Source organism: Pseudomonas sp. Irchel 3A5, assembly GCF_900187575.1.
Taxonomy (GTDB): domain Bacteria; phylum Pseudomonadota; class Gammaproteobacteria; order Pseudomonadales; family Pseudomonadaceae; genus Aquipseudomonas; species Aquipseudomonas folii.
The window spans coordinates 115,344-346,029 of sequence record NZ_FYDU01000002.1; the positions used below are offsets into that span (position 1 = coordinate 115,344).

202 protein-coding genes and 1 pseudogene (2 of these 203 only partly in view) are annotated in these 230,686 nt (G+C 57.0%); 72 read left to right on the forward strand and 131 right to left on the reverse strand.

Annotated elements, in window-relative coordinates:
• Positions 1-854, reverse strand: partial view of a CitMHS family transporter gene (locus CKW31_RS03115; RefSeq protein ID WP_095092993.1) — the 5' portion only. It extends 454 nt beyond the left edge of the window; only the first 854 of its 1,308 coding nucleotides appear in the window; it begins with the start codon at positions 852-854; its stop codon lies off the left edge, out of view.
• A 327-nt stretch (positions 855-1,181) separates the two neighbouring features.
• On the opposite strand from CKW31_RS03115, the gene CKW31_RS03120 reads away from it, so the two are divergent.
• Positions 1,182-1,583 carry a GFA family protein gene (locus tag CKW31_RS03120; protein ID WP_095092994.1) on the forward strand — a complete coding sequence of 134 codons (402 nt, stop codon included), beginning with the start codon at positions 1,182-1,184 and terminating at the stop codon, positions 1,581-1,583.
• 252 nt (positions 1,584-1,835) lie between these two features.
• Here CKW31_RS03120 and CKW31_RS03125 read toward each other — a convergent pair whose 3' ends face one another.
• The 6 genes from CKW31_RS03125 to exbB form a co-directional block, all read right to left on the reverse strand.
• On the reverse strand, positions 1,836-3,233 hold the full coding sequence (locus CKW31_RS03125; protein ID WP_095092995.1) for an aminoacyl-tRNA deacylase and HDOD domain-containing protein: 1,398 nt from the start codon (positions 3,231-3,233) through the stop codon (positions 1,836-1,838).
• 87 nt (positions 3,234-3,320) lie between these two features.
• A complete protein-coding gene (recG, locus tag CKW31_RS03130; RefSeq protein ID WP_095092996.1) occupies positions 3,321-5,396 on the reverse strand; it encodes an ATP-dependent DNA helicase RecG in 2,076 nt (691 codons plus the stop codon).
• A gap of 8 nt (positions 5,397-5,404) precedes the next feature.
• Positions 5,405-6,328 (reverse strand): hydrogen peroxide-inducible genes activator, encoded by a 924-nt coding sequence (locus tag CKW31_RS03135; RefSeq protein ID WP_027900033.1) that lies wholly within the window; start codon positions 6,326-6,328, stop codon positions 5,405-5,407.
• 91 nt (positions 6,329-6,419) lie between these two features.
• Positions 6,420-7,163 carry an energy transducer TonB gene (locus tag CKW31_RS03140; RefSeq protein ID WP_027900034.1) on the reverse strand — a complete coding sequence of 248 codons (744 nt, stop codon included), beginning with the start codon at positions 7,161-7,163 and terminating at the stop codon, positions 6,420-6,422.
• Positions 7,160-7,585 (reverse strand): TonB system transport protein ExbD, encoded by a 426-nt coding sequence (exbD, locus tag CKW31_RS03145; RefSeq protein ID WP_027900035.1) that lies wholly within the window; start codon positions 7,583-7,585, stop codon positions 7,160-7,162. The genes CKW31_RS03140 and exbD overlap by 4 nt, the downstream gene beginning before the upstream one ends.
• 3 nt (positions 7,586-7,588) lie before the next feature.
• Positions 7,589-8,572 carry a tonB-system energizer ExbB gene (gene exbB, locus CKW31_RS03150; RefSeq protein WP_095092997.1) on the reverse strand — a complete coding sequence of 328 codons (984 nt, stop codon included), beginning with the start codon at positions 8,570-8,572 and terminating at the stop codon, positions 7,589-7,591.
• Positions 8,573-8,789: 217 nt separating this feature from the next.
• On the opposite strand from exbB, the gene CKW31_RS03155 reads away from it, so the two are divergent.
• Positions 8,790-9,644, forward strand: coding sequence for an NAD-dependent epimerase/dehydratase family protein (locus tag CKW31_RS03155; protein ID WP_095092998.1), 855 nt, complete (start codon positions 8,790-8,792; stop codon positions 9,642-9,644).
• Between the two features lie 265 nt (positions 9,645-9,909).
• Here CKW31_RS03155 and CKW31_RS03160 read toward each other — a convergent pair whose 3' ends face one another.
• From CKW31_RS03160 to CKW31_RS03185, 6 genes are all read right to left on the reverse strand, one after another.
• Entirely contained in the window at positions 9,910-10,644 is a 735-nt protein-coding gene (locus CKW31_RS03160; RefSeq protein WP_095092999.1) for a hypothetical protein, read from the reverse strand.
• A gap of 51 nt (positions 10,645-10,695) precedes the next feature.
• Positions 10,696-11,076 carry a RidA family protein gene (locus CKW31_RS03165; protein ID WP_087271644.1) on the reverse strand — a complete coding sequence of 127 codons (381 nt, stop codon included), beginning with the start codon at positions 11,074-11,076 and terminating at the stop codon, positions 10,696-10,698.
• A gap of 24 nt (positions 11,077-11,100) precedes the next feature.
• Positions 11,101-13,206, reverse strand: coding sequence for a bifunctional GTP diphosphokinase/guanosine-3',5'-bis pyrophosphate 3'-pyrophosphohydrolase (gene spoT / locus CKW31_RS03170; RefSeq protein ID WP_095093000.1), 2,106 nt, complete (start codon positions 13,204-13,206; stop codon positions 11,101-11,103).
• Between the two features lie 60 nt (positions 13,207-13,266).
• A complete protein-coding gene (rpoZ, locus tag CKW31_RS03175; RefSeq protein WP_002551500.1) occupies positions 13,267-13,530 on the reverse strand; it encodes a DNA-directed RNA polymerase subunit omega in 264 nt (87 codons plus the stop codon).
• Positions 13,531-13,676: 146 nt separating this feature from the next.
• Positions 13,677-14,297 carry a guanylate kinase gene (gene gmk, locus CKW31_RS03180; RefSeq protein ID WP_095093001.1) on the reverse strand — a complete coding sequence of 207 codons (621 nt, stop codon included), beginning with the start codon at positions 14,295-14,297 and terminating at the stop codon, positions 13,677-13,679.
• 13 nt (positions 14,298-14,310) lie between these two features.
• Positions 14,311-15,174 (reverse strand): YicC/YloC family endoribonuclease, encoded by an 864-nt coding sequence (locus tag CKW31_RS03185; RefSeq protein ID WP_095093002.1) that lies wholly within the window; start codon positions 15,172-15,174, stop codon positions 14,311-14,313.
• 286 nt (positions 15,175-15,460) lie between these two features.
• Here CKW31_RS03185 and rph point away from each other — a divergent pair, with 286 nt between their 5' ends.
• Complete coding sequence (gene rph, locus CKW31_RS03190) at positions 15,461-16,183, forward strand: ribonuclease PH (RefSeq protein WP_027900043.1); 723 nt, start codon at positions 15,461-15,463, stop codon at positions 16,181-16,183.
• Between the two features lie 25 nt (positions 16,184-16,208).
• On the forward strand, positions 16,209-16,577 hold the full coding sequence (locus tag CKW31_RS03195; RefSeq protein WP_095093003.1) for a DUF4870 domain-containing protein: 369 nt from the start codon (positions 16,209-16,211) through the stop codon (positions 16,575-16,577).
• 305 nt (positions 16,578-16,882) lie between these two features.
• Here the strand turns inward: CKW31_RS03195 and CKW31_RS03200 are convergent, their stop codons facing one another.
• Positions 16,883-17,662 carry an exodeoxyribonuclease III gene (locus tag CKW31_RS03200; protein ID WP_095093004.1) on the reverse strand — a complete coding sequence of 260 codons (780 nt, stop codon included), beginning with the start codon at positions 17,660-17,662 and terminating at the stop codon, positions 16,883-16,885.
• Positions 17,663-17,744: 82 nt separating this feature from the next.
• Between CKW31_RS03200 and pyrE the strand changes: the two genes are divergently transcribed.
• Together pyrE and CKW31_RS03210 are read left to right on the forward strand one after the other, a co-directional pair.
• Positions 17,745-18,386, forward strand: a complete 642-nt coding sequence (gene pyrE / locus CKW31_RS03205) for an orotate phosphoribosyltransferase (protein WP_095093005.1) — start codon at positions 17,745-17,747, stop codon at positions 18,384-18,386.
• A 48-nt stretch (positions 18,387-18,434) separates the two neighbouring features.
• Positions 18,435-19,037 (forward strand): DUF4124 domain-containing protein, encoded by a 603-nt coding sequence (locus CKW31_RS03210; protein ID WP_095093006.1) that lies wholly within the window; start codon positions 18,435-18,437, stop codon positions 19,035-19,037.
• An 8-nt stretch (positions 19,038-19,045) separates the two neighbouring features.
• On the opposite strand, the gene CKW31_RS03215 is transcribed toward CKW31_RS03210, so the two are convergent.
• The 3 genes from CKW31_RS03215 to CKW31_RS03225 all read right to left on the reverse strand — a co-directional run bounded on the left by CKW31_RS03215 (position 19,046) and on the right by CKW31_RS03225 (position 23,294).
• Positions 19,046-21,610, reverse strand: a complete 2,565-nt coding sequence (locus CKW31_RS03215; protein ID WP_141230110.1) for a hypothetical protein — start codon at positions 21,608-21,610, stop codon at positions 19,046-19,048.
• A gap of 318 nt (positions 21,611-21,928) precedes the next feature.
• A complete protein-coding gene (gene ycaC, locus CKW31_RS03220) occupies positions 21,929-22,555 on the reverse strand; it encodes an isochorismate family cysteine hydrolase YcaC (RefSeq protein ID WP_027901532.1) in 627 nt (208 codons plus the stop codon).
• Between the two features lie 175 nt (positions 22,556-22,730).
• On the reverse strand, positions 22,731-23,294 hold the full coding sequence (locus tag CKW31_RS03225; protein ID WP_095093008.1) for a TetR/AcrR family transcriptional regulator: 564 nt from the start codon (positions 23,292-23,294) through the stop codon (positions 22,731-22,733).
• A 114-nt stretch (positions 23,295-23,408) separates the two neighbouring features.
• On the opposite strand from CKW31_RS03225, the gene CKW31_RS03230 reads away from it, so the two are divergent.
• Positions 23,409-24,110: a glutathione S-transferase gene (locus CKW31_RS03230; RefSeq protein WP_176469771.1), complete on the forward strand. Its 702-nt coding sequence runs from the start codon at positions 23,409-23,411 to the stop codon at positions 24,108-24,110.
• Between the two features lie 79 nt (positions 24,111-24,189).
• Here CKW31_RS03230 and CKW31_RS03235 read toward each other — a convergent pair whose 3' ends face one another.
• From CKW31_RS03235 to tssA, 15 genes are all read right to left on the reverse strand, one after another.
• Positions 24,190-24,633, reverse strand: a complete 444-nt coding sequence (locus CKW31_RS03235) for a hypothetical protein (RefSeq protein ID WP_095093009.1) — start codon at positions 24,631-24,633, stop codon at positions 24,190-24,192.
• Between the two features lie 156 nt (positions 24,634-24,789).
• Positions 24,790-25,779: a serine/threonine-protein kinase gene (locus CKW31_RS03240; protein ID WP_095093010.1), complete on the reverse strand. Its 990-nt coding sequence runs from the start codon at positions 25,777-25,779 to the stop codon at positions 24,790-24,792.
• Entirely contained in the window at positions 25,776-26,507 is a 732-nt protein-coding gene (locus CKW31_RS03245; RefSeq protein ID WP_095093011.1) for a PP2C family serine/threonine-protein phosphatase, read from the reverse strand. The genes CKW31_RS03240 and CKW31_RS03245 overlap by 4 nt, the downstream gene beginning before the upstream one ends.
• Positions 26,504-30,016 carry a type VI secretion system membrane subunit TssM gene (gene tssM, locus CKW31_RS03250; RefSeq protein ID WP_095093012.1) on the reverse strand — a complete coding sequence of 1,171 codons (3,513 nt, stop codon included), beginning with the start codon at positions 30,014-30,016 and terminating at the stop codon, positions 26,504-26,506. The genes CKW31_RS03245 and tssM overlap by 4 nt, the downstream gene beginning before the upstream one ends.
• A gap of 9 nt (positions 30,017-30,025) precedes the next feature.
• Entirely contained in the window at positions 30,026-30,883 is an 858-nt protein-coding gene (icmH, locus tag CKW31_RS03255; protein WP_095093013.1) for a type IVB secretion system protein IcmH/DotU, read from the reverse strand.
• A gap of 5 nt (positions 30,884-30,888) precedes the next feature.
• On the reverse strand, positions 30,889-32,220 hold the full coding sequence (tssK, locus tag CKW31_RS03260; RefSeq protein ID WP_095093014.1) for a type VI secretion system baseplate subunit TssK: 1,332 nt from the start codon (positions 32,218-32,220) through the stop codon (positions 30,889-30,891).
• Positions 32,217-32,705: a type VI secretion system lipoprotein TssJ gene (tssJ, locus tag CKW31_RS03265; protein WP_095093015.1), complete on the reverse strand. Its 489-nt coding sequence runs from the start codon at positions 32,703-32,705 to the stop codon at positions 32,217-32,219. The genes tssK and tssJ overlap by 4 nt, the downstream gene beginning before the upstream one ends.
• A 10-nt stretch (positions 32,706-32,715) precedes the next feature.
• The gene (gene tagH, locus CKW31_RS03270; protein WP_095093016.1) at positions 32,716-33,918 is read right to left on the reverse strand and encodes a type VI secretion system-associated FHA domain protein TagH; all 1,203 of its coding nucleotides are present in this window, start codon (positions 33,916-33,918) and stop codon (positions 32,716-32,718) included.
• Between the two features lie 248 nt (positions 33,919-34,166).
• Entirely contained in the window at positions 34,167-36,776 is a 2,610-nt protein-coding gene (gene tssH / locus CKW31_RS03280) for a type VI secretion system ATPase TssH (RefSeq protein WP_095093018.1), read from the reverse strand.
• Positions 36,773-37,795, reverse strand: a complete 1,023-nt coding sequence (gene tssG / locus CKW31_RS03285; RefSeq protein WP_095093019.1) for a type VI secretion system baseplate subunit TssG — start codon at positions 37,793-37,795, stop codon at positions 36,773-36,775. Before tssG ends, tssH begins: the two co-directional genes overlap by 4 nt.
• Positions 37,759-39,546: a type VI secretion system baseplate subunit TssF gene (gene tssF, locus CKW31_RS03290; RefSeq protein ID WP_095093020.1), complete on the reverse strand. Its 1,788-nt coding sequence runs from the start codon at positions 39,544-39,546 to the stop codon at positions 37,759-37,761. Before tssF ends, tssG begins: the two co-directional genes overlap by 37 nt.
• A gap of 140 nt (positions 39,547-39,686) precedes the next feature.
• A complete protein-coding gene (tssE, locus tag CKW31_RS03295) occupies positions 39,687-40,094 on the reverse strand; it encodes a type VI secretion system baseplate subunit TssE (RefSeq protein ID WP_095093021.1) in 408 nt (135 codons plus the stop codon).
• 7 nt (positions 40,095-40,101) lie between these two features.
• Positions 40,102-41,577: a type VI secretion system contractile sheath large subunit gene (gene tssC, locus CKW31_RS03300; protein WP_095093022.1), complete on the reverse strand. Its 1,476-nt coding sequence runs from the start codon at positions 41,575-41,577 to the stop codon at positions 40,102-40,104.
• Between the two features lie 28 nt (positions 41,578-41,605).
• Positions 41,606-42,112 carry a type VI secretion system contractile sheath small subunit gene (gene tssB, locus CKW31_RS03305; protein ID WP_095093023.1) on the reverse strand — a complete coding sequence of 169 codons (507 nt, stop codon included), beginning with the start codon at positions 42,110-42,112 and terminating at the stop codon, positions 41,606-41,608.
• A gap of 33 nt (positions 42,113-42,145) precedes the next feature.
• On the reverse strand, positions 42,146-43,699 hold the full coding sequence (gene tssA, locus CKW31_RS03310) for a type VI secretion system protein TssA (protein WP_095093024.1): 1,554 nt from the start codon (positions 43,697-43,699) through the stop codon (positions 42,146-42,148).
• A gap of 377 nt (positions 43,700-44,076) precedes the next feature.
• On the opposite strand from tssA, the gene CKW31_RS03315 reads away from it, so the two are divergent.
• Positions 44,077-44,595, forward strand: a complete 519-nt coding sequence (locus tag CKW31_RS03315; protein WP_095093025.1) for an Hcp family type VI secretion system effector — start codon at positions 44,077-44,079, stop codon at positions 44,593-44,595.
• Positions 44,596-44,742: 147 nt separating this feature from the next.
• On the opposite strand, the gene CKW31_RS03320 is transcribed toward CKW31_RS03315, so the two are convergent.
• Positions 44,743-45,288 carry a hypothetical protein gene (locus CKW31_RS03320; RefSeq protein ID WP_095093026.1) on the reverse strand — a complete coding sequence of 182 codons (546 nt, stop codon included), beginning with the start codon at positions 45,286-45,288 and terminating at the stop codon, positions 44,743-44,745.
• Positions 45,289-45,519: 231 nt separating this feature from the next.
• Here CKW31_RS03320 and CKW31_RS03325 point away from each other — a divergent pair, with 231 nt between their 5' ends.
• A complete protein-coding gene (locus CKW31_RS03325; RefSeq protein ID WP_095093027.1) occupies positions 45,520-46,215 on the forward strand; it encodes an OmpW family outer membrane protein in 696 nt (231 codons plus the stop codon).
• A gap of 115 nt (positions 46,216-46,330) precedes the next feature.
• On the opposite strand, the gene CKW31_RS03330 is transcribed toward CKW31_RS03325, so the two are convergent.
• The 3 genes from CKW31_RS03330 to CKW31_RS03340 all read right to left on the reverse strand — a co-directional run bounded on the left by CKW31_RS03330 (position 46,331) and on the right by CKW31_RS03340 (position 48,144).
• Complete coding sequence (locus CKW31_RS03330; RefSeq protein ID WP_003213368.1) at positions 46,331-46,606, reverse strand: HU family DNA-binding protein; 276 nt, start codon at positions 46,604-46,606, stop codon at positions 46,331-46,333.
• 189 nt (positions 46,607-46,795) lie between these two features.
• Positions 46,796-47,944 carry an NAD(P)/FAD-dependent oxidoreductase gene (locus tag CKW31_RS03335; RefSeq protein WP_095093028.1) on the reverse strand — a complete coding sequence of 383 codons (1,149 nt, stop codon included), beginning with the start codon at positions 47,942-47,944 and terminating at the stop codon, positions 46,796-46,798.
• Between the two features lie 32 nt (positions 47,945-47,976).
• A complete protein-coding gene (locus CKW31_RS03340; RefSeq protein ID WP_095093029.1) occupies positions 47,977-48,144 on the reverse strand; it encodes a rubredoxin in 168 nt (55 codons plus the stop codon).
• A gap of 198 nt (positions 48,145-48,342) precedes the next feature.
• On the opposite strand from CKW31_RS03340, the gene CKW31_RS03345 reads away from it, so the two are divergent.
• A complete protein-coding gene (locus CKW31_RS03345; RefSeq protein ID WP_371856678.1) occupies positions 48,343-48,903 on the forward strand; it encodes a chorismate lyase in 561 nt (186 codons plus the stop codon).
• On the forward strand, positions 48,903-49,793 hold the full coding sequence (gene ubiA, locus CKW31_RS03350) for a 4-hydroxybenzoate octaprenyltransferase (RefSeq protein ID WP_095093031.1): 891 nt from the start codon (positions 48,903-48,905) through the stop codon (positions 49,791-49,793). The genes CKW31_RS03345 and ubiA overlap by 1 nt, the downstream gene beginning before the upstream one ends.
• Before the next feature lie 137 nt (positions 49,794-49,930).
• On the opposite strand, the gene CKW31_RS03355 is transcribed toward ubiA, so the two are convergent.
• Positions 49,931-50,287 (reverse strand): hypothetical protein, encoded by a 357-nt coding sequence (locus CKW31_RS03355; protein ID WP_371856679.1) that lies wholly within the window; start codon positions 50,285-50,287, stop codon positions 49,931-49,933.
• Positions 50,288-50,470: 183 nt separating this feature from the next.
• On the opposite strand from CKW31_RS03355, the gene phoB reads away from it, so the two are divergent.
• From phoB to CKW31_RS03370, 3 genes are all read left to right on the forward strand, one after another.
• The gene (gene phoB / locus CKW31_RS03360; RefSeq protein WP_027901508.1) at positions 50,471-51,160 is read left to right on the forward strand and encodes a phosphate regulon transcriptional regulator PhoB; all 690 of its coding nucleotides are present in this window, start codon (positions 50,471-50,473) and stop codon (positions 51,158-51,160) included.
• 126 nt (positions 51,161-51,286) lie between these two features.
• The gene (phoR, locus tag CKW31_RS03365; protein ID WP_256582479.1) at positions 51,287-52,552 is read left to right on the forward strand and encodes a phosphate regulon sensor histidine kinase PhoR; all 1,266 of its coding nucleotides are present in this window, start codon (positions 51,287-51,289) and stop codon (positions 52,550-52,552) included.
• 120 nt (positions 52,553-52,672) lie between these two features.
• On the forward strand, positions 52,673-54,013 hold the full coding sequence (locus CKW31_RS03370) for a hemolysin family protein (protein WP_095093034.1): 1,341 nt from the start codon (positions 52,673-52,675) through the stop codon (positions 54,011-54,013).
• Positions 54,014-54,153: 140 nt separating this feature from the next.
• On the opposite strand, the gene CKW31_RS03375 is transcribed toward CKW31_RS03370, so the two are convergent.
• The gene (locus CKW31_RS03375; protein ID WP_095093035.1) at positions 54,154-55,050 is read right to left on the reverse strand and encodes a M23 family metallopeptidase; all 897 of its coding nucleotides are present in this window, start codon (positions 55,048-55,050) and stop codon (positions 54,154-54,156) included.
• A 397-nt stretch (positions 55,051-55,447) separates the two neighbouring features.
• On the opposite strand from CKW31_RS03375, the gene CKW31_RS03380 reads away from it, so the two are divergent.
• Entirely contained in the window at positions 55,448-56,620 is a 1,173-nt protein-coding gene (locus CKW31_RS03380; protein WP_095093036.1) for a transporter substrate-binding domain-containing protein, read from the forward strand.
• Between the two features lie 154 nt (positions 56,621-56,774).
• Here the strand turns inward: CKW31_RS03380 and CKW31_RS03385 are convergent, their stop codons facing one another.
• The 7 genes from CKW31_RS03385 to CKW31_RS03415 form a co-directional block, all read right to left on the reverse strand.
• Positions 56,775-57,689 carry a response regulator gene (locus CKW31_RS03385; RefSeq protein WP_095093037.1) on the reverse strand — a complete coding sequence of 305 codons (915 nt, stop codon included), beginning with the start codon at positions 57,687-57,689 and terminating at the stop codon, positions 56,775-56,777.
• Positions 57,690-57,896: 207 nt separating this feature from the next.
• Positions 57,897-58,658, reverse strand: coding sequence for a phosphate signaling complex protein PhoU (phoU, locus tag CKW31_RS03390; RefSeq protein WP_095093038.1), 762 nt, complete (start codon positions 58,656-58,658; stop codon positions 57,897-57,899).
• Positions 58,659-58,725: 67 nt separating this feature from the next.
• Complete coding sequence (pstB, locus tag CKW31_RS03395) at positions 58,726-59,559, reverse strand: phosphate ABC transporter ATP-binding protein PstB (RefSeq protein WP_027901941.1); 834 nt, start codon at positions 59,557-59,559, stop codon at positions 58,726-58,728.
• A 146-nt stretch (positions 59,560-59,705) separates the two neighbouring features.
• A complete protein-coding gene (gene pstA / locus CKW31_RS03400; RefSeq protein WP_176469780.1) occupies positions 59,706-61,322 on the reverse strand; it encodes a phosphate ABC transporter permease PstA in 1,617 nt (538 codons plus the stop codon).
• Between the two features lie 69 nt (positions 61,323-61,391).
• Positions 61,392-63,425 carry an ABC transporter permease subunit gene (locus tag CKW31_RS03405; protein ID WP_371856680.1) on the reverse strand — a complete coding sequence of 678 codons (2,034 nt, stop codon included), beginning with the start codon at positions 63,423-63,425 and terminating at the stop codon, positions 61,392-61,394.
• Between the two features lie 388 nt (positions 63,426-63,813).
• Complete coding sequence (locus CKW31_RS03410) at positions 63,814-64,803, reverse strand: phosphate ABC transporter substrate-binding protein PstS family protein (RefSeq protein ID WP_095093040.1); 990 nt, start codon at positions 64,801-64,803, stop codon at positions 63,814-63,816.
• Between the two features lie 171 nt (positions 64,804-64,974).
• A complete protein-coding gene (locus CKW31_RS03415; RefSeq protein ID WP_095093041.1) occupies positions 64,975-66,267 on the reverse strand; it encodes an MFS transporter in 1,293 nt (430 codons plus the stop codon).
• Positions 66,268-66,748: 481 nt separating this feature from the next.
• On the opposite strand from CKW31_RS03415, the gene CKW31_RS03420 reads away from it, so the two are divergent.
• Together CKW31_RS03420 and CKW31_RS03425 are read left to right on the forward strand one after the other, a co-directional pair.
• On the forward strand, positions 66,749-67,150 hold the full coding sequence (locus CKW31_RS03420) for an acyl-CoA thioesterase (RefSeq protein ID WP_027901946.1): 402 nt from the start codon (positions 66,749-66,751) through the stop codon (positions 67,148-67,150).
• Positions 67,151-67,343: 193 nt separating this feature from the next.
• Positions 67,344-68,252, forward strand: coding sequence for a D-hexose-6-phosphate mutarotase (locus CKW31_RS03425; RefSeq protein WP_095093042.1), 909 nt, complete (start codon positions 67,344-67,346; stop codon positions 68,250-68,252).
• Positions 68,253-68,360: 108 nt separating this feature from the next.
• Here the strand turns inward: CKW31_RS03425 and CKW31_RS03430 are convergent, their stop codons facing one another.
• The 5 genes from CKW31_RS03430 to CKW31_RS03450 all read right to left on the reverse strand — a co-directional run bounded on the left by CKW31_RS03430 (position 68,361) and on the right by CKW31_RS03450 (position 72,133).
• Positions 68,361-68,894: a DUF3299 domain-containing protein gene (locus CKW31_RS03430; RefSeq protein WP_027902269.1), complete on the reverse strand. Its 534-nt coding sequence runs from the start codon at positions 68,892-68,894 to the stop codon at positions 68,361-68,363.
• A gap of 85 nt (positions 68,895-68,979) precedes the next feature.
• Positions 68,980-69,228, reverse strand: coding sequence for a GlsB/YeaQ/YmgE family stress response membrane protein (locus CKW31_RS03435; protein WP_027902270.1), 249 nt, complete (start codon positions 69,226-69,228; stop codon positions 68,980-68,982).
• Positions 69,229-69,424: 196 nt separating this feature from the next.
• Complete coding sequence (locus CKW31_RS03440) at positions 69,425-70,507, reverse strand: 5-(carboxyamino)imidazole ribonucleotide synthase (protein WP_095093043.1); 1,083 nt, start codon at positions 70,505-70,507, stop codon at positions 69,425-69,427.
• Positions 70,508-70,516: 9 nt separating this feature from the next.
• On the reverse strand, positions 70,517-71,008 hold the full coding sequence (gene purE, locus CKW31_RS03445) for a 5-(carboxyamino)imidazole ribonucleotide mutase (protein ID WP_027902272.1): 492 nt from the start codon (positions 71,006-71,008) through the stop codon (positions 70,517-70,519).
• 213 nt (positions 71,009-71,221) lie between these two features.
• Positions 71,222-72,133 carry a LysR substrate-binding domain-containing protein gene (locus tag CKW31_RS03450; RefSeq protein WP_095093044.1) on the reverse strand — a complete coding sequence of 304 codons (912 nt, stop codon included), beginning with the start codon at positions 72,131-72,133 and terminating at the stop codon, positions 71,222-71,224.
• A gap of 283 nt (positions 72,134-72,416) precedes the next feature.
• Between CKW31_RS03450 and CKW31_RS03455 the strand changes: the two genes are divergently transcribed.
• From CKW31_RS03455 to CKW31_RS03465, 3 genes are all read left to right on the forward strand, one after another.
• Positions 72,417-73,841: an aspartate ammonia-lyase gene (locus tag CKW31_RS03455; RefSeq protein ID WP_095093045.1), complete on the forward strand. Its 1,425-nt coding sequence runs from the start codon at positions 72,417-72,419 to the stop codon at positions 73,839-73,841.
• A 228-nt stretch (positions 73,842-74,069) separates the two neighbouring features.
• Entirely contained in the window at positions 74,070-75,518 is a 1,449-nt protein-coding gene (locus tag CKW31_RS03460) for a sodium:alanine symporter family protein (protein ID WP_027898151.1), read from the forward strand.
• A 27-nt stretch (positions 75,519-75,545) separates the two neighbouring features.
• Positions 75,546-76,550 (forward strand): asparaginase, encoded by a 1,005-nt coding sequence (locus CKW31_RS03465; protein WP_095093046.1) that lies wholly within the window; start codon positions 75,546-75,548, stop codon positions 76,548-76,550.
• A gap of 124 nt (positions 76,551-76,674) precedes the next feature.
• Here the strand turns inward: CKW31_RS03465 and CKW31_RS03470 are convergent, their stop codons facing one another.
• Genes CKW31_RS03470 through CKW31_RS03490 form a run of 5 tightly spaced genes read right to left on the reverse strand, consistent with a single transcriptional unit; the run spans position 76,675 to position 81,719 of the window.
• On the reverse strand, positions 76,675-77,631 hold the full coding sequence (locus CKW31_RS03470; protein WP_095093047.1) for an isoaspartyl peptidase/L-asparaginase family protein: 957 nt from the start codon (positions 77,629-77,631) through the stop codon (positions 76,675-76,677).
• Positions 77,631-78,404, reverse strand: a complete 774-nt coding sequence (locus tag CKW31_RS03475; RefSeq protein ID WP_095093048.1) for an amino acid ABC transporter ATP-binding protein — start codon at positions 78,402-78,404, stop codon at positions 77,631-77,633. The genes CKW31_RS03470 and CKW31_RS03475 overlap by 1 nt, the downstream gene beginning before the upstream one ends.
• Complete coding sequence (locus tag CKW31_RS03480) at positions 78,401-79,489, reverse strand: amino acid ABC transporter permease (protein ID WP_256582474.1); 1,089 nt, start codon at positions 79,487-79,489, stop codon at positions 78,401-78,403. Before CKW31_RS03480 ends, CKW31_RS03475 begins: the two co-directional genes overlap by 4 nt.
• A gap of 8 nt (positions 79,490-79,497) precedes the next feature.
• A complete protein-coding gene (locus CKW31_RS03485; RefSeq protein WP_095093050.1) occupies positions 79,498-80,652 on the reverse strand; it encodes an amino acid ABC transporter permease in 1,155 nt (384 codons plus the stop codon).
• Between the two features lie 29 nt (positions 80,653-80,681).
• Entirely contained in the window at positions 80,682-81,719 is a 1,038-nt protein-coding gene (locus CKW31_RS03490) for an amino acid ABC transporter substrate-binding protein (protein WP_095093051.1), read from the reverse strand.
• 155 nt (positions 81,720-81,874) lie between these two features.
• On the opposite strand from CKW31_RS03490, the gene CKW31_RS03495 reads away from it, so the two are divergent.
• Entirely contained in the window at positions 81,875-82,747 is an 873-nt protein-coding gene (locus CKW31_RS03495; protein WP_095093052.1) for a LysR family transcriptional regulator, read from the forward strand.
• A gap of 183 nt (positions 82,748-82,930) precedes the next feature.
• Here CKW31_RS03495 and CKW31_RS03500 read toward each other — a convergent pair whose 3' ends face one another.
• Positions 82,931-83,815: a bestrophin family protein gene (locus CKW31_RS03500; protein ID WP_095093053.1), complete on the reverse strand. Its 885-nt coding sequence runs from the start codon at positions 83,813-83,815 to the stop codon at positions 82,931-82,933.
• 228 nt (positions 83,816-84,043) lie between these two features.
• Here CKW31_RS03500 and tkt point away from each other — a divergent pair, with 228 nt between their 5' ends.
• Positions 84,044-86,119, forward strand: coding sequence for a transketolase (gene tkt / locus CKW31_RS03505; RefSeq protein ID WP_095093054.1), 2,076 nt, complete (start codon positions 84,044-84,046; stop codon positions 86,117-86,119).
• 143 nt (positions 86,120-86,262) lie between these two features.
• Here the strand turns inward: tkt and CKW31_RS03510 are convergent, their stop codons facing one another.
• Positions 86,263-87,474 (reverse strand): YeeE/YedE family protein, encoded by a 1,212-nt coding sequence (locus CKW31_RS03510; RefSeq protein ID WP_095093055.1) that lies wholly within the window; start codon positions 87,472-87,474, stop codon positions 86,263-86,265.
• A 345-nt stretch (positions 87,475-87,819) separates the two neighbouring features.
• Positions 87,820-89,367, reverse strand: coding sequence for a PLP-dependent aminotransferase family protein (locus CKW31_RS03515; RefSeq protein WP_095093056.1), 1,548 nt, complete (start codon positions 89,365-89,367; stop codon positions 87,820-87,822).
• Positions 89,368-89,456: 89 nt separating this feature from the next.
• Here CKW31_RS03515 and CKW31_RS03520 point away from each other — a divergent pair, with 89 nt between their 5' ends.
• The 4 genes from CKW31_RS03520 (at position 89,457) to CKW31_RS03535 (ending at position 92,305) form a co-directional block, all read left to right on the forward strand.
• On the forward strand, positions 89,457-90,080 hold the full coding sequence (locus CKW31_RS03520; protein ID WP_095093057.1) for an FMN-binding negative transcriptional regulator: 624 nt from the start codon (positions 89,457-89,459) through the stop codon (positions 90,078-90,080).
• Between the two features lie 235 nt (positions 90,081-90,315).
• On the forward strand, positions 90,316-90,762 hold the full coding sequence (locus tag CKW31_RS03525) for a GNAT family N-acetyltransferase (RefSeq protein ID WP_095093058.1): 447 nt from the start codon (positions 90,316-90,318) through the stop codon (positions 90,760-90,762).
• 11 nt (positions 90,763-90,773) lie between these two features.
• Positions 90,774-91,448: a GNAT family N-acetyltransferase gene (locus CKW31_RS03530; RefSeq protein WP_095093059.1), complete on the forward strand. Its 675-nt coding sequence runs from the start codon at positions 90,774-90,776 to the stop codon at positions 91,446-91,448.
• Between the two features lie 263 nt (positions 91,449-91,711).
• Positions 91,712-92,305, forward strand: a complete 594-nt coding sequence (locus tag CKW31_RS03535; RefSeq protein ID WP_095093060.1) for a hypothetical protein — start codon at positions 91,712-91,714, stop codon at positions 92,303-92,305.
• A gap of 93 nt (positions 92,306-92,398) precedes the next feature.
• On the opposite strand, the gene CKW31_RS03540 is transcribed toward CKW31_RS03535, so the two are convergent.
• The 3 genes from CKW31_RS03540 to CKW31_RS03550 all read right to left on the reverse strand — a co-directional run bounded on the left by CKW31_RS03540 (position 92,399) and on the right by CKW31_RS03550 (position 96,421).
• Positions 92,399-92,677, reverse strand: a complete 279-nt coding sequence (locus CKW31_RS03540) for a helix-turn-helix transcriptional regulator (RefSeq protein WP_095093273.1) — start codon at positions 92,675-92,677, stop codon at positions 92,399-92,401.
• A 419-nt stretch (positions 92,678-93,096) separates the two neighbouring features.
• On the reverse strand, positions 93,097-94,905 hold the full coding sequence (oadA, locus tag CKW31_RS03545; protein WP_095093061.1) for a sodium-extruding oxaloacetate decarboxylase subunit alpha: 1,809 nt from the start codon (positions 94,903-94,905) through the stop codon (positions 93,097-93,099).
• 100 nt (positions 94,906-95,005) lie between these two features.
• Positions 95,006-96,421 (reverse strand): acetyl-CoA carboxylase biotin carboxylase subunit, encoded by a 1,416-nt coding sequence (locus CKW31_RS03550; RefSeq protein WP_095093062.1) that lies wholly within the window; start codon positions 96,419-96,421, stop codon positions 95,006-95,008.
• A 185-nt stretch (positions 96,422-96,606) separates the two neighbouring features.
• On the opposite strand from CKW31_RS03550, the gene CKW31_RS03555 reads away from it, so the two are divergent.
• Positions 96,607-97,557: a LysR family transcriptional regulator gene (locus CKW31_RS03555; protein WP_095093063.1), complete on the forward strand. Its 951-nt coding sequence runs from the start codon at positions 96,607-96,609 to the stop codon at positions 97,555-97,557.
• Here the strand turns inward: CKW31_RS03555 and CKW31_RS03560 are convergent.
• Entirely contained in the window at positions 97,511-97,735 is a 225-nt protein-coding gene (locus CKW31_RS03560; RefSeq protein WP_080238321.1) for a PA3496 family putative envelope integrity protein, read from the reverse strand. The two genes, CKW31_RS03555 and CKW31_RS03560, sit on opposite strands and share 47 nt — an antisense overlap.
• A 212-nt stretch (positions 97,736-97,947) precedes the next feature.
• On the opposite strand from CKW31_RS03560, the gene CKW31_RS03565 reads away from it, so the two are divergent.
• Positions 97,948-98,265, forward strand: coding sequence for a hypothetical protein (locus CKW31_RS03565; protein WP_095093064.1), 318 nt, complete (start codon positions 97,948-97,950; stop codon positions 98,263-98,265).
• A gap of 79 nt (positions 98,266-98,344) precedes the next feature.
• Here CKW31_RS03565 and hexR read toward each other — a convergent pair whose 3' ends face one another.
• Entirely contained in the window at positions 98,345-99,211 is an 867-nt protein-coding gene (gene hexR, locus CKW31_RS03570; protein WP_027902358.1) for a transcriptional regulator HexR, read from the reverse strand.
• Between the two features lie 251 nt (positions 99,212-99,462).
• On the opposite strand from hexR, the gene uvrD reads away from it, so the two are divergent.
• From uvrD to CKW31_RS03585, 3 genes are all read left to right on the forward strand, one after another.
• Positions 99,463-101,646 (forward strand): DNA helicase II, encoded by a 2,184-nt coding sequence (gene uvrD / locus CKW31_RS03575; protein WP_095093065.1) that lies wholly within the window; start codon positions 99,463-99,465, stop codon positions 101,644-101,646.
• Positions 101,647-102,198: 552 nt separating this feature from the next.
• The gene (locus CKW31_RS03580; protein WP_095093066.1) at positions 102,199-103,050 is read left to right on the forward strand and encodes a Tim44 domain-containing protein; all 852 of its coding nucleotides are present in this window, start codon (positions 102,199-102,201) and stop codon (positions 103,048-103,050) included.
• Positions 103,051-103,183: 133 nt separating this feature from the next.
• Positions 103,184-103,591 carry an SMI1/KNR4 family protein gene (locus CKW31_RS03585; protein ID WP_027901704.1) on the forward strand — a complete coding sequence of 136 codons (408 nt, stop codon included), beginning with the start codon at positions 103,184-103,186 and terminating at the stop codon, positions 103,589-103,591.
• A gap of 139 nt (positions 103,592-103,730) precedes the next feature.
• Here the strand turns inward: CKW31_RS03585 and CKW31_RS03590 are convergent, their stop codons facing one another.
• The gene (locus CKW31_RS03590) at positions 103,731-105,494 is read right to left on the reverse strand and encodes a cation:proton antiporter (RefSeq protein ID WP_095093067.1); all 1,764 of its coding nucleotides are present in this window, start codon (positions 105,492-105,494) and stop codon (positions 103,731-103,733) included.
• Between the two features lie 298 nt (positions 105,495-105,792).
• Here CKW31_RS03590 and CKW31_RS03595 point away from each other — a divergent pair, with 298 nt between their 5' ends.
• Entirely contained in the window at positions 105,793-106,278 is a 486-nt protein-coding gene (locus tag CKW31_RS03595) for an acyl-CoA thioesterase (RefSeq protein WP_027901706.1), read from the forward strand.
• 168 nt (positions 106,279-106,446) lie between these two features.
• Here CKW31_RS03595 and pdxY read toward each other — a convergent pair whose 3' ends face one another.
• Positions 106,447-107,313: a pyridoxal kinase PdxY gene (pdxY, locus tag CKW31_RS03600; protein ID WP_095093068.1), complete on the reverse strand. Its 867-nt coding sequence runs from the start codon at positions 107,311-107,313 to the stop codon at positions 106,447-106,449.
• A 113-nt stretch (positions 107,314-107,426) separates the two neighbouring features.
• On the opposite strand from pdxY, the gene CKW31_RS03605 reads away from it, so the two are divergent.
• Complete coding sequence (locus CKW31_RS03605; RefSeq protein WP_095093069.1) at positions 107,427-107,819, forward strand: DUF3301 domain-containing protein; 393 nt, start codon at positions 107,427-107,429, stop codon at positions 107,817-107,819.
• A 28-nt stretch (positions 107,820-107,847) separates the two neighbouring features.
• Here CKW31_RS03605 and CKW31_RS03610 read toward each other — a convergent pair whose 3' ends face one another.
• Complete coding sequence (locus tag CKW31_RS03610; protein WP_095093070.1) at positions 107,848-108,825, reverse strand: GTP-binding protein; 978 nt, start codon at positions 108,823-108,825, stop codon at positions 107,848-107,850.
• A gap of 41 nt (positions 108,826-108,866) precedes the next feature.
• Here CKW31_RS03610 and CKW31_RS03615 point away from each other — a divergent pair, with 41 nt between their 5' ends.
• Entirely contained in the window at positions 108,867-109,214 is a 348-nt protein-coding gene (locus CKW31_RS03615; RefSeq protein WP_371856681.1) for an NADH:ubiquinone oxidoreductase, read from the forward strand.
• A gap of 187 nt (positions 109,215-109,401) precedes the next feature.
• Here the strand turns inward: CKW31_RS03615 and CKW31_RS03620 are convergent, their stop codons facing one another.
• The 3 genes from CKW31_RS03620 to CKW31_RS03630 form a co-directional block, all read right to left on the reverse strand.
• Positions 109,402-110,052, reverse strand: a complete 651-nt coding sequence (locus tag CKW31_RS03620; RefSeq protein WP_095093072.1) for a DUF1826 domain-containing protein — start codon at positions 110,050-110,052, stop codon at positions 109,402-109,404.
• Positions 110,052-111,260, reverse strand: coding sequence for a zinc metallochaperone GTPase ZigA (gene zigA / locus CKW31_RS03625; RefSeq protein ID WP_095093073.1), 1,209 nt, complete (start codon positions 111,258-111,260; stop codon positions 110,052-110,054). Before zigA ends, CKW31_RS03620 begins: the two co-directional genes overlap by 1 nt.
• Before the next feature lie 267 nt (positions 111,261-111,527).
• Positions 111,528-112,751, reverse strand: a complete 1,224-nt coding sequence (locus tag CKW31_RS03630) for an N-acetylmuramoyl-L-alanine amidase (RefSeq protein ID WP_095093074.1) — start codon at positions 112,749-112,751, stop codon at positions 111,528-111,530.
• A gap of 106 nt (positions 112,752-112,857) precedes the next feature.
• On the opposite strand from CKW31_RS03630, the gene folE2 reads away from it, so the two are divergent.
• Positions 112,858-113,775 carry a GTP cyclohydrolase FolE2 gene (gene folE2, locus CKW31_RS03635; RefSeq protein WP_095093274.1) on the forward strand — a complete coding sequence of 306 codons (918 nt, stop codon included), beginning with the start codon at positions 112,858-112,860 and terminating at the stop codon, positions 113,773-113,775.
• Here the strand turns inward: folE2 and CKW31_RS03640 are convergent.
• Positions 113,759-114,280, reverse strand: a complete 522-nt coding sequence (locus tag CKW31_RS03640) for a DUF3617 domain-containing protein (protein ID WP_087269329.1) — start codon at positions 114,278-114,280, stop codon at positions 113,759-113,761. The genes folE2 and CKW31_RS03640 overlap by 17 nt on opposite strands.
• Positions 114,281-114,449: 169 nt before the next feature.
• On the opposite strand from CKW31_RS03640, the gene cls reads away from it, so the two are divergent.
• The gene (gene cls, locus CKW31_RS03645; protein WP_095093075.1) at positions 114,450-115,889 is read left to right on the forward strand and encodes a cardiolipin synthase; all 1,440 of its coding nucleotides are present in this window, start codon (positions 114,450-114,452) and stop codon (positions 115,887-115,889) included.
• 188 nt (positions 115,890-116,077) lie between these two features.
• On the opposite strand, the gene cfaB is transcribed toward cls, so the two are convergent.
• From cfaB to hflK (CKW31_RS03670), 5 genes are all read right to left on the reverse strand, one after another.
• The gene (gene cfaB / locus CKW31_RS03650; RefSeq protein WP_095093076.1) at positions 116,078-117,262 is read right to left on the reverse strand and encodes a C17 cyclopropane fatty acid synthase CfaB; all 1,185 of its coding nucleotides are present in this window, start codon (positions 117,260-117,262) and stop codon (positions 116,078-116,080) included.
• A gap of 275 nt (positions 117,263-117,537) precedes the next feature.
• Positions 117,538-119,475 carry a cation-translocating P-type ATPase gene (locus tag CKW31_RS03655; RefSeq protein ID WP_095093077.1) on the reverse strand — a complete coding sequence of 646 codons (1,938 nt, stop codon included), beginning with the start codon at positions 119,473-119,475 and terminating at the stop codon, positions 117,538-117,540.
• Positions 119,472-120,539, reverse strand: coding sequence for a protease modulator HflK (hflK, locus tag CKW31_RS03660; protein WP_095093078.1), 1,068 nt, complete (start codon positions 120,537-120,539; stop codon positions 119,472-119,474). Before hflK (CKW31_RS03660) ends, CKW31_RS03655 begins: the two co-directional genes overlap by 4 nt.
• Positions 120,536-121,585 carry a protease modulator HflC gene (gene hflC / locus CKW31_RS03665; RefSeq protein ID WP_095093079.1) on the reverse strand — a complete coding sequence of 350 codons (1,050 nt, stop codon included), beginning with the start codon at positions 121,583-121,585 and terminating at the stop codon, positions 120,536-120,538. The genes hflK (CKW31_RS03660) and hflC overlap by 4 nt, the downstream gene beginning before the upstream one ends.
• An 11-nt stretch (positions 121,586-121,596) precedes the next feature.
• Positions 121,597-123,549 carry a protease modulator HflK gene (hflK, locus tag CKW31_RS03670; RefSeq protein ID WP_095093080.1) on the reverse strand — a complete coding sequence of 651 codons (1,953 nt, stop codon included), beginning with the start codon at positions 123,547-123,549 and terminating at the stop codon, positions 121,597-121,599.
• 389 nt (positions 123,550-123,938) lie between these two features.
• Between hflK (CKW31_RS03670) and CKW31_RS03675 the strand changes: the two genes are divergently transcribed.
• From CKW31_RS03675 to CKW31_RS03740, 14 genes are all read left to right on the forward strand, one after another.
• Positions 123,939-124,583: a CDP-alcohol phosphatidyltransferase family protein gene (locus tag CKW31_RS03675; protein ID WP_095093081.1), complete on the forward strand. Its 645-nt coding sequence runs from the start codon at positions 123,939-123,941 to the stop codon at positions 124,581-124,583.
• A gap of 10 nt (positions 124,584-124,593) precedes the next feature.
• On the forward strand, positions 124,594-126,351 hold the full coding sequence (locus CKW31_RS03680) for a bifunctional alpha/beta hydrolase/class I SAM-dependent methyltransferase (protein ID WP_095093082.1): 1,758 nt from the start codon (positions 124,594-124,596) through the stop codon (positions 126,349-126,351).
• Positions 126,348-127,661 (forward strand): phosphatase PAP2/dual specificity phosphatase family protein, encoded by a 1,314-nt coding sequence (locus tag CKW31_RS03685; protein WP_095093083.1) that lies wholly within the window; start codon positions 126,348-126,350, stop codon positions 127,659-127,661. The genes CKW31_RS03680 and CKW31_RS03685 overlap by 4 nt, the downstream gene beginning before the upstream one ends.
• Before the next feature lie 212 nt (positions 127,662-127,873).
• A complete protein-coding gene (locus tag CKW31_RS03690) occupies positions 127,874-128,329 on the forward strand; it encodes a hypothetical protein (RefSeq protein WP_095093084.1) in 456 nt (151 codons plus the stop codon).
• 9 nt (positions 128,330-128,338) lie between these two features.
• Positions 128,339-128,959, forward strand: a complete 621-nt coding sequence (locus CKW31_RS03695; RefSeq protein WP_027902501.1) for a 1-acyl-sn-glycerol-3-phosphate acyltransferase — start codon at positions 128,339-128,341, stop codon at positions 128,957-128,959.
• Positions 128,959-129,888, forward strand: coding sequence for a phosphatidate cytidylyltransferase (locus tag CKW31_RS03700; RefSeq protein WP_095093085.1), 930 nt, complete (start codon positions 128,959-128,961; stop codon positions 129,886-129,888). Before CKW31_RS03695 ends, CKW31_RS03700 begins: the two co-directional genes overlap by 1 nt.
• Before the next feature lie 278 nt (positions 129,889-130,166).
• Entirely contained in the window at positions 130,167-131,567 is a 1,401-nt protein-coding gene (gene lpdA, locus CKW31_RS03705; RefSeq protein WP_095093086.1) for a dihydrolipoyl dehydrogenase, read from the forward strand.
• Between the two features lie 274 nt (positions 131,568-131,841).
• Positions 131,842-133,464 (forward strand): glucan biosynthesis protein D, encoded by a 1,623-nt coding sequence (locus CKW31_RS03710; RefSeq protein ID WP_095093087.1) that lies wholly within the window; start codon positions 131,842-131,844, stop codon positions 133,462-133,464.
• A gap of 435 nt (positions 133,465-133,899) precedes the next feature.
• Entirely contained in the window at positions 133,900-135,207 is a 1,308-nt protein-coding gene (locus tag CKW31_RS03715; protein WP_095093088.1) for a hypothetical protein, read from the forward strand.
• A 2-nt stretch (positions 135,208-135,209) separates the two neighbouring features.
• Positions 135,210-136,523 (forward strand): hypothetical protein, encoded by a 1,314-nt coding sequence (locus CKW31_RS03720; protein WP_095093089.1) that lies wholly within the window; start codon positions 135,210-135,212, stop codon positions 136,521-136,523.
• Positions 136,524-136,566: 43 nt separating this feature from the next.
• Positions 136,567-138,459 (forward strand): acyltransferase family protein, encoded by a 1,893-nt coding sequence (locus CKW31_RS03725; RefSeq protein ID WP_095093090.1) that lies wholly within the window; start codon positions 136,567-136,569, stop codon positions 138,457-138,459.
• Positions 138,460-138,593: 134 nt separating this feature from the next.
• Complete coding sequence (locus tag CKW31_RS03730) at positions 138,594-139,385, forward strand: ABC transporter substrate-binding protein (RefSeq protein WP_095093091.1); 792 nt, start codon at positions 138,594-138,596, stop codon at positions 139,383-139,385.
• 141 nt (positions 139,386-139,526) lie between these two features.
• Positions 139,527-141,053: a catalase KatB gene (gene katB, locus CKW31_RS03735; protein ID WP_095093092.1), complete on the forward strand. Its 1,527-nt coding sequence runs from the start codon at positions 139,527-139,529 to the stop codon at positions 141,051-141,053.
• Between the two features lie 63 nt (positions 141,054-141,116).
• Positions 141,117-141,680, forward strand: coding sequence for an ankyrin repeat domain-containing protein (locus tag CKW31_RS03740; RefSeq protein WP_095093093.1), 564 nt, complete (start codon positions 141,117-141,119; stop codon positions 141,678-141,680).
• Positions 141,681-141,743: 63 nt separating this feature from the next.
• Here CKW31_RS03740 and CKW31_RS03745 read toward each other — a convergent pair whose 3' ends face one another.
• The 6 genes from CKW31_RS03745 to CKW31_RS03770 all read right to left on the reverse strand — a co-directional run bounded on the left by CKW31_RS03745 (position 141,744) and on the right by CKW31_RS03770 (position 149,520).
• Positions 141,744-142,706, reverse strand: coding sequence for a hypothetical protein (locus CKW31_RS03745; RefSeq protein ID WP_095093094.1), 963 nt, complete (start codon positions 142,704-142,706; stop codon positions 141,744-141,746).
• A 652-nt stretch (positions 142,707-143,358) separates the two neighbouring features.
• Positions 143,359-145,095, reverse strand: coding sequence for a biotin carboxylase N-terminal domain-containing protein (locus CKW31_RS03750; RefSeq protein ID WP_095093095.1), 1,737 nt, complete (start codon positions 145,093-145,095; stop codon positions 143,359-143,361).
• Complete coding sequence (locus tag CKW31_RS03755; RefSeq protein WP_095093096.1) at positions 145,092-146,696, reverse strand: 5-oxoprolinase/urea amidolyase family protein; 1,605 nt, start codon at positions 146,694-146,696, stop codon at positions 145,092-145,094. Before CKW31_RS03755 ends, CKW31_RS03750 begins: the two co-directional genes overlap by 4 nt.
• Positions 146,697-146,705: 9 nt before the next feature.
• Complete coding sequence (locus tag CKW31_RS03760; RefSeq protein WP_095093097.1) at positions 146,706-147,500, reverse strand: putative hydro-lyase; 795 nt, start codon at positions 147,498-147,500, stop codon at positions 146,706-146,708.
• Positions 147,501-147,509: 9 nt separating this feature from the next.
• Positions 147,510-148,268, reverse strand: coding sequence for a LamB/YcsF family protein (locus CKW31_RS03765; protein WP_095093098.1), 759 nt, complete (start codon positions 148,266-148,268; stop codon positions 147,510-147,512).
• Positions 148,269-148,287: 19 nt separating this feature from the next.
• Positions 148,288-149,520 (reverse strand): NRAMP family divalent metal transporter, encoded by a 1,233-nt coding sequence (locus CKW31_RS03770; RefSeq protein WP_095093099.1) that lies wholly within the window; start codon positions 149,518-149,520, stop codon positions 148,288-148,290.
• Between the two features lie 254 nt (positions 149,521-149,774).
• On the opposite strand from CKW31_RS03770, the gene CKW31_RS03775 reads away from it, so the two are divergent.
• On the forward strand, positions 149,775-150,440 hold the full coding sequence (locus CKW31_RS03775) for a GntR family transcriptional regulator (protein WP_095093275.1): 666 nt from the start codon (positions 149,775-149,777) through the stop codon (positions 150,438-150,440).
• 45 nt (positions 150,441-150,485) lie between these two features.
• Here the strand turns inward: CKW31_RS03775 and CKW31_RS03780 are convergent, their stop codons facing one another.
• Positions 150,486-151,505 carry an AraC family transcriptional regulator gene (locus CKW31_RS03780; protein ID WP_095093100.1) on the reverse strand — a complete coding sequence of 340 codons (1,020 nt, stop codon included), beginning with the start codon at positions 151,503-151,505 and terminating at the stop codon, positions 150,486-150,488.
• A gap of 530 nt (positions 151,506-152,035) precedes the next feature.
• Between CKW31_RS03780 and CKW31_RS03785 the strand changes: the two genes are divergently transcribed.
• The 3 genes and pseudogenes from CKW31_RS03785 to CKW31_RS30250 all read left to right on the forward strand — a co-directional run bounded on the left by CKW31_RS03785 (position 152,036) and on the right by CKW31_RS30250 (position 154,048).
• Positions 152,036-152,251, forward strand: coding sequence for a hypothetical protein (locus CKW31_RS03785; protein ID WP_095093101.1), 216 nt, complete (start codon positions 152,036-152,038; stop codon positions 152,249-152,251).
• Between the two features lie 168 nt (positions 152,252-152,419).
• Positions 152,420-153,190, forward strand: a pseudogene (locus CKW31_RS30245) (MCP four helix bundle domain-containing protein); the annotation flags it as partial.
• On the forward strand, positions 153,185-154,048 hold the full coding sequence (locus tag CKW31_RS30250; protein ID WP_371856682.1) for a methyl-accepting chemotaxis protein: 864 nt from the start codon (positions 153,185-153,187) through the stop codon (positions 154,046-154,048). The pseudogene CKW31_RS30245 and the gene CKW31_RS30250, both read left to right, overlap by 6 nt.
• A gap of 65 nt (positions 154,049-154,113) precedes the next feature.
• On the opposite strand, the gene CKW31_RS03795 is transcribed toward CKW31_RS30250, so the two are convergent.
• Both CKW31_RS03795 and CKW31_RS03800 read right to left on the reverse strand, forming a co-directional pair.
• The gene (locus CKW31_RS03795) at positions 154,114-154,692 is read right to left on the reverse strand and encodes a hypothetical protein (protein WP_214658325.1); all 579 of its coding nucleotides are present in this window, start codon (positions 154,690-154,692) and stop codon (positions 154,114-154,116) included.
• Between the two features lie 9 nt (positions 154,693-154,701).
• A complete protein-coding gene (locus tag CKW31_RS03800) occupies positions 154,702-155,139 on the reverse strand; it encodes a DUF3592 domain-containing protein (protein ID WP_095093104.1) in 438 nt (145 codons plus the stop codon).
• 292 nt (positions 155,140-155,431) lie between these two features.
• Here CKW31_RS03800 and CKW31_RS03805 point away from each other — a divergent pair, with 292 nt between their 5' ends.
• The gene (locus tag CKW31_RS03805) at positions 155,432-156,502 is read left to right on the forward strand and encodes a class I SAM-dependent methyltransferase (RefSeq protein WP_095093105.1); all 1,071 of its coding nucleotides are present in this window, start codon (positions 155,432-155,434) and stop codon (positions 156,500-156,502) included.
• A 4-nt stretch (positions 156,503-156,506) separates the two neighbouring features.
• Here CKW31_RS03805 and CKW31_RS03810 read toward each other — a convergent pair whose 3' ends face one another.
• From CKW31_RS03810 to CKW31_RS03830, 5 genes are all read right to left on the reverse strand, one after another.
• Positions 156,507-157,463 (reverse strand): sulfotransferase family protein, encoded by a 957-nt coding sequence (locus CKW31_RS03810; RefSeq protein WP_095093106.1) that lies wholly within the window; start codon positions 157,461-157,463, stop codon positions 156,507-156,509.
• Positions 157,451-158,239: an aspartyl/asparaginyl beta-hydroxylase domain-containing protein gene (locus CKW31_RS03815; protein ID WP_256582475.1), complete on the reverse strand. Its 789-nt coding sequence runs from the start codon at positions 158,237-158,239 to the stop codon at positions 157,451-157,453. Before CKW31_RS03815 ends, CKW31_RS03810 begins: the two co-directional genes overlap by 13 nt.
• A gap of 16 nt (positions 158,240-158,255) precedes the next feature.
• A complete protein-coding gene (locus tag CKW31_RS03820) occupies positions 158,256-159,776 on the reverse strand; it encodes a TolC family protein (RefSeq protein WP_095093107.1) in 1,521 nt (506 codons plus the stop codon).
• Positions 159,777-159,849: 73 nt separating this feature from the next.
• Positions 159,850-164,280, reverse strand: coding sequence for an Ig-like domain-containing protein (locus tag CKW31_RS03825; RefSeq protein WP_095093108.1), 4,431 nt, complete (start codon positions 164,278-164,280; stop codon positions 159,850-159,852).
• A 145-nt stretch (positions 164,281-164,425) separates the two neighbouring features.
• On the reverse strand, positions 164,426-165,262 hold the full coding sequence (locus CKW31_RS03830) for a sulfotransferase (protein WP_027901612.1): 837 nt from the start codon (positions 165,260-165,262) through the stop codon (positions 164,426-164,428).
• A gap of 414 nt (positions 165,263-165,676) precedes the next feature.
• Between CKW31_RS03830 and CKW31_RS03835 the strand changes: the two genes are divergently transcribed.
• Positions 165,677-166,270: a phage tail protein gene (locus CKW31_RS03835; RefSeq protein ID WP_095093109.1), complete on the forward strand. Its 594-nt coding sequence runs from the start codon at positions 165,677-165,679 to the stop codon at positions 166,268-166,270.
• A 48-nt stretch (positions 166,271-166,318) separates the two neighbouring features.
• Positions 166,319-166,630, forward strand: a complete 312-nt coding sequence (locus tag CKW31_RS03840; protein ID WP_095093110.1) for a hypothetical protein — start codon at positions 166,319-166,321, stop codon at positions 166,628-166,630.
• Here CKW31_RS03840 and CKW31_RS03845 read toward each other — a convergent pair whose 3' ends face one another.
• The 24 genes from CKW31_RS03845 to mnmG all read right to left on the reverse strand — a co-directional run bounded on the left by CKW31_RS03845 (position 166,631) and on the right by mnmG (position 192,668).
• Positions 166,631-167,128, reverse strand: a complete 498-nt coding sequence (locus CKW31_RS03845; RefSeq protein WP_027901609.1) for a GNAT family N-acetyltransferase — start codon at positions 167,126-167,128, stop codon at positions 166,631-166,633.
• A 31-nt stretch (positions 167,129-167,159) separates the two neighbouring features.
• Positions 167,160-169,256 (reverse strand): biotin/lipoyl-binding protein, encoded by a 2,097-nt coding sequence (locus CKW31_RS03850; RefSeq protein WP_095093111.1) that lies wholly within the window; start codon positions 169,254-169,256, stop codon positions 167,160-167,162.
• Entirely contained in the window at positions 169,257-170,576 is a 1,320-nt protein-coding gene (locus CKW31_RS03855) for an efflux RND transporter periplasmic adaptor subunit (protein ID WP_095093112.1), read from the reverse strand. It lies immediately after the preceding gene.
• Positions 170,573-171,358 carry an efflux RND transporter periplasmic adaptor subunit gene (locus tag CKW31_RS03860; RefSeq protein WP_095093113.1) on the reverse strand — a complete coding sequence of 262 codons (786 nt, stop codon included), beginning with the start codon at positions 171,356-171,358 and terminating at the stop codon, positions 170,573-170,575. Before CKW31_RS03860 ends, CKW31_RS03855 begins: the two co-directional genes overlap by 4 nt.
• A 191-nt stretch (positions 171,359-171,549) precedes the next feature.
• Positions 171,550-172,182, reverse strand: coding sequence for an adenylyl-sulfate kinase (gene cysC, locus CKW31_RS03865; protein WP_095093114.1), 633 nt, complete (start codon positions 172,180-172,182; stop codon positions 171,550-171,552).
• A 192-nt stretch (positions 172,183-172,374) separates the two neighbouring features.
• Complete coding sequence (locus CKW31_RS03870) at positions 172,375-173,403, reverse strand: hypothetical protein (RefSeq protein WP_095093115.1); 1,029 nt, start codon at positions 173,401-173,403, stop codon at positions 172,375-172,377.
• Positions 173,400-174,392, reverse strand: coding sequence for a DUF2157 domain-containing protein (locus tag CKW31_RS03875; protein WP_095093116.1), 993 nt, complete (start codon positions 174,390-174,392; stop codon positions 173,400-173,402). The genes CKW31_RS03870 and CKW31_RS03875 overlap by 4 nt, the downstream gene beginning before the upstream one ends.
• A gap of 492 nt (positions 174,393-174,884) precedes the next feature.
• A complete protein-coding gene (locus CKW31_RS03885; RefSeq protein ID WP_095093118.1) occupies positions 174,885-176,231 on the reverse strand; it encodes a hypothetical protein in 1,347 nt (448 codons plus the stop codon).
• 484 nt (positions 176,232-176,715) lie between these two features.
• Positions 176,716-178,551: a glutamine--fructose-6-phosphate transaminase (isomerizing) gene (gene glmS, locus CKW31_RS03890; protein ID WP_095093119.1), complete on the reverse strand. Its 1,836-nt coding sequence runs from the start codon at positions 178,549-178,551 to the stop codon at positions 176,716-176,718.
• 10 nt (positions 178,552-178,561) lie between these two features.
• A complete protein-coding gene (locus CKW31_RS03895) occupies positions 178,562-179,332 on the reverse strand; it encodes a DeoR/GlpR family DNA-binding transcription regulator (protein WP_176469782.1) in 771 nt (256 codons plus the stop codon).
• Between the two features lie 350 nt (positions 179,333-179,682).
• Positions 179,683-181,050, reverse strand: a complete 1,368-nt coding sequence (gene glmU / locus CKW31_RS03900; protein ID WP_095093121.1) for a bifunctional UDP-N-acetylglucosamine diphosphorylase/glucosamine-1-phosphate N-acetyltransferase GlmU — start codon at positions 181,048-181,050, stop codon at positions 179,683-179,685.
• A 116-nt stretch (positions 181,051-181,166) separates the two neighbouring features.
• The gene (locus CKW31_RS03905) at positions 181,167-181,592 is read right to left on the reverse strand and encodes a F0F1 ATP synthase subunit epsilon (RefSeq protein WP_027901597.1); all 426 of its coding nucleotides are present in this window, start codon (positions 181,590-181,592) and stop codon (positions 181,167-181,169) included.
• Between the two features lie 44 nt (positions 181,593-181,636).
• A complete protein-coding gene (gene atpD / locus CKW31_RS03910) occupies positions 181,637-183,016 on the reverse strand; it encodes a F0F1 ATP synthase subunit beta (RefSeq protein ID WP_027901596.1) in 1,380 nt (459 codons plus the stop codon).
• Positions 183,017-183,043: 27 nt separating this feature from the next.
• Positions 183,044-183,904 carry a F0F1 ATP synthase subunit gamma gene (gene atpG, locus CKW31_RS03915; protein WP_087269415.1) on the reverse strand — a complete coding sequence of 287 codons (861 nt, stop codon included), beginning with the start codon at positions 183,902-183,904 and terminating at the stop codon, positions 183,044-183,046.
• 50 nt (positions 183,905-183,954) lie between these two features.
• Entirely contained in the window at positions 183,955-185,499 is a 1,545-nt protein-coding gene (gene atpA, locus CKW31_RS03920) for a F0F1 ATP synthase subunit alpha (RefSeq protein ID WP_032628510.1), read from the reverse strand.
• A gap of 21 nt (positions 185,500-185,520) precedes the next feature.
• The gene (locus CKW31_RS03925; protein WP_095093122.1) at positions 185,521-186,057 is read right to left on the reverse strand and encodes a F0F1 ATP synthase subunit delta; all 537 of its coding nucleotides are present in this window, start codon (positions 186,055-186,057) and stop codon (positions 185,521-185,523) included.
• A gap of 12 nt (positions 186,058-186,069) precedes the next feature.
• Positions 186,070-186,540, reverse strand: coding sequence for a F0F1 ATP synthase subunit B (locus CKW31_RS03930; RefSeq protein ID WP_027901592.1), 471 nt, complete (start codon positions 186,538-186,540; stop codon positions 186,070-186,072).
• Positions 186,541-186,597: 57 nt separating this feature from the next.
• Positions 186,598-186,855: a F0F1 ATP synthase subunit C gene (gene atpE, locus CKW31_RS03935; RefSeq protein WP_002555987.1), complete on the reverse strand. Its 258-nt coding sequence runs from the start codon at positions 186,853-186,855 to the stop codon at positions 186,598-186,600.
• Positions 186,856-187,002: 147 nt separating this feature from the next.
• The gene (gene atpB, locus CKW31_RS03940; RefSeq protein WP_027901591.1) at positions 187,003-187,872 is read right to left on the reverse strand and encodes a F0F1 ATP synthase subunit A; all 870 of its coding nucleotides are present in this window, start codon (positions 187,870-187,872) and stop codon (positions 187,003-187,005) included.
• Positions 187,873-187,888: 16 nt separating this feature from the next.
• Positions 187,889-188,296, reverse strand: coding sequence for a F0F1 ATP synthase subunit I (locus CKW31_RS03945; protein WP_027901590.1), 408 nt, complete (start codon positions 188,294-188,296; stop codon positions 187,889-187,891).
• A 146-nt stretch (positions 188,297-188,442) separates the two neighbouring features.
• On the reverse strand, positions 188,443-189,315 hold the full coding sequence (locus CKW31_RS03950; RefSeq protein WP_095093123.1) for a ParB/RepB/Spo0J family partition protein: 873 nt from the start codon (positions 189,313-189,315) through the stop codon (positions 188,443-188,445).
• A 9-nt stretch (positions 189,316-189,324) separates the two neighbouring features.
• Positions 189,325-190,116: a ParA family protein gene (locus CKW31_RS03955; protein ID WP_027901588.1), complete on the reverse strand. Its 792-nt coding sequence runs from the start codon at positions 190,114-190,116 to the stop codon at positions 189,325-189,327.
• 18 nt (positions 190,117-190,134) lie between these two features.
• A complete protein-coding gene (gene rsmG, locus CKW31_RS03960; protein ID WP_095093124.1) occupies positions 190,135-190,770 on the reverse strand; it encodes a 16S rRNA (guanine(527)-N(7))-methyltransferase RsmG in 636 nt (211 codons plus the stop codon).
• A gap of 5 nt (positions 190,771-190,775) precedes the next feature.
• On the reverse strand, positions 190,776-192,668 hold the full coding sequence (gene mnmG, locus CKW31_RS03965; RefSeq protein WP_095093277.1) for a tRNA uridine-5-carboxymethylaminomethyl(34) synthesis enzyme MnmG: 1,893 nt from the start codon (positions 192,666-192,668) through the stop codon (positions 190,776-190,778).
• A 579-nt stretch (positions 192,669-193,247) separates the two neighbouring features.
• Here mnmG and CKW31_RS03970 point away from each other — a divergent pair.
• From CKW31_RS03970 to CKW31_RS03980, 3 genes are all read left to right on the forward strand, one after another.
• The gene (locus CKW31_RS03970) at positions 193,248-193,757 is read left to right on the forward strand and encodes a sigma-70 family RNA polymerase sigma factor (RefSeq protein WP_095093125.1); all 510 of its coding nucleotides are present in this window, start codon (positions 193,248-193,250) and stop codon (positions 193,755-193,757) included.
• 5 nt (positions 193,758-193,762) lie between these two features.
• A complete protein-coding gene (locus CKW31_RS03975) occupies positions 193,763-194,701 on the forward strand; it encodes a FecR domain-containing protein (RefSeq protein ID WP_256582480.1) in 939 nt (312 codons plus the stop codon).
• Between the two features lie 94 nt (positions 194,702-194,795).
• Positions 194,796-197,237 (forward strand): TonB-dependent siderophore receptor, encoded by a 2,442-nt coding sequence (locus CKW31_RS03980; RefSeq protein ID WP_095093127.1) that lies wholly within the window; start codon positions 194,796-194,798, stop codon positions 197,235-197,237.
• 55 nt (positions 197,238-197,292) lie between these two features.
• Here the strand turns inward: CKW31_RS03980 and mnmE are convergent, their stop codons facing one another.
• The 5 genes from mnmE to rpmH form a co-directional block, all read right to left on the reverse strand.
• Positions 197,293-198,663 (reverse strand): tRNA uridine-5-carboxymethylaminomethyl(34) synthesis GTPase MnmE, encoded by a 1,371-nt coding sequence (gene mnmE, locus CKW31_RS03985; protein ID WP_095093128.1) that lies wholly within the window; start codon positions 198,661-198,663, stop codon positions 197,293-197,295.
• Positions 198,664-198,742: 79 nt separating this feature from the next.
• Entirely contained in the window at positions 198,743-200,425 is a 1,683-nt protein-coding gene (gene yidC, locus CKW31_RS03990; protein WP_095093129.1) for a membrane protein insertase YidC, read from the reverse strand.
• 2 nt (positions 200,426-200,427) lie between these two features.
• Complete coding sequence (gene yidD / locus CKW31_RS03995) at positions 200,428-200,673, reverse strand: membrane protein insertion efficiency factor YidD (protein ID WP_027901580.1); 246 nt, start codon at positions 200,671-200,673, stop codon at positions 200,428-200,430.
• Positions 200,666-201,067 carry a ribonuclease P protein component gene (gene rnpA, locus CKW31_RS04000; RefSeq protein ID WP_095093130.1) on the reverse strand — a complete coding sequence of 134 codons (402 nt, stop codon included), beginning with the start codon at positions 201,065-201,067 and terminating at the stop codon, positions 200,666-200,668. Before rnpA ends, yidD begins: the two co-directional genes overlap by 8 nt.
• 16 nt (positions 201,068-201,083) lie before the next feature.
• Positions 201,084-201,218, reverse strand: coding sequence for a 50S ribosomal protein L34 (gene rpmH, locus CKW31_RS04005; RefSeq protein WP_003213577.1), 135 nt, complete (start codon positions 201,216-201,218; stop codon positions 201,084-201,086).
• Positions 201,219-201,803: 585 nt separating this feature from the next.
• Between rpmH and dnaA the strand changes: the two genes are divergently transcribed.
• From dnaA to gyrB, 4 genes are read left to right on the forward strand one after another with little or no spacing between them, the layout of a single operon-like run.
• The gene (dnaA, locus tag CKW31_RS04010) at positions 201,804-203,318 is read left to right on the forward strand and encodes a chromosomal replication initiator protein DnaA (RefSeq protein WP_095093278.1); all 1,515 of its coding nucleotides are present in this window, start codon (positions 201,804-201,806) and stop codon (positions 203,316-203,318) included.
• A 38-nt stretch (positions 203,319-203,356) separates the two neighbouring features.
• Positions 203,357-204,460 carry a DNA polymerase III subunit beta gene (gene dnaN, locus CKW31_RS04015; RefSeq protein WP_095093131.1) on the forward strand — a complete coding sequence of 368 codons (1,104 nt, stop codon included), beginning with the start codon at positions 203,357-203,359 and terminating at the stop codon, positions 204,458-204,460.
• 20 nt (positions 204,461-204,480) lie between these two features.
• Complete coding sequence (gene recF / locus CKW31_RS04020) at positions 204,481-205,584, forward strand: DNA replication/repair protein RecF (protein ID WP_095093132.1); 1,104 nt, start codon at positions 204,481-204,483, stop codon at positions 205,582-205,584.
• A gap of 4 nt (positions 205,585-205,588) precedes the next feature.
• Positions 205,589-208,006 carry a DNA topoisomerase (ATP-hydrolyzing) subunit B gene (gene gyrB, locus CKW31_RS04025; protein WP_027901575.1) on the forward strand — a complete coding sequence of 806 codons (2,418 nt, stop codon included), beginning with the start codon at positions 205,589-205,591 and terminating at the stop codon, positions 208,004-208,006.
• Positions 208,007-208,274: 268 nt separating this feature from the next.
• Here gyrB and CKW31_RS04030 read toward each other — a convergent pair whose 3' ends face one another.
• Positions 208,275-208,625, reverse strand: coding sequence for a DUF2834 domain-containing protein (locus CKW31_RS04030; protein WP_095093133.1), 351 nt, complete (start codon positions 208,623-208,625; stop codon positions 208,275-208,277).
• Between the two features lie 118 nt (positions 208,626-208,743).
• On the opposite strand from CKW31_RS04030, the gene CKW31_RS04035 reads away from it, so the two are divergent.
• The gene (locus CKW31_RS04035) at positions 208,744-209,577 is read left to right on the forward strand and encodes a helix-turn-helix domain-containing protein (RefSeq protein WP_095093134.1); all 834 of its coding nucleotides are present in this window, start codon (positions 208,744-208,746) and stop codon (positions 209,575-209,577) included.
• Positions 209,578-209,779: 202 nt separating this feature from the next.
• On the opposite strand, the gene CKW31_RS04040 is transcribed toward CKW31_RS04035, so the two are convergent.
• From CKW31_RS04040 to glyQ, 4 genes are read right to left on the reverse strand one after another with little or no spacing between them, the layout of a single operon-like run.
• Complete coding sequence (locus CKW31_RS04040) at positions 209,780-210,550, reverse strand: 1-acyl-sn-glycerol-3-phosphate acyltransferase (RefSeq protein ID WP_095093135.1); 771 nt, start codon at positions 210,548-210,550, stop codon at positions 209,780-209,782.
• 46 nt (positions 210,551-210,596) lie between these two features.
• Positions 210,597-211,148 carry a D-glycero-beta-D-manno-heptose 1,7-bisphosphate 7-phosphatase gene (gene gmhB / locus CKW31_RS04045; protein WP_095093136.1) on the reverse strand — a complete coding sequence of 184 codons (552 nt, stop codon included), beginning with the start codon at positions 211,146-211,148 and terminating at the stop codon, positions 210,597-210,599.
• Between the two features lie 14 nt (positions 211,149-211,162).
• The gene (glyS, locus tag CKW31_RS04050; RefSeq protein WP_095093137.1) at positions 211,163-213,217 is read right to left on the reverse strand and encodes a glycine--tRNA ligase subunit beta; all 2,055 of its coding nucleotides are present in this window, start codon (positions 213,215-213,217) and stop codon (positions 211,163-211,165) included.
• The gene (gene glyQ, locus CKW31_RS04055) at positions 213,214-214,167 is read right to left on the reverse strand and encodes a glycine--tRNA ligase subunit alpha (RefSeq protein WP_020292021.1); all 954 of its coding nucleotides are present in this window, start codon (positions 214,165-214,167) and stop codon (positions 213,214-213,216) included. Before glyQ ends, glyS begins: the two co-directional genes overlap by 4 nt.
• An 80-nt stretch (positions 214,168-214,247) precedes the next feature.
• Between glyQ and CKW31_RS04060 the strand changes: the two genes are divergently transcribed.
• On the forward strand, positions 214,248-214,799 hold the full coding sequence (locus CKW31_RS04060; RefSeq protein ID WP_095093138.1) for a DNA-3-methyladenine glycosylase I: 552 nt from the start codon (positions 214,248-214,250) through the stop codon (positions 214,797-214,799).
• Positions 214,800-214,837: 38 nt separating this feature from the next.
• Positions 214,838-215,725 (forward strand): lysophospholipid acyltransferase, encoded by an 888-nt coding sequence (locus CKW31_RS04065; protein ID WP_087269473.1) that lies wholly within the window; start codon positions 214,838-214,840, stop codon positions 215,723-215,725.
• A gap of 176 nt (positions 215,726-215,901) precedes the next feature.
• Here the strand turns inward: CKW31_RS04065 and trkA are convergent, their stop codons facing one another.
• From trkA to def, 4 genes are all read right to left on the reverse strand, one after another.
• Positions 215,902-217,275 carry a Trk system potassium transporter TrkA gene (gene trkA / locus CKW31_RS04070; protein ID WP_095093139.1) on the reverse strand — a complete coding sequence of 458 codons (1,374 nt, stop codon included), beginning with the start codon at positions 217,273-217,275 and terminating at the stop codon, positions 215,902-215,904.
• A gap of 232 nt (positions 217,276-217,507) precedes the next feature.
• A complete protein-coding gene (rsmB, locus tag CKW31_RS04075; protein WP_095093140.1) occupies positions 217,508-218,824 on the reverse strand; it encodes a 16S rRNA (cytosine(967)-C(5))-methyltransferase RsmB in 1,317 nt (438 codons plus the stop codon).
• Positions 218,821-219,780 (reverse strand): methionyl-tRNA formyltransferase, encoded by a 960-nt coding sequence (fmt, locus tag CKW31_RS04080; protein WP_095093141.1) that lies wholly within the window; start codon positions 219,778-219,780, stop codon positions 218,821-218,823. Before fmt ends, rsmB begins: the two co-directional genes overlap by 4 nt.
• A gap of 165 nt (positions 219,781-219,945) precedes the next feature.
• Positions 219,946-220,452 carry a peptide deformylase gene (gene def / locus CKW31_RS04085; protein ID WP_095093142.1) on the reverse strand — a complete coding sequence of 169 codons (507 nt, stop codon included), beginning with the start codon at positions 220,450-220,452 and terminating at the stop codon, positions 219,946-219,948.
• A 139-nt stretch (positions 220,453-220,591) separates the two neighbouring features.
• On the opposite strand from def, the gene CKW31_RS04090 reads away from it, so the two are divergent.
• From CKW31_RS04090 to CKW31_RS04100, 3 genes are all read left to right on the forward strand, one after another.
• Positions 220,592-221,617 (forward strand): LysM peptidoglycan-binding domain-containing protein, encoded by a 1,026-nt coding sequence (locus tag CKW31_RS04090; protein ID WP_095093143.1) that lies wholly within the window; start codon positions 220,592-220,594, stop codon positions 221,615-221,617.
• A gap of 123 nt (positions 221,618-221,740) precedes the next feature.
• Positions 221,741-222,853, forward strand: a complete 1,113-nt coding sequence (dprA, locus tag CKW31_RS04095; protein WP_095093279.1) for a DNA-processing protein DprA — start codon at positions 221,741-221,743, stop codon at positions 222,851-222,853.
• Positions 222,854-222,890: 37 nt separating this feature from the next.
• The gene (locus CKW31_RS04100) at positions 222,891-223,448 is read left to right on the forward strand and encodes an L-threonylcarbamoyladenylate synthase (protein WP_095093144.1); all 558 of its coding nucleotides are present in this window, start codon (positions 222,891-222,893) and stop codon (positions 223,446-223,448) included.
• A gap of 166 nt (positions 223,449-223,614) precedes the next feature.
• Here the strand turns inward: CKW31_RS04100 and CKW31_RS04105 are convergent, their stop codons facing one another.
• Positions 223,615-224,592 (reverse strand): NADPH:quinone reductase, encoded by a 978-nt coding sequence (locus tag CKW31_RS04105; protein ID WP_095093145.1) that lies wholly within the window; start codon positions 224,590-224,592, stop codon positions 223,615-223,617.
• Positions 224,593-224,766: 174 nt separating this feature from the next.
• Here CKW31_RS04105 and hemF point away from each other — a divergent pair, with 174 nt between their 5' ends.
• Both hemF and aroE read left to right on the forward strand, forming a co-directional pair.
• Positions 224,767-225,684 (forward strand): oxygen-dependent coproporphyrinogen oxidase, encoded by a 918-nt coding sequence (gene hemF / locus CKW31_RS04110; protein ID WP_095093146.1) that lies wholly within the window; start codon positions 224,767-224,769, stop codon positions 225,682-225,684.
• Between the two features lie 128 nt (positions 225,685-225,812).
• Entirely contained in the window at positions 225,813-226,634 is an 822-nt protein-coding gene (gene aroE, locus CKW31_RS04115; protein ID WP_095093147.1) for a shikimate dehydrogenase, read from the forward strand.
• Here aroE and CKW31_RS04120 read toward each other — a convergent pair.
• The 3 genes from CKW31_RS04120 to betC form a co-directional block, all read right to left on the reverse strand.
• Entirely contained in the window at positions 226,631-228,196 is a 1,566-nt protein-coding gene (locus tag CKW31_RS04120; protein ID WP_095093148.1) for a SulP family inorganic anion transporter, read from the reverse strand. The two genes, aroE and CKW31_RS04120, sit on opposite strands and share 4 nt — an antisense overlap.
• A 174-nt stretch (positions 228,197-228,370) precedes the next feature.
• Positions 228,371-229,297 (reverse strand): choline ABC transporter substrate-binding protein, encoded by a 927-nt coding sequence (gene choX, locus CKW31_RS04125; protein WP_095093149.1) that lies wholly within the window; start codon positions 229,295-229,297, stop codon positions 228,371-228,373.
• Between the two features lie 34 nt (positions 229,298-229,331).
• Positions 229,332-230,686, reverse strand: the 3' portion of a protein-coding gene (gene betC / locus CKW31_RS04130) for a choline-sulfatase (protein ID WP_095093150.1). 151 nt of this gene lie beyond the right edge of the window; 1,355 of the gene's 1,506 nt are visible here — the last part of the coding sequence; the start codon falls outside the window, past its right edge; the stop codon is at positions 229,332-229,334.

Consider the following 230,686-nt stretch of genomic DNA (forward strand, 5'->3'; position numbering starts at 1 on the left):
CTACCGGCGTGAGCCGCGACACGGTCTTTCTGATCCTGCATGTTCGGGTAGTTGATGATCATCGCGATACTGAACGCGATCATGAACAGCACTGGCAGCGGCAACAGGCTCATGATCAGCGAGATCATCAGCACCAGAGTCAGTGCACCGTTGAACCAGATCATCTTCGGACGGCGGGCATCCGGGAACTGCGAAACGCTGATTTCGCTGTGGTCGGCTTCATCGCCCTGCAGATGAAGTTCGCCCAAGCGAGCGCGCTCACGTTTGCCATAGAAGTAAGCGATCAGCAGAAGTGCAACCACCCCGGCGAACATCGCCGGAATCATCGGTACGAAGATATCGGATGCTTCCACATGCAATGCACTGGCTGCGCGAGCGGTCGGCCCACCCCATGGGGTCATGTTCATGATGCCGCCCGCCAGAATGATCAGGCCAGCCATGATCCGTGGGCTCATACCAATGCGGCTGTACAGCGGCAGCATGGCCGCGACGCAGATCATGTAAGTCGTTGCGCCGTCACCATCCAGGGAAACCACCAGCGCCAGCACCGCAGTGCCTACCGATACTTTCATCGGGTCGCCTTTGACCCACTTCAGAATCTGACGTACGGCCGGGTCGAACAGACCGGAGTCGATCATCAACGCGAAGTACAAAATGGCAAACATCAGCATGACGCCGGTCGGCGCAAGCTTGGTGATACCGGCCAGCATCATCGGGCCGATTTCAGTCGCGAAACCTCCGAAGATGGCGAACAGGATCGGTACAAGAATCAGGGCAATCAGCGCGGAAAGGCGCTTGCTCATGATCAGGTACATGAAAGCAATGACCATGGCAAAGCCGAGGAAGGTCAACATAGTAAATACTCCAGGCGGTACGCGATTGGCTAAGGCGAAGGGCTAATCAGCTCAAAAAGAGCAGCGCAGGGAGTGGGGGCGAAAGCGGGGAATGCAGCAAGGCACTAGAGCACATCAGGGTCACCATTTGTTGTTGTTAACTGGGCCTTTGTACGTCGCGAAACGCACATGTGGCTGACCGGTCTTTTGCCGGCGGTGGATGGATGCTAATCGGCCAAGCTTTCATTCAGCTTTCGCTGCTGAAACCTTTGACTGTTTGTTTCTGAAGACGATTGCCTGCGTCGGCGGTCAGAACTCCATCGACACGTCTATGACAGGGAAAAGAACATGAGCCAGATCACCACCGGGGGCTGCCATTGCGGCAACCTGCGTTATCAGTTCGATGCGCCACTGCAAGACATTGCTCACTGTCACTGCTCTATCTGCCGTCGCACGTCGGGCGGCATTGTCATGACCTGGATTTCAGTGCCGGTCAGTTCGTTCGAATGGACCGAGGGCAGCCCCGCGACCTATGACTCCGGCCCGACCTGTGTACGCTACTTCTGCAATAACTGCGGGGCGCAACTGGCATTGCTCTCGCGCAACAGTCCAGAAGAGATAGACGTCACCGTCGCCACCTTCGATCACCCGGAGCTGGCACCTGCCGACCGCCATATCTGGACGGACAATCGCTTGCCGTGGCTGCATCTGGATGAGCAGTTGCCGGGGGAGACGGGGGAGACTGTTTAAAGCGAGCGGCTGTGGGAGCAGAGCTTGCTCGCGATGAGGACACCGCGATCTAAAATGAACCGCGTCCAGCCTTATCGCGGGCAACCCCCCACGGGGACACGCTGATATTGACGTGGGACCGGCTTTAGCCGGGAAAGCTGCCTGTCAGATGCCATATATTCAGCGGCTGTCCCGGCCTCTTCCCGGCTAAAGCCGGTCCCACGTCGTCAATCAGCTTGCGGGCAGACGTAGAATTCCCACAAGGGATCTGCGTTACGAAGAAAACTGCGAGGCCAGTTCCCGCAGCAGCACTTCGGCCTCAAGCACCTTGCGCACCGACTCTTCCGCTTTTTCACGGCTGAGGCTCAAGCGAGCGAACAGTTCGTCGGGGATATCTTCCTTTGGACCCGAACCGATTCCGTTCTGGCGCAGCAAACGTACCGAGAGATACACCAGATTCGCGTAGGCGCTGTGCTCACCATCATAAGTTGGGTCGTGCTGGAAGCGCAGGGCTGTGCATAACTCATCCGGCATGTCCCAGTAGCGCATCAGCCAGGAACCCATTTGCTCACGGCTGATACCCAGCAAATGTTGCTCCACATAGCTGTGGTGCAAGTGCGGGTTAACCTCCAGCTGGCGGCAGATCAGCGAGAAATGCGGCGGGAACACGTGGGCCAGCAGCAGATAACCGAAATTGTGCAGCAGCCCCGCCAGGTAAGTCAGACCCGCTTCCGGGCGCTGGGCACGAGGCATCGCACGGGTCAGGCCTTCAATGACAGCGGCGGTATAAATCGACTGTTGCCAGTAAGGCGTGGTCTGTTGCGGGTGATCCTTGGGCAAGCTGAGGGTTTTGCCCAAAGCGAGGCCCAATGCCAGATTGATGACCAGATCAAACCCGAGCACGCGCACGATGGCGTCTTCAACCGAGCGAATCTTGCCAGTCGACGCGTAGTAAGGCGACGCCGCCCAGCTCACGACTTGTGCAGCCAGCGCCGGATCGGTCTCGACGACGCCGGTAATGTCATCAATGGTTGCATCGGGGTCGACCCTCAGCTTGATGATCTTCTGCGCAGTTTCGGCCAGTGGCGGGATTTCCAGGGTCGCTTCCAGACGCTGCTGGATGCGACGCGCCGTGAAGGCTTGCATGGCCTGGGTGATTTCTTCGCGATCATCATCAGGACGATCGAGATTGGGGTGAATAGTGCTCAGTAGCTCACCAAAATGAGCGGCGCTGGCCTTGTTCAACATGGTCTTGAAATCGTCGCTGCTGATTTCCAGCAGGATGCCGGGCTCGCCCGAACCTATCAGCACCGAAGGCTCTTGCAGCAAACGATCGTCATACAGACACGGCGAACTGGTCAGGGCAGGCAAGCCCGGCAGCACTTGCAGGCTGTGCTTGGCCAGCATCTTCAGCATGCGCGAGTGCGGCACGGCCACCAGCTTGCGACCGGTCAGCTCGGTGATGCGGCTGAGGTCCAGCAATTGGCTTTGCGGGAACAGGATCAGAAGTGCGCCGACGGCATCCTCGACCAGGACCGCCTGGACTCTTCGTGCTGCTGGCAGGTGCGGGGAATCATCAACCTCTCGGTAGCTGATCGCTAGTTTGCCAAGCAACTGCCGAATGACGGACGGGGCGTGAGGCGCTTCATCGACGTGGGCAACTTCTGTCATGACGGGTATCCAATTTCCTACAGTCGCTGAAGTATAACCAGCTTGGGTGTTTCCGGTGTGATGCGATCATCAAAGCGACGATTTGCATCACACCTGACCGTATTGCTGGCCGTGACGTAACCAGCGTTCGAGCAGCGGGCTGACATGTTGCGGCCAGCGCTCAATCAGGGCCTGAGCCGCGTCGCGCACGGCGGGCAACAGGTCTGCGTCGCGCATCAGGTCGGCGACTTTGAATTGCAGCAGGCCGGTTTGCCGGGTTCCAAGCATCTCGCCAGGGCCGCGCAACTCCAGATCTTTCTCGGCAATCACAAAGCCATCGTTGGTTTCACGCATGATGCCTAACCGCTGGCGGCCTATTTGAGAAAGCGGCGGATGGTAAAGCAGCACGCAATGGCTGACAGCACTGCCTCGCCCGACCCGGCCGCGCAACTGGTGCAGTTGAGCAAGCCCGAGTCGTTCCGGGTTCTCGATGATCATCAGGCTGGCATTGGGCACGTCCACGCCAACCTCGATCACAGTCGTCGCCACCAGCAATTGCAGCGCACCCTGCTTAAATTCGGCCATGACGGCTGCCTTTTCGGCCGGTTTCATGCGGCCGTGGATCAACCCGACGCGAAATTCACCCAATGCACTGGTCAGCTCTTCGAAGGAGGTTTCCGCCGCCTGACACGTCAGTTCTTCGGACTCCTCGATCAACGTGCAGACCCAATACGTCTGCCGACCTTCCGCACAGGCAGCACGCACACGCTCAATCACTTCGATGCGCCGGGTGTCGACCACCAGCACCGTGTTGACCGGGGTACGTCCGGGCGGCAGCTCATCAAGGATCGAGGTATCCAGATCCGCGTAGGCACTCATCGCCAGCGTGCGTGGAATCGGCGTGGCCGTCATGATCAACTGGTGCGGACACATCAGGCCGCCAACGCCCTTCTTGCGCAGGGCCAGACGTTGCTGCACGCCGAAACGGTGCTGCTCGTCGATAATCACCAAGGCGAGATTCTTGAAATGCACTTCGTCCTGAAACAGCGCGTGGGTGCCGACCACCATTGGCGCGCCGCCCGCGATCTGCTCAAGAGAGCTGGCCCGTGCTTTGCCCTTGAGCTTGCCCGCCAGCCAGGCGGTCTCAATGCCCAGCGGTTCCAGCCAGCGCTTGAAGTTGATGTAGTGCTGCTCGGCAAGAATCTCGGTCGGCGCCATCAACGCAACCTGATAACCAGCCTCCAGCGCCTGCAGCGCGGCCAGGGCAGCCACCACGGTTTTGCCCGCGCCCACGTCGCCCTGAATCAAACGCAGCATTGGCTCCGGCTGACTCAAATCGTAGGCCACTTCCTTGCCGACACGTTGCTGCGCCCCGGTGGGCGAGAAGCCGAGATTGGCGAGAAACTGTTTTGGCAACTTCTTCGCCAGCGGCAACGCCGGAGCCCGTTGCGAGCGCAGGCTCTCGCGCAAACGCTGTTGGGAAAGCTGATGGGTCAGTAGCTCTTCAAACGCCAAGCGATGCTGGGCCCAGTGATGGCCGAGGGCGAGTTCTTCGACATCGGCGTCTGCGGGCGGGTGATGCAGATAGCGGATCGCATCATCCAGTGGCGCGAGCTGATAATCCCGGGCAAGTTCTTCAGGCAGCCAGTCGGGCAGACTTTTTGGCCCAAGCATGGTCAGCGTTTGCTGGCTTAACTGGCGCAAACGTTGCTGGGTCAGGCCTTCGGTCGTCGGATAGATCGGCGTGAGCGTCTGCTCCACGGGCGCGGGTTCGCTGCCGGTCAGCGCACGGTATTCCGGGTGATAGATTTCCAGACCTGATGCGCCGGGCCTTGCTTCACCGAAACAGCGGATGTGGGTGCCGCGCTTGAGTGCGTCTTTCTGCGCGTTACTGAAGTGATAGAACCTCAGGCTGAGGCTTCCGGTGCCATCGTTCAGTCGCACCAGCAGGCTGCGTCGCTTGCCCATCACCACATCGGCGCCGCTGACGGTCCCTTCAATTACCGCGTCCTGACCGGGACGCAACTGACCGATTGGCACAACACGGGTCCGGTCCTGATAACGCAGCGGCAAGTGAAACAACACGTCCTGCAGATTTTCCAGACCGACCTTGGCGAGCTTCTCGGCCATGGCCTCGCCGACACCCTTCAGCGCGGTGACCGAGACTTGAGACAACTCGCTCATGGGCCCACTCAGCTCGCTTGGGTTTTCGGACGTGCCACAGAGCACAGACGCACGGAGTCCGCGAGGATCTCAATCGCCTTGGGCCGCGGGAAGCTGGCGCGCCAGGCAATTGCGACGGTACGGAACGGAACCGGTGGCGTCAGCGGACGCACTTCGATCACGCCAGGTGCATAATGATGGCTGTCCACCGCCGACATCGGCAGGATCGAAATCCCCAGGCCGGAAGCAACCATGTGGCGAATGGTTTCCAGGGAGCTGGATTCCACCGTGGTGTGCTTGGCACCTTCGCTGCCCTTGGTTAGGGTCGGGCAAGCCTCAAGCACCTGATCACGGAAGCAATGACCTTCGCCCAGCAGCAACAGGCTCTTGTCGTTGAGCGCCGAGGCGTCGATAGTTTCTTTCTGGGTCCACGGGTGATCAGCAGGCATCAGGACGTAGAACGGCTCGTCATAAAGCTGCATGGTCAGAACGTCGGCTTCGTTGAACGGCAAGGCAATGATGATCGCATCCAGCTCACCGTTACGCAGTTTGTCGCGCAGCACGTGAGTGAAGTTTTCTTCGATATACAACGGCATTTGCGGGGCGACCCGGTGCAGTTGCGGAATCAAATGCGGGAACAGGTAAGGGCCGACGGTGTAGATCGCACCGACTTTAAGCGGCGCGGTCAGCTGGTTTTTGCCAGCCTGGGCCAACTCACGGATGCCTTGGGCCTGTTCCAGAACCTTTTGTGCCTGAGCGACGATGCCTTCACCTACAGGCGTCAGACGCACAGCACTCTTGCTGCGCTCGAAAATAAGCACACCCAGTTCATCTTCAAGCTTTTTGACGCCCACCGACAATGTCGGCTGACTGACGTGACAGCGTTCAGCCGCGTGGCCGAAGTGCTGTTCCTGAGCGAGGGTAACGATGTAGCGCAATTCTGTGAGAGTCATAACGTGCGTCCATGAAGTTGCGGCCCCAGCATAGCGGCTGCAATCGATAGACGCACGTTATCAAGTAACTGCGTTGTATCAAAATTACGAGCTAACGCCGATCAAGTGAATAAACGAACGGAGCCAGGATCTCGATAGTGCCGTTGTTCAGCGTTTCCGCTGGCGGTTTAGGCAATGGCTGGGCACGACGGATCATCTCCATGGTGGCCCTGTCCAGCGACGGACTGCCTGAGCTGCCTGCAATCGAATACGACAACACGTTGCCATCGGCATCGACCACAAAGCGCAGGCGAGCGACCCCTTGCATGCCGCGACGGCGAGCGTCTTCCGGGTACTTCTTGAACTTGGCCAGATGCTTCAGCAAATCGCCCTGCCAGGTAGGCAGCGCGTTGCTCGGCGGCGCAGGCTGACTGGGCGGCGTTGGCGCAGCCGATTTCTCGACCTTGGCCGTCGTCGGCGGTGTATCGACCTGCTTCTCGTCAGCGGGCAAATCCTTCGGCGGCTCAGGCTTTTTCACCGGCTTTGGCGGCTGAGGCTTGGGTTTGGGCTTGACCACAGGCTTGGGCACAGCAATTTCTGCCTTTTCGACTTCAGCTACCTTGGGAATGATTTCTTCCTCGGGCGCTGGAGGCTGAGGCGGCTGAACCACTTGCGGTGGCGGCGGCGGGGCCGGTTCTGGCTCAGGTGCCAACTCCACCATCATGGCCGCCGGAGGCAGCTCGATGGCCTGGGATGCAGGCCACCGGAGCGCGACCACGATCGCAATGGCATGCACGGCCAGCACCAACAACAGACTACCGCTATAGCGCGTCAGTTTTTGGCGCGTACTGATCATTTCTTACCAACCGTCTCGAGACCGACCAGACCGACTTTGAGGTAGCCCGCACTGCGCAGGGCGTTCATCACCTCCATAAGGTCACCGTAATCCACGCCTTTATCAGCCTGGAAGAAAATCGTGGTGTCCTTCTTGCCCTTGGTTCGGGCGTCGAGGATCTGACCCAGTTGCTCAGGAGCGACTTTGTCGTCGCCCAGGTACAAGCTCTGATCAGCCTTGACGCTGAGGAACACCGGCTTCTCGGGTCGGGGCTGCGGCTTGGCGGTCGAGGCAGGCAGGTCGACTTTGATATCAACCGTCGCCAGAGGCGCTGCCACCATGAAGATGATCAGCAGTACCAACATGACGTCGATGAACGGCGTTACGTTGATTTCGTGGTTTTCGGCGAGATCGTCGTCGCCTTCTTTCAGATGCATGCCCAAGGTTTAGCCCACCTTGACCATGTGCGGCGACTGAGTACGGTCGGCGGTCGGCTGGTGATCGAGATCACGGCTGACCAGCAGGAGTACCTGTGCCGAAGCATCGGAAACCTGTGCCTTGTAACCGGCAATGGAGCGAGCGAAGACGTTGTAGATGACAACCGCAGGAATCGCTGCGACCAGACCCAGCGCGGTCGCCAGCAAAGCTTCAGCGATGCCCGGCGCAACCACAGCGAGGTTGGTGGTCTGGGTTTTGGCGATACCGATGAAGCTGTTCATGATGCCCCACACGGTCCCGAACAGACCTACGAACGGCGCAGTCGAACCGATGGTGGCCAGCACGCCGGTCCCCATGCTCATGTTACGCCCACAGGCAGCGACCAGACGCTCAAGACGGAAGCTCACGCGCTCTTTGATACCTTCACGTTCGCGGCTGTTGACCGACAACCGCATCTCTTCCATGGCGTCATGTACGAGCAGATTCGCCAGCGTACCTTCCTTGGCAGCGCTTTCGCTGGCTTCAGACAGGGTGCGAGCCTTTTTCAGGTTGGCGATTTCAGTGCGCAGACGACGTTTGGCACCCAGCAATTCGAAACCCTTGGCGATCCAGATAGTCCAGGTAATGATCGAAGCAATCGCCAGACCGATCATTACGGCTTTAACGATGATGTCCGCGTTCTGATACATGCCCCACGGCGACAGGTCATGGGACATGCCGAGGCTGTTATCCTCGGGCTCGACAATCGCAGGGCCTTCAACTGGCGCTGTGCTTTCCTGCGCAACCGGTGCAGTGGTTTGCGCCGACGGAGCATTGGTCGTCGCCGGAGCCGTAGCAGGAGCCGGTGATGTGGCTGGATTAGTGGGCGCAGCCTGACCAGCGAAAGCAGCAGGTGCAAGCATCAGGCTCAGCAGCAGAGCTGCGATACCACGCCATGCACGCGGCAGGCTGGGTAGCTGGGTTGGCGAAGCGGAGGAGGTAGTACGTGTCATGCTGGCCGGACCTGAGTAAAGAAGAAGGTGGGTCGCTCTGCTACGTCGCGCTGGAGCGTTCGACGTCAGGAGGAGAACAAACGGGCCGGTATTATTGCAAGTAATTCTTGTTAACAAAAGTAATAGAGTATCTTTTTTTCCATCATACGCATCTGGCTGGTCAGCTTTGGCCCATGTTTCAGGCCGTCTGGCCCGCATTGTTTGTAGGGAGTCCAACATGTCTACACCTTCTGTCCTGATCGCTGGCTGCGGCGATATCGGAAGTCGTCTGGCCACGCAGTTGCTGTCTCTGGGCTGGGTCGTGCATGGCCTGCGCCGCACCATTTCCTTGCTGCCCGAAGGCGTGAATGGCGTGGCTGGCGACCTGTTCGACCCGACGATTCCCGCCACCTGGCCCACTACAGCCATCGATTATCTGGTGTATTGCGCTACGCCTACCGAGCGCGATGAGACGGGCTACCGCGCCGCCTATGTTGAAGGTCAGCAGCGGGTGCTTCACTGGCTGAACGAGCGTGGTCAGCAACCCAAGCGGGTGATTTTTGTGTCCAGTAGTGGTGTTTATGGCCAGCAAAACGGAGAGTGGGTGGACGAAACATCACCAACCGAAGCCGACACCTTCTCGGGCAAGATCATGCTCGAGGCCGAGCAGGTCGCACTGAACAGCGGCTTCCCGGCCAGCATCGTGCGCTTGACCGGCATTTACGGCCCCGGCCGCAATGACCTGTCGAACCGGGTGCGCCAGGGTTACAGCGTGACAATCGACCCGCCGTTATATGGCAACCGGATACACGCCGACGACGCCGCGGGATTGCTCGCCTTGCTACTGAAGTCAGACGCTCAAGGTGTTGCGCTTGAGGATTGCTACATCGGGGTGGACGACGCGCCCGCACCCTTGGCAGAGGTCGTGCAATGGATACGCGAGTATCTGGGCGTGACGCATTGGGCCGAAGGCGCCGCCGTGCGCCGGGCGGGCAGTAAACGATGCAGTAATGCGAGGGCCAAAGCACTGGGCTGGGTGCCGAGGTATCCGACTTATAAGGAAGGGTATGAGGTGTTGCTGGGGTCTGATTGAGTAACCCCCCATGGAAGCAACCACGCTGTCGCCCAGCAAACTCGATCTCCTGTGGGAGCGGTGCTTGCCCGCGATAAGAACAACACGATTTATCCGTCAGATCGCGTCGCCCTTATCGCGGGCAAGCACCGCTCCCACATAAAAATCGCATCCACTCAATGACTTCTACGCTTGATAAAAGCTACCGAAGGCTGCGAAATCAGTATGCCTGACACACCATTGTTCGCAGCCTTCGGCAGCTCCTACAGAAAAACCGTGTAGCCGATCAATTCAACTCAAGCAACCAGCGACGCGGGCCTGGGCGTAGCTCTGGCATCTGGTCAGCTTCTGCGGCATTGACGGCCTGGAAAATCTCCAGCTGTTTGCCTTTGCGAGAGAAAATCCACGGATTGCCCTGCTCGTTTTTCTCCAGCCACATGCTGTCGTACTCGCCGCTCATGGCTGCGCAATCGCCGGCCAAACACAACGCGTAACGGTCATTGTCCGGCAAGCCCTGAATGCTGCCATCCGGTTTGAATTGCACGGTATTGCCCTGGCCGTCGCCGCTGACGATGGTCCATTTGCCGCCCATGTAGGCGCCGTACAACGCAGCTTCGAAGCTTGCACCGGTTGGCGCACCTTCCGCAGCAGGGGTTTTCGGGTGTTCGAAACGCTGCTCAGGCCCTGACTCGCTGGCCGCTTGAACCAGTTCGTCGCCCTTGACCTGCAGGTCTTCGACAAAGTTGTAGTAGTCGATGCGCAACTTGCCGTCAGCGGCGCTGGTGATTTTACCCTCACCGACTTCAAAGCCGTTGGAGTACAAGGCCTGGCTGGTTTTGGTATCGATCTGCCATTCCAGATTCGGGCCGTTGGCGAGCAGGGCCTGACGCAGGTTGTCGCCTTTTACGGCGGCTTCGATAGCCGCTTGATTGATCCACGTGCCATCAGGATTGCGGTCAGCGTGGCTGGCACAGCCGCTCAAAAAAACGGCCGTCAGCGAGAGGGCGAGCGCGAAGCGCATAGCAGGTCCTTCCTTAATCAGCTGCAGCGGGGCGCGAGCCCCGCAGGAGTGTTATTCGATGACGAGAATTGCGTCCATCTCGACCTGCGAACCACGCGGCAATGCGGCAACGCCGATGGCGGCGCGGGCCGGGTATGGCTGTTCGAAGTATTTGCCCATGATTTCGTTGACCGTGGCGAAGTTACCCAGATCGGTCAGGAAGATGTTCAGCTTGACGATGTCCTTGAACGAACCGCCCGCAGCTTCGGCAACCGACTTCAGATTTTCAAAGACCTGGACGACCTGGGCTTCGATGCCTTCAACCAGCTCCATGGTCTTAGGATCGAGTGGAATTTGCCCGGACATGTAGACGGTATTGCCAGCTTTGATCGCCTGAGAGTAAGGGCCGATGGCCGCAGGGGCTTTGTCGCTGGTGATTACGGTCTTGGTCATGAAGAACTCCTGTTGAATGATTGGCTACGCACGCATGCGGGTAATTCGAATGACCCCGGCCAAGGCGCGCAGTTTTCGGATGACGCGGGCCAGATGTACACGGTCATGCACGCTGACTACCAACTGGACGACGCTGATACGACCATCGCGCTCGTCCATGCTGATTTTCTCGATATTGCCGTCGGCCGCGTTGACGCTGCTGGCCAACAGGGCGATCAAACCGCGCTGATGCTCCAGCTCGACGCGCAATTCGACGTTGAACTCGCCGGTAACGTCCTTGGCCCAGGACAGCTGGATGCACTTTTCCGGGTTGTGCCGGATTTCACTGATATTGCGGCAGTTGTCCAGGTGTACGACCATGCCTTTGCCTGCCGAAAGATGACCCACAATCGGGTCGCCCGGGATCGGCGTGCAGCACTTGGCGTAACTGAGCACCAGCCCTTCAGTGCCGCGAATCGCCAGCGGGCCTTCGGTGCTGGGCAACTGATCGCCTTCGCCCAGCAGTCGACGAGCAACCACATAAGCCATGCGATTGCCCAGACCGATATCTTCGAGGAGGTCTTCAATGACCTCGACCCGGTATTCGGCAAGCACCGGCTGAACGCGCTCGGCGGAGATTTTCTCCAGACTGCTTTCGAAGCCGTTCAACACCTTGTTGAGCAGACGCTCGCCCAGGCTGATGGACTCGGAGCGACGCTGCAGCTTGAGCGCGTGACGAATGTGCGTACGCGCCTTGCCGGTGACGACAAAGTTCAGCCACGCGGGATTCGGACGCGCGCCCGGCGCGCTGACAATTTCGACGGTCGAGCCGCTCTGCAACGGCTCGGAAAGCGGCGCCAGACGACGATTGATCCGACACGCGATGCAGCTGTTGCCCACATCAGTGTGAACGGCATAAGCAAAGTCGACCGCCGTGGAGCCTTTAGGCAGCTCCATGATCCGGCCTTTGGGCGTGAAGACATAAACCTCGTCCGGGAACAGGTCGATCTTCACGCTCTCGATGAATTCCAGAGAGTTGCCAGCACGCTGCTGCATTTCCAGCACGCCTTTGACCCACTGGCGAGCACGGGCGTGGGTGCCCTTGGGCACTTCGTCATCCGAGGATTTGTACAGCCAGTGAGCAGCAATCCCGTTGTTGGCCATCTCTTCCATTTCCCGGGTGCGGATCTGGATTTCAATGGGCACGCCATGCATGCCGAACAACGTGGTGTGCAACGACTGATAGCCGTTGGCCTTGGGAATTGCGATGTAATCCTTGAAGCGACCCGGCAGTGGCTTGTACAAATTATGCACAGCGCCAAGCACGCGGTAGCAGGTGTCGACTTTGTCGACGATGATGCGGAACGCGTAGACATCCATGATTTCATTGAAGGCGCGACGCTTGCCGCGCATCTTCTTATAGATGCCGTACAGGTGTTTCTGCCGCCCACTGACCTCGCCTTCGATCTCATCGACCGCCAGGCAATGGCTCAGGGAGTCTTCGATCTTGTTGACCAGCTCTTTGCGATTGCCCCGGGCGCGCTTGACCGCCTGGCCAATCCGCGAGGATCGCATCGGGTACATGGCCTTGAAGCCGAGGTCTTCGAATTCGATACGAATGCTGTGCATACCCAGCCGATTGGCGATGGGTGCATAGATTTCCAGGGTTTCCTTGGCAATGCGTCGGCGCTTTTCACCCGACAACACTTCAAGCGTGCGCATGTTGTGCAGGCGGTCAGCGAGCTTTACCAGGATCACGCGGATATCGCGCGCCATGGCCATGGCCATTTTCTGGAAATTTTCAGCCTGGGCTTCTGCTTTGGTCTCGAAATTCATCTGGGTCAGTTTGCTGACCCCGTCGACCAATTCAGCCACGGTCTCGCCAAACTGTGCGCACAGCGCTTCTTTGGCAATACCGGTGTCTTCAATAACGTCATGCAGCATGGCAGCCATCAGGCTTTGATGGTCCATGTGCATATCGGCAAGGATGTTCGCCACCGCAAGAGGATGCGTGACATAAGCTTCGCCGCTGCGACGGCGCTGGCCGTCGTGGGCTTGCTCGGCGTAGAAATACGCGCGGCGGACCAGGTTTACCTGTTCCTTGCCGAGATAGGTCGAAATGCGATCGGCGAGGGCGTCTATGCTCGGCAAGGCGCTACCCCCTACCAATGACTTTTACCCTGCGCCGTACTACGTCGACACGGCATAGGCTTAGACGGCCTCGTTGGACTCGTCTTCGAACGCCGCGAACAATGGTTCATCTTCAACGATTTCAGCTTCTGCGATTACAGCGTAATCCATCAGGCCAGCCGCGATTTCACGCAGCGCCATAACGGTAGGCTTGTCATTTTCCCACGCCAGCTTTGGTTCTTTGCCGCCGGTAGCCAGTTGACGGGCACGCTTTGTAGAGAGCATGACCAGCTCAAAGCGGTTATCCACGTGTTCTAGGCAGTCTTCAACGGTTACGCGGGCCATGGGTATTCCTCGTAGCAAATGCGGATGCGCGATGCCCGGATGGGCGAGCGGACTCGGTAGTTTACAAGCTGCAAGCCATAAGCTTCAAGCGCCAAGCCACGAGCGGTCTTATTTAGCCCACGCGCAAGACACTCAAAGCCCTGTTTTCAGGCCAGCAATTGTTCAAGCAGACCGCTGAAACGCTGCTGCTGATGGGTCTGAGTCAAGAGATTGGCCCGGAAAATCGCTTTCAGATCTTCCAGCGCGGAGGCGAAATCATCGTTGATCACGATGTAGTCGTATTCGGCGTAATGGCTCATTTCGCTGACCGCTTCACGCATCCGGCCCTCAATGATCTCGTCGCTGTCCGTACCACGATTGGTCAGGCGCTGACGCAATGCCTGCTGGGTCGGCGGCAAAATGAAGATCGAGCGCGCATCAGGCATGACCTTGCGTACCTGCTCGGCACCCTGCCAGTCGATTTCCAGAATCAGGTCATGACCGTCGTCCAGGGTCTGCTGCAAGTGGCTCTGGGAAGTGCCGTACATATTGCCGAAGACTTCCGCCTGCTCAAGGAAATCACCGTGCTCGATCATGCGCACAAATTCAGCGCGATCAACAAAGTGATAGTTCACGCCATCGACTTCGCCCGGACGCATGGCCCGGGTGGTGTGCGAAACGGAAACCCGAATCTGTGGCTGCGCGTTAACCAGGGCGTTGACCAGACTGGTCTTGCCTGCACCAGAGGGTGCGGAAACGATGTACAGGGTGCCGGTGCTGTGTGTCATGTCGGAATTAGCCTTACTCAATATTCTGGACTTGTTCGCGCATCTGCTCGATCAACACTTTGAGGTTGACCGCAGCCTGGGTGCTACGCGGATCGAAAGCTTTGGAGCCGAGGGTATTGGCCTCGCGGTTGAGTTCCTGCATCAGGAAATCCAGACGACGTCCGGCCTGACCGCCTGCCTTGAGCACGCGACGCACTTCCGTGACGTGGGTATTGAGACGATCCAGCTCTTCGGCCACATCGCTTTTCTGGGCCAGCAACACCATTTCCTGCTCCAGACGCTGCGGATCAAGCTCGGCCTTCATGTCGGCGAAGCGATCCAGCACCTTCTGACGCTGGGTCGCCAGCATCTGCGGCACCAGACTTTTAAGGGTCGAAACCTCGGTGGTGATGGAATCCAGACGTTCATTGAGCAGTTTGGCCAGATCGGCGCCTTCACGGCCGCGACCGTTTTTCAACTCGGCCAAGGCTTCATTGAACAGCGTCAGGGCTTCTTTATTGAGGGCTTGCGGATCAATGGCATCACCGACCAGAACACCGGGCCAGGCCAGTACTTCCAGGGGATTCAAGGCAGCAGGCTGCTTGATCAGGCTGGCCACGATTTCCGCAGCAGCAACCAACTGACCGGCGCGTTCGCGATCAACCTGCAGCGGCTTGCCAGCGGTTTCTTCAACGAAACGCAGCGTACATTCCACCTTGCCGCGGGACAGGCCCTGGCGTAGCGCTTCACGGATGGCACTTTCCAGGTCGCGAAAGGACTCCGGCAAACGCAGATGAGGCTCAAGATAGCGATGATTCACCGAGCGTAGCTCCCAGCTCAGTGTGCCCTGAGTGCTGGCCCGTTCGACCCGGGCAAAAGCCGTCATGCTGTGGACCATGGGAATACCTCTGTAATCCGGTGAACAGAATATGCCGCCATCCGCGATAACTGGATGTCACGAAAAACCGGCAGTCTGTAAAGGCGCAGGATTGTAGCGCAGTGCGACCCATGCTCCCAATCCACTAATGCGACATGCGATGCATGGCATTTGCTCAACCGGGCAAATGCCCGAATCACAGCCTTGCCAGCCCAACGGTTTGGCATCCGATGGTTTTAGATGTGCCCAGCGCCGACTTGCACCTCTATAATGCTCGGCAGTTTTCCGTCTCAGTACAGGTATCCAGATGAAACGTCCAAGTGGTCGCGCCGCCGATCAGCTCCGCTCGATCCGCATCACCCGCAACTACACCAAGCACGCTGAAGGTTCTGTGCTGGTTGAGTTTGGTGACACCAAAGTGATCTGCACGGTCAGCGTCGAGAATGGCGTACCTCGCTTCCTCAAAGGCCAGGGCCAGGGCTGGTTGACCGCAGAATACGGCATGCTGCCACGCGCAACCGGCGAGCGTAACCAGCGTGAAGCCAGCCGTGGCAAACAAGGCGGCCGCACCCTGGAAATCCAGCGCCTGATCGGTCGTTCACTGCGCGCCGCACTGGACATGTCCAAGCTGGGCGACGTCACGCTGTATGTCGATTGCGATGTCATCCAGGCTGATGGCGGCACCCGCACAGCGTCTATTACTGGCGCCATGGTCGCTCTGGTTGATGCGCTGAAAGTTATCAAGAAACGTGGTGGCCTCAAAGGCGGCGACCCGCTCAAGCAAATGATTGCGGCCGTTTCGGTTGGCATGTATCAGGGCGAGCCGGTTCTCGATCTGGACTATCTTGAAGATTCCGCAGCCGAAACTGACCTCAACGTGGTGATGACCAGCTCGGGCGGCTTTATTGAGGTTCAGGGCACTGCCGAAGGCGCTCCGTTCCAGCCTGAAGAGCTCAACGCCATGCTGGCATTGGCGCAAAAAGGCATGACCGAACTGTTCGAACTGCAGACCGCCGCACTGGCCGACTGATCAAAGCAGCCAGCAGGAGACGAATATGAGTGACAGCCAAATGCCCGTTCCAGCCCCAAGCTCGGAAGCTCGCCAATGGGCGATGTTCTGTCACTTCGCTGCGTTCCTCGGCATGATCTTCCCGTTCGGCAACCTGCTGGGCCCGCTGATTCTGTGGCAACTCAAGAAGGACTCCGATCCGTTCATTGATACTCACGGCAAGGAAGCACTGAATTTCCAGATCACGGTTTCGCTAGCCATGGTCGCGTGCTTCTTTCTGATGCTGCTCGTGATCGGCTTCGTGCTGATAGGGCTCGTCGGCGTCGGCGCACTGGTGCTGACGATCATTGCCGGCATCAAGGCGAATGAAGGCGTGGCGTATCGGTATCCGTTTACATGGCGGTTGATCAAATAGGATTTATATCTGTAGGAGTGCCCCCGCACCGCGAAGGCTCAGGCTTGCCGCGTTCAAAGGTAGGAGGCAACTTGTTGGCGAGAGGGTTTGACGCGGTTCTCCAGACACGCCGCCCTCGCGAACAAGTTCGCTCCTACCCCGGCCGCGGAGTCAGGCTTGCCGCGTTCAAAGGCAGGAGGCAACTTGTTGACGGATAGGGGCTGACGCGGTTCTCCAGACACGTCGCCTCGCGAACAAGCGCGGCCCTACAAACAATAGCCATGAAAAAGCCGACACGAAGTCGGCTTTTTTGTGGGCGATGGATACTAGATCGTTAGCGTCCAGTCGTAATCCACTACCAGCGGTGCGTGCTGCGAGAAGCGCGGCTGACGCGGCAGGCGTGCGCTACGCACGAAGCGTCGCAGGCCTGGTGTCAGCAACTGATAGTCGAAGCGCCAGCCGAGATTGAGCATCTCCGCCTGCTCGCTATCCGGCCACCAGCTGTACTGATCACCTTCACGGCTGACTTCACGCAGGGCATCAACATAACCCATGGTGCCGACAATCTCGTCCAGCCAGGCACGCTCAGGCGCGAGGAAGCCAGGAGATTGCTGGCTGTCACGCCAGTTCTTGATGTCGAGCTTCTGCTGCGCCACGTACAACGAGCCGCAATAAATGTACTCACGACGCTTGCGCCGTTGTTTGTCCAGGTATTTGCCAAAATCATCCATGAGCTTGAATTTCTGATTCAAGTCTTCGTCGCCGTTCATTCCCGAAGGAAGCAGCAAAGTGGCAATACTGACTTTGTCGAAATCTGCTTGCAGGTAACGCCCGTAGCGGTCGGCTGTTTCAAAGCCAAGGCCGCTGATTACCGCCTTCGGTTGCAGCCGCGAGTAAAGCGCCACGCCACCTTGGGCCGGAACTTCAGCTTCGCACGCGTAAAGGAAATAGCCATCCAGCTGATAGGCTGGGTCGTCCAGTTCGAAGGCGGATGCGCGGGTGTCCTGAAGGCAGATGACGTCGGCATTCTGAGCCTGCAGCCAACTGAGCAAACCGCGCTCGACTGCCGCCTGAATGCCATTTACGTTCACACTGATGATCCGCATAAATGGCCCCAAAAATCACGTGCGTGTATGATACCCGAGCTCTACCTAATTAGCTAAATCCGTGGTATTCGGGGCTTTTTTCATGCAGGCGTATCAACGCGATTTCATCCGTTTTGCCATCGACCGTGGGGTTTTGCGGTTCGGTGAGTTCACTCTCAAGTCCGGACGCACCAGCCCGTACTTCTTCAATGCCGGCCTGTTCAACAGCGGTTCGGCCCTTGCGCAGCTGGGTCGTTTCTACGCCGCAGCGGTGGTCGAGAGCGGTATTTCCTTCGACGTACTGTTCGGCCCAGCCTACAAGGGGATTCCTCTGGCGGCCTCAACAGCCGTGGCGTTGGCCGAACACCACGGGCGCGATTTGCCCTGGTGCTTCAACCGCAAGGAAGCCAAGGCACACGGAGAAGGCGGAAGTCTGGTTGGCGCACCGCTAACCGGTAATGTGCTGATCATCGACGACGTGATCACCGCTGGCACCGCAATTCGCGAAGTCATGCAGATCATCAAGGGCCAGGAAGCGACTGCGGCGGGCGTGCTGATTGCACTTAACCGTCAGGAGCGCGGCAACGGCGAGCTTTCGGCCATTCAGGAAGTGGAACGCGACTTCGGAATCCCGGTGGTCAGCATTGTATCGCTCAACCAGGTGCTGGAGTTCCTTGCCGACGATCCTCAACTCAAGCAGCATCTGCCTGCTGTTGAGGCTTATCGGGCGCAGTTCGGGATCTAGGAGCGTCATGTCCGTCGCCATTCGGATTGAGACATCAAGGATGTTTGAATGACTAAGCCACGCTTGGTTTGCTTGCTGCTGTCTCTTGTTATCAGTCCGTTTGCAGCGACACAGGCTGCCGACACCCCTCAGCCGTCACTCTATCGCTATGTTGATAGCCGCGGCGTGACCGTGCTGGATCGTCAGGGTGTACCGCCTGAGTACGTTGCCAAGGGCTATGAAGTGCTCAATGCCCAAGGCCGCGTTGTTCAAGTGGTGCCACCCGCGCCAACCGCCGATGAGATCCATCGGGCCCAGGCCCAGAAGGCCCAGGCGAGTGCAGACGCGCAGTTGCTCAACCTCTACAGCAATGTCGAGGACGTCGATCGCGCCAAGGCCCGCAAGCTTTCCGAACTGGATGCATTGATTGCCCTGGCGCAAGGCAACCTCAAAGGCCTGGACACCCAGCAGGCGTCGTTACAGGGGCAAGCAGCGGACCTGGAGCGGGCCGGTAAACCGGTGCCTCAATCACTGATTGACCAGTTGAGTGATCTTCGCGACCAGCAACACGACCTCGGCCTGAACATAAAGCGCTATCAGCAAGCTCGCGCTGACGCCGAGGCGGCGTTCAATCAGGATAAAGCCCGTATTCAGCGGCTGACGGCTCAATAAGCTGCGCCTCAAGCTGAATCATCTGCACCCTCAGCAGGCGCTGCGCGTAGCAATTCCGCCGCCAGCGCCGGACCGTATGAGTACCCGGAAGCGGTGTTGACGAGATAAGTCCTCACGGAGCCATCAACCGTCGGAAAGTCTCGAACTGGCACATCAGCAACACCGTTGATCATCGTAGCCAACCTGTCGCCAATCGCTATCGGACGCCATTTATCCGGGCTTGCGGCAGACTCCAGACCATTGATATAGGCAAACTCGCCAGGCTTGCCCAGTGTTTGACCGACGGCTTCGTGCAATTTATATGTAGATTTGAGGAGTAGTGCGGCCATTCCGCTGAAGGGTCCCACTCGATAGAACAACCCGTCGAATGGGTTCAACCCGCGTAAGTAAGAGGCACTCGCGTCGGAAACAAAGTTGCCGGTCAACTTTGCCAATGCTGGAAGACGGCGAGCAATGACAGGCGCGCCAGCGTTCAAAGCCAACGACACAAAGCCTTTGGCAAATTTAAAGGCAGGTGATGCCAGGATCAAACCGACATCGATCGCACAACTAATGGCTGGCGCCTCGTCATTTTGTACTGCGTTGAAGCAGCTAAGCCCCGGAATAAAGGTCGCCAACATACGCAATACCGGAGGATAGTTCGCACTGACGAATTCAGAGCCCGTCTGACTCCTGTTCTCCTTCAACCAGTTTTCCTGATTGAAAAACAGATGTTCCTTGGCAACGATATGACCTAAACCTTTGAACCGCGGTGATGACAGAGGGCTGGTCAAAGGAACAGCCTCCAGCCTGCCTGGCAGTGCCGTGTAGATCCGCACCGGTAACGCATTAGTCTTGATGTTGGCTCTTGGGGCTTTAAATTTTTCATAGGCCTCCCAATCCAGAGGCAACGGCCCGGCTCGTCGGCGGAGTAGACGGGGCTTTAATATAAGGTTGCCATCCGGTAATTGGGACAGGCTAGGGTTGCGCACCGCGATGCCCAGCAGAGGGAACATTTCATAAGCAAAAGCGTTGTCAGCTTGCCTGCAGACCAGAACAAAACCAGCTCGGCCCCGCGTCAATTGGCGGTCTTGTCGGGTTTCCTCATCAACTCGTTTACCGGTTGGTTGCTCAAGCGCATACGAGTAGACCGTTCCATACTGAATGGCCCGCCTATCGGCATAAGGAATCTCTGCGATCAGCTTTTCTACCATGCAAGAGTAGGCGCTCTGCGCATCGCGAACATATTGCTCAAACGCTTTGCGATACAGGGCATCCACATCAATTCCTTTCAAATGTTCAATCTGCTCGTTATAAAAATTCTCATAAAATTCCTTTTGAGAAACCAGGTGAGATGGAATGACCGGTTCAAATTGATCGGTCCCGTTTTTCATGAACCCCGCAACGAATACATCGAGCAAATAAAACTCGCCTGAGGGGATACGAGGTGAGGGGTTACGAAGTGAATATTCAACTCTCTTCCAGAAAGTCGTCGGCCGCATGGTCAGGTGCAGTAAGGCTTTAGCGTTGAAAGCCCCTAGCACCTCATTGAATTTCTTTAAACCGATGTCCGGCCGGTACGGTGCTTTGCTCAATAGCGTACCAATAGCAGTCACTACCTTATTTTGGTGTGCGTCGAGAGCCTCGATGGCAGTCTGGATTTCAGAGGGGGAGTAGCCTGGCGAAGCCCTGACAGGTAAAACACCATTGACGACGGCCCATTGAAGCGCAGGGGCAATACGCGTCTGAATAATGATGTTTCTCTCGTCACCCGTTGCCGAATGAAACATCTTGAGGGGTAACGCCAGCAACTGCTCGTAGCTCATCGTCGGTGACGAACCTGGAGAAAGGGCTTCCACCAAAGCAACACCATGGGCAAAGTTAACCCACTCCCCATTGCCATAACGAAGAGTGCCAGGCGTTTCCTTTATAACCATCTCGGGAGCAATCGGCGCCAGGATATAGGCAGCCAGGCGCGCCAAATGACTGGAGCGCCCCCCCTGAGCGTTACACGTCTTCTCCTCCAGGAAATCTTCGAACTCCTTCTGAATGTCCGTTAACGGACGCCCCCAATTCTCCGGCTTGCCGAACTCATACCCGGCGATGTACCCGGGCTGGCGATGCTCCGGCGGGTCGAGCTCCAGAATCAGCGCCTTCCATACCAACTGCCTGATAACCATCGGGTCAATAGATTCGTTATCTGCCGCCCCATACCAACCCAACACCGTATTCAGCCGACGGCCTATTGTCTGGCCTTCTGCGCTGCTCAACATATCGTCCAGCAACTGCTTGAGTTGCTCATCAGACATACTCGAAGCATCAACCAGCCGCCGCCAGGACAGTAACTGCAACAGGCTTGTCAGCTCAAATTCGACACCGGCTACGCCATCGTTTTGGGCCTCCAATACAGACAGCGCCTCCAGACGCGTAGCCACACTTTGCTCTTGCACATAAGCACGAACGGTTGTCTGGATCAGCTGCAACTGGACCGGGTTGAGCAATGGTGCCAACGCATTCACGCCATACCCTCGACGGGGCTGGACCTCTTGCGGTGATGGTGTCGGTGGTGGAACAGATGTAATGGACGTGTTCATTGAAGATATTCTCGATATGAGGAAAGTCTCCCGACGTTCTCCAATCGCGAACACAAGTTATGCAGGGCTTATCAACGGGTGTGCAGCGGTATTTCGTCATGTTGAGTCAGGGGTTTCTTTGAGCCTACTAAATGCATCAAACCAAACCAGTCCCCTGAAATGAAACACTGGACCTGTAGGCGCTGCCGAAGGCTGCGAATTGCGGTGGGTTAGGCTGGGCGCAATCGCAGCGCCTACAGTAAATAGTTGCCACAGCAGCCAATTGCACAAAAGCCCGCTAAAAAGCGGGCTTTGTTTTTCTGCTCACTCTCGCTCAGATCAACGAGCAGTCAGCGCCGAGTAGCTGTTCATCAGATTGCGATAGTTCGGAATGCGCTGGGACAGCAGGTTACCCAAACCTTCGATATCGTTGCGCCAGTCGCGTTGCAGCTCACAGGCCACCGAGAACCAGTTCATCATCTGTGCGCCCGCCTGGGTCATGCGGTTCCAGGAAGCCTGCTGTACCGTGGTGTTAAAGGTGCCGGAAGAGTCAGTCACCACGAACACGTCAAACCCTTCAGCCAGTGCCGACAGCGTCGGGAACGCTACGCAAACATCCGTTACCACACCGGCAATGATCAGTTGCTTACGGCCAGTCGCCTTGATCGCTTTGACGAAGTCTTCATTGTCCCAAGCATTGATTTGGCCAGGGCGAGCGATGTACGGCGCGTCCGGGAACATTTCTTTCAGCTCTGGCACCAGCGGGCCATTCGGGCCTTGTTCGAAGCTGGTGGTCAGAATGGTTGGCAGTTCGAAGAACTTCGCCACATCGGCCAGCGCCAACACGTTGTTCTTGAACTCGTTCGGGGTGAAGTCCTGCACCAGCGAGATCAGGCCAGTCTGGTGATCGACCAGCAGAACTACAGCGTCATCTTTGTTCAGACGGTTGTAAGTGGCGTTAGTCATGGTGGAATCCTTTATCGAAGTAGGTAAGTAATTAGTGGCGTCGTTCAACGTGAAGCCAGATTAATGGTCTTCGAATAAAGGATAAATCGGCTGAAAGGCGTTTTACTGTCAACCTGAAAGGGACAATTGTTCCATGCTTAAGCGTTCAACGAATCACCGGCCTGGAAGGAATTGATTACGCGGGCAATAGCCCGGCTGACTGATAGCTTTCGATAAGCGCATCGAACAGCGAGATATCCGAACGACTCCGCGCCAGCAACTGCGCGCCCGATACCGCTGCATAGATAGCGCGTGCCCGCCCTTCAACTTGATCGGCGCTGACCAAACCTGCAGCCATCAAGGCCTTGCTCAGCCAGGCTACATTCACATCGCCATAGGTCTGGACCTCGGTCTTCACCCCTTCCGGCAAATCGTCGTATTCAGCGGCCATGAAACTGCACAGGCACAGGCGGTTATGGTTCGCGAGGGACTGACGAAAGATATCGGGATAGTGACGCAGCGAATCAATCGCGTTCGGTGCCTCGGCCAGCATGTCCTCAAGAGTAGCGGCGGTATCTTCCCAGTAACGCCTGGCAACCGCAGCGCCCAGATCAGCCTTGCTCGGGAAGTGGTAGTAGATGCTCGCACTCTTGATACCCACGACCTGCGCCAGATCACGGAAATTCAAGCCGCTGTAACCATGCGCCTGCGCAGCCTGTTTGGCAGCGGCCAGGATGGCTTCCCGATGGTTTGAGCTCACGTCACTGCCTCACGGTTTCGTTGGCTGGGCATCTTAAGCGACTAAAGGCCTTGACCGAGAAAATATTAGCGCCTAGATTCTACCTACCAACTGATAGGTAGACAGGAATTTCCCATGACTTCCAACGCGTCAACATTCGACCCAAGCGTCCTGCCCATGATGAAAATCTACGACTGGCACACTGGTCCTTACCCGGCCAGAGTGCGTATCGCCCTGGCAGAAAAAAACCTGCAATCGCGCACTCAATTCGAATCGGTGGACCTCTGGAAAGGCGAGCACAAAAAGCCCGATTTCCTCGCAAAGAACTATTCCGGCACCCTGCCCGTGCTCGAACTGCATGACGGCACGCTCATCGCCGAATGCACCGCCATCACCGAGTACCTGGACAACCTGGACGGCAGCCCTACCCTCACCGGTAACACGCCAAAGGAAAAGGGCGTGATCCACATGATGAGCAAGCGGGCCGAGCTGGAGCTGCTGGACGCCATCAGCGTTTACTTCCACCACGCCACACCGGGCCTCGGCCCAGACGTGGAGCTGTATCAGAACGCTGAGTGGGGTTTTCGCCAACGGGACAAAGCGCTTCGTGGCATGCAGTACTTCGATTCGATACTGCAAACACAATCTTACGTCGCCGGCGAAAGCTTCTCGATGGCCGACATCACCGTCATCGGCGGCCTGATCTTTGCAGGGCTGGTGGAGCTGGAAATCCCAGCGAAACACAAAGCGCTTCAGGCTTGGTACGCGAAGGTGCAAGAACGTCCTAGCGTGCAGAACCGGGTGACGATGTCTGAGCCCACAGCAGCAGGTGCGTAACGAAATGACGTTGGACGACATGTAAAAACGCCGCCCTTGAAAGGCGGCGTTTTCGTGGGGAGCATCCGAAGAATACGTATCAGCGAATGCTGCTGATGCTGCCCTTGTTGCCAGTGACTTTCACGTCGACTTTTTTGAAGATGAAGTAGTCCTGAACATTCACTTCATAACGCGGTGCGACGATCAGGTCGGCACCGGAAGATTTGACTGCCTTGTATGCCGCTGCGGCTTTAGTCTGGGAGATCGGATCAGGGATCGGCAGACCTGCCAGAGCACCACCACCGCCACCACCGTAAACAACGCCGTCAGCGAATTGCGTGTCGCCGCCGAAGCTCAGGAAGTTGAACAGGATGTTAGTGGAGGATTCGCCACTGATGGTCTCGCCGACTTTAACATCTGCTTTCAGGTTGCTTTTAACAACGCCTTCCAGCGGCGCGCTTGGCTGACTCATGTTGTAGCTCACGCAGCCGCTGGTGGTTGCAATCAAGGTCGCAACGGCAGCAGACATCCATAGCTTTTTCATTAACTATTTCCCGGTCAAATGTTTAGGAGTTGTAAACAGCGGCCGCACTTTAAGGGAAATAAATGGATAAAAATGTCAGAAAAATCCGTAGGTTATGTAGGTTTCAGGATTGGTTATGAGGGAAATTTCCGCGTACAAAAAAGCGGCTTATATCTCTCAAAATTGCATGTAACCAATTGGGCGCGTACAGAACGCATCGCGTAGTTCCAACGCGCTGATTGTTCTTTTATTGGAGTCCAAAGCTAGCGCATGGCGCAAGGCTGGCCAGAATCGAACAGGTAGATTAGGCGGTGCAGCTATCGACCGCCAAACCTGCTCGTCTCTCGCCTGCAGCGAAGATTTTTGACCATAGGGATGCTTGCCACTGGCAAGCTCATATAGGACGCAGGCCATGGCGTAAACATCTGTGCAGGTTGAAATCACACCATGATTCAGCAGCTCCGGGGCGGCGTAGCTTGGCGTCCAGGCGTCAAAGCGTTCACGACCAAGACGCGGTAAGCCGCTTAACACGCCATCGAACGTGCCCCCCAGTCCAAAATCAATCAGCCGTGGCCCATTATCGGTCAGCATCATGTTCGAGGGTTTCAGGTCGCCGTGCAGTACGCCACTTTCATGACAGTGGGCTAACGCATCAAGCAATGGAACCGCGACGGCCTTTATCTCTGCAGCGTTCAAGCCCGAAGGTTGCTCGCAAAGGAACTTGTCTAAACCGGTGCCTCGCAGCAGGTCCTGAGTGATAAAGGCTCGCCGACACGAAAAATCTACCTCGAAGGCACGCAGACGGATCACGTAGGGATGGCAGAGATGTCGAGTCAGGGCAAACTCGCGGTACAACAAGACACCCGCGTCTGGTACGTCGACGAAGTCCTCGTTCAGGAGTTTTATTGCGATGAAGGGGTCGGGCTCGCCGAACTGTTCGTGTAACAGATCTCGGGCGCGATAGACCACCCCCATCCCGCCTGCACCTATGATCTCCTCCAGTCGATAACGACCACACAGCACATCGGGTAACTGCGTGGTGAACGCTTGCGATGAAGCACCCAGGCGAGGAGAAACGCCAAGCCCACCCGCAAGGGCAAACTGGGTCAATACCCCCGCTTCCTGAGGTTCCAGACGAGCATCGGCGGATCTTGACTCGGCGCTCATGTCCGAACCACTACCGCTGTAAGGTTATCGATGGCAGGCCCTCGCAGAACCTGATCGAACAGAAGATCAACGCTCAGTCTGGGTGAGCGGTTGGTTAAAGCGTCGCCCAACACTTGGTGGTCAATTGCCTGGTACAGGCCATCAGTGCACAGCACAAAAACGTCGCCACACCGCACATCAAGCTCAATTAAATCAAGGCTCAAGCCATCTCCGCCGCCAACGGCTCGGGTGAGCGCATGAGCTCCAGGGTGCTCCGCTGCCTCCCGAGAACACATTTGTTCTTCAGCGATTAATTTTTGAAGCAAGGAATGATCACGCGTCAGTTGGTACAAGCGTTGGTCGCGCCAAAGGTAGCAACGGCTATCGCCTGCCCATACGCAAACGGCGCGCGAACCTTCAATCAACAACGCAACTACCGTGCTGCCAATAACAGGAGCGCAATCGCCAGCGCGGTCAGAGGCGCCCTCACCAAGACGATCATTAACTCCGAGTAAGCACTCACGCACAGCCACAAGCCGATCGTCGAGATCAGTGTATCGAGCGATTGCGGCAATACTGCTTACGATCAATTGGCTCGCAAGATCGCCACATTGATGCCCCCCCATACCGTCGGCGACCACCCAAAGCCCATGCTCGGGACGGTTAAGGTATGCGTCTTCGTTACGCTCTCGCACCTTGCCTCGCTCGGTACGCCCGACACTTGCGCAACTGCGAGCCGAGCGTGTCATAGCTGCCCCGCAAGTCGAAAACGTCGAATCGCATTCATATCGAACGGGTTTGGCGAGCGTTGGCTGGACAGTAGATAATTAACCCGTAGGCCGCCTACATTGCCCTTCAACACCATCACGTCGCGACCTCGCAGATATTCGGTTTGCATCAAATCGAACAGACGAAACAGCGACCATGGTCCTGTATTTTCCTCCAGCCCCACGGCTCGACCCGCGATCTTCTCCAGCACGAGACTGGTGCGCCCATCATCCGCATCCGCAGGCCATCTGAACGAGACCGGCATGATCGGGCCATGACGGTACTCCATCATCTGATCGCCCAGACGAAACTCGGCGCGACTGACGTTTGGATCGAGGGTGTAGGGCTCAAGTTTGAACTGCACTTGAGGCTCGTTGGGATTCTCCGCAAAGAATCCCCGGCGAATCACCTGAACCTGAGACATTTGCTCCAGAAACGCCCTGGACATCGGCAAACTGCGGCCATCAATACTGCGCAGTTTGTAGCTACCCGCATCACCACTGGTGAAAGCCTTTATGTAGCTGTCGAAGAATTTGTCGGCGACCCCTTGTTCCTTGAAGAACTCCCTGAAGTCATTGAGCGCAACATCACTGGTGCTATGAGCGCTGAACGGATAGCGCTTGTCGATGGCCTTCCCATAGAAGCCATACAAGTCGCTCTGATAACGATGATTTAGGAACTGATACGCATCACTCAGGACCAACGACCACGTGTCATCAGCTATTGAGCTGAGCCATCCATTCACCGGCTGCGGCAGGCGGCTTGATGCATTGCGTAACCCGCTCAAAACGTCTCTCTGACCGCTCATTCGAGCCTTGGCCCACTCGTACGCGCTTTGGTCCTGCTGGCTGGAACGAGCAAGTCCCGATAACTGCACCTGCAACTCGTTGAGCAACTGCAAAACCGGCACTAGCTCAGTCGCGGGTCCGTTATTCTCATCCAGCAGGCGATGCAAAGGCTCGAAGCGCAGCTGCAGCGATCTCCTGGCGGTTTCTGGCGCAGCTTTGACGATGGCTTGCCCGGCCTGTTTGGCGACTGCCATGACCCCAGGACCTGACGATCCTTTCTGAGCAGGCGCTATGGACGCTAAAGCATCAGCGCTATCGGCAAGCGTCTGAAAGCGGGTGTTTTCACGAATCTCTGCCAGCAATTGCAGCAACGGTGAGCTGGCCGCCGTCAGGCTGGCCATCTGATTAGCGCCATCAGCAGGATAGACAATGGGCTGTAATCCCACTTGGGCTATCGCCTCACTCCAGTGGTTGGCGTAATCGCGAAAGTACAGCTGCTCCAGCTCGACCATCAAACGACGCAAGTCCTGCTCACTGATCTCGCTTCCTTCACCGAGCACCCAGTTGTCGCGCAAAATGCCACTGACCAGAGCAGGCCCCTTCACGATAAAGTTCTGCTGATAACCTTTCTGCGTATAGAAACCTGGTATCACATAATCGGTGCCGGAAAATGAGCCCCCTTGCGGACCCAGATGCAGATCGAGGCGATAGTCTGGCAGGCTACGCGCCTGATCTCGAAGTGCGCGATAAACCACGTTTGCCAAGGAGTCGCCGCGCAACACCTGTCGCGCCTGGGTTACCAATGCGTCATTGAGCGGATAACTGAAAGGCTGAGCCAGCAAGCGCTGAAGGTGCCCACTCAGAGCATTCTGCGCGACGGTGTTACCGCTATAGCTTACGGACCAATCCGCCGACATCCACTCTTTGAGCCAGCCAGCATCCCGGTGCTCTTTCAAATTAAGCATCAGATACGCTCGCAGGCTGCCCATGAGCTGCTCACGGTCCTGCAGATTTGCCCGGATCTGGTTTTCGAGCCTGCTGGCGACTCGGGGCAAGAGCTGATTTTCCAGCTCGTACACATACGCGGCTTCCAGTACGGGATTGCTTCGATCACCTTGATAAAGGCCGTTGCGCTCCAATAGGGCTACACCTTCTCTGGACGGAAAGACCTGGCTTGCTGCATAGCTGGGGTCGAGAGTTTTCAAGGCTGCTTTTTCATCATCTTCCGAATGCAGACGAGAGCGCGCTTGGGTCAGTTGCGCGGCAAACTCACGGACGCTTTCCAGTCGATCATGATTGGCGGAGAAGCTCGTCGCCCAAGCGAGCGCGAACACACTTAATACCACCAGTGCGCAACCATAAAGCGCGCGGTGCCACCAATGAATACGGCGGGTTTCACGCTTGTCGAGTCCGGCCAGTTCAGCCTCCGGGAATATCACCCGGCTCAATAAATGGTGAATGAAGCGCGCCCCCCCCGAACGAAAGGTGGGCAGAACTTTGCTGGACATGCCGGTTTCAGCGCCAATAGACGCGGTGTCCTTATCCAGAGGTTGTGCAAGATGCGGCGCACTGGTCAGATAAAACCCGCGTAGTTGAACTGGACGCTGGTAACGGGTCCCAGTGAATGCCATGTCAACAAACAGGCAAAGGCGCTCGCCCAGTTTTGCGAGTTGGTTAGGGAAATCCAGAATCAAACCTCGGCGGCCAATATCGCGCTCAACGTGCATGCGAGTAACGACCTGGCTGTTGAGTCGTTGCAGCAAAGCATCAAACTCCTCGCGCAAGACAAGTACGTCAGTGCCGATCTGTCCTTTCTGGAAACTGGTGCCCAAAACCTGCTCGGTTTCCTCACGGGAAAGCTGGTCAAAAAATGCATCGAAGCCAACTACCTGATCAGACTTGGCGAGTACCAGATAAACCGGCACATTGACACGCAGACGTTGATGAATCTCCCTCAGACGGTCACGCACCTGACGCGCCAGACTTTCCAGACCTGCCTCGTCTCCCTCTAGCGTTTTGATATCGATGGTCACCAAAACACCGTTGAGCGGCCGATTACGACGGCGTTTGCGCATATGCCCGAGCAGGGTCGACCAAGCCGCTCTATCGATGTCGTTTTCCTGCGTCAGGTAACGTCCTGCGGTGTCAATCAACACCGCGTTACTCGCGAAGTACCAGTCGCAGAAGCGTGTCCCTTGGGTGTCACGAGTCAGCTTGCGCTCGATCTTGTTGAGTGGGAAATCCAGACCAGAGAAGTCAAGCAAACTGGTCTTGCCGACACTCTTCGGTCCTATGACCAAATACCACGGCAGCTCATTACGCCACCGCTCGCTCCGGCCGCTATAAAGGCTCGAGGTTTTCAGTGTTTGCACTGCGTCAATGAACCGCCCGCGCAGTTCTTTATGCTCCTCGGCTATTTTTTCGGCATGCTCCAGCCGCTGCAGACCGGCGGTGCTTTCCTCCTCCTGTTTCTTGCGAATACCACGGCGCCAACTGACAAGCACCATGAGCAATCCCCACACGAGAAACAAAACGCTGATGCTCAGCAAGCGACTTGCCGCGGTCTCCCAGAATCGAATATCAGAAACGGCCAGCAAAGGTCCGAATAACCAGACCAATAAAGCCATGCACAACACGGCAAGCAGCGACCACAGCCAGGTATTACTTAGCCAGGCAGCCAGTTTTTTCAAAAAATATTTCATTACATGTCTCTACAGCTGCGGGGAAGCCAAGGCTGGCGTGGGGGTTTGATAAGGCTGAAGCACTGCATCTCTCTGCTCACCCAACACCCAGGCGAATCCCGAATAAAGGCCAGTCAGACTGATCAAGATGAAAATGGCCACCAACCACCAAGGCACGACGCGCACCAAACTGCGACGGCCGTCATTGAGGCCTTTCCAGTTCGGAGAAAACTCACGCGACACCTCGCCTCGCAGCTTGCCAATTTGCCGATACAAGCCGTCTCGAATACCTTCCAGCTCAATTGACCCGCGGGGTTTGACTCGATATTTACCCTCGAAACCCAGCGACAGGCAGATGTACATGAGCTCAAGCAATGGCAGGTATTTCTCGGGGCTCTGAACTACACGGTCGAGCAAATGGAAAAACTTTTCTCCGCCAAACGTTTCATTGTGAAACTGGCTGAGCAGGCTCATTTTCGACCATTCACTTTTGTCCCCCCACACCGTGGTGGTCACTGCTTCGTCGACGACCGTACACAACACATAACGAGCGGCCTGGACCTGGCTGGTTTCGGCGCCTTTTTGCACGGCGGTTATATCGAACAAGCGGATGCATTCACACAAACGCTGATTGAGTTCGATCAGATCAACCTTGGCTGGTTTAGTCCTGAATTGAATGACATGGCCCAGGAGATCCGCAGCGGCGCTCACTAAAACATTTAGGCTAACGCTGAATGAATGCGCGGGCTGCATGCGAGCGGCATACACCATGCGGTCTTCCAGATTTTCAAAGCTCGGGGCCGAAGCAAGATCCGTCAATGCTTCTTTGCCCTGGAGGCCTTGGTCATGACTCAGCAGAACAGTTCTTTTGGTACCTGTGTTTTCCATATCGCTCAGCTCCTTATGGCCCAGAAATTCAGCTTCAGGTCGGCGAACTCACCAGAAACATGGAAGGCAAACCCGCCAGAACCTTCCAGCTGAGCCAGCTCTCGGGAGTGCAGCTCCAGGATGAAATACGTTTTGTTGGCGTGGTAAGGGATTTGCCGAGGGGCGACGGGAAGGGGTTTGACCCGAATCCCAGGCAGGTGCAGGTTGACCAGTTGGCGAATGCTTTCCACCGGTGCGATCTTGAGATGCGCAGGCAGTCGCATGCGCAGCTCTTCACTATCGCAAGAGGCGCTGGCTGCCAGAACGAATGTCACCGAACCCAGCATTGAACGATCCGTCAACGCAGCCACGAGAATCCCGTACTGACGCTCCTGCAGTGGCAGCTCTATGGCGTGCTGCTCCAGAACCATCGACAACATTTGGCGAATTGGCGCCATCAGCAAACGCAGGCTTCTGCCCTGCTCGCCATGCTCGTAGAAGGTTTCAAGTTGCGGCCGTTTGAGATCGCTGGCAAAGGTTGCCAACTCCCCCAGCATCTCCAGCAGAACGCTATACAGTTCTTCAGGATGAAGTTGTGGCTGACTGCGCAGGTGCCTTAACACCAGCTCGGTCCGATTGATCAATTGCAGCATCATGAAGTCGCCAACTTCAGCAGCGCCACCTCTGCCACTGGCTTGAATACGGTCGGCGATTTTTTCCCCTCTATGCGTAAGCAGCGCAATCACCTCATTGAGGCAAGACACCAGGTAATCACTGGCATGGGCGTAAAGAACCGTAGGGGAAAAATCACTATTGAGTGTGATACCGCCATTGGTGGTGATGTCCACCAATTCACAAAGCTTGAGCTTCACATAGGGCTGATCTGCCAATTGCTCACCCGTCAGCAATCGAAAGTCTGGCTTGGCGCAACTGACCTTGGCGATCGAATCACTGCCTGCATTGGAGTCAAATATTTCCGTTTCATAAGTTACATAGCGGGCCAGCACATCCATATGATCATCGCGTCTCGCCTCGATGTTACTGCCCGTCAATAAAGGCAACGCCAGGTAAACAGAGACATTGGCGCTGTCAGCCGGGATGTCCAGCATCAACGGCTTTCTGTTTTTACCTAAATCAAAAAAACTCCCGTCCGGCAGTACACCCGAAGCTTGAGTAACCACCAACTTGCTCATTTTGAAGTACTGCGGATCAATCATTAGCTCAAAGAAGCCCCACGCATTGCGCTGGAGCAGTCGTGTCTGAGTCTTGATCCTGTCTTCAAAGTAACGGTCGTTCTGCTGCAGATGCTGGGGCCGAAGCAGCATGCCTTCCTGCCAAATGACCTTATGACTGTTCATTGGCGGTCCGCCTGAATAAATGCGTCACCGCCATCATGAATACCCAAATGATCCAGGGTCAGATGTATACGATTGGCCTCACCTGGCAACAGTTGTATGACATATCGCCATTTTGTTTCCGGCAGATCTCGATAGGCGGCAAGTACGCCTACATAGCGACTGCCCTCCTGAACATGCAGTTTGAGTTGCAACTGCTCACCAGGGCGAAGCTCCAGTTCTTCACCTGCAATCAGGTCAGGGGCTAGAACTACTTTTGGCTGCCCATAGAGACTGAAAAAATCCACCGTATTGAATAGCACGGGATTTTTCAGCTCCAGTAATCGCAAAACGATCGGCGAAGGGCGACCATTGATATCGGGATTAAGTTGCTCGCTGGCCGCGAGCTGCAGCTCAAGCCGGGTTTGGGTCGAGTACGGAGAAAATGCCGTGCAGCCCGCCACCAGCAAAGCAAATGCCAGCGCGGCCAAAGCTCTGATTTTCAACATTTGGGGTTCCTTAGTATTCGGTATGCAAGGTCGCTATCAAGCGCACCTGTTCCTCATAGGCCTGAGCAAAATCGCGCGCCAACAAGCGCTCGCTCCAGTCATCGTCCTGGCACAGCATGTGGTGATAACGCTCAAATGCCTTCCATCGGGCGGCCTTGGTATGAAATAACCGGCCGCGCATGTCGCGTTCGAAACGCAACGCCAGGTGTTGCGGAGCGAAATGATCCAGAGCGCCGTGTAGTGCCTTGCGACTGGCAGCCAGTAGCGCAACCTGATGCGCCTGGATATCGCGAAAAGCGCGAGCGACTGCCTGATCGGCGGGCAGCTGCCCTGCCCTCTGCCTCTTTAGAAGAAGTCCAATGGCTTCGCTGGGGTCTCCTGCGTACTTGAGCGGGTTGTTACCGCCGTGCTGAGCCATGCTCAACGTCAAGCGCAGCTCGTTTTTCAACTCACTACGAGTCCGTAAGGTCTGCTGGAGACCACTGATACTTTGCTTAAGCAGTGCGGCAGAATTGACGGCCAGTGCCTCGCGCTGGCCTTGGTCCAGAGTCGATAAGTCAATGCCAATAGCAGCCCCGAAACGCATCCAGAAATCATCGCTTTGGGATTCCCTCTGAACAGGCTCGATGGTCGTCGCTGGCTGCGGCTCGGGAACCAGCTCGGGGAGCAACAGGTTCTGTCGATCGGCAGATCCGTAGTCGACTCCTTGTTCACTGGCTTGCTGAGGTGCATACGTTGGCAGTAGCTCATCAAAGCCAAGGTCCAGACCGACCTCGTGACCGACCTCCCTAAGCAGATCCAGATTGAGAAATGAATCATCTGGAATAACAGCGCCCTCAATAGAGGTAGATCCCAGATGCCCCACAAACCCTGCAGCGCTTTTGACCAGCCGGGCGCGAATTTCGAATTTGCCCAGACGATAGCAGCTGCCGTGTTCGATAAGGTGCGTTTCCCCTCGACGCAAATATGGGTTCAGACGCTGGCCGCTCTGCAGGATTTGCGTCCCGTTGGTGCTCAGATCAGTCAGAAAAAACTCACCGTCACTGAACGTGATTTTTGCATGCTCACTGGACACGTGGGCCTGATTGTCAACGATGACCCAGTCACAGCTTTCAGCCCGACCAATCAACCCACCCGCTTGCTTGAAGGTCTTGGAAACCTGTTGATCTTGCGCAGGCAGCTCACCACCCGCGAGTTCGAATATCAATTCCATAGGAATCTCCTTACGGTCAGTTGCCGCGATTAACCGCTAGAGGTTCGCCCAAGGGTCGATACTCGTGATCGCTGAATCGATAGTGGCCAGAACAGCCCGATAGACCGAGCGCCAGGAACAGGCACAACGCAATGGCGTGCCGGGGTCGTACAGACATCGAGGTTTTCCCTGATAACGATGTGAAGACAGCCACCGATAAGCGACTGCCGGATAAAAATGGATAGTTTTCAACGCTGCTTCGTGGTTTTTCAGGTGAACTCGCAGACGATACGAGTCCCGTCCAGTGTGGCGTGCACGAGGGATACAGGTTGCTGTTCAGCCATTGCTGTCAGCAGACGATCTGCAATGAGCGGCATGACATGCAGCTCAATGAGGTGGTCAATAAGCCTCGCGCCGCTTTCACCTTGAACGCAGCGATTAGCAAGGTGATCCAGCAATTCGTTACTACTGGTGAACACCAGCCCACGACTGCTCAGGCGCTCGCCGAGCCGCTGCAACTTCAGCTCAACCAACTCACGCATCACGGGACCGCCCACCGGGTAGTAGGGGACTACTCGCATGCGCGCCAACAATGCAGGTTTGAAGTGCTTGCTCAGTACCGGCCGAATAGCCTCTTCCAGTTGCTCGGCACAGGGTCGATCGCCATTCGTACACAAGGCATCAATACGTTCGCTGCCCAGGTTGGAAGTCATCAGAATCAAGGTATTACGGAAGTCGATTTCGCGCCCTTCGCCATCGTTGGCGATACCCTTGTCGAAAATCTGATAGAACAGATTCAATACGTCCGGGTCTGCCTTCTCCACCTCATCAAGTAGCACCACGGAGTAAGGCTTTTGCCTCACCGCTTCCGTGAGCATGCCGCCCTCTCCATATCCGACATATCCGGGAGGCGCGCCGATGAGTCGTGAGACGGTGTGCTTTTCCTGGAACTCGGACATGTTGATGGTGGTTACGAAGCGCTCGCCGCCGTACAGAAGATCGGCCAGCGCCAGACCTGTTTCGGTTTTACCTACGCCACTGGGGCCTACCAGCAAGAACACGCCGACAGGTGCGTCAGGTTTGTTCAGACCCGCAGCTGTAGCGCGCATGGCTCGATCAAGGGCTTGCACGGCTTGTTCCTGCCCGCGAATGCGTTGCCGTAGATCGTCTGCGAAACTCGTGACCTTCGCATTGTGCTCCCGCGCCAGCTGTGTGAGTGGCACTCCTGTCCAGGCACTCACTACCTCGGCGACCAGGCGCGGACATACTTCATGACTGACGAGTCGCTCGACTGACTGCGCCTTGGTCAACGCCTGCTGAGTCTCATGCAACTGCACGTCCAGCTCGTCGAAACTTTGCTTACTGACCGTAGAATCTGTGACCCGCTCGCTGTCATCATCGAGGGTGCAGGCAACCGCGCGCTGCTTGCGAAACTCAAGCAATCGCACCGCAAGCTGCTGCTGTTCATGCCAGCGCTGCTCCAATTCCAACAATTGACTTTGCTTCTGATCAAGACTGACGGCAAGCGCATTTAACGCCTTGATATCAACAGCAAGCCCGGCATCCATATCGCGACTCAAGGCTTTCTGTTCGCGCAGGCCCTCAGCCAACTGGCCGCGTAAACGCTCCAGACTTTCAGGCGCAGCGGCAAGGCTGATACGCACTCGTGCGCACGCGGTGTCCAGCACATCAACGGCTTTGTCCGGAAGTTGACGCCCTGCCAAATAGCGCGCAGACAGCTCCGCCGCAGCAACAACAGCGTCGTCACGCAGGTAGATACCGTGACTCTGCTCGTAGATGGGGGCCAGTCCCCGCAAAATAGTGATCGCTTCGCTAACAGTAGGCTCGTTCAATTTCACGGGCTGAAAGCGACGCGCCAAAGCCGGGTCTTTCTCGAAGTATTTCTTGTATTCCACCCAGGTAGTGGCGGCGATGGTGCGCAATTCTCCCCGGGCAAGCGCCGGCTTGAGAAGGTTGGCAGCATCCGAGCCGCCCGCCTGCCCACCAGCACCTATCAGGGTATGCGCCTCATCAATAAACAATATGACCGGTACGGGCGAACCTTTCACTTCGTCTATGACGCCTTTAAGCCGCCTTTCGAACTCACCCTTAACGCTGGCACCTGCCTGCAGCAAGCCCATGTCCAGTGACAGTAATTCAACACCTTCAAGAGCCTGCGGTACTTCACCGCTAGCAATACGTAATGCCAAACCTTCAACTACAGCTGTTTTGCCGACACCCGCCTCCCCAACGACGATAGGGTTGTTCTTGCGTCGTCGGGCAAGAATGTCGACCATCTGCCTGATCGCGTCATCCCGACACAACACCGGATCAAGCTTTCCGTCTCGTGCCTGCTGCGTGAGGTTGTGGGTAAATCGGTTGAGTAGCGATTCATCTCTAGAAAACTTCGCAGCAGAAATGGAGTCCGTCTTTTCGGACAGCGCAAAATCTCGCAGGCGCTCGCCGTCAAGTCTCCCCAGCAGGGCGTAATAACGACTGCCCGCGTAGCGAATCGGGTTGCGTAGCAAAGCCAGAATCAGTGCAGCCTGATCCACCTGACTTTGCCCGAGCTCGAGAGTCGCGACCAGCAGTGAGTCTTGCAACCACTGCACCAGTTCGAGAGCAAACACAGGATTGCGCGACGCGCTGTCTTCGCACTTTGGCTGCAGCGCAGCCACTAACTCTGCGCCATCAACCTCAGCATCCATAAGCGCGCGACTTAACAGACCGTGCGGTCGCTCGAGCAATGTCAGCAAAAGGTCTTCGACCAGAATTTTGCTGCCGCCTCTGGCTACGCAACGTTCGGCCCCGGCCTCCAGATCGCGCCGCGTATCGGCATCCAATGCCTGAATGAGTTGCTGTAGGTCTACGTTGATCATTGTTTATCAATCCTTACGAGGTTACTGCCCAGAGTTACAACACCGTCGGCATCTTCTCGACCGAGCCAGGTTGTCCAGCCGAGGCGACAATCGCTTTGATCGCCAAGACGCAGGTCACGAATATCTTCTTGGCGTAGTGCCAAGCGAATGTCGTAGCTCAGAGGGTCGCGCAAGCTGAAGCGGACCAAAGCGCCGAGAGGCTGGTAGCCTGTTCCGATGGGCAAAAACTCATGAAAGCGCTGCCAACTCAATTCACGAATGTGAATTCGGAATTTGCCGCTGCGGTCGTTTACTCGCTCACCGAGCACGAGGTCCTGCCCCATCAAACTGTTCACCGCACCCAGTTGATTCAACTGATCTTGCAGAATGTCCACAACTCGCGGCAGGCATTGCTCAATGCCTAATTCAACATGTTTGAAGTAATAACGGAGCACAGCCTCAATCAAGGCTGCAGAGTGAGCCCGCAGACTGAGCAATCCCAAATAAGGTAAAAGGCGTTTCCAATTAATGTCCCGTGCTTCGCGGATGGGGATGCCAGCCAGCCCTATCAACGCAAATAGCCTTTGGGAAAAGGGGTCGACAGCGCCCTTTTGGAAACTGGCCCGGTAGCGATACCGTCGCCAGATTGGCGTTATCAACCGATGCAAACGATGGTTCAAAAGATCGAGGAACATCCGCGTTGGATTATCAGCATCGTTGTCCCCCAGCGACTGCTCTGCGTAGAAAGCGGGTAAAGGGGAAGCGGACCCTGACAACCCCAGCAGGTTTAAACGTATACGCGCACGTAATAACCCGTGCTCATGGAAATACTCCACGCGATCTATATCGCTACCGGGAAAACCCAGACCAGGATTGGCCTGAAACTCGATCTGGTCATATAGCTGATCTTCATTCAGGTGCGGATGCGCTTTTCGCAATACGTCCAAAGTCAGTAACACAGCCTGGAACACCGAATACTCACGTATCGCTTGGCTTAAATCGTTCAAAGCAGGGGCTGCAGACCCATACGCGGTTGCCATGCGTATACCTCCCCGGTGAGAGTTTTGATTCGAAGCTCATGAAACGAATTGAGGCTGGCGTACAACGCAAAAAATTCGTTGAGTACCGAAGCGAAGAGAAACACCTCCCCTTCGCAAACAAATTGCTCGACGTCGACAGTCAGCTCTGTACGCAATCCTCGCAACGGCAGCCCCTTGAACAGGCGATCAACTGGTTCGTGGCGAATGGACTTAAGCCCGGCGAGCATTTTCTGGGTGACATTTGCTGCGTTACGGTCGTAGTACTGCGCAAAGTCATACGTTTCGAGAATGACCTTCAACGCGTCAACATTTTCCAGTGAGAGATAGTTGAGCGACATGTTGCTGATCAATTTCCAGAGGAAATTCTCACTTATCGGTGGTGGATAATGAGCAGTACATGAAGTGATATTTCGAAAGCTGGCGTTACCCGGCGTGAGATCGCGAGCCACACAAATTTCTCCGGTTTTGAGGCGCACCGGTAAATTCTGGTTGGTACATATCAACTCGATAGACAGCGCTTCCTGTTCATCAGAATGACGGAAATCAAAACTTAAGTAGGTATCAAGGCCGCCGTGCAATGGGGAGGTGCGCTGACGGATGCTGTAATGCGGACTTCCCTCAGGTACATCAAAGCTGGGGTCATGTTTAAAGGACTCGAAAGGTACGTAATGACGCTCACCGGCAATGGATTGCAAATGACCAACAACACTTTCCACCGAGTAAACGCCACAGTGTTTACGCTCAGCCGCAGATGGCAGCAGTAAATATTCATCCTGCTTCCCATCAAGTCTGATTGGGAGCGCGTCCTGCGGAAATAAATTGACGATTGGCGTGCAATAGAGACGCACGTTATCCAACGTCGGTTGTGATCGCTGGATAGCATTCTTTTGAATACTGAACCGTAGCTCAAAGCCTTTGGCCTGCTCTATTACGCTGTCTGGCAGAGTAGTCAGAGCATCAAGCCCGCAAATGTCCACAAACAGGAATTTATCCTGAAAGGCGAAGAACTCCTGGAGGTATCGATATCCTCTAAAGGTATTCAACGGATATGGAATCAGCCCTTCGGATTCGGAAAAACCTACAGGTTGAACCGCTAACTTCGACAAGCTGATAGACAGGGCTTTATTGTCGAGACCTCGGAGCGGCTTACCCACTGAGTCCAGAGGGACGACATCGATAGTGGTCAGATTTCTCAGCAGATTGAGGTAGAGAGTCTGGCTAATGTAGCGTTCGCCTGAAAAGTGCAGGCGCAAACGCTCCAGCACCAGATCACCTAGATGACCATCGCCTAAAACCTTTAGCTGAAGGCTTAACAATGCCCCGTCGCCGCTTGCCGTGTAATTCAAGGCAACTAATTCAAGCGGTAAAACGTCAGTGACATAACAGGTTCGGAAGCGGCAAGTGACTCCATCGACGGGCTTACTGTCCACCGGCGTCTCGCGCTCAACACGCATGGCTGGACCGGTTTGCTGCAGTGCGTCGAATTGCAAAATGCTGAACGATGGCAGCGGACGCATGTAGTTGGGCCACAGCAATTGCATGAGAGAGTGGGTCAGCTCAGGCCACTCATCGTCGAGTTTTTGTCGTAAACGACCCGTTAGAAAAGCTACACCCTCCAACAGACGCTCAACATCCGGGTCTCGTCCACTTTGTCCGAGAAAGGGTGCCAATGCGGGATTACGCTCAGCAAAAGTACGACCTAACTGCCGCAAGGCAGTCAGTTCACTCTGGTAATAATCATTAAAAGACATCGTGGTACTTATCCCGGCACCATCAAAAAAGGCGCGCACAAAGCCATCAGCAACAAGTGCCGAGAAAGCGTTTAATCATGTTTCGTAACTTGCCAGCGCCTGGATAGGCTTAGCAGTTCTTGAGGATCGCTATTTGAGCCTTACATAATCAAGACCTGTCCAGATCCATTCAAAGCGGCTGAAAATCTGACGGGTCTCTTGATACCTGCTACCTCCAGCACCCCTTCAATCGCGAAGAACAAGCGAAACGGGTCGCTTTCACGCGGAATAGAAATGACCTTTACGCTATTCAACCGGGGCTCATAGAACGCAATAAAACGCTCTATAGCCTGACGAGCTTGGGTCAATGACTCATGCAGACTCAAGTTCATGTCATTTAAATCTGGAAGGCCGTAGTCAGGCAGCGTTTGCACACTGCCTGCCCGGGTGCTGAGCATTTTCGCAAGATGGGCAGCCACAGAGGCAACGACGCACTCCTCGTGCTCCATGCCGATACGATCCTCGGTATCACCCGCAAGGCGTTCGAAAAGGCTGCCGTATCCAGACATCGCTCGATCACTCTTTATCCAGCTTGCCTACCAGAGACAAGGTGAAATCTGCGCCCATGTATTTGAAGTGAGGGCGTACGTTGAGGCTAACGCGATACCAGCCTGGCTCACCTTCGACATCGCTGACGGCAATTTTGGCAGCACGCAGCGGACGACGACCGCGTACATCGGCGCTTGGGTTTTCCTGATCCGCAATGTATTGGCGAATCCACTTGTTCAACTCTTCCTCAAGGTCTGTGCGCTCTTTCCAGGAACCCAATTGCTCACGCTGCAAAACCTTCAGGTAGTGAGCAAGACGATTAATGATCATCAGATAGGGCAGCTGAGTTCCGAGCTTGTAATTGAACTCAGCGTCTTTGCCTTCCTCACTCATCCCGAATGACTTTGTTTTCTGCGCTGAACTGGCCGAAAAGAATGCCGCGTTGTCACTGCCCTTGCGCATGGTCAGGGCTATGAAGCCCTCTTCTGCCAATTCGTATTCACGACGGTCGGAAACCAGCACCTCAGTAGGAATTTTGGTTTCGATTTCACCCATGCTCTGGAAGTGGTGGAGAGGCAGGTCTTCGACAGCTCCACCGCTCTGTGGCCCGATGATATTCGGGCACCACCGGAACTTGGCGAAGCTATCGGTCAGCCGTGTTCCGAAGGCGTAAGCTGTGTTTCCCCACAGGTAATGCTCGTGACTGCCGGCAACATTTTCCGTGTACACGAAGCTTTTGACCGGATTCTCTTCCGGGTCGTAAGGATTGCGCAGCAAAAAGCGTGGCATGGTTAAACCAAAATACCGCGCATCTTCCTGCTGACGGAAGCTCTGCCATTTAGCGAACTGCGGACCATCAAAGTGATCCTTGAGCTCTTTCATATTGGGCAGCCCGGTGAAGCTTTCCAGACCAAAGAACTTCGGGCCTGCTGCTGCAATGAAGGGGGCATGGGCCATGCAGGCAACACTGGAAACGTACTGCATGGTTTTAACGTCGGGAGAGCTTGGGGAGAAGAAATAATTAGCGATAATCGCCCCAACCGGCTGCCCACCAAATTGCCCGTACTCGGCTGAATACACATGCTTGTAGAGACCCGACTGCATCACCTCAGGCGAATCCTCAAAATCGTCCAGCAGGTCCTGCTTGGAGACGTTAAGTATTTCAACCTTGATGTTCTCGCGGAAGTTGGTCCGGTCGACGAGCAACTGCAGACCACGCCATGATGCCTCCAAGGCCTGAAAGTCAGGGTGATGCAGGATCTCATCCATCTGGCGGCTGAGCTTGCTATCAATCTCTGCGATCATTCGGTCAACCATTGCCTTTTTAACGGGCTCCTGGCTGTTGTGCGGCTTGAGCAGCTCTTCGATGAAAGCGGCAACACCACGCTTCGCGATGCCGTAAGCGTCGTCATCCGGAGTCAGTTTTGTTTCGGCGATGATCTGATCGAGTATGCCGAACTCAGTGGTCTCAGCGTTTTGTTGCTTTATTGCACGGGTACTCATAAGAGTGGCCTCTTTATCGATTACTAACTCAAGCGTCCTTCAGGGCTGGGGCTTCCAGACCTAATTCGCCGAGCACTCGACTACGGGAGTCGTCATCTTCCAGAACGCTTTCAATCGCTTTGCGGAATGCCGGGGCATTGCCCAGCGGCCCCTTCAGGGCCATCAGTGCGTCGCGTAGCTCCATCAGCTTTTTCATTTCCGGTACGTGCTCGACCAGACTCGCTGGGTTGAAATCTTTCATCGAGTTGATACGTAAATCGATGGCCAGCTCCTGCGAGTCGTCCTCATCCTGCAATCGATTTGGCACGCTGAGAGTCAGACCGAGCTTCTGATTGGCCAGCACTTCATCAAAGTTATTTTTGTCGATGTTGATCGGCTTGCGATCCTCGACCTTGCGCTCATCCATTTGCTGGGTGAAGTCGCCCAGCACCATCAACTTCAGTGGCAGTTCAATTTCCTCCTGGGCGCTGCCGGTGGCAGGCTTGAAAGTAATATTGATCCGTTCTTTAGGGGCTACCGAGCCTTCTTTGGCCACAGCTTTTCTCCTTCACTGTTGAAGCCCTAGGGCTTATTCGAGCACCATCTCGATATCAAGGTGGCACAACCTGCGGTAAATCCCTTCTTTGCGCTCGCGAGCTTCGTGACCGGGCGGAAGCAAGCCATAGCAAGCATGCAAAAGCTGCAAGACCTCCAAGGCCAGACCCGGCTCCCAGAGATGCAACTCCGATCGCAATATTTGCTCGTCGAGAGCCTCCAATTGAGCCTTCGCCAGCTCGTATTTTTTGGCCTGATGGCACAACCGTGCGAGGCTTAACTGCCAGCAGAACTTTTCTCTTCCACCTTGCGCGTTCTGAAAACCTGACTTGAGCTTCTGTATTGCAGCCCTGAGTCCGCCTCTACGCAAAATGGCGATAGCCTCTTGAAGCGCTACATCCCAGGCGGGCGAGTTATCTGTAACCAAAACTTGTTGCGCGCCGCTTGTGGGCTCCAGATGAGGAGTAACACAGGCAGCGATCCAGTCACGAGTTGCCGCATCAGCGAACTCAGTACCGTCGTGAAATCGCAATTCGGCGACACCCGGCAGCCGCTGGAGAAACAACGCGAAATGGATCTCCAGTTCCCGCTTCGCAGCATCGGCGCCCAAAGCCTCCAGGCATTCCCAAACCAACCTTTGACCATCGAACCAGAAAGGTGCACGGGCAATACTCGTTTCCACCTGCACCAGCAGATCAGCGTACTGGCCTTGATCGAAGTGCAGCTGGTAACTCTTGAGCTTGTCGCCTGGAACGCCATGAAGATCAGTAACCCGCTCAGGGTTGTGCTGCGGGATGCTGTTAATCGATAACCAGCTCAACGTTCGATTCAGACGTAACGCCCGAGGATCTGTGGCTTTCTGACGTAGCCACCAGTTACACAAAAGCAGCGTGTTTTCCCGCTGGGCACGTAATGCTTGTTGTGCGTCCCTTTCGCTTTCGATGGAGGTAATGCCTGTGAACCATTGAGTCGCGATCTGCTTAACCTGAGCGACGACCGTGTCCACGGGGCCCACCTGTGGTCGACTGTCGGTAGCACGCTTCACCATATTCGCCAGACGCCTGCGCAATGGCAGAATCAATGGAGCCTCTTCACCCAGATGCTCTCTTAACGCAACGTCCAGGACTTCAAGCTGCAGAATCAGTCGCTCAAACAACTCAAGCTGGTCGCTGATCGGGATATTTGCGTGCAGAGCTTTCTCGAGCCGAGCAACCAACCAGTCAAGCGTCGCGGCACGCGTCCTGGATTTCCGAGGAAAGATAGCCACCCAGCGATGCGTACAAAAATCGCAGAGCATCTCCAGCCCCGCCACTAACCCAGCGAACGATTGAGTCTGATACAACGCCCAACTCAACCAACATGCGACACGTAAATCCTTGGACATGCCAGCGAGCAGCGCCTCACTACCCTCCAGCACCCTCTGCCAGTCGACCTGAGCCGTATCATGTAACGCCAACGGCTTTGAAAGCTCAGCCTCCAATGCTTCGAATTCAGGCGAATAACGAACATCTTCCCCGGCATAGTCATCTTCGGATACCGGGTTTTGGGCGAGTGCCAGATATCTGCGCGCAGCATCAGTTGAATACATAACTTCCAATTTCGGGAATGTAAAAAACCAGAGACAATGTCAATATTCGTAGAATTTAAGCGAGCACACACAAACAGACATGTTTAAGAATTAAACACCACACCACCCAATAGATTCATGACACTACCAGACCGAGACCAGAAACCTGTCACCGGCAACAATACTATCCAGCAAATCATTACACAGCAAGATGAAATTGTAATAATTTCATCGACTACTTGTCTTACATGTCGCGACGAAACTTCCTACAAACAACAAAATAAACAAACTACAGACCTGCATAAAAATCACAAGTAAAGTTCGGCGGCTTTTCGATAACAGCAGTAAAGCCAATTAAAACCCTATAGCTATAGTCATGATTTGCCAGGAGTGCACCGATGCCAACACCAGCGTATTTGTCCGTTGAGGGAACTACACAAGGTCTTATCACCTCCGGGACCTTCACCCAGGATTCAGTGGGGAATATCTACCAGGAAGGCCACGAGGATCAGATACTGGTTCAGGCCTTTGATCATCAGGTCATCATCCCTCGCGACCCTCAATCCGGCCAACCCACTGGGCAGCGGGTTCACAAACCGCTGATGATAACCAAGGTTTTCGACAAGGCCTCACCTCTACTGTTTACCGCGCTGACCACTGGTGAACGCCTGACAAAATGCCGCCTGGAGTGGTATCGAACGTCCGCAGAGGGTACTCAGCAGCACTACTTCACTATAGAGCTGGAAGACGCAATCATCGTCGATATAACCTCAACGATGCCTAACTGCCAGGACCCAGCCCAATCGCACTTCACTCACCTCGAAAATGTTTACTTTACTTATCGTAAAATAACATGGACTCATGAAGTATCAGGCACTTCTGGCTCCGACGACTGGCGCGTGCCTGTCGCAGCTTAAAGATCCTGCAATAAAACGACCTGACTCGCGAAGAATATAGCCTGATTAGATTGGCTGTTTAGATCGTGTAATTCTGCAACATATGGCCATTGAACATTCACCGCAGATGAAACAAACGGGGCCCAAGCCCCGTTTGCTACACCACCATCACTTAACCTTACTGTTCAAACTACTCACCAAACTCTCCAACCTCCCCACGCTACTGCGCAAGTTCGTAATCTCCTGCTGGAGGCTGCTGATCTCGCTGGAGCTTGAGGTGTTGTTCGGACCCGAATTGCGCTGGAGGTCGCTCAGCTGGCTTTGGAGTTTGCTGATGGTGCGATTTTGCTCGTCCATCTTGCTCTTGAGGTCGGACACATCGGCGGTACTGGATTGGGTGGTGGTGCCGTTGTTGCGTTTGAGTTCTTCGATCAAACGGCTTTGGGCTTTTACGGTTTCCTTGAGGGCGGCCAACTCACTGGCGTTTTGGCGGGAGTCTTCCTGCAGTTGCTGCAGGCTGATCAAGGCTGACTCGAGGTCGCGGGACGAGTCGACGTCCGCTGCCTCGGTGCGGCTGGCAACGGTGCTGCTTTGAGAAGTGGCAGTATTGGCGCTGGCGTCGACCGCGGCATGGGCCGGTGAGATAGCGAGAACACTGATCAGACATGCTGCAACTGAAAGGGGGAAACTCAAGAAAGCGGACTTACTAGTCATCACTAGGTTTTCCATAGGAGGTGCAGATTTGGCACAGCGCTACGACCGGTTTTTGGGGCTGAAGTTCTCGGCGTTGACGCTCTGGGGACAAACTTGGTAACGCATTAGCGGCCCTGTTCGTGTAGATACTATGCCATCCGGCAGACGTTCACGCGACGTCACTTCCTGATACTCGGACTTCCTTGACGCAGCCCGCAGCGGCTGGTCGTTGTTCGAATAGTGGAGTGATGTATGCGTAGATTGATCCTTCTCGGCACGCCGGCGCTGATGCTGACCATGGCAGCCTCTACAGCCCAGGCATATGAAGCCGGGGATATTATTATTCGGGCCGGTGCAGTAACTGTCGACCCACGAGAAAGCAGTTCCAGCGTGCGTGTTGATCGCGGAGGTCTGGCGGGCACGGATCTGGGCGGCAAGGCCAGCCTGGGCAGCGATACCCAGTTGGGTCTGAACTTCGCTTACATGATCACCAATCATTTAGGCATCGAGTTGCTGGCGGCCACGCCGTTTGAGCACGACGTGAATATCAAAGGCACTTCGGGCGGTATTGCGGATGGCAAGCTTGGCTCACTCAAGCATCTGCCGCCGACGTTGAGTCTGATTTACTACCCGCTGGACAACAAATCAGCCTTCCAGCCCTATGTGGGCGCCGGGATTAACTACACCTGGATCTACGACGAAAGCGTGGGCAGCAGCGCCAGTGCAGCCGGGTTCGATAACTTCCACGCCAGCAACTCATGGGGTTGGGCCGCACAAGTGGGCGCAGACTACATGCTCACTGACCGCCTGATGATCAATGCGCAGATGCGTTACATCGACATTGAAACCGACGCTTACGTCAGCAATACCAACCTTGGCGTCAGGGCCAAGGTGAATGTCGACGTGGACCCCTTCGTGTACATGGTGGGGCTTGGCTACAAGTTCTGAGATAACAGAGCAGAGCGTGGCATTAATGACGACACAACAAAAAACGGGCATCCAACGCAGGTTGGTATGCCCGTTTTTTCACTGCTCGCCTCCCGCCGAGGCGTACAGCTGGTAACTAGGGGTTAACGCTGTCTTTCAGGGATTTACCCGGCTTGAAGGCAACGGTGTTGCTGGCCTTGATCTTCACTGGCTCGCCGGTTTGTGGGTTTTTGCCAGTGCGGGCGCCGCGATGGCGTTGCAAGAAGGTGCCGAAGCCGACCAGGGTCACGCTGTCTTTGCGATGCAGGGCACCGGTGATTTCTTCCAGTACGGCATTAAGAACGCGATTGGCTTGCTCTTTGGTCAAGTCCGCCTTTTCAGCAATGGCGGCCGCTAGTTCTGGTTTACGCATATGAAGCCTCTTATACGGATTTTTGTTTTTATGTCCCGCGCCGCTCATGCAGAACGGTAGTCAGGTGACGCAACGGCTCTACGTTGCGGCAGACGGGAATGAGGATGGCACGCTGTTCTGGCGGACGCCAGTGGACCAATGGCCTTTATGGGGCCAAAAATGTGGCTTATCCGACAGAACGTCCAGTATTTATGCCAACAGGGCTGGAAGCGCCTTATTCAGAGCGAGTTTCTCCATCACTGCCGCTCCAGTCAGGGCATAGCCCAGGAGGTTGCCTGCAGGGTCGTGGCACAGCGCTCTGATGTCAGCGCCCTGCCCTTCAACGCTCCAGATAGCTTCGACGCCACGAGGCGGCGGCGACACAACGAGGGGACACACCGGGGTTTTTACGGTAATCGGCATGGGGCCGTATTTCACTGCGCTCGGAGTGCCCGCAAGAGTCTGGGCCAAGGCGCGGGCGCAGCTCATCAACGGCATGACATACAGCAGATTCAAGCCGTCCACTTCGGCACAGTCGCCCAATGCATAGATATTGGCATGAGAGGTTTTCAGCTCCCGGTCAACGATGATGCCGCGGCCAGTCTGCAAGCCTGCCGCCGCAGCGAGATCGACTCGTGGGCGCAAGCCGATGGCGGAGACCACCACATCGCACTGAATGACCTGCCCATCGGACAAGTGCGCTTCAAGGCCATCGGCAGTGCGTTGCAAGCGGGTCATCAGTGGACCGAGGTGGAAACGCGTACCGAGACTCTCCAGACCTGCTTGCACGGCAGTTGCGGCGGCGGGAGGCAATAAGGTCGGCATTACTTGCTCGCAAGGCGCCACAAGGTCAACTTCGTAGCCCCCCAGAATAAGGTCATTGGCGAACTCGCAGCCAATCAGCCCGGCACCGAGAATCAGCACCCGACGTTTGCCCGCTGCCGCAGCTCGAAAACGGGCGTAATCCTCAAGATCATTGATCGGGAAGACGGAGTCGCTGGCATCACCCTCTACCGGCACGCGAATGGTTTCGGCACCCCAGGCGAGGATCAGGTCGCGGTAGTAAACCGCCTCCTCGCCAATCCACAGGCGTCTGTGCCCAGGATCGATGCCACTGATGCGGGTGTGAGTACGCACTTCGGCCTTGAGTTGGTCGGCCATTGCGCCAGGTTCAGCCATGCTCAGACCATCGGCTTCCTTGTTCTTGCCAAAGCCGGTGGAGAGCATCGGTTTGGAGTAGGAGCGACCGTCATCAGCAGTGATCAGCAGCAGCGGCGTTTCGCCATCGAGCTTGCGAAATTCCCGAGCGAGGTTGTAGCCCGCCAGGCCAGTGCCAACAATCACAACAGGTGCGTTCATACGTACTTCCAAACCAGAGAGTAAAAATCGGATCAGCCGATTTCGATCATTTCGAAATCCATTTTGCCTACGCCACAGTCCGGGCATAGCCAATCTTCGGGAACATCCTGCCATGGAGTGCCCGGCGCAATGCCGTCATCCGGCCAGCCATCGGCTTCGTTGTAGATCAGGCCACAGACAATGCATTGCCACTTTTTCATCGTTATCTCTCATGTTTTCAGGCTAATTGGGGCGTACGCGGTCGTGAGGTGCCACGCTTGCGCCAAACTCAGGGCGTTTTGTACTGATCACGACGCTGACATGCAACCCCGGTGATCACTACAGGGCGTTGCCGGTCGTCGGCTGGCGGGGGCAATCATGCTAAGCTCGCGGCCTCAATCAGCCTAAAAATGCTTACCGTGACTGAGCAAAATCCCCCTGCCCACCCTGTGAACTGGCTTGAGCGCGAGTCGCTTGAGGTTGACGTCGAACCGTTGGTTCAGACGTGGCTGTTTCACCGGGACTCGTTGACCCGCCGCCTGACTACCTTGTCTTCCAACCATTTCAGTGTCACGCCGCTCGTCGAAGGCTGGCAAGCACTGCGCGACGATGAGTGTGTCGCGCTGGATCTGCCAGAGCAAAGCATCGGTTGGGTGCGCGAGGTCTATCTGCGCGGGCATGACGAGAAGTGGGTATTCGCCCGCAGCGTTGCAGCACGTAGCACGCTGCAGGAAAGCGGCCTGCACATGGATGAACTGGGCACGCGTTCACTGGGCGAGTTGTTGTTCTGTGATCCGGAATTCGACCGCGGCTCGCTGCAGGTCTGTCGTTATCCAGCGGCGTGGCTGCCCGTATCAGACGCCGCCGAAGGTTTATGGGGACGACGCTCATGCTTTAGCCGCGGCCCTCTGAAAATACTGGTGGCCGAAGTCTTCCTGCCGACGCTCTGGCAGACGATTCGCACCGTGGAGCACTGCTGATGTACTTGACGCTACTCAAATCCCTCAATCGCCTGAATCCGCGCATATGGGACTTCATCCAGTTGATGCGCGTCGATAAGCCGATTGGCATCTATCTCTTGTTGTGGCCGACGCTCTGGGCGCTATGGATTGCCGGTGAAGGTTCGCCGTCGCTGCTCAATATCGCGATTTTTGTGGTGGGTGTGTTCCTGATGCGTGCGGCGGGCTGCGTGATCAATGACTTCGCCGACCGCAAGGTCGATGGTCACGTCAAGCGCACTGAACAGCGGCCGTTGGTGAGTGGCAAAGTCAGTTCCAAGGAGGCGCTGGCTCTGTTTGCAGCGTTGGTGCTGGTGAGCTTCCTGCTGGTACTGCTGACTAATCCGACAACCATCTGGCTGTCATTTGGCGGGTTGGCATTGGCAGCCTGTTATCCATTCATGAAGCGTTACACCTATTACCCGCAAGTGGTGCTGGGCGCGGCCTTTTCATGGGGGATGCCGATGGCGTTCACTGCCGAAACCGGTAGTCTTCCCGCTGCTGCGTGGCTGTTGTACATCGCCAACCTGCTGTGGACAGTGGCTTACGACACCTATTACGCGATGGTCGATCGGGAAGACGATCTGAAAATTGGGGTGAAATCCACCGCTGTGCTGTTCGGCGATGCTGACCGGGTCATCATCCTGACGCTGCAAGGGTTGGCCCTGGGTTGCCTGTTGCTGGCCGGTGCGCGCTTTGAACTGGGGGCGTATTTCTACTTGGGTCTGCTGGTAGCAGCGGGATGTTTCGTCTGGGAGTTCTGGTCCACCCGCCATCGCGACCGTGACACCTGTTTCAAGGCGTTCTTGCATAATCATTGGGCAGGGTTGGCGATCTTTGTCGGGATTGTTGTGGATTATGCGTTGCGGTGATGCGGTAGCCCCGTGGGACCGAATTCATTCGGGAAGACGGCCGTTCAAGCGGCACATATGCAACAGATGCGCCGCCCCTTTCGCGAATGAATTCGCTCCTACAGGTATTGCAGTTGCGACACAGATGCTATGTGGCGCTACGGTTTGACGGTATGCCAGACGCCGCCCTTGCCATCGCCAGTGACATCCCCGACTTTCTTGTCATCCTTGTAGAAGTACAGCGGCTTGCCGCCATAGGCCCACTGTAATTTGCCGTCGTCGCGTTTGAGCTGCGTCCACTTCCCGGACGCTTGAGTGTTCGCTTCAGCGGCCAATGGCGGCCAGTTGATTGCGCATGTGTCGTTGCAAACGGACTTGCCTACCGAGTCCTTGTCAAAGGTGTAAAGCGTTTTACCGCTGTGGTCGGTGAGGTAGCCGTTTTCTCCGGTCATACCCGGCTCAGCAGCCATAACCAGACTGGAAGACGCCAGTGCCGCAGCCGCCATCAAGCCCATGAATGTCGATGAAATCTTGAGCATCGGTAGATCCTCTTTTTATGTGGAATCCGTTGTCGGACGAGACTGCACATTAGTCCTTAAAGAACGTGGCATGCTAGCCCCTACCCTGACTGTCACACGACTGCAATAATTCCGTTATCTAATGCGCCCCAAGACAGTTAAATGACAAGAGGTTCAAGCATGGTTGGCAGGAGCATTCTGATCGTTGACGACGAAGCGCCAATTCGCGAAATGATCGCCGTTGCATTGGAAATGGCCGGCTATGACTGCATGGAAGCAGAGAACTCTCAGCAAGCCCATGCAATCATCGTAGACCGCAAGCCGGACTTGATCCTGCTCGACTGGATGCTGCCCGGCACATCCGGTATCGAACTGGCCCGACGCCTGAAGCGTGATGAGCTGACCGGGGATATCCCGATCATCATGCTGACCGCCAAGGGTGAAGAGGACAACAAGATCCAGGGGCTTGAAGTCGGCGCCGACGATTACATCACCAAGCCGTTTTCTCCTCGCGAACTGGTCGCACGCCTCAAGGCTGTGCTGCGCCGTGCAGGCCCTACCGATGGCGAAGCGCCTATCGAAGTGGGCGGTCTGCTCCTCGACCCGATCAGCCACCGCGTGACCATCGATGGCAAACCTGCCGAGATGGGCCCGACTGAATATCGTTTGCTGCAATTCTTCATGACCCATCAGGAGCGCGCCTACACTCGCGGCCAATTGCTGGATCAAGTCTGGGGAGGCAATGTTTATGTCGAAGAACGTACCGTTGATGTGCACATTCGTCGGCTGCGTAAAGCCCTCGGTGACGCTTATGAAAATCTGGTACAAACCGTGCGCGGTACGGGCTATCGCTTTTCTACCAAAAGCTGACACCCTGCTCCTGGACAGACAGCTCAAACAGATCGCCGCAAACGAATGGCGCAACCGTCCGGTATGCGCTCGACATGGATGTACGTTTAATTGAATCAAAATTGGCATGGCACCCTGATCCGCCACATGCTGTTGCTGGTGACGGCCTGCCTCCTGGTCGGACTGATCAGCGGCGAATATGGCTGGAGTCTGGCCATCGGTCTGGGGCTGTATCTGGCCTGGACCCTCAAACAACTATTACGCCTGCACGAATGGCTCAGTAATCACCAGACCGACGAACCGCCGCCTGATGGCTACGGTTTGTGGGGCGAAGTCTTCGACAGCATCTATCACCTGCAACGCCGTGACCAGCGTGTACGCGGTCGTCTGCAAGCGGTGATCGACCGTGTGCAGGAATCCACTGCCGCCCTCAAGGACGCGGTGATCATGCTCGACAGCGAAGGCAACCTGGAATGGTGGAACCGCGCCGCTGAAACCCTGATGGGCCTCAAAACCCCGCAAGACAGCGGCCAGCCGGTGACCAATCTGGTGCGTCATCCGCGTTTCAAGGAATACTTCGAGCAGGACAGCTTCGCCGAACCACTGGAAATCCCTTCGCCCACCAATGACCGGGTGCGCATTCAGTTGCTCATCACTCGCTATGGCAACAACGAGCACCTGATGCTGGTGCGCGATGTCACGCGTATTCATCAGCTGGAACAGATGCGCAAGGATTTCGTCGCCAACGTTTCCCACGAACTGCGCACGCCGCTGACGGTTATTTTCGGTTATCTGGAAACCTTGCTGGATAACGTCGAAGAAGTGAACCCGCGCTGGGTGCGCGCCTTGCAGCAAATGCATCAGCAAGGCGGGCGCATGCAGACGCTGCTCAACGACTTGTTGCTGCTGGCCAAGCTCGAAGCGACAGACTATCCGTCGGATAACCATCCGATCGTCGTGAGCACATTACTCAAGACCATCACCAATGATGCGCAGGCGTTGTCCGGCAACAAAAATCAGCAGATCGACCTTAATATCGAAACCGGCGCGCTGCTCAAGGGCAGCGATACCGAACTGCGCAGCGCGTTTTCCAACCTGATTTTCAACGCTGTGAAGTACACCCCCGCCGAAGGCAAAATCCAGATCCGCTGGTGGGCCGACGAGCGTGGCGCGCACCTGAGCGTGCAGGATTCAGGGATCGGCATCGAAACCAAGCATCTGCCACGCCTGACCGAACGCTTCTACCGCGTGGACTCCAGCCGCGCCTCCAATACTGGCGGAACGGGTCTGGGCCTGGCCATAGTCAAACATGTGTTGCTGCGCCATCGGGGAACACTGGAAATCAACAGCGTGCCGGGCAAAGGCAGCGTATTTACCTGCCATTTTCCACCGATCCAGCTGGCCCAAGCCTAGTCTGCGACACCTCCGCCACTAGGCAAGCAGGCATTGAGCCGCTACATTGCGGCTCTTGTGCACCCAATATCGGTGCAGCAATAACCTCTCTCGCTAAAACGGAACCCGTAAAACTCCATCATGGACCCTTCCCCTGGTTTTAACCTCGCTTCACTGTTCGCCGATTTCGGCATGATTCTCTTCGCAATGGTTCTGGTCCTGCTCAACGGTTTTTTCGTTGCGGCAGAGTTCGCCATGGTCAAGCTGCGCTCAACCAAGGTTGAAGCCATTGCCGAAAAAAACGGCTGGCGCGGACACATCTTGCGCACCGTTCACAGCCAACTTGACGCTTATCTCTCCGCTTGCCAGTTGGGTATCACCCTGGCTTCGCTGGGACTGGGCTGGGTCGGCGAGCCGGCGTTCGCGCACTTGCTGGAGCCTTTGCTGGCGGCCCTGGGCGTGGACTCACCGGAAGTGATCAAAGGCGTGTCGTTCTTTACCGCCTTCTTCATCATCTCCTACCTGCACATCGTGATCGGCGAACTGGCCCCCAAATCCTGGGCGATCCGCAAACCGGAACTGTTGTCGCTTTGGACGGCGGTTCCGCTGTACCTGTTCTACTGGGCGATGTACCCGGCCATTTACCTGCTCAACGCCAGCGCCAACGCGATTCTGCGCATTGCTGGCCAAGGCGAGCCTGGTCCGCATCATGAGCACAGCTACAGTCGTGAAGAGCTGAAACTGATTCTGCACTCCAGCCGTGGCCAGGATCCGAGCGATCAGGGTATGCGAGTGCTGGCGTCCGCCGTGGAGATGGGTGAACTGGAGGTGGTCGACTGGGCCAACTCCCGGGAAGACCTCGTGACGCTGGATTTCAACGCGCCGCTCAAAGAAATCCTCGCCTTGTTCCGCCGTCACAAGTTCAGCCGTTACCCGGTATACGACGCCGACCGTGGCGAGTTTGTCGGTCTCCTGCACATCAAAGACCTGCTGCTCGAACTGGCGGCACTGGACCACATCCCGGAATCCTTCAACCTGGCCGAGCTGACGCGTCCGCTTGAGCGGGTGTCCAAACACATGCCGCTCTCGCGCCTGCTTGAGCAGTTCCGTCAGGGTGGAGCGCACTTTGCCCTGGTGGAAGAAGCCGACGGCAAGATCATTGGCTACCTGACCATGGAAGACGTGCTCGAAGTGCTGGTCGGCGATATTCAGGACGAACACCGCAAGGTCGAGCGCGGCATCCTCGCCTATCAGCCAGGCAAACTGCTGGTGCGCGGCGATACACCGTTGTTCAAGGTCGAACGTCTGCTGGGCATCGATCTGGACCACGTGGAAGCCGAAACCCTTGCAGGCCTGATCTACGAAACCCTCAAGAGGGTACCGGAAGTCGAAGAAGTGATGGAGTTCGAGGGCCTGCGGATCATCATTAAAAAGATGAAAGGTCCGAAAATCGTATTGGCTAAAGTGGTCAAGATTGATTGAGGCTGTCGCGTCGGCGTGACGACTGAGGTGCAAGTAAATTGGCAGATTCGAGCCTCAACAGCCAATATACTTGCACTTTTAGTACCGAACTCTCACTGCAGAGCTGATCCGGTCCCACAGGTGTTAACTCGGCAAACCTCTCAATTCCCACCCACCGCAAAATTAGGCAGGCTTTGCACCGGCTGTGCAAACTCGTAGGGGATGGACTCCAGCGCCAGGCCCACATTGCGCTGCACGACGAAGTGCAGGTGTGGACCGCTGCTATTGCCGGTATTGCCGGAGCGTGCCAGGGCGCTGCCTACGATGACGTGTTGACCTTCCTTGACGCTGACCGAGCCACGCATCAGGTGCAGATAAACGCCCATGGTGCCGTCGTTGTGCAGGATTCGCACAAAGTTGCCTGACGGATTCGAGCCTTTGCCGGTCTGGTCGTTTTCGATTTTGACGACCACGCCACCTCGCGCTGCAATGATTGGCGTACCTTCGGGCATGGCGATGTCCATGGCATAGCGGCCTTTGGGGCCATAGTGGCTGTACTTGCCGTTAGGGCCCTGACTCAAACGAAACGGCCCGCCCACCCACGGCAGTGGATACCGATACGCCAGACTCGTGCGTTGCGGATCACCCACGATAGAACGCAGTCTGGTTTTGTAGCTCATGGGCCTGCCGATGACTTTGGGACTCAGGACCGTGACCCGCTCATTGCCACGGGCCGGTATCGTGCGACGAATGGTCTGGTCGGCGACGCCAAGGACGTTCTTTCCGCCACTGATTTTCAGCTCAACCTCAACCGGCGCGTACAGGTCGTTACGGACATAAAGGCTGTCCACGCCTTTATCCCGCTTGGTGCTCAGGTGCACCTGACGCTCGATGTGCTCAACCATCCGATCCTTGAACACCACAACGGCTGCACCCGGCGTCGGGCGATCGGTGAACGAGACCACGCCGTTGGCATCGGTGAATTTGTAGATCGTCAGCGCCCCGGCCGTTTGCGCAGCCAGCAACAGAGCACACAGAATGAGTAAGCGCTCGATCATGGGATGGGTCTGATTTGTAAAGAAGATGAGGCAAGCCTACCAGCGATTCCTGCGAATGAGGACTCAGCTGTATCAATCGGGAACAGATCGGGCGTCAAGGAAATCGCGTCAGACGCCGACCATGCAGACGCGCGCTCAGCCTACATCTTTAAAATGCTGAATATGTAACAGCGAAATGCGGGCGGCACCCTACAAAACAATATCAACTTTCACACAACTAATCGCCTATAAGTTTCTTAACAAGGACATATAAATCAATAATTTTTCGTCCAGCAAAATTTGCCAGTCAATACCATTATTCCTAACCTCTGCAATACCCAAACCCACCACCAAAGCTTTACAGGACGGGGGCTGTGCAAATCAATTAAATACTGTCTACCAATAAAGGCCTGTTATCTTGCCTACCATTAAAAGTAAATCAGCTTATTCCCTCATTTTATTGGCAATTACCGGATTGCTTTCCCTACCCGCTCTAGCGGTCACCGAAGTCCGGTTCGGTATTGAAGCTGATGTCCCTCCCTTCGAAAGTCGCAATATCAATGGCGAATTGGTTGGGTTGAATATTGACTTGGGTAATGCGATTTGTGCGCGGATGAACGTACGGTGCGTATGGGTCGATCAACCCTATGCCACCAATATTGCCGCACTCCAGGCACATGCATTCGACGTGATCATGCCTATGACACCGACCGATGCACGCAAACAGCAAGTCGACTTCACAGATGTCATGTACCCACTCTCCAGCCGGTTGGTAGCGGCCAAAGGCTCGCTGCTTGAGCCCACAGCCGCAGCACTGAAAGGCAAGCGCATTGGCGTACTCAAAGGCACCAGCCGGGAGGCATTCGCTCTGGCTGCGTGGGCCAGTAAAGGAGTGGACATACAGAGCTTTGGTTTGAATGCTGAACTCATCGGCAAACTTCTGACCGGGGAGCTCGACGCGACTCTGCAGGACTCTATCGAGATTTCCGAAGCGCTACTGAGTAAGCCAGAGGGCAGTCGATTCGATTTCGCGAGCCCACCCATAACGGATCCGATGCTGGGTAGCGGAGTTGCCATGGCTGTACGTAAAAGTGATCAGACTCTCAAGCTCAAACTCAATGAGGCGCTTGCCACTCTGAAGGCAGATGGCACGCAACAAGCCATTGTCGAGCGCTACCTTGCCCCGATGTCCCATGGCATGACCAACGCCTCATCGCTCCAGTTCATGGGTGCGGGCGCAGGAAAGCCATTTTCACAAGCCGTTCGGGCCGGTGATTTTCTGTATTTGTCAGGGCTGCTGGGAGATGACGCCAATGGCCACTTCCCAGAAAGCACTGCCGCTCAGACGAAAGCGATCATGGACAACATGCGCAAGATTCTTGAGAGCAATGGATCATCACTCAAGGACGTCGTGAAATGCACGGTAATACTGGCGAACATCAAAGACTTTGCCGACATGAACAAGGTATATGCCGGCTACTTTGCAGCTGACCGCTTTCCCGCGCGGACGACTTTTGAAGCGGGCAAGCTAGTGGCCAACGGCAAGATAGAAATAGAGTGCATGGCGTACGTGGGACATAAATCACAGTAAGCCATGAGCCTGAAGCGGCCACCTGCGACTACTTGCAGCCTGGAAGGTAACCAAAAAACGCGGGGGCGACAGAAGTCGGTCCCGCGTTGTTATCGCACGACAACCTGGGCTGCTCCGAAAGACACTCCTTCAGGCAGCCGTCCTGATGCGAAAATCACGCACCCGGCGAGAAGTGCTTCTGCACCGTGCCGCGGGCGATCAGGCGGGAAATGTAGTCCAGCTTCTGCGCGTCCTGATCGGTGAAACGGAAGGTCACTTGCAGCCATTCGCTGTCAGGCTTCTGCTCAAAGGCAACGATCGCGTGAAGGTAGCCGTTGAGACGCGCCACTTCATTGCTCTCACCCTGCTCCAGATCGAGTACGGCCTGTTCAAGGATCTGCGGCAGGATCTCGCTGCGGCGCACCACCAACAAGGCTTCCTTGAGGGTCAGCGCCTTGATCACACAGCTCTGGATACCGCTCGGCAGACGCAACTGGCCCTGACCACGACCTGCAGGTTCTTTCGCTGCTGTTTTTGCGGGTACAGGCGGCGCCGCGGCAATGCCCCCAAAACCCGGAGCAGCGGTTGCAGCAGGGCTGGCCGTCGGACGAACCACCTCGGCCTTGCCGCCGGTCAGCGCGCTGAGCGAGTCATTGAGCGGCGAGTTCATGCGCGACGGCGCGGTGGACATCACGGCTTCGAGCTTGCCGACTTTGGCCAGGGCTTTCTTGACCTTGGTCAACAGCTGTTCGTTGGTGAACGGCTTGCCGACAAAGTCAGTCACGCCAGCCTGAATTGCCTGCACCACGTTCTCTTTGTCGCCACGGCTGGTGACCATGATGAAGGGAACGGTTTTCAGGTAATTGTCTTGTTCGCGGCACCAGGTCAGCAGCTCAAGGCCAGACATCTCCGGCATTTCCCAGTCGCACAGGATCAGGTCAAATTCTTCGCGGTTCAGGGTGACCTGAGCCTTGCGACCGTTGACGGCGTCCTCGGTGTGAATACCGGGAAAATAATTGCGCAGACCTTTCTTAACCAAATCGCGAATGAAAGTCGCGTCATCCACAATCAAAACACTGATCTTACTCATCGACGCTCCTGCGGGTGTGTCGCCACTGCTGGCGAACCGCGTTGATGCTGAACACACCCTATATTTCGGCAAGCATAGCGCTGGCTGATGGCCAAAGGCCAACCTGTTTGACGGCGCCAGGACATTTAATTCGCGGGCGGCTGGAAGTTGTTAATCCCGAGAACAAAAACGCCCAGCTGCGAGCTGGGCGTTTTTTCGCAGGCAATCTTACTTATCGTCAGATTTGTCCGGAACATTAGCGCTTTCGCTACTGATCCCCTGCACCTCTTCTTTCATGCGCTTGAGGCCCATGTGCCGTACGTCGGTTCCGCGCACGAGGTAGATGACCAGCTCGGAAATATTCCGGGCGTGGTCGCCGATACGCTCCAGCGAACGCAGGACCCAGATCACATTGAGTACCCGGGAGATCGAACGCGGATCTTCCATCATGTAGGTCGCCAGCTCGCGCAGGGCCGTCTTGTATTCGCGGTCGATGATTTTGTCGTACTGAGCCACGGACAGCGCCAGCTCGGCGTCGAAGCGAGCAAACGAATCCAGGGCATCGCGAACCATGTTGCGCACCTGATCGCCGATATGACGCACTTCGACGTAACCACGCGGTGATTCGCCTTCTTCGCACAACTGAATGGCACGACGTGCGATCTTGGTCGACTCATCACCGATGCGCTCCAGGTCGATTACCGACTTGGAAATGCTGATGATCAGACGCAGGTCTGAAGCCGCCGGCTGACGACGCGCCAGGATACGCAGGCATTCTTCATCGATGTTGCGCTCCATCTGGTTGATGCGGTCGTCGACTTCACGAACGCGCTGGGCCAGACCGGAGTCCGCTTCGATCAAGGCAGTCACGGCATCGTTGACCTGCTTCTCGACCAAACCGCCCATCTCGAGCAGATGGCTGCGTACTTCTTCAAGCTCAGCGTTGAACTGTTGCGAGATATGATGCGTGAGGCTGTCTTTATGAATCATGCTTGGTGTCCTTGGAACGTCCGGTTAAGTGCGAAAACGCAGCGGTGCTTCAGGGTTTGAGCAGGACCTAGCCGTAACGACCGGTGATGTAATCTTCAGTCTGTTTTTTAGCCGGGTTGGTGAACATCGTGTCCGTGTCACCGAACTCGACCAGTTTGCCCATGTACATAAACGCGGTGTAATCCGAAACCCGTGCAGCCTGCTGCATGTTGTGAGTAACGATCACAATGGTGTATTTGGATTTCAGTTCGTAGATCAGTTCTTCAACTTTCAACGTCGAAATCGGATCGAGCGCTGAACAGGGTTCGTCGAGCAGCAGGACTTCCGGCTCCACGGCGATGGTCCGGGCGATCACCAGACGTTGCTGCTGACCGCCGGAAAGACCCAGCGCTGATTCATGTAGACGGTCTTTGACCTCGTCCCACAACGCTGCGGCCTTGAGTGCCCACTCGACAGCTTCATCGAGTACGCGCTTTTTGTTGATGCCCTGGATCCGCAAGCCATACACCACGTTTTCGTAGATGGTCTTGGGGAACGGGTTGGGCTTCTGGAACACCATGCCGACACGACGGCGCAGTTCGGCGACGTCTTCACCTTTGGTGTAGATATCGTGCCCGTACAGATTGATTGCGCCTTTTACGCTGCAACCATCGACCAGATCGTTCATGCGGTTGAACGTGCGCAACAACGTCGACTTGCCACAGCCGGACGGACCAATGAAGGCCGTCACACGCTGCTTCGGAATATTCAGGCTGACATCGAACAATGCCTGCTTGTCACCGTAGAACAAGTTCAAACCCGGCACTTCGATAGCCACGGTCTCGTCAGCCAGATGCAAGCCTGACTTATTGCGCCCCAGGGCCGACATGTTGATGCCTCGTGCCGGGTTTTCATGCTGCATGGAATTGCTCCCTACGCTAACCAAATTCATTTGAACGTCGGTAGGAGCGAACTTGTTCGCGAGGCATCGAACCTGACACACCGCCTCGCGAACAAGTTCGCTCCTACCAGCTCCTGGTTGCCGCACGACAGCACGGCCACAGACCGTCAACTGTCCAGCGCTTTGTATTTCTCGCGCAGGTGGTTACGAATAGCCACCGCCGACAGGTTGAGCAAGGCAATCACTAACACCAGCAACAGAGCGGTGGCGTAAACCAATGGTCGTGCCGCCTCGACGTTGGGACTCTGGAAGCCCACGTCGTAAATATGGAACCCCAGGTGCATGATCTTCTGATCCAGATGCAGGTAAGGGTAGTTGCCGTCCACCGGCAGCGACGGAGCCAGTTTGACCACGCCCACCAGCATCAATGGCGCCACTTCCCCAGCTGCCCGGGCCACCGCCAGAATCAGGCCGGTCATCATGGCCGGGCTGGCCATGGGCAGAACAATCTTCCACAGCGTCTCGGCCTTGGTCGCACCCAACGCCAGTGAGCCTTCGCGAATGGTGCGCGGGATACGCGCCAGGCCTTCTTCAGTCGCGACGATCACCACCGGCACAGCCAACAGTGCCAACGTCAGCGACGCCCAGAGCAGGCCCGGCGTACCAAACGTCGGCGCAGGCAGGGCTTCGGGGAAGAACAGCTGATCCAGAGATCCGCCCAGCACATACACAAAGAATCCCAGTCCGAACACGCCATAAACAATGGCCGGAACGCCTGCGAGGTTGTTCACGGCAATGCGAATCAAGCGAGTCACCGGACCTTGCCGGGCATACTCACGCAAATAAACCGCCGCCAGTACACCAAACGGCGTGACGATCACCGCCATGATCAGGGTCATCATCACCGTGCCGAAAATCGCCGGGAAAATCCCGCCTTCGGTGTTGGCTTCCCGCGGGTCCTCGCTGAGGAATTCCCAGAGTTTCTTGAAGTAAAAACCCAGCTTGGTCATCGTGCCCATGGCGTTAGGCTGATAGGCATGCACGACCTTGCCCAGGCTGATTTCGACTTCCTTACCATTGGCGTCGCGCGCCGTGAGGCTGTCGCGATCAAACGCCTCGTGGAGCGAGGTCAGACGCTCTTCGATAACCTTGTAGCGACTGTCCAGTTCGGCGCGCTCGCTGGCCATGTCAGCCTGGGCCTGCGCATCGAGCGCGCCGTTCAGCTCCAGCTTGCGAGCCTGCAGACGCAACCGCTCAATACCGTGGTTGATCGCGCCTACGTCTTTCTTTTCAAGCTGGTAGAGCTCGCGAGCCAGACCCTCGACACGCTTGATACGCTCTTGCAGCGTCGGCCAGGCCGCCTCGCCTTCAGCGACGACCTTGCCGCCTTCTTTGACGTTGACGAGATAGCCGTAAAAATTGCCCCATTCACGGCGCTCGATGGTCATCAGCTCGGGCGGCAGGCTTTGGTTGGATATCCATTCGCCAACGACCCAGGTGAAATCGCTGGGATTGACGTCACGGTTACCGACCTTGACCAGCTCACGGGTCATGAACTCCGGGCCATCTTCCGGCACAGGCAAACCCGCCCCCTTCAGGCGGGCGCGAGGGACTTGCTCTTGCTCGACGACTTCGCCGATCAGAACGTGTTTCTCCTGATTGGGCACATCGTATTGCGCGTACATCAGATCGGCTGGCCAGAAGTGACCCAGACCGCGCACAGCAATCACCGACAACAAACCCAGCGTCATGATGACCGCAATGGATACCGCGCCCGCACTCATCCAGACGCCAGGGGCGCCTGTTTTAATCCAGCTCTTGAGGGAGTTCTGTTTCACGAACTTCTACCTTCCTTAGAGAGACGAGTATTTCTTGCGCAGGCGCTGACGAATCAGCTCTGCGAGGGTGTTCATCACAAAGGTGAACATCAGCAGCACCAGCGCTGCGAGGAACAACACTCGATAATGACTGCCACCCACTTCCGACTCAGGCATCTCCACGGCCACGTTGGCCGCCAGCGTGCGCATCCCCTCAAACAGGTTCATGTCCATGATCGGCGTATTGCCCGTAGCCATGAGCACGATCATCGTCTCTCCGACCGCACGGCCCATACCGATCATCAGCGCCGAGAAAATCCCCGGGCTTGCGGTAAGGATGACCACGCGGGTCAGGGTCTGCCACGGCGTAGCGCCGAGTGCCAGCGAGCCCAACGTAAGACCGCGGGGCACGCTGAACACCGCATCCTCGGCAATCGAGTAAATATTCGGAATCACGGCAAAGCCCATGGCGATGCCGACCACTAATGCGTTGCGCTGATCGTAGGTAATGCCCAGATCGTGGGAGATCCACATGCGCATGTCACCGCCGAAGAACCAGTTCTCCAGATGCGGGCTCATGCTCAGCGAGAACCAGCCCACCAGAAGCACAACCGGCAGCAGGATTGCACTTTCCCAGCCATCGGGAACCCGCAAACGAATCGAGTCAGGCAAGCGGCTCCAGGCAAACCCGGCGAGCAGAATGCCGATGGGCGTCAGCAGCATCAGGCTGAACACACCCGGTAAATGACCTTCCAGATACGGCGCCAGAAACAGCCCTGCGAAGAAGCCAAGGATCACTGTCGGCATCGCTTCCATCAGCTCGATTACCGGTTTGACCTTGCGGCGCATCCCGGGGGCCATGAAGTAAGCGGTGTAGATCGCGGCGGCAACCGCAAGAGGCGCAGCCAGCAGCATGGCGTAGAACGCAGCCTTGAGCGTGCCATACGTAAGCGGTGCCAGGCTCAGCTTGGGCTCGAAATCGCTATTGGAGGCGGTGGACTGCCAGACGTATTGAGGCGAATCGTAATTCTCGTACCAGACCTTGCCCCACAATGCGCTCCAGGACACTTCCGGGTGCGGATTCTTCAAACTCATCGGCCGCAACGCACCGCCCTGCTCTACCAGAATCTGGTCCGCACGCGGCGACATAGCAAAAATACCCGAACCGTCAGCGACTTTTTCGACCAACAACGTGCGATGCGCGGTGCTGTGGAAAACGCCGAGCTGACCCGATGCATCCAGTGCGATGAAGCCCTTACGCCGCTGCTCGGCAGTGATCTGGGTAATCGGCGCAGTGCCCATCCTGAAGTCGCGAATATGCATGAAGCGCTGTTCTCCATCGACGTCACGGGCCATGAACCACTGGGCCATCCCGCCTTTGGAGTTACCTATGATCAACGAAATGCCACCCACCAGCTGAGTGCTGGCGGTGATCTCGGCATTGCCGTCTTCAAGCAGTTTGTAACGGCCATTGAGCGTGCGATCACGCAGGCTGAACACGTCGGCCTGGGCACGACCATTGATCACATACAGCCATTGCTGGCGCGGATCGATGTAGATGGCTTTCACAGCCTCGGACATCTGCGGCAACTGAATACGGCTTTGCTCGCTGGTGACCTCGCCGGTCATCATGTTTTCTTCTTTCGCCAGCGACAAAACGTGCAATTGCACGCCGGTGGTGCCTGCGATCAGCAGCTTCTCGCCATTGGCATTGATGCTGACATGCTCAACCGCCTGCCCCCCTTCATCCAGCACCAATGGTGCTTCGCCGTAAGGCCAGGTGATGCTCGGCGTGATGGTTTTATGGTTGTTCGGGTAAGTGACAAGGTAACTGTGTCTGAACGCCAACACTTGACCATTGGACAGGCCCAACGCAATCAGCGGCGTGCCGGGTTGATCCTGACCAATCGAAGCCACGCGCACGCCCGCAGGCAGCGGCAGGCTGACGCGTTTGATTTCGGCGCCGTCCGCGATGCCGAAAAACACGGCTTCGCCCTTGTCGGAAATGCGCATCCCGACCTGATTCTGCTCTTCGACGGTCAGCATCAGCGACTTGCCCGAGTCGTTCAGCCAGGCAGGCTTCAGCGCGTCTTCCTTGGTCAGGCTTGCGCCCTGAAACAACGGTGCAACCACATAGGCCAGATAAAAGAAGATCAGGGTGATAGCCGCGAGCACGGCAAGGCCGCCAATGGCGACGTACCAACGGGTCAGACGGTCCTTGAAAGCGCGTATGCGGCGCCTGCGTTGCAGCTCAGGCGTATTGAAATCAATGCGCTTGGCAGGTGAATTCTGATTCATCGATGAATTGGCCAGATCATTCATGCGCACACCCTAGCCGCCCTGTATGACAAAAACATTACAGCGGGGTGACGCAAAAAAGCCCGCCACCTACGATCATGGCAGCGAACTGTTCAGTTAACGGTGGGCCTGATTAGAACAGATCCCACCGTAACCCGGATTATTTTGCAGCAGCTTCCTGCAGGCCCAGATCGGTCAGCGCCTTGGTTACCACTCTGGGTGGCAGCGGGATGTAGCCGTCTTTCATGACCACTTCCTGACCCTGCTTCGACAGGACCAGCTTGATGAACTCAGCCTCCAGCGGAGCCAGCGGCTTGTTTGGGGCCTTGTTGACGTAGACATAGAGGAAGCGCGACAGCGGATAAGTACCATTCAAGGCGTTGGCTTCATTGTCTTCAACGAACTCGCCACCGTCTTTCTTGGCCAACGGCACGGTTCGAACGCTGGACGTTTTATAACCAATGCCCGAGTAACCAATACCATTGAGCGAGCTGCTGATCGAGCTGACGACCGATGCCGAACCTGGCTGTTCATTGACGTTGGCTTTGAAGTCGCCTTTGCACAGAGCCTCTTCCTTGAAATAGCCGTAGGTGCCGGATACCGAATTACGACCAAACAACTGGATCGGTTTGTTCGCCAGGTCGCCGGTGATGCCCACATCGCCCCAGGTCTTGGCATCCGCGTTGGCACCGCACAGGCGGGTGACCGAGAAGATGGCATCCACTTGCGCCATGGTCAGGCCCTTGATCGGGTTGTCCTTGTGCACGAAAACCGCCAGGGCATCGACTGCAACCGGGATCGCAGTGGGTTTGTAGCCGTATTTCTGTTCAAACGCCGACAGCTCGCCGTCTTTCATCTTGCGGCTCATCGGGCCCAGGTTCGCCGTGCCTTCGGTCAGCGCCGGTGGCGCAGTGGATGAGCCAGCCGCCTGAATCTGAATGTTTACGCTTGGGTATTCTTTCTTGTAAGCCTCGGCCCACAGCGTCATAAGGTTCGCCAGGGTATCGGAACCCACACTGGACAGGTTGCCCGAGACACCCGACGTCTTCACGTACGGTTTGATCGCCGGATCAACAGCAGCAAACGCATTGGCGGTAGCGACGCCAGCGGCAACGAAAGTGAGGGCGGTGATCAAACGCTTTAAAGTCATACCTTGCTCCGAGCGAGGTGAAGAAATAGGTCCGTTGGCCCGAGTATTGGCCGGACGCGTGACGACTCTATGACTTAATTGTGACAATTAAATGAAAGACCGCCACCCTGCTCAGGAATGGCGGCCTTGAATAGCACGCGGCATGAAACGGAAGTCTTCAGACTCGACCGATCAGCGCTTTTTGGCGATCAGGTAGCAGCCAATCAGCATGCCCAGCACGCATAGAATTGCTACATACCAAGCGGGGGCCATAGGGCTGGATTTGAGCATGAGCGTCACGACCATCGGCGTCAGGCCGCCAAAAATCGCGTAAGCCAGGTTGTACGAGAACGACAACCCCGAGAAACGCACCACTGCCGGGAATGCCTTGACCATTACGTACGGCACTGCGCCAATGACGCCAACGAACAGGCCGGTCACTGCATACATCGGGAACAGCCAGTCAGGATTGGCCGCCAGTGTGTGATACATGGTCCATGAGCTGATCAACAGACCCAGGCTGCCAAACAGGAACACCCGGCCAGCACCAATGCGGTCAGCCAGTGCGCCCGAACCGATGCAGCCCAAGCTCAGGAAAACGATTGCCAGGCTATTGGCCTTCAGGGCCACAGCAGCCGGGAAGCCGAAGGTCGCGCCTTGCAGGATAGTCGGAGTCATCAGAATAACGACGATGATCCCCGCTGACAGCAACCAGGTCAGCAGCATCGAGATAGCAACTGCACCGCGATGATCACGCAGCACCGACTTGAGCGGTACTTCTTCGGCCAGGGCTTTGCGCAGTTGCAGTTCGGCGAACACCGGCGTTTCGTGCAACCAACGGCGCAGATAGACCGACAACAGGCCGAACACACCACCGACCAGGAAAGGGATACGCCAAGCGTAATCGGACACTTCAATCGGGGTGTAGATGCTGTTGATGAGGGTCGCCATCAGGGAGCCCAGCAGAATGCCGGCCGTCAGACCACAGGTCAGCGTACCGCAGGCATAACCGATGTGACGCGCAGGAACGTGCTCGGACACGAAAACCCAGGCGCCCGGCACTTCACCGCCAATGGCTGCGCCCTGAATGACGCGCATCAGCAGAAGCAGGATCGGCGCCAACATGCCGATCTGGGCATACGTTGGCAGCAGACCCATGATCAGCGTCGGCACCGCCATCATGAAAATGCTCAGGGTGAACATTTTCTTGCGCCCCAACAGGTCACCGAAGTGCGCCATGATGATGCCGCCCAGAGGGCGCGCCAGATAACCAGCAGCGAAAATACCGAAGGTCTGCATCATGCGCAGCCACTCCGGCATGTCTGCCGGGAAGAACAGCTTGCCGACCACCGCCGCGAAGAACACGAAAATGATGAAGTCGTAGAACTCAAGCGCGCCGCCCAACGCGGACAGCGACAAGGTCTTGTAGTCGTTGCGGGTCAGCGGGCGCGAAGGCTGCGCGGTACTCGAAGGCACAGTTGACATGAACAATACTTCTCTAAGGAGGCTTCTCTTGAATAGGGTTAGCGACAGTAAAGCAGGTTACGGCGGGGTGGCCTGCAACTGCGATTGTCCGGAGCAACTGTGCGGATAGGCACCAAAATTGCGTGACACAGGCAGTCATGCCGCCTTGTCGGGTCCGGCACGATAGCAAATTGTTTCAAAAAGCACACAGCCTGATGCGTATATCGTCGAAATCAGTACTCGATGGTCGTTTCATGACGCGTCGCCCGATATACTTGCAGACCGTCGGATTACTGTCGGTTGTGTGTCGGAATGTAGCGCACCAGCCTCAGTCAGTCGGGGGTGCTGTGCGAAATCAGCTGTCATTCAGCCGCTTTCGCAGAGTTTCCCCTTCAGGTGTTCCACCTGCGCTGAACGTTTTTTATTCACGCAAATGGTTTTGAATGGCGCCTGCCAACCGCGGCAACAATACTAAGAGTCATGGGTCAGAGGCACCCTAGGCATGATCGAGTTCGAACAAGAAGATCCAATCCCGCAAGGCGATCTCGCTTTGCAAATCACCGCACTACCCCGCGAAACCAACGGCTTCGGCGATATTTTCGGCGGCTGGCTGGTATCCCAGATGGATCTGGCAGGCACCGCTATGGCCAGCAAGATCGCTGGCGGGCGCGTTGCCACTGTCGCCATTGATCGTATGGCGTTTCTGGTTCCGGTGGCGGTAGGCGCACAGCTGTCCTTCTATACCCAGGCACTGGAAATCGGCCGCAGCTCCATCCAGATGATGGTTGAAGTCTGGAGCGATGACCCGCTCTCCAGCGAATGGCGCAAAGTGACTGAGGCGGTGTTTGTGTTTGTGGCCATTGATGGCAGCGGGCGCACCCGGTCGGTTCCGGCGCGGCGCTGAGGCTGTGTAATTTGTAATTGTAGGAGCTGCCGAAGGCTGCGAAAGGGCTATTCCTGAAACACCGCGATTCGCAGCCCTCGGCAGCTCCTACAGTGAATACACTCCAAAGAAGGTAAGGCTGGCTGGAGAAAGGTAAACTCATCGACCTGGACACGGTCCATTTTGTCTTAGTCTTTGTTTGAGAGTTCTTTATATGCCAACGCCCCAGGTCGAATCCGTCACCATCGATGAGCTTAACTGCTGGAAAATCAGCCACGGTGAAGCTGAACTCGTTGTCGCCCAGCAAGGTGCGCATATCGTCAGTTACAAACTGGCCGGGCAGCAGCCGCTGATCTGGTCCAATGATCAGGCAGTTTTCAAGAAAGGCACCCCGATTCGTGGTGGTATGCCTGTTTGCTGGCCTTGGTTCGGCAATCTTCAGCGCAACCCGGAAAGTGTGCAGGCCATGCGCGTGAGTGACGAGCCCGCCAAGGCTCATGGCGAAGTTCGCGCCATCGACTGGGAATTGATGGGTATGGCCGAAGATGACGACGCACTGATCGTCGATTTCATTCAGCCCAAAACGGAAGGCAAGCTGCCAGGCTGGCCGCATAACGTGGGCCTGAAACTGAGCATTCGTCTGGACGAAGCGCTGAACGTCAGCCTCGTCAGCTACAACTCCGGCACTGAAACCGTGAGCTTCAGCCAGGCATTGCACACCTACTTCGCTGTCAGCGATGTACGCGAAATCAGCATCAAAGGCCTCGACGGCGTGCGCTATATCGAAACCCTGGAAAACTGGGAAGAGCGCAAGCAGTCCGGCGATGTGAAATTCGCAGGCGAGACCGACCGCATTTACCTCAACACCCCGGACATGCTCAGCATTGTCGACCCGACATGGCAGCGCAAAATCCACATCTGCACCAATGGCTCGAAGTCAGCCATCGTGTGGAATCCGTGGATCGAGAAAACCAAAAGCTTCAACGATATGGCCGCTGATGGATGGCAGGGCATGGTCTGCGTCGAAACGGCCAACGTGCTGGACGATATCGTGACGCTGGAGCCGGAACAGATGCATGTGCTGGATGTGAGTATCTGGGCTGAGTCTTTGTCGGAAGCCTGATTTCCGTAGGAGCGCGCTTGCCCGCGATGAACGATAAACTCGGTCTGTCTGACTAACCGCGTAATCGTTCATCGCGGGCAAGCGCGCTCCTACCGGCCTGCATAAGCCCTACAAATCCGCCTCAACCACCACTCGCGCTTTCTCTGCATCCATTGCATAAGCGGCATCAGCCAGGTCATTGCTGACCTTTTCAACCTTCAATTTGCCAACCACCCACAGCGGCGTGTAGATGTCTTCGATCTTCAGGCCTTTGGGGTAGCGCACCAATACCAGTTGGTTGGGCGGTGGTGGCGGGACGTGGATGCAGGCGCCGGGATACGGCACAAGGAAAAACAGCGTGCTGTGACCCTTGGCATCCGTTTCGAGTGGTACTGGATAACCGCCAAGACGCACTTCCTTGCCGTTCATGGCCGGTACGGTCTTGGCTGAGTACATGACGGCAGGCAAACCCTTGCTTTGCTTCAATCCACCTTTGCTATCAAACGTCCCTTGGGCTTCCGGGGAGTTGTGATCGATTTCAGGCATGGCTTCGAGGGCTTTCTGATCAGACTTGGGCATCAGGTCCAGCCAGTCGGTTTCAGGGATTTCAGCGCGGGCCAGGCCGCAGATCAGAAGCAGGGGGATAACTAAGAGACGACGCATCGACAGGCTCGGCAAGAATGGGAAGTTGAATAACTGCCCGGCATTCTAGCCCTCTGCGTGCCGGAACGCAGAGGGCCGTTGAACATCAGCTTTTCTTTTTGATCAGGCCGAAGATCACCAACAGTACGATTGCGCCGACCAATGCACCCAGGAAGCCTGCGCCTTCGCCTGCCTGATAGATGCCCAGCGCCTGACCGCCATAAGTGGCCGCCAGCGAACCGCCGATGCCCAACAGAATGGTCATGATCCAACCCATGCTGTCGTCGCCTGGCTTGAGGAAACGCGCCAACAGGCCAACGATCAAGCCGATGAAGATGGTTCCGATAATACCCATGCCGTTTTCCCTCTCAAATAAGTGATATGCCAAAGCTTGGTCAGCCATTGGCATCACGCTATCAGAGAGGTGCGGGGTTGGAATGGTTCAATCAGCAACCTTGTTGGAGCGAGGCTTGCCCGCGAATCGATCAACGCGGCGTTACAGATGTACCGTGTTATCGTTTTTCGCGGGCAAGCCTCGCTCCAACGGCTGTTTATTTTTTGATCAGCGCTTCAACCAGCTTCACCTGGCGATCCAGCGTTGCGCGGTCTGCGCTGCGCACGGTGGCGTGGCCCACTTTACGGCCCGCTTTGAACGCTTTGCCGTAGTGATGCAGATGGCAGTCATCAATGGCAGTCACTTTATCCACAGCGGGCACTTCACCGATGAAGTTGAGCATCGCGCTCTCCCCCACTTTGGCGGTAGAGCCCAGCGGCAAGCCCGCAACCGCCCGCAGGTGGTTTTCGAACTGGCTGCACTCAGCGCCTTCGGTGGTCCAGTGCCCGGAGTTGTGTACGCGAGGCGCGATTTCGTTGGCTTTGAGGCCGCCATCGACTTCAAAGAACTCGAAGGCCAGCACGCCAACGTAATCGAGTTGCTTGAGTACACGACCGGCGTAGTCTTCAGCCAGGGCCTGCAGCGGATGATCGGTGCTGGCGATGGAAATACGCAGGATGCCGTTGTCGTGGGTGTTGTGCACCAGCGGGTAGAAACGGGTTTCCCCGTCGCGAGCGCGTACGGCGATCAACGACACTTCACCGGTAAACGGCACGAAGCCTTCCAGCAGACAGGCAACGCTGCCCAGCTCCGCGAAAGTACCTTCAACGTGAGCGGCAGTGCGCAGGACTTTCTGACCCTTGCCGTCGTAACCCAGCGTGCGGGTCTTGAGCACCGCAGGCAGGCCGATAGCGGCGACTGCAGCGTCCAGATCGGCCTGGGACTGAATGTCGGCAAACTCAGGCGTCGGGATGCCCAGGTCTTTGAACATGCTCTTCTCGAACCAGCGATCACGGGCGATGCGCAGCGCTTCGGCGCTCGGATAAACCGGCACGAACTGCGACAGGAACGCCACGGTTTCAGCAGGCACGCTTTCGAATTCGAAGGTCACCAGATCCACTTCGTCAGCCAGCTGACGCAGGTGATCCTGATCGCCGTAATCGGCACGCAGATGTTCGCCCAATGCGGCTGCGCACGCGTCTGGCGCAGGGTCCAGAAAGGCGAAGTTCATCCCCAGCGGGGTTCCTGCCAGGGCCAACATGCGGCCCAACTGGCCGCCACCGATTACACCGATCTTCATTGCAAAACCTCAGGCGTCGCGCGGGTCTGGATTGTCCAGAACGCTGTCTGTCTGCTCAGTGCGGAATTTCTTCAACACTGCGTGGAATTGTGGGTGCTTGGCGCCCAGGATGCTGGCCGAGAGCAGTGCTGCGTTGATCGCACCGGCTTTGCCGATGGCCAGGGTCGCAACCGGAATACCGGCTGGCATCTGCACGATGGACAGCAGCGAGTCGACGCCCGACAGCATGGAGGACTGGACTGGAACGCCCAGCACCGGGAGGTGGGTCTTGGCCGCACACATGCCCGGCAAGTGAGCAGCACCGCCAGCACCGGCGATGATCACTTCAATGCCCCGTGCTTCAGCCTGTTCGGCATACTGGAACAGCAAATCCGGAGTGCGGTGCGCAGACACCACTTTCACTTCGTACGGAATGCCGAGCTTTTCCAGCATATCGGCGGTGTGGCTAAGGGTGGACCAATCGGACTTGGAGCCCATGATCACGCCAACCAGTGCGCTCATCGTCGTGCCTCTCATCGGGCGCCCGCAGGCGCATCAAAAAACAAACAAGCCACGCGGGAGGACCGGCGTGGCTTGCTGTACGAATAATGACCGGTCGAGCCGGCCAAAGGCCGCGCAGTATACCCCAAAGAGTTGCGTTTGAAGCACCCCTCGTGACCATCTGTCTTGTGAGGTGCCTGTGACCTGTAAACCACGGATTTACTGACCTGCGGGTCAAGCGCCATCGGGTGTCGCGGAGCTCTCGAGCTTGCGCCACAACAACCGCACGTTGGCCTTGCGCACCAAGGCGCAGCGATACAGGCGGATCTCCAGCGGAATGTGCCATTGTGGGCCGCCGCACTCCACCAGCTCACCGCGCGCCAGCTCGGCACGCACACTGAGTCGGGGTACCCAGGCAATGCCAAGACCTTCCAGCGCCATGCTTTTCAGGCTGTCGGCCATGGCGGTTTCATAGACCGTAGTGAAGCGCAGGTTTCGCTGACGCAGTAACAGGTTCACGGAACGCCCCAGGAAAGCACCGGCGCTGTAGGCCAGCAGTGGCACGCTGCTGCCATCTTCCAGGCCGAACAACGGCTGCCCGCTATTATCGGCCGCGCATACCGGCAGCATTTCAGTGTGCGCAAGGTGCAGCGACGGAAAGATTTCCGGGTCCATTTGCAGGGCGGCGTCCGGGTCGTAGAACGCCAGCATCAGATCGCAGCCGCCCTCACGCAAGGCATGCACCGCGTCGCCAACGTTGGTGGCGACCAGCCGGGTTGCGATGTTCAGGCCTTCGTTGCGCAGTTGAGCGATCCAGCGCGGGAAGAAGCCCAGCGCCAGTGAGTGCGCCGCAGCAACCTGCATGACTTCACCCTGCCCGCCCTCCAGGTGATGCAAGTGACGCAATACTTCGCCCAGTTGATCGACCACGGTACGCGCGGTGACCAGAAACAGTTGGCCAGCTGCCGTCAGTTCGATGGGCGTACGCGAGCGATTGACCAGCGTCAGCCCCAGCGCCGCTTCAAGGCTGCGAATGCGCCGACTGAAGGCGGGTTGCGTCACGAAACGCTTCTCTGCCGCTTGGGAAAAACTGCGCGTAGAGGCCAGCGCGCTGAAGTCTTCCAGCCATTTGCTTTCCAGATTCATGTTGTTCCCTCCAGGCCAAAAACCGGTAGGAGCGAACTTGTTCGCGAGAAAGTGAACCTGATACACCGCATCAAGCCCTCTCGCCAACAAGTTGGCTCCTACCAGAGCAGCCACTCACCGGCTGCAAATGTATATACACGACAGCAACACCGCTGGCGTCACACGTACATTATGCCGTTTCGGCATGGCCCAGTATGTAACAGCATTGGTCAAAAATCACCGTAGAGACCAGTATCGGCGGCGTTCCGGCTTTGTCCGTGCCTCTCTTGAGACTATCTCTATCATGTCCTCGCCTGCATCATCGCGCATCGAAAAAGACCTGCTTGGTGTTCTCGAATTACCTGCTGACGCGTATTACGGTATTCAGACGCTGCGAGCGGTGAACAATTTTCACCTCTCCGGTGTTCCGCTTTCCCACTACCCGAAGCTGGTTGTAGGGCTGGCGATGGTCAAACAGGCAGCCGCAGATGCAAACCATCAATTGGGCCACCTCAATGCAGCCAAGCATGCGGCTATCAGTGAGGCCTGTGCACGTCTGATTCGCGGCGATTTCCACGAGCACTTCGTGGTGGACATGATCCAGGGTGGCGCTGGCACTTCAACCAACATGAATGCCAACGAAGTCATCGCCAACATTGCCCTTGAAGCCATGGGCTTTGAGAAAGGCGATTACAAACAGCTGCACCCGAATAACGATGTCAACATGGCCCAGTCGACTAACGATGCTTACCCGACGGCCATTCGTCTGGGTCTGCTGTTGGGTCATGACGCCCTGCTGGCCAGCCTCGACAGCCTGATTCAGGCATTCGCAGCCAAGGGCCAGGAATTCAACCACGTCCTGAAAATGGGCCGTACCCAGTTGCAGGACGCTGTGCCGATGACCCTCGGCCAGGAATTCCGCGCTTTCGCCACGACGTTGACCGAAGACCTGAACCGTCTGCGCAGCCTGGCACCAGAACTGCTGACGGAAGTAAACCTGGGCGGTACTGCCATCGGTACCGGCATCAACGCCGACCCTGGCTATCAGAAGCTTGCCGTCGATCGTCTGGCGATCATCAGCGGTCAACCGCTGGTGCCGGCTGCTGACCTGATCGAAGCCACTTCCGACATGGGCGCCTTCGTGCTGTTCTCCGGCATGCTCAAGCGTACCGCCGTCAAACTGTCGAAGATCTGCAACGACTTGCGCCTGCTGTCCAGCGGCCCACGCACCGGCATCAACGAAATCAACCTGCCAGCGCGTCAGCCAGGCAGCTCGATCATGCCTGGCAAGGTCAACCCGGTAATCCCGGAAGCGGTCAACATGGTTGCTTTCGAAATCATCGGCAACGACCTGGCACTGACCATGGCAGCCGAAGGCGGCCAATTGCAGCTCAATGTGATGGAGCCGCTGATCGCATACAAGATTTTCGATTCGATTCGCCTGCTGCAACGCGCCATGGACATGCTGCGCGAGCATTGCATCGTCGGCATCACCGCCAACGAAACCCGCTGCCGCGAACTGGTCGAACACTCCATCGGCCTGGTCACCGCGCTGAACCCGTACATCGGTTATGAAAACGCCACCCGTATCGCCCGTATCGCGCTGGAAACCGGCCGCGGCGTACTGGAACTGGTCCGCGAAGAAGGCTTGCTCGACGACGCGATGCTCGACGACATCCTGCGGCCGGAAAACATGATTGCTCCGCGTCTGGTCCCGTTGAAGGCCTGATGCAAATGTTCGACAGCACCACGCTCACCAGGCTGGGGGACTAGACACCCCCCGCCCTTTTGGGGGTCCAGAGATGATTCTCTCCGGACCCTTTTTTTTACCTGCAAAACGCCAACTGCCAAGAACGACAAGGACGTGCCGCTGCACTGGAACGGAAAAGTATTGCAGACGCAAGACGAGCGCACCGGTATAGTGCGCGCCCCTAAAAACAACAGCGAGGATTCTCCAATGCTTGAAGTCATCAACGACTTCCTTTCGGGTAAAGTGCTGATCGTACTGATCGTAGGGCTCGGCGGTTACTTCACGATTCGTTCGCGTTTCGTCCAGTTTCGCCACTTTTTCCACATGTTCGCTGTTTTCAGGGATAGTTTACGTAACAGCACGGGCCAACTGAGTTCTTTCCAGGCATTGATGCTCAGCCTTGCTGGTCGGGTCGGCGCAGGCAACATTGCTGGTGTTGGTATCGCCGTAACATTGGGCGGACCGGGCGCCGTATTCTGGATGTGGGTCACCGCACTGGTGGGCATGGCCAGCAGCTTCATCGAGTGTTCACTCGCTCAGTTGTACAAACGCAAAGACTCCGAAGGCCAGTTCCGTGGTGGTCCGGCGTATTACATCCAGCATGGTCTGGGTAAGCGCTGGCTCGGCATGGTCATGGCAGTGTTGCTGCTGGTGACCTTCGGTTTTGCCTTCAACGGCTTGCAATCCCACGCAGTCACCGACTCGCTCAAAGGCGCGTTCGGCATCGACACCATGACCACCGGCATCTGCCTGGTTGTGCTGCTGGGCCTTGCATTCGTCGGTGGCATCAAGCGTATCGCCGCGATCTCGGACCTGCTGGTGCCGGTCAAAACCCTGATCTACATCGCCGTGACCATCTACGTCATTGTCCTGCAGATCGACCATGTTCCGGCCATGCTGGCGACTATCGTCAAAAGTGCCTTCGGTCTGGACCCGGTGTTTGGCGGTCTGATCGGCAGCGCAATCGTCATGGGCGTGAAGCGCGGCGTGTTCGCTAACGAAGCCGGTCTGGGCAGTGCGCCAAACGTGGCTGCCGTTGCCCAGGTCGAGCACCCGATTTCACAAGGTGTGGTTCAGGCGTTCAGCGTGTTCCTCGACACCTTCGTGATCTGCACCTGCACCGCGTTGCTGATCCTGCTCTCGGGCATCTACGACGTGGGTTACAGCGGCAACGGTATCGTTCTGGCGCAGAACTCGCTGGCCGCCGTGGTCGGTGACTGGGGTCGTATCTTCATCAGCGTTGCCCTGGCGCTGTTCGTCTTCACCTCGATTCTCTACAACTACTATCTGGGCGAAAACAGCCTGCGTTTCCTGGTGGGCGAGAGCAAGAAAGCTATCGTCGGCTATCGGGTTTTCGTACTGGTGCTGATCCTCTGGGGCGCCGTCGTTGATCTCAACACCGTGTTCGCCTTTGCTGACATCACCATGACGCTGCTGGCCTTCGTCAACTTGATCGCCCTGGCAATGTTGTTCAAAGTCGCCATGCGCATCCTGCGCGACTACGATGCCCAACGTAAGGCAGGCATCAAGACTCCAGTATTCGATTCGAGCCAATTCCCGGATCTGGACCTGGACCGCAACGCATGGCCTGCAAACCCTGACCACACGCCGGTCAACCCGGTTGAGGCCACGGCAAAGCCTGCCACCCAAGCCTGATCGCTAACGTCATACCGGAGAAGAACCATGACTCATGAACAGCCACTACCCGCTCAGCGAGTCATGGTTCTTTATACCGGCGGCACCATCGGCATGCAGGCCAGCGCCAACGGTCTGGCTCCAGCGTCAGGTTTCGAGGCGCGCATGGCCGGGCAACTGGCCGAGTTGCCTGATCTGGTGGTTCCACAGTGGCGCTTTCGTGAGATGGCACCGTTGATCGACAGCGCCAACATGACACCGGCTTACTGGCTGCGTCTGCGCGAAGCAGTTATCGAAGCAGTTGATGTCGATGGCTGCGACGCGGTGTTGATCCTTCACGGCACTGACACACTGGCGTACAGCGCCGCTGCCATGAGCTTCCAGTTGCTGGGGCTTGATGCTCCGGTGCTGTTCACGGGCTCAATGTTGCCCGCTGGCGTTCCGGACAGCGATGCCTGGGAAAACGTCAACGGCTCGCTGGTCGCGCTGGGCAAAGGTCTGACATCGGGCGTGCACTTGTTCTTCCACGGTGAACTGCTGGCCCCGACCCGCTGCGCAAAAATCCGCAGCTTCGGTCGCCATCCGTTCGCAGCGCTGAATCGCGCCCACAGCGACGAAACACCAACTGCGCGCCCTGCGCAGCTGGAATACCGCCAGCCCAAAGTCGCGGCCAGCGTCGCCATCCTGCCGTTGTTTCCCGGCATCGGTGCGGCCCAGTTGAACGCTGTTATCGACAGCGGAATACAGGGTCTGGTGCTTGAATGCTTCGGCAGCGGCACCGGTCCCAGCGATGACCCGGCGTTCCTGACCAGTCTGGAACGCGCCCACCAACAAGGCATCTGCGTCGTTGCAATCACGCAATGCCATGAGGGTGGCGTCGAACTGGACGTCTACGAAGCGGGAAGTCGTCTGCGCGATGCAGGCGTGTTGTCTGGTGGCGGCATGACCCGCGAAGCAACGCTGGGCAAGCTGCACCTGTTGCTGGGTGCAGGTCTGCCGCTGGATGAAGTGCGCCGGTTGGTGGAAGTGGATTTGTGTGGGGAGTTGCGCTAAGTCGCGAAGCTCCTGTCGGATGATTTCCTGTGGGAGCGGTGCTTGCCCGCGATAAGGTTTACGCGATCTCACTGACATTGGCGGTGTTCTTATCGCGGGCAAGCACCGCTCCCACAGGTGATGCTCAAGCTGTATGAACCCGATCATCCTCGGCATAAATCGCCGTATGCAAACCACCCTGCTCATCACGCCATGCGCGGTACATGCCAGGCGTGTTGAAGCTCAGTGCGGTTTCGCCCGTTGGCGACACAGCGATGACGCCGCCGTTGCCACCCATGGCTTTCAACTCACCTGACACCACCGTATCGCACGCTGTATTGAGCGTTTCGCCAGTCAGCAGGACGCGGGACGCGATGTTGTGGGCGACCACGGTGCGCATGAAAAACTCACCGTGACCCGTGGCGGAAATCGCTGCACTTCGGTCGTCTGCCCATGTGCCAGAACCAATCAACGGTGAATCACCGATACGACCAAAGCGCTTGTTGGTGATCCCGCCAGTAGAAGTCGCCGCGGCCACATGACCGTGACGGTCCAGGGCCACTGCGCCCACGGTGCCGAACTTCTTGTCGACCCCGCCCGGTTCCAGCGAAACACTGTTGGGCTGTTGAAGCTGAGTCTGCCACTGACGGCGACGCAGGTCAGTGTCGTACCAGTCGTTGGCGACGCGCTCCAGATTCTGCGTTTCCAGGAAAGCATCAGCGCCAACGCCTGCGAGCAGCACATGCTCGCTGTGCTCCATGACTGCACGGGCAGCCAGAATAGGGTTACGAACAAAGTGAATCCCCGCCACGGCACCTGCTTCCCGGTTAGCGCCGTGCATGATTGCCGCGTCCAGTTCGTGATCACCGGTGTGAGTGAACACCGCGCCTTTGCCCGCGTTGAACCATGGGCACTCTTCCAGCTCGATAACCGCCGCCTGCACCGCATCGAGGCTGCTGCCGTCCTGTTCAAGCAACGTCAGTCCCGCTTTCAGCGCGCGCAACAAAGCCTCGTGAATGGCTGTTTCATCTTCCGGCGTCAGCAAGCCTGGAGTCAGTACGCCCGCCCCACCGTGCAGAGCAATTGCAATAGGGTTGGACATCACGCGTGGACTCCATGATCGAGGATCTGATTGAGGAAACGGCGGGTGCGCTCGGATTCCGGCGCTGAGAAGAAACGATCCGGGGTCGCCTGCTCGACGATTTCACCTTGATCCATGAACACCACGCGGTCCGCGACCTTGCGGGCGAAGCCCATTTCATGAGTCACGCAAATCATTGTCATGCCTTCCTGAGCCAGGCCGGTCATGACTTCCAGTACTTCGGCAATCATCTCCGGGTCCAGCGCCGAGGTGGGTTCATCGAACAGCATGACTTTGGGCTGCATGCACAACGCACGGGCGATCGCGATGCGCTGCTGCTGTCCACCGGACAACTGCGATGGAAACTTGTTGGCGTGATCGCGCATGCGCACTTTGTCGAGCAGGGCCAGAGCCCGCTCGATGGCTTCCTTCTCGGGCACGCCGAGGTTGGAAGTTTGCGGCAGTGTGCAGTTCTTGAGCACGGTCAGGTGCGGGAACAGGTTGAAATGTTGGAAGCACATGCCGACTTGTCGACGAATACGCTCCAGGCGTTTCACATTGCCGTCCAGTACTTCACCCAACACTTCAACGGTGCCCTGCTGGTGCTGTTCCAGTTGGTTTATGCAACGAATCAAAGTGGATTTACCCGAACCCGACGGGCCGCAAATCACCACTTTCTCGCCGGGTTTGACCGACAACGAGATGTCCCGCAGGACGTGGGATTGGCCATACCACTTGTTCAATTGCTCGATACGCACAATAGGGGCTGCGTCAGCCTCGCGATGATCAGTCATGAGCGGTTCTGTTCCAGTTTCTTTTCAAGGTGCCGGGCATAGCGCGACAGTGCGAAGCAGACGACGAAGAAGTAGATCGCCAGGAAAATGTAGATCTCATGGCCGTAGCCCACCCATTCCGGCGCGGCGGCGGTGCTCATGGCGATGCCGACGATGTCCAGCACACCGACGATCATCACCAGCGTGGTTTCCTTGAACAGGCCGATGAATTGCGTCAGCAGCGGCGCAATCGACTGTTTCAAAACCTGCGGCAGGACGATCTGGCCCATGGTTTTCCAGTAACCGAAGCCCAGCGCCTGAGCCGCTTCGTACTGGCCCTTCGGCAGGTTCTGCAAACCACCCCGCAAGGTCTCGGCCATGTAAGCGGCGGTGAACAGGATCAGTACCAGTTGTACGCGTAGCAGGATGTCGAACACCGAACCCGGCGGCAGGAACAACTGGATCATCAACGACGCCATGAACAGCAGCGAGATGACCGGCACCGAACGCACCAGCTCGATGTACATGACGCTGAGGATGCGAATCACCGGCTTCTTCGAGCGTCGCCCGAGGGCCAATAGAATGCCGATGGGCAGGGCGAAGATCATGCCTACCGTGCCGAGGAACACCGTGACCATCATCCCGGCGAACTTGGTCGACGAAATCTCCGGCAATCCAGCGCCGCCTTTAAGCAGCCACCACATGACCACCGGCAACAACGCCAGGTAGCCAATCAGCAGGCGACGATCCAGACGCTTGAAGAACAGCAGCACAAAGGCGAATACGGCCAAAAACAGCGCCAGGTTGACCCGCCAGCGCTCGGCCTCCGGATAGAAGCCGTACACGAACAGGTTCCAGCGTTGGGTGATCGGCAGCCAGCACGCGCCATGTGGGTTGCAGTCCGTACGTGCAGTGCCGACGAATGTGGCATCGAACACCAGCCAGTTCAGCGCTGCCGGAATACACCACAACAGCAGCGCCAGCACGGCGACGGTGAGCAGACCATGGCCGACACTGGGGAACAGGTGCTGACGCGTCCACTCACGAACGCGTACCGGCAACGGTTTGCTCGGCGGCAAACGCACCGGGGAGGCTTGATTGATCATGTTCATCCTCAATGACCTCGCTGGCCGATGCGATGGTTGTAGATGTTCATCGCGATGGAAATCAGCAGGCTGATGACGCAATACGTACCCATCACCAGCGCGATGCACTCGATGGCCTGGCCGGTCTGGTTCAACGTGGTGCCGCCGGTGGATGACACCAGTTCCATGAAGCCGATGACCACGCCGAGGGAGGAGTTCTTGACGATGTTCAGGTAGGTGTTGGTGACCTGCGGGATCATCGGATACACCGCTTGCGGGACGATCAGTTGACGCATGGTCGGGCCGTATTCAAAACCCAGCGCCTTGGCAGCTTCGTACTGGCCGCGCTGCACCGACTGAATCGCGCCTCGCACGGTTTCAGCGATATAACTGGCGCTGTAGAACGACAATGCCAGCCATAATGCGAGCATTTCCGGGACCAGCGCTACGCCACCTTTGAAACCAAAACCTTTAGCGACCGGGACTTCCCAACTCCAGTGGGCGTCGCTCAGGGCATACACCAGCAGCGGTAACAGCACCGCACCCGCCAACAGCAATGGCCAGCGTCGTGGCGTGAAACTGCGCCATTTTGCCTTGGCATCACGAAAGCGACAGGCGATCAGACCGAGCAAAACGCCCAGCGCCATCAGTGCCAGGCCCCAGCCGACCAGTGAACCCTGCACAGGCCATGGCAATATCAGACCGCTGTTGCTCAGGTAAGCCACATCGAAAAGCGAAACCGCCTGCCTTACACCGGGCAATGCCAGCGCCAGCCCATACCACCAGACCAGATGCACCACCAACGGCACATTACGCAGAAACTCGATGCTCGCACCGGCCAGGCGATTGATCAGCCAGTTCTCGGAAACCTTGCACAGACCCAACGCTACGCCCACGACGGTGGCGGTTACGATACTCATCACCGAGACCAGCAACGTATTGAGCAACCCCACCAGATACGCACGGCCGTAGCTGTCGTTGGGGGTGAAGTCGATCAGTTTGAAGCTGATGTCGTAACCGGCGCGCTGCGACAGAAAGTCAAAACCGGAGGCGATATTCAGCGCTTTCAAATTGAGACTGGCGTTGTGCGCCAGCACGTAAAACACAGCTGCAACAATGGCCAGAACCAGGCCTTGCTGCAGCACGCTCAGCACTCGAGCGTTCTGCAAGCGTTGGGTCCACATGACAGTGATTCCGTTGGAGAGTGACGCGATCAGCGGATAGGTGGCGCGTACAGCAGACCCTGATCTTTCCACGAGCGGTTAAGGCCGCGAGGGAAATTCAGAATGGTTTTCTCGCCGAGGTTACGGTCGTAGATTTCTGCGTAATTGCCGACCTGTTTGATAGCGCGATACGCCCAGTCGTTATCCATACCGAACGCCTTGCCGACTGTGCCTTCAGTGCCCAGCAAGCGCGCGACATCAGCCGAGCCGCCTTTCTTGGCGCGCATTTCATCGACATTGGCCGAGGTGATCCCGAACTCTTCGGCAGTCATCAGCGCATAGGCCGTCCAGGTCACGATGTTGCGCCACACGGTATCGCCCTGGGCAACGTAAGCACCCAGCGGCTCCTTGGAAATCACTTCGGGCAGCAACGCGTAGTCCTGGGGGTTGTTCATGACGGCACGACGCGAGGCCAGACCCGACAAATCATTGGAAATCGCGTTACAGCGGCCACTCTGGAAAGCTGCGAACAACTCAGGGCTTTTTTCGATGATCACGGTCTTGTAAGTCAGGCCGCGCTGGCTGAAATAGTCGTCCAGGTTCTGTTCTGAAGTGGTGCCCGGTGACAGGCAAAAGGTTGCGCCGTCGAGGTCCGTCAGCTTCTCGATGCCATCTTTGGCGTGGGTCATGAAGCCCTGGCCGTCGTAAAACCAGACGGTTGTGAAATCTACACCGAGGCTGGCGACACGGTCAGCCGTCCAAGAAGTCGCGCGGGACAGGACGTCGATTTCGCCCGATGCCAATGCAGTGAAACGGTTCTTGCCGGTAGTAGCGATGTACTCGACCTTGCTGGCGTCACCCAGCACAGCGGCTGCCACGCCACGGCACAGGTCAACGTCCATGCCGGTCCATTGGCCCTTGTCGTCAATCAAGGAGAAACCCGGCTTGTCACTGGCAACACCGCAACGCACAGCGCCGTGTGCCTTGACCTTTTCCAGCACACCGGCTTGCGCAGCCGCCGCCCCCACCAGGCCGATCAGCAACATTGAAGACGTGAGGAAAGTCTTAAGGCCATTCCGTTTTTGCATAGCATTGCCCCTTATACGACAGATTTTTCTAGTTATGGATGAACCACGTTGGATCGGCAGGTGGCGATTACCTGCACAATAGCCATACAAAACCCGCATGCGTTAGTGACTGTTGATCCACTATGCTGGTCGCGCTATCGAATTTTGGAATAACTATGGATATCGATTGGTACGAAGACTTTCTGGCCCTGGCCGATACCGGCAAGTTTACCGCCGCTGCCAGCATGCGCGGCTCATCGCAATCGGCGCTGAGCCGCCGCATCCAGTTGCTCGAAACGCGCCTGGGCGCGACGCTGATAGATCGCAGCAAGAACCCCATCCGGCTGACGGCTGCCGGTGAAGCGCTGCTGCCCAACGCTTCGGAACTGGTACGTCTGGCGCGAGACTGCGAGCAAAGCGTAAAGATCATTGATCGCCCCCTGACCTTTGCCTCGTTGCATACCTTGGGCTGTAATTTCTTTCCCGACTGGATCAGCCAGTTCTCGTCCGCTGAAGCGCCCATGTTCACCCGCATCGATACGGGCTACCGCAGCACCGATGATTACTACATGGCGCTGATGTCGGGACGCTGCGACTTCATTTTGTTCTATCGCGATGCCCAGACTGAACCCTACTCCCGGCAGAGCGAGTTCGAAGAGTTATCGCTGGGCCAGGACGAACTTTATTGGGTGGCTACGCCTGAAGTGGCCGCACGCTGCGCCAACTCCGACGCCCCCATCCCGTGGCTGACCTATGCCCGTAGCGCCCAATTGCATGACCTTTCACACAAACAGGTCAAACGCCACCCGCAACCACACCGCCTGCGCCGGGTGTTCGAAGCCACGGTATCGGAAGCCCTGAAGCCGATGGCGGCTGCCGGACACGGCGTGGCCTGCATGCCACACACGATGGTTGCGCCGTTGATCGAGCGAAAGGAATTGGTGCGCCTTTACCCAGAGATGGAGTCCGATCACCTGGAAGTGATTCTGGTGCGCTGGCGGGGTAACAGGAATGCCGAGGCGGATGCGTTTTGGAGGCGGATTTCTTGAAACCTTTGTAGGAGGTTCTATGTTTGCCTGCAAGCTGACGTGGGACCGGCTTTAGCCGGGAAGGCGGCATTTCCGACGATAGAAATGTTGTGACTGTACCGGCCTCTTCCCGGCTAAAGCCGGTCCCACGTCATAGCGCCAATCGCGGAATCACATCAAACCTGCGGGGTGATCGCTTTCTAGTCAAACTGTGCACTCAACCTTCGCATCGCGAAGCATCGAATCCAGGTTGCGCTCGATGTTTTCGCACAGCTTGGTCATCTGGATTTCGTGTTCGCTGGCTTTGAAAGGGCTTTGCAGGTCGGTGCCGATCTTTTCGATGGCAAGCAGCATAAATCCAACGACGGTCGATGCCAGTGGCGTATACCAGCCCAATGTGTCCACCAGGCCAATCGGCAGGATCACGCAGAACAGGCTGATGAACAAACGCGGGAACGCCACGTAGGGATAAGGCAGCGGCGTATTGGCGATACGCTCCATCCCGCCCTGGCAGTTGGAGAGTTCCACCATTGTCGATTCGAGACGCGCCAGACGGATGCTGTCCAGGCGGCCGGCTTTGTACTCTTTGGCCAACAGTGCAGCCGACGTATTAAGTATGTCGTTGGGGAAGTTGTTGGTTTCGTGCCTGCGTGCGTATTCCTCGCGGGTTATCAATGACTGTACTTCGTCGCCACAGGATTCACCCTTCAGATGCGCAGACAGGCATTTCACGAAGGCCACATGGCGACGCAGCAACACTGCTTTCACGGGATTCAGCTCGCCGTCATCCTCAACCAGCGTCAGCACCTGACGGGCGAAGCTGCGGGAGTTATTCACCATCGCGCCCCACAAGGTGCGCGCCTCCCACCAACGGTTATAGGCACTGGAGTTGCGAAAACTGGTGAGCACCACCAGCGCAGACGCGAGCAAGGTCAACGGCAACGAGGGCAGGCTGATCTTGCGGTCCAGAAACAGCATGAAGTCGGCGGTGACCACAATGTCCCAGATCAGGAGCCAGAACAGTGACCAGCCTACATAACCTATGGTTTTCATTAAGAAACGGTATTTAGAAATGATGGCTTGTTTCAAAAGGATTACCTCATGGGCTACTGCGTAAGACACGCCGCTCACCTGCTTCGAATGCCATTGAGGTATATGGTTCGCGACTGACCCCATAAAAGCTGAACCGTTTAATGTTCAGTTAAGGTTGAGCCGTAATGGCCATCGGACAGCCCCAAAATACAATGAACAAACCGCCCTCGGCTGCGCTCCACACTTATCTGGATGTTCAGCAGCACGTCACTGAGGGTAAATTCAATGGGCTCGTCTTTTTCCAGCGAACAACGCACCGCACGCGACCAACTCTGTATCAACACCATTCGCACCTTGGCCATGGACGCCGTGCAGAAGGCCAACTCTGGCCACCCCGGAACACCCATGGCTCTGGCCCCGGTGGGCTATACCGTCTGGAATCAGTTTCTGCGCTATCACCCTGAACATCCGGACTGGCCAAATCGCGACCGCTTCGTACTGTCGGTTGGTCATGCCTCCATGTTGCTGTATTCGCTGCTGCACCTGGCAGGCGTGGTGGAAATCGATGAGCACGGCAAGCCATCGGGCAAACCGGCGGTGAGCCTTGAGGACATCAAGCAGTTTCGTCAGATGGACTCCAAAACTCCCGGTCACCCGGAATACCGCATGACCACGGGCGTGGAAACCACCACCGGCCCACTCGGCCAGGGCTGCGCCAACAGCGTCGGGATGGCGATGGCCGAGCGTTGGCTGGGAGAGCGCTTCAACGCGCCAGAACGCACGCTGTTCGATTACAACGTGTATGTGCTGTGTGGCGACGGCGACATGATGGAGGGCGTGACCGCTGAAGCGGCGTCCATGGCCGGGCATTTGAAGCTCGCCAATCTGTGCTGGATCTACGACAACAACACCATCAGCATCGAAGGCCACACTGAACTGGCCTTCAGCGAAGACGTACAAACCCGCTTTGAAGGCTACGGCTGGAATACCTTGCATGTCGCAGACGCCAACGACACCGAAGCGTTGGCCCGCGCCATCGAAGTGTTCAAACGCACCGATGACGCGCCGACCCTGATCGTGGTCGATAGCGTGATCGGCTTTGGTTCGCCCAACAAACACAACACCGCAGCGGCCCACGGCGAGCCCTTGGGTGACGATGAAATCAAGCTGACCAAAAAGGCCTATGGCTGGGATGAAAACTCCAGCTTTCTGGTGCCTGATGAAGCGCGCACCTGGCTGCGAGACGCTCTGATTGAACGCAACGCCAGCGATTATGAAAGCTGGCAAAGCGCGCTCCATCAGCTGGAAGAAGAACAAGCGGATCTGGCCGACGAGCTGCAACGCATGCGCGCCGGAGAAATGCCCGAGCAGTGGCAGGACAATCTGCAAGTCTTCGAGACCGACGTCAAAGGCATCGCATCGCGCGCGTCCGGAGGCAAGGTTCTCAATGCCTTCGCGGCGAAAATCCCTTGGTTGCTGGGCGGATCGGCTGACTTGTCACCGTCGACCAAGACCAATCTGACGTTCGACGGAGCCGGGAGTTTTTCCGCCGACAATTACAGCGGCCGCAACTTGCACTTCGGTATTCGCGAACACGCCATGGGCTCGATTGCCAACGGCATGGCGCTGTCTTACGTGCGGCCTTACACCTCGACGTTCCTGGTGTTCAGCGATTACATGAAGCCGCCGATTCGTCTGGCTTCGATCATGGAGTTGCCGGTGATCTTCGTCTTCACCCACGACTCTATCGGCGTGGGCGAAGACGGCCCGACTCACCAGCCTATCGAGCAATTGACCCAGCTTCGTGCCACACCCGGTTTGCTGACGCTGCGCCCCGGCGACGCTAATGAAACCGCGCAGGCCTGGAAAATCGCCTTGGCGCAAACCAGTCGCCCTTCATGCATCGTGCTCTCGCGGCAACCACTGCCCACGCTGGACCGCACGCAATACAGCTCAGCGGAAGGTCTGGCGAAAGGCGCTTATGTGCTGGCCGACGCCAAAGACGGCGAACCTGAGGTGATTCTGATTGCCACCGGCAGCGAGGTCGGCATGACCGTGCAGGCCTTCGAGCAACTGAAAGCTCAGGGCGTTGCTGCACGCGTGGTATCGATGCCGAGTTGGGAGTTGTTTGAAGATCAGGATCAGGCTTATCGCGACAGTGTATTCCCGCCCTCTGTCACTGCTCGGGTTGCGGTGGAACAGGCAGGCCCGCTGGGCTGGGATCGCTACGTGGGCAACACGGGCGCCAAGGTCACGATGAACACCTTCGGCGCTTCAGCCCCCATCGACAAACTGCAAGCCAAGTTTGGGTTTACGGTGGAGAACATTGTGAAGCTGGCGAAGGAGCAGATGGCTAAGTAAGACCTGTTGGAACTGGAATTTATGGGCGATTCAGGTCGTGGGACCGGCTTTAGCCGGGAAGAGGCCAGTACAGCCAATAAATATGCTGTGTCAGGAATGCAGCCTTCCCGGCTAAAGCCGGTCCCACGTCCAGCAGGACGTTATCAGCAACCGCTCAACGCAACCTGCGGCTTCTCGCCCGGGAAGAAGAACGGGCGGAATTTGACGCCCGCCACGTTGCCAACGTACGCAGCCACCAGCCACAACCAACCGTGCAGGCTGCCGGAAGCAATACCACTGAAGTACGCCCCGATGTTACAGCCGTAGGCCAGACGCGAACCGTAGCCCAGCAGCAAACCACCAATCACCGCCGCAACGATCGAACGAGCCGGAATTTTCAGGTTCGGCGCGAATTTCCCTGCCAGACCAGCGGCCAGCAACGCACCGATCATGATGCCGATGTCCATCACACTGGTAATGTCTTCCCATACGGGTGCAGCCAGGGCTTTGGCATTGGCCGGCATCTGCCAGAATGCCCAGCTGCCGACATCAACGCCCAGAGAACCCGCGACCTTTGCGCCCCACAAGGCGAATGCCGAGGTAATGCCCCACGGACGACCGGCCAGGGCCAGGGTTGCGTAGTTGAGCAATGCCAAACCAATCGCGCCCCACACCAGCGGCCATGGACCGTGCAGGAAACGACGCAAGCCGACATGTTCGCTGCTCACCGCGGCTTCCAGTTGACCGTGACGACGTTTTTCCAGGCGCACAGTGACGAATGCAATGACCGCGAACACCGCCAGACTCAGGACCAGTGCCGGGACCACACCAAAGCTTTTTACGATGGAGGTCGCTGGGAAAGACGGCAGTGCGAACCACCAGTCAACGTGGTGAGTCGCAATCAGCGAGCCCAGGATGAAGAACAGCAGCGTCACCAACATCCGCGCATTACCGCCGCCCGCCGTGAACAGCGTACCGGACGCACAACCACCACCCAACTGCATGCCGATGCCGAAGATAAAGGCACCGAACACCACGGACACACCTGCTGGCGCTACCAGACCACTCACCGGCTGACCGAATAAAGTCCCTGCGCCCAAGGCCGGGAAGAACAGCACCACGGCGATGGCGAGCATGACCATCTGCGCCCGCAGGCCCGCACCGCGCCGCTCACGAATGAACACACGCCATGCGGACGTGAAGCCGAAGGCTGCGTGGTAAAGCGTCAGGCCCAGCGCCGCGCCGACGATGAGCAGGAGCACCTGACGCACGCCAACGCTGCTAAGCAGAAACATCGCGATGAACAACAACAGGAAAGTAGCAATGAGCGGCGCACCGGGCTTGCGAGCCGGCGCCGCAGCAAGAGAAGTACTCATGGGAAGTCTCGGTTTGAAAAGGGTAATGGCGGCAAGTATATCGCGCACAAGCTTTCGTGATCCTGCCGAACTATCGGCAAACAGCTCATCCCGTGGGACCGGATCCATCCGGGAAGGCGGTATTCCTGACGACGAAAACGCTGTGATGTACCAGCCTCTTCGCGAATAAATTCGCACAGGCGCCGCGCTTCCCGTAGGACCGGCTTTAGCCGGGAGGGCGTCGGGATATCCGCTGAACTTCCCTCGCCTGAAATACCGTCCTCCCGGCTAAAGCCGGTCCTACAAGATCAAGATCAGGCTTGCTGGCGGACATAGAATCTCCCACAGGGTATGCGCTGACCTCGTTCAATCTCGCCAAACCTGCTTCAGCCTCTTCAGTGCATCAACAATGTCGGCCTCCGGGACTGCCGCAAATCCCAGCACCAGCCCTGCCCTGTTATCTACAGGCTCACTGGATTCCGGCAACCAATAACCGCTCAACGGGCTGATCTCGACATCGACACTTTTAGCCTTCTCGATCAGTTCAGTTTCCCGCTCAAGGCTGTCCACTCTCACCGCCACATGCAACCCGGCGACAACTTTGGGCATTGCTGCGCAGCCGGGGATGTCCTCAGGCCAGTGACGGAGCAAAGTATTGCGACGACTCAAGGCCGCACGGCGCATGCGGCGGATGTGGCGCTGGAAGTGACCCGCGGCAATGAATTCAGCCATCACCGCTTGTGTACTTACTTCGGAGTGGCGCATATCCACAGCTCGTCGGCGGCTAAACGGCTCGACCAACCCCGCAGGCAAGACCAGATAGCCCAGACGCAACCCCGGATAGGCAATCTTGCCAAATGTGCCAACATACAAAACCCGTCCACTCCGATCCAGCGCGGCCAGAGGTGCCAATGGCGCGCCGCTGTAGCGATACTCGCCGTCGTAGTCATCCTCGACAATCCAGCCTCGTGTCTTCTCGGCCCACGCGAGCAATTCCAGGCGGCGCGCCAGGCTCATTACTACCCCCACAGGATATTGGTGAGACGGCGTGACATACGCCAGTTTGCAGGCTTGCCGCTTTAACTGATCGCAACACATGCCGTCTTCATCAACATCAATGCCGTGCAGCTTCGCTCCGGCAATGGCAAAGGCATGACCTGCGGCGCGATAGCCGGGATTCTCTATCGCAACACCATCACCTTCCTCCAACAGCAGCTGTGCACAAAGGCTAATCGCTTGCTGTGCGCCACTGGTGATTACTATTTGCTCACCACGGCACTGCAAGCCCCGCGAGGTACGCAAATAAGCAGCGATCAACTCGCGCAAACGTGTATCGCCAGCTGCCGGACCATAACCCAGCATCGCCAGATCCGGCTTACGCCAAAAAGCCGCGTAAAGCTTGCCCCAAACTGCAAACGGGAACAGATCGAACGCCGGAACGCCGACCCTGAAAGCCCGTGGCGCACTGGGCAAATAAGCGTTCAGATGGTGCGTCTCAAGCCTTTTGATGGCCGGGCTGTGGATAACTTCTTCAGGCAGATTAAGCAGCGAACTGTTCGATTCTGTGGATAAAGCTGTGGGTAAGCCTGTAGATAACCCTGTGGACACTTTTGTGGATAATTTTTTACCAGGCACTCCCTGATTAGGTAATTGCGCCACATAGGTCCCGTCGCCAACACGCCCCTCCGTGAAACCCTCGGCGTAGAGCTGGTCGTAGGCGCGCATAACACTGTTGCGGGAAATGCTCAGGGATTCAGCCAGATCCCGACTGGCCGGCAATCGCGTTCCTCCGCTCAAACGCCCTTCGAGGATACGTGCGCGTAGCGCGTGATAGAGCTGACGGCTCAACCCCTGACGGCGATCAAGCTCAATACCGGCAAGGCTGAACGGGAACGATGGCGGCTGTTCGGACATGCATTGGCCCTATCAAACTGACTATTAATGGCTCTTACATCAGTCCAATAGCCTGCCTAGGATTGGGGCTTCGGCCAAGAGATATTTCCATGTACGTACCGAGCTATTTCAAAGACGACGATCTGGACAGATTGCACGCGCTCATTGAGCACACCCGACTGGCGATCCTGGTCACTCATGACGAGCACGGCATGCAGGCCAGCCATGTGCCGCTGCTGTTGCGGGCGGATCAAGGCGCAAATGGCACGCTGTACGGACACCTGGCCAAGCCTAATCCACAGTGGCGGGCGCTGAAAAATGGCGCGCAGGCACTGGTGATTTTCCCCGGTGCTGACGCTTACATCAGCCCATCGTTTTATCCGGCCAAGGCTGAGCACGGCAAAGTAGTGCCCACCTGGAATTACGTGGCCGTTCACGCCTATGGCGTCGCGCAGGTTTTCAATGATCCGCAGCGACTGCTGGACGTCGTCAGCGGCCTGACCGACAAACATGAAAGCGGGCGTGCCAGCCCCTGGGCCGTGGCCGATGCGCCCGCCGATTACATCGACAAGATGCTCAGTGCCATTGTCGGCTTCGCGTTACCCATTGAGCGCCTGGAGGGTAAACGCAAGCTCGGCCAGAATCGCTCTGCCGCAGACTTCGCAGGTGTGCGTGAAGGGCTGACCGCGAGCGTAGATATCAAAGATCAGGAACTGGCTCGGTTGATGGGCTGAAAAGCAGAAGACGCCGTATTTTTAACGTAACCCAGAGCCTTTAGGAGCAGCCCCGGTGTCCCTGACATCACGCTGTCGCGCAGTAAACAGAGAACCCGTAGGACCGGCTTTAGCCGGGAGGACATTATCTCAGGTGAAGATTCCTGTGCGAATCTACCGGCCCCCTCCCGGCTAAAGCCGGTCCTACGAAAAAACCCCGTTTCTTCAGTGGGTTATTTTTTGATAAGGAACAGCCATGTCGGACATTCAGATCCGCCCCGTGACCGAGCAAGATCACGCCGCCTGGTTACCGCTATGGCACGCCTACCTGACGTTCTACAAAACCGAGCTGTCCGACGCCGTGACTGCCAGTACCTGGGCGCGCTTTCTCGACCCGGCTGAGCCGACCAACGCGGCACTGGCCTGGCAAGATGGCAAAGCGGTGGGCATGGTCCATTTCATCTACCATCGTTCCAACTGGAGCATCGCCAATGCCTGTTATCTTCAGGACTTGCTGGTGACTCCGGATCAACGTGGGACCGGCGTTGGCCGACTGCTGATCGAGCACGTCTATAAAATCGCCAAGGCCAATGACTGCGACAAGGTTCACTGGCTGACTCATGAAACCAACGCCACCGCGATCCAGCTTTATGAACGTATCGCCGAACGTCCAGGCTACATTCAATTTCGCAAAATGATCTAGGAAACGTGTCTATGTCGACCCCTGTACCCGATTGGCAGCCCGCCAGACTTCCAGATGCCCGAACACTGGAAGGACGCTTCATCCGTCTGGAAAAACTCAGTGTCGCGCGCCACGGCGAGGGCTTGTGGACTGCACTGCAAGGCCCCGGTTCTGATCCGAAGTTGTGGGATTATTTGCCGTACGGACCGTTTCTGGAACGCAGCGATTTTGATGCGTGGCTGGGCCGTCATGAAGCCGATACCGATCCGTGGTTCTACGCCATAGTTGATCAGGCCACAGGGGTTACCAACGGCTGCATAAGCTTTCTGTCCATCGTCTCAGCACACGCCCGGATCGAGATCGGCCACGTGACCTTCGGCGCATCAATGCAACGGACACCCAAAGGTACTGAGGCGATTTATCTGTTGGCTAAAGAGTCATTCGCGCTGGGCAACCGCCGTCTGGAATGGAAATGCAACGCCAACAACGCCCGCTCCAAACGCGCCGCAGAACGGTTTGGCTTCAGCTACGAAGGCACCTTCCGCCAGCACATGGTGGTCAAAGGCCTGAACCGTGACACGGCCTGGTATTCGATTATCGACAAGGAGTGGCCTCAATTACAGCAAGCCTTCGAGAGCTGGCTGGCTGTGGATAACTTCAAGGATGGCCAGCAGGTGAAGGGGTTGGAGGCTTTTCGCGGACTTTGAGCGATTAGTTCATGTACCGCCGAAAGGGGGCGAAACCGGAGTGTCAGGCACTTGATTTCGCGACCTTGCAGCTCCTGAAGGGATTCGAAGGACGTGATGAACTGAGCAGACAGCGGCGCATGCGTTGCTCTGCTACCCCAACAATCCGTTACACATCAGTCCGTTAGAGAACCGACAACAAGCCTTTGTCGGTCTAAGATTCAGTTCAGGCCAACAAGGCCTGCCCTTACTAACTCGCAATAAGACAACAAGGATGTTGTGAAATGAATGTATTAGGTGCAACAGCAAAGCAAGAAAACCCGTGGCGGGTCCCTTCCCCGGTTTTGCACAACGGCAAATACGGTAGCGTTATCGTCGATCGCAGGGAGTTCAAGAAATCTCTCCCAGTGAGCAGCACCCTTAGACATACGTTTTCGGACAGCGCTGTGGGTGCTCAGTCGCTGATCATTGTCGGTACGTCATTGCAGATCTTCGAGTACCTTCTTTCTCATCAAAAGCATGGGATCGAAAGCAACATCAAAGACCTGCCGGACATCTACATGGGTATCGCAAGGTTCAAGCCCAAAGAGCGATTCACAGCTGTGTTTCCTATCGGCGATGCACTGGTCAATGTGGTGAGCTATTTTGCCAGCACTATTCCGGTACCGGACTGGGTAACACTCGTTGCAAGCCCGACCAGTCTGGATGCCATGAAAAAGTCGTTCGATGGCTTGAGCGCGGGACAGATGGCTCAAGGAGACATACTTTACGTAAAGTTTGGCTACTTGCCTGAAGACGGTATGCAGAAGATCGCGACGAAGAGCATCAGCTTCAGGCAGGTGGCTGAGGTCATCCAACAACGCTATAAAAAATCGTAACGGGGATTGGCCTGACCCTCTCAACGCGTGAGGTCATCTTTGTATAGGGGCCCGTGCTGGGGCAGGGGCTTCCTTATGCGTGGTGAGACGCCATTAACTAATCTGCTTATGACGCCTCACCACGCCCATCTGCAAACCAAACGGCCGGAACACCGCATTTAACGACTTGAGCGTCGGGTTACCCTCACCCTGCTCGATCTGAATCAGCGTGCGCACCGAGATTTTGCACATTCGGGCGTACTGACTTTGATGCAGCTTCGCCCCCTCCACACGCAGGCGCTTGACCGCTTCACCCATCTCAAGGCTACCGTCAGCGATACCCTGCTGAACGCTTTCGATCAGCAGAGCGCGAGCGTCGATGGATAAAGTCATTGCAGCCCCCAGCATGGTCTGAAAAATCCTTTAGAGGCGTCGAACGGAAGAGTCATGGCATCTTTCCAGGCGCCACCGCCATAAATCTGAAGGGTGAAGTTATACATGAGCCGCCTGCAATTTATTGCACCTGCGAGACAGTGAAGGTGCATATATCTGCAATATAATGCATGTTTGATTGCAGGAACCCCTTATAAATGCAATTTAATGCAGTTAAGGATTTAGAAGCAAAAAAAGGGAGCCACGAAGGCCCCCCGAGGAAATCTTGAAATTCAATGCTTGGCATTACGGCCTTGTGGGAGTGAATTTATTCGCGAAGAGGCCGGTACACCTGAAACATATGCAGCGTTTTCACCGCAGCATTCGCGGATAAATCCGCTCCCACATGAGCCCCGCTACAGGTTTGGAACCGTGCCTGATCAACCCTCAATCTCAACCAGTATCTCGCCCGGATTGACCCGATCCCCCTTGGCCACATGAATGGCGACCACTTTGCCGGCGATTGAAGCCTGGACTTCGGTTTCCATCTTCATCGCTTCGGTGATTAGGACAGCCTGACCGGCCTTGACCATGTCGCCTTCCTTGACCAAAACATCAACGATGTTGCCGGGCATGGCAGTGCTGACGTGGCCTGGACCCGTGGCCTGAGCGCGTTTGCTCGCACCGCCGCTGACGAACTCATTGAGTGGCTCGAACACCACTTCTTCGGGCATGCCATCGATGGACAGATAGAAATGTCGCTTGCCGCCTGCTTTGACGCCCACGCCAGTGATATCCACGCGATAACTTTCGCCGTGCACGTCGATGACGAACTCGGTCGGTACGCCCTCCCCACTTGCACTGCTCACGCCACCCGCCTCTGGAATGGGCAACAACTCTTCAGGTTTAAGAGCACCCGCAGCACGATCTTCGAGGAATTTGCGGCCAATGTCAGGGAACATGGCGTAGGTCAGCACATCTTCTTCTGATTTAGCCAAGGCACCGATTTCGCCGCGCAGCCTGGTCATTTCCGGCTTGAGCAAATCGGCAGGTCGAACGTCGATCAACTCTTCATTACCAATGGCCTGACGACGCAGCTTTTCATCCACCTGACCCGGTGCCTTGCCGTAGCCGCCTTGCAGATACAGCTTCACTTCATTGGTGATGGTCTTGTAACGCTCACCGGCCAATACGTTGAAAAACGCTTGAGTACCGACGATTTGCGAGGTCGGCGTGACCAGTGGTGGATAACCCAGGTCTTTGCGCACACGTGGAATCTCGGCCAGCACTTCGCCCATACGGTTCAGCGCGCCTTGCTCTTTGAGCTGGTTGGCGAGATTGGAAATCATCCCACCGGGCACCTGGTTGACCTGCACACGCGTATCGACAGCCGTGAATTCGCTTTCGAACTGGTGATATTTCTTACGAACTGCGTAGAAATACAAACCAATTTCCTGCAGCAGTTCCAGGTTCAATCCGGTATCGAATTCGCTGCCTTTGAGGGCGGCAACCATGGACTCAGTGCCCGGATGACTGGTGCCCCAGGCGAAGCTGGAGATGGCAGTGTCGATATGGCCTGCGCCGTTCTCGATGGCCTTGAGTTGGCACATGGCAGCGAGACCCGCCGTGTCGTGGGAATGGATAAACACCGGCAGCGACTGCTCGGCTTTGAGTGCCTTGACCAGTTCACCTGTCGCATAAGGTGTCAGCAAACCGGCCATGTCCTTGATGGCCACCGAATCGCAACCCATGGACTCCATCTGTTTGGCTTGAGCGACAAAGGCCTCGATGGTGTGCACCGGACTGGTGGTGTAGGCGATGGTGCCCTGAGCGTGTTTGCCCGCGGCTTTCACCGCCTCGATGGCGACGCGCAGGTTACGCACATCGTTCATGGCATCGAAGATACGGAACACATCAATGCCATTGACCGCGGCCTTGGCGACGAAGGCTTTGACCACGTCGTCGCTGTAATGGCGATAGCCCAACAGGTTCTGGCCGCGAAGCAGCATTTGCAGGCGCGTGTTGGGCAATGCGGCGCGCAGTTGGCGCAGACGCTCCCACGGATCTTCTTTCAGAAAGCGCACACAGGCATCAAACGTCGCACCGCCCCAGCACTCCAGCGACCAGTAGCCGACTTTATCCAGCTTGTCGCAGATCGGCAGCATGTCTTCAGTGCGCATGCGGGTGGCGAGCAGCGATTGGTGGGCGTCACGCAGGATAGTGTCGGTTACAAAAATCTTCTTGGACATTTGGATCTCCTCATGGCGACAAGCTGCGAGCTACAAGCGGCAAGTAAAAGCAGATCTGCTTTCGCTTGGAGCTTGCGGCTTGAATCTTGCCGCTGCTTATTCATAAGCCTGCGTGGGCGGCAATGGCGGCAGCGATGGCCAGGGCCAGCTCTTCGGGTTTGCGCTTGATCGAGTAATTGGTCAGTTCCGGGTGGCTCTCAACGAAACTGGTATTGAACTGACCGCTACGAAATTCCGGGTTACGCAGGATTTCCTGGTAATACGCGGCAGTGGTTTTCACCCCTTGCAGACGCATGTCATCCAGTGCGCGCAGGCCGCGGTCCATCGCCTCTTCCCACGTCAGTGCCCAGACAATCAACTTCAGGCACATGGAGTCGTAATACGGCGGGATGGTATAGCCGGTATAAATCGCCGTGTCGGTGCGAACACCGGGGCCGCCGGGCGCGTAGTAGCGGGTGATCTTGCCGAAGCTCGGGAGGAAGTTGTTCTTCGGGTCTTCGGCGTTGATCCGGAATTGCAGGGCAAAGCCACGGTGGATGATGTCTTCCTGCTTGACCGAAAGCGGCAGTCCGGACGCGATGCGAATCTGTTCACGGACGATATCGATGCCGGTGATTTCCTCGGTGATGGTGTGTTCCACCTGCACCCGAGTGTTCATCTCCATGAAGTACACCTCGCCCTCGGCGAGCAGGAACTCCACAGTCCCGGCATTTTCGTAGCCCACGGCCTTGGCGGCACGTACCGACAAATCGCCGATGTAGGCCCGCTGCTCGGGCGTCAGTTGCGGGCTCGGAGCGATCTCGATCAGCTTCTGGTTGCGACGCTGAATCGAGCAATCGCGTTCGAACAGATGCACGACGTTGCCGAAGCTGTCGCCCAGGATCTGCGCTTCGATGTGCTTGGGATTAACGATGCATTTTTCGAGAAAGACTTCCGCCGAGCCAAATGCCTTGGTCGCCTCGGAAATCACTCGCGGGAAAGCTTGCTCCAGTTCTTCGCGACTGTTACAGCGGCGAATACCCCGCCCGCCGCCACCCGAGGTGGCCTTGAGCATGACGGGATACCCGATGCGGTCTCCTTCAAGCAGCGCCTCGGTAATATCGGCAACATTGCCTTCGGTACCGGGCGTAACGGGTACGCCGGCCTTGATCATGCTGCGGCGTGCCTCGGTCTTGTCACCCATGCGACGGATGACTTCAGCAGACGGCCCAATGAATTTGATTCCACGTTCAGCGCAGATGTCAGCCAGTTCGGCATTTTCTGACAGAAAGCCATAACCGGGATGCAGCGCATCGCAACCTGTCTCGACTGCGAGGTTAACCAGCTTGCGCGGGTTCAGATAACCCGCAAGAGGTTCGGCGCCGATGCTGTGGGCTTCGTCCGCCCGCTTTACATGTAACGCATGACGGTCAGCGTCGGAAAAGATTGCCACCGAACGAATGCCCATCTCGGCGCAAGCGCGCACGATCCGGACAGCGATCTCACCGCGGTTGGCGATCAGGATTTTTGTTATCACGAGTATTTCCTCGACCGTTGAACCGGTCTTTGCAGCTGAACCGGTTTTTGTAACAGCGCATGTGGTTGATTGCCGCAGGGACACCCTATGCCCGATCAGGGATTAATAAAAATGAGTAAAAATTGGGTTGTGTATAAGTAAAGACTTATAGTTGATGCTTCAGCGAGCAGGCGGAGCCGTTATAAATGCGTAAGTCATTGATGCGTATGACATTGCGTCAGTTACGGATTTTCAACGAAGTGTGTGATTTGCGTTCATACAGCAGAGCAGCAGAGGAAATGTCGCTCACGCAGCCGGCTGTCAGTCTGCAGATTCGTCAGCTTGAAGAGCTCGTAGGCCAGCCGCTGTTTGAGTACGTCGGCAAAAAGCTTTACCTGACCGAAGCCGCGCAAGCGCTGCAACTGGCCAGTCGCGATATTTTCGGACGCCTGGAAAGCCTGGATATGCAGCTCACTGACATGCAGGGCTCGCTACAAGGGCAGTTGAAGCTAGCCGTCGAATCGAGCTGCAAATACTTCATTCCCCACCTGTTTGCCGCCTTCAAGCGTAAATACCCGGAAGTCATTCTCAACCTGACAGTGGTCAATCGCGCTCAAGTGATCAGAAGGCTGTCGGATAACCGCGATGATCTGGTCGTAATGTCCATGGTGCCCCAGGACATGGGCCTGGAATTCCTGCCGTTTCTCAATAATCCGATTGTGGCCGTCGCTCCGCCGGATCATCCGTTATGCGACGGACGTACGTTGGCACTCAAGGATCTGGAGCCCTATACATTGCTGATTCGGGAAAATGGTTCAGGGACTCGCAAGGCCTGCGAAGAGTATTTCAAAGACAAGCGTGTGCATTTCACCACGACCGTTGAGATGTCGGCTCACGAGGCGCAGCGTGAAAGCGTACTGGCCGGGCTGGGCATCGCGATGCTGACTCGTCACGCGGTCAGTCTGGAACTTGCCACCGGCATGCTCAAGGAGTTACCGGTGGCAGAGTTGCCGCTGTATCGCAGTTGGTGCGTGGTGCAGGCTCGGGATCGCCGCCTGTCGCCCGTGGCGCACGCCTTCCTGGCGTTCATCCGCACCGAACGTGCGCAGATCAGCCAGCTGATGGAGCGTTTCGACGGGCGTCTTCCAAAGGTTTAGCCGCCTGCCAGAAGCGCTCTGAAACGCTCTCCTCAAAGTCGCACAGCTCCTGATTGAGCCGACGCGCTTCTGAATAGCTCTCTATTGCCCGACGGAACCCCATACGTCGCTGATCTTCCTGCTGACGGCGGGTTTTGACGGTGCTGCTCTGTTGCGAGTCATCGTAGTGCCGAGGCATATCCTGTCTCCCAGTGCGTTGCGGGAGTATCAGAATGAGCCCCGATGGTGACAAATCAACGGCGCAATGGTGACGGAACGATGAAGGTGTAGGCGCCCCGGAGGAAACAAGTGGTATCAACACTATAGATATGTAGTGCAGCGACTCGGCAGGCCTTTGAGATAGTGACGACGCAGGACGCAACTAACTATCTATTAGCAAGGAGCTAAACAATGATTATTCAACACAAAGACTGGTATGCCCGCATCAACAAAATGCCGGGTTTGGCAGGCCCAACATTGCTGGTGTCCGGCACTGTTACTGTTCCAAACAGCAACACCCTACCGACTCTGGTTGTAGCCGCCGTCCAGGATAAATCCCAGGGTCTGAGACTGGATCTGCAATTTGAAAGCAAAGGCACCGGCCTGACCGTAATGACCGAAAAGGCCGTTGCGTTCTCGCAGGCAAGCACTTACGACGTACCAGAAATCGCCATTTTCCACGATGGCAAAGAGCTGATCCGCATCAACGATGTTGAGATCATCAACTGAGTAGAAGCCCGAGATTTTTCGGCAACGCTCACCAGTCTCCAAAAGGTCACTGGTGAGCGTTTTTGTAATCGATGATTTATCAATCTTCGTGGGATTTGATCGACTTGGGCGACAGACGAAGACTGCGCAAACTGCGCTTCACGCTCTTCAGATGGTTGACCAGACTAGGCCCGCGAGCCATGGCTACACCCATTGCCAGCACATCGATGACAACCAGATGCGCGATACGCGAAGTCAACGGCGTGTAGATTTCGGTGTCTTCATGCACATCAATTGCCAAATTGACTGACGACAATTCAGCCAATGGCGTCTGACTTGGGCACAAAGTGATCAACGTCGCACCCGTCTCGCGAACCAGATTTGCCGTAATCAGCAGATCCTTGGAGCGCCCGGACTGGGAAATGCAGACAGCGACGTCGGAGGGGACCAATGTAACGGCCGACATGGCCTGCATGTGCGGATCCGAATAAGCCGCCGCGCTTAGCAACAGCCGGAAGAACTTGTGCTGAGCATCAGCCGCTACCGCGCCCGACGCACCAAAACCATAAAACTCGACCCGCTTGGCTGCGGCCATGGCCGTCACCGCCAACTGCAACGCATGGGGATCAAGGTTTTCGCGAACTTCCATCAAGGTGTGCAGCGTAGTATCGAAGATCTTCAGGCTGTAGTCAGCGACCGAGTCATCTTCGTGAATCGCGAACTGGCCGAAGCTCGCCCCGGCAGCAAGGCTCTGCGCCAGCTTGAGCTTCAGGTCCTGAAAGCCCGTACAACCAATGGCACGGCAGAAGCGCACAATGGTCGGTTCACTGATACCAACGCTATGCGCCAGATCGGCCATGGAACTGTGCATCACAGCCGCAGGGTCAAGCAGCACGTGGTCGGCGACTTTCAGCTCCGACTTGCGTAACAGATGGCGTGACTGAGCGATGTGTTGCAGCAGATTCAAAGGGGCAGACTCGGCAAAGGTGCATGGGACGGGATGTAGCTTTTTTGTAGTTATACTACATGACCTGCGGGACGCCCAGTTAAACGCTCCTCTGATCATAAATCGCAGTTCGCCCGCCGCCTCGTCGCATTCCCTTGATGCAAACACTCGATGTCCGGGCAACCGCTCGCCGCCCGTCGCCAGACATGGCTTTTGTCGATTCGCGCAAAGCATGGTTTGCCCGGTTTCGCTCGGCACCCTAGAATGCGTCGATGCGCGATGATCTCTCCCTTCTGCTTAATTCCCTCAACGATGCCCAACGTCAGGCCGTAGCTGCCTCCGTGGGTCGTCAGTTGGTCCTGGCCGGCGCTGGTTCCGGCAAAACCCGTGTGCTGGTGCATCGCATCGCCTGGTTGATCCAGGTCGAGCAAGCCTCGCCACATTCGGTCCTGTCGGTGACGTTCACCAACAAGGCGGCCGCAGAAATGCGCCACCGGATCGAACAACTGATGGGCATCAACCCGGCAGGCATGTGGGTGGGCACGTTCCACGGCCTTGCGCACCGTTTGTTGCGGGCGCACTGGCAGGAAGCCAATCTGGCGCAGACCTTCCAGATTCTGGACAGCGACGACCAGCAACGCCTGGTCAAGCGCGTCATGCGCGAGCTGGGGCTGGATGAACAACGCTGGCCCGTCAAACAAGCCACGTGGTTTATCAACGGTCAAAAAGACGAAGGCCTGCGCCCGAAGCATATTCAGGCCAGCGGCGATCTGTTCCTGACCACCATGAAGTCGGTCTATGAAGCCTATGAGGTCGCCTGCCAGCGTGCCGGGGTGATCGACTTTTCCGAGCTGCTGCTGCGGGCGCTTGACCTGTGGCGCGACAATCCCGGGCTGCTTGCTCATTACCAGCGCCGCTTCCGCCATGTGCTGGTGGACGAATTCCAGGACACCAACGCCGTGCAGTACGCATGGCTGCGCTTGCTGGCGCAGGGTGGCGACAGCCTGATGGTAGTGGGCGATGACGACCAGTCGATTTACGGCTGGCGCGGCGCGAAGATCGAGAACATCCACCAGTATTCGTCGGACTTCCCGGACACCGAAGTCATTCGTCTTGAGCAGAACTATCGCTCGACCGCCAGCATCCTCAAGGCTGCTAACGGGCTGATCATCAATAACAGCGGCCGTATGGGCAAAGAGCTGTGGACGGATGTCGGCGATGGCGAACTGATTAATCTGTACGCGGCCTTCAACGAACACGACGAAGCCCGCTACGTGGTTGAAACCATTGAAAGCGCACTCAAGACTGGTCTTGCCCGCAGCGAAATCGCCATCCTTTATCGCTCCAATGCCCAATCCCGAGTGCTTGAAGAAGCGTTGCTGCGCGAACGAATTCCGTACCGCATTTATGGCGGCCAGCGCTTTTTTGAACGCGCTGAAATCAAGAACGCCATGGCTTACCTGCGCTTGCTCGAAGGTCGTGGCAACGATGCGGCACTGGAGCGGATCATCAACGTTCCGGCCCGCGGCATCGGCGAAAAAACCGTTGAAGCGATTCGTCAGCATGCTCGCCATGCCGATGTCTCGATGTGGGAAGCCACTCGCCAACTGATCGCCAATAAAGGCCTGACCGGCCGTGCAGCAAGCGCGCTGGGCGGTTTCGTCGAGCTGATCGAAAACCTTGCAGCCAAGGTCATGGAGATGCCGCTGCATTTGATGACGCAAACCGTTATCGAGCAGTCCGGGCTGATCAACTACCACAAGGAAGAGAAAGGCGAAAAAGGTCAGGCACGGGTAGAAAACCTTGAGGAACTGGTCAGCGCCGCACGCAACTTCGAAAACAACGAAGACGACGCCGAACTGACCCCATTGGCCGCCTTCCTTGGGCACGCTTCGCTGGAAGCCGGGGATACCCAGGCTGAAGAGCATGAAGACAGCATTCAGCTGATGACCTTGCACAGTGCCAAGGGCCTGGAATTCCCTTACGTGTTCCTGGTGGGCATGGAAGAAGGCCTGTTCCCCCACAAGATGAGCCTGGAAGAACCGGGGCGTCTGGAAGAGGAGCGACGTCTGGCGTACGTCGGCATCACCCGCGCCATGCAACAGCTGGTGATGACCTACGCAGAAACCCGTCGTCTGTACGGCAGCGAGACCTACAACAAGGTGTCTCGTTTCGTACGTGAAATTCCGCCGCTGCTGATTCAGGAAGTGCGTTTGTCCAATAGCGTCACCCGACCTTTCGGTGGTACGCAGAAGGTCAGCAACAGCAGCCTGTTCAACGGCGCTGGCATTCCGGAGACCGCCTTCAGCCTTGGGCAACGTGTGCAGCATGCAGTATTTGGCGAAGGCGTGATCCTGAACTTTGAAGGCGCTGGCGCTCAGGCACGGGTGCAGGTCAACTTTGCCGAAGGCAGCAAGTGGCTGATGATGGGCTACGCGAAGCTGGAAGCAATTTGATTCGACACGTTGAACGCGCCTTTTTGTGGGAGATTCTATGTTTGCCTGCAAGCTGATTGACGACGTGGGACCGGCTTTAGCCGGGAAGGCGATATTTCTGCAGATAAAAATCCAACGTCTGTCACTGCCGCTTCCCGGCTGAAGCCGGTCCCACGTCATCAGTGAATTCTGTGGGAGCGAGGCTTGCCTGCGATATTCGCGACGCGGTTTGCCAGACAGACCGCGTTATCGTTCATCGCGAGCAAGCTCAGCTCCCACATTTGAGCGTTCACAGCGCACTTAGTAGCAGGAGCGGACTCGTTCGCGAGGCGGCAGGCCTGAACCACCGCTTCCGGCCTTCAAGCCATCCCGCTTGAATCTCCATGCGCCCAGCACCATATAGATGACACTGTCCGGCGATCAGTCCTACAGAACTTTCGCCAATGCCCTACGGACCAATCTACATAGGGTCTTCGGCAATCACGCAAAAGCCGGAAACATATGGCCGCTAGCCAGACACATATGCCCTATGCAATATGGCGCGCGTGCAATCCACAAAACGGGAATACCCTTATGCAACGTTTTCTAAGCATCGCTATGGCGTTGTGCATCGGGCTCACCATGAGCTTCGAAGCCAATGCTGCGCGTTTCGGTGGCGGCAAGAGCATGGGCTCGGCGCCAAGTCACCAGTCGCGCCAAGCCACTCCGACCACTCCAGCTGCAGCGCCAACCGCTGCTGGTCGCCCTGCTGCTAGCGGTGCTTCCCGCTGGCTCGGCCCATTGGCCGGTATCGCAGCCGGCGGCCTGCTCGCTTCCATGTTCATGGGCGACGGCTTCCAGGGGATGCAGATCTTCGACATCCTGATCATGGCGGTCATTGCCTTCCTGATCTTCCGCTTCATCGCGGCACGTCGTCGTAAGCAACAAGGCGAGCAAATGGCTACCGCCGCTGGCCCGATGACCTATCAGCGTGAAAACGCTCAACAGCCTGCCCAGAACTCCATCTTCGGTGGTTCGGGTGCAGCATCGGCCGCCGCTCCGGTGATCAACGCTCCGGCCTGGTTCAACGAAACTCGCTTCATTGAAGCCGCTCGTAGCCACTTCCAGTCGCTGCAACAGCACTGGGACGCGAACGAGATGGACAAGATCGAAGAGTTCGTGACCCCACAAATGCTGCAGTTCCTGAAAAAAGAACGTGCGGATCTGGGCGACGCCTTCCAGTCGACCTATATCGACAACCTGACCGTGCAACTGGACGGTCTGGATGATCGCGCAGACAAGACCATCGCCACGCTGACGTTCAGTGGTGTGTCCAAGTCTTCGCGCTTCGATCAGGGTGAAGTGTTCAGCGAAAGCTGGAACATGGAACGTGCTCAGGGTGATAATCAGCCTTGGCTGGTTGCAGGTATTCGCCAGAACGGTTGATTTAGACCGCTCCACGCGTAAGCAGAAACCCCGGACTTGTCCGGGGTTTTTGTTTTATCCGTTGGGATAGTTATTTTGAGAAACGCTTTAAGCTACTGTATAAACCGCGCCATCAAGTCAGAGGAGCCAGGCCGTGGAAGAAGTCATTGAACAATTACGCGAAGCGAATGAACCTGTTCCGGTTCCGCTGGAGCTGCCCGACGAGGATCAACTCGTTGAGGTCGAAGAACAGCTGTTCATCAACATCCCCTTCGTCTTCAAGGAATTTCTCCTGACCGTGAGCGACGTGGTGTATGGCAGTCTGGAGCCGGTGACGGTTACCGACCCTGGATCGCACACTTACCTGCCGGAAGTCGCCGCCTCCGCCTGGGACATCGGCGTGCCGCGCGAGCTGATCCCGATCTGCCAGGACGGTGAGGACTACTACTGCGTCGAAGAAGACGGCACCGTGGTGCTGTGGTCCGGCGAAGAAGAGCTGGTCACCGAAGAAAGCTGGGAATCGGTATGGCACTGGGCGCGGGACGTCTGGCTGGAAAGCTGAGTCATGTAGCCCCACTGTCTGCTTCATGTGGGAGCGGTGCTTGCCCGCGATAAGGTCAATGCGATCTAAAGTGAACCGCGTCCAGCCTTATCGCGGGCAAGCACCGCTTCCACAGGAGAATAGGGGTGTACGTTCCGACCTAATGCCCATTCGACTCCTGATTATTCCCCAGCGTCTCCAGCAACGCGATCTGCATGCGGGTATGCACTCTGATGAACCAGCGCCACGCGACTGCCGCGACGATGGCTGCGATCACGGCGATCAGGATCAGCAATTCGTTGGTCGGCAGGATGCTGGCGGATAAGGCGGCGAGCATGACGAAGATCACCAGCAAAGACAGCAGCGGGATCACCTCGGCGATCACTTTGCGCACTCGCGCCGTGTGCCGACCCGCCATCTCTGGTTTGACGCCCATCTCAGCCAATAGCATCGACAACGCTTTGAGCTTGCGATAGGCCGCGATCAGGAAAGGCAGCGAAAGCAACAAGGCAGCCCCGCAAATCCATGCTTTCTGCTGACCCACGTCGCTGACCCAGTCGCTGATGTACACGCCGATGCGCTCGGCGAAATAGCCCCCGCAGAAGAAGATAGCGACGACCAACGCCAGATTGACCCCGACCTGCAACAGAATCCGCCGAATCATCGACGCCAGCAGGGCACCCTCGCCTTGCGGCTGGATGCTGCGTAGCCACTCACCGTACATGCCAAACACCCGCGCTACGCGGCGAGGCATGATGCTCGCCAGTTGGTTCGACAAAGGGTCGGCACCGCGAATCAGATAAGGCGTCAGCAACGTCGTGATAGCGGAGACGGCGACCGCCACCGGATACAGAAAGTCGCTGGTGACCTGCAAGGTCATGCCCAGCGCCGCAATGATGAAGGAAAATTCGCCAATCTGTGACAGGCCCATACCCACCCGCAGCGAGGTCTTGCCATCATTACCTGCGAGAAAAGCACCCAGCCCGCAGGACAGCATCTTGCCGAGGACAACCGCAACGGTGATGACTGCAATCGGCAAGGCATATTGAACCAGAATCGCGGGATCGATCATCAAGCCGATCGCGACGAAGAAAATGGCGCTAAACATGTCACGAATCGGCTCGATCAAGCGTTCGATTTTCAGCAATTGGCGCGATTCGGCCATAATCGCGCCAATCAGGAACGCGCCCAGCACCATGCTGTATTCCAGTTTCACGACCAGCAAACAGAAGCCGAAGCACAGGCCCAGCACGGTAATCAGCAGCATCTCATTGCTTTCAAACTTCGCCACGTAAGCCAGCAAGCGCGGCACCACCAGAATACCGATCACCAACGCAACGATCATGAACAGCGACAGCTTGCCGACGGTGGAAAAAACTTCGCCCGAGCTGACCGAGCCACTGACAGCGATCCCGGACAACAAAGCGATGATGCCGATGCCCAAAATGTCCTCGACGATCAACACGCCAAAGATCAGCTGCGCAAAGGGCTGGTTTTTCATCTTCAGGTCGTTGAGCGCTTTGACAATGATGGTCGTCGAAGAAATCGCGAGGATCGCGCCGAGGAACAGCGAATCCATGGTGCTCCAGCCGAAGTACTGACCGATTTCATACCCGATCCAGATCATCAGGGTAATTTCGAGAAACGCTGCAATGAAGGCCGTTGCGCCTACCTTGAACAGCTTGCGCAGGCTGAACTCCAGCCCCAGGCAGAACATCAGGAAAATCACCCCCAGTTCGGCAAGGGTCTTGATCGTGTCTTCGTCATGGATCAGCCCGAACGGCGGTGTATGGGGGCCTATGATGAAACCCGCGACGATGTAGCCCAGCACGACGGGCTGTTTGAGGCGATGAAAGAGGATGGTCACGACGCCAGCCACCAGCATGATCACTGCCAAATCCTGAATAAAGCTGATGGCATGCATGGTTCCGGCTCCTTATAAAACGCATTGCGGCGGGCCAAATTCTCCCCAAGACGAAGGAAAATTCAGCCACTGCAGTGCAGAAATCTGATTAATTTGTAAGAAATTGCCCGATCCACGGGCTTTTGCAGGTTAACACCGCGCATTCATCGATAAAGCCGGTGCAATATATGGAAACAGATCGGCTGCACGCGTGACGGCCCGTAGCCAGTAAGCGTCCCGATAACTGTCACACAACGCTTGAATCCGTAAGCACCGTCATAAGGTGCAATTTCTGAACCGCCTTGATCGTGAGTACGCTATGGAACCCGGAAACGCCCAGCTGTCGATGACTGTATTGATGACCCCGGACATGGCCAACTTTTCTGGCAACGTACACGGCGGCACCCTGTTGAAATATCTCGACGAAGTTGCGTATGCCTGTGCGAGCCGATATGCAGGCCGTTACGTGGTGACGCTGTCAGTGGATCAGGTGATATTTCGCGAACCCATCCATGTGGGTGAATTGGTGACTTTCCTGGCGTCGGTGAACTACACCGGCAACACGTCAATGGAAGTGGGCATCAAGGTCGTCACGGAAAACATCCGCGAGCGCTCGGTGCGCCACACCAATAGCTGTTTCTTCACCATGGTTGCCGTGGACGATCAGCGCAAACCGGCCAGCGTCCCGCCGCTGGAACCAGAAAGCCCGGATGGCAAACGCCGCTACATTCAGGCCCAACAGCGTCGGCAGATCCGCCAGGAACTGGAAAAGCGTTATCAGGAAATCAAGGACGAGACGCTCTAAGGCGAGACTCAACTCCGGTATATCAGGCAATACAGACTATCAATTGGAATGCTATTCCTGTGGGAGCCGGGCTTGCGCGCGATATATGAGACGCAGATATAAGATACACCGCGTGATCGTTTATCGCGGGCAAGCCCAGCTCCCACAGGGAACCGTGCTGACCACACTCTACAACCGCACAGCCTCAAACTTCACCCGAGGATGAGCCGTGCGGTCCTGGGCGCGGACCAGTTCCAGTTCGTAGCTGCCGCACGCCTGAGTCTCCAGCAGCACTTCATGCACCGCCGCTGCGGCAAATTCAAAAGCCGCGACCAGTTCATCCCCGAGCAGCACACGCGCCAGGAACAATCCGGACGTCAGGTCGCCAACACCCACTGGCTGGCGCGGAAAGGCCAGTAGCGGGCGACGCAAGTGCCAGCTGCCATCGGCGGTCACCAGCAACATTTCAAAGCCGTCAGCAGGCTTGCCAGGGTAATCCACATGTTTGACCACAATGGCTTTCGGGCCTCGGTCCAACAAGGCGCGCGCCATGGCCACGCAATCGGACAACGACTCAGGTTTACGGCCAGAGAAGCTATCCAGTTCCAACTGATTCGGGCACATGAAGTCCGCCACAGCCGCCGCTTCTTCGAGAAGAAAATCGCTGACTTCGGCGGGTACGCTGCAGCCTTTCTCGGGATGCCCCATCACCGGATCGCACAGATACAGCGCATTAGGATTGGCGGCTTTGATCCGCTCGACGCCCACCAGAATCGCTCGGCCCTGAGCGGCGCTGCCCAGATAGCCGGAAAGCACCGCATCGCAATTGCCCAACTCACCAATCGCTGCAATACCGTCAATCAGCGCGGGAATCTGTTGCGGGGGCAGCACGTCGCCAGCCCACTTTCCGTACTGGGTGTGATTGGAAAACTGCACCGTGTTGAGCGGCCAGACATTCACCCCGATTCGCTGCATCGGAAACACCGCAGCGCTGTTGCCTGCGTGGCCGAAAACCACATGGGACTGGATGGCGAGCAAATGGGGTGTACGTTTCATCTGGGGTTCCTGAACACGATGCAAGTGCAGTAGTAAGAAATTTAAGTCGCGCAGTATGGCTGCAAATCCCCGGACACAGTTAAGCTGGTGGCACTTTGTTGGAGTGCTTCTTCATGCTGACCCTGGGAAACATGTTTGTCCTGATGCTATTGGCTACCGGTGCGGCATGGCTATGGCACGCCCATGGATTGCGCGAACGCGCCTTGGAGCGCGTCAAACAACACTGCGCGAAACTGGATGTGGAGTTGCTGGACGGCAACGTGGCGTTGCGCAAATTAACGTTTGCCAAGGACTCACAGGGCCGCAAACGGCTGGCCCGTGTGTATAACTTCGAGTTCACCGTCACCGGCGAGCAGCGTCACCCCGGCACCATCACCATGTTTGGCGCCCACAGCGCACAGATCGAACTGGCACCCTACCCCTTCGAAATGAAAACGCCACCCCCCAGCGCAGAAGTTATCCAACTGAGCCAATGGCGGCAAGAACACAACAAGTGGAAGCAGTAGATCACGCGCCACTTGTGGATAAGTTGTTCTAGAGCAAACAAGCAGTCAGTTCAGCCTGCAAGCGGGTTTCATCCTGGGGCTGCATGAAGATCAATTCGAGCCGAGAGTCCCGTCGCCACTCGCTGGCCCGCCACTGCAAAGCATCCCCAGCGACTGCGTTGCCAGACAGCCACCCCTTCTCGCTGTGAATAACCAGTTTGGCGCGACGCCAGTTCATCCCCTGCAACCACATTTCCAGCCGGGCCAGGTCGAAGCGCTGTCTGGGGTGCCAACGCCAGCCGATGCTCCAGCCTTCCTGTTGAGACTGACTGAGGCAAATGGGCTGCGCTGGATCAGTCCATACAGCAGGATGTTGCCCAAGGCTCTTGGGCAGCACGAGGTTATCCACAGCAGATTTATCCCCAGGCAAATCGGAACTTGCGGACACGCCGGGCAATTGCGCCAGTAAAATGCGACCCTGTTCAGTCCAGATCAACTCGCCTGCAGGCAATTGCCTAATAAGCTTCTGTCGCGCCGATAGATCCAGGTCTGCTGATTTGTTCAGCACCAACAATCCTGCAGCCTCCAGCGCCGACGCCTGACTGGGCGGCAGAGGATGACCCGCAGCTAATCCTGCGGCGTCGAGCACCATGACGCTGGGCTGAACCGTGAGCACACCCAGCCAGGGCGCTTGCTGCAACTGTTCGATCAACTGCACAGGATGGCCGAGGCCGGACGGCTCGATCAGCAATCGATGTGGTCGGGACTTGCGCAGCAAACGACCCAATCCAATCTGAAAGGGCGCGCCGTTGACGCAGCACAGGCAACCGCCAGCCACTTCGCCAAGTGCGATACCATCATCGGCCGTGGTCAGCAGCGCGGCGTCGAGGCCGATCTGACCGAACTCATTAATGAGGATCGCCCATCGCTCATCTGCCGGCTTTTGCGCCAACAGATGTTTGATGAGGCTGGTCTTGCCTGCCCCCAAAGGTCCGCCGATGACGTGGGTCGGGATGTTCTGCAGCATGGTGGTCGCTTATGACGAAGGCGTTTAAGGCCAGAATCGGGATGTTCCTGGGGATGATACTGGCAACGAGTGCAGGAAACGCATGGGCCGAGGCGTGTCTGGTGCACAGTCAGGCCGAGCGGCTGGACGTGAAAGTCTGTCAGGCCAATCGCAACATCCCGCCCAAATTGTTTCATGACGGCTTTTGCCAGCCGCAACTCGCAGGGCAGAAAACCGATGTGACGTTTCTGGAGCAATGCCCCACCGGAGCCTTTGGCATTTGCAGCAACGCGCAAGTCGCCAATATGCCTTATCGCGAAGACCTTCACTATTACGGCGTCGCCAGCGACGCGCAGTATTTGAAGCCGTTTTGTGAAGGGCAGAGTCAGGGGAAGTGGTTGGTGCCGTGAATAGCTGGTACGACTTTACTGTGGGAGAGTCTATGTTGTCGGCAAGCTGACGTGGGACCGGCTTCAGCCGGGAAAGCGGCATTTCTGACGATGAAAAAGTAGTGACTGTCCCGGCCTCTTCCCGGCTGAAGCCGGTCCCACGTCATCAGTGATTCTTGTGAGAGCAGATCTCATGCCCAATATGCTTCTAAGCCAACCAATCCAGGGTCAGCAGCAACCGCCGCTCATCACGCTGCAACGGCGGCGAGCGGTGTATCAGGCCTTGGCCTTCGTTGCCGATCCAGCGCTCGCCCTTGAGCAATGCCACGTCGCCGCAATTGATCTGCCTGATTTTCAGCGCATCACGAGGCTCGGCCTGGGGGTCGCCCAACTGACGACGATCCATAGCACCCTCTTTGAGCCATTGGCTGCCGATACCGGCATAGGTGGTTATCAGGCGCGCCGGTACGTGATCGACATGGAAACGTGGGCACATGGCTTTATCCAGTACCCGTAATCTAACCCCGACACGCTTGGCCCCCAACAGGCAGGCATAAGCGCTGATCAGCCAAGAGACGTCGGCTATAAAACCTGTATAGCCTTCGAGATCGGCATAAGCCGAAGCAAAGTGCTGAAGATTCGGCGGCGTATCGTTCTCGCTCATCTCCAGTGTGATGGCCTCCGCCAGAGGCTCATTCATGGAGAGCAGCAGCGCGCCAAAGTCTTCGATGTGCGCAGGCAACTGACGCTGCCAGACCGCCAGATTCACATCGTCTTCCAATACCTGGCTAAGAATGGCCGGAGTATCGCCCTGAACCTGGCGGATGCGGGGCTGCCATTTCAATACCGTAGCAAGCATTACGCCGCCTCCATTTCATGCCACGGGCCAAATGGATCGGGGAGCGCCGCCCAGCCATCAGTGCCCAGGGCCATTTCCGCGTCGGTGAGCAAGCAGTTATCCAGTTCGGCGGTGAGCTGCACGAAATCGATGTTCTGGCCGATGAATACCAACTCCTGTCGGCAATCACCGGTCTGTGATGTCCAGTTATCCATGATCGCAGTGATGTTTTCTTCGTCTTGAGGCCAATGCGCACGCGGCACAAACCTCCACCAGCGACCGGCGAAACCGTGGCGCATCAAACCTCCGGCCTGAGACCAGCTCCCGGCATCCTGATGCTTGCTGGCCAGCCAAAAGAAGCCTTTGGAACGCAGCAGTTTGCCGTTGGTCCACTCGCGATCAATGAAGCTGAAGAAGCGCTCCGGATGAAAAGGTCGCCGAGCGCGATACGCCGTGGAAGCAATGCCATATTCCTCGGTTTCCGGCACGTGCTCACCGCGTAATTCCTTGAGCCAGCCGGGAGCCAATGACGCCCGTTCGAAGTCGAAACGACCGGTGTTGAGGATCTTCGCCAACGGCACCTCGCCCATGACCATCGGGATGATTTCGGCATTCGCATTGAGTCGCTGCAGAATCGCGATCAGCTCTTCGCGTTCGCTGGAACTGATCAGGTCGATCTTGCTGAGCAGAATCACATCAGCGAACTCGATCTGTTCGATAAGCAAATCGGTGATGGAGCGATCGTCATCTTCACCCAACGTCTCACCCCGGGTCGCGAGGCTTTCTGCTGCCTGATAGTCGAGCAGGAAATTCACCCCGTCGACGACGGTGACCATGGTGTCCAGCCTCGCCATATCAGTAAGGCTCTTACCGGCCTCGTCGCGAAAAGTGAAAGTCTCTGCGACTGGCAACGGCTCGGAAATACCGGTGGACTCGATCAATAAATAATCAAAACGGCCGTCCTGGGCCAGACGGCTGACTTCTTCGAGCAGGTCTTCGCGAAGGGTGCAGCAAATGCAGCCATTGCTCATCTCGATGAGTTTTTCTTCCCCACGGTTCAGGCTCACATCGCGCTGAACTTCGCCGCCATCGATGTTGATTTCGCTCATATCGTTGACGATCACGGCGACCCGTAGATCTTCGCGATTGCGCAGTATGTAGTTCAACAACGTGCTTTTACCGGCACCGAGAAAGCCGGACAGCACGGTTACGGGAAGACGGTTTGGCATCGGTATTCTCATCAGGTTGCAGGGTTTAGACCCTGTTCGCATGGCGGTGCCAGGCACCGGTCAATCACCTGATTTAGGTTATAGTATAACAATGCATATAGTAAACAGATCTTTGTAGGAGTGAGCTTGCTCGCGATAGCGGCAGGTCAGGCGATGATTTATCGAAAGAAAATCGAATCGCGAGCAAGCTCACTCCTACAGGGGCCGTGTTTGCTTCATTACAGTGTTTTTTCAGGAATACAGACGTTCCCACAACTTAAATTAAAGCTAAACCTGCCCGGCTCGCTCCAGCTCCTGCTGCCAAGCCATGTACGAATCAACCGGCGGATTACGCTGAAAGTACCGCTGCAACCCTTCAAACAATCCATCCGCCACAGCCTGTTGATGACGTGCTGTCACGAGCCGCTGGCTGTCTTTGGCGTTGGAGATGAATCCGGTTTCCACCAGAATCGACGGCACGTCCGGCGACTTGAGTACCGCAAAGCCGGCCTGTTCGACGCGTTTTTGATGCAGGGCGGTAATGTTCGCCAGGCTGCCGAGGATGGTATTGCCCAGTTGCAGGCTGGCGGCGATGGTGGCGTTCATGGACATGTCGAGGATGACCCCGGCCAGCATAGGGTCCTTGTCTTTGAGGTTGAGCAGGCTGGTTGCGCCCAGCAAGTCCGCGCCATTTTCGCGCTGCGCCATGAAGCGTGCAGTGGCTGATGTTGCGCCGCCTTCGGACAAAGCAAACACCGATGCACCGGAAGCGGTCAGGCGCGGTGCCGCGTCGGCGTGCACCGAGATAAACATGTCAGCGTTGTGCTTGTGCGCAATCTCGACGCGCTTGCGCAGCGGCACGAAGAAATCGTCGTTGCGCACCAGCTGGACGTCGAAGCCTTTTTCCCGTTTCAGTCGCTTGGCCAACATCTGGGCGATAGACAGCACCACGTCCTTTTCCCGCTCGCCCTTGGCCCCTACCGCGCCGGGGTCCTTACCGCCATGCCCCGGATCGACCACCACCATGATGTTGCGCTTGGGGTGCTGCTTGTCACTGACCATCGGCGCACGCTGTACCGGCTGCGCCGCCAATTGTTGCGCAGCAGCGCCCTCAGCGCCCAGGTCCAGAACCAAACGATGGCCCTGATCGCCAGCAGGCCCCAGCAGAAAGCTGTTGAGTTTCACAGGCCCGGCCAGATCAAGAACAATACGCGTGTCATCACCCTGCCCGTAGTGCCCGGAGCGAATGGATTTGATCAACGTGTCTTGCAGCGCGAGCTGACTGAAATCCCCGCTCAGGCGCGCGCCGCTGATGTCGATGATCAGTCTGTCTGGTGCCCCAAGGGTGAAGGTCTTGTATTGCACTGGACCACTGAGATCCAGCACCAGCCGAAGTTTGTCGGCAGTGCGCCACAGGCGGGCGTTGCGTATCTGAGCTGCATTGACGCCCAGCGGCAGTGCGAAGGCTGCACTGGCCAGCAAGAAATTGAGCAGAATTTGACGGCGGTGCATGTGATGACCCATTCGAAGGTGAAGAGCATCCCAGCCCAAAAAAAGAAATCGTCGAAATTATAGTTATAGTATAACGTGATGATTTACTCGACTGATGGCCTCTTTCATGAAACTTGCTTCACTTCCGGATATCGCCGCCCAAGCCTCACGCCAGGCACAGCCGCTGGATTGGGTGGGTATGTGCGGCATCGCCCTACCTCTGCGCATTGAGGGACAGCACGTGAGCGCGAAGGTCGATGCGGGGGTTAGCCTGGACGATGGCAACGCCAGAGGCATCCACATGTCGCGCCTGTATCTCGCACTTGAATGGCTGGAAGGCGAAAAGCTGACCATGCCCTTAGTCAGGCAGGTGCTGGCACGCTTCCTTGAAAGTCACGAAGGCTTGTCTCGGCGTGCCTATCTGAATATTCACACCGAATGGATGCTCAAACGCCCGGCGCTGATCAGCCCGTTGGCAGGCTGGAAAGCCTATCCAATCAGCATCTTGGCAAGCGTTGAAAACGATATGTTCCACGTGGAACTAAAAATTGACGTGGCCTATTCATCCACCTGCCCTTGCTCAGCAGCTCTAGCCAGGCAGTTGATCCAACAGCAATTCGCTGACGACTTCGGTAGCGCTGAGCTGGATTACCAAAGCGTTCTGGAATGGCTAGGCACTGCCGAAGGTATCGTTGCCACGCCGCATAGCCAGCGCAGCAATGCCCATCTCCACGTGCAACTGGATGATTTTTCTGAGGAATTTCCGATGCTGAGCCTGATTGACCAAGCTGAAGCTGCGCTCGGAACTGCCGTACAAACGGCGGTCAAGCGTGCAGATGAGCAGGCTTTCGCTTTAGCGAACGGGCAGAACCTGATGTTCTGCGAAGACGCTGCCCGTCGCCTGCATCAAGCATTGCAGAGTAATCCGGCGCTCAAGGCCTTCACGGTGAAGGTCGTGCACGCTGAAAGCCTGCACGCCCACGACGCTGTCGCTCAGAGTAGCTGGAGCGCCGAGGGAGGAATGGCAATCAAGTCCGCGGTTTGACTGCACCGCACTGGGCGCCCTGCCACACCGCACGGGTGTCCATGCTGCCATTCTGCTGTTGGCCGGTGGCGTTGAACGTGCCGATAACGTGGGTGGTGAACTCTCGATCACTGAGGAACTGAGCCTGGCCGTTGCCTTGAGCTTTCGGGCAACTGAAGGTGAATTTCCAGTTTTTGCCGTTGCGTTCGGTGATGCGCTGGGTACAGCCGGACTTCGGATCAGTCAGCGGAATGTCATCGCCTTTGACCTGCGCATCGGTCAGACAAAAGCGCACGCCTTTACCCGCCAGCGTGACGCCCTGAGTTTCAAGATTGCGCTCAACCATGGCGCGCTGTTCTGGCGGCAGGTTTTTCAGCTGCCCCAGAATCATTTGCAGGTCCGGCATCGCCTGTCCATCTACTTGCATGTTGCTGGACGTCAGCTCCCACAGACCGGGTTGTAGCATTTGCGCCTGAGCCAATGGCGCAACCAGACAGCACATCAATGCCAAGGTGGACTTCTTCATTACTGGATCCTTGTTCAACCCATAAGGGACAGGAGCAACCGCACATGGTCGCCGGACGATGAGGCTTAGACGGCAGATCATGCAGCCAGTTGCACCGCGAATAAAATAGCGACAATCCGCACCCACTGTGGTCTGTTAAGCAGCAATGGTGCGTAAGGAAAGATCAAGAATGGATTACCACAGCCCGTATTTCTTCGGCTATGTCATTGGATTCATTCATCTGCTCGGGATTATCGCCGCGATTCATGCCTTGCTGACAGTACGAACTGCGCAAGGCTCGATTGCCTGGGCAATGCCGCTACTGTTCATTCCCTACTTCACCCTGATTCCCTACCTGGTGTTCGGCCGCAGTTCCTTTGATGCCTATATCAAGGCGCGACGTCAGGCCAACCAGGAAATGCGCACCGCCATCAGTGATATGAACTGGCGCCCCTGGATTGAAGAGGCCGTTGCTGCCAGACGTTCGGAAGCGTATGCGTCACTCCGCGCCATGCCAAAACTGGGCAATACCCCGGCACTCGCCAATAACGAGGTGAAGCTGCTGATCAATGGCGAAGCCACATTCAGTGCAATCTTCGATGCCATCCGCGAAGCGAAAGAGACGGTCCTGATTCAGTTCTTCATCATTCATGACGACGCATTGGGCCGCCGCTTGCAGGAACTGCTGTTGGAGAAGGCCGCCGAAGGCGTGGCCGTTTACGTGCTGTTCGACGGCATTGGCAGTCACGCGCTGCCGGGCAGCTACAGCGAAAAACTGCGCAAAGGTGGCGTGCAGATCAAGGCATTCGCGACCCGCGGCGGCTGGCTCAACAGGTTCCAGATCAACTTCCGCAACCACCGCAAGATTGTCGTGGTTGACGGTACGAGAGGGTTCGTCGGCGGGCACAACGTCGGCGACGAATATGTCGGGCTCAAGCCACCACTCGCGCCTTGGCGCGACACCCATGTGCAAGTCATCGGGCCAGTGGTTGCCTGCTTGCAGGAATCATTTGCCGAGGACTGGTTCTGGGCGACACGGGAATTACCGCCCCTGAGCCTGCCGGACAGCTTCCCGGAAGATGGCGTGCTATGCCAGCTGCTGACGAGCGGACCAGCGGACAAGCAGGAAACCTGCTCACTGTTTTTCGTTGAAGCGATCCATGCGGCAACCGAACGGGTATGGATCACCAGTCCGTATTTCGTGCCCGATGAAGCGGTGTCGGCAGCCTTGCACCTTGCGGTGTTGCGCGGCGTTGACGTCCGTCTTCTATTGCCGTCACGTCCGGATCATTACGTGGTGTATGCCGCCTCAACGCTGTTCGCCTTCGAGGCGGTACGCGCCGGCGTCCGGGTGTTTCGTTACGGGCCAGGTTTCATGCACCAGAAGGTGGTGCTGGTGGATAACGAGATCACCGCGATCGGCAGTGCCAACCTTGATAACCGCTCGTTTCGCCTGAATTTCGAACTGATGTTGCTCACCGTCGACAGCGATTTCGCCAGCGAAGTGGAGCAGATGCTTAACGACGACTTCGCACTCGCCCATGAAGTATCGGAACAGGAAAGTCGGGAGACGCACCACTTGCAACAATTGGGGATGCGCGTTGCGCGCCTGATTTCACCGATCCTCTGAAGTGACGGGGAAAGGCCTGCTACTCCTATCCAAAAAACAATAACTATATGATTTGGAATACTTTTCTGTAGGAGCTCACAAGCACCGCGAGGCAGCGACGGCGGTCCGTCTGATGCACCGCTATCGCGGCCTCGCGGTGCTCGTGCGCGCCTACAGAGACTAAGTGAAAACTACTGCGCGTTGATCGACTAACGATAGATATCTGCGCGCGTCCATGGCAAATCATGACCACCATCGGCGCGAGGTTTGACTGCCAGAATCTGATGCAAATTGATCCAGCCGTGGGCAAACCCATAGGCACAACCAGCCAGATACAAGCGCCAGATGCGCAGCGTCTGTTCCGGAACCATGGCAGCGGCCTGCTCCAGATGCGTTTCCAGTCGGGCGCTCCAGTGCTCGAGGGTTTTCGCGTAATGCAGGCGCAGACTTTCGACATCCACTATTTCCAGCCCCGCCTCGCTGATGTCAGCACTGATTCGCGATACGTGAGGTAGCTCGCCATTCGGGAACACATAGCGGCCGATAAACTCACCAGCACCGCGGCCCACCGGGCGACCATCAATATGTTTGGCGGTAATACCGTGATTCATCACTAGCCCGCCCTCCTTCACCGCGCCAAACAGGCACTGGGCGTACAGCGCCAGATTGGCGTGGCCGACGTGCTCAAACATTCCGACGCTGACCACCTTGTCGAAGCGACCGTCCTGAGGCAGATCTCGATAATCCAGCAGTTGCAGGTCCACCTGATCTTCCAGACCTTCAGCTTTGACCCGGATCTGCGCCAGCTCCAGTTGCTCGCGGCTCAGGGTTATACCGAATACCTTGGCACCGTATTCACGCGCGGCGAAACGGGCCAGGCCTCCCCAACCACAACCCACATCCAGTAAGTACTCACCCGGCTTGAGCCGCAACTTGCGGCACAGGTGATGGAATTTGTCTTGCTGCGCCTGTTCGAGGCTTTCATTGCCGGTTTTGAAATAGGCGCAGGAATACACCATCTCTTTGTCCAGCCAGAGCTGGTAGAACTCATTGGAGACATCGTAATGGTAGGAAATCGACGCTGCATCGGTGGCTTTGTCATGCGGGCAGCGAGTCGGACCGCCCTCCTGATCTTCGTCACCCAGCGCCTGGGTCAACTCATCGCAAACCCGCATGACCTCACTGATGGAGCCTTCCATATCCAGTCGGCCTTCCACGAAGGCGCTGCCCAGCAGATCGAGGCTTGGGTGGGAAAAATCGGAAACCAGTTGGGGGTCTTTGACGAAAATCGTCACGCTAGGCGTGGGCCCGAGGTCGAGTTCATGACCGTCCCAGAGCTTGAGACGTAGCGGAAGGTGCAGATTCTGTAAGGCCGGTGGAAGTTGCGCGAGCATTTGAGTAAACCCCCAATGATCAAGAACTTGAAAAGCGTAGTTGAGGATCAGTTCTGGACTAGAACCAACCCGCTATAGGCGCTATAGCCAATAACTACGAATCGACCTCCGGGAACAGCCTTGTACCCCACCTGATTCGAGCCAGACATGAAGCTGGAAAATGCAGCACTCTCCATGACTGACTGTTAATTTGTAACAGAGTTCTTCAAACCTCAAGCAATTTTTTATACTTAACAAATCGCTCCAGTTCGCCGTTTATGCGAGTCATAACTGACTTAACGTTGCGCCGTGACTGGCAGCTCGCCCAACGGCTCATGCAGCCGCAGCAATCTGCCAGCGTTACCCAACACCAGCAGCGTGCTCAGGTTATGCAGAATCGCAGCGACCATCGCCCCCGCCGCACCCAGCCAGCCAAAGGCAGCCAGGGCCACAATCGCAAGGGTCCAACCGAGGCCGATGATGACGTTGACCTGCAGCGTTCGGCGACATTGTCGGCTCAATCGAACACAGGTCCCCAGCCGACGAAGATCACTGCCAATCAGCACGATGTCTGCCGACGCCAGCGCGATATCGGCACCACCCGCGCCCATTGCCACACCCACCACACCCGCTTTAAGGGCCAGGGAATCGTTGATGCCGTCGCCCACCACCATAGGCCGGAAGCCGCGGTTTATTTCCGCCCTTACCCGGGTCAATTTGTCCTCGGGCAAGGCTTGGGACTGCACGTCGCTAATGCCGACTTCCTGAGCCAGTGTGTTCGCGACGGCTTGTCGGTCACCGGTCAGCAGCAACTGCCTGCCCAGACCCAGCTCGCGCAATTCAGCCAGCGCTGCACGGGCCTCTGGCTTCAGCGTATCGGCCAGCAACAGCCAACCGAGAAACACACCGTCGAGTGCCAGACCGGCAATCGGACCGTCGTGAATCGGGACCGCTGCGGTGGTGATACCCAGTTGCTCGAACAACTCGGGACGGCCCAATGCAGCAATGCCCAGCTCACTCGTCGCTACGACACCCAAGCCCTGAAGCTCACGGATATCGCTGAGCGCCAGCTGCTGATCCTTGGCAATCAAACTGGCCAGCGCGCGGCTGACCGGGTGACTGCTGGCGCTGCCCAGGCTTGCCGCCAATGGCAGAAAATGCGGCGACTCGGGACCCGCGCTTTGCACGGACTCAATACGCAATGTGCCAAAAGTCAGGGTGCCGGTCTTGTCGACGACCAGCGAAGTCAGGTCGGCCAGCTCTTCCAGAAAGGCCGAGCTGCGAATCAGAATCCCGTGTCTGGCCGCCACGGCGATACCTGCAATGGCCGTTGCCGGAGCCGATAGCACCAACGCGCATGGGCAAGCGGCGACCAGCACGGCGAGCATGGCCTGGGCGTTATTGGTGATGAACCAGGTCACTGCGGCAATCAGCAACACCAGCACCATGTAGCTGCCCGCATACCGCTCCAACAGCCGGGTGATCGGAGGCTTGGAGCGCTCGGCGCTTTGCATCAGCGCAATCACTTTGCCCAACGTGGAATCCTGCCCCGTGCGCGTCACTTCAATACGCAGCAGACCATCCAGGTTGATCGCCCCGCCAAACACTTCAATCCCGGCCCTGGCCTCCAGTGGCACTGATTCACCGGTAATCGGCGCGGTGTCCAGGCTGGCTTGACCCGAGATCACTCGTCCGTCAGCGGGCACCCGATCGCCCGCACGGACTTCAACCTGATCCCCCGCAGCCAGCATCGAGTTATCCACTTCCTCCACGCTGCCATCAGCCTTGATCAACCGCGCATGGCTGCGGGTCAGGCGGCCCAACGCCTGAATGGCTTCCTGAGAACCGATGACGCTGCGCTCTTCCAGCACATGACCAAAGATCATGATGATTGGCAGCAGCGCCGCCGTCATCAGGTCTCCGGTAGCCCAGGCACCCAGCATCGCCAAGGCGATCAATTGATCGGTCACGCCATGCAGGCTGGGGTAACGCAGGCTGTGCCAACCGGCGCTGACCACCGGAATCGCCACCAGTAGAGATGCCGCGCCCAACAAAAGCTGGCTGACGCCATATTGATCCGGCGCGACAAAACGCCAGATCAAGCCCAAACCCAATAGCCCCAGGGCCATCATTGCCAAGGTCAATTGGCGTGCAGCACTGCGTTTTTCCGGGGCGCTGAGCATGCTCTGCGCCCCGGGTGTAGCAACGGGTTCGTGAACGGCTTCGCCACTCATTGTTCTGCTCCCTGAATGATCAGGCGGGAATCGTCACGGGGGTCGACAGTGGTCACTGAACCGGCCTGGCCGAGGATCTTTGGCACGCGCTCGCGGTAGAGACGTTGCAACAAACCGGGGTCACTCCCGGAATGCATCGACTCACTCAGGCTGGCCACTGTGGCCGTATCGGTCCGGGCTTTGGCCAGACGCTCGGATGCCTGGGCATGCGCCACTTGCAAGGTACGGTCTGCCTGCTGGTTAGCTGACTGAATGAGCTTTTCCGCGTCGTTCCGCGCATTCGCCACGGCTTGATCAGCGAGCTGGCTGGCGGTCAGGACCGAGTTGAAAGCATTGATGGCTGCACCGGGCAAACTCGATTGAACATCGACACGGGTCACCTCGACGCCAATGCCGACGCCCGTGGCACTCAGCTCTGCAAGCCTCTGATTGATACCGCGCACCAGATCGCCGCGCAGGCGCTCACGTCGTTCCGCTGACTGGCTGTCAGCCGAAACAAGCTCAGGTCGGGCGACCAGAATGGTGTCCAGATCCCGCGCCGCTGTCAGCGCCACGGCACTGCGATTGACGAGTCGGTCAAGCGCTGGCGCCACATGATCACCCTGCAGCACAAAGGCGTAGGGATCGCTGACTTTGTAGTAAACCGTGACGTCCAGCTGCACCACCCCGGCGTCCCCGGTCAGCAGATAACCCGACCCGGCCAGCGCATCGCTCATGGGCGCCGCAAAGCTTGCAGCCTTGTCGGCCTGCACAGCCGAGAACGAACGCAACAAGGTCTCCACACGGCGTTCAATCACCCGGTCCGCGGACGGCAACAACACCACTTGCTCGAACGGTTGCGGCCAGGCGGTCAGCAGCCCGGCGTTCTGGATCCGCTCCAATGCGCCCATGCGTAACACCACGGCACGGTTCTGCGGATCGATCTGTCGCACGTTGGACACGGCCCAACCCAACGCAGCCAGAATCGTCACGCCATACAGGGCCAGAAACGCCAGACGGCTGGCCTGCAACCATGGGTTGTTCGAGGCCGGTCGTTGATTGCCTGAGGCGTCATGCTCACTCATGGTTGCGACCCGGTTTTACCCGCCGGCGTTGAAGAGCCATCCAGCGTGGGCGGGCCATCGACCAGCACTTTGAACGGTGCGGCATCGGTGCGCAGAATCAATCTGGTGCCGGGGGTAACAATGGTGCCGAGGGTGTCCAGCGAACGCAGAAGGTTATAGAGCTGCGGCGAACCGGCGTAGGCACGGCCATAGATTTGCGCGGCTTCGACCCGGGATTGAGCCTCGATATCGGCGGCCTTGACCGTAGCGTCTGCCTCAACGATTCGCGCGTCACGCTCGGCTGCCGAACGAATCTGCGCCGCTTCGCGCTTTCCCACAGCGGTCCGTTCGGTGGCGATGGTTTCGCGCTCGGCACGCATCCGGTCCACAGTGGCGTTGAGCGTCACCGACGGCAGGGTCAAACGCTCAACCCCGACCTGCAAGACGCGCACGCCGTAGGTGGTGAGCAATTGTTGATCAATCTGCTGACGCAGCTGGTTTTCGAATTCGCTGATCCGCACCTGGCTGGCATCGGTGTTCACCAGACTCGACAGATCAAAACTGCTGGCCGTGGTTTCCAGCGCAGAACCGACGAAGGTGCGGATCTGCCGCGCCGCTTCGTCCGGCTGGTTTTGCACGGCTCGCATGAAGCGTTGCACGTTGTCCGCGTCGCCCTGAACCTGCCAGGCGACATAGGCCTGAACGATAATGCGCAACCCGTCACGCGTGCCGACATCCTGCAAGCCGCTGGAGGTGGTGCGCAAACGCAGATCCACCGGAATTGCCGCCTCGAAAGGCGCAGGCCAGCGCCAGCTCAAACCCGGCTCCAGCAACACTCGCGAAGGATTACCGAAACGGGTAATGACCGTCGCCTCGCCCGAGCGAACCTGGACCAGACTGGCGGCTGCCACGGCAAACGCGATCAACAGTGCCGCGAGCATTCCCCGACGCCATGGAAAGGCGGCAGAGCCGGATGATTCGCCGTGGTGGTGACCGTGGTGATGACCGTCATGGCCGTGGCCGCTGTGATCGTGACCGGCGTGATCGTGGTTATGAAACAGACTCAAGGGACGACTCCTTACTGGACGGCTTTACGCGGCGCCGTTGGGTCTGCCGGTAGGGTGAAAGTACGCAGGTCGATGGTCGGTGCATTGTTCGCCCCGCCCAGACGGTGATCGAGCACCAGCAGTTTCGACTGGGCCAGGCCCTGGCTGAGTTGCGTCAGGTACTGCTCCAGCAAGAACGCCTGCCCCGCCCTGGCGTAACCCTGCTGTTCGGCACTGAAACGCAGCTGCGCGGCTTGAGCGTCAGCCATGACTTCCCGAGCGCTGGCGGTGGCTTTGTCATGGGTTTGGGTCGCGTTGAGTTGCGCCACATTGGACATGCTGCTGGCCGCGCCCCGCTCCCGGGCAATCAGCGCCTGAGCACCAATTTGTGCGGCCTGAACCGCGTGGTAAGCGTTGGCAGCCCCGGCAGGCGGGTGAATCGCTTCAATCACCGTGGCAAGAATCTCCACACCGCTGTTGAGGCGCTGCAAGTCGGCCTGGATTGCGTTGCCGATATCTTGCGCCAGGTAGGAGCGCTGCTCACCCAGCAATTCGTCCAGCGTGCGCGAAGCAAAATCGTGCACGAGTACCCGGCTGGCCGTGCTGCGAATCAACATCGGCACATCAGCGCTGTTATACGTAGCAGCCAGGGCCGCCTCGTCGGTCAGGCCGATGCGATACACCAGCCGCACATCCATATTGACGATCTGAAAGCCCTGCTTGTCGCCTGCACTGCTGGCGATCACCTGAGACTTTTCATTGATATGGCTGGCGTCCCACAAACGGTTGGTGCTGGCCGGGGCGGGCCCTTCTGCTGAATCAGGCACGGGAGCAGAAGTGATGCCGCTCGCATCGGCGACGCTGGTGGCCAGTTCGTGAACCACGCCGTTTTCCACCGCCAGTACCCGGCCAAAGGGCCAGGGAAGACCACCGTGCAAACCGGGCCCGAGTACCTCTACCGGCTTGCCAAAACGCTCGTAGATGCCGCGTCCTTGCATTGGGATTTCATGTACACCGCTGAGCGCCCAGCCCAGCGCCATGACTGTCGCCAGGACGGGCAGAAACGCTCGCCGCATGTAGGTGAAGGCCCAGATCTGCCGCAGGTCGATACCAAAGCGGTTATGTAACTCGTGCTGCAAGGCCTGCAAAGGTTGCGGCGGCCAGCGCAACAGGCCCGCGATGAAACTGCTGGCCGTCAGACGCGGCTCGACACGGGGATTACGTGGATTGAATAGCGACAGCGCCGCACGGATCAGCAGTTCAAGGGCCACGAGGCCCGGCAATAATCCGCTCAACACCGCCAGCCGTGCCGTCCATGGGCGTTCGACACTGGAGAAAAACAGACAAACCGCGCCAATGAGCAACATCGTAATCGCCACGCGGGTCATTTGCGCCAGTTGTGCCGCTTCCGGCCACTCGGCCTGCTCACCACTGAACTGGCGCTCAAGGACCAGCAGGCCGAACGCCAATAACACCGCCGTACTGCCCGCGACGCTGCCCACCCGCGAAAAGTCGCTGCCCGGTAGCGACAAGTCCCACACAGCTTCGAGGCAAGTCAGCGCAACCACTGACCAACCGGCCAGCCAAAGCGTGGGGGCACCAATCTGTGTCAAGGTCGAGCGCCCTAACCGACTGATGCGCTCAAGAAGCCGGTCGTACCAGCCGCTGTCCTCTGGCTCCAGAGCCTGCGACGCGACATGTGGCTCGACGCCTCTCAACACCAAAGCACGCCATTGCGCAACGCCGTGGGCGGACTGCAGAGCGGCAGCCAACAACAGAAACGTAGCTGCAGCGTTGACCAGCACCGCAGCCCACAGCGTGTTCGCTGCAAACAAGTCAGCGAACAACGCCAGTATCAATCCGAAAATGCCCGCCCCACCCGTTATCCAGGTCAGGCGTTTTAACCGCGCCGCATGCACCGCGGCCCTTTGAAATCTGGGCAGGCCATTCAAGCCGCCGTGCTCAACATCCAGATCAACCCGCATCGACGCCCCAGAACTCACCGAAAGTTGCTGCCATAGCCCGGCACTTGCGGGCTGAACCCACAGGATAGGTCGTTACGATATAACAGTAACAGTGAAATTTTTGTCAGCGCTGATTTCGACGTGGGACCGGCTTTAGCCGGGAAGGCGGTATTCCTCACGCCCTGTCTTTAGTGACTGTACTGCCCTCTTCCCGGCTAAAGCCGGTCCCACGAAATCGCGCCCATTAGAAATCGTTTAACTGACCGTCGCTGTGGAAAACTCCCGCACATGAGACCTGCTGCACAAAGAACATCAGGCCACGTTCATTGCATTGTGTTTCACTACTACAGGGCGCGCCGTCGGGTTATCCACAGGCGCACAGTTGACCTGCCGACAAGGATAGCTTCACGTTGATTTCGATCTATCAGCTCAAACCCCGTTTTCAAAATCTGCTGCGCCCTTCAGTCCAGCGTCTCTACAACCGGGGCGTCACCGCCAATCAGGTGACCTTGAGCGCCTGCATCGTTTCTTTGCTGATCAGCGGGTTGGTTGCGGTGTTCGCCGCGCACCTGTGGATATTCGCGCTGATCCCCTTGTGGATGATTGTGCGCATGGCGTTAAACGCCATCGACGGCATGCTTGCCCGGGAGTTCGGCCAGCAATCACGACTCGGCGCCTACCTCAATGAACTGACTGATGTCATCGCCGACAGTGCGCTATTCCTGCCATTCGCGTTGATCCCGGACGTCAGCCTCGGGCTGGTGCTGATGGTGACGCTGGGTGCAATCATCAGCGAATATGCGGGCGTGCTCGGGCCCATGGTCGGCGCGTCCCGTCGGTATGACGGCCCGATGGGCAAGAGCGATCGTGCGTTCGTGTTCGGGGTGATCGGTGCGGGCGTTGCCGTGCGCTGGCTTTCGGCCCTGTGGATAAACATAATCCTGGCGGTCGTCAGCGCCCTGCTGGTTTACACCCTGGTCAATCGTGTTCGTCGCGGGCTGACGGAAGTCGCTGCCTCCAATCCGGAAGATGTCGTCAACAACTCACAAGCATAAGGATTTCGACATGCGTGTCGCTCAGGATCAGCGCTTCAGCACTCATGATGGCGTCGAACTTTTCTATCGCCATTGGCCAGCCACCGCCCAGGACCCGTCGGTTCCGCGCCAGGCAGTGTTGCTGTTTCATCGAGGTCACGAGCATTCAGGGCGCATCGCTCATCTGGTAGATGAACTGGATCTGCCAGGTTTCGATTTCTTCGCATGGGACTCACGTGGTCATGGGCAATCGCCGGGCGCAAGGGGTGACAGTCCAAGTTTCGCCACCAGCGTGCGCGACGTGCAAACCTTCGTTGCTCACTTGAGCAGCACGTTCGACATTGCTGAAAAAAACATGGCAGTTGTCGCCCAGAGCGTAGGGGCCGTGATCGCAGCCACCTGGGCCCATGACTATGCACCGAAAATTCGTGCATTGGTGCTCGCGTCCCCGGCGTTCAAGGTCAAGTTATACGTGCCCTTCGCCCGTCCGGGCCTGGCATTGCTGCGCAAATTCAAGGGCAACTTCTTCGTCAACAGCTACGTCAAGGCGCGCTTCCTGAGCCATGACCCCCAGCGTATCGCGTCCTATGACAGTGATCCGCTGATTACCAAGGCGATATCGGTCAATGTTCTGCTGGGACTTTACGAAGCGGCTGATCGGGTCGTTGCCGACGCCGAGGCGATATCGATACCGACGCAATTGCTGATCTCCGGCGCAGACTTCGTGGTTCATCGCGGCCCGCAGGAACGCTTCTTCGAGCGGCTGGGCAGTGTGCGCAAAGAGAAACACATCCTGCCGGGCTTCTTCCACGACACGTTAGGGGAACGCGATCGTCACCTGGCGATTAGCCGGGCGCGACGTTTCATCCTGCAAAACTTCGAAGAACCGATCTCGCGACCCTCGCTGCTGGACGCGGACAGAATCGGCGCGACCTGTGCCGAATCCGAAGCGCTGGCCGCACCTTTGCCACACAACTCGTTGCGTGACCTTTATTGGCGAATGACACGCGCCAGCATGGGTCTGGGCGCGAAGTTATCCACAGGTGTAAAACTGGGCTTCGATACTGGCTTCGACTCCGGCAGTACGCTGGATTATGTCTATCGCAATCAGCCGAGTGGCACCTCTGCACTGGGCAAGCTGATTGACCAGAACTACCTGAACTCAATCGGCTGGCGCGGTATTCGCCAACGCAAGCTTAACGTCGAGGAAGTGCTGCGCCTGGCCATGGCTTATCTGCGTAACCAGGGGCAACCGGTGCGTATTGTGGATATCGCCGCCGGACACGGGCGTTACATTCTGGAATCACTGCAGGGGGTTGATCCGCTGCCGGAATCGATCCTGCTTCGCGATTACAGCGATATCAACGTGCGTGACGGCAGCGCGTTGATCGAGCAAAAGGGCCTTGGCCATATCGCCCGCTTCATCAAGGCGGATGCTTTCGACCGCAATGACCTGGCGGCACTGGACCCAAAACCCACACTGGCCGTGGTGTCCGGTCTGTATGAGTTGTTTGCCAGCAATCAGATGGTCGGCGACTCATTGGCTGGGCTGGCAGCGGCCGTAGAGCCCGGCGGTTATCTGGTCTACACCGGCCAGCCATGGCACCCGCAACTGGAGTTGATCGCCCGCGCCCTGACCAGCCACCGGGAGGGGCAAGCCTGGGTGATGCGTCGTCGCAGCCAAGCGGAGATGGATCAACTGGTTGAAGCGGCAGGCTTTCGCAAGATCACCCAGCGTGTGGATGAATGGGGGATTTTCAGCGTGTCTCTGGCGCAGCGCATCCAGTGAAGACTGTGCGCGAGCCAGGCCTATGGAAGCGGGCCGTGGTGTGGCTGATATTTCTGGCACCGTTTTTCTTCGCCAGTTACGGCTTTGCCACCTGGTACACCGCCCAGCGTGCGGATGTCGGCACGTTGGTGTTTGGCTGGGAACGGGATATGCCGTTTTGGGCGTGGACCATCATCCCCTACTGGTCCATCGACCTGCTTTACGGGTTTTCATTACTGGCCTGTCTGACACGACGCGAGCTGGATACCCATGCGCTGCGCCTGTTCAGCGCGCAGCTAATTGCGGTCAGCTGCTTCCTGCTCTGGCCCCTGCGCTTCACCTTCGAGCGTCCGGAACTGGACGGGCTGTTTGGCTGGCTGTTCGCCGTTTTGGCAGGGTTCGACAAACCGTTCAATCAAGCACCTTCGTTGCACATCGCGCTGCTGGTGGTGTTATGGGTCTGCTACGACCGTTATCTGCGTAACTTTCATGCGGGATGGCGATGGCTGTTGCACGGCTGGTTTGCGCTAATCGGCCTGTCAGTGCTGACCACTTGGCAACATCACTTCATCGACTTACCCACAGGCGCATTGGCCGGATGGTTTTGTGTCTGGCTATGGCCTGATCAGGGCCGCAGCCCAGCGTTGTCCGCAAGGCTGAGCCATGATCCGCAACGGCGAAGGCTCAGCGCGTATTACAGCGTGGGTGCTCTGGTCTGCGCAGCGTTGGCCCTGGCGCTCGCTGGTGGCTGGCTGTGGCTGATCTGGCCAGCGGTTTCGTTGCTGTTGGTGGCAATCAATTACCTGCTGCTGGGGGCCAATGGCTTTCAAAAGCGCGAGAACGGGAGCTTATCCCCAGCGGCGCGCTGGCTATTCGCGCCTTACCTTGCAGCGGCGTGGATAAATTCAAGGCTGTGGACAAGATCCCGTCCGGAGCCGAGTTTGATTGTGGATAACGTCTGGCTGGGTAGATTGCCCACTCGATCCGGACTGTTGCCTTTCAAAACTGTTGTGGATATGTCCGCCGAGTTACCACTGGATGCCGGATCTCGCGGTTATCAGGCGGTGCCGGTGCTGGATCTCACTGTCCCCACTATCGAGCAATGCCTGATAGCCGCTGCAGCAATTGAACGCTTGCGTCAGCAAGGCCCCGTCCTGGTCTGCTGTGCGCTGGGCTATTCGCGCAGTGCTACGGCCGTCGCGGCCTGGCTTCTACACACTGGACGAGCCGAGTCTGTGGATAACGCCGTCACTATGCTTCGCGAGGCAGCGCCGAGAATTGTATTGGGTGCCGGGCATACAGCGGTTTTGCGCAGCACCACTCTTCCCTGACACCGCGCTGTTGCGAACGGAGACCTGTAGGAGCGCACGAGCACCGCGAGGCCGCGATAGCGGTGTATCAGACAGACCGCTATCGCTGCCTCGCGGTGCTCGTGAGCTCCTACAGAAACGTTTTCAAAATCAGATAGTTGTAGTTTTTGAGAAGAGCGAGCTAGCTCGCGATGGCGTCAAACCGGCGCAGACTCACCTGAAGGCAAACAGAGATGTCCCATGAAATGCAGCTTCACGTGGTTGCCAGCCTGCTGCGTCGGGGCAAGGCACTGGATAACTTGTCCACAGGGCTGACGCTGCTCAGTCTCGCCTTCGGCCTGATTCAGCTGTTGATAACCGACGTTCACCCATTCCTGTTGATACTCGCAGTATTGGGCACGATTCTGGGTCTGCTGGAAAAGTACTACGCCATGCGCGTGGCATTTGACGCTGATCTGTTCCACATCATGGCCAACGATCCCCAGTGGCCAACAGACCGCACTGCAGCGCTGGATGACGCCTTGAGCACACTCGGCCTCCAGCCTGTGGATAAAGCCGGGCGGGAATGGTCGGTTCGCAGTCAGGGTGCTTTACGGCTTCTGCGCCAGCAGCTTTTGTTTTTGTCCGTTCAGCTGTTGGTATTGCTGAGTGCGGTCGTGATTTTCCCTTGGTTGTCCTTCACCTCTTGAGGAAACGCCATGTTTGAACCCTTGGTCGCGACGCTGATTACAGCCGGCGCGCGCAGCATCACTGGTGCCCGCAGCCTGTGGCTCGGCAGTTCTCCAGAGCCGACACAACGCATCTATTTCGCCAACCACAGCAGCCACGGCGATTTCGTCTTGCTCTGGGCCTCGCTGCCTCCAGCGCTGCGCAAGTTGACTCGCCCCGTTGCGGGCGCGGATTACTGGCAGAGCAGTCCGCTGCGCCGCTACATCATCAACGGTGTATTCAATGGCGTGCTGGTGGATCGTCAGCGCAAGACGCCGGACAGCAACCCGTTACAGCCCATGCTGGAAGCGCTGGAAAGCGGTGATTCGCTGATCATCTTTCCGGAGGGCACCCGCAACCCGGAAGAGGGTCTGCTGCCGTTCAAAAGTGGCTTGTATCACCTGGCGAAAAGTTACCCACAGGCCGAGTTGGTGCCAGTGTGGATCGCCAACCTGAATCGTGTCATGCCAAAAGGGCGAATACTGCCATTGCCGTTGTTGTGCACCACCAGCTTCGGCGCGCCGTTGCAGTTGGGCAGTGAAGAAAGCAAAGAACAGTTTCTGTCGCGCAGCCGTGAAGCGCTGCTGGCCCTGGCTCCGGAGCAGCTTTGATGGATAAGCAGACGCAAATGTTGTTCATGGGGATTGGCGCGATTCTGTTGCTGGCCTCGCTGATCGGCTACATCCTCAAACGCAAGGCTGGCGGCCCTAATTCGGTCATCGACAACCTGAACGCGCGGATCAATGCGTGGTGGGTGATGGTGATTGTCATCGGCATCGCCTTTTCGCTGGGATACACCGCGGTAATCCTGCTGTTCTACGCGGTATCGTTCTATGCCCTTCGGGAATTCCTGACCCTGACGCCGACCCGCAAAAGCGATTACCCGGCTTTGGTAGCAGCGTTCTACGTGGCCTTGCCACTGCAATACATCCTGATCTGGATGGACTGGTACGGGCTGTTTTCGATCTTTATTCCGGTCTATGTGTTCTTGCTGTTGCCGATCCTTGCGTCACTGGGGGGTGACAGCAAACACTTCCTCGAACGCGCCTCGAAGGTCCAGTGGGGACTGATGATCGCGGTGTTCTGCGTGTCATACGTTCCCGCCCTGTTGACGCTGGATATCGCCGGATACGAAGGCCGCAATCTGTTGCTGATCGCCTGGCTGGTGATCGTGGTGCAACTCTCGGATGTGTTGCAGTACGTCTGCGGCAAGCTCTTCGGTAAACGCAAGATTGCGCCCAATCTGTCGCCCTCCAAGACCGTTGAAGGTTTTGTCGGAGGCATCGCACTTGCCTCGCTGATTGGCGGCGCGTTGTTCTGGATCACCCCATTCAACCCGTGGCAGTCGATTCTGATCGCGCTGCTGGTCAACTTGTTAGGTTTTGCCGGTGGCATCGTCATGTCGGCGATCAAGCGCGACCGTGGCGTGAAGGACTGGGGTCACATGATCGAAGGTCACGGCGGCATGCTCGATCGCCTCGACTCCGTGTGCTTTGCCGCGCCGATCTTCTTTCACCTCGTGCGGTACTGGTGGACCTGACGTGGCATGTCAGGCAACTAACTGATTTTGAATGCTTTTCTGTAGGAGCTCACGAGCACCGCGAGGCAGCGATGGCGGCCTGTCTGATACACGCTATCGCGGCCTCGCGGTGCTCGTGCGCTCCTACAGATCCATTTATTGCTGCGCGACGGCCGGGAGCTGCGCCTACAAAAAAGCTGCCGCTTGACGCTTACCCCCCTAAACATTACAACCATAATTTAACAGCCCGCGATCTTCTGGGCTTTACTTCCCCGCATGTCGACTCAGGAGCAAAGGCTATGAGCAGTTATGACGTTGTGATTATCGGTGGCGGCCCCGGCGGCTATAACGCAGCCATTCGCGCCGGTCAGTTGGGACTGAGCGTAGCCTGCATCGAGGGCCGCGAGACACTGGGCGGGACTTGCCTGAACGTCGGCTGCATTCCTTCCAAGGCGCTGCTGCATGCGTCGGAGCTGTACGAGTCGGCCGCGGGTGAGGAGTTCGCCAAGCTCGGTATCGAGGTCACGCCCACGCTTAACCTTGCGCAGATGATGAAACAGAAAGGCGACAGCGTGGCAGCACTGACCAAGGGTATCGAGTTCCTGTTTCGCAAGTACAAGGCAGAATGGATCAAAGGCTGGGGGCGCATTGCAGGTCCGGGCAAAGTGATCGTCACCGATGCCCAGGGTGTCGAGACCGAGCTGCAAGCCAGGGACATCATCATCGCCACAGGCTCAGAGCCGACACCGCTGCCCGGTGTGGAGATCGACAACAAACGCATTCTGGACTCCACCGGCGCGTTGTCCCTGGCCGAAGTGCCCAAACATCTGGTGGTAATTGGCGCAGGGGTCATCGGTCTGGAACTGGGGTCGGTATGGCGACGTCTGGGCGCGAAAGTCACAGTGGTGGAATACCTTGATCACGTCGCCCATGGCACGGATCTGGAAGCTGGCAAGACACTGCAACGTTCACTGTCGCGTCAGGGAATCACCTTCAAGCTCAGCTCGAAGGTCACGACCGCAACCTCGACGGATCATGGCGTGAATCTCAGCGTTGAGCCCGCTGCCGGTGGCGATGCCGAGTTGATCGAAGCCGATTACGTGCTGGTCTCTATTGGTCGGCGGCCTTTCACCAACGGCCTGGGGCTGGAAACGGTCGGCCTTGAGGTCGACAAGCGCGGCATGCTCGAAAACAAAGGCCATCGGACCGCTGCCGAGCATGTCTGGGTGATCGGCGACGTCACTTCAGGTCCGATGCTCGCGCACAAGGCCGAAGACGAAGCGACGGTGTGTCTGGAGCGCATTGTCGGCAAGGCTGGGGAGGTGAATTACAACCTGATTCCCAACGTGATCTACACCCGTCCGGAACTGGCCAGCGTCGGCAAGACCGAAGAGCAACTCAAGGCGGATGGCCGCGCCTACAAGATCGGCAAGTTCCCGTTCAGCGCCAACAGCCGCTCCAAGGTCAACCACGAAACGGATGGCTTCGCGAAGGTTCTGGCCGACGAGCGCACCGACGAAATTCTCGGCGTGCATCTGGTAGGCCCGAGCGTCAGCGAAATGATCGCCGAGTTCTGTGTCGCCATGGAGTTCGCGGCATCGTCGGAAGACATCGGGCTGATCAGCCACGCCCACCCTACCCGCTCCGAAGCCCTGCGCCAGGCGGCGATGAGCGTGATCGGGTTGCCAACGCAGTCTTGATTAATTGCGCTTTTGTGGGAGCGGTGCTTGCCCGCGATAAGGACGCAGCAGCGTTCGGATATTACCTAAACCCTATCGCGGGCAAGCACCGCTCCCACAAGGTAATGCGCGATCCAGAAACAATTCCGGCACATCTAAATCGTAATTATTTATGTTTTTTTCGAACCAGATGCTGTGTTTGTTATCTGTAGTCGGTACTTTGGCGTTCAGCAAGGAGTCGTAGCGCGCAATTTTCTTGTGCAGGATGCACAGTACTCGTTAGGGGCTTCACCTTATGAATCGCAGGACTCTCCTGAAAGCATCCATGGCGCTGGCGGCTTATAGCAGCGTTCCGGCCTCAGGGCTTTTTGCTGCACGCGCGATGGCCGCCACGGCCGACGGCGAAATCGAACACTTTGACTTCGATGCACTGAAAGCCCATGCCAAGCAATTGGCTGGTCGGGGTTACGTCAGCAACAAGCAAGTACTGCCACCTGTACTGGCAAACATGACACCGCAACAGTTCAACGCAATCAAATACGACGCTGGCCACTCCTTGTGGAACGAGCTTAATGGCCAACTGGACGTGCATTTCTTCCACGTCGGCATGGGCTTCAAAACGCCAGTGCGCATGTACAGCGTCGACCCGAAGACCAAAGAGTCCCGGGAAGTGCACTTCCGCCACGAACTGTTCAACTACGAGTCCAGCGGCATCGACAAATCGCTGGTCAAAGGTGACCTGGGCTTTGCCGGCTTCAAGCTGTTCAAGGCACCCGAAATCGCCATCAACGACGTCGTCTCGTTCCTCGGGGCCAGCTATTTCCGTGCAGTGGACAGCAACAAGCAATACGGCTTGTCGGCACGCGGCCTGGCTATCGATACCTACGCCAAGCGTCAGGAAGAATTCCCTGATTTCACCAAGTTCTGGTTCGAAACACCGGACAAGAACGCCACGCGCTTTGTGGTCTACGCGCTGCTGGACTCACCGAGCTGCACGGGTGCCTACCGTTTTGATATCGATTGCCAGTCCGGCCAGGTGGTCATGGACATCGATGCGAACATCAACGCACGCACCGACATCGATCAAATGGGCATCTCACCGATGACCAGTATGTTCAGCTGCGGCACCCACGAGCGCCGGATGTGCGACACCATTCACCCGCAAATCCATGACTCGGATCGTCTGGCCATGTGGCGTGGTAATGGCGAGTGGATCTGCCGCCCGCTGAACAATCCGCCAAGCCTGCAATTCAACGCCTTCGCCGACAAAGACCCCAAAGGTTTCGGGCTGGTGCAGACCGACCATGAATTTGCCAGCTATCAGGACACCGTTGACTGGTATCACCGCCGTCCAAGCCTGTGGGTAGAGCCGACGACACAGTGGGGCGAAGGCGCGGTCAATCTGGTGGAAATCGTCACCACCGGCGAGACCATGGACAACATCGTGGTGTTCTGGACGCCGAAGGACAAAATCAAAGCCGGGCAATCGGTCAATTACGGCTACAAGCTGTATTGGGCACCGCTGCCACCTGTGCGCACGCCACTGGCGCAAGTGCATGCCACGCGTTCCGGCATGGGCGGTTTCACCGAAGGCTGGGCACCCGGCGAGCATTACCCGAAGTTCTGGGCGCGACGTTTTGCAGTGGACTTCAACGGCGGCGGTCTGGAAAGCCTGCCGGAAGGCACAGCCATCGAGCCTATCGTGACGGTGTCCCATGGCAAGCTGCAGGAATTCAATATCCTCGTGCTGCCTGACATCAAAGGCTATCGGATCATTTTCGACTGGCTGCCAGACAGCGACTCGGTCGAACCGGTAGAGATGCGTATGTATATCAAGACTCAGGACCGCACACTCAGCGAAACCTGGCTGTACCAGTACTTCCCGCCCGCGCCTGACAAGCGTAAATATCCGGCGTAACCCGAACTGATTCCGAGGTGTATTGCAGTATTTGCATGCACCTCGGAATCGTCCCGCTGCATACGTCAATTTTAAATATTCAACTAATTCAATACGTTATAAATCCGCTTGATTCCTGCTCATCGGAAGATGCTCGAATATTGACGAATTGATTGACAGTTCCCTGAACTCAGGCTGATATAGCCCCTGTCCTTTCTGATTCACCCTCCCTGTTTTCCTGCCCCGTTGACCATTCCCCATGGTTGATGAGCGGTAGCGTGGATGATGGTTTTTTCTGCATATCCACCCCCCGCCTGTAGGAGCTCACGAGCACCGCGAGGCAGCGATGGCGGTTTTTCTGACACACCCCCATCGCTGCCTCGCGGTGCTCGTGAGCTCCTACAAAATCCGCGACTAGTTCAGTAAAGCCTGGCACCTCCATATGAGGCAGAAAACATGATGTTGAACTCTGCGAAAGGCAGCGACGCTCGCTCGTCGATTCTGTCCTTCAACAAATCAACGGTGGTGGTATGGATTGCCATCAGCCTGATCCTGATCGAGACCTTTTCCGGTGCGCTGCGCTTTTACTTCGACAAGGCGGGTATCGGGCCTCTTTTGTATGTGCCGAAGATTGCCTGCCTGGTGATGTTTGCGCTGGAGCTGCGTGATTACAAGGCAGGCCGGATGGTCTGGCTGAGCTTGTTGCTGTTGGTGGTTTCCAGCGTGCTGGCAATGTTGCATGGGGCAAGCTTGAACAACGTGGCCTTTGCCTTGTTTGGCATCAGCCCGCTGCTGTTCGGGATGGTCTGCAGCGAACATCTGATCCATCGGCGCCGATTATTTTTATGGGTGATTGGCCTGTGCCTGGCGGCATCACTGGTGGGCATCGCGCTGGATAAATTCACCTCGGTACCGTGGAAAGGCTACAGCTACAGCATCGGTGATGCCGAACTGAGCGCCAACACCTCATGGACCACGGACACTGAAGACCGCATCGCCGGCTTCGCCCGGGTGTCCAACATCCTGTCGATCCTGATCGCCATCTACACGCTGTACCTGCTCATACTGCTGCGCTCACGGCTTCTCTGGTTGCTGTTGAGCCCGGTGGCTCTGTACGCCATCGTCCTGACCACCAGCAAAGCCCCCGCCGCAGCCTTCGCGTTCACCCTGGTGTTATTGCTGATCAGCCGCATGCGCTGGACGACGCGGATTGTGTGCCTCATCACAGTATTGGCGGGGATGCTGCTGCCGGTACTGGGCATGCTTTATGACTTCGACATGCACACCGTCAGCAGTAGCAACTCGGCGCTGGGCACCCTCTATGACCGGTTGATCAACACCTGGCCCAATGTCGCTCACGCCGTCAGCAACGAAGGCTGGAGCCTCACCGGTGCAGGCTTCGGCATGTTCGGTGGTGCGGCCTCGATGTTCCCGGTCCCCGGTGGTGAAATGCTGGTCGGTTCGGACAGCAGCGCCATGTACCTGTGGGCGATGCTCGGGCTGGGTGGCGTGCTGCTGTACCTGATGCAGATTCCCTTGTTTTTCAAACTGACCGATGACGACAGCCATGTCGGTAGAGCATTGCTGGCGATCACTTTCTGCTGCTGCATGATCAGTTGGACCACCGACATGTTTGAAGTAACCGTCGCCAATCTGTTCCTTGGCCTGGCGATAGGTCATGCACTGTCTGACAAGCTTATGGATAGCCGCAAAACCCCAAGGCTCCAGGAGTTTCACTGGTCGCCCTCGCCGACGGTGTACTGACGATGACGGGCAAAGGATTTGCCGCCGCGCTTGCCTGCATAACCTGGCTGACCTGTACTGCGCTGAAGGCCGAAGAGGTTTTTATTCTGGGCATCAGCACACACCTGATGAACTTCGACGCCTCGTCGAAGCCCGCATTGGAGCTGGCTGCCAAGGCCGGATTCAGCGCCGTCAAAGACGATGTTTTCTGGTCGACCGCAGAGCCGACGCCCAATCATTGGCGCATCATCGCGCCATGGCGTGATTACCTGAGCACCGCGACCCGCCTGAACCTGAACAGGCTGACGATTCTGGACTACAGCACGGCCTTTCACGACAACGCCAAACCGCGCACGCCGACGGTCAAAGCGGGTTACTTGAACTATGTGAATTACGTCACCGGTCAGTTGGGCAACAAGGTCGATTTCTACGAGATCTGGAACGAGTGGGATCTTGAGGCCCCCAAGGACCCGCAACTTAGCGCGGATTACGCCGCGCTGGTCCGTGAGGCCGTACCGGTGATCCGCAAGAACACCGTCAAGGTAAACGGCACGCCGGCCAAAATCCTTGCGGGTTCGGTGACTCCCGAAGGCATGGACAGCGGCTTTGCCGATCGACTGATCGACGCAGGCATGCTTGATCTCGTTGATGGGCTATCGATTCATCCTTACGCCCATTGCGCCGCCGACGGGCGTAACAACCCGGAAAGCTGGGTACAGTGGCTGCGCGATTATGAGCAACACATTCGCACCAGGGCAGGACGCGTCGTACCGATCTACATCACGGAAATGGCCTGGCCCAGCCACAAAGGTCCATGCGGGAATACCCAACAAACCCAGGCGGCGTACCTGGCGCAGATTCTGTTTTTCACCCGCACCGTCCCGAACATCAAAGGCCTTTGGTGGTACGACCTGATCAATGACGGGCCAGACAGAACCGATCAAGAGCATAACTTTGGTCTGCTCAATCAGGACCTGTCACCCAAGCCCGCCTACGGAATGGTCCACGCCATTGCCGACGTGATCAGGCATTTCACCTGGGACGCGCAGGCCAGCACTCAATCTGCCGATGCCTATCAGTTGCACTTCGACAAGGGTGATGAACATGTCATTGCCGCCTGGGCTGTCGGCGGGCCGCGCCTGGAGCAGATCACCACCCAGCGCCAACAGAAAGGACCGGTCATGTTCGTCGACACGGCGGACCCGGCCAAAGGGCAAATATCCGGCGAGGCCTTCTGGCGTTGTCAGGACGACCAGTGCTCTGTTCCCGTTACCCTCACCCGCTTTCCGAAAATCATCAGCCTGAACTCCGAGACAGTAGCGCCCCAAAGGCGCTGACCTCATGCCCTGCCCCCGCCTCCCATCCGGATGACGTAACGCAATGGACTTCAGAAAAGACATCAATGGACTGCGTGCCATCGCGGTGATCGCCGTGCTGCTTTACCACTTCAATCCCGATTGGTTACCCGGTGGGTTTGCGGGCGTGGATATCTTCTTCGTGATCTCTGGCTACCTGATCACGGGCATCATCCTGCGCAGCCTGCATGCGGGAAATTTCAGTCTGCTGACGTTCTACGCATCCCGCGCCCGACGGATAGTCCCGGCCCTTGCGGTGCTGTGCTTCGTGCTCCTGTTGGCAGGCTGGTTTTACCTGTTGCCGCAGGACTACAGCGAACTGGGCAAACACATCGCTGCCAGCCTGGGTTTTGTATCGAACATCATTTACTGGTTCGAAGCCGGGTACTTCACCCCGGGCGCCCACGAGAAATGGCTACTGCACACGTGGTCGCTGTCAGTGGAGTGGCAGTTCTACATGATCTATCCGCTGGTATTGCTGGCGTTGAGCCGAGTGATTGCATTGCACCGTTTGCGCTGGCTCATCCTGATCGCCTGTCTGGGCGGGTTCGGCTTTTGCGTATTCGCGTCATTCAAATGGCCGGAGCCGTCGTTCTATCTGCTGCCGACACGCGCCTGGGAGCTGCTGGTCGGCGCAGCCGCCTGTGCATTCCCCATCAAGCTCCAGACGTCGCATAAACGCGTGTTGGAACGCGTCGGGCTGGGGCTGATGCTGGCGAGCTTCTTTGTCCTCTCCGAGAAGGACATATGGCCAGGTTATCTGGCGTTGCTGCCGGTGCTGGGTACCCTGGCCGTGATCATTGCAGCGCGACAAGACTCGTTCCTGACCGGCAACCGATTCTCACAATGGACCGGCAAACTGTCTTACTCACTGTACCTCTGGCACTGGCCCGTGGTCGTGTTCATGAGTTACTCGGGCTATCTGGGCGACACATCCAGCCTGGTGCTCGGCATCCTGTGCGCGTTTGGCCTGGCTATGGCGTCTTACCATCTGATTGAAAAATCCCCCGCAGCATTCACCGCAAAACGACGCTGGAGGTTTGCCACCGTCAGCGCGTTGATCGGCTCGGTGTTTGTCGCCGCGGGGGCGGTGAATGCCACGGAAGGTGCGGTTTCTGCACTGCGCTCGGTGAGCATTTCCGACAAGGCGCGCTTTGTTCAGGATTACGCCAACCGGCAGAAAAACCTGTATGAAACCTACTGGCTCAAATGCGATGCCTTTTCTGCATTCACCGAACGCGGCCTGTCCGCCATTGACCCGTCCTGCACGGAAAAGCGCGGGCACGGTGGCGTCTTCCTGTGGGGCGACTCTCATGCCCAGGCGTTATCACTCGGTTTAAGAACCTTGCTCGCGCACGACACGCCGTTCTATCAGGTCGCTTCGGCCGGTTGTAGACCCAGCCTGACCCAGGACAACGGACGCGCCACCGCGCCACGCCTGACCTGCAACTATTCCAACCGGACCGCGCTGCAAAGTATTCGTGAGCTGCGTCCGGATGTCGTGGTAATCGCCCAGAAGGATCAGCACGACAAAACCCAGTGGAACGACATCGCCACTCGCCTCAAGCACTACGGGGTCAAACACATCGTCCTGCTGGGCCCGTTGCCGCAATGGAGCCCTTCCCTGCCAAGCGTCATCGCCAACCGGCATTGGGGGCTGAACGAATCGCACATCAGCGACCCGGCGCTGGACCAGAGCGTCATGGCCGCCGACCGGGCAACTCGCAGTCAGATTGATCCTGAGGCGGTCGACTTTGTGTCGCTGATCGACAACCTCTGTGTGGCCAATGCTTGTCTGGTACGGCTGCAGGACGATTCGCTGCTGCAGATCGACTCCGGGCACCTCAGTGAAGAAGGCTCGCTGTACATCGTGAAAAACTTTGTCTTACCGGAGCTGGGCAAGCAGATCCCTCAATAGCCGCATGCGCAAAAAGAGCCCGCCTGACCCTGATCAGCGCGGGCTTTTTTGCGTGCCGGGAAAATCTTCACGTGGTCGCCATGTTTGGCTGCTAACTTGGGATCAGGCCATTTTGCACGGAGGCAGAGTCGAGCATGTTTTTACGCAACCTATGTCATGGATTAATGCTGACCGCATTAGCCCTGACCGGTGCAGCACACGCAGAGGTTTACCAGGCTGGAGGCACACAATGGCGGCCGTTCAGCTATGAAGATGAGCAAGGCAACCTGCGCGGCATATCCACCGACATCGTCCGTCGCGTTCTGCAGCAAGCCAATATCGAGGCGCAGTTCGTTTCCTACCCGGTCAACCGGCTACAAGCCATGCTGGGCAAGGCCGAGCTTGATATGAACTACGCCGACTCAGTGCAGTGGAACAGCCCGGAAGAACTTCAACATTTTGTGTTTTCCGAACCCTACCTGCGCGTCAAGGAACACCTCTACGTCCTCAAAGGAAGCCCCGCCGGCAAAATCCCTGTGGATAAGTTGCGCGGCCTGACCATTGGCACCGTCCGGGGCTATACCTATCTGACCATGGACCCGTCCTTTGCGGACAAACGCCTGGTAGAACTGGAAACCTCGGAAGACCCGGCACTGCTTCAACTGCTACTCGCAAAGCGCGTTGACGCCATCGCAATGGTCGATGATCTATTCGATTACCTCGTCGCAGAACATCGCATGGATCCAGATCTTTTCGAGCGTGGCGCGAGCCTCAGTGATTCTGCGATCAGCATCAAATTACAGCCGGAACTTGTGAGCCTGCTTCCGGGTATAAATAAAGCAATCCGGGCAATGATCGAGAGCGGCGAAGTGGAACGGATTCGCACGTCGTACCTTTCTTCTTATGCCGCTCTCCTCATGCCACGGACGGAGGCCGTAACCCGTTGAAATTCCGAGACGATCATCAAATCCGGATTAAGTTCAAATGTCTAAATTTATCAAGGACATAGCTTTAAACAATTCATGAATGGCAGGACTCGTCTTTACGCTTAGTCTCTCAGAACAACCAAAAACAGAGAGAGACCTGTGATGCCCCTACCTCGCTTCCATGTCGCAGTGAGCCTGATTGGAGCAAGCCTGATGGCCAGTTCCGCAGCCTACGCTGACAACCTGACTCGTGATAATGGCGCCCCTGTTGGCGACAATCAGAATTCCCAAACCGCCGGTGCAACCGGCCCGGTCCTGCTGCAGGACGTGCAACTGCTGCAAAAACTTCAGCGCTTTGATCGCGAACGCATCCCTGAGCGCGTCGTACACGCGCGCGGTACCGGCGTACACGGGGAGTTTGTTGCCTCGGAAGGTGCTTCTGACCTGAGCAAAGCCAAGGTCTTCAGCAAAGGCGAACACACGCCGGTATTTGTGCGTTTCTCCTCGGTAGTACACGGCAACCACTCGCCGGAAACCCTGCGCGACCCGCGTGGTTTCGCGACCAAGTTCTACACCGCAGATGGCAACTGGGATCTGGTCGGCAACAACTTCCCGACGTTCTTCATTCGTGATGCCATCAAGTTCCCGGACATGGTGCACGCGTTCAAGCCTGACCCACGCACCAACCTGGATGACGACTCGCGCCGCTTCGATTTCTTCTCCCACGTGCCGGAAGCCACTCGCACCCTGACCCTGCTGTACTCCAACGAAGGCACACCAGCCAGCTATCGCACCATGGATGGCAACGGCGTTCACGCTTACAAACTGGTGAATGCCAAAGGCGAAGTGAACTACGTGAAGTTTCACTGGAAAAGCCTGCAAGGCCTGAAGAACCTTGATCCAAAGCAGGTTGCTGAAGTCCAGTCCAAGGATTACAGCCACCTGACCAATGACTTGGTAGGCGCTATCAAGAAAGGTGATTTCCCGAAATGGGACCTCTACGTTCAGGTGATCAAACCTGAAGACCTGGCCAAGTTTGATTTTGACCCACTGGATGCGACCAAAATCTGGCCGGACGTTCCCGAGCGCAAGATTGGTCAGATGGTCCTGAACAAGAATGTGGATAACTTCTTCCAGGAAACCGAGCAGGTCGCGATGGCTCCGGCCAACGTCGTACCGGGCATCGAACCTTCGGAAGACCGCCTGCTGCAAGGCCGGGTGTTCTCCTATGCAGATACTCAGCTCTACCGCGTCGGCACCAACGTCTTCAGCCTGCCGATCAACGCGCCAAAGGTTAAGGTCAACAACGGCAATCAGGACGGTTCACTGAACAGCGGCAACACCACAACCGGCGTCAACTATGAGCCAAGCCGCCTCAACCCGCGCCCTGCTGTTGAAACCGCTCGCTACAGCCAACTGCCGCTGTCTGGCAGCACTCAACAAGCGAAGATTCAGCGCGAGCAGAACTTCAAGCAAGCGGGCGACCTGTATCGTTCGTACAGCAAAAAAGACCAGCAGGACCTGATTCAAAGCTTTGGTGAATCGCTGGCCACCACCGACACCGAAAGCAAAAACATCATGCTTTCGTTCCTCTACAAGGCTGATCCGGAATACGGCACTGGCGTGACCAAAGTTGCGAAAGGCGACCTAGACAAGGTCAAGCAACTGGCTGCCGCACTGAAGGACTGATCAACCTCTCGCTCGCTTCAGCTGTCTGGCTGAAGCGAGCCGAGCCTTCCAGAGGATTCCACCATGCGCAGAACCCTGTTCGCGTTGCTGTTGTGCCTCACCGCCGGCACTGCCAGTGCCGCCACGACCGAAGCAACAAACGAAGCAACAACCACCGACACTCAGGCGCAATTGCGTGCGCTGTTTTTCCAGGCCGCACGTGACGGCCGACAGGACATGCTCAACGAATTCATCAACGCTAAATTTGACCTGAACGTTCAGGACGAAAAGGGTTACACCGCACTGATTCTCGCGGCTTACCACGGCCACCAGGAAACGGTGACACAACTTCTGAACGCCGGTGCCGATCCATGCGCCAAGGATCTCAGAGGCAATACCGCGCTGATGGGTGCCATCTTCAAGGGTGAACTGAGCATCGCCCACCAACTGGTTGCCGCCAATTGCGCGCCAGACCAACGCAACAACGCTGGCCAGACCGCAGCGATGTACGCCGCCCTTTTCCACCGCAAAGACATCCTCGACTCCCTCGCCGCCAAAGGCGCAGACCTCAACGCCACGGATGCAATGGGTAATCAGGTGCAGAATCTTGAACGGGGCGAGTTTCAGCCGTTGCAGCCTTCACAGTAAGCGGCTGATCTGAGGGCAGCGATTTCGGTTACCGACCCTTTGGTGCATTGAATACCTCAAGACCTATGGGCGACCGCTCTCCTTCATCAACCGCTCAATCATGTAATCGGGTGAGTACGCGTAGAGTGTTTCTTTCGGCAGGGGCTGGTAAGGCGTTTTCAAAAACTCGCCCAAGGCCGTCGTATCCCAGGAAGCCTGGCTGTCGAAGACAAAGATGTTGGCCGGATTGAACAGGGCTGTGCCCTTCACGGAAGCATTATTGGTGATCAGCTTTTTGCCGAAATAAGCCGCTTCCAGGGTTCGCAGCGTGAAGCCGGACTGACCGGGTTGATTGACTTCGACCAACACGTCCGAAGCGAGCGATAGCTCAAGATTGGCTTCGTAATCCAGCAGTGCGTCGGTGTGAAAGCGCGTCGTTGGCGTAGAGGTGCTGTCCCGCACAATGTGGAAATCCACCTCGCATCCATGTTGCTCTAAAACGCTGGCGAGCTGGTCAAGCAATGCGGAACGGCCCTTGTCGCGGCCCAGAAAGAAGCACCGCTGTCCAGTAACCGCCTCGCCGCAGACTATGACTGGTGCGACCACTTCATCGAAGCCCAACGGGAAGAACTGATTCAAATGCTGCATGCCCAACCGATCACACTGGGCCTGATCGAAGCTGTAGATTCGATCAAAGAACGGACTCATCGCGTGAACAAAAGCCTCATCAACCAAATCCCGAACCATCAGCACTTTGTGCCCTGGGAACGCACGCACGATAGAGGGCAAGACGTTGCGCTGAATCTGGCCCTCGTTGCAGACCAGAATATCGGTGTTCCGGAACCCTTTGATGGCACAGTACAAACGACCCAGCCACGGCACCATTCTGTCCTGCACACCACCAGACCGTCGATGACGCGTGACCAGACGATGCGTGCGTTTGATCAGCTTGGGCACTTCCAGCCTGCGTACTTCGTAACGAGCGGCCAGGTAGTTGATAAATCGCCGCTCGTATTGCGCTGTCCAGCCCAGAAAAAACGTCCGCATTTCTTGTGTCCCGAAAACCGATAAGTCTGCCGCTCCAGAATCGGAGGCCGGTCAATATAAACCATCGGGGGCACACCAATAAGCACCGTCCCCGCAACTTCTATCCGCTGCAAGGATTGGCGCAATGCCGTGGGACCGGCTTTAGCCGGGAAGAGGCCATTGCAGACGGCCCATTTTCATCGTCAGGAATATCGCCTTCCCGGCTAAAGCCGGTCCCACGCCACATCATTTTGCGGGCATGCATGGAATTCTTCACAGGTTCTACGCGATGCCGTGGGACCGGCTTCAGCCGGGAAGAGGACGTTGCAGATGCCGCATTTTCATCGTCAGAAATGCCGCCTTCCCGGCTAAAGCCGGTCCCACGCCACATCATCTTGCGGGCATGCATAGAATTCTTCACAGGTTCTACGCGATGCCATGGGACCGGTTTCAGCCGGGAAGAGGACGTTGCAGATGCCGCATTTTCATCGTCAGGAATATCGCCTTCCCGGCTAAAGCCGGTCCCACACCAAATCATCTTGCGGGCATGCATGGAATTCTTCACAGATTCTACGCGATGCCGTGGGACCGGCTTCAGCCGGGAAGAGGACGTTGCAGATGCCGCATTTTCATCGTCAGAAATGCCGCCTTCCCGGCTAAAGCCAGTCCCCCTTCAAACCGCCGTATTGATACGTCCGATCTTGAACTTCGCCTCGAAATAACCACCCGGCTGCTCAGCGATCTCTAACCGACCGGCGCATGGCGCAAGAATCGAGGTTTCCATTTTCATCGCTTCTATCACCGCAACAACCTGCCCCGCCTCTACCGACTCGCCATCTTCGACGACCCAGCTATGCAGGTTGCCCGCCACTGGCGTCACGACTGCCTCAGGGTCGGTTTTTTCCACAGCCACCGCTTCAGGAGCAGGCTCTGCGGAGTTCATGCTGACCCCACGCAAAAGCGCAGCGGGCAGGCCCAGTTCGTGGCGCTTGCCGTCGATTTCGACAAATGTGCGCAGCACCCCTGGATCGGCCGACGCAGCACTGCGCGGCGCAATCGTGACGTGTTCAGCAAAGTCAGTCTCGATCCAGCGCGTGTGAACGGCGAACGTATCGGCCGCGGTGAAATCGTCGTGCGCCATCACGGCTTGATGGAAAGGCAACACGGTGGCTACGCCTTCCACACGAAACTCGGCCAGGGCACGGCGAGCACGACGGATAGCCTGTTCGCGGGTCGCTCCGGTGACGATCAGCTTGGCAATCATCGAATCGAAGTTTGGTGACACCCGCGAGCCTTGCTCAACACCGGTTTCCAGGCGGACCCCCGGACCCGAAGGTGGCTGGAACAGCTCGATGGTTCCCGGCGTCGGCAGGAAACCATTACCGGCGTCTTCGGCGTTGATACGAAATTCGAAGCTGTGACCACGAGGTGTTGGCGTGCCTTCGAACGACAACGGCAAGCCATCGGCAACGCGCAGTTGTTCGATGACCAGATCGATACCGCTGGTTTCTTCCGTGACCGGATGCTCCACCTGCAAACGGGTATTCACCTCAAGGAACGACAAGGTGCCATCCGCGCTGAGCAGAAACTCCACAGTACCGGCACCAACATAACCCGCCTCCGCGCAGATGTTGCGCGCCGAATCATGGATACGCTGGCGAAGGGCGTCATCGAGATACGGCGCAGGCGCCTCTTCAATCAGCTTCTGATTGCGTCGTTGCAGCGAGCAGTCACGCGTGCCGACTACGACGACGCGACCATGGCGATCCGCGATGATTTGCGCTTCGATATGCCGTGGACGATCCAGAAAACGCTCCAGGAAGCATTCGCCACGCCCGAACGCAGTCACAGCCTCGCGCACCGCCGACTCATACAGCTCGCTGACTTCTTCCAGCTTCCACGCCACCTTCAGACCGCGCCCGCCGCCGCCGAACGCTGCCTTGATCGCAATGGGCAGCCCGTACTGCTCGGCAAACGCGACCACTTCGCTGGCATCGTTCACCGGACCTTCAGTCCCCGCCACCAGCGGCGCACCGACTTTCAGGGCAATACGCCGCGCCTGCACTTTGTCACCCAAGGCGTCGATGGTGCTCGGATCAGGACCGATCCAGGTCAGACCGGCATCGATCACGGCGCGGGCAAAATCAGCCCGTTCCGAAAGAAAGCCGTAACCCGGGTGAACCGCGTCAGCGCCGGCCCGTGCGGCGACGGCCAGCAGCTTCTCGATGTTCAGGTAGGTATCGGCACCTCGCTCACCGTGCAACGCATAGGCCTCATCGGCCTGGCGCACGTGCAACGCGTCGATATCGGCATCGGCATACACCGCCACTGAAGCGACCCCGTAGTCGCGGCAGGCGCGTACGATGCGGACAGCAATTTCGCCACGGTTGGCAATCAGAACCTTTTTCATGAGTTATCAGTCTCGTCTGAAAGAGCCGGGCACACGGGCTCGAAAGCACCCAGCGGGTTGAAGCGAATGCGGGAGTTGACCGGAATCTGACCGGCAAGGTCCAGGTGATAAGGCGCTACAACGGCGATGACCGGGTAGCCGCCCGTCAGCGGATGGTCCGCCAAAAACAGCACCGGCTGGCCACTCGGCGGCACCTGAATCGCGCCGACGGTGGTGCCCTCGCTGGGCAGCTCGCCGGTGATGGTCCGTTCCAGTGCGGTATCGCCTGCCAATCGAATACCAATTCGGTTCGATTGCGGCGTCACGCGCCAGGTCTGTTGGCCTAGCAAGGCTTGAGCATCGGCCGTAAACCAGTCACTGCGCGGGCCCATGACCACGTCCAGGGTAATGATCTGATCAGCGCTCGGCATCTCGAATGCCTGTTGCTCACTCACTGACACCGCTTCCCCGCCTGATCGTTGCTGAATTGCCAGGCACTCACCCGCGGCCAGCGGAGCGGGCCCCACATGAGCGAGGGTGTCGGTGGACAGACTGCCCAGCACGGGCTCACGGGCAAAACCACCGCGAACCGCCACGTAGTTGCGCAACCCGGCAGATGGCGAACCGATGCTGACCTGATCACCGTCCTGCAACATAAACGGCGCGTAAAGCGCCGGGCGCAGCAGACGACCTTCGGCAGTGCGCACTTCCAGCACTGCCGTTGCCCCCGTAACCGCTGCCACGGCCTGGCCATGGCAAGTAAACGTCAGGCCACCCATCAGCACTTCAAGACAAGCACTTGCCGGATCGTTACCCACTGCACGGTTGGCCGCACGCAATGCGCCGCGGTCCATCGCCCCGGAAGCCGATACGCCCTGCCCTGCACGTCCGGGACGACCGAGATCCTGAAGCAACGTCTGCAGCCCCGGCGCAACGACTTCCAGATAATCCCCGGTCAACGGCGACGCCTGCACAGGGTTCGGTGCGGCCACGGAAACGGTCTTGTTTACCAGCGGACCGGCGTCGTGAAAACGAACGCGGTAGCCGGGCTGAAGCAACGCCGGTTCGTCACGCTCCAGGTCCCACATTTTTGCTTCGGTGACACCAATGATCTGCCAACCGCCAGGACTGGCCTGTGGATAAATACCGCTGAAGCCACCCGCAAGTGCAACCGCTCCAGCCGGAATACGGGTTCTTGGGGTACTGCGGCGTGGCACCACGAATTCAGCACCGCCACTCAAGTAGGCGAAGCCCGGGGCGAACCCACAGAAGGCCACTTTGTAATCGCTGCCGGTATGGCGCCGAATCACTTCTTCGGTACTGATGCCGAGTTCTCGGGCGACGTCATCCAGATCCTCGCCGTTGTAATGCACTGCGATGTCGATCAGCTTGCCAGCCTCGCGAACTTTGCCGTGGACGTCGCGCACAGCAATTTGTGCCGCCAACGCCTGACTGCTGATCGCGCTGGGACGAAAATGCACAAGCACTGTTCGGGCTGCGGGAACGAGCTCCTGCACGCCGAAGATGGGCTCCTGCTGCAAGGAGTCGAACAGGGCGAGAGTCTCGTCCAGGTTCGCCAATTCAACCAGGAGCGCGTCCAGGCTGGCCGGGTAGAAACGCATGATCAACTCCTATACGTGGTAATGGCCGTCAGGGACATCAGTGATGAACATATGCCCCGGCGCATGGGACACGGCAAAAGGCACCCGAGAGGCCATGACCACAGCCTGAGGCGTCACACCGCAGGCCCAGAACACTGGAATCTCGCCGGGCTTGATGGTCACTGCGTCACCGAAATCCGGTCGGGAAATATCCTTGATACCCAGCAATCCGGGTTCGCCCACATGCACGGGCGCACCGTGCACGCCAGGATAGCGGGCAGTGATTTTCACGGCATCGGCAACGCGGGCGGCGGCGATGGGCCGCATCGAAACCACCATCTCGCCTTGCAGACGGCCAGCGGGTCGGCAGATACGATTGGTGCGATACATCGGCACGTTGCAGTGCTCGCTGATGTGCCTGATGTCGATGCCCGCATTCAACAGATCGGTTTCGAACGTGAAGCTGCAGCCTATGAGAAAAGTCACCAGATCGGTGTGTTGCGCCCAGATATCACGGACATCAGTCACCTCTTCAGCCAGTTCCCCATCGCGCCAGACCCGGTACAACGGCAGGTCAGTGCGTAGATCAGCCTGATCAGCCAGAAAGGTGCTGTGGCTGCCCGGCTCGGTCACGTCGAGGATCGGGCAGGCCTGCGGGTTGCGCTGGGCGAACAGCAGGAAGTCATACGCCCACTCCCGGGGTAACGAAATCATGTTGGCTTGCGTCATCCCCGGGGCGTGCCCGGCCGTAGGCGACACCGTCCCCTCGCGGTAGAGGGCACGGGCGGCAATGGCGGACTCACGGGCTTCTTTTATCGAGTTCATGACCAGACCTCAGGTGAATGCACGAATGGTGATGTCTGCCTCAACAAGCTGCTTTCTCAGGGCACGGGCGATGCCTACGGCGTCAGGACTGTCGCCGTGCACACAGATTGAATCAGCCTCAAGGTGAATCAACTCTCCGTTCTCGGTTTCGATGACCCCTTCATTCACCAGACGCAGCATGCGTTGGGCGATCAATTCGGGATCATGTAATACCGCACCGGCTTTCGAGCGGGATACCAGCGTGCCTGCGCTGGTGTAGGCACGATCCGCGAACGCTTCCGACACGCAGGAAAGACCGGCATCACGGGCCCAGCCCAGCAGGCTGGAATTGGCCAGACAGACCAGTTTCAGCGTCGGATCAATGCGCAGAATCGCCTGAATGACTGCCGCCGCCTGCTTCGCATCGCCTGCAATGGTGTTGTAGAGCGCGCCGTGGGGCTTCACGTAACTCACTTGAGTACCGGCGCTGCGGGCCAGGCCCTGGAGCGCGCCGATCTGATAAATCACGTCGGCAGTCAGTTGCTCGGCAGGGACGTCCATATTGCGCCGTCCGAAACCGACCAGGTCCGGGTAGGCCACATGAGCCCCCACCGCAACGCCGCGAGCGGCTGCCGCCTCAAGGGTGCGCAGTATTCCAGCCGGATCACCCGCATGAAATCCACACGCCACGTTGGCGCTGCTGACCACTTCAAGAATCGCCGCATCGTCGCCCATGCTCCAGGCGCCGAAGCTTTCTCCCAGGTCGCTGTTAAGGTCAATCGTACGCATGTCAGTAATCTCCGTTAAGTCAGGCCGCGCCGATGAAGGCGAAGATGGCACCTGCGGATTTGTAGGCCATGTACCAGGACAGCAGGCAGGTCAGGATGCCAAGTACCAGCAACCAGCGAGGGTAATGGTAGCCTTCCATAAGATCGGACCGGCGCCAGCCGACGTACATGAAGATGCTCAGGCCCAGAGGCAGAATCAGGCCGTTGAAGCCGCCCGCGAACACCAGCAGCGCAGCCGGTGGCTTGCCAATCAGTATGTAAACGACCAGCGAAACAACAATGAACACCACGGTGGCGAGGTTACGGACCCGCTCGGTAATTCGCTTGGAGAATACGGTGATGAAAGACATCGATGTGTAGGAGGCACCGATCACACTGCTGATACCCGCAGCCCACAGCACCAGACCGAACATCATCATGCCGATATCGCCAGCTGCGGCTTGAAACGCCTGACCAGCAGGGTTTGCACCTTTACCCGACACATCAATGACGACGCCACTGGCCACAACACCGAGGATCGCCAGAAACAGAACATAGCGCGCAACGCCGGTCACCAGAATGCCAGTCAGCGCTGCCTTGGATACCGCTTCAATGTTCTCCACGCCCACAGTGCCGCGATCAAGCAGACGATGAGCACCGGCATAGGTGATGTAGCCGCCGACGGTACCGCCAACGATAGTGGTGATAGAGGCAAAGTCGATGAAGTCAGGCCAGACCGATTGACGCAAAGCCTCGCCCAACGGTGGGTGGGTCGCAAAGGCTGCGAACAGGATCAGACAGACTTTGAGGATGCCCAATCCCATCATGATCCGGTCCATGGCGATGCCCGCCCGGTGGGACGAGAAGATCCCGATGGCCAGCAGAGCACTCAGCGCCCCTCCCCATTTAGGATCGAGACCGGTCAAGGCATTCAACCCCAGGCCCGCGCCTGCGATGTTACCCAGCATGAACACTAGACCACCACACAGAACCAGCAACGTCAGCAGATAGCCACTGCCAGGAATCGCCGCGTTGGCCAGGTCCGCTGCGCGCATTCGGGTCAGCGAGACGATACGCCAGACGTTCAGTTGCACAACGAAGTCGATGAGGATCGAGGCCAGGATACCGAACGCAAACGCAGCACCCAACGTCGCGGTGAAGGTAGCCGTCTGGGTCAGGAAGCCCGGCCCGATCGCAGACGTAGCCATCATGAAGATGGCGGCAACCAGAGAGGCGCGCCGCGCTTTCGTAAACTCTTGAGTGGTCTGTGTCACGGCATCATTCCTACAGTGAGAGATGTTCTCGATAGAGCAATGTGTATGCCAACACTCAACAAACACCCCTGAGGTGTAGGTATATCAACGAAACATTGTTGAACAATCCATCACTTATGAATGGACGATATGCACCACTTCGTTACGCGATCACCCATGAATGCTACTTAATGAAGCGCGCAGCGACCTTCTTCCTTGCCACGCCGTCAGGTCTCATGGAATATCGGCGCGGCCTTTATCATCCTGGAACCGCTATGAACGATGCGCCTGCTCTTCCCAACCGCACACTGGGGGAGTCCATTACTCAAGAAGTCCGAAGAATGCTGGTCGAGGGCGAGTTAGTCCCCGGTCAACGTCTCTCCGAGGCCGCGTTGGCAGAAAGCCTTAACATCTCGCGCAATACTCTGAGAGAAGCCTTCAGAGTGCTGACCCGCGAAGGGCTGCTCAAACACGAGCCCAACCGTGGAGTAACGGTTGCGGAACCCGATATGGCATCCATCATTGATATCTATCGCGTGCGACGCTTCATCGAGTGCAAAGCCATTGCACAAGGTTATCCACAGCATCCCGGGACGCTGCACATGCGCGAAGCAGTTGAGGCAGGCATTCAGGCGCGAGAAGCCAAAGACTGGAAAGCGGTGGGCACCGCCAACATGATGTTTCACCGGGCCATTATCGAACTGGCAGACAGTCCTCGCCTGGCGGTGTTTTACGGTCAGATCTCGGCGGAATTGAGGCTGGCTTTCGGGCTGCTCAATAACCCGCAACTGTTGCACTTGCCGTTTCTCGACATGAATGCCTCGATTCTGCGATGCCTTGAAGAAGGCCGGGCAGATGAGGCATCTACCATGCTCGGGGCTTATCTGGAGCAGTCGGAACGGGTGGTGCTGGCGGCTTATGAACGGACGATGAGCCGGTAGGTAGATAGCGTTACAGCTTTAAATCAAAGGCTGAGTAAACCAGGGTCACTCCTCGTCCTGACTCTTGCTGGCGCGATACCGGCCAGGAGACATTCCGAACCATCGCTCACAGGCTTTATTAAACGCACTCTGATTTTTAAACGCGACCCGATAGCTGATTTGCTTAAGCGACAAAATGCTGGTGGTCAACAGTTGATGGCTCTGCTGCATCTTGACTTGATCGATCAGCTTTTTGACATTCTGCCCTTCCGGCTCCAGCGCCTTGGTGAGTTGATAAGGCGTCAACTGCATGGTGTGGGCAATGTCCTCGATCGTCACAGGGCGATTCTGGCTTAGCAGCTGCAGGACTGTGCTCTTGGTGCGGGCACTCACATTGTCGATGTTGATTGTGTTCTGCTGCATCGCCAGATAATCATTATGGATAGCCTGAAGGAGCACATTGCCGGTGGCTATCGGCAAATCGCCGTCTTCACGTCTGAATGTGAGGGCGTTCACCTCTGACCTGAACTTCAAATTCGGCCCGAACAGCTTTTTGAGTTGCGATGTATCGCTCGGCTCATCGTAAGTAAACTCGGCAGATAAAGGCATGATTTTCTTGCGGGGAGACAACCAGTGAAGCAGTCCAAGCGTAATGGCCGCCGCCGCGTCAATGAAAGGTCTCGGCAACTCAGGCTCTTTGGAGTTTTCAGCGAAGCCTACAAGTTTAAGTGTACTGACCTGTCTGTCCAGGAACATGCAGAAACCAGAACTCACCACAGAGTGAAAATCCACGATGTATTTCAAGGCATCACTTATTGTTGAGCTCGACATAATCGCGTAACCCAGAAAATCCAGATTACCCGGATGAGCGTTGTCGTAAGCCAGAAGTCCGACATCATCACTGGCACCCATTTTTTGCGCCAGAATAAAAAACTTGCTTAATTCTTTTACAGGAACCTGTCGTCCTTCAAGATCAATACCTGACAGTTGAAGATCCGGACGTTCAAGTACACGCTCACCCTCATTGATTGAGGCAAAGACGGCTTCAGCAAAAGCTTGAGCCAAAGAAGAGGAAATAAACTGCATAACTGCTCATCGTTGAATGGGTTTTTCCTGCGTTTGTCCATAATCCATTATTACTTGGGGCTGGCCAGCAAAGCTTTCATCGCCAAGGGTGGCGCCCTCTGCATCTCATGCCCCGCCGATGTCGATTCTAGAGCCTTTCTTATCAAGATTGCCAGACCGGAAGATTTTCCTGAATAAACTCCTGATATGACGTTGGCAATATAACTCGACGACGATATCAATATGACACTCCTCTACCGCTTCTGCCTTGTGCACATCTTCGATGCTGCCCAGGATCGCCTGACATCAGGCACCTGCCCTTACAAAACGCCCTGCCTTTGTTTTCTTATCCTGAGAGGGGAAATTCTTATCCTCACCGTTGAAGCGCTATAAGTTTGTCTTTTAAAAAGGTAAACATCTCTGCGCTTCTCAAAAAAACCTCACGCACTTTTTTAAATGCCCAGGCGCACTCTTTTGAAGCGTGGGACCCTATAAAAAATTACAGATGACGCGGCATGACAAGAATACCTTGAACGGTAGGGGACGGGATTATGTTGAGTGAGGATCTGGCGAACAACATCTTATATCTGCTGGACGAAATCAGTGCTCGAACTGAAGGGTTGGACATTGTGCAACAGCTTGATGTACTTGATGCCCTCACTGAACTCCTGTGCGCCACGGAAGGATTAAATGTCCAGTTACGCGCCTTGAATGCCCACACCGTAACGAAGGCCAAGCCGGGTCGACATCTACGCTTGGTAAAATGAAGCACCTGATCAAGCCTGGCACCCTGTCGGGGCACTTATTCACCGTAATCGACTGTATGCCCGTTTTTTCACAGATCAACTGGGCGACGCAACAGTTTTCTCAACACTCATTGTTGTTAACCTCGACAAAACTCAGGCGCACCGGTTTCTCGATCCTATAGGACATTTATGAACTTTTTAAAACATGCCAACTTTTCCGCCAAACTGGCGATTGCTTTTGGTGCATGTGCTGTCATCACGCTGGCAGTGGGTGGGCTTGGCATGAGTGGGGTCAACAAGTTTTCTGACGCGCTGGAGTCTACATTTTCAAATAACTTGCTATCCGTAGCTAATACTAATGAGGCGATGTCGGCGCTGACTACTCACAATCGTGGCCTCTATAGACTGCTGGATGCCAAAGACAGCGCGACAGCAGAGAAAATGCGTTCCAGTATTTCAGCAGAGCTGGAAAGAGCGCAAAAGGTTTACGCGGTGTATCGCGATACCCCGTTGCAGGATGATGAGAAAGCCGCAGGGGATCAGTACGATAAGGTGATGCCTTCCTATATTTCTGAAACTCAGAAGATATTTGATCTGCAGCAGCAAGGTAAGTTGGTAGAAGCACGCACTCAGCTCAACCAGTTATCCGAAGGCGACTTTAACAATGCCCGACGGTTCCTTCAGGTCATGATTGACTCAAATAAACGGCAAGTCAAAGAAGGCTCTGAGGCAGCGAAGGAACTCAAATCCACCACGACGCTATTGCTGTCCAGCGGAATTATCATCGCGTTCCTGGTAGCAATTATTCTGGGCGTCCTGATTATCCGCATGATCACTCGCCCGCTTGCGCAAGCAGTAAACAGCGCACAGCGCATCGCCAAGGGGGATTTGACTGAGACGATTTCCACGGATCGTACTGATGAAGCTGGCCAGTTGCTCAAGGCGATCAGCCTGATGCAGGGCAGCTTGAGAACCACCATTTGTGAGATCGCGAGCGCTTCCGACCAACTCGCTTCAGCAGCCGAAGAGTTGAGTGCGGTAACAGAAGAAAGCACCCGCAGCCTGATACGCCAGGACAGTGAAATCCAGCAAGCAGCCACCGCCGTGAATCAGATGACGGCGGCCGTGGAAGAAGTTGCACGTAACGCAGTGTCCACCTCAGAGGTCTCAAAAACAGCAGCACAAGACGCGGTTGATGGTCGTGAGCAGGTAAACGATACCGTCAAGGGTATTGGCACAATGGTCAGGGAAATCACCAGGTCCACTGACTCCGTATCAGAGCTGGCGACCAATGTCAGGGATATCAGCAAGGTACTTGAAGTCATTCGGAGCATTGCCGATCAGACCAATCTACTGGCTCTTAACGCCGCGATCGAGGCTGCACGAGCAGGCGAACAAGGCCGCGGATTTGCGGTAGTAGCGGATGAAGTCCGCGCACTGGCGCATCGCACCCAGGCATCGACTGTTGAAATTGAAGGCATGATTGGAACCGTTCAATCAGGTGCCGATGGCGCAGTGGAAGCCATGAGTAAAAGTCTGGCGATGGCAAATGGAACCCAGAGGCTGGCCGAGAGTGCCGGGACAGCCCTTGAGAAAATCACCAGCGGCGTCGCCCAGATCAACGAGCGGAATATGGTCATTGCCTCAGCGTCAGAGGAGCAGGCTCTAGTGGCGCGTGAGGTCGATCGCAACCTGCTGAATATCCAGGACCTTTCAACCCAGTCTTCGGCCGGTGCCAACCAGACCAGCGCATCCAGTCAGGAGCTGTCGCGCCTCGCCACGTCGTTCAATACGCTGGTGGCGCAATTCAGGTTTTGATTGCGCTGGTGACTCGAGCGATTCGGACAGATGATGAGAGGCCAAAACTTTCTGAGTCGCGATGATCAGAACAGCCCGCCCAGAGAAATCGTCGCGCCACCTCCAGCCTGCAGCCCCACGTTAAGGCCAGCGGCGACGATCACGCCTTTGGCCGAGCGCAGCAGGCGCACCGTGCTGTCGTGAGGCAGGAGAACACTGCCCATCGGCGTCATCGAGGCGGCGGCCATGGCCAGGAGCTTGGGGTCAAGACCGAACAGCATGGCCGAGCCGCTGGCTCCACCGATAAGACCTACGCCCGCTTCAATGAACACACAAGCACCCTGGAAGTCCTCGCGGACCAGACCGCGGCCAGCGATCGATTCTGCAACCAGCACCTGGCCGAATGCCGGAAAATCTTCGCTTGCGCCTGCAGCCCCGACGCTCTTGCCTCGCACGTGCAAGTTGACCTTGCCGAACCGCGGCAGGCGCGCGCCAATGCCCAGGCCGACCCCAGCCGAGCCATAGCGAAACTGCTGGTCGACCCCGTTGGGGTCGGTCAGGGTCAGTGCACCGCCAGCGGCGGCCGCGAACACTACGGTCAATCCACCGCCGCTGGCAGTCTTGTAGCGCCAGTCACTTACAGTGACAGGTAACGGGATTTGCATTTGAATATCCTATATGGGCCGCGCCATCCGGCGCCGACGAATCCATGCGGCTGCGTGGTAGCCGCCCCCTGCGGTGAACACAACTGCCAACAGACCCGCGAACAGGCTCGCGCCCCAAAGCGCGCCCCGGTCTTGAATGATCGCGGTGCTGGAGGGTGCTTCGGCGCTGTAGAACACCGTCACTGAGTCGCCCACCGCGTAGCCGAATATAAACCCGCTCTCGGGGTAGCTGACGGCCTTGCCCGTGGCGTCGTTGAAGTCAATTTGTGGATGACTGCCGCCGGAGTTCAGGGCACTGACATGCCCTTGCGCACGTTGTGCCTGGGCCAGAAAACCCAGCCGGTCTTCGACCAGCCACACGGTGAGGCACAGCAGACACAGGCCCAGCGGGATAAAAATCAGCGCGCGGAGCAGATCTCCCCGGCCGGAAGATGACGTCTTGGTCATGGCAGGTCCCTTGCACCGTCCGTAAACGCCGGTCATTACAATGATCTGTCGGGAGTCTGTCAATTGGGTGTGGAAGAATTGCGCGTGACGCTGGCCAGCTCACCGGACGCCACTGAAGAAGAGTGGATGCGGTATTACAGACAAAAAGAAAGTCCGCTTGAGACTGTCAGTAATTTTGTGTTGTGGCATAAGATGCAGCTAACGGTGCATATATGCCGACCCAAGAGAAGTCCGCCAGTGCAACAGCGAGGGAATTGTGCGCGACGTCTCCAAACTTTGTTGGGAATTGAACATGCACAAGGAGTTGTATCGGAGCAGCGCGCTGCCAGTGTTGCAGAACCGTACCTTTGCCGATGCTGATGCTGCGCGGTCGTCGGTCAGTGCAGATCTTATTCTGGTCCAGGATCTGGACACGGGGCTGATCTATAACCATGCCTTTGACCCGCAAAAGCTCTGTTATGACAGCGGCTATCAAAACGAGCAAGCCCACTCGGGATACTTCAAGGCGCACCTGGACGCGGCTGAGCAGATCATCAGCAAGCATATGGGTGACATGAGTCTGATCGAAGTCGGCTGCGGCAAGGGATATTTCCTTGAGCAACTGCGTGACCACGGTTTCGACATTATTGGCATCGACCCCGCTTACGAGGGCCAAAGCCCATATGTGGTCAAGGCGCCTTTCACCCGTGAAGCTGGATTGGCTGCCGAGGCCGTCATCCTGCGTCACGTGCTTGAACATATTCCCGACCCCATGACCTTTCTGCAATCCATCGCCGAGGTCAACGGCGGCGGTTTGATCTACATCGAAGTGCCTTGCATGGATTGGATTCTTGAGCACAAGGCTTGGTTTGACGTGTTTTATGAGCACGTGAACTACTTCCGGCTCGGAGATTTCAACCGTTTGTTCGGCACAGTGCATGAAGCCGGGCATCTGTTCGGCGGGCAATACCTATATGTGGTTGCTGACCTAGGGAGCTTGCGCAGCAAACCGTTGCCAGCAGCGCCAGAGGTACAGATGCCAGCAGATTTCATGCTCAGCATCAAACGAGCACTGAGTATTATCCAGGCATCCCCCGATAAGCCGGTCGGCATCTGGGGTGCAGCCTCCAAAGGCGTTATCTATTCGCTGTTCCTGCAGCGCGCCGGAGTCGAGGTGGATCAGGTCATCGATATAAATCCCGCCAAGCAGGGCCGCTACTTGCCCCTCAGCGGGCTCAGGGTCTCATCGCCGGAGCAGGCCATGCTGGCACTGCCTGACGGGGCCCATCTATTCGTGATGAACTCCAATTATCTTGAAGAAATCAAACGCATGACTGATGAGCGCTACGTCTATCACGCGGTGGACGCCGCGACATTCGTTTGATTTTCTATCGGCGCTGAACATGCTCACTGCGTTTCTCTCGTAATACTTCCAACGCATCGTAGGTCGTTCGGGTCCAGTATTCGATCCGCTCCGTGAGCCGTTCGGTCGCCTCACGCTGTTTATCCTGACTGTCAGCAACAAACACTTGGCCGGGTTGTTTGGCATGCTGCGCCGCTACTGACAGTGCCGTGTTGCGTTGTACGGCATCCAGGCCGAAGAAATCCGCCAGATGTCGGCTCATCGCGTCGGGCAATTCCTGATAGTTCACCGGCAAGCCTCCAAACGCGTGGCAGTATTCAAGGCCGAAATCGAGGATCCGGCTCAGTCGCTGCCCGATATAGTCTTCTCGCGAATCGCTCTGACTTTCTCCGTCCAGCGAGCTGGATCCGATAATCCCCGGCACCATGTGCATGCCTGCACGACGAAGGTGAGAAACGGCGATTTCCAGTGGCTCTCGGTAGACGAATATCCAAGGCACTTCAGGAAAGCACTCGTGTAACAGCGGCAACTCCCCGATGTTCCACGCATCCAGTTTGATCACCAGTTTCTGTTCGATACCACGTCTGGGCTGGCCATAAGCGGCCAGTAAACCGTGAAGGGCAGCACGCCGGACAGCGGGGTCCAACACGCCACGCAACAGCGCATCAAGGGGCGGCGGTTCGGATATCACGATCACCTCATCGAGTTGCGCCAACATCTGGCCAATCAGTGTCGAGCCGCAACGCGAAGCGTGGTGGACAAAAGCCGCCGGGGGAATCGCTGGCTGCTGCCATTCGCACAGCAACGCAAGCGGCGTCTCACGCCGGAAAGCCTGGTTGAAAGGCAACCGCAGCGCGTCGTCCACTGCATCGCAAAAGAAGGGTTGATCAAGCTTACGTTCGCCAAACCAGCACCAGTCCACCCGCCACTCTTCGGCTTCCTGCCAGATACGGATTGGCAACCAGCCTTTCAGGCTGTCCATTGTCGATTCCATCGATTGCGCCCCAGACGCATCGCAGCGCGCACCTCTTCACGACTGAAATGCAGACCCTGTTCAGCACCCAGCACCAGAGTTCGGGCGATGAAGGCTTCGCGGTCTGATTCGGCCTGCAAGGCAGTGCATAGCAAAGGGTCGCGCTCCAGCAACGTACGAAATTGTGCGAAAGCTTCGGCTGCACGGCCCGTACCTGCTGACGGTGTTATCGGTAAGCCGTCCAGGATCTGCTGTTCAAGCCAGACATTGGGTCGACAGTCGAGCACCAGATGGACCCGCTCCGTCTGCCCCCAATTATCAACACTGTGAGACCGGGCAAGGTCGAGAAACCAGCACTCGCCCGCATTCATCGGGATGCGCTGGCTTTCCAGCATGAAGTCCACATTTGGCGAACTGATCAAGGGGACGTGCAAACGGCAATCGGCCTCGGGTCCGCTGAGGTCGTAATCGCGGTGTTCGTGAATTCTGCTGCCCGGCCCGAGACGGAGCAGGCGGGCGCTGCGAATATCCAGTGGCAGGTCGCGCAGGGCCACAGCCCAACGGTCGTCGTTTTGCCATGGGTCTCGCGGGGTGGGCTCGCCGACACCAGACGATAACGTCGTCAGGGCATCGGCTGCGGAAATCAATGCGACCCCCGACCATTGCCCGTCGTAGTAACCGGCGTTGAAATGGGCGGTCCAGGCTGTATCGGCAATACGCGACAGCGCCTGTAACAGCAGAGGCAAATCCACTGTCACAGGCAGGCGGGAAAAGGCCGGACGCACGAATCCGCCTATGCGCTTAATTGGCCTTGGCTTCAGCCGCTTTAACAGGTTCGGCAATGTTGCCGGCCGACCATCGGTTCTCACGCGATGCCAAGGCACCCGCGATCACTTGAACGTCGGTCGAAGGCAGTTGCTCCGGCAATGGATCAAGCCCGGCACTGGCGAATATCTGCCCGTAGGCATTGCGCAGGTCGGCGTAGGCCAGGTCGCGACGCAGGTCGGCTTGCAGGGTATTGAGCTCGCCCTGGATCAGGTCCAGTTCACCGATGCCTGCCGCCTTGTACCGATTGCGCAGTTGACCAACGATTTCACCATCGATGCTCGACAGTTGCTGGCTGGTCTTGAACTGGCGCAGGGCTTCACGGTAGTTGGCGTTCGCGACATAAAGCTGTGCCAGTACCGCAATCGACATCGCCTGACGACGCGCCGCAGCGACTTCTTCGCCCGCCTTTGCCACGTCGATGGCCGCTGGAGCGGAGATGACGTTGAAGAGGTTCCAGGTGACCTTGACTCCCATGTCGGCCCATTTGTCATTGACCAGGAAAGAGTTGCTGTCGTAATGGCCGCCCGCAGAGAACTCCAGGCCCGGCAGCAAACGCAGCATGGCTTTGCGGGTTTCGGCAGAGCTGATGCGGGTCTGGTAATCCTGCTCGCGCAGTTCCGGACGGCTGGCCAGCGCTTCGTGCTCCAGCACGCTCATGTCGACCCTGAGTTCCGGGATCGAGTAATCGTCCGGGGTCGCCAGGGTGAGTTCAGTACCCAGTGGCAGGTTGATCAGGGTCGAGAGTTCGGTCTTTGCCAGGGAGAGCGCCTTACGCTGCTCTTCAAGCTGACGGGTCGCCTGAATCAATGAACGCTGATAGCTCAGCGCCTGAACCGGATCGCCGACGCGCTGCTCGCTCATCTTCTGGCTATTGCCCTGAGCCTGTTCGACGCGGACCATCAAGCTGTCGATCTGCTTGAGCAGACGCTCGGCCGCCACTGCACGCCAATAGGCCGAGCGTACGTCCTGAACGATGGTGTTAACGACTTTGCGACGACGCTCCTGAACAATCAGGCGTTGGTCACCCTGCTGTTTGGCACTGATGTAGCTGACGCCAAAGTCGAGTACGTTCCACACCATGGTGAGATCGGCGACACGACGACTACGATCCTGGGAAGTCGAGGGCTCCAGAGACTGGGTGCCGGTCTCCACACTTTCGCTGCTGGAGGCGCTGACATTGCTGCGCCCCGCATAACCTGCAGACAAGGCCATACGTGGCAGCATGTCAAAGCTGGCAAGGTCCAGCTGGCGCTTGGCCAAGGCCTCTTCCATGATTTTCAGACGTGCTTCGAGGTTGTACTTGACCGCACGAGCCATGGCCTGATGCAGGGTCAGAGGACCGTTCAGGGGCTCCTGGTTCTTGTACATCTGTTGCAGGTCGCTTTTTGCACGCTGCTCACTGACACTGCGGTCGATAGGTTGGCTGGTGACAGCACAACCACTCACTACCAGTGCCAGCAGGCTGACACTGAATAACTTCTTACATCTTTTCATCCGTTCGACCGCCCCTGACTACTCATTCTTTTATAAGCGCCGGGATTTACCGGCGCATGACTCAAGCCTTGTCTCAGGCCTGCACTTCACTGATCCCTGCTTTCCCTAAAGCCCATGCCAGTTCATGCAGCTGTTTCTGCTCACCGTCCAGGAGCAGTTGCAGTTGTTGCTCTAACGTCAGCGCACCAGAGCCGACACGAATGCCTTGTGACGAATCACTCAACCCACTGCCACTGTCGAAAGCGCTTTGCGCCGAGGTTTCCGTAGAGGACTCGCGATTGAAGAGCGTCGACAATGTACTGCTGCCGAATACGCTGCCCTCTGCGCCGCTAAAGCCAAGGAATCCACCCGTGGCACCGGTATTGACGCCCAAAGTATCCGGGCTAAAAACCTGCGCGATGAAACTTGGAGCCAATGCGCCATTGCTGATGAAGATGTTACCCAGCGGCGGCAGGCTACCTCCCGTGGTGCGCTGTTCGAACAGCGGCGCAAAACTCAGCGGCGAACCCAGATTGCCAGTCGGCGGCCCAAACAATGTCGGCTGCAATGGCAGGTTTGGCTGGCTGGTCAGCGGGCCCGGCTCGGTGACTCGGAACTGCGGATCGCCGCCTTGAGAAAGCGTAGCGATTGCGTAGTTGCTGGAGCTGGTAATACCGATACCGGCATTGCCCGCCAGGTCCGTCACCGTGCTGCTGTCGAGCGTGATGAAGTTGCTCGGGTCCAGAGTATTCGCCGTCGGGGTCAGAGTCGCTGTCCAGGTCTGACCACCATCGCTACTGGTCAGGTTTGACAGCGTGCCATTGGCGACGCTGAGGTCCGAAAGATCGAAGTTACTGACCCGCTCGCTGAAGGTGAACGTCACTTGAGTGGTCTGCCCGGTGGTCAGATTCGGGTTTGCAACCACAATGCTCGAAATGGTTGGCACCTGACCGTCAATCACGTAGTTGCCGGAGTTGATAACACCAGAACCCGCATTGCCCGCCAGATCCGTGACATTACTGCTGTCCAGAACGATGAAGTTACTCGCATCCGAGAGATTCGCCGTTGGCGTGAGGGTTGCAGTCCAGGTGATGCCACCGTCCCTGCTGACCAGATTGGACAGCGTACCGTTGGCGACACTGAGGTCCGAAAGGTCGAAGTTAGTCACTGCTTCACTGAAGGTGATGGTCACTGGCGAGGTTTGACCGATCCCCAGTGCGCTGTTCGCCACCACAATAGTCGCGGTCGGGCTCGCAGTATCAATCACATAATTGTTGGACAGGGTGACACCGCTGCCGATGTTACCGGAAGCATTGGCGACGCCCGTGTTATCCAGCGTGATCAGGTTGGTGGTGTCGGTCACATTGACCGTTGGTGTTAGAGTCGCCGTCCAGGTGACACCGCCATCACTGCTGCTAACCGCGCTCAACGTGCCGTTAGCGATCGCCAGGTCGGCGTTGCTGAAACCGATCACCGCTTCACTGAACGTGATAGTCACCAGCGAAGTTTCACCCACTGCCAGTGCACTGTCCGCCACCACGATAGTTGCAGTGGGCTGCAGGGTATCGATGGTGAAGTTGGGTGAGTTGGTAATACCGGACCCGATGTTGCCGGCCAGATCCGCCACACCTGTGTTACCCAGGCTGATCAGGTTGGTGGTGTCAGCAACATTGATATTTGGCGTGTAAGTCGCCGTCCAGGTAATGCCACCATCGCTGCTGGTAACAGCGCTCAAGGTGCCGTTAGGTACGGCAAGGTCCGCATTGGTAAATCCGCTCACCGCTTCGCTGAAGGTAATGGTCACCAACGAGGTTTCACCCACTGTGAGTGAACTGTCCGAGAGTAAAATGCTGGCCGTTGGACGGACAGTATCGATCGCGTAGTTGCTGGAGTTGGTCGTGCCAAACCCGGTGTTACCTGCGACATCCGTGACACCGGTGTTGTCCAGGGTGATCACGTTGGTGGTATCGGTGATGTTGTTGGTCGGCGTGAACGTGGCCGTCCAGACAATGTTGTTGCTGGTGGTAAGAGAACTCAGCGTGCCGTTGGCGACAGTCAGGTCAGCGTTGCTAAAACCGCTTACCGCTTCACTGAAGGTAATCGTCACCGTCGACGTTTCACCGATGCTCAGGGTGGTGTCCGATACCACGATGGTTGCGGTCGGGCGCGAAGTGTCGATTGCATAGTTGTTCGATGAAACCGTGCCAGTGCCTGCGTTGGCTGACAAGTCCTGCACGCCGGTCATGTTCAGGCTGATCAGGTTGGTGGCACTGGTCAGATTATTGAGGGGTGTCAGGGTTGCCGTCCAGGTAACGCCACCGTCACTGCTGCTTACTGCGGTCAGGGTACCGTTGGCAACTGACAGATCCGCATTGTTGAAACCCGCTACCGCTTCGCTGAATGTGATGGTCACCAGCGAAGTTTCGCCCGCCCTCAAAGCGTTGTCCGACACAACGATGGTTGCAGTTGGAGCAACGGTATCACTGACCACATAGTTGTTGGACGTACCGGTACCGTTGCCGATATTACCCGCAGAGTCCTGTACGGCCGAACCGGCCAGGGTAATGGCGTTCGACGTATCATTAACGTTGTTGGCCGCCGTCAGCGTGGCCGTCCAGGTGATGTTGTTGGTGGTCGTAAGGTTAGTCAACGTGCCGTTGGGAACGGTTATCTCGGAGATATCCAGACCGAACACCGGCTCACTGAAAGTGAATGTCACGGCAGACGAACCACCCGACCCCAGAGACGGGTTGGCAATCACGATGCTGGAGATTGTGGGTGCCGTAACGTCAGCACTGTAGGTGACATTCAACGATCCACCATCGTTGAATATGTTATTGACCTCTGTTGGCGAGGTACCGTTTGCACCACCGCTATTTCCGTTTGCCTGACCACCCGCCCCACTGCCACCCACGTTGCCCGTCATGGCCGAGTTGTTGGCTGCGGTGATATTGACCGTGCCTTTGTTCCAGATCGCACCGATCCCACGGCCGCCGTTCCCGCCGATCGTACCGCCGCCACCACCGCCACCGCCCGCACCGATGTTGCTGCTGAGGGTCGAGGTGCCGATGATCGCAAGGGTACCCGTAGAGGCGTTATAGATCCCGCCCACCGCAGAACCGCCTCTGCCACCATTTGCATCAAAGCCCGAACCGCCACCGCCACCGCCGATAGTCCGCCCACCGGAAGTCGCAGTGCCGCCCGTACCTCCGTTGGTGTATCCGACTGGAGTGCCATTCCCCCCGGCACCACCACCGCTCGAATTACCCCCACCCCCGGCCAGGTAGGCGGTGCTGAAGCTCGCACCATTACCGCCAGTGTTGGCTGATGGAGATGTAGGGGTATAGGTCCCGGCACTGCCACCGGCAGCACCATTCTGACCACCGATACCGCCACCGCCACCGCCGCCGCCACCGACGTTCGGGGACAGCACACCGCCACCGCCGCCACCGCCTGCAGCCGAGTTGGCCGTCACGGTGACATTGCGCAATGTCAGGTTACCGGCATTATTGATACCGCCACCCAAAGCGTCAGACGCCGCAATCGCGCTACCACTAGAGGCACCCGAAGTGCTGGCAACGCCTCGCGTTATGATCAGGCCATCAAAAGTGGCAGTCGTGCCCGAGGTCACCCGGATCACACTGGTTCTGTTCTGGCCGTCCAGTGTGACATCCGCTACACCGTCGTTATTCAGGTCACCATCAAGGGTAATGTTTTTGTTGACCACCAACTGGGCGTTAAGCGCGACTGTCATGCCGCTGGAGAAGGTCACGATATCGCCGTTCTGAGCATTGGTCAGTGCCTCACGCAGACTGCCCACCCCAGTGTTGGTGGTGGACGTCACGGTAAATGTCGCAAGACCCCACTGGTAGGAGTCCATCGCCTGCCGCGACAGCGCGCCAATGCTTTCGATGCTGCCGGTCGCGATTTCCAGGGTCCAGTCGCCGCCCACACCAGTACGGTTGGTCGACGCCGCGATGTCGCGCCCCGTGAGCTCTGCCAGCGAATCAACGAAGTTCAGACCCTGCTCGCCTTCAGCGGTATTACAGGCGTAAATCAGGATATCGCCGCCCGCGACCATGTCATTGCCGATTTCGGCCAGCAAGGCGCTGCGTTGAGTAATGTTGTCGGCCGACAGATAGCTGTTGCCCAGCCACAGGTCACCCGAATTGCCGTGGGCGATGATCTGCACCGAACTCACGCCCTGATGCGATTCCAGATAATCAGCAATCTGCTGCAAACCGTCTTTGGTGGCATCCAGCATGACAACCTGAGCACCCGGCGCGACGCCCGCGAGCAGGCTGTCGGCGTCCTTGACCCGCGAGTCGACAAACACCACGGTGTTGCCTGTTACGGCCGCTGGGGTGGGCGTGATATCAGCCGTGGCAGCCGATTGCGCATGGCTTTCGCTGCTGCTGTCTTTGGCACTGGCCTGATCGGTCGTCTTGGCAGCCTCGGCAGTCGGCTGGCTGTCCGACTGCGCAGCATCGGCGACAGTGGCAGCCACTGCGCCGTCGAACAGCATTCGCGGCTCAAGGAACATGATCATGGGGGAAGCGGGGGATTTAGCCTCTACGGAGGCCCGCTGCACAGTCGGCGACTTCTTCTTATTCCACCACATGGCGCTCACCAGAGATCGAACGTTGTAACACTGCTATGGAAAACCGCGATCAGTTGGTCGCGGCGTCGGATTTCATTCGGATTACGTTGGCAGCACTGGCCGAACCGTCATTCCAGAACGACAACTTTGAATATTGCTCAAACAGGTCAGGCGGCAGGATCGTATGCCTGTTTTCAAAGGCAACCCTGGGTTTCACCTTGTGCAGACCGGAGACGCCAAGCGCGTCGTCGAACTGCGGTGCGTCATAGGAGAGGTTGTTGAAATCGTGCTCGAACCAGGGCTCGCCGATGAATTCGTACACCAGGCGCATGACTCGATCCGGCGCCTGGGACAGGAGGTCGTAGTCGATCAGCAGCAGCGAGTCGGCATGCTCGCCGTAATAGGCTTCTTTCAACGATGCCCAGGCAAAACCCACAAGGCGATTGCGTTGCGCCAGAGTTTCGACCCGGCTGTAAACGGTATTGCGCTCGGCATCGTCGACAAACAGCTTGGTGTTTTCGAAAGGATTTTTGCGGTAAACGCGCTCGATGCTGTCCATGACCCATGCCACATTGCGCACGCAGGCAATGACCCTGGATTTCGGGAACAGATCTTTCAGTGCCGACAGATTGGAAGTCCAGCCACGGCTCGTATCAAATACGATTGAGCTGTCGGTCTTGTCGGCGTAATAAGACTCGAAAATCCCGCGCAGCAGGCGTCGACGTGCGCTGGTATCGATCATTGAAGAGAATTCGCTGCCTGCGCTGCATTGACCGAGGACGCTGGAAAACAACGAAGCAACCGGACTGCTCATACCGGCATGAAAGCGCGGGTTCTGCAGAAGAATGGCTGATAGCAGGGTAGATCCCGAACGTGGAAGCCCCGATATAAAGTGAAAGTCCTGCATCCGTTTCTCTTCCTGAATCCCTTCCATAGGGCTACCAATGTCAGCCTAACGTAACAATAAGTACGCGCATAGTAGTACTTCGACATCAGTTCCCTGGACTTAAGCAGACTTACTCAAAAAATATGCTCTCCTCATATAAGTAGTTGTAATAAAAGAATTTAATTATTAACCAGATGAAAACCATCAGACGAGCGGTCGTTTATTGTCCGAGCAGGTGTCAGTTTTTTCCCGAAACTCGAGAGGACTGATCGCATAAACGTCCATCTGCTCATCTGACTGTGTCAATCGAGAAACGGAAATCCAAAAAGCGCAGCAATTCGCCAAACAGTGTCTACGCTCTCACTTTGCCACTGCCACGGGCATGTGCCTGAGTGGATAACGTGTCACCCCATAACATACAAAGGATGAAAGTTTATGGAAGTTTTTATGGGTTCGATCATGACGTTCGGCTTCCCCTTTGCACCCTATGGCTGGGCGCAGTGCAACGGCCAGACAATGAACATCAGCCAGTACAACGCGTTGTATGCGTTGCTGGGCGTCATTTATGGAGGAGACGCGACACAGAACTTCATGCTGCCCAACCTGCAAGGCAGGGTGCCAGTCAATCAGGGGACCGGTGTCAACCTGACCAATCGAGTGATCGGTACAGCTTCAGGCGTCGAGAAGGTCACCGTTGCGATCGCCAACATGCCAGCCCACGTACACCAGATGAGCACGCTGAGCGCAACGACCACCATCAATCTGGGTGCGCAGCCGAGCGCCACCGGCTCCATCGTGCCAACGGCCACCAACTGCTATGTCGGAGGCACAACGGCCGGCCCGAGTTCCGCCAACATGTTTGCACCGGACCTGGGAACTGCAGCGCCTATCGTGCAGAAAGGCGTATCAACAGCCATCACCGGCACCATGCAACCCGTCGGCGGCAGCCAGCCTATGGACAGCATGAACCCTTTCCTGGTTGTGAACTTCAGCATTGCCTTGCAGGGCCTTTTCCCTAGTCGCAACTGACTTCCCGAGCCCAGGGAAGGGCTCTCCCACTCTTGCTGGAGTCGTTCCATGCTGCAAAACGTTACTGTCGAACATTTTCGTGCACTGCTGGGCAGCCCATGCTCGCTGCAACTGGACGACGGCAGTCAGTTGCCGATCAACATCTCGTCCATCGACGAAAAACCTCTGGCACGCCTCTCTGACAATAAGCGCCTGCCTTTCAGCGTCAGCCTCAATTCATTGGAGCCCAGCACCTTCGTCGATGGCCTGTGCGCCATTGAACTGCCGGAACTGGGCAAGCTTGAAGAAGTATTCGTCTCCCGCGTTCCCCCAATGGGGCGTGATGCGAACCTGGCCTATTACTGCATCAGCTTCAACTGATCAACTGGCTTTGGACTGACCCGGATACCAGACCAGCCGCTGCGCCGCGATATCCTGCTCTTCGACCTGAAACCCAAGCGCCAGATAATGCTGGCGCGCATGGGGGTTATTGTCCCAGACCACCGCTGCCACAGGGCAACAGACCTTTTCGGCAGCCTGTTGCACGCCCTGTAATACCGTCCGGCCGTAGCCCTTGCCCCGCGCTGCCGGAATGAATGCCAGATACAGCACACGAATTTCATTGGGGCCGAAATCCACCACCAATGCGCCGATCAAGCTGCCAAGCTTCTCGATCACATAATGCATCGCATTGGGAAACCCATTGCCCACGCCGGCTTCCTGCACACGAAACTGCTGAGCGATGACCTCCTCCACCAGATCGCGCTCGCCGTCGATCAGTTGCAAATCAGGCCGGGCCGAATGATAAAGCGACTGTATGAAAGGGCTGTCCGAATCACGTGAGGGCCGGACTTCCAGCCCGTCTGCATTGTTCAACATCAGTCTTGTCCTCTTCCCTGGAGCACTTTTTTCAGAAACCACTTTCACGAACGCCCAGCGCTGCCAGCCTTCGCCATGTCGAGCCCAGTAGCGACTCACTGCGCCCTTGCAGCACCGCTACACCTCGCAACGGTTGGGTCGGAGCCTCGATATCCTCTGTCACCTTCAAACGCACGCCGTATTGCGCCTGAACCGGCTCGGCGCGATGGTTTTCGTCGCGGCGAACAGCAATCGGCCCGTGATGATCAGACGCGAGGGCTTCCTGATCCAGGTAGGAAACCCCGTTAGCGTCTACATCCAGCAACTCGACCGGCAGCGAGGAGCGCATAGGGTCGTCAGCGATAAATCGTCCCTTGTCTCCCGGCGCGATACGCCACAAGACATCTTCAGCCAGATAACCACGAAGGCGCGTACCGCCCTCGACGATTCGGGCCAGAGGGATCTGGGTCGAAACCCAACGGCCCGGGTTCAATTGCGGCATGAGATCACGCACCTGACCGGCCTGGGGAGCGCGGACCAGTAAGCGTTCGCGCTGAGCTGCAAGGCCGCGATACTCGGCCAATGCACTGGCCAGACGCTGTTCGATGACGCCAACATCCGCAACCGTCTCGCTGCGCCCGGCCTGACGACGTATCTGCAATTGCAGAATCTCGATTTCTCGACGCACGATGGTCTGCCGCGAATCGACATCAGGCGACTCAAGCTCCACCAATACGGCGCCCTGCTCCACCGTCTGCCCGTCACGCACATTCACCTGTTTGACGCGAGCGGCAACAGGCGCATGCAGGGCCGTCACCCTCCCGGCCTCCAGCATGACTGGCACGTCGACACTGCTGCGCCAAGGCACCACCAGCAGCAATACCAGCGCCAACAAGCCCGCACCACTAAGCAAAACCCTGGGCGTCTGAGCCTGTTCGCGGTTGGCCCACCAGTGGCGTGTCTCCTTGAAGATCGGCAGAAAGATGAACCAGCCCAGTTCCACCAGCATCAGGAAGATCCCCAGCAACTTGAAAAACAGGTGATAAACAGCAAGCGCAATCCCGAAAAACAGTGCCGCCCGCCATAGCCAGGACAAATACCCCCACCACAACAGGCGACGCTGCATGACCGGCGTCCAGGGCTCGGGCGCAGGCAGGCCGTAACCGAACAAGGCCTCACGCAACCGCCAGCGACACAAGGCAAATGCCCGGCTTTGAAGGTTATCCACCTCCCACAGATCACTGATCAGAAAGTAACCATCGAAACGCATGAATGGATTGAGGTTAACCACCACCGTGGTCAACCAGGTCGCACTGGCAAGCATGAATGCTGCCGTACGTGCAGGCCCGTCGGGCAGCAGCGACCAGGCCAGCAAAGCGATACAGGCCAACAGCATTTCGGCGAGGACACCTCCTGCGCCGATCAGCAAACGGGCGCGCCGGTCATTCACTCGCCAGGCATCGCTGACATCGGTGTAGAACAATGGCAACAGCACCATGAAGGCCACGCCCATGCTCTGCACACGACAACCAGCACGCTTGGCCATGAAGGCATGACCGAACTCATGACAAAGCTTGGCGAAAAACAACGCCGTACCAAACGCCAACGCCCCGCCAAGGCTGAACAGGTGCGGAAAGGTGCCGATGAAGCGCTGCCAGTCGCGCGCGACCAGAAACACTCCGAGTCCCAGCGTAGCTGGCAAACCGTAACGCAGGATGGCGGGACCAAAGCGCTTTAGCCAGGGCCATGCTCGATTGAGAAAAGCATCCGGGCGCCACAACGGAATGCGGAAAAACAGGTATTGATGCAACAGCATCTGCCACACGCCGTGACGCGAAGCTGCAGCCTTGTAGGCATAGCTGGCGCGCTGGTCGGGGTCGGTCGAAGCGATCAGGTCATGGCTGCGAAGAAAGATCAGCAGCTCCTGCACTTCGTTATCGCCCAGCGGGAGACCTGGCTCACGGTTCGCGGCCTGTAGTACCTGAGAGGGTTCGCCCAGCGACCAATGCCGCAACAGACGAATAGCCTGAGCGCCCAGCTTGAAATAGCGACCTCGCACCGGATCAGCCAGAGTCCAGCGCGGCGACCCGTCAAGCGCAGGTGCGGCCGAAGAAAGGTGCAGATCCGCCCGCAGGCTGGGCAGTACCATTTACAGGCCTACGCTTTGACGCAAACCTGCCAAAGGTCTGCGCAAGATATACAACGCCAACGGCGCTCGCTCGCCAAAGACCTTCGCGGTGCCACGCAACCCGATACGCGGCGGAGAATCAATAAAGCTGGCATCCAGGCGATAAGCCAATTGCCCACCCGGAGTTGGTTGCGCTTCATAAGCTGCGCGCTCCAGGCGGGCAGAATGGCGATGCAAGGGATCACTGTCGAGGAACAGCGCGATTTCAGCGTCCGGCTCCAGAGCGATGGCGTCGCCAACCGCCAGTTCGATGCGCAGTTCGGCCTGGGCAGGATCAGCGATTTCCAGCAAGCGCTCGCCAGTCTGGACCGGTTTCCCCGTCCAGCGCTGGGCATCGGCAAAGACTGCGATACCGTTGCGCTCGGCACGAACTTCGCTGCGCTTGAGCAACTCACGTGCGTAATCGCGCTCTGCACGCTTTTGCTCGACGCGAGCGGCCAGCAGGTCGACCTTAGAGCTTGATTCAGCATCGGCAAAAGCGCGTTGCGAGTTGGCTTTGAGTTCCGCCTCCGCGACACCCAGCGTACGCTCGGCGACATCGGCCTGAGCCTTGAGGGTGGTGTTTTCAAAACGCACCAACAAGTCACCGGTCTTGACTGGCTGGTTGGGCTTGATCAGAAATTCGGCAATCACACCATCTAGTGGCGCAGCCACCACGCGGCCAGCCAACGGCACGACTTCGGCAGGGGCCAGAACCGACTGGCGAACCGGGATCAGCAAGCTCAACAAAGCAACAGCCACTAACCCGACCTGACGCTTGCGACTCCAACGCAGGCGCCAGGGCTTACGCGGCTGCAATGCCAGCCATGCATGGCTGTAGGTATCACCGAGATGCGAAAGTAAAACCTGCTCGGGCGCAGCCCAGGGTTTGTCACGGGCCAACCACAAACCACCGAACACTTCACCTTTATGATCCAGCAACGGCAGCCAGAACACATGAGTCGCCGACAGGCTTTGCCAGTCTTGGCGCACCGAAGCGCTGAGTGTATCCATCGCAACGACACTGGCTGGCCTGGCTTTCTCCAGCTTGAACAACTGAGCCACCGCATGCTCGACGAACGCGACAAACGGCGCATTGGGATCAATCACGCTGACACCCGTCACTGCCCGCACCTTACCGGCAATCACCAGCGCAGCATGACGAAAACCAAACAGCGGCTGCCCGTCATTCACCAGGCTGTACGCTAGTTGATCGGTCGTGCGGGCGGCGCGGGTAAGACGTTCAAGGTCGAGGAACTGGGCAAAGACCCGCTCTACCACTCCGGGTACAGACGCGTTCACTTGAGCTCCGGAAAACGCGCCGTTCCGCTCATGCCAGCCAAGAGGTCATCAGACTTTGGCAGACCGGCCACCAGTAACAATGTCTGGCTGCCTTCATCGATCCGCGCACCGAAACGCTTGATAGTGGCGGTCAGTGATTTGCCGGTTTCGTCAGGCACAAAACTGAACGTCTGCCCGGCCTTGAGCTTGCCCATCCAGCGGGAGGGCACCAGAAGGTGAATTTCCAGAGTACGGTTATCGACGATCTCAAGCAGCGGCGTGCCAGCGGAAACGCTTTCATAACGCTGAACCTTGCGCTCCACGACCTGACCGTCATAAGGCGCGATCACGCTGCAGCGTTTGACTTGAACCTGAAAGACACTTGATTGCGCCTGAGTCTCAGCCACCCGGGCCTCAGCACGAGCAACTTCGAAACGACCTACAGAATTGAGCGACGCCAACTGCCGGTTATGCGCCAGCTCTTCACTGGCCCCGCGACTGGCAGCCTGAGAGGCGTTGAGCTGCGCCTGATAGGCTGAACAGTCAAAACGCGCCAGCGTATCGCCCTTCTTGAAGGTTTCACCTTCGCGCAGCGGCAGATCGACAATACGCCCGGCCAACTCACTGGCAAGCACCGCCTGATCCTGGGCCCGCAACACACCTCGCGCTTCACTGGAAGAAGCAACCTGCGCACCTGCAGAAGCAGCGTTATCCAACAACGGATCGGCTTCAGCCGGAGTCTGCGCCTGAGCGGAACACGTCGCCCCGAGTAAAAAGAAAAACAATCCCTGCAAACACCGCATACCGGAGACTCCTTGTCGGATGGAGCCAGTCTACGACAGCCATGAGAAGCGTCAAGCCAATAGCCATTATCTTTGCCGAGAGAGCGATGACCTCACGAAAAGACTTCAAACCTCTGTATCTACCACCCACTGCCAGGTAAATAGGACCTGGAATAGACGTTATGCTTTATCAGGCTTAGGCTATGCGTAACCTAAGAAGCAGCGAAACGGTTCTGCAAGAACGCCTCTACAATCTGCGCCGCTTGATCGATAGAGCACGTCGCGCTATCGATCACGATGTCGGGTGATACGGGGCGCTCATACGGTGAATCGATTCCCGTGAAATTCTTGATCAAGCCTTGCCGCGCCTTGGCGTACAACCCCTTGGGGTCGCGTTGTTCCAGCACATGCAGGGGCGCATCAACAAATATCTCAATGAAATCGTCAGGGGCGAACAGAGCCCTGGCCATGCGGCGTTCCTGCTCAAATGGCGAGATCAGGCAGACCAATGTGATTACGCCTGCGTCCACCATCAATTTGCCCACCTCAGCCGTACGCCGGATATTTTCCCTGCGGTCGGCATCGGAAAAACCCAGGTCGACGGACAAACCTCGACGAAGCTGGTCGCCGTCCAGCAGGCAGGTATGCAGGCGATGCTCATGCAGGTTGGCCTGAACCCGATTGGCAATGGACGACTTGCCTGCGCCAGACATTCCGGTGAACCACAACAGCAGCGAGCGATGACCTTTCAGGTTCGAGTGGTTCTGGCGCTCAATCTCGAAGCTGTGCAATACCGGCACCGATTGCTCATCAGGATTGGTCGGAAGTACCGGCGAAGAAGACATAGGGTATCTCCGAAGGGTGACATGGTATGACGACGCATCCGGCCTGAAACGGGAAGATGGCAGTACAGCCTGAACCTCCGCTGGCGGCGCAAGCTCTTCCCGCCATCAGGGCAATAAAGAACCGCACAATCTGGGCAAACAATAGAATCATTTGAATTCCGTGATTATTCGACCTTGGTGTTTGGGTCAGGCTCAAGCTTCTGAAATCGCCGCCCGACGCTTCTGGCGCTGCGACTCCAACCAGATCACCAGCACCAGCAAACTAGCGCCGGCGATCAGCAAGCTGAGCAGCCAACCCAGGGTTTCGGCCAGTTGGGTAAAGAACAGGGTGTACAACTGGATGATCAAAAACGTTGAGCCATACCCCACCAACATGCCGAATCGCTGGCGCAGTCCCACCGTTAATACGCCGAGGCTTACCAGCGCCCAAAGCACGTTGAACATCAGCAGCTCACCATCCTCGGCAAAATGCCACGGCCCGTCGATCAAGTCGTAACTGCCAAACAGAGACAACAGCCACAAGGACATTTCGCCGACAAACAGGCCACAGGAAATCCATACCTTGGCAAACCCGTTGTAGCGGGCAAGCAATCCGGCCTCACAGCGCAGATGCAAAGCCCCCGCAGCCACCAGCACCGCCGCAGCACCGAGAAACCGCAGCGGATAGTTCATGCCAAACCAGTAGGCGCCCCAGCCGGACTCATATCCGCTGCGACCACCGAACCAGACGAAGAACAACACACTGCACAACGTCAGCAGTAACACGTTGCCCAAGGCGTAGCTGAGCACCAGCAGGACCAGGAGGTCGATCAGGAGCAGCGCCGGCCAGTTACCGGAGCCGTCCGAATAGATCATCCCCACCACAAAACTCACGCCGATCAGGGCGAAGCCGCCCAGCAGTTCGGCGGTGCTGCCAAGCATCCTCAAGCCTTTACCGGGCAACCAGCGCCCGACGACGAACAGGCCCAAGGTCAGCACTGACAAGCTGATCGCCGATTTGGGCAGGGTGAACGTCAGGTGCTCACGCAGAAATAACACCAGACCGGCCGCCAGGCTGATGGCACCGAACGTCAGAAACCAACGTCCGAGTGAGCGCCAGTCCCATCGGGTCAAGGGATACAGTTCACCGATGCGGCTGTGAGCAACAGGATCGATCTGCCCCTCGCGTAGCCATTGATCAAGGGCATCGCGGACCTGTCGATTGCGGCGATCCGGGCTCATGACCGATCCTCTCTGGCACGTAGCGCCGCGCGCTCAAACAACCAGCCCAACAAAACACCCACAACACCGGCCGCGGCGAAAAAAGCCGCGACACTCAGGCGGTCCCAGGCGTGTTCGTAAAAGCGCGTGTAGAGGTTGATACCCAGAAACACCACACCAAACCCGGTGAAGCTGGGGTGTTTGAAACGAGCACCGATCACCAACTGGCTGATGGCCCCTACGGTGAATAGCAGTATCGAGAGCCCTGATTGGGACGAGTGGTAATTGTCCAGGCTGAGAAACCACAGCGAGCAGTTGAAGTAGAGCAGTCCGAAAATCACATACAAACGCCCGAAGCCGCTGAAGTGGCGCAACACCTTCTCTTCAGCCTGCTGGTGCCAAAGCCCCAGAAGCGCTGCCAATCCGGCAATCACTGCCATGGCTCGCGGGTCCTGAATGTCGAACACATATGACCCGCTACCGGCATAACTCTCCCAGGAGCCAAAGCCGTGAAAGGCGCACAGCAGCCCAAGAAACAATGGCCAGCGCAGGTGGTAACGATAGGCAGTGGCCACACTTAGCAAGGCGGTGACCAGCAGTGCCAGAGGGATCCGATCATACCCGCCCACGTCGGAGTCAACTCCACTGAGTAACAGGCTACCGCCGATCAGCATCAGGCCGATGGTCAAAATGGCAACACCAGCCACCGGCATACGCCCGGCTGGATCACGCGCCAGGCGTACCCCGACCCACCACAATGCCACACCGGCGATAGAAAACAGCACAACGCCGAGGGCGACCGACTCGCTGAGATAACTCACGCCCCCCAGAATCGCCATACCAATCAACAACACCGCACCGATGCCCAGCCATTGCAGCACTGTGGATAACAACTGGTCGGGACGCTGATAAGGCGCGCTCAGCCGCTCTTGGGTTTGCTGGTCGATCAAACCTCGATGCTGCCAGTCGGCAATGTTCTGAACCATTAACTGCTGAGTAGTTTTTCTCATGGGGTTCAGGTACCGCTCCATTGTTTGGATGATATGAGGTGTTAGGGCATAGGTTGCTTTTTACCCTGATCATCAAGGACCTGGCCAGGGACTACTATTGGATTTAGAGAATTAAAACTGTCGCAGCCAGCATTGAAGCCGGTTTGCAGCCAGTTGAGGCTGAACGTTAGCGTAAGCCTGGACCCTTGATCGGTAAAATACGCGCCGAGCATATGCAGCGAAATACTGCTGCCCAAGGTGTTCCAGGCTGCGCTCGCTTGGTCGATCACCTCCACACCGAGAAGGCTATGTTCCGACGATAGCTACCAGTCCTGCTTATAGAGCTTTATCAGGTAAATTTGAGAATTTTGCCTCTAAAAGGCCAGTGCCCTCCGACAAATCAATGACGGAGGGCTGTTCTTACAAGTTTAGTCACCAAACTTATCCTTGTGGATCGGCAGAGTCGGGTGAGAATTCCTTCCCGCTCTCTGCCAGCACGCTGGCTCTTGGGTTTCAGCCCGCTACCTTCTCTCGAACGATAACCATCGAGTTGTAGATATAGCCCTTATCCTTGGTCTCAAGGTCATATTGCTGGCCGCTGGTGATGTCATAAGTCACGATGACTTCATATTGGTCGTTACTTGCGCTGGCCTGCCCCGTGGTGTTTACGCCTTCATTGCTATCGTAGTATTTAACGATGTTGTCCTGCTTTTGGGCGATGGCGTTGAGCGAGTTGGTACCGGTGTAGGGGATATCGAACATGCAGGCGAAGTCGGCGATGGAGGCTTTGCTTTCGGCCTCGCGCAGTGACAGGTTCATCGCTAGGCCAATGCCGGATAGATAGGTTTTGCTTTCGGACTTGATAGGGGAGGCGTTGTACCACTTGCCTAAAGGCCCGCGATTTTCGTAGCCCTTGATGACTAGCTCCTGGAGCGTATCGGTATCGCCGTGCCCCATGTGCGGAGTAGACACCAGCAGGTCCTTGCTTGTCAGATTGTAGATCGTCAGGTTATGCCGGGTGTTGTGCAAGACCAGGGACACGATCACCGTCGTGGCAATAATGAGTACCGCGCCCCATATTCCTGCAACGACAGCGCCTTCCTCCAGAGGTGCAAACGCACTGCGCCAACCCCGGGCAAGACCTTGGACACAGCGCCCCATCAGACCATTGAACTGGCCGTTGAAGATGCCCGAGAAAAATACCCTGAGGAAGCGCGCAGCCGCTTGAAGCGTTCCCCGGAGCACGGCTTTGAAAAGCACCCAAGTCTTGGAGACCGCATCTTTCAATATAGCTCTGAGGCCGCGCCCGCCGGCATAGCTCAGCACTTCCTTCAGCGCAGTGGTGACGATGATCGAACTGCCCAGCGTAATCGTGAAATTGACCACGGTACGGGTGATGCCGCCGAAGCCGAAATTGAATGGAATGTGCGAGTCGACAAAATAGCGCTTACCATCAATTTCGATGGACATTTCTTCGGTGACGATCTTGTACTTCTTCTCCCTCAATGCGACTTCCGCTGGAGTGGCTTCGATCAACTGCACCGAATCCAGCAAACTATTCTGCGAGATGTGTACGTGGTGATGTTCGCCATCGATGGTTTGCATGCCAACCAGCCAGACATCCCCATCGTCTTGTGGCACTTGCTGAAACTTGTCGATATCCATGTCGGAAAAACGCTGCATGAACACCGCTTCGCGAGCTTGCTGGCGTGCTATGGCAGCCGTTGCCTGCCCGCCTAACGGACCTTTGCTGAACAGTGGATGGAGGCTTTGTTCGGTGAAGGTGCTGTTGACCTCGTTGATGCTCACGCTTTTTGCGGGATCGAACTCCAGATTTTCGGTCGAGAACAAACTGGTCATGCTGAACTCCATTTTCGGCAAGTGATGTCTTAACAAAGCCCAACCTGATGTCGGGCCTGGATAAAGCCACGAGCGCTCAATACCATTCCGCGCTGTAGAAAATACTGACGCCCGAGAAATAGCAATTTGGCATCATCCGAACGGAGGTGCAACTGGTAGGGGACGTAGGGCCCTCGAGTGGGTCAACTACCCGTGGTGATGCAATATCTCTGTATCCTGCCAATACAGTATCCACTCGAATTGATCTGATCACGATGTGTGAGCCGTCCGCGCAAATCGCTAGATTCGCAACAGCACATAGCGGCTTGTGAGACTTACAGGCATAGGACGGTGGGTGTGAGTGGCTGGGCGCGGAGGTCTCGGTCGGCTTGCAACCTATCGCCAGAACGGGGCGGTTGACTCCTCGACTCCGGCGACAGATTTAATTCTTTTGCGATAACGTTAATTCTCTAAACTCATAACTCCAAACCCCGCTGTGGATAACTTATTCCACCGTCACCGACTTCGCCAGATTACGCGGCTGATCCACATCCGTACCCTTCAACACCGCCACGTAGTACGAAAGCAGCTGCAATGGAATGGTGTAGAGGATCGGTGCCAGCGCATCGATGATGTGCGGCATGGCGATGACGTGTGTGCCTTCGCCGTTGCTCATACCGGCTTGCTCGTCGGCGAAGACGATCAGTTCACCGCCGCGGGCGCGGACTTCCTGCAGGTTGGACTTCAGCTTTTCCAGCAGCTCGTTGTTGGGTGCGACGGTCACCACCGGCATGTCGCTGTCGACCAGCGCCAAAGGACCATGCTTGAGCTCACCAGCCGGGTAGGCTTCGGCGTGGATGTAGGAGATCTCTTTGAGCTTGAGTGCACCTTCCATGGCCACCGGGAATTGAGCGCCTCGCCCCAGGAACAGGGTGTGGTTCTTTTCGGCGAACAGCTCGGCGACTTTCTCGACGGTGCTATCCATGGCCAACGCTTCACCCAGACGAGTCGGCAGACGACGCAGCTCTTCAACCAGCTCGGCTTCAACACCCTCTTCCAATGTGCCTTGAACCTGGCCCAGAGACAGGGTCAGTAACAGCAGCGCGACCAGTTGAGTGGTGAAGGCTTTGGTGGACGCCACACCGATTTCGGGACCGGCCTGGGTCAGCAGAGTCAGGTCGGACTCGCGAACCAGCGAGCTGATGCTGACGTTGCAGATGGCGAGGCTGGCGAGAAAGCCCAGCTCTTTGGCGTTGCGTAATGCGGCCAGGGTGTCAGCGGTTTCGCCGGACTGGGAAATCGAGACAAACAACGTGTCCGGCTGTACCACGACTTTGCGATAACGGAACTCACTGGCAACTTCCACCTGGCATGGAATCCCTGCCAGCCCTTCCAGCCAGTAACGCGCGACCATGCCGGCGTGGTAGCTGGTACCGCAGGCAACGATCTGCACATTACGCACTTTGGCGAACAACTCGGCTGCTTGAGGACCAAACGCTTGCACCAGAACCTGCTGCTGGCCAAGACGGCCTTCAAGCGTGCGCTGCACTACTTTTGGTTGCTCGTGGATTTCCTTGAGCATGAAGTGGCGGAACTCGCCTTTGTCGGCCGCTTCTGCGCCTTCACGGTATTGCACGACTTCACGTTCAACCGGCAAGCCATCCAACGACCAGATCTGCACGCTTTCTCGACGAATCTCGGCGATATCGCCCTCTTCCAGGTACATGAAGCGGTCGGTGACCTGACGCAGCGCCATTTGGTCGGACGCGAGGAAGTTCTCTCCAAGGCCCAGCCCCACTACCAGCGGACTGCCGCTGCGGGCGGCGACCAGTCGGTCTGGCTGTTTTGCACTGATCACTGCCAGACCGTATGCGCCGTGCAGCTCTTTGACGGCAGCTTTAAGCGCAACTGTCAGGTCAGGCGTGTCCTTGAGCTTATGGTGCAGCAAGTGGACGATGACTTCAGTGTCCGTATCGGACACAAATACATAGCCCAAGCCTTTGAGGCGCTCGCGCAGGGGTTCATGGTTCTCGATGATGCCGTTGTGGACAACTGCCAGTTCATCGCCAGAAAAATGCGGGTGGGCATTACGCTCACAGGGTGCGCCGTGGGTCGCCCAACGAGTGTGGGCGATACCCAGACGGCCCAGCAGTGGCTCGCCTGCCAACGCCTGCTCCAGTTCGCTGACCTTGCCGGAACGACGGCGACGATCGAGCACACCGGCATTGCTGAACACCGCAACGCCAGCGCTATCGTAGCCACGGTATTCCAGGCGCTTGAGACCTTCGATCAGGATGGCGGTGATGTTGCGTTCAGCGACTGCGCCGACGATTCCACACATAAGTTTTCTCCTAGCTGGCAGCGGCGCAAATCAAGGTTATGCCGCGGGCTTGTATCTGTTCGCGTGCCTCGGGTGGCAGGCGATCATCAGTAATAAGGGTGTGGATACTGCTCCAGGGCAGCTCCAGATTAGGAATCTTGCGACCCACTTTGTCCGCCTCGACCATCACCACTACTTCGCGGGCGACTTCAGCCATGACGCGGCTCAGGCCCAGTAATTCGTTGAAGGTGGTGGTGCCGCGAGCCAGATCGATGCCGTCGGCACCTATAAACAACTGGTCAAAATCATATGAGCGCAGCACCTGCTCCGCGACCTGGCCCTGGAAAGACTCCGAATGCGGGTCCCAGGTACCACCGGTCATCAACAGAACAGGCTCATGCTCAAGTTCGCTCAGTGCGCTGGCAACGTGCAGGGAGTTGGTCATCACCACCAGGCCAGGTTGCTGGCCCAGTTCGGGAATCAGCGCGGCAGTAGTGCTGCCGCTGTCGACGATGATGCGCGCGTGCTCGCGGATTCGCTTAACCGCCGCACGGGCGATGGCTTGCTTGTACCTGGAAACAGGTTGTGAGCTTTCGCTGATCAGCTCTTGAGGCAACGTGACCGCACCGCCATAGCGACGTAACAGCAGACCATTGCTTTCGAGTGCAGCCAAATCCTTGCGAACCGTAACTTCGGAAGTTTCGAAGCGCTTCGCCAATTCGTCCACACTCACCTCGCCCTGCTCGCTGAGCAATGCAAGGATGTTGTGACGTCTTTGAGGTGTATTGCGTTTCGACATGATCTGCTTAAGTTTCGATTCGTAAGATAACGAAGGCAATCAAAACCTATTCGAAGTAAGGCGTCAAGCCTGATGTGATGACTCAGCGGGCCGATCATGGATTTGGAATGCAGATTCTGTAAGCGGTCGCCCTTTTTCGCTGACACCGTGCTGTCACGCAACGAACGCGGAATCTGTTGGAGCGAGGCTTGCCCGCGAAAGAACGATAACGCGGCGTGCCTGATCCACCGAGTCGATTGATTCGCGGGCAAGCGTCGCTCCAACAGAAACCCTCAATCCATCAAGGACCGCGCGGTTTCCAAATACACTGTGGCCCCACCGACACAGAACGAAAAGCTGCCCTGTGGATAACTTCAGTCTTTCTTGATTTTAACCGGGCGCTTCCAGCCTTCGATATTGCGTTGGCGCGCTCGGGCGATGCCTAGCTGTTCGGCCGGTACAGTTTGAGTGATGGTCGAGCCTGCAGCGGTGGTAGCACCTGACAAGATATCCACAGGGGCAACCAACGAGTTATTGGAGCCGATGAAGACGTCCTCACCCAATACGGTCTTGTGCTTGTTCGCGCCGTCATAGTTGCAGGTGATCGTGCCGGCACCGATGTTAGTGCGCGCACCAATTTCAGCATCGCCCAGATAGGTCAGATGCCCGGCTTTGGCACCTTCGCCAAGACGCGCATTCTTCAACTCGACGAAGTTACCCACATGCGCATTCGCACCCAGCACGCTGCCCGGACGCAAGCGAGCGAATGGACCTGCGTCACTCCCCTCACCCATGATCGCGCCGTCGAGATGACTGTTTGCCTTAACCACCACACCTTTGCGCAAGGTGCTGTCTTTGATCACGCAGTTCGGGCCGATGACCACGTCGTCTTCAATGATGACCCGGCCTTCAAGGATTACGTTGATGTCGATGAGCACATCGCGCCCTACTGTCACGTCACCACGCACATCAAAGCGGGCTGGATCGCGCAACGTTACGCCCAGCGCCATCAAGCGGCGAGCTTCGCGCAACTGATAGTGACGCTCCAGCTCGGCGAGTTGTTTGCGGTCGTTGGCGCCTTGAACTTCCATGGCGTCGTGGGGCTGCTCAGTGGCGACCACCAGACCATCGTTGACGGCCGTGGCAATCACGTCAGTCAGGTAATACTCGCCTTGTGCGTTGTTGTTCGATAGCCGTCCCAGCCAGTCCGCCAGACGCTTGCCCGGGACGGCGAGAATGCCGGTGTTGCCTTCGGTAATAGCCTTCTGGACTTCTGTCGCGTCCTTGTGCTCGACGATGGCACGCACGAGGTTCTGCTGGTCACGCACGATACGGCCGTAACCGGTTGGATCATCGAGATTGACGGTCAACAGACCCAGTTGCTCGGCATTGACCTGTTTCAGCAAACGCTTAAGGGTTTCAACTTCAATGAGCGGTACATCGCCATAGAGGATCAGCACGGTCTCGGCCGTCAGTTCCGGCAATGCCTGGGCCACAGCGTGTCCGGTCCCAAGTTGCTTGTCCTGCATGACGAAATTCAAATCGTCGGCGGCCAAACGCTCACGGACGATATCCGCACCATGACCAATCACCACATGGATCCGCTGCGGCGATAATTGCCGAGCGCTGTGGATAACATGGCCGAGCATAGAGTCACCGGCAACAGGGTGCAGAACTTTCGGGAGTGCCGAGCGCATGCGAGTGCCTTGGCCTGCCGCGAGAATAACGATATCAAGAGACATGGGATTTCCAACTGAGGCGCGCCGCGTCACTTATCCACAAGCGTCGGCTGATCCTGAAAAAAGAAAAAGGGTAGCCGAGGCTACCCTTTTTCTCAATCGCGCAGAAGACGACGGGGTTAGCCGCCGAACTTCTTGCGAATTTGCTGAACGGTACGCAGCTGGGCTGCGGCCTCGGCCAGACGAGCAGTTGCAGATCCGTAATCGAAATCCGCGCCTTTTTCGTTCAGGGCTTTCTCGGCTGCCTTTACGGCTGCCTGAGCAGAGGCTTCGTCCAGGTCATCAGCACGTTGCACAGTGTCGGCAAGCACCTTGACCATGTTCGGTTGAACCTCGAGGAAACCACCGGAGATGTAAAACACCTCGGCTGCTCCGCCCTGCTTGATCAAGCGGATCGGACCTGGTTTCAGATCAGTGATCAGCGGCGCGTGGCCTGGAGCGATACCAATATCACCCAGGTTGCCGTGCGCAATCACCATCTCGACCAGACCGGAGAAAATTTCTCCTTCCGCGCTGACGATATCGCAATGGACTGTTATAGCCATTTGCTTGCCTCGACCTGATTAGCGCCCGTTTCCGGGCGCTGGGATTACAGTTTCTTGGCTTTCTCGATCGCTTCTTCGATGCCGCCGACCATGTAGAACGCTTGTTCTGGCAGGTGGTCGTAGTCACCGTTGAGGATGCCTTTGAAGCCAGCAATGGTGTCTTTCAGGGAAACGTATTTACCCGATGCACCAGTGAAGACTTCAGCCACGAAGAACGGTTGCGACAGGAAGCGCTGGATCTTACGAGCGCGGTTAACCAACTGTTTGTCGGTCTCCGACAGCTCGTCCATACCCAGGATCGCAATGATGTCCTTCAGTTCTTTGTAGCGCTGCAACACGTACTGTACGCCGCGAGCGGTGTCGTAGTGTTCCTGGCCGATAACGTTCGGGTCCAGCTGGCGCGAAGTCGAATCCAGTGGATCTACCGCTGGGTAGATACCCAGGGAAGCGATGTCACGGGACAGTACGACGGTTGCGTCCAAGTGGGCAAACGTGGTCGCTGGCGACGGGTCAGTCAAGTCATCCGCTGGTACGTATACGGCCTGGATGGAAGTGATCGAACCGTTTTTGGTGGAAGTGATGCGCTCTTGCAGAGTGCCCATCTCTTCAGCCAGGGTCGGCTGGTAACCTACTGCGGAAGGCATACGGCCCAGCAGTGCGGATACTTCAGTACCGGCCAGTGTGTAACGGTAGATGTTGTCGACGAACAGCAGAACGTCGTTACCTTCGTCACGGAATTTCTCGGCCATGGTCAGGCCGGTCAGTGCTACGCGCAGACGGTTACCCGGCGGCTCGTTCATCTGACCGTAAACCAGTGCCACTTTGTCCAGAACGTTGGAATCCTTCATCTCGTGGTAGAAGTCGTTACCCTCACGAGTACGCTCACCCACACCGGCGAACACGGAATAACCGCTGTGCTCGATGGCGATGTTACGGATCAGTTCCATCATGTTTACGGTTTTGCCTACACCGGCACCACCGAACAGACCGACTTTACCACCCTTGGCGAACGGGCAAACCAGGTCGATAACCTTGATGCCTGTTTCCAGCAGATCGTTGCCACCAGCCTGTTCAGCGAAGGACGGCGCAGGACGGTGAATGCCCCAGCGTTCTTCGGTGTCGATCGGGCCAGCTTCGTCGATCGGGTTGCCCAGCACGTCCATGATCCGGCCCAGAGTCGCTTTACCGACTGGTACGGAGATGGCTTTGCCAGAGTCTGAAACTTCCAGACCACGCTTCAAGCCCTCGGTGGAGCCCATCGCAATGGTACGAACCACGCCGTCGCCCAGCTGCTGCTGAACTTCCAGGGTGGTCCCTGCCGCGCTTTTGACTTCCAGCGCGTTGTAGATGCTCGGTACGCTATCGCGTGGGAATTCCACGTCGATCACGGCGCCGATGATTTGAACGATACGTCCGCTACTCATTAGCTGGTTCCTCTAATATTTGAACCGTTAAACCGCGGCAGCGCCGCCGACGATTTCCGAGATCTCTTGGGTGATCGCTGCCTGACGCGCCTTGTTGTAGATCAGCTGCAAATCACTGATCAAATCACCGGCGTTGTCTGTGGCGTTCTTCATCGCGATCATCCGCGCTGCTTGTTCAGCTGCGTTGTTCTCGACCACCGCCTGGTACACCTGCGACTCAACGTAGCGAACCATCAAGCCGTCAAGCAGCTCTTTGGCATCGGGTTCGTAGAGATAGTCCCAGTGGTGCTTGAGTTTCTGATCCGGGGTCGCCACCAGCGGAATCAATTGCTCCACCGTTGGCTGCTGGGTCATGGTGTTGATGAACTTGTTGGATACCACGGACAGGCGATCAATACGGCCATCCAGGTAGGCATCCAGCATCACCTTGACGCTGCCGATCAAATCATTGATCGACGGCTCTTCGCCCAAGTGGCTGATCGCAGCGACGACGTTACCGCCGAAGTTGCGGAAGAATGCCGCACCTTTGCTGCCAACCACGCACAGATCGATCTCTACGCCGTTTTCACGGTTTACCGCCATGTCCTTGACCAGAGCCTTGAACAGGTTGGTATTCAAGCCACCGCACAGACCACGGTCACTGCTCACCACGACATAACCGACACGCTTTACAGCGCGCTCGACCATGAACGGATGGCGGTATTCCGGGTTAGCGTTGGCCAGATGACCAATCACCTGGCGGATGCGCTCCGCGTAAGGACGGCTAGCAGCCATGCGCATTTGAGCCTTGCGCATTTTGCTGACCGCCACTTTTTCCATGGCGCTGGTGATCTTTTGCGTGCTTTTGATGCTCGCAATCTTGCTGCGAATCTCTTTTGCGCCTGCCATGTAACACCTATCAGGTTAGCAAGCGGGAGCCTTTCGGCCCCCGCTGCGGCTTACCAGGTTTGGGTGGCCTTGAACTTCTCGATACCGGCTTTCATGCCAGCGTCGATTTCGTCATTGAAGTCACCCTTCACGTTGATCTTCGCCATCAAATCGGCGTGATCGCGGTTGAAGTAAGCAATCAGCGCTTGTTCAAAGCTGCCAATCTTGGCGATTTCGATGTCGGTCAGGAACCCACGCTCAGCGGCATACAGCGACAGCGCCATGTCAGCGATCGACATTGGTGCGTATTGCTTCTGCTTCATCAGCTCGGTAACGCGCTGACCATGCTCAAGTTGCTTACGGGTCGCTTCGTCCAGGTCAGAAGCAAACTGGGCGAATGCGGCCAGTTCACGGTACTGAGCCAGAGCGGTACGGATACCACCGGAGAGCTTCTTGATGATCTTGGTCTGAGCGGCACCACCCACACGGGATACCGAAACACCGGCGTTCACTGCTGGACGGATGCCAGAGTTGAACATGGCCGATTCCAGGAAGATCTGACCGTCGGTGATGGAAATCACGTTGGTCGGAACGAACGCGGAAACGTCGCCAGCCTGAGTTTCGATGATCGGCAATGCGGTCAGGGAACCGGTTTTGCCGGTCACTGCGCCGTTGGTGAACTTCTCTACGTACTCTTCGGAAACACGCGATGCGCGCTCCAGCAGACGGGAGTGGAGATAGAACACGTCGCCTGGGTAAGCTTCACGACCTGGTGGACGGCGCAGCAGCAGGGAAATCTGGCGGTACGCCACTGCTTGCTTGGACAGATCGTCATAAACGATCAGCGCGTCTTCACCGCGGTCGCGGAAGAATTCACCCATGGTGCAACCCGAGTACGGTGCAAGGAATTGCAACGCAGCGGATTCAGAAGCACTTGCAGCCACGACGATGGTGTTAGCCAGTGCGCCGTTTTCTTCGAGCTTGCGAACAACGTTGGCGATGGTCGATTGTTTCTGACCGATTGCTACGTATACGCAGAAGATGCCGCTGTCTTTCTGGTTGATGATCGCGTCGATGGCCAGAGCGGTTTTACCGATCTGACGGTCACCGATGATCAGCTCACGCTGGCCACGGCCGACTGGAATCATGGCATCGACAGCCTTGTAGCCAGTCTGTACAGGCTGGTCTACCGACTTACGCCAGATCACGCCTGGAGCAACTTTCTCGACCGCATCGGTCTCGGTGTTGTTCAGCGGACCTTTGCCGTCAACTGGGTTACCCAGTGCGTCGACTACGCGACCCAGCAGTTCCTTACCAACCGGAACTTCGAGGATGCGGCCAGTGCACTTGGCGCTCATGCCTTCAGCCAGAGTCGTGTAGGCGCCCAGTACCACAGCACCTACAGAGTCTTGCTCAAGGTTCAGCGCCATACCGTAGACGCCGCCCGGAAACTCGATCATCTCGCCGTACATTACGTCGGCCAGACCGTGAATCCGCACGATGCCGTCAGATACGCTGACGACAGTGCCTTCGTTACGGGCTTGGGAGGTTACATCGAGCTTGTCGATGCGACCCTTGATGATTTCACTTATTTCGGAAGGATTGAGTTGCTGCATTGCTCTGCTGCCCCTTCAAACTCAAGATTTCAATGCTTCGGCTAGTTGCGCGAGTTTGCCGCGAACTGAGCCATCGATAACCAGGTCGCCGGCTCGGATTACGACACCACCAATAAGGGTGGCATCCTCCGAAGCATGCAGGCGCACTTCCCGGCCGAGCCGTGCACTGAGAACCTTGGCGAGTTTGTCTTGCTGTTCTTGGTTCAATGCAAAAGCACTGGTGACATCCACATCGACCGATTTTTCCTGCTCGGCCTTGTACAGGTCGAACAGTTCGGCGATCTCCGGCAGAAGCGGGAGACGGTCGTTTTCGGCAACGACGTGGATGAAATTCTGTGCCTTGGCATCGAACTTGTCGCCACACACTTCAATAAAAGTGGTGGCCTTGTCTGCGCTCGTCAGTCGCGGGGCCTTGAGTACGCGCTGCATGGTGTCATCTTGCGACACCGCTGCAGCCAGGCCGAGCATGGCTGACCAATTGGCCAGTTGCTGGTGGGCCTGGGCGTGCTCGAAGGCTGCCTTAGCGTAAGGTCGGGCCAACGTGGTCAGTTCTGCCATGATCGCCCTCGCTTAAATTTCAGCAGCCAGTTTGTTAACCAGCTCCGCGTGCGCGTTTTGATCGATTGTGGCACCCAGGATTTTCTCAGCGCCGCCGACTGCCAGGCTACCCAATTGGGCACGCAGCGCGTCTTTGACACCGTTCAGTTCCTGTTCGATCTCGGCCTGAGCCTGAGCCTTCACACGGTCAGCTTCGACACGGGCCTGTTCACGGGCTTCGTCGACAATCTGAGTACCGCGTTTCTTGGCTTGCTCAATGATCTCGGCTGCCTGAGTTTTAGCTTCGCGCAGTTGATGACCCACTTTCTCTTGGGCCAACTCCAGGTCGCGAGCTGCTCGGCTGGCAGCGTCCAGTCCATCCGCGATCTTCTTCTGACGTTCGTGCAAAGCCGCAATGACCGGAGGCCAAACGTACTTCATGCAGAACAGCACAAAAATGAAGAACGCAACGGACTGGCCAATCAGGGTTGCATTAATGTTCACGCCAACACCTCGCTCGTTCGTTGTCCATCACACCAATCACCTCGAAATATCGAGAGATTAGCCAGCGAGTTGACCAACGAAGGGGTTCGCAAAAGTGAAGAACAGAGCGATACCAACACCGATCATGGTTACGGCGTCGAGCAGACCGGCAACGATGAACATTTTAACCTGCAGCATTGGAACCATTTCTGGCTGGCGAGCTGCGCCTTCCAGGAATTTGCCGCCCAACAGGCCGAAGCCGATTGCAGTACCCAGTGCGCCCAGGCCGATCAACAGTGCAACAGCGATAGCGGTTAGACCAACTACAGTTTCCATCTTTCCTCCCGACTTTTACGTCGTATTGGTTAGGTTTTCTTAGATTAAAGCGGTAAAACAAATCGTTTTACATCAGCCTTTGCGGTTCCCCGCTTGCGGCCTCCTCTCGCCGAAGCGAGAGGTACATCCAGACGCGCCAGGCGAGTCTTAATGGTTATCTTCGTGAGCCATCGACAGATACACGATGGTCAGCATCATGAAGATGAACGCCTGCAAGGTGATGATCAGGATGTGGAATACAGCCCACGCCCATTGCAGAACCACGCCCAGGCCGCTGAGCCAGAGCAGGCCGCTGCCGAACATGACGGCGATCAGGATAAACACCAGCTCGCCAGCGTACATGTTGCCGAACAGACGCAGTGCCAACGAAATCGGTTTGGCAATCAGAGTCACGAATTCAAGCAGGAAGTTCACCGGAATCAACAGCGCCTGAACAAAAATGTTCTTGCTGCCGAACGGGTGCAGGGTCAGTTCGCCGATAAAGCCGCCTATGCCCTTGACCTTGATGCTGTAGAAAATGATCAGCGCGAAGACCGACAGAGCCATGCCAAGCGTGGCGTTAGGGTCTGTCGTCGAAACAGCGCGGAAAGGAATGTGCGAATCGCCCGAAATCAGGATCGCCAACTGAGGAATCCAGTCAACTGGAACCAGGTCGACGGCGTTCATCAGGAACACCCAGACGAAAATGGTCAGCGCCAACGGTGCAATCACCGGGCTACGACCATGGAAGCTGTCCTTCACGCTACCGTCTACGAAGTCGACCAGCACTTCAACGAAGTTCTGCAGCGCGCCTGGTTGCCCTGAAGTTGCCTTCTTGGCCGCCATGCGGAAAATCAGAACGAAAATCAGACCCAGGGCAACAGACCAGCCGAGAGTATCGACGTGGAAAGCCCAAAAGCCCATTTCCTTCGCTTCTGCAGCGGTGTGGGCAAAACCCCAGCCGCCATCTGGTAGCTGACCGAAGGTCAGGTTCTGCAAGTGGTGCTGGATATAGCCCGAAGCTGTTTGCTCTGCCATGTTTGCCTCAAACGCCCTAAGGTCTCGAAAGTCTTGTTCTCATCAGCAGGGGAGCGAACCAATTGACCACCTGGATCAACATGAACACGCCGAATACCGCTATCGGCGCCAATGGCTTCACACCTGCAAAGGTCAGTGCAAAAAGCACTGCCGTAAAAATCAGCTTGCCCGCCTCGCCGGCATAAAATGACCGGACAATGGCTTGCGCTGCTCTAGCCCCGGAAAACCGGAAAGCCTTGTGAGCAAAATACAAATTGGGCAGCCAGGCTATCAGGCCTCCGCACAGCCCTGAATATCCGGCTACGACTCCGTGCCACTGCCACAGCACCAGGGCTGCCAGCAGCAGGACAATAAATTGAGCCAGCAGTACCGGGAAAACCGCCAGTCGATGGAACGGCAAGCGGTTTGGCATGCGTGTCTCCATCACTCCTGCTCCTCGTGCGTCGGCCGCCAAAATCAATAACTTGGCATAATTTGTGCCGACAAAATGCGCGCAGAGTATAGGGGCGGTTCAGCCCCTATTCAACCTTCAGGTAGTGATTTCCGACTACACGCTACAGTGCAATTGTTTCAGCGGATGTGGGCGAGCACGCCTTGGAGCTCATCCAGCGAGTTATACCGGATCACCAATTGCCCTTTACCCTTCTGCCCGTGCCGGATTTGCACCGCAGAGCCCAGCCGCTCGGCCAGACGCTGTTCGAGGCGACTGATATCCGGATCGGTCTTGGCCGGCTCGACAGCCGCAGGTTTTCCACTCAACCACTGGCGTACGAGCGCTTCTGTCTGGCGAACCGTCAGGCCACGTGCGACAACATGTCGCGCCCCTTCCACCTGCTGTTCTTCGGGCAGACCGAGCAACGCACGAGCGTGTCCCATTTCCAGGTCGCCGTGGGAAAGCATGGTTTTGATCACATCCGGCAGCGCAATCAGACGCAGCAGGTTGGCAACGCTGACACGCGACTTGCCGACCGCATCGGCCACTTGCTGCTGGGTGAGCTGAAACTCGTGCTGCAGACGCTGCAGAGCGACTGCTTCTTCGATGGGATTGAGGTCTTCGCGCTGAATGTTCTCGATCAGCGCCATGGCAATAGCGGTTTCATCCGGCACATCGCGCACCATCGCCGGGATGGTTTCCATCGCGGCTTGCTGGCTCGCACGCCAGCGACGCTCACCGGCGATGATTTCAAAACGGTTATCACCGATCGGACGCACCACAATCGGCTGCATCACGCCCTGGGCCTTGATCGACTGGGCGAGCTCTTCGAGCGCCTGCGGATCCATGTCCCGACGTGGCTGGTACTTGCCGCGCTGAATCAGCTCCAGCGGGATGTGCTGCAGCTCACGCTGGTCGGCCTTGACGGCTTGTTCTTCGAGGGAGCTGACGGTTGGACTGCTCAGAAGTGCGTCCAGCCCACGTCCGAGACCTCTTTTCTTGACGGCCATGGGATTTCCTTAAGTTGGCTGAGCTGTGCGCGAACCGCGCCGTTGACGGCGGACCATTTCCCCTGCCAGAGCAAGGTAGGCCAATGCACCCCGAGAACTTTTGTCGTAAGCCAGAACAGGCATGCCGAAACTCGGTGCCTCGGCGAGACGAATGTTGCGCGGGATTACGGTGTCGTACAGCTGTTCGCCGAAATGCTCTTTGAGCTGTGCAGACACGTCGTTGATCAAGCTCAGACGCGGGTCGTACATGGTGCGCAGCAATCCCTCGATTTTCAGGGCCGGATTGAGCAATTCGCCAATGCGCTTGATGTTATCCACAAGGTCGCTAAGACCTTCCAGAGCAAAGTATTCACACTGCATGGGGATAATAACCCCGTCTGAAGCGACCAGCGCGTTCAACGTCAACATCGACAGAGACGGCGGGCAGTCGATCAAGATGTAATCGTAATTCTCGCGGATCGGCGCCAGTGCATTGCGCAGGCGGCTCTCCTTCATCTTCATTTCGAGCAGATTGACTTCGGCCGCCGTCAGATCGCGGTTTGCGGGCAGTAGCTGGTAGCCGCCATGTTCGGAGAACTGCATGGCCTGAGCCAGATCGCATTCGCCAATCAGAACGTCATAAACCGAGTTTTCCAGGGCGTGTTTATCCACACCGCTGCCCATCGTGGCGTTGCCCTGAGGGTCGAGATCGATCAGCAGTACGCGGCGCTTGGTAGCGACCAGCGATGCTGCGAGGTTGATACAGGTGGTGGTTTTACCCACACCACCTTTTTGGTTCGCAATCGCGAATACCTTAGCCATGCTTGCTTGTGTTCCCAGTCATGCCGTGCGGCGCAGTATCAGCAGATGGCGTTGGCCTTGGCAACCCGGTACGGTCAAGGCTTGTGCGCTATCCACGCGGAAATCTGCGGGCAATGCTACCAGTTCATCGGTCGGATGCAGGCCTTTCATCGCCAGCCATCGCGTGTTGGTGTCGCCCATGTGACGGGTCCACCCAGTAAAGTCTTCCAGGCTACTGAACGCACGGGAAACGATCCCGGTGAACGGCAGCTCCGGTTGAAAGGACTCGGCCCGGCTGTGGATAACTTCGACGTTATCGAGCTTGAGCTCAAGTTTGACCTGAGTCTGGAACCGGGTCTTTTTGCCGTTACTGTCCAGCAGCGTCACTTTCATCTCCGGAAACATGATGGCTAGCGGAATGCCCGGCATGCCACCACCACTTCCAACATCCAGCCAGCGTTCACCCTCGACAAAAGGCACTACGCTCAGACTGTCCAGCAGATGACGTGAAACCATTTCGTCCGGGTTGCGCACAGCGGTCAGGTTGTAGGCCTTGTTCCACTTGATCAACAGGGCCAGATAGGCCAACAGCTGTGAGTGCTGGCTTTCACTGAGTTTTACACCCAGATCCTGAGCGCCTCGGGATAACTCTTCGGCATGTTGCGGGGTGACCATAGAACTCAAGCGCTTTGCTCCAACTGACGGCCCGCGCCGCGTTTTTTCAAGTGAATCATCAACAGGGAAATCGCCGCCGGCGTTACGCCCGGGATTCGTGAAGCCTGCCCCAGCGTTTCTGGACGAGTTATCCCCAGCTTGCTCTGAATCTCTTTCGACAGACCGGAAATGGTCGTGTAATCGATGTCTTCAGGCAGCTTGGTGTCTTCGCTGGCACGCAGCCGAGCGATTTCGTCCTGCTGGCGGTCAATGTAACCCGCGTATTTGGCCTTGATTTCAACCTGTTCAGCGACTTGCGGATCAGGGCTGCCATGGCCGGTGAGGGAAACCAGACTGGCGTAGTCGATTTCCGGTCGGGTCAACAGGTTGAGCAGGTTGTATTCGTGAGTCAACGGCGTGCCGAAATGACTGGCAATGGCATCGCCCTGCTCAGTACCCGGACGTACCCAGGTGCTTTTCAGGCGCTGCTCTTCCAGTTCGATGTTTTCACGCTTGGTGCAGAACGCAGCCCAGCGGTGATCATCAACAAGACCTAGCTCGCGGCCTTTTTCGGTCAGGCGCAAGTCCGCGTTGTCTTCACGCAGAATCAAGCGGTATTCGGCACGAGACGTGAACATCCGGTACGGCTCTTGGGTGCCAAGAGTGATCAAGTCATCCACAAGTACGCCGATGTACGCTTCATCGCGACGTGGACACCAGCTTTTCTTGCCCTGGGCGCGAAGAGCGGCGTTGGTCCCGGCCAGCAAACCTTGGGCACCGGCTTCCTCGTAACCGGTCGTACCGTTGATTTGTCCTGCGAAGAACAGACCCGCGATGACTTTGGTTTCGAGGCTGTACTTCAGATCGCGTGGATCGAAGTAGTCATATTCGATGGCGTAGCCAGGACGCACGATGTGGGCATTTTCCATACCGCGAATCGAACGGACGATCTGTAATTGCACGTCAAACGGCAACGAAGTCGAAATGCCGTTCGGATAAAGCTCATGCGTCGTCAGGCCTTCGGGTTCGATAAAGACCTGATGGCTTTCCTTGTCGGCAAACCGATGGATCTTGTCTTCGATCGACGGGCAATAGCGTGGACCCACGCCTTCGATAACGCCGGAATACATGGGCGAACGATCGAGGTTGGCCGCAATGATTTCGTGAGTTCGGGCATTGGTGTGAGTGATCCAGCAACTGACCTGCGACGGATGCTGTTCCTTGGAGCCCATGAACGACATGACCGGAATGGGTGTATCGCCGGGCTGTTCGGTCATGACCGAGAAATCCACCGAACGGCCATCGATGCGCGGTGGCGTACCGGTTTTCAGGCGACCTACTCGTAATGGCAATTCACGTAAACGATGTGCCAGCGCGATTGACGGCGGATCACCGGCGCGACCACCTGAGTAATTCTGCATTCCGATGTGGATAAGTCCACCCAGGAAGGTGCCGGTCGTCAGCACAACCGAATCGGCCATGAAACGCAGGCCCATTTGGGTCACGACGCCCCGTACCTCGTCCTGCTCGACGATCAGGTCATCACAGGCTTGTTGAAATACCCACAGGTTCGGCTGGTTTTCGATGGTTTCACGGATAGCCGCTTTGTACAGAACACGATCTGCCTGAGCGCGAGTTGCCCGGACTGCAGGGCCTTTGCGGCTGTTCAGCACACGGAACTGGATACCACCTTTGTCGGTGGCCATCGCCATCGCGCCGCCCAGGGCGTCGATTTCCTTGACCAGATGACTTTTACCAATGCCGCCAATAGCGGGATTGCAGCTCATCTGGCCCAGTGTTTCCACGTTGTGGGTCAGCAAAAGGGTTTTTACACCCATACGTGCCGACGCCAGTGCGGCCTCGGTACCGGCATGACCGCCACCGATGACGATCACTTCAAAACGGGAAGGGAAATCCACCACGCACCTCGTGCCTGTTCTAGATGGGAAATTGGGATAGCTGACAAGTATAGGGACTTCACCCCCCCGAAAGGAACCCGTTGCACAAAATTTAACCAGCTGTGGAAAAGTCTCAGATATAGAAATTAAAAAGAGAGAAGATTTATAAAACCTTATTTTAAATGCTATTTATACTGATCCACATTTCTGTGGATAGATTGCTACAGGCCTTATTTATCAATGTGTACAGAGAATCAAAAGTCTGTGGCCATGTGCTCGGGAGGGTTCTGGATAACCGGCTTGAGCCTGTGGATTAAAACGCTACTTGTCCACAGAGGAGGTTATGCTCATATTTCAACCCCTGTTATCAACTGCCCTTAGCGGGCGTTATCCACAGAGCTTAATACGATAAATTTCGTTGATCAGAGAGGTGCGAGGGCATTTATCGAAGGGCAGGAAGGTTCTGCAATCGAGCCGAGGACAGTTTCAAGTGACAAACGCGTGGGCCAAGCCATAACCAAAATGGTTAAAACGCAGCTATTGTGAGTTCCGCGGACAAAAGCTAATAATAGCTATTATCATTAACATACCCTTATCACCATGCCCTCCTACTCCCATACGGTTGCCGTGCAGTGCATATATGAGCAACATCATTCGTGGCTGAACGCCTGGCTCAAAGCCAGACTGAATAACGCGTGCGATGCTGCCGATGTAGCCCAGGACACCTTCGTTCGTATTCTTGGCTCAGCCAATGCCGCGCCTATACGTGAGCCACGTGATTACCTGGCTACGGTGGCTCGCGGCTTGGTGATTGATCGCTACAGGCGCAGAGCGATCGAATTGGCTTACCTGCAGACATTGGCCGACAGACCTGAAACGACAGTGATCAGCGAAGAAGACAAGGCGTTGATCATTGAGACGTTGATGGCTGTGGATAAAGCGTTGAGCGAACTGGGAGCCCGTACCAAGCACATATTTGTTCTATCGCAGATCGATGGGCTGACTTATCAACAGATCGCGACTCAATTGAAGGTTTCTCTGACGACTGTGAAAAAGCACATGGTCCGTGCGTTGACTGAATGCACGATGCTCATGGCGCAGATGTCGTGAGTGCGATGCCTGACCGCAAGGTGTTCGAGGCGGCAGCCAGTTGGTATGTGCAATTTCAGAGTGAGCCTATGTCGCAGGACGACCAGATTGCCTGGCGCCGCTGGCTTGAAAGTGACCCCGCTCACAAGGTTGCCTGGGAACAGATGGAACAACTGCAGCGGAGCCTTGGGGGCTTATCTCCCGACCTGACCCGCCGCGTTTTATCGGCACCGCAGCAACGTCGGCAGGTGCTCAAATTACTGCTGGCTTTCGCAGGTACCGGCTACGTCGGCTGGAATATTCAACAGCACACTTCATTAAAGGATATGTGGGCTGACTACCGCACGCCGGTAGGTCAGCGTCGACATGTCGAGCTGGCGGACGGTACTCATGTCGAGCTGAACACCGAAACCGCGATAGACGTTTCATTTGACAGCCAGCAGCGGCTGATTCGTTTGCGTGATGGTGAAATTCTGATTCGCACCGGCAAGCGAGGGGATACCCGGCCGTTCTATGTCGAGACTCGGGACGGCAGAGTGCAGGCCCTTGGCACTCGATTCGTTGTCAGGCAACTGGAACACGGCACCCGGGTCGGGGTTCTGGAGGATCAGGTCAGCATCCAGCCCGCCCGTTCATTAACTTCACCCATACTATTAAAAGTAGGTCAGGGGCTGGATTTCGACACTGAACGGGTCAGCCCTACCCGCATTTATCCACAGACCGAGGCGGCGTGGGTCGATGGCCAGTTAGTTGTTCTGGATGCGCGGTTGGGGGATGTCATCAAGGAGTTGGCCCGATATCGCTCAGGTGTGATGCAGTGCGATGAACAAGCGGCGAGCCTGCGGGTGTCCGGTGCATTTCGTCTGGACGCAACAGAGGCGGTGTTGGCAAATCTGCAGACGACGCTGCCCATTCGGGTGAATTACTTCACTCGGTATTGGGTGTCTGTGAAGCGCATTGGCTAACGCTGAAAAATATCGTCAGTGAGGGTTACCTTTTTCAGTTCTGGCACGGCCCTACAGGTAAATACGATTCATCACCTCGGGGTCATCAATAAAAATGCGCTTCCCACCTCTCCCGTTCCATGCGCGGCAGCACCTTTCTCGACAATGCATCGGCTATGGCTTGCTGCTGGCAGCCGGTGGCATGAGTTGCGCGGTGATGACCAGCAGCGTCATGGCTGCCGCTGCTGTTCAGAGCTACAACATCAGCGCGGGCCCGCTGGACAACGCCTTGAATCAGTTTGCGTCGGCTTCCCATGTGATCCTGTCATTCTCTCCGCAACAGACCGTCGGCCGCACGAGTCCGGGCCTGCGCGGTAACTATTCGATAGAACAAGGTTTTGCAGCGCTGTTGCAGGGGGCAAGGCTGCAGGTCGTGGCACAAGCTCCCGGCAGCTACGTCCTGCAAACCGTGCCCGAGGATGGATCAATTGTTTTATCGCCGACGAATATAGACAGCACCCAGTCCGGCAGTTATGAATTACCGGATCGTGGCTACAAGGCTGAAACCAGCCGGGTGGGGACCAAAACCAGCACACCACTTTCCGAAACACCGCGCTCGGTTTCGGTAGTCACCGCGCAACGCATGAAGGACCAGAAAACCCAGACCCTTACAGAGGCGTTAGGTTATGTGCCGGGTATTTTCGCGCCTCCGTTTGCTGCGGGCGATAACCTGGCGGGTGATCTGTTCTTCATCCGGGGGTTCAATGCCACCGACTACGGCTATGGATTGATGCGCGATGGGTTGCGTGTACAGGGCAATCGTTACGACACCACCACTGAGCCTTATGGACTCGAACGAGTCGAGATATTCCGCGGGCCATCGTCGATTCTCTATGGCGAAAATGCCCCAGGCGGCCTGGTCAATCTGGTAAGCAAGCGCCCAACCGACAATTCCCAGGGCGAGGTCCAACTCAGTTACGGCTCCAACAACCGTCGGCAATTGGGTGTGGATGTCTCCGGTCCTTTGAATGAAAGCGGTAATGTGCTGGGCCGCGTGGTCATGCTTGGGCGTAACGCTGACACACAGACAGATCATGTACCCGATGATCGACTCTACATCGCACCCTCTCTGACGTTGAATTTTGATGATTACAACAGCCTGACTCTGTTGAGTAGTTATCAGAAAGACCATACCAATATGGAACTGGGGCTGCCTGCTGCGGGCACTTTGTTGCGCAACCCGAACGGCAAACTGGACAAGGACACGATGCTCGGCGTTCCAGACTGGAACACTTTCGAGCGTGAAATGTGGAGTGCTGGCTATGAGTTCAGCCACAGCTTCAACGACGATTGGCAATTCCGGCAGAACTCGCGATATATGCAGTCGCGCATTACCCGGCATGAGACCTGGCCCGGTAACCTCAACAACGCCGGATTTGGTACCCAGCTGAACGTCACAGCCTATGATCGCTATAACAAATCAATGGTTTACTCACTGGATAACCAACTGGAGGGTAAATTCAACAGCGGTGGTCTGGAGAACACCGTCCTGTTTGGTGCCAGTGTTGACCGCACCTCATTCAGCCAGGATTGGGATGCCGGCTTTGCAGGCCGCATCAACATCTATGATCCTGTTTATTCGGGTGATCCCGTGACATCCATTGCCGTGCAGAACACGCTTCTCGAACAACAGATGCAGGGGTTGTACGGGCAGATCCAGAGCAAATACGACCACTGGATTTTCCTTTTGGGCGGCCGTCAGGATTGGGTCGACAGTGACTTCCGCAACAAGCTGGCCCCGGCTGGCGACCTTAGCGCCAGCGACAAGAAGTTCACTTACCAGGGCGGGGTCATGTACCAGTTCGACAACGGCCTGACGCCGTATGTCAGCTACTCGACTGCCTTTGTTCCAGTGCAACAGATATCCAATGGCGGCGCTCCGCTGGATCCTATTACGAGTAGCCAATATGAAGTGGGTTTGAAATATGAGCCCCGCGGCTGGAACACCGCCATTACCGCTTCCGTCTACGATCTGCGCAAGAAGGACGACACCTACTTCGATACGACCAGTGCCAGTTACCGACAGGTTGGGGAAAGTCGTTCCAAGGGCGTTGAGCTTGAGATCAACAGTGATGTCAGCCAGAACCTGAACATCACCGCATCCTATTCCTATACCGACGCCAGAGTGACCAAAGATGCCGCAGGTTCGCTGATTGAAGGGCACCAGATCACTGGCGTTCCGCGCAATCAGGCATCAGCCTGGGCTAAATACCGTTTTCTTGAAGGCTATTTGAGCGGGTTACATGTCGGGACAGGCATCCGTTATTTCGACAGTACCTTCTCTTACACCCCGGCGACGTTGTACGGAAAACTCGATGCCGGCGACGTGACATTGGTAGACGCCAATATTGGCTACCAGATAGACAAGAATTGGTCAGTGGACGTAAACGCCAAGAATCTCTTCGATAAGGAATACGTGTCGGGATGCAACGACGCGGGACGCTGTTACTGGGGAGACAGCCGGACGCTGTTGGGAACTGTCAGTTATAACTGGTAGGGTTGTGGATAAGTTGGCCACTGTCGAGTTATCCCCAGTGGCCAATGCTCCATACCTATTTTCCGATGCAGAAGCTGGAGAAAATCCTGCCGAGCAGATCATCGGAACTGAATGCACCGGTAATTTCCGCCAAAGACTGTTGAGCCTGGCGTAAATCTTCTGCCAACAACTCTCCTGCTCCGGCCAATGTAAGCTGGGCCCTACCATGCTCAAGCGAATCACCTGCATGGCGCAGCGCTTCCAAATGACGTCGGCGAGCGCTGAAGCTGCTTTCCGAGGTTTGCTCATAGCCCATGCAGGCTTTGAGATGCTCGCGCAACAAATCCAGGCCTTCACCGGCAGACTTGGCACTTAAACTAATGGTGACGTGGCCATCAGCACTGGTCTGCAACTGGATGGTGTCTCCACTCAGATCCGCTTTGTTACGTATCAAGGTAACTTTGGCTGGATCCGGGCGTTGTTCCAGAAACTCTGGCCATAGCGCAAAAGGGTCGAGTGCCTCAGGTGCTGTAGCGTCCACCACCAGCAGGACGCGATCAGCTTCGCCGATTGCTTTCAGCGCACGCTGTACTCCAATTTTCTCGACCTGATCTTCGGTATCGCGCAGTCCAGCAGTATCGACGACGTGCAGAGGCATGCCATCAATGTGGATATGTTCACGAAGAATATCCCGGGTCGTGCCTGCAATTTCAGTAACGATAGCTGCTTCCTTGCCTGCCAGCGCGTTCAGCAGACTCGACTTGCCTGCATTTGGGCGTCCAGCGATGACAACGGTCATGCCATCCCTTAACAACGCACCCTGCCCGGCCTCACGCATCACTGTGGATAACTCATCGCGCACTGCATCGAGCATCGAAAGCACGTGACCATCGGCCAGGAAATCAATTTCCTCCTCGGGGAAGTCGATTGCAGCTTCGACATAAATACGCAGGCTGATCAACTTCTCGGTCAAGTTATCCACACGGCGCGAAAATGCGCCTTGTAATGAACGCAATGCGTTGCGTGCAGCTTGTGCAGAACTGGCTTCAATCAGATCGGCAATGGCCTCGGCCTGGGCCAGATCCAGCTTGTCATTGAGGAAAGCGCGTTCGCTGAACTCGCCGGGTCTGGCCAGACGGCTGCCCAATTCAAGACATCGCTGCAGCAGCATATCCAGAACAATGGGCCCACCGTGCCCCTGAAGCTCGAGAACATCTTCGCCGGTGAACGAATTAGGGCCTGGAAAATAGAGTGCAATCCCTTCATCAATAACCTGTCCGGCACCGTCTTCAAACGGGCCGTAATGCGCAAATCGCGGTTTGAGAGTCCTGCCCGTGATAGCTGATGCTGCCTTGGCGGCAAGGGGCCCCGAAATACGCACGATGCCTACCCCGCCTCGGCCTTGTGCGGTGGCGATGGCTGCAATGGTCTCACGTGGGGCATTCATGGTGCGGGCTCCAAGACAAATAGCGGATAGCAAAACGCCCCACTAGGGGGCGCCTTGTAAAACTTATTCACAGGTTAGATCAAGCTTCGGCTTTTTTGGTCGCCGCTTCGATCTTGCGAGTGATGTATGCCTGTTGAGCGATCGACAGGGTGTTGTTCACAACCCAGTACAGAACCAGACCAGCAGGGAACCACAGGAAGAAGAACGTGAAGATGATTGGCATCATTTTCATGACCTTGGCCTGCATCGGATCCGGCGGAGTCGGGTTCAGACGCTGCTGGATGAACATGGTAGCGCCCATGATGATCGGCAGGATAAAGAACGGGTCTTTGATCGACAAGTCAGTTATCCACAGAATCCACGGTGCTTGACGCATCTCGACGCTTTCAAGCAGAACCCAATACAGCGACAGGAACACCGGCATTTGTACAAGAATTGGCAAACATCCACCCAGCGGGTTGATCTTCTCTTTCTTGTACAACTCCATCATTGCCTGCGACATTTTCTGACGATCGTCGCCATGCTGCTCTTTCAGGATCGCAAGTTTTGGTGCAACTGCGCGCATGCGAGCCATGGATTTGTAACTGGCTGCCGACAATGGGAAGAAAAGACCCTTGATCAGCATAGTCAGGAAGATGATCGACCAGCCCCAGTTACCCACAATGGCGTGGATGTGTTGCAGCAGCCAGAAGATAGGCTGTGCAATAAACCACAGGATGCCGTAGTCGACAGTCAATTCCAGACCTGGGGATAACTCTTTCAGCACTGCCTGACTTTTCGGACCCGCATACAACGTGGCACTCAGCTCGCCTTTACTACCCGGTGCAACAGTTACAGCCGGGCCAGTGAAACCAATGATGTAGTTGCCTTGGTTATCTTTACGCGTCTGAACTGCGTTGGCAGTGTCCTTGCTCGGGATCCACGCCGTTACGAAGTAGTGCTGCAGCCATGCAACCCAACCACCTTGAACGGTTTCCTTGAGCTGAGCCTTGTCGATATCTTTCATCGACACTTTTTTGTACGGCTCGGCGGCTGTCCACAGCGCGGCGCCCAGATAGGTCGCTGTACCCGTGGCAGTTGTGGAGGATGGATCATCGCTGCCGTCACGTTTCAGCTGGGCAAACAGGTTACCCGACCAAGGCTGAGCGCTCTGGTTGTCGATTTCATAGCTTACAACCAGGTCGTACAGACCGCGCTTGAAGGTAAAGCGCTTGATATAGTTGACACCGTTGTCGGTGAACTTCAGGTCGACCACCAGATTTTCCTGGCCATCGGCCAGTTGATAGCTCTTCTGTGCAGACGAGTAAACCGGACGACCGGCCGGGCGGGCATCGGGACCGTTGTTGCCAGTCAGACCGCTTTGCGCCAGGAAGGTACGTTCGCCACCGTTATCGAACAGCTGAAATGGCACGTCAGGATGGTCCTGACGACGAGGATACAGAGGCAATCTCAGTTGAACGACGTCGCCGCCAACTGGATCGATTTCCAGGCTGAGTACATCGGTTTTGACCTGAATAAGGTCTTTGCTGGCAACTGCTGGAGTTTCCAGCGGTGCAGCTACTTCGCCATTTGCGCTAGGAACATCGGCACTCGCAGAAGTTTTTGCACCAGTAGCCGTGTCCGGAATGCCCGGTGCAGGGGTGCTGGCGGCAACATTCTGAGTCGGCAAGGCGGCCTGGCCGTAGTCTTGGTTCCATTTCAGAACCCCGACATAGGTCACGATTGCCAGGGCGACGATCAGGATCGTGCGTTTAATATCCATGATTACTCGGCCATCGAAGAAGAACGGGAGGTAGGGACAGGCGGAACCGGGTCATAACCACCGGGATTCCACGGATGACAGCGACCTAAGCGACGAAAGGTCAGCCAGCCACCGCGCAGAAGGCCATGATTTTCAATGGCTTCATACGCGTAGCAGGAGCAACTGGGGTAGAAACGACAGTGACTGGCCATCAGCGGGCTAATGGCATAGCGATAGAACTGGATCGGAACGAGCGCCAGTTTACGCATCGGTACTATCTACCCCTACAGTTTCGGTTTTTGCTTCTGGAACCGGCCGACTGCGTGCCAGGCGCTTCCATAGCTTGCCGAAATGCTGAATCAATTCGGGGCTTTCTACGTCACCCAAGCCTTTACGCGCGACAATCACAATATCCCACCCGACCAAGTTGTCTTGGTGGTGGCGAAATGATTCGCGCATCAGGCGTTTCAAGCGGTTGCGCTCAACGGAGAGTTTGACGCTCTTTTTACCGATAACCAGCCCCAGACGGGGATGATCAAGGTCGTTATTGCGCGCAAGGAGCAGGAGATTTTTCCCCGGAACCTTGCCGGTAGGGGAGTCAAAGACTGCCTTGAAATGCCGGGGGGTAAGCAAACGCTTTTCCCGACTGAAGTCCTGACTCACCTCCAGTGCCGGATTATCAAACTGCCAGACGCGCGCGACCTTTGGCGCGACGACGCGACAGTACGGCGCGGCCGTTCTTGGTGGCCATGCGAGCACGGAAGCCGTGAGTGCGGGCGCGTTTGATAGTGCTTGGTTGGAAAGTACGTTTCATGGCGTGTTACCTGGTTCGTCCACAACGGGCCGGAATGGCCCCCGTTTTAAGAGACCGGGGATTCTAGAGAAAGCAAGCCTCTAGGTCAATTTCCAACCAGCGTTTCCTTCATTTAGTTATCTGGCCGCTTCTGGATCATTTTTTCCCGGGGGCTGTGGTTTGGCTTCTTGCCTAGATATAGAAATAAAGAAGAAAAGTATTTAAAGCTTCTTTATAGAGCTTATTAAAGCAATGCAGGCGATCCTCTGTGGATAACCTGCTTTAGCCCTTTTAAAACAAGCTGTACAGAGGATGACAACACTGTCGAGAAACGGTGCTCTGCCTGTGCTGCGCTGTCGGAAAACCTGTGTGTGGAATGGCGTTTTATCCACAGGTCGCTTATCCACAGATTTCAACCCCGAGTTATGCAATGGGCTGAAGATGGGTTATCCACAGAGCTTATGCACAAGCCGTCGGTCGGTTTTATTCGAGATAAATTGCGGATTTATCCCGTTAAACAGGCCACCTACATGTGGATAAGTACAAGCGCGGTCGGTACAATGGCGGCTGTTTTTGCCTCACCGGCTTTTAACCTAGGGGATGTCCGTGTCATTGGAACTTTGGCAGCAGTGCGTGGAGCTTTTGCGCGATGAGCTGCCTGCCCAGCAATTCAACACCTGGATCCGTCCGCTACAGGTTGAAGCCGAAGGCGACGAGTTGCGTGTCTATGCACCTAACCGTTTTGTTCTCGATTGGGTAAACGAAAAATACCTCGGTCGTTTGCTCGAACTGTTGGGGGAGCATGGTCAAGGGATGGCACCTGCGCTTTCTCTATTAATAGGCAGCAAGCGCAGTTCTGCGCCTCGCGCGGCCCCGAACGCGCCATTGGCTGCGGCGGCCTCGCAGGCAATAGCAGCGAGCCAGCCTGTTAGTCAGGCACCCGCTCCCGCTCAAGTCCCTGCCCCAGCACCAGTACAGCCATCGCAGGTTAACGACGAACCCTCTCGCGACAGCTTCGACCCAATGGCTGGTGCCAGTTCCCAACAGGCCCCTGCTCGTGCCGAACAGCGTACGGTCCAGGTAGAAGGTGCGCTCAAACACACCAGCTATCTGAATCGCACGTTCACTTTTGAGAACTTCGTCGAAGGTAAGTCGAACCAGCTGGCCCGGGCTGCGGCCTGGCAAGTGGCTGATAACCCCAAGCATGGCTATAACCCGCTCTTTCTTTATGGCGGCGTCGGCCTGGGTAAAACTCACTTGATGCACGCTGTGGGTAATCATCTTCTCAAGAAGAATCCGAACGCCAAGGTTGTTTACCTGCATTCGGAGCGTTTCGTGGCCGACATGGTCAAAGCGCTGCAGTTGAACGCGATCAACGAGTTCAAGCGTTTCTATCGTTCTGTGGATGCATTGCTGATCGACGATATTCAGTTCTTCGCCCGCAAGGAACGTTCTCAGGAAGAGTTTTTCCACACGTTCAATGCGCTGCTTGAAGGCGGCCAGCAGGTCATTCTGACGAGCGACCGGTATCCGAAAGAGATTGAGGGGCTGGAAGAGCGCCTGAAATCGCGATTTGGTTGGGGCCTGACAGTTGCTGTCGAGCCTCCTGAGCTTGAAACACGCGTCGCGATCCTGATGAAAAAAGCGGATCAGGCGAAGGTAGATCTGCCTCACGACGCGGCTTTCTTCATTGCACAACGCATTCGTTCCAACGTGCGTGAGCTTGAAGGTGCACTCAAGCGTGTAATTGCCCACTCGCACTTCATGGGCCGTGAGATCACTATCGAGTTGATCCGCGAATCATTGAAGGACCTGTTGGCACTGCAGGACAAACTCGTGAGTGTGGATAACATCCAGCGCACTGTCGCCGAGTACTACAAGATCAAGATTTCCGACCTGTTGTCCAAGCGTCGTTCCCGATCTGTAGCCCGTCCGCGTCAGGTGGCGATGGCATTGTCCAAAGAGCTGACCAACCACAGTTTGCCGGAGATCGGCGATGTGTTTGGCGGACGCGACCACACGACTGTATTGCACGCGTGTAGAAAAATTAATGAATTGAAGGAATCCGACGCGGATATTCGCGAGGACTACAAGAACCTGCTGCGTACACTGACCACTTGATGACATCAGCGCAGCTTATTAAGGCAAGGGACTAGACCATGCATTTCACCATTCAACGCGAAGCCCTGTTGAAACCCCTGCAATTGGTCGCCGGCGTTGTTGAACGCCGCCAGACCCTGCCGGTGCTCTCCAACGTGCTTCTGGTCGTCGAAGGGCAGCAGCTCTCGTTGACCGGCACTGATCTTGAAGTCGAACTCGTTGGCCGTGTTCAGCTAGAAGAACCTGCTGAGCCGGGCGAGATCACTGTCCCTGCCCGCAAGCTGATGGACATTTGCAAAAGCCTGCCGAACGACGTGCTGATCGACATCAAGGTCGATGATGCAAAGTTGATCGTCAAGGCTGGTCGTAGCCGCTTCACGCTGTCGACGTTGCCTGCCAATGACTTCCCTACTGTTGAAGAAGGTCCTGGTTCGCTGACCTTCAACCTGGTGCAGAGCAAGTTGCGTCGTTTGATCGAGCGCACAAGCTTTGCAATGGCTCAGCAGGACGTTCGTTATTACCTCAACGGCATGTTGCTGGAAGTGAGCGCCGGTATTCTTCGCGCTGTTGCCACCGACGGTCACCGTTTGGCCATGTGCTCGATGACTGCTGATATCGAACAGGCTGATCGTCACCAGGTGATTGTTCCACGTAAAGGCATCCTGGAAATGGCTCGCCTGCTGACCGAGCAAGATGGCATCGTAAGTATCGTCCTGGGTCAGCATCACATTCGTGCGACCACTGGCGAGTTCACGTTCACCTCCAAACTGGTTGACGGCAAATTCCCGGACTACGAGCGCGTGCTGCCCAAGGGTGGTGACAAGCTTGTGTTGGGCGATCGTCAGGCATTGCGTGAAGCGTTCAGCCGCACGGCGATTCTGTCCAACGAAAAGTACCGGGGTATCCGTCTTCAGTTGGCCAGCGGTCAGCTGAAAATCCAGGCGAACAACCCTGAGCAGGAAGAAGCGGAAGAAGAAATCAGCGTCGACTATAACGGCGCTTCGCTGGAGATCGGTTTCAACGTCAGCTACTTGCTCGACGTGCTGGGCGTAATGACTACCGAGCAAGTTCGTCTGATTTTGTCTGACTCCAACAGCAGTGCGCTGGTACAGGAATCAGATAACGACGACTCAGCTTATGTAGTTATGCCGATGCGCCTGTAACCATGTTCAGCAGAAGCTAGATGTCTCTTAGTCGTGTCTCGGTCACCGGGGTGCGCAATCTGCACCCGGTGACCTTCTCCCCTTCCCCCCGTATCAACATCCTTCACGGCGCTAATGGCAGTGGCAAAACCAGCGTGCTGGAAGCCATTCATTTGCTCGGCCTCGCCCGCTCGTTTCGTAGCGCTCGACTGCTACCGGTGATCCAGTACGAACAACCGGCCTGTACGGTCTTTGGCCAGGTAGATCTGGTTGAAGGTGGGCACAGCAATCTCGGTGTTTCCCGAGATCGTCAGGGTGACTTTCAAATCCGCATAGATGGGCAGAATGCTCGTAGCGCTGCGCAGCTCGCGGAGACATTACCTCTGCAACTCATCAATCCCGACAGCTTCCGCTTACTCGAAGGTGCGCCCAAGATCCGCAGGCAGTTTCTGGATTGGGGAGTGTTCCACGTGGAACCTCGTTTCATGGCTACCTGGCAGCGCCTCCAGAAGGCCCTCAAGCAGCGTAACTCGTGGCTTCGGCATGGTACACTTGACGGCGCTTCGCAAGCGGCTTGGGACCGTGAACTGTGCCTGGCTAGCGATGAAATAGATGAGTATCGGCGGTCGTACATCAAAGCGTTGAAACCCGTCTTCGAGCAGACTCTCAGCGAGCTGGTTGAACTCGAAGGTTTGACCCTGAGCTACTACCGAGGATGGGACAAGGAAAAAGACTTGAGCGCTGTGCTCGCCTCTTCCCTCCATCGCGATCAACAGATGGGCCATACGCAAGCAGGACCACAACGAGCTGATTTAAGACTCAGGTTAGGTGCGCACAATGCGGCAGATATCTTGTCGCGGGGTCAGCAGAAACTCGTTGTGTGCGCGCTACGTATCGCCCAAGGCCATCTCGTTAGTCAGGCTCGTCGCGGTCAGTGTATTTACCTGGTCGACGATTTGCCCTCGGAATTGGACGACCAGCATCGCCGCGCGCTTTGCCGCTTGCTTGAAGACTTACGCTGCCAGGTTTTCATTACCTGTGTAGACCACGAATTATTGAGGGACGGCTGGCAAACGGAAACGCCAGTCGCTTTGTTCCACGTGGAACAAGGCCGTATCACCCAGACCCACGATCATCGGGAGTGATTGCATGAGCGAAAACCAAACGTACGACTCCTCCAGTATCAAGGTACTGAAAGGGCTAGATGCCGTACGCAAGCGTCCCGGAATGTACATCGGTGACACTGACGATGGCAGCGGTCTCCACCACATGGTGTTTGAGGTTGTTGATAACTCGATCGACGAAGCTTTGGCTGGCCATTGCGACGACATCACTATCACCATCCACCCTGACGAATCCATTACCGTTCGTGATAATGGCCGTGGCATTCCGGTAGACGTGCACAAAGAAGAAGGCGTATCGGCAGCAGAGGTCATCATGACCGTGCTCCACGCTGGCGGTAAGTTCGACGACAACTCCTACAAAGTATCCGGCGGTCTGCACGGTGTAGGTGTGTCCGTAGTTAACGCCTTGTCCGAGCTGCTGTTGCTGACCGTGCGTCGTAGCGGCAAGATCTGGGAACAGACTTATGTGCACGGTGTTCCACAGGAGCCAATGCGCATTGTCGGTGATAGCGATACCACCGGCACCGAGATCCACTTCAAGCCTTCCGCCGAGACCTTCAAGAATATCCACTTCAGCTGGGACATTCTGGCCAAGCGGATTCGTGAACTCTCCTTCCTGAACTCTGGCGTAGGTATCGTTCTTCGTGATGAGCGCAGCGGCAAAGAAGAGCTGTTCAAGTACGAAGGTGGTTTGCGTGCTTTCGTTGAATACCTGAATACCAACAAGACTGCGGTCAATCAGGTTTTCCACTTCAACATTCAGCGTGATGATGGCATTGGCGTCGAGATCGCTTTGCAGTGGAACGACAGCTTCAACGAGAACCTGTTGTGCTTCACCAACAACATTCCACAGCGTGACGGCGGTACTCACCTGGTGGGCTTCCGCTCTGCGTTGACGCGTAACCTTAACGCTTATATCGAGCAGGAAGGTCTGGCCAAGAAGCACAAGGTCGCGACCACCGGTGACGATGCACGGGAAGGTCTGACCGCGATTATTTCGGTGAAGGTACCAGACCCGAAATTCAGCTCGCAGACCAAAGACAAGCTGGTCTCTTCCGAGGTTAAAACCGCAGTTGAACAAGAGATGGGTAAATACTTCTCTGACTTCCTGCTGGAAAACCCGAACGAAGCCAAAGCCGTTGTTGGCAAGATGATCGACGCTGCGCGCGCTCGTGAAGCGGCTCGTAAAGCTCGCGAGATGACCCGCCGCAAAGGCGCACTGGACATCGCTGGTCTGCCGGGCAAGCTTGCTGACTGCCAGGAAAAAGACCCTGCCCTTTCCGAACTATACCTCGTGGAAGGTGACTCTGCTGGCGGTTCAGCCAAGCAGGGACGTAACCGTAAAACCCAAGCGATTCTCCCTCTCAAGGGTAAGATCCTTAACGTCGAGAAAGCGCGTTTCGACAAGATGATCTCGTCCCAGGAAGTGGGCACTTTGATCACGGCCCTGGGCTGTGGCATTGGCCGCGACGAGTACAACATCGACAAGCTGCGTTATCACAACATCATCATCATGACCGATGCTGACGTCGACGGTTCTCACATCCGTACCCTGCTGCTGACTTTCTTCTTCCGTCAGCTGCCAGAACTGATCGAGCGTGGCTATATCTACATCGCCCAGCCGCCGCTGTACAAGGTCAAGAAAGGCAAGCAAGAGCAATACATCAAAGACGACGAGGCCATGGAAGAGTACATGACCCAGTCGGCTCTTGAAGATGCGAGCCTGCACCTGAATGAGTCTGCACCTGGCATTTCCGGTGAATCGCTTGAGCGTCTGGTCAACGACTTCCGCATGGTCATGAAGACCCTTAAGCGTCTGTCGCGCTTGTATCCGCAGGAGCTTACCGAGCACTTCGTTTACCTGCCTCCTGTCACTCTGGAGCAGCTGTCTGACCACGAAGGCATGCAAGCCTGGCTGGCGCTGTTTGACGCACGTCTGCGCGTTGGTGAGAAGTCGGGTCTGGTCTACAAAGCCAGCCTGCGTGAAGATCGCGAACGTAATGTCTGGTTGCCAGAGGTCGAACTGATCTCCCACGGCCTGTCCAACTACGTGACCTTCAACCGTGACTTCTTCGGCAGTAACGACTACAAGACCGTAACCGCTCTCGGCCTGCAGATCAGTACTCTGCTTGAAGAAGGTGCTTACGTTCAACGTGGTGAGCGTAAGAAGCAAGTCACCGAGTTCAAGGAAGCCTTGGCCTGGCTGATGGCAGAAAGCACCAAGCGTCACACCATCCAGCGATACAAAGGTCTGGGTGAAATGAACCCTGATCAGTTATGGGAAACCACGATGGACCCATCGGTTCGCCGGATGCTCAAGGTCACCATTGAAGACGCTATTGGTGCAGACCAGATCTTCAATACCTTGATGGGTGACGCGGTAGAACCTCGCCGTGACTTCATCGAGAGTAACGCTCTGGCGGTTTCTAACCTGGACTTCTAAAAGGTCTGTCTCGGTTAGCCAACAAAAACCCCGGTCATTGAGCCGGGGTTTTTTTAACCAACATTCCACAGCGCTGATTCCGACAGCCCACCGCGAACGTCCCACAGATGATATGTGTTCCACGTGGAACAGAATCGAGTCGAAGCTCAGGTTGGTCCAATGGTACTTTCCAAGGGCTCAGATGCTCCATCTGTAGGAGCGAACTTGTTCGCGAAGCGTTGGGTCTGCAAACCGATGAGCTCGTGTCGTCAACAGATCGACCTTCCCCTCAGCTCACCTTTTCCGATCCTCCCCCATGATCAACCATATCTGCCGACGCTCTGCTGAAGCCATTGATCACAATGTAAAGCAGCGGGCCGATCGACAGGAACAAGGCCGTTATCAAAAAATAAGGAAGGAGCGATACGGTTGAATGACCTCTAGCGTGTGCATCCCGATACATCCAGACGCAAGCAAGGAAACCGAGCAAGTAGAGGTCAACGACCACCTGTGCAGTGTCTGGACGGGAAATGAGCTCGATGCCGAAAGCGATCAGTGATTGCTCAGACAGCCACATGGTGCCCGCCGTATACAACGAGAAAACCACCAAAGTGGCCAATGCGAGGTAGGGTCTGTTCATCAGTCTTCCTTGAGCAATCAGCGATAAGCTTTCCAGCTAAGTTAGTGATATTTTCGCCACAGGATCAATGACCTCACAGGTCATGGACTCCCTCAACTCCCGCCGTTAGAGTCGATGAATGAAGCCCTTACCTTTTCTTCGATCCGTTCCCTCAGTTGATGCCGGTGAGCAGTTACGGCAATTGCGCCATCAGGCCCGATTGAGCCAACTTGATCTGGCTTTGATTTCTGGCGTGTCTCAGCGCCACCTGAGTTGCATTGAGACAGGACGTGCCAGACCCGGTCCTTCTACTTTGCATAACCTGCTGACGGCGCTCGAGGCACCCTTGGAGCATTGCAATAGAGTGTTTCTCGCGGCCGGTTATGCGCCCCGTTACGAAGCAACTCCCCTTACCTCTCCGGGTATGAAAGCGGTTCGCGAAGCTATTACTCATCTACTTCACGCCAACAACCCTGCCCCTGCGATTGTCATGGGCAGTGAGTGGGATGTGGTGGCTGCGAATGTAAGCGTCGGAGTTTTGTTTGATCTCGTAGGCCTTGATGCCGCTGCAGCCAACGGACTCAATCTGCTCGAAACGCTATTGCAGCCCGGCGGGTTAGGCGACCATTTAATCAATGTTGACGAGGTCAGGTTAGTGGCCTGGCAAAGAGCTGCAAGAGAGAGCTTGAGTAATCACAAATTGGCAGCTCTCTTGAAAAGTCTGCCTGTGCCAAGCGGATCGTTAGCGCTGACCAACGAACCACCCCCGCTGTTGTTCACCCGAATCATGGCAAAGCAGGGTGAATTGAAATTCATGTCCACGTTTACAACATTCGGTATGCCGCTAGACGTCACCATGGAGTCGTTGCGTATAGAGCACCTGATCCCTGCTGATACGAGAACCTGGAACGTCATGACCCAAGCTTACGAAAAGGTGAAAGCCGGGTTACCTGAGGGCGGCACTAAACAGTAATAGTGTTATTCATGTGCATAAAGGATTCGCATAAATTCCAGACATAAAAAAACCGACCCCAAAAGGTCGGTTCTAGACGCTCATAAAAACTTATGCACGTTTTCGGCTCTTTAATGAGCATCGGAAATAAGCAGTAAATCCAAGGCTTTGCCGCCGATTTTTACGAAAAAAACAAAAACAGTGCACAGGTTATCCACAAAACTCAGATAACCGCTTCTTCCTTGTTCGACACCGGTACGGTGATTGAGCCCAAGGCTTTCTGAGTGTCTTCGTTCCAGGTTTGAACCCGATCGTTCAGGGCTGCAATGGCGCGTGGGCCTTCGCCCTCTGCGTACATCGGTTCACCGATCACGACCTGAATAGTCCCTGGCTTTTTCGCCCAGCCCTCCTTCGGCCAGTACTTGCCAGCGTTGTGAGCAATCGGCAGGACGGGCAGGTTAGCATTCACCGCCAAGGCAGTGCCGCCCCGAGAGAACTTACCAACCTGGCCAAACGGGACCCGGGTGCCTTCCGGGAAGATCAGTACCCAGACACCGTCCTTGAGCAGCTCATCGCCCTTCTTCGCAATTTGCTTGAGTGCTGCTTTGGGGTTCTCACGATCAATTGCGATAGGACGCAGCATGGCCATCGCCCAGCCAAAGAACGGTACATACAGAAGTTCACGCTTGAGCACTTGGCTCAGTGGTGAGAAGTACTGTGAAAGGAAGAAGGTTTCCCAGGTGCTCTGGTGGTTGGAAATGATCACGCAGGGCGTCTTGGGGACATTTTCCGCACCGGTCACTTCAACCCGGATATTCAGAAATACTCGGGTCAACCAGATTGCACAGCGGCACCAGTAGACATTGATGAAGCGATAGCGAGCCTTGAAAGGCAGGAACGGGGCGATGAAGAAGCTTAACGTGCACCACAGCAGAGAGCTGGTGCCTAGCAACAGGTAGAAGAGAACGGTCCTGATTGCCTGGATGATCGACATAGTTGCTTTTACCGTGCGGGCAAGTGCCCGTTCATCAAGCGTACCGCTAGTTGTTTTGCGGAGCGCTATTGTGGATAAGTTCTGCGGCAACGGCCGCGAGATCGTCAAAAACCAACGTACTGACGGGGAGCGACCCTGTCAGTGTTTTCTCTCCTTTGCCGGTTTTAACCAAAACCGGTTGTGAGTCGACGGCCATTGCGGCCTTAAGGTCACTGCTGCTGTCGCCCACAAACCACGTTCCCGCCAGCTCCACCTGGTAGTGTCGGGCGATGGTCTGCAGCATGCCCGGCTTCGGCTTGCGGCAATCGCAACCTTCATCGGGCCCGTGTGGGCAATAGACGATCAAACCGACTTCGCCACCCTGCCCCGCCACTAGTTCACGTAAACGCGCGTGCATGGCGTCCAGGGTCGCGAGGTCGTAATAACCTCGGGCTATGCCGGACTGGTTGGTCGCGACTGCAACCGTCCAGCCGGCCTTGCTCAGCTGCGCAATGGCCTCGATCGAGCCGGGAATCGGAATCCACTCCGCCACCGACTTTATGTAAGCGTCGGAGTCGTGATTGATGACTCCATCCCGATCGAGGATCAGCAACTTCACAATGCGCCCCTTCTTCAGCCTAGCAGCGAGATGTCAGCGACACCCAGGAACAGGCCACGCAGACGTGCCAGCAGCGCATAGCGGTTGGCGCGCACGTTGGCGTCCTCGGCGTTGACCATCACGGCTTCGAAGAACGCATCAACCGGTTCACGAAGGGCTGCCAGACGTGCGAGGGTCTCGCTGTACTGACGCGCTTCTGCCATCGGCTGCACATCTTGATCCGCTTGCTTGATAGCCGAATAAAGCGAGAACTCGTTAGCGTTATCGAAGTACTTGGGCTCGACGGTCTGGGCAATGTTGCCCTCAGCCTTGCTCAACAGATTCGACACGCGCTTGTTCACCGCGGCCAGTGCTGCAGCTTCCGGCAGTTTGCGGAACGCCTGAACGGCTTGAACACGCTGATCGAAGTCCAGCGCCGAACCTGGTTGCAGGGCTCGAACCGACAGGTAAACCGCCACTTCAACGCCTTCGTCTTCGTAGCGCGCACGCAGGCGGTCGAAGATGAATTCCAGTACATGTTCCGACAGACCGGAAGCTTTGACCTTGGCACCGAACTGACCCACTGCAAACTTCACAGTCTCGATCAGATCCAGGTCCAGTTGCTTCTCGATCAGAATGCGCAGGATACCCAGCGCCGCACGACGCAATGCGTACGGGTCTTTACTGCCCGTAGGCAGCATGCCGATACCGAAGATACCGACCAGGGTGTCCAGCTTGTCAGCAATGGCCACTGCCGAACCGGTCAAGGTCGTCGGCAGGTCAGCACCTGCACCGCGGGGCATGTATTGCTCGTTCAGTGCCAGCGCTACATCGTCCGTTTCGCCGTCAGCCTTGGCGTAGTAGTAACCGGCGATACCCTGCATTTCAGGAAATTCGCCCACCATCTCGGTGGCCAGGTCGCACTTGGACAGCAGACCGGCGCGCGCAGCGCGTTGAGCATCGCCACCGATACGTGGCGCGATGAATGCAGCCAGTTTCGAAACGCGTTCAGCCTTGTCGAAAACGCTGCCCAACTGAGCCTGGAACACGACGTTCTGCAGACGCTCGTTGAAGGTTTCCAGCTTCTGCTTCTTGTCCTGCTTGAAGAAGAACTCAGCGTCAGTCAGACGTGGACGAACGACTTTCTCGTTACCCAGGACGATCTGCTGTGGGTCTTTGCTTTCGATATTCGCAACGGTGATGAAGCGTGGCAGCAACTTGCCGTCGGCATCCAGCAGACAGAAGTACTTCTGGTTGTCCTGCATGGTGGTGATCAGGGCTTCTTGCGGCACTTCCAGGAAGCGCTCTTCAAACGAGCACACTAGCGGAACCGGCCACTCGACCAGCGAAGTCACTTCGTCCAGCAAGCTTGGCGGCACGATCGCAGTGCCTTCGTGTTGGGTCGCCAGTTCGTCGACACGCTTGGTGATCAGTTGACGACGTTCGTTGAAGTCAGCCAATACATACGCTTTGCGCAGATCGCTCAGATAGCTGGCTGGCGAGGTGATGCGAACGCTTTCCGGGTGGTGGAAGCGATGGCCGCGGGATTCACGGCCAGCGGTCTGGGCCAGGATTGTGCAATCGATGACCTGATCGCCAAACAGCATGACCAGCCATTGGGTCGGACGCACGAACTCTTCCTTGCGAGCACCCCAGCGCATGCGCTTGGGAATCGGCAGGTCATTCAGGGAGTCTTCAACGATAGTCGGCAGCAGGCTCGCGGTTGGCTTGCCAGCGATGTTCTGGCTGTAACGCAGCTTGGGACCGCTCTGATCGATTTCGCTCAGATCAACGCCGCACTTCTTGGCAAAGCCCAGTGCCGCCTGAGTCGGGTTGCCTTCCGCGTCGAAAGCCGCCTGACGTGGCGGGCCGTCAAGGTTGATGCTGCGATCCGGCTGTTGCGTGGACAGGTCGGTGATCAACACGGCCAGACGACGCGGTGCGCCATAAACCTGCTTGGCGCTGTAAGTCAGCCCCGCAGACTGCAGGCCTTTTTCGATACCGGCCAGAAATGCATCGGCCAACGTGTTGAGCGCTTTCGGTGGCAGCTCTTCGGTACCCAGTTCAACCAGGAAATCTTGAGCACTCATTGTTGCGCCTCCAGCTTGGCCAGCACTTCGTCACGTAAATCAGGTGGAGCCATCGGGAAGCCCAGCTTGGCGCGAGCCATCAGATAGGCTTGAGCGACAGAACGAGCCAGGGTACGAACACGCAGGATGTACTGCTGACGAGCAGTTACCGAGATAGCGCGACGGGCGTCCAGCAGGTTGAAGGTATGGGAAGCCTTCAGAACCATCTCGTAGCTTGGCAGCGGCAGCGGCTGATCCAGTTCGATCAGGCGCTTGGCTTCGCTTTCGTAGAAATCGAACAGTTCGAACAGTTTGTCGACGTTGGCGTGTTCGAAGTTGTAAGTCGATTGCTCCACTTCGTTCTGGTGGAACACATCGCCGTAAGTCACGCGGCCGAACGGACCGTCAGCCCAGACCAGGTCATAGACCGAATCGACGTTCTGCAGGTACATGGCAAGACGTTCCAGGCCGTAAGTGATTTCACCGGTCACCGGGTAGCACTCGATGCCGCCCGCTTGCTGGAAATAAGTGAACTGCGACACTTCCATGCCGTTGAGCCAGATTTCCCAGCCCAGACCCCAGGCGCCCAGAGTCGGCGATTCCCAGTTGTCTTCAACGAAGCGCACGTCGTGGACCAGCGGGTCCAGACCGACATGCTTCAACGAGCCCAGATACAACTCCTGGAAGTTATCCGGGTTTGGCTTGAGAACTACTTGAAACTGATAGTAGTGCTGCAGGCGGTTCGGGTTCTCACCGTAACGGCCGTCAGTCGGACGGCGGCTTGGTTGTACGTAGGCTGCGTTCCAGGTTTCCGGGCCTACGGCGCGCAGAAACGTGGCAGTGTGGAAAGTGCCGGCGCCTACTTCCATATCGTAGGGCTGAAGTACCACACAACCTTGCTCGGCCCAGTATTGCTGGAGGGCGAGGATCAAGTCTTGGAAGGTACGCACGGCTGGCGTAGGCTGGCTCACGAAATTCACCTGTACTGGGGCTGCGATTTAAAGAGCGGGAGTATACCCGATTCAGCAGCACCTCCACCCTTGGAAGCCCTATGCCACGCTGCTATTGGTGCAACGAAGAGCCGATTTACATCGATTATCACGATCAGGAGTGGGGCGTGCCGTTGCGCGACGCGCAGAAGCTCTTCGAGTTGCTTTTGCTCGAAGGGTTCCAGGCCGGTCTTTCATGGATCACCGTTCTGAAAAAGCGCGCGCGTTATCGCGAGGTGATGTTTGGGTTTGATGTGCACCGGATCGCCGCCATGACCGATGCTGAAATCGAAGTCCTGATGCAGGAGCCTGGCATCATCCGTAACCGTATCAAGCTCAACGCCGCCCGGCGTAATGCGCAGGCGTGGTTGAAGCTGGACGATCCGGTTGAATTCCTCTGGTCGTTTGTTGGCGGTGAACGGAAGATCAACCATCGCAAGGACCGCAGCGAAGTCCCGGCCATCACGCCAGAGGCCGAGGCCATGAGCAAGGCGTTGAAGAAAGCAGGATTTACCTTTGTGGGGCCGACCATCTGTTATGCCTACATGCAGTCGAGCGGCATGGTCATGGACCACACCGTGGATTGTGATCGATACGCGGTTTTGGTCCGCTGACGGTTACAATGGCCGCCTTGAGTTTTGGGGAGTGATCTGTGGAAAAGTTTAAAGGTGCCCTCATGGTGGGCGCATTGCGACTGTTTGCCTTGTTGCCCTGGCGCGTTGTGCAGTGGGTCGGTGCAGGCATCGGCTGGTTGATGTGGAAACTGCCGAACCGTTCGCGTGAGGTTGCGCGCATCAACCTGGCCAAATGCTTTCCGGAAATGGACCCTGCCGAGCGCGAGCGTCTCGTCGGTCGTAGCTTGATGGACATCGGCAAGACCCTCACCGAAAGCGCCTGCGCCTGGATCTGGCCTGCTCAGAAATCTATCGATCTGGTGCGTGAAGTCGAAGGCCTCGACGTCCTCAAGGATGCCTTGGCGTCCGGTAAAGGCGTCGTTGGCATCACCAGTCACCTGGGCAACTGGGAAGTGCTCAATCACTTCTACTGCAGCCAGTGCAAGCCGATCATTTTCTACCGTCCGCCCAAACTCAAGGCGGTCGATGACCTGTTGCGCAAACAGCGGGTACAACTGGGTAACCGCGTGGCAGCGTCTACCAAGGAAGGCATTCTCAGCGTCATCAAGGAAGTGCGCAAAGGCGGCTCGGTGGGTATTCCGGCCGATCCAGAGCCAGCCGAATCAGCGGGGATCTTCGTACCGTTCTTCGCCACTACAGCCCTGACCAGCAAGTTTGTGCCTAACATGCTGGCGGGTGGCAAAGCCGTCGGCGTGTTCCTGCATGCCATGCGCCTGCCGGATGGTTCCGGTTACAAAGTGGTTCTGGAAGCTGCGCCCGAGGCGATGTACAGCACCGACACCGCGACATCGGCGGCGGCCATGAGTCAGGTGGTGGAGAAATATGTGCGGGCGTATCCAAGCCAGTACATGTGGACCATGAAGCGCTTCAAGAAGCGCCCTGCCGGAGAGGCTCGCTGGTATTGATCGGGTCATGACTTGAAATGATGAACCCTGTGGGAGCGGTGCTTGGTCTGGGCGGCATTCCGACGATAAGGCTGGACGCAATTCACTTTAGATTGCGTCCAGCCTTATCGTCGGAATGCCGCCCAGACCAAGCACCGCCCCCACAGGGATTGCATTTCAATTCAGGCATGTAGGATTCAGAAAAAGCTCAACCCCACCTGAAACAGCCGCTCCACATCGCGGATGTACTTTTTATCCACAAGGAACATGATCACGTGGTCGCCGGTTTCGATCACGGTTGCATCGTGGGCGATGAGTACTTCGTCAGCACGAATGATGGCGCCGATCGTGGTCCCCGACGGCAGCGCGATGTCTTTGATGGCCTTGCCGATGACCTTGCTGGACTTGGTATCGCCATGAGCAACCACCTCGATGGCCTCGGCTGCACCGCGACGCAGTGAGTGCACGCTGACGATATCGCCCCGTCGAACGTGGGCCAGCAAGGTGCCGATGGTTGCCAGTTGCGGGCTGACCGCGATATCGATCTCTCCGCCCTGCACCAGATCGACATACGCCGGGTTATTGATGATGGTCATCACCTTGCGCGCACCCATGCGCTTGGCCAGCAGCGACGACATGATGTTGGCTTCGTCGTCGTTGGTCAGGGCCAGGAACAGATCGGTGTTGGCGATGTTCTCTTCCAGCAGCAGATCACGGTCTGACGCGCTGCCCTGCAGCACAACCGTACTGTTCAGCGATTCCGACAGTTGTCGGCAGCGCGCTGGATTCATCTCGATGATTTTGACCTGATAGCGGCTCTCGATGGCTTCCGCCAGGCGCTCGCCGATATGCCCACCGCCCGCAATGACAATGCGTTTGTAGTTCTCGTCCAGACGGCGCATTTCGCTCATGACTGCACGAATGTCCGCTTTGGCAGCGATAAAGAACACCTCGTCGTCGGCTTCGATGACGGTGTCGCCTTGCGGCAGAATCGGCCGGTCACGACGGAAAATAGCCGCCACACGCATGTCTACATTGGGCATGTGTTCGCGTAACTGGCGCAGTTGCTGGCCGACCAGCGGCCCGCCGTAATAGGCCTTTACTGCCACCAGTTGCGCTTTGCCGCCTGCGAAGTCGATGACTTGCAGCGAGCCTGGGTATTCGATCAGACGCTTGATGTAGTTGGTGACGACCTGCTCGGGGCTGATCAGCACGTCAACGGGAATGGCATCGTTGTCGAACAGGCCTGCGCGGGTCAGATAAGCCGCTTCCCGTACACGGGCGATCTTGGTCGGCGTGTGGAACAGCGTGTAGGCGACCTGACAGGCGACCATGTTGGTTTCGTCGCTGTTGGTCACCGCCACCAGCATGTCCGCGTCGTCCGCACCTGCCTGACGCAATACGGTCGGAAACGAGCCACGACCCTGCACAGTGCGGATATCGAGGCGGTCGCCCAGATCACGCAAGCGGTCGCTATCGGTGTCGACCACAGTGATGTCGTTGGCTTCGCTGGCCAAGTGTTCAGCCAGCGTACCGCCAACCTGCCCTGCGCCGAGGATGATGATTTTCAATCAGTTGCTCCTTGAAGCGGCATAAGCAAACCTATGGAATTGCGTGAATCCTGTGGGAGCAGGCTGATGACGTGGGACCGGCTTCAGCCGGGAAAGCGGCCTGGCAGATACCACACACTCAGCGGCTGTTCCGGCCCCTTCCCGGCTAAAGCCGGTCCCACGTCGTCACATTGACTTGCGGGCAAAAATAGAATCTTCCACAAGAGATTGCATTGAATTTGAGTAGTGCGGATCAACCAGCGATCTTGATCAATTTGGCGTAATAGAACCCATCATGCCCGCCTTCCTGCGCGAGCAGTTGGCGACCGTGTGGCTGTTTCAGACCGGGCGGCTGCTGGCCGAGCTGACCGGCGATGTCCAGCTCACGTGCGCCGGAGGTGCGAGCCAGAAACGCCTCGATGACTTCGGTGTTCTCTGTGGGCAGTGTCGAGCAGGTGGCGTAAAGCAGAATGCCGCCGACTTGCAGGGTTGGCCAAAGGGCATCGAGCAACTCGCCCTGCAGCGTTGCCAAGGCCGGAATGTCATCAGCCTGACGGGTCAGCTTGATGTCGGGATGGCGACGGATCACGCCGGTTGCCGAGCACGGCGCATCAAGCAGGATGCGCTGAAATGGCTTGCCGTCCCACCATTGCGCGGTTTCCCGGGCATCGGCAGCGATCAGTTCGGCGCTCAGGCCGAGACGCTCGAGATTTTCGCGCACACGCACCAGACGCTTGGCCTCCAGATCCACCGCCACGACGCCAGCCAGCGCAGGCTGGACTTCCAGCAAGTGGCAGGTTTTACCGCCGGGGGCGCAGCAGGCGTCCAGCACCCGTTGGCCCGGCGCCAGTTCCAGCAGATCGGCAGCCAGTTGCGCAGCTTCGTCCTGCACACTGATCCAGCCCTCGGCAAAGCCTGGCAGGCTGCGCACATCGCAGGGTTCGGTCAGCAGAATACCGTCCTGACTGAACGTGCAGCCGACGGCTTCAATATCGGCTTTGGCCAACAGTTCGAGGTATTGATCGCGGCTGTTGTGCCGGCGATTGACCCGCAGAATCATCGGCGGATGCGCGTTGTTGGCGGCGCAGATGGCTTCCCATTGCTCCGGCCAGGCCGCTTTCAAGGCTTTTTGCAGCCAGCGCGGGTGGGACGTACGCACCACCGGATCATGTTCCAGCTCGGCCAACAGCGCTTCGCTTTCACGCTGGGCACGACGCAGCACGGCGTTTAGCAGCGCCTTGGCCCAAGGTTTTTTCAGTTTGTCGGCGCAACCTACCGTTTCGCCGATGGCCGCGTGGGCCGGGATGCGCGAATACAGAAGTTGATACAAACCCACCAGCAGCAACGCCTCGACGTCGGCATCGGCGGCCTTGAAAGGCTTTTGCAACAGCTTTGCCGCCAGCGCAGAAAGACGCGGTTGCCAGCGAGCTGTACCAAACGCCAGATCCTGAGTCAGGCCGCGATCACGAACTTCGACCTTATCCATCTGCGTCGGCAGCGAACTGTTGAGCGAAGCTTTGCCGCTGAGCACAGCGGCCAACGCCTTGGCGGCAGCCAGACGCGGATTCATTGCGCGGTCACCTGTTGGCCCAGCACGATGCCAGTGGCGAACTTCTCGCGACGGCTGTTGAACAGGTCAGTGAAGTTCAGTGGCTTGCCGCCGGGTAATTGCACGCGAGTCAGACGCAGCGCACCCTGGCCACACGCGACAATCAGACCGTCCTTGCTCGCGTTGAGAATGACGCCCGGCTCGCCCTGCCCTTCAGCGAGGCTGGCGGCGAGGACTTTCAGGGCTTCGCCGTTCAGCGTGCTGTGGCAGATCGGCCATGGATTGAATGCGCGAACCAGACGCTCCAGCTCTTCAGCCGGACGCGTCCAGTCAATGCGTGCTTCGTCCTTGTTGAGTTTGTGAGCGTAGGTAGCGAGGTTGTCGTCCTGGATTTCTCCGACGAGCGTGCCGTCGGCCAGACCGGCAATGGCTTGCAACACAGCAGGCGGGCCCAGTTCAGCCAGGCGATCATGCAACGAGCCGCCGGTGTCTTCAGCAGTGATGGGCGTGATGGCCTTGAGCAGCATCGGCCCGGTGTCCAGACCCAGTTCCATACGCATGACCGTGACGCCGCTTTCGGCGTCGCCTGCCTCTACGGCGCGCTGGATCGGCGCCGCACCGCGCCAGCGTGGCAGCAGCGATGCGTGGCTGTTGATGCAACCCAGACGCGGAATGTCCAGCACCACTTGCGGCAGGATCAGGCCGTAAGCAACCACGACCAGCAAATCAGGCTTGAGCGCTGCCATTTCTTCTTGAGCCGCAGCGTCGCGCAGGGTCGGCGGTTGCAGCACCGGAATATCGTGTTGCACAGCTAGCTGTTTCACCGGGCTCGGCATCAACTTTTGTCCACGACCTGCCGGGCGGTCAGGCTGGGTGTAGACCGCGATGATCTGGTGAGGGCTGTCGAGCAAGGCCTTGAGGTGTTCAGCGGCAAACTCTGGTGTGCCGGCGAAGACGATGCGCAGTGGCTCAGTCATGGGCTTCTCGTTGGGAAAGGGGAGTTTAGGCTGGCCGGATGGTTTGGCCCTTGTGGGAGCGGTGCTTGGTCTGGGCGGCATTCCGACGATAAGGCTGGACACGGTTCGCTTTAGATCGCGTCGTTAGTATCGCGGGCAAGCACCGCTCCCACAGGTTCAACCAAATCAAGCGTTCTGCTTGTGCAGTTTTTCGAGCTTTTTCTTGATGCGGTCGCGCTTGAGGTTGGACAGGTAATCGACGAACAGCTTGCCGTTCAGGTGATCGCACTCATGCTGGATACACACCGCCAGCAGGCCTTCGGCGATTTCTTCGTAAGCGTTGCCGTCGCGGTCCAGTGCCTTGATACGCACTTTTTGCGGGCGATCGACGTTTTCGTAGAAGCCCGGCACCGAGAGGCAGCCTTCCTGATACTGATCCATTTCATCGGTCAGCATTTCGATCTCGGGGTTGATGAAAACCCGAGGGTCGCTGCGGTCTTCGCTGAGGTCCATGACCACGACACGCTTGTGAACGTTGACCTGGGTTGCAGCCAGCCCGATACCTGGCGCTTCATACATGGTTTCAAACATGTCATCGACCAACTGACGAATGTCGGCGTCTACTACGGCCACCGGCTTGGCGATGGTGCGCAGGCGCGAATCGGGAAACTCGAGAATGTTTAGGATAGCCATATACGTAAGAGCTGCACTTGTAGGGTAAAGTCAAAATCGGCTGCTAGGCTTTGGACGTTCAAGCGGGGCAACCATTTTCACACCGAGCCGGATAGGACTCTATGTTCACGCGAAGCAACATGATAAAGGGATTCACTGCATGAGGAAATCACTACTCGCCCTGCTGCTGTTGGCCGTGACCGGTCTTGTGCAGGCGCAAGTGCAACTCAGGGAAGGCCATCCCCAGCGTTACACCGTCGTTGCCGGTGACACGCTTTGGGACATTTCAGGCAAGTTTCTCAGCGAGCCCTGGAAATGGCAGGAAATCTGGCGTGCCAACCCGCAGGTCCATGACCCTGATCTGATCTATCCCGGCGATACCTTGACGCTGAGTTATGTAGACGGTCAGCCCCGCGTCACCCTCAATCGCGGCGCCTCACGCGGCACCGTCAAGCTGTCACCACAGGTGCGCAGTACGCCGATGATTGAAGCGGTGCCGAGTATTCCTCTGGGCGCGATCAATGCCTTTCTGCTCAGCAACCGCATTGTGGACGCTCCCGAGCAATTCGAACGAGCACCGTACATCGTGGCTGGCAACGCCGAGCGAGTGCTGAGCGGGATTGGCGACCGGATCTATGCCCGTGGTGCTCTGGACCCTGCGCATTCGGTCTATGGCATCTTCCGCCAAGGCAAAACCTACACCGATCCGGTCACTCAGGAAGTATTGGGGATTAACGCCGACGAGATCGGCGGTGGCGAAATTGTCGCGTCCGAAGGTGATATCTCCACGCTGATGCTGCAACGCTCGAATCAGGAAGTGCGTCTGGGCGACCGACTGTTCGCCAGCGAGGAGCGGGCAATCAACTCCAGCTTCCTGCCAAGCGAGCCGGGTAATCAGATCAACGGCTTGATCATCGATGTTCCACGTGGCGTGAATCAGATCGGCGTCATGGATGTCGTCACGGTGGATCGCGGCAAGCGTGACGGTCTGATCGAAGGCAATGTGCTTGCGATCTACAAGACGGGTGAGACTGTCCGTGATCGCATCACCGGTGAACAAGTCAAAATTCCTGACGAACGCGCCGGCCTGCTGATGATTTTCCGCACCTACGAAAAACTCAGCTACGGCCTGGTCCTGAACGCTAACCGTTCCCTGGCGGTGATGGACAAGGTCAAGAACCCTTAACGTCATGTTGCAGAATTAATACAGATTCTTGTCACGGTTTCACCAGTTATCAAATTGTTGTTAACAGAGTTATCCACAGGATTGGCCACCAATTTTGGTGCGCTGCAGATCAAGGAAGATCTTATGCCGCTGTTTGAAAAAGCTGCCCCTTCGCCTGCCGAACAGGAGGCGCGCCTGCGTTTGCATCGCTTGCCGGAGGTGGGGCCAAAGCGATTCTTCAAGTTGATCAATGCGTTCGGTAGCGCCTCTGCTGCGCTCAGCGCACCGGCCAGCGCGTGGCGTTCTCTGGGGTTGCCAACAGCGTGCGCCGAGGCGCGACGCGATCCGGATGTGCGCGATGGCGCCAGTGCTGCATTGGTCTGGTTAGAGCGTCCGGACCAGCATTTACTGATGTGGGACGATCCGCACTATCCGGCTTTGCTAGCGGAAATCCCCGATCCACCTCCTCTTCTGTTTGTCGCAGGTAACGCTTCGATTCTCGACCGGCCGCAGTTGGGGATGGTCGGCAGCCGCCGCGCTTCACGTCCGGGACTGGATACCGCGGCAGCCTTTTCCAAAAGTCTTGCAGGGGCCGGATTTGTCATCACCAGTGGTCTGGCGTTGGGGATCGATGGTGCTGCGCACCAGGCCGCTCTGGACGTCGGCGGCTCTACAATCGGCGTCTTGGGCACCGGCATTGAAAAACTTTATCCACAGCGCCACCGAGCGCTCGCAGCGCGGATGATTGCCGAAGGAAGTGCAGTGGTTTCAGAGTTCCCGTTGGATGCGGGGCCCACGGCCAGCAACTTCCCGCGGCGCAACAGAATCATCAGTGGTTTGTCCCTGGGCGTGCTGGTGGTCGAGGCCAGTGTTGCCAGCGGTTCACTGATCACCGCCCGGCTGGCTGCCGAACAGGGGCGCGAGGTGTATGCCATACCGGGTTCGATTCATCACCCCGGTGCGCGTGGTTGCCATCAACTGATTCGCGATGGCGCGGTGTTGGTCGAGACGGTGCACCACATTCTCGACGCATTGCGGGGCTGGCAGGTGGTGGTGCCAACCGAAGTCGTGCAGACCGCTGAAGTCGCTATCGACCATCCCCTGCTGGCGTTACTGCATGCAGCGCCCCATACCAGTGAAGCTTTGGCGCACTCTACCGGCTGGGCCTTGCCGAAGGTGCTCGCTGCGCTGACGGAACTGGAGCTGGACGGACGCATTGCCTGTGAAGCAGGACGATGGTTTGCGCGCGCAGCCTGAGGTTAAACTGCCGACAATGTTTTAGCGGAGAGTGAAAATGGTCAGCAGTTGGCGAGTGCAACAAGCCGCCCGAAATATTCGCGCCGGTGCGGTCATTGCCTATCCAACCGAAGCGGTGTGGGGGCTGGGTTGTGATCCTTGGGATGAAGAAGCGGTTTACCGCCTGCTGGCGATCAAATCGCGGCCCGTGGAAAAAGGGCTGATTCTGATCGCTGACAACATTCGTCAGTTCGATTTCCTGTTCGAGGATTTCCCGGAGTTGTGGATTGATCGCATGGCCAGCACCTGGCCGGGTCCCAACACGTGGCTCGTGCCGCACCAGAACCTCCTGCCTCAGTGGATTACCGGTATTCACGAGACGGTTGCGCTGAGGGTTAGCGATCACCCAACGGTGCGAGAACTGTGTGCATTGGTCGGGCCGCTGATTTCTACCTCGGCCAACCCGGCAGGCCGCCCGGCTGCGCGCTCACGTCTGAGGGTCGAGCAGTATTTCCGCGGGCAGATCGATGGCGTGCTCGGCGGCAGCCTGGGAGGCCGCCGTAATCCGAGCGTGATTCGCGATATTGCTACGGCAGAGGTTGTTCGAGCGGGGTAACGATAGAGATGCTCCTGTAGGAGATTCCAGGTTTGCCACGCAACCTGACGTGGGACCGGCTTTAGCCGGGAAAGCGGTATTTCTGACGTCCCATTTCTGGGGATTGTCCCGGCCTCTTCCCGGCTAAAGCCGGTCCCACGTCATGTCACAGACGCTGCATTTCAAATCAAGGAATCAAGATACTCGAGCCAGTGGTGCGGCGGCCTGACAATTCGATCTGCGCTTTGCCTGCATCCTTGAGTGCGAATTGCTGGATGTTATCCACCTTGATCTTGCCGCTGGCGAGCATGTCGAACAGTTCGTCGGCCATGCTTTGCAGGGTCTGTGGCGTGTTGGCGTAGCTACCCAGGGTTGGGCGCGTGACGTACAACGAGCCTTTACTGGCCAGAATCCCCAGGTTCACGCCTGCAACAGGTCCGGATGCATTACCGAAGCTGACCAACAGGCCGCGCGGTGCAACGCAGTCCAGAGAAGTCGTCCAGGTGTCCTGACCAACACCGTCATAAACCACCGGGCATTTCTGGCCGTCAGTCAGTTCCAGCACGCGTTTGGCCACATCTTCCTTGCTGTAGTCGATCACTTCCCAAGCACCCAGTGCTTTGGCGTGAGCGGCTTTCTCAGCGGAGCTGACAGTACCGATCAGCTTTGCGCCCAGCGCCTTGGCCCATTGGCAGGCCAGAGAGCCTACGCCACCGGCTGCGGCGTGGAACAGGATCGTTTCACCCGATTTGACGACGTAGGTCTGACGCAGCAGATATTCCACGGTCAGGCCCTTGAGCATGATGGCGGCGGCTTGTTCGAAGCTGATCGCTTCCGGCAGATGCACCAGATTGGCTTCCGGCAAAGTATGCAGCTCGCTGTAGCTGCCCAGTGGGCCGGTGCCGTACGCGACACGGTCGCCGACTTTGAAGCGACTGACTTCGCTGCCCACTGCGTCGACGATGCCCGCGCCTTCGTTACCCAGCCCGGACGGAAAGGACGGTACCGGATACAGGCCGCTGCGGAAGTAGGTCTCAATGAAGTTCAGGCCGATGGCCTTATTGCGCACACGTACCTGTTGCGGGCCAGGCTGGGCCGGTTCGAAGTCCACATACTCAAGAACTTCCGGGCCGCCGGTCGTGCTGAACTGGATACGCTTTGCCATTTGTTCTCTCCATGATCAATCGAAACAGGAATGTGAAAGGGCTCTATCGGACTCCTTCGTTTGCGCTTCGTCAACTGCGGTCGATTGGCCACGGGTGTTATGCTACGCGCCAATTTCGCTGTGGCCCTTGAAGTCCGGGTGCCCAGCCGTTTGAAGTCAGTTAAAGAGGTCGCCATGTCTTCTAGCCGCACTGAGGCCGTCAAAGCCTATCTGCTCGATCTGCAAGACCGGATCTGTACTGCTATGGAACAGGAAGACGGTGATGCCCGTTTTGTCGAAGACGCCTGGACTCGCCCCGCAGGTGGCGGTGGTCGTACGCGTGTTGTCGAGAATGGCGCAGTGATCGAGAAAGGCGGCGTCAACTTCTCTCATGTCTTCGGCACCAGCCTGCCACCCTCCGCCAGCGCCCACCGGCCTGAACTGGCCGGACGTGGTTTCGAGGCGCTGGGCGTGTCGCTGGTGATCCACCCGCACAACCCTCATGTGCCGACGTCCCATGCCAACGTACGCTTCTTCATTGCCGAAAAAGAAGGCGAGGAAGCCGTCTGGTGGTTCGGCGGCGGTTTCGATCTGACGCCTTATTATGGTGTCGAAGAAGACTGCGTGCATTGGCACCGCGTTGCCGAACAGGCGTGTGCGCCGTTTGGTGCTGACGTCTATCCACGCTACAAGGCGTGGTGCGACAGCTACTTCCACCTCAAGCATCGCAACGAGCCACGCGGCGTCGGCGGCTTGTTCTTCGATGATTTGAACCAGTGGGATTTCGACACCAGCTTTGCCTTTATGCGCGCGATTGGCGATGCCTTTATCAACGCCTATCTGCCCATCGTGCGTCGTCGCAAAGCAGACGCTTATACCGCGCAGCAACGCGAGTTTCAGGAATTCCGTCGCGGGCGTTATGTGGAATTCAACCTCGTCTACGACCGTGGCACGCTGTTCGGCCTGCAATCCGGCGGGCGTACTGAGTCGATCCTCATGTCGCTGCCACCGCAAGTGCGTTGGGGCTACGACTGGAAAGCCGTGCCAGGTAGTGAAGAGGCGCGCCTGACCGAGTATTTCCTGCAGGATCGGGATTGGTTGGCGTTGGGTTGACGATTATTTAGCGGTGAGCGAGTTCTCGGTAGGAGCCAACTTGTTGGCGAGGCGTTGTGTCAGGTACACCGCCTCGCGAACAAGTTCGCTCCTACCGAGGCCGAGTCTGAAATTAAACAGGAAACCCAATGGACCACTACGCCGTCTTCGGCAACCCCATCGGCCACAGCAAGTCACCGCTGATTCATGGCCTGTTCGCCGAACAAACCGGTCAACCGCTGGATTACCGCACGGCGCTTGCGCCGCTGGATGATTTCACCGCATTCGCCAAGGCGTTCTTCAACGAAGGCCGTGGGGCCAACGTGACAGTGCCGTTCAAGGAACAGGCTTATCGCATGGCTGACAGCCTGACCGAACGCGCCCGGCGTGCAGGCGCAGTCAACACCCTGAGCAAGCTGGCTGATGGCACCTTGCTCGGTGATAACACCGATGGCGCGGGGCTGTTGCGGGATCTGACGGTTAACTGCGGCGTGAGTCTGCGTGGCAAGCGCGTGCTGTTACTCGGTGCGGGCGGCGCAGTGCGCGGTGCGCTGGAGCCACTGTTGGCCGAGCGCCCGTCGGTATTAGTGATCGCTAATCGGACGGTAGAAAAAGCCGAGCTGCTGGCTCAGCAATTTGCTGATCTGGGCCCCGTATTTGCCAGCGGTTTCGATTGGCTGGAAGAGTCCGTGGATGTCATCATCAACGCCACCTCCGCGAGCCTGACCGGAGAACTGCCGCCGATTTCGCCGAGCCTGATCGAGCCAGGTGAGACCTTCTGCTACGACATGATGTACGGCAGCGAGCCTACAGCCTTCTGCCGTTGGGCCGCCGAGCATGGCGCGGCGCAATCTGTGGATGGCCTGGGCATGCTGGTCGAGCAAGCCGCAGAGGCCTTTCTGCTATGGCGCGGCGTGCGACCGGATTCAGCGCCGGTGCTGGCCGAGTTGCGCAGGCAACTCGCGGCTTAATCCTCGAACCGGATCGGACATTTCTCCCCTTCCAGCTTGCGCAGCTCATCAATCACCTGCGGCCGGGCCCGACGCAACGTCAGGGTCCGGCCTTGATCACGCAGGCGTCGGGCTTCCTGATGAAGCATCTCGACGCCGGAGTAATCGATGAAGTTAATGTGCTGCGCCTCAATGACCACGTGTTTGCCTTCTGTGCGCTGCAGTCTTGTCTGCAAATAGTGGCTGGCACCAAAAAAGATTGATCCGCCAACGCGCATGATGTCTTCGTCACCGTCGCGCCATTGCTGCACGACCGGCTGTGAAGTGCGCTTGAGGTAGAAGAACAGCGACGCCAGCACACCCGCGTAAATGGCGGTTTGCAGTTCGAGCAGTAATGTCGCGACGCAGGTCAGCGCCATGACCAGAAACTCGGAGCGACTGACCCGGTACAACGCACGAATACCGCGCCGGTCCACCAGCCCCCAACAAATCAGCAGAATCGAAGCCGCCATGGCCGGTATGGGAATGTGCGCGATCAACGATGCCCCGGCGACGGCAAACAGCGCGACCCACAAGGCGGAAAATATCCCGGCCAGGGGTGAATTGGCGCCCGCTTCGAAGCTCAATGCCGAGCGAGTAAACGAACCTGCTGACAGAAAGCCCGAGAACAGGCTGCCTCCCATATTTGAAAGACCTTGAGCGCGGACTTCCTGGTTGGCGTCGATCAGTTGCTGAGAGCGGGTGGACAGCGAGCGTGAAATCGACAGGCTGTTGACCAGCCCGAGCATGCCCACCGCCACGGCGGATGGCAGCAGTTTGAGGATCAGTTCCGGATCCAGCGGCAGCGGGCTCAACGGTGGCAGATGCCCGACAAATGCAGAAACCACGCGAACATGGCCAAACATCGCAGGCCATAGCCAGACCAGCAGACTGGAGGCGATCAGTGTGATTAACAGTGTGGGCCAGCGCGGTACCAGCAGCTTGAGGACCATGCCGAGCACCAGCGTCAGCAAACCCAGTATGAGTGACGGCGTGTCCAGCTCGCCTCGATGCTCTAGCACCGCAATCAGGCTTTTCAGGGCGGTGGTCTGACTGGGTAAATCGATGCCGATCAGGTTGGGCATTTGCCCCAGAGCAATGACCACGGCAGCACCCAGGGTGAAACCGAGCACCACCGAATGGGAGACGAAGTTCACCAGCGCGCCGAAGCGCACCATGCCAAGCAATAACTGGAACAGGCCGGCAATGAACGTCAGCAGCAGAATCAGGGTGATGTAATCCTGACTGGCCGGGACCGCCAGCGGGCTGATGCTGGCGTAGAGCACGACTGAAATCGCCGCCGTCGGCCCGCAGATCAGGTGCCATGACGAGCCCCACAAACAGGCGATCATGACCGGCACTATCGCCGCGTATAAACCGTACTCGGCAGGCAATCCGGCGATCAGGGCGTAAGCAATGGACTGTGGCAAGGCCAGAATCGCCCCGCTCAACCCCACCAACGCATCACGACCCACGGTGGCGCGAGTCTGGCGGGGAAGCCAGGCAAGAAACGGCAGGAATTTATGGCGGTTGAGCCAACCCATGAAACGCTCTTTGAAGGATTGCGGAGGGGTTAGGGTACAACAGTTGATGGAGCCGTCCTCTGTGGGAGCGGTGCTTGCCCGCGATAAGGCTTGACGCGATCTAAAATGAACCGCGTCCAGCCTTATCGCGGGCAAGCACCGCTCCCACAGGTAATGCGCAGACTTTGGGAGGTATTAGAGCTTCGCCTTCACCGCCGCCAGTGCATCTTTGTCATCAATGGTTTTCACGCCATCCAGCCATTTATCCAGCACGGCCGGGTTGGCTTTGATCCAGGCTTTGGCCGCGGCAGCATTGGTGACTTTATTGTTGGTCACGTCGGCCATGATGCTGTTTTCCATCTCCTGAGTGAACGTCAGGTTGGTCAACAGCTTGCCTACGTTCGGGCAGGCCTCGGCGTAACCTTTGCGCGTCAGGGTGTGCACGGTGCCAGTGTCGCCGAAGTATTTCTCGCCGCCTTTGAGGTAATGCAGGCCTTTGATCTGGACGTTCATCGGGTGCGGCGTCCAGCCGAGGAACACCACGAACTGGTCTTTTTTCATCCGGCGATTCACCTCAGCCAGCATCGCTTGCTCGCTGGATTCGACGAGCTTCCAGCTGCCTAGATCAAATTCGTTCTTCTTGATGATTTCCTGAATCGACAGGTTGGCGGGCGCGCCGGAGCCAATGCCATAAACCTTCTTCTCGAACTTGTCGGCGAATTTATTCAGGTCGGCAAAGTTATGCACACCCGCGTCCCAGACGTAATCCGGTACGGCCAGGGTGAATTCGGTGCCGTCCAGATTCTTCGCCAGTTGGGTGACATCCCCGGTCGCGACAAACTTGTCATAGAAACCCTGTTGCGCAGGCATCCAGTTGCCCAGGAAGACGTCCAGCTTGCCATCCTTGAGACCGCCGTAAGCAATCGGCACCGCCAGGGTATCGACCTTGGCTTTGTAGCCCATCCCGTCCAGCAGGAAGCCGGCAATGGCGTTGGTTGCAGCAATGTCGCTCCAGCCTGGGTCGGCCAGTTTCACTGTGCTGCAACTTTGCTCGGCAGCCTGTACCGCAAGGCTGCTTAACGCCAGGACCCCAATCACGAGTGTTTTGGATAACGTCTTCATTAACTTCCCCTAGTTTTTTGATTTTTTGGCAGGGTCAAGGTTGTGGATAACGTGCCTTGCGCTCCAGATCGTCCAGATCAATGTGGTTGCGCATGTACTGCTGACTGGCGTCTACCAGCGGCTGGTGATCCCAACTCTTCAGCTTGCCGAGTGCCAGCGATTCGGCGACAAAGCGCCGTCTGCGCTGGCTGGCGAGCACCTGGTGGTGTATCGCCGGTATATCCCATTTGGCCCGTGCTTCAGCCAGGAATTCATTGAACAGTTGCTGGTGAGTGTCCGACTGGCTCAGCTCTTCCAGTTCCTGTGGATCGTTATGGACATCGAACAGCAGGCATGGGTCCTGCTCCGAATAAATGAATTTGTACGCGCCACGCCGAATCATCATCAACGGGCTGTTGGTACCTTCGGCCATGTATTCGCCAAACACTTCATCGTGGCCGCCCTCGCCCAGCAAATGCGGCATCAGTGACTGACCGTCCAGTGGCAAGCCATCCACCAGCTCGCCTTCAGCCATCGCGACAAATGTCGGCAACAGATCGGCGGTGGAAACCGCGGCGCCAACGCGTCCGGCCTTGTACTGGCCTGGCGCGTAAACCAGCAGCGGTACCCGAGCTGCCATTTCAAACCAGTGCATTTTGTACCAGAGACCCCGTTCGCCCAGCATATCCCCATGATCGCCTGAGAACACAATGATGGTGTCGTCCGCCAGACCGATCTCTTCCAGGGTCTGCATCAGCTTGCCGACGTTGCTGTCGATGTAGCTGCAGGCGCCGAAATAAGCGCGGCGTGCGTCGCGGATTTTCTCCTCGGGCAACGGCTTGTCCCACAGATCATAGACTTTCATTAACCGCTGGGAGTGCGGATCCTGATCAGCCTGGTCGGGCTGATGCTGCGGCATCGGAATTTCTTCGTCGCTGTACAGATCCCAGAACGGTTTGGGAATGGTGTACGGGTCGTGCGGGTGAGTCATGGAGACCGTCAGGCAGAACGGTTGATCGCCGTCGTTACGCACGTGATCGAATAAGTATTGCTGGGCTTTGAAGACCACTTCCTCATCGAAGTCCAACTGATTGGTGCGCACGCATGGACCGGCCTGCAGCACCGACGCCATGTTGTGATACCAGGTCGGACGCACATCCGGCGCGTCCCAATTGACGGCCCAACCATAGTCGGCGGGATAGATATCACTGGTCAGGCGTTCTTCGTAACCGTGCAACTGGTCGGGCCCGCAAAAGTGCATCTTGCCGGACAGTGCAGTCTTGTAACCCAGACGGCGCAGGTAATGGGCGTAGGTCGGAATATCGGCGGGGAATTCAGCGGCGTTGTCGTAAGCGCCGATCTTGCTGGGCAACTGACCGCTGACCAGCGTGAATCGTGACGGCGCACACA

What these genes read in the sequence shown, in the direction of transcription:
- CKW31_RS03480 (WP_256582474.1), bottom strand. Translation starts at nt 79,489, where the DNA reads ATGATCAATCAAGCCTCCCCGGTGCGTTTGCCGCCGAGCAAACCGTTG.
- purE (WP_027902272.1), bottom strand. Translation starts at nt 71,008, where the DNA reads ATGAGCGCACTGGTTGGCGTGATCATGGGCTCCAAGTCCGATTGGTCC.
- gmk (WP_095093001.1), bottom strand. Translation starts at nt 14,297, where the DNA reads ATGACACACAGCACCGGCACCCTGTACATCGTTTCCGCACCCTCTGGT.
- dnaN (WP_095093131.1), top strand. Translation starts at nt 203,357, where the DNA reads ATGCATTTCACCATTCAACGCGAAGCCCTGTTGAAACCCCTGCAATTG.
- CKW31_RS03765 (WP_095093098.1), bottom strand. Translation starts at nt 148,268, where the DNA reads ATGCGTACGATTGACCTTAACAGCGACCTGGGAGAAAGCTTCGGCGCC.
- fmt (WP_095093141.1), bottom strand. Translation starts at nt 219,780, where the DNA reads ATGACTGAGCCACTGCGCATCGTCTTCGCCGGCACACCAGAGTTTGCC.
- tssM (WP_095093012.1), bottom strand. Translation starts at nt 30,016, where the DNA reads ATGAAATATTTTTTGAAAAAACTGGCTGCCTGGCTAAGTAATACCTGG.
- CKW31_RS03200 (WP_095093004.1), bottom strand. Translation starts at nt 17,662, where the DNA reads ATGCGGATCATCAGTGTGAACGTAAATGGCATTCAGGCGGCAGTCGAG.
- CKW31_RS03530 (WP_095093059.1), top strand. Translation starts at nt 90,774, where the DNA reads ATGTCGACCCCTGTACCCGATTGGCAGCCCGCCAGACTTCCAGATGCC.
- tssA (WP_095093024.1), bottom strand. Translation starts at nt 43,699, where the DNA reads ATGTATTCAACTGATGCTGCGCGCAGATATCTGGCACTCGCCCAAAAC.
- CKW31_RS03515 (WP_095093056.1), bottom strand. Translation starts at nt 89,367, where the DNA reads ATGTCCGAACAGCCGCCATCGTTCCCGTTCAGCCTTGCCGGTATTGAG.
- CKW31_RS04035 (WP_095093134.1), top strand. Translation starts at nt 208,744, where the DNA reads ATGAAGCCCTTACCTTTTCTTCGATCCGTTCCCTCAGTTGATGCCGGT.
- pyrE (WP_095093005.1), top strand. Translation starts at nt 17,745, where the DNA reads ATGCAGGCGTATCAACGCGATTTCATCCGTTTTGCCATCGACCGTGGG.
- CKW31_RS03320 (WP_095093026.1), bottom strand. Translation starts at nt 45,288, where the DNA reads ATGACTAGTAAGTCCGCTTTCTTGAGTTTCCCCCTTTCAGTTGCAGCA.
- CKW31_RS03795 (WP_214658325.1), bottom strand. Translation starts at nt 154,692, where the DNA reads ATGCAAATCCCGTTACCTGTCACTGTAAGTGACTGGCGCTACAAGACT.
- CKW31_RS03805 (WP_095093105.1), top strand. Translation starts at nt 155,432, where the DNA reads ATGCACAAGGAGTTGTATCGGAGCAGCGCGCTGCCAGTGTTGCAGAAC.
- CKW31_RS03700 (WP_095093085.1), top strand. Translation starts at nt 128,959, where the DNA reads ATGGATAAGCAGACGCAAATGTTGTTCATGGGGATTGGCGCGATTCTG.
- CKW31_RS03565 (WP_095093064.1), top strand. Translation starts at nt 97,948, where the DNA reads ATGATTATTCAACACAAAGACTGGTATGCCCGCATCAACAAAATGCCG.
- CKW31_RS03630 (WP_095093074.1), bottom strand. Translation starts at nt 112,751, where the DNA reads ATGCACCGCCGTCAAATTCTGCTCAATTTCTTGCTGGCCAGTGCAGCC.
- hflK (WP_095093078.1), bottom strand. Translation starts at nt 120,539, where the DNA reads ATGAGTGAGCATGACGCCTCAGGCAATCAACGACCGGCCTCGAACAAC.
- CKW31_RS03870 (WP_095093115.1), bottom strand. Translation starts at nt 173,403, where the DNA reads ATGAGCCCGGATCGCCGCAATCGACAGGTCCGCGATGCCCTTGATCAA.
- CKW31_RS03430 (WP_027902269.1), bottom strand. Translation starts at nt 68,894, where the DNA reads ATGCGTCGTCTCTTAGTTATCCCCCTGCTTCTGATCTGCGGCCTGGCC.
- CKW31_RS04120 (WP_095093148.1), bottom strand. Translation starts at nt 228,196, where the DNA reads ATGGGTTGGCTCAACCGCCATAAATTCCTGCCGTTTCTTGCCTGGCTT.
- tssE (WP_095093021.1), bottom strand. Translation starts at nt 40,094, where the DNA reads ATGTCTGGATACGGCAGCCTTTTCGAACGCCTTGCGGGTGATACCGAG.
- CKW31_RS03615 (WP_371856681.1), top strand. Translation starts at nt 108,867, where the DNA reads ATGTTCCTGGGGATGATACTGGCAACGAGTGCAGGAAACGCATGGGCC.
- CKW31_RS03780 (WP_095093100.1), bottom strand. Translation starts at nt 151,505, where the DNA reads ATGCAGTTTATTTCCTCTTCTTTGGCTCAAGCTTTTGCTGAAGCCGTC.
- cfaB (WP_095093076.1), bottom strand. Translation starts at nt 117,262, where the DNA reads ATGCTCGCGCAACTTCCACCGGCCTTACAGAATCTGCACCTTCCGCTA.
- CKW31_RS03715 (WP_095093088.1), top strand. Translation starts at nt 133,900, where the DNA reads ATGATGTTGAACTCTGCGAAAGGCAGCGACGCTCGCTCGTCGATTCTG.
- def (WP_095093142.1), bottom strand. Translation starts at nt 220,452, where the DNA reads ATGGCTATCCTAAACATTCTCGAGTTTCCCGATTCGCGCCTGCGCACC.
- CKW31_RS03435 (WP_027902270.1), bottom strand. Translation starts at nt 69,228, where the DNA reads ATGGGTATTATCGGAACCATCTTCATCGGCTTGATCGTTGGCCTGTTG.
- CKW31_RS03955 (WP_027901588.1), bottom strand. Translation starts at nt 190,116, where the DNA reads ATGGCTAAGGTATTCGCGATTGCGAACCAAAAAGGTGGTGTGGGTAAA.
- atpA (WP_032628510.1), bottom strand. Translation starts at nt 185,499, where the DNA reads ATGCAGCAACTCAATCCTTCCGAAATAAGTGAAATCATCAAGGGTCGC.
- CKW31_RS03775 (WP_095093275.1), top strand. Translation starts at nt 149,775, where the DNA reads ATGAACGATGCGCCTGCTCTTCCCAACCGCACACTGGGGGAGTCCATT.
- CKW31_RS03555 (WP_095093063.1), top strand. Translation starts at nt 96,607, where the DNA reads ATGCGTAAGTCATTGATGCGTATGACATTGCGTCAGTTACGGATTTTC.
- CKW31_RS03410 (WP_095093040.1), bottom strand. Translation starts at nt 64,803, where the DNA reads ATGACTTTAAAGCGTTTGATCACCGCCCTCACTTTCGTTGCCGCTGGC.
- tssF (WP_095093020.1), bottom strand. Translation starts at nt 39,546, where the DNA reads ATGTCTTTTAATGATTATTACCAGAGTGAACTGACTGCCTTGCGGCAG.
- CKW31_RS03420 (WP_027901946.1), top strand. Translation starts at nt 66,749, where the DNA reads ATGATCGAGTTCGAACAAGAAGATCCAATCCCGCAAGGCGATCTCGCT.
- CKW31_RS03830 (WP_027901612.1), bottom strand. Translation starts at nt 165,262, where the DNA reads ATGCAGGACTTTCACTTTATATCGGGGCTTCCACGTTCGGGATCTACC.
- CKW31_RS03640 (WP_087269329.1), bottom strand. Translation starts at nt 114,280, where the DNA reads ATGAAGAAGTCCACCTTGGCATTGATGTGCTGTCTGGTTGCGCCATTG.
- CKW31_RS03210 (WP_095093006.1), top strand. Translation starts at nt 18,435, where the DNA reads ATGACTAAGCCACGCTTGGTTTGCTTGCTGCTGTCTCTTGTTATCAGT.
- CKW31_RS03950 (WP_095093123.1), bottom strand. Translation starts at nt 189,315, where the DNA reads ATGGCCGTCAAGAAAAGAGGTCTCGGACGTGGGCTGGACGCACTTCTG.
- CKW31_RS03605 (WP_095093069.1), top strand. Translation starts at nt 107,427, where the DNA reads ATGCTGACCCTGGGAAACATGTTTGTCCTGATGCTATTGGCTACCGGT.
- CKW31_RS03185 (WP_095093002.1), bottom strand. Translation starts at nt 15,174, where the DNA reads ATGGTCCACAGCATGACGGCTTTTGCCCGGGTCGAACGGGCCAGCACT.
- tagH (WP_095093016.1), bottom strand. Translation starts at nt 33,918, where the DNA reads ATGGAATTGATATTCGAACTCGCGGGTGGTGAGCTGCCTGCGCAAGAT.
- CKW31_RS03315 (WP_095093025.1), top strand. Translation starts at nt 44,077, where the DNA reads ATGCCAACACCAGCGTATTTGTCCGTTGAGGGAACTACACAAGGTCTT.
- CKW31_RS03740 (WP_095093093.1), top strand. Translation starts at nt 141,117, where the DNA reads ATGCGCAGAACCCTGTTCGCGTTGCTGTTGTGCCTCACCGCCGGCACT.
- CKW31_RS30250 (WP_371856682.1), top strand. Translation starts at nt 153,185, where the DNA reads ATGCAGGGCAGCTTGAGAACCACCATTTGTGAGATCGCGAGCGCTTCC.
- choX (WP_095093149.1), bottom strand. Translation starts at nt 229,297, where the DNA reads ATGAAGACGTTATCCAAAACACTCGTGATTGGGGTCCTGGCGTTAAGC.
- CKW31_RS03750 (WP_095093095.1), bottom strand. Translation starts at nt 145,095, where the DNA reads ATGAAAAAGGTTCTGATTGCCAACCGTGGCGAAATTGCTGTCCGCATC.
- pstA (WP_176469780.1), bottom strand. Translation starts at nt 61,322, where the DNA reads ATGAGTGCGGGCGCGGTATCCATTGCGGTCATCATGACGCTGGGTTTG.
- CKW31_RS03490 (WP_095093051.1), bottom strand. Translation starts at nt 81,719, where the DNA reads ATGCAAAAACGGAATGGCCTTAAGACTTTCCTCACGTCTTCAATGTTG.
- CKW31_RS03760 (WP_095093097.1), bottom strand. Translation starts at nt 147,500, where the DNA reads ATGAACTCGATAAAAGAAGCCCGTGAGTCCGCCATTGCCGCCCGTGCC.
- tkt (WP_095093054.1), top strand. Translation starts at nt 84,044, where the DNA reads ATGGGCTCGTCTTTTTCCAGCGAACAACGCACCGCACGCGACCAACTC.
- tssC (WP_095093022.1), bottom strand. Translation starts at nt 41,577, where the DNA reads ATGAGTACCCGTGCAATAAAGCAACAAAACGCTGAGACCACTGAGTTC.
- rpoZ (WP_002551500.1), bottom strand. Translation starts at nt 13,530, where the DNA reads ATGGCCCGCGTAACCGTTGAAGACTGCCTAGAACACGTGGATAACCGC.
- CKW31_RS03710 (WP_095093087.1), top strand. Translation starts at nt 131,842, where the DNA reads ATGAATCGCAGGACTCTCCTGAAAGCATCCATGGCGCTGGCGGCTTAT.
- CKW31_RS03595 (WP_027901706.1), top strand. Translation starts at nt 105,793, where the DNA reads ATGGAACCCGGAAACGCCCAGCTGTCGATGACTGTATTGATGACCCCG.
- CKW31_RS03495 (WP_095093052.1), top strand. Translation starts at nt 81,875, where the DNA reads ATGGATATCGATTGGTACGAAGACTTTCTGGCCCTGGCCGATACCGGC.
- CKW31_RS03875 (WP_095093116.1), bottom strand. Translation starts at nt 174,392, where the DNA reads ATGAGAAAAACTACTCAGCAGTTAATGGTTCAGAACATTGCCGACTGG.
- ubiA (WP_095093031.1), top strand. Translation starts at nt 48,903, where the DNA reads ATGTACTTGACGCTACTCAAATCCCTCAATCGCCTGAATCCGCGCATA.
- ycaC (WP_027901532.1), bottom strand. Translation starts at nt 22,555, where the DNA reads ATGACTAACGCCACTTACAACCGTCTGAACAAAGATGACGCTGTAGTT.
- mnmE (WP_095093128.1), bottom strand. Translation starts at nt 198,663, where the DNA reads ATGAATGCCCCACGTGAGACCATTGCAGCCATCGCCACCGCACAAGGC.
- atpG (WP_087269415.1), bottom strand. Translation starts at nt 183,904, where the DNA reads ATGGCAGGCGCAAAAGAGATTCGCAGCAAGATTGCGAGCATCAAAAGC.
- CKW31_RS03970 (WP_095093125.1), top strand. Translation starts at nt 193,248, where the DNA reads ATGCCCTCCTACTCCCATACGGTTGCCGTGCAGTGCATATATGAGCAA.
- CKW31_RS03155 (WP_095092998.1), top strand. Translation starts at nt 8,790, where the DNA reads ATGTCTACACCTTCTGTCCTGATCGCTGGCTGCGGCGATATCGGAAGT.
- hemF (WP_095093146.1), top strand. Translation starts at nt 224,767, where the DNA reads ATGTCTTCTAGCCGCACTGAGGCCGTCAAAGCCTATCTGCTCGATCTG.
- CKW31_RS03540 (WP_095093273.1), bottom strand. Translation starts at nt 92,677, where the DNA reads ATGACTTTATCCATCGACGCTCGCGCTCTGCTGATCGAAAGCGTTCAG.
- CKW31_RS03325 (WP_095093027.1), top strand. Translation starts at nt 45,520, where the DNA reads ATGCGTAGATTGATCCTTCTCGGCACGCCGGCGCTGATGCTGACCATG.
- CKW31_RS03720 (WP_095093089.1), top strand. Translation starts at nt 135,210, where the DNA reads ATGACGGGCAAAGGATTTGCCGCCGCGCTTGCCTGCATAACCTGGCTG.
- CKW31_RS03925 (WP_095093122.1), bottom strand. Translation starts at nt 186,057, where the DNA reads ATGGCAGAACTGACCACGTTGGCCCGACCTTACGCTAAGGCAGCCTTC.
- CKW31_RS03335 (WP_095093028.1), bottom strand. Translation starts at nt 47,944, where the DNA reads ATGAACGCACCTGTTGTGATTGTTGGCACTGGCCTGGCGGGCTACAAC.
- CKW31_RS03560 (WP_080238321.1), bottom strand. Translation starts at nt 97,735, where the DNA reads ATGCCTCGGCACTACGATGACTCGCAACAGAGCAGCACCGTCAAAACC.
- atpD (WP_027901596.1), bottom strand. Translation starts at nt 183,016, where the DNA reads ATGAGTAGCGGACGTATCGTTCAAATCATCGGCGCCGTGATCGACGTG.
- tssJ (WP_095093015.1), bottom strand. Translation starts at nt 32,705, where the DNA reads ATGTTGAAAATCAGAGCTTTGGCCGCGCTGGCATTTGCTTTGCTGGTG.
- recF (WP_095093132.1), top strand. Translation starts at nt 204,481, where the DNA reads ATGTCTCTTAGTCGTGTCTCGGTCACCGGGGTGCGCAATCTGCACCCG.
- CKW31_RS03355 (WP_371856679.1), bottom strand. Translation starts at nt 50,287, where the DNA reads ATGGGCTTGATGGCGGCTGCGGCACTGGCGTCTTCCAGTCTGGTTATG.
- CKW31_RS04040 (WP_095093135.1), bottom strand. Translation starts at nt 210,550, where the DNA reads ATGTCGATCATCCAGGCAATCAGGACCGTTCTCTTCTACCTGTTGCTA.
- rsmG (WP_095093124.1), bottom strand. Translation starts at nt 190,770, where the DNA reads ATGGTCACCCCGCAACATGCCGAAGAGTTATCCCGAGGCGCTCAGGAT.
- CKW31_RS03525 (WP_095093058.1), top strand. Translation starts at nt 90,316, where the DNA reads ATGTCGGACATTCAGATCCGCCCCGTGACCGAGCAAGATCACGCCGCC.
- CKW31_RS03825 (WP_095093108.1), bottom strand. Translation starts at nt 164,280, where the DNA reads ATGCTGTTCGACGGCGCAGTGGCTGCCACTGTCGCCGATGCTGCGCAG.
- atpE (WP_002555987.1), bottom strand. Translation starts at nt 186,855, where the DNA reads ATGGAAACTGTAGTTGGTCTAACCGCTATCGCTGTTGCACTGTTGATC.
- CKW31_RS03120 (WP_095092994.1), top strand. Translation starts at nt 1,182, where the DNA reads ATGAGCCAGATCACCACCGGGGGCTGCCATTGCGGCAACCTGCGTTAT.
- CKW31_RS03655 (WP_095093077.1), bottom strand. Translation starts at nt 119,475, where the DNA reads ATGAGTGGCGAAGCCGTTCACGAACCCGTTGCTACACCCGGGGCGCAG.
- CKW31_RS03730 (WP_095093091.1), top strand. Translation starts at nt 138,594, where the DNA reads ATGTTTTTACGCAACCTATGTCATGGATTAATGCTGACCGCATTAGCC.
- CKW31_RS03375 (WP_095093035.1), bottom strand. Translation starts at nt 55,050, where the DNA reads ATGATCGAGCGCTTACTCATTCTGTGTGCTCTGTTGCTGGCTGCGCAA.
- rsmB (WP_095093140.1), bottom strand. Translation starts at nt 218,824, where the DNA reads ATGAATCCGCGTCTGGCTGCCGCCAAGGCGTTGGCCGCTGTGCTCAGC.
- phoB (WP_027901508.1), top strand. Translation starts at nt 50,471, where the DNA reads ATGGTTGGCAGGAGCATTCTGATCGTTGACGACGAAGCGCCAATTCGC.
- CKW31_RS03415 (WP_095093041.1), bottom strand. Translation starts at nt 66,267, where the DNA reads ATGTCAACTGTGCCTTCGAGTACCGCGCAGCCTTCGCGCCCGCTGACC.
- CKW31_RS03160 (WP_095092999.1), bottom strand. Translation starts at nt 10,644, where the DNA reads ATGCGCTTCGCGCTCGCCCTCTCGCTGACGGCCGTTTTTTTGAGCGGC.
- CKW31_RS03680 (WP_095093082.1), top strand. Translation starts at nt 124,594, where the DNA reads ATGCGTGTCGCTCAGGATCAGCGCTTCAGCACTCATGATGGCGTCGAA.
- CKW31_RS03580 (WP_095093066.1), top strand. Translation starts at nt 102,199, where the DNA reads ATGCAACGTTTTCTAAGCATCGCTATGGCGTTGTGCATCGGGCTCACC.
- CKW31_RS03695 (WP_027902501.1), top strand. Translation starts at nt 128,339, where the DNA reads ATGTTTGAACCCTTGGTCGCGACGCTGATTACAGCCGGCGCGCGCAGC.
- CKW31_RS03475 (WP_095093048.1), bottom strand. Translation starts at nt 78,404, where the DNA reads ATGACTGATCATCGCGAGGCTGACGCAGCCCCTATTGTGCGTATCGAG.
- CKW31_RS03195 (WP_095093003.1), top strand. Translation starts at nt 16,209, where the DNA reads ATGAGTGACAGCCAAATGCCCGTTCCAGCCCCAAGCTCGGAAGCTCGC.
- phoU (WP_095093038.1), bottom strand. Translation starts at nt 58,658, where the DNA reads ATGATTCATAAAGACAGCCTCACGCATCATATCTCGCAACAGTTCAAC.
- phoR (WP_256582479.1), top strand. Translation starts at nt 51,287, where the DNA reads ATGCTGTTGCTGGTGACGGCCTGCCTCCTGGTCGGACTGATCAGCGGC.
- icmH (WP_095093013.1), bottom strand. Translation starts at nt 30,883, where the DNA reads ATGGAAAACACAGGTACCAAAAGAACTGTTCTGCTGAGTCATGACCAA.
- CKW31_RS03485 (WP_095093050.1), bottom strand. Translation starts at nt 80,652, where the DNA reads ATGTGGACCCAACGCTTGCAGAACGCTCGAGTGCTGAGCGTGCTGCAG.
- CKW31_RS03230 (WP_176469771.1), top strand. Translation starts at nt 23,409, where the DNA reads ATGACTTCCAACGCGTCAACATTCGACCCAAGCGTCCTGCCCATGATG.
- CKW31_RS03520 (WP_095093057.1), top strand. Translation starts at nt 89,457, where the DNA reads ATGTACGTACCGAGCTATTTCAAAGACGACGATCTGGACAGATTGCAC.
- CKW31_RS03860 (WP_095093113.1), bottom strand. Translation starts at nt 171,358, where the DNA reads ATGCGGTGTTTGCAGGGATTGTTTTTCTTTTTACTCGGGGCGACGTGT.
- lpdA (WP_095093086.1), top strand. Translation starts at nt 130,167, where the DNA reads ATGAGCAGTTATGACGTTGTGATTATCGGTGGCGGCCCCGGCGGCTAT.
- CKW31_RS03905 (WP_027901597.1), bottom strand. Translation starts at nt 181,592, where the DNA reads ATGGCTATAACAGTCCATTGCGATATCGTCAGCGCGGAAGGAGAAATT.
- CKW31_RS03165 (WP_087271644.1), bottom strand. Translation starts at nt 11,076, where the DNA reads ATGACCAAGACCGTAATCACCAGCGACAAAGCCCCTGCGGCCATCGGC.
- tssH (WP_095093018.1), bottom strand. Translation starts at nt 36,776, where the DNA reads ATGATCAACGTAGACCTACAGCAACTCATTCAGGCATTGGATGCCGAT.
- exbB (WP_095092997.1), bottom strand. Translation starts at nt 8,572, where the DNA reads ATGACACGTACTACCTCCTCCGCTTCGCCAACCCAGCTACCCAGCCTG.
- uvrD (WP_095093065.1), top strand. Translation starts at nt 99,463, where the DNA reads ATGCGCGATGATCTCTCCCTTCTGCTTAATTCCCTCAACGATGCCCAA.
- aroE (WP_095093147.1), top strand. Translation starts at nt 225,813, where the DNA reads ATGGACCACTACGCCGTCTTCGGCAACCCCATCGGCCACAGCAAGTCA.
- cysC (WP_095093114.1), bottom strand. Translation starts at nt 172,182, where the DNA reads ATGTCTTCTTCGCCGGTACTTCCGACCAATCCTGATGAGCAATCGGTG.
- CKW31_RS03725 (WP_095093090.1), top strand. Translation starts at nt 136,567, where the DNA reads ATGGACTTCAGAAAAGACATCAATGGACTGCGTGCCATCGCGGTGATC.
- katB (WP_095093092.1), top strand. Translation starts at nt 139,527, where the DNA reads ATGCCCCTACCTCGCTTCCATGTCGCAGTGAGCCTGATTGGAGCAAGC.
- CKW31_RS03590 (WP_095093067.1), bottom strand. Translation starts at nt 105,494, where the DNA reads ATGCATGCCATCAGCTTTATTCAGGATTTGGCAGTGATCATGCTGGTG.
- CKW31_RS03470 (WP_095093047.1), bottom strand. Translation starts at nt 77,631, where the DNA reads ATGTCCAACCCTATTGCAATTGCTCTGCACGGTGGGGCGGGCGTACTG.
- CKW31_RS03465 (WP_095093046.1), top strand. Translation starts at nt 75,546, where the DNA reads ATGACTCATGAACAGCCACTACCCGCTCAGCGAGTCATGGTTCTTTAT.
- CKW31_RS03510 (WP_095093055.1), bottom strand. Translation starts at nt 87,474, where the DNA reads ATGAGTACTTCTCTTGCTGCGGCGCCGGCTCGCAAGCCCGGTGCGCCG.
- tssG (WP_095093019.1), bottom strand. Translation starts at nt 37,795, where the DNA reads ATGGCAACCGCGTATGGGTCTGCAGCCCCTGCTTTGAACGATTTAAGC.
- CKW31_RS03535 (WP_095093060.1), top strand. Translation starts at nt 91,712, where the DNA reads ATGAATGTATTAGGTGCAACAGCAAAGCAAGAAAACCCGTGGCGGGTC.
- CKW31_RS03850 (WP_095093111.1), bottom strand. Translation starts at nt 169,256, where the DNA reads ATGGTACTGCCCAGCCTGCGGGCGGATCTGCACCTTTCTTCGGCCGCA.
- CKW31_RS03620 (WP_095093072.1), bottom strand. Translation starts at nt 110,052, where the DNA reads ATGCTTGCTACGGTATTGAAATGGCAGCCCCGCATCCGCCAGGTTCAG.
- CKW31_RS03975 (WP_256582480.1), top strand. Translation starts at nt 193,763, where the DNA reads ATGCCTGACCGCAAGGTGTTCGAGGCGGCAGCCAGTTGGTATGTGCAA.
- CKW31_RS03810 (WP_095093106.1), bottom strand. Translation starts at nt 157,463, where the DNA reads ATGGACAGCCTGAAAGGCTGGTTGCCAATCCGTATCTGGCAGGAAGCC.
- CKW31_RS03945 (WP_027901590.1), bottom strand. Translation starts at nt 188,296, where the DNA reads ATGGAGACACGCATGCCAAACCGCTTGCCGTTCCATCGACTGGCGGTT.
- CKW31_RS03440 (WP_095093043.1), bottom strand. Translation starts at nt 70,507, where the DNA reads ATGAAGATCGGTGTAATCGGTGGCGGCCAGTTGGGCCGCATGTTGGCC.
- CKW31_RS03425 (WP_095093042.1), top strand. Translation starts at nt 67,344, where the DNA reads ATGCCAACGCCCCAGGTCGAATCCGTCACCATCGATGAGCTTAACTGC.
- CKW31_RS04060 (WP_095093138.1), top strand. Translation starts at nt 214,248, where the DNA reads ATGCCACGCTGCTATTGGTGCAACGAAGAGCCGATTTACATCGATTAT.
- oadA (WP_095093061.1), bottom strand. Translation starts at nt 94,905, where the DNA reads ATGTCCAAGAAGATTTTTGTAACCGACACTATCCTGCGTGACGCCCAC.
- rph (WP_027900043.1), top strand. Translation starts at nt 15,461, where the DNA reads ATGAAACGTCCAAGTGGTCGCGCCGCCGATCAGCTCCGCTCGATCCGC.
- pdxY (WP_095093068.1), bottom strand. Translation starts at nt 107,313, where the DNA reads ATGAAACGTACACCCCATTTGCTCGCCATCCAGTCCCATGTGGTTTTC.
- yidC (WP_095093129.1), bottom strand. Translation starts at nt 200,425, where the DNA reads ATGGATATTAAACGCACGATCCTGATCGTCGCCCTGGCAATCGTGACC.
- CKW31_RS04100 (WP_095093144.1), top strand. Translation starts at nt 222,891, where the DNA reads ATGGTCAGCAGTTGGCGAGTGCAACAAGCCGCCCGAAATATTCGCGCC.
- zigA (WP_095093073.1), bottom strand. Translation starts at nt 111,260, where the DNA reads ATGCCAAACCGTCTTCCCGTAACCGTGCTGTCCGGCTTTCTCGGTGCC.
- CKW31_RS03835 (WP_095093109.1), top strand. Translation starts at nt 165,677, where the DNA reads ATGGAAGTTTTTATGGGTTCGATCATGACGTTCGGCTTCCCCTTTGCA.
- CKW31_RS03745 (WP_095093094.1), bottom strand. Translation starts at nt 142,706, where the DNA reads ATGCGGACGTTTTTTCTGGGCTGGACAGCGCAATACGAGCGGCGATTT.
- CKW31_RS03820 (WP_095093107.1), bottom strand. Translation starts at nt 159,776, where the DNA reads ATGAAAAGATGTAAGAAGTTATTCAGTGTCAGCCTGCTGGCACTGGTA.
- atpB (WP_027901591.1), bottom strand. Translation starts at nt 187,872, where the DNA reads ATGGCAGAGCAAACAGCTTCGGGCTATATCCAGCACCACTTGCAGAAC.
- CKW31_RS03845 (WP_027901609.1), bottom strand. Translation starts at nt 167,128, where the DNA reads ATGTTGAACAATGCAGACGGGCTGGAAGTCCGGCCCTCACGTGATTCG.
- recG (WP_095092996.1), bottom strand. Translation starts at nt 5,396, where the DNA reads ATGAGCGAGTTGTCTCAAGTCTCGGTCACCGCGCTGAAGGGTGTCGGC.
- pstB (WP_027901941.1), bottom strand. Translation starts at nt 59,559, where the DNA reads ATGCAGCATGAAAACCCGGCACGAGGCATCAACATGTCGGCCCTGGGG.
- gyrB (WP_027901575.1), top strand. Translation starts at nt 205,589, where the DNA reads ATGAGCGAAAACCAAACGTACGACTCCTCCAGTATCAAGGTACTGAAA.
- CKW31_RS03125 (WP_095092995.1), bottom strand. Translation starts at nt 3,233, where the DNA reads ATGACAGAAGTTGCCCACGTCGATGAAGCGCCTCACGCCCCGTCCGTC.
- yidD (WP_027901580.1), bottom strand. Translation starts at nt 200,673, where the DNA reads ATGCGTAAACTGGCGCTCGTTCCGATCCAGTTCTATCGCTATGCCATT.
- glmU (WP_095093121.1), bottom strand. Translation starts at nt 181,050, where the DNA reads ATGTCTCTTGATATCGTTATTCTCGCGGCAGGCCAAGGCACTCGCATG.
- glyS (WP_095093137.1), bottom strand. Translation starts at nt 213,217, where the DNA reads ATGAGTGCTCAAGATTTCCTGGTTGAACTGGGTACCGAAGAGCTGCCA.
- CKW31_RS03140 (WP_027900034.1), bottom strand. Translation starts at nt 7,163, where the DNA reads ATGATCAGTACGCGCCAAAAACTGACGCGCTATAGCGGTAGTCTGTTG.
- CKW31_RS03785 (WP_095093101.1), top strand. Translation starts at nt 152,036, where the DNA reads ATGTTGAGTGAGGATCTGGCGAACAACATCTTATATCTGCTGGACGAA.
- CKW31_RS03235 (WP_095093009.1), bottom strand. Translation starts at nt 24,633, where the DNA reads ATGAAAAAGCTATGGATGTCTGCTGCCGTTGCGACCTTGATTGCAACC.
- CKW31_RS04030 (WP_095093133.1), bottom strand. Translation starts at nt 208,625, where the DNA reads ATGAACAGACCCTACCTCGCATTGGCCACTTTGGTGGTTTTCTCGTTG.
- dprA (WP_095093279.1), top strand. Translation starts at nt 221,741, where the DNA reads ATGCCGCTGTTTGAAAAAGCTGCCCCTTCGCCTGCCGAACAGGAGGCG.
- folE2 (WP_095093274.1), top strand. Translation starts at nt 112,858, where the DNA reads ATGAAACTTGCTTCACTTCCGGATATCGCCGCCCAAGCCTCACGCCAG.
- tssK (WP_095093014.1), bottom strand. Translation starts at nt 32,220, where the DNA reads ATGAACAGTCATAAGGTCATTTGGCAGGAAGGCATGCTGCTTCGGCCC.
- CKW31_RS03340 (WP_095093029.1), bottom strand. Translation starts at nt 48,144, where the DNA reads ATGAAAAAGTGGCAATGCATTGTCTGTGGCCTGATCTACAACGAAGCC.
- CKW31_RS03370 (WP_095093034.1), top strand. Translation starts at nt 52,673, where the DNA reads ATGGACCCTTCCCCTGGTTTTAACCTCGCTTCACTGTTCGCCGATTTC.
- cls (WP_095093075.1), top strand. Translation starts at nt 114,450, where the DNA reads ATGGATTACCACAGCCCGTATTTCTTCGGCTATGTCATTGGATTCATT.
- CKW31_RS03135 (WP_027900033.1), bottom strand. Translation starts at nt 6,328, where the DNA reads ATGACTCTCACAGAATTGCGCTACATCGTTACCCTCGCTCAGGAACAG.
- CKW31_RS03240 (WP_095093010.1), bottom strand. Translation starts at nt 25,779, where the DNA reads ATGAGCGCCGAGTCAAGATCCGCCGATGCTCGTCTGGAACCTCAGGAA.
- CKW31_RS03450 (WP_095093044.1), bottom strand. Translation starts at nt 72,133, where the DNA reads ATGAATCTGGAAAGCAAATGGCTGGAAGACTTCAGCGCGCTGGCCTCT.
- CKW31_RS03690 (WP_095093084.1), top strand. Translation starts at nt 127,874, where the DNA reads ATGTCCCATGAAATGCAGCTTCACGTGGTTGCCAGCCTGCTGCGTCGG.
- CKW31_RS03385 (WP_095093037.1), bottom strand. Translation starts at nt 57,689, where the DNA reads ATGAGTAAGATCAGTGTTTTGATTGTGGATGACGCGACTTTCATTCGC.
- glmS (WP_095093119.1), bottom strand. Translation starts at nt 178,551, where the DNA reads ATGTGTGGAATCGTCGGCGCAGTCGCTGAACGCAACATCACCGCCATC.
- CKW31_RS03215 (WP_141230110.1), bottom strand. Translation starts at nt 21,610, where the DNA reads ATGAACACGTCCATTACATCTGTTCCACCACCGACACCATCACCGCAA.
- CKW31_RS03840 (WP_095093110.1), top strand. Translation starts at nt 166,319, where the DNA reads ATGCTGCAAAACGTTACTGTCGAACATTTTCGTGCACTGCTGGGCAGC.
- CKW31_RS04105 (WP_095093145.1), bottom strand. Translation starts at nt 224,592, where the DNA reads ATGGCAAAGCGTATCCAGTTCAGCACGACCGGCGGCCCGGAAGTTCTT.
- CKW31_RS04090 (WP_095093143.1), top strand. Translation starts at nt 220,592, where the DNA reads ATGAGGAAATCACTACTCGCCCTGCTGCTGTTGGCCGTGACCGGTCTT.
- CKW31_RS03245 (WP_095093011.1), bottom strand. Translation starts at nt 26,507, where the DNA reads ATGACACGCTCGGCTCGCAGTTGCGCAAGTGTCGGGCGTACCGAGCGA.
- CKW31_RS03610 (WP_095093070.1), bottom strand. Translation starts at nt 108,825, where the DNA reads ATGCTGCAGAACATCCCGACCCACGTCATCGGCGGACCTTTGGGGGCA.
- CKW31_RS03460 (WP_027898151.1), top strand. Translation starts at nt 74,070, where the DNA reads ATGCTTGAAGTCATCAACGACTTCCTTTCGGGTAAAGTGCTGATCGTA.
- CKW31_RS03455 (WP_095093045.1), top strand. Translation starts at nt 72,417, where the DNA reads ATGTCCTCGCCTGCATCATCGCGCATCGAAAAAGACCTGCTTGGTGTT.
- CKW31_RS03980 (WP_095093127.1), top strand. Translation starts at nt 194,796, where the DNA reads ATGCGCTTCCCACCTCTCCCGTTCCATGCGCGGCAGCACCTTTCTCGA.
- rpmH (WP_003213577.1), bottom strand. Translation starts at nt 201,218, where the DNA reads ATGAAACGTACTTTCCAACCAAGCACTATCAAACGCGCCCGCACTCAC.
- CKW31_RS03755 (WP_095093096.1), bottom strand. Translation starts at nt 146,696, where the DNA reads ATGCGTTTCTACCCGGCCAGCCTGGACGCGCTCCTGGTTGAATTGGCG.
- CKW31_RS03885 (WP_095093118.1), bottom strand. Translation starts at nt 176,231, where the DNA reads ATGACCAGTTTGTTCTCGACCGAAAATCTGGAGTTCGATCCCGCAAAA.
- CKW31_RS03330 (WP_003213368.1), bottom strand. Translation starts at nt 46,606, where the DNA reads ATGCGTAAACCAGAACTAGCGGCCGCCATTGCTGAAAAGGCGGACTTG.
- hflK (WP_095093080.1), bottom strand. Translation starts at nt 123,549, where the DNA reads ATGCGGGTTGATCTGGATGTTGAGCACGGCGGCTTGAATGGCCTGCCC.
- CKW31_RS03800 (WP_095093104.1), bottom strand. Translation starts at nt 155,139, where the DNA reads ATGACCAAGACGTCATCTTCCGGCCGGGGAGATCTGCTCCGCGCGCTG.